Genomic DNA, 230686 nt, shown 5'->3' on the forward strand with positions numbered 1-230686 from the left:
GTGCAGCGTGTTCTGGAGCAGCCTGCGCCAATCCCGCTTCAATATTGCGTACTTCCGTTACAGCCAGTGCAGGCGACAGCCATACGTGGGGATCCAGTCCACCATGATCATGCCCATGTCCTTCTTCTGCCTCGGATTCATGATCATGGTCGTGTTCTTCAGTAGTCGCTTCATCTGCATGATCGTGGTCGTGATCATGCTCTTCTGTAGTCGCTTCATTCGCATGGTCATGATGGTGATCGTGTTCTGTTGCCTCTGAATCTTCATGATGGTGATCATGCTCTCCACCTTCAAGCAGGTTGATGCCCTTGCTTGCTTCCACCTGAATGAGTGAAGTGTTACTCAGACTTCCGGTGACCTGATCAATCCATGATTCCATACCTACACCGTTGTATACAAGCACATCCGCTTTCTCAATGCTGGCAATGTCCTGTGGTGTTGGCTCCCAATCATGAGGCTCCATACCTGCTGGAACAAGCGTATGTACATCCGCTAGGTCGCCTGCTACATTTTTAGTGAACTCATACATGGGATAGAAACTAACCTGCACGTTTAATTTTTCGGTTTCCGTCTCGACTGGAACGGGAGTGCCCGTCGAAGCTGCGCTGGTATCGGAAGCGGATTTCTGTCCGCAACCTGCGACGATAAGTGTCAGACTGAATAACAGTCCGAGCGCTGTTTTTTTACTGAATTTCATGTGATGTATTCCTCCTTGAATGGATAACTAACGTTGCTCGTTGTTCTTGTTGATTTCTCTCTTTACGGTGACGCTTGCGGTTGTATCGTGCAATCAGCTTTTGCGCTGATATTCCAGTCAATAGGAAGACCAACAGGATGAGAGCAATCGTTCCTCCCGGTGGTGTATTTAGATGGTAAGATGTTGTCAGTCCGCTAAAAATACCGATTACCCCCGTGATTACCGCGACGATCATCGCTGCTGTAAAACTGCGAGATACTCGGAGTGCCAAGGCAGCGGGTAATACGATGAGAGCAGATACCAGCAACACACCTACAATCGGCATGGCTGAAGCTACAGTCATTCCTGTCAGAATGGCAAATGCAAACGATAATCCTCTCACTTGAACGCCTCCAATGGAAGCTGTCTCTTCATCAAACGTAAGGCTATAGAGCGGTCTTCGGAGAATGATGAAAAAAAGCAAACCTGTGACACATACACCTGCCATCATCCACAACTGTATATCGCTAACCGCGACAATTGATCCAAATAAGTATGAGCTGAATGTTTTGGACAGATTCGTTTTCAGACTCATCAATACCACAGCAAGGGCTAGCCCCGAGGTCATAATGATTGCAACAGGAACCTCGCTATAGGTTCGGTAACTTCGACGCAGTTGTTCAACCAGTAATGCACCGATAATGGCAATGGCGAATCCGCAGATGACCGGGTTAAGATTCATGACCGAACCTAACGCTACACCTGCGAGTGAGACATGGGATAACGTGTCTGCCATAAGAACCTGCCGTCTGAGCATCAGATAGACACCCAGAATCGGAGCTATGACCCCAATCAGTCCACCTGCCCAAAAGGCACGTTGCATGAATTCGTACTCAAACACTGCCATTCCTCACTTTCTTGCCGCTCCAGGGTAATGGTACGGTCCAATCGATCTCCCATTTCTTCCAACCCGTGAGTAACCATAATAATCGTTAACCCATGAACATCCGTATAATGGCGCATCAGATCGTAGAAGCCCTCTCGGCTGCGTCGGTCCATTCCCGTTGTCGGCTCATCCAGTACCAGAACCTGCGGTTGCCCAGCCATGGCTCTGGCAATACAGATCCGCTGCTTCTGTCCACCGGACAGCTCACCGACACGTGTATTCCGATATTCCCACATACCGACCTCACGCAAACTGCGTTCAACGATGGCATCCTGCTCCGATGTAAATCTGCGAAAAAGTCCCAGTCTGGTATAACATCCGGATCGGACCAGTTCATTCACCGTGCTAGGGAATCCACTATTAAACGATGCCACCTGCTGGGGCACATAACCGATATTGGAGTTGTTCCCACGTTTCATCTGGGGACTCATATGTATCGTGCCACTCCAGGGCTTCAACAGCCCCAGCAGCAGCTTTAACAGGGTTGTTTTGGCAGAACCATTAGGGCCAGTAATGCCTATGAACTCTCCCACATGGATATCCAGCGACAGTTGATCAATGACTGGCTCTTTGCCATATCCAAATACAACATCACGCATGGAAGATAGTATCATGCCACTCCCTCTTTTCGTAAAAATTACGATTTAAAATGAACAAAAAAATTTAGCGTGTTTCCCGGTGGATCGTCATTTTCTTCAAACGAGGTGAGTACTTCTTCATCTCCAGACGCTCTGGATGGTTACGCTTGTTCTTGGTTGTTGTATAGTTGCGATCCCCACACTCGGTGCAGGCTAAGGTTACAATGACTCTCATGGTTGTTGCCTCCTCTTATTTAATCGTAATCATTACTATTTAATGATATTAGCCTATGCTTTTTCTTTTGTCAACTCCACGCCGGAAAAGGATCTTTCAGTTCACGCCAGTTCATCAACATCTCCTCCTCCGTAAGAAGGGTCTCATCCAGCGTACGTTCAATCTCAGCCCGGTCCATATCAATGCCGATGAATACTAATTTGGTTACCCGATCACCCCACTCATTATCCCAGTCCGGTATGCTAGGCAATGTATCGCCAAAATGAAGTTGCCTTTCCTCTTCACTCATCGCACCTACCCATATTCCTGCTGGCGCAAGCTGCTTCGATGTGCCTGCGTGACTGAAAGAGATTGCCATATGGTTCCTTGTCGCCAGCCACATCAATCCTTTGGATCGCACGATGTTATCTGGATATTTCGCAATCCAACGCAGCAACCGTTCCGGGTGGAATGGACGTTTTCGATGATAGACAAATGAATGAATTCCATATTCTTCAGTCTCCGGGGTATGTTCTTCTTTCATCAATTCGCGGATCCAACCCGCGGACTGGCTTGCTTTTTCAAAATCAAAACGTCCCGTATTCAATATCTCTCTCGGATCAATCTGCCCATGTGTCGTGCGAATGAGCTTGGCTTCCGGTTGCATGGCCTGCAGGGCCTTCTCAAGCTTCGTCAGTTCTTCCTCTGACACCAGATCACATTTGTTCAGAATCAACACATCACAGAATTCCACCTGATCCGTCAGCAGATGAACGATTCCACGAACATCGTCTTCCCCCGCTTGCTGTCCACGGTCCTTCAATGTTTCTTTGGAATAAAAGTCACACCAGAACTGAGCAGCATCAACAACCGTAACCATCGTGTCGAGTCGGGTGAATTTCGTCAAATCAATACCGAGTTCCTCGTCGATATACGTAAACGTCTGCGCAACAGGTACCGGTTCACCAATACCCGTCGATTCGATCAATATGTAGTCAAAAGAACCCTCCAGCGCCAGCCGCTCAACTTCTTTCAGCAGATCCTCCCGTAAAGTGCAGCAGATGCACCCATTCGACATCTCAACCAGTTTCTCATCGATACGCGATAATCCTCCACCATCTCGTATTACGCCTGCATCGATATTAACCTCACTAAGATCATTGACGATAACAGCAACCCGCATCCCCTCGCGGTTATGAAGCACATGATTGAGCAGTGTCGTTTTGCCTGCACCCAAATATCCACTAAGCACGGTAACTGGCACCCGATGTTGAACCTGTTGATCTGACATTTCTGCTTCCTCCATTGCTTAAGTTGTAATGAATAATCTTCTTTCTGGCCCTAGGAGGATCAAAAATAGACTCCCTTTCTTTAATAGTAATAATTACGATTAAAGATGATCAATCCGAACTATACCGTAGTTTTCTTTGGGTTGTCAACTCTAATATGATGAAGAATCTTGATTAATCGTAAAAATGTTGATTAGAACATAGGAATGATGTATGTTGCTGCACGTACAAGCATATATTTTAGCAAAGTCCTAGTTGTGGAGGTCTGTTTCATGAAAATGGCAGCCAATCTGAAGCTCCTTTCCTTCCTGATCCCTTGTGCATTTCTTGTTCCCGTGTTGATCACGATGGCTCCAGACCTGAAGGAAGCATGGAACAGTGAAGCTTTGCAAAATATGAAAACGGTATTCATAGGTATCTTTCTTGAAGCTACTCCTTTTCTGCTCATGGGTGTGCTATTGTCCTCGCTCATGCAGTGGTTCGTATCCGAAGAAATGGTCCGCAAACTCACGCCCAAGAATCCGATCGGCGGTGTGCTGGTTGCAGGGCTGCTCGGTATTATTTTTCCCATCTGTGAATGTGGCATGATCCCGGTAGTTAGACGATTAATGCACAAAGGAATGCCTGCCTATATCGCAGTTACGTTCATCTTGAGTGGTCCCGTAGTGAATCCCATCGTATTTACCGCAACCTTGCTTGCCTTTCCCTCCCATCCTGAGATTACCATTGCCCGTATGGGACTGGCCTTTGCCGTAGCAGCTTCCATAGGCATGCTCGTGTATGTGTTCGTTCGTCGAAATCCCCTTCGGATGCCAAAAGTCGCAGTGACAGAGGTCAAGACGCATCCTGGATTTAAAATGGCGCAATCTCATGCTCATGCACACGCAAATGCACATGATCATAACCATGTGAAAAACTGGCGCAGCTTCTTCATTCATGCCGGAGATGAATTCGTCGATATGAGCAAATATCTGGTGATCGGTGCCCTGATTACAGCCTGCATCCAGACATTCATTAGCCGCAGCGATCTGATCTCACTTGGCAATGGTCCTGTCGCCTCTTATGTGTTCATGATGGGATTTGCATATGTATTGTCCCTCTGCTCCACTTCTGATGCTTTTGTAGCTTCTGCGTTCTCACATACGTTTGCACTGGGGCCGCTGGTATCCTTCCTTGTGCTTGGTCCAATGCTGGATTTCAAAAGCACCCTGATGCTGCTCTCGACCTTCCGTACCCGGTTTGTTATTGGTCTAAGTCTAGCGATTATCATACTCGTCTTCGCCGGCTCGTGGTTGATTAATCTGCTGGTATAAAGGTTGAACAAAATACTTCATGACCTAAATGGTTAATCACATGAACTTTCATACTGACTATCAATAGAGACGAGGTGATGATATGAACCACACGGTCTATACAATGACCAAACCTCCAGTTCCAAAATCACACATCATTCAATGGCATAACCTGATCCGTGCGGGCTGGATCGGCGGGTTGGCAGTCTACATTATTCACTTGAATTCAAGTGATTCGCTTCATTATTATTTGGCTCCTACCATGCAAAAACTGCTGTTATGCTGCCCCGTTCCCTTATTGTTTATTGCTATTATCATGGCCTGGCATGGACTGTTCAGTAGAAACGAGGTTCATTGCGACTGTGAGCATCCACCACCTTCCGGATTCCTACGCAGCTCAATGGTATATGGTCTGATTGCCATACCCTTGTTGCTGGGGTTTCTGTTACCTGATCGGGCTCTTGGCAGCTCTATGGCCAGTCAGAAAGGGATGTCTCTCACCTATGCACCTCCCGAGATTCGTCGAAAAGAGCCTTTACCTGATCCGGCAACGCAATTGAATGTACAAGATCTCACACAACAACCAACGGCTGTTCAGGCTGCTTCGCCTACCAAAGTACAATTCATTCCCCCAGACGAGTATAGCCGCGAATTCGCTGAGCTGGCGGAGAAGTTGTACGCAGAACAGGTCATTCGAGTCTATCCAGAAATTTTCTCTGAGACACTCGGTACGATCGACATGTTCCAGCGACAATTTGCAGGCAAAGATATCTCCTTAACCGGATTCGTTTATAGGGACAAAAGCATGGATCATGAATCTCATTTTGCACTGGGACGATTTCTCGTCATGTGCTGCCCCGCTGATGCTGCTCCCTTCGGTGTAATGATTCACATCCCCGACGCGGATAGCTTCCCTACAGATAGTTGGGTACAAATCGATGGCAGCATCGGCTCTGCACAGGTGAACGGTAAGGATACGATTGAGATTCGCGCCACAAAGGTGACACCTGTATCCGAGCCATCCACGCCTTATATTTATACCAATGCGGACTCGGTGATGGCGTATGAGAAAATAAAGAGCCAATGATTGCTAGTAGTAACAACGTGCGCCTCAACGACAAAAAGCCCCAAAGCTATGGATTACATCGCTTTGGGGCTTTCATATTCAGTCAGACATGAGATTACATCTCGTCTGCTCTGAATGTATTATTCCGTTACGATATCATGAACCAATACAGGCGCATCGGCATGATCCGCAATCGTAATGTTTTCTTTGATCTTCGCGATGACGTCTGCCACGTCTTCACGATTGGCATGGATCGTTACGAGGGACTCACCAGCTTTGACTGGATCACCGACTTTTTTGTTCAGCATCAGACCAACCGCGAGATCGATCTCGGACTCTTTCGTTGCGCGGCCTGCGCCGAGCAGCATTGCTGCAGTTCCGATTTCGTCAGCGACGATTCCGGCAACATAGCCGTCTTTGTCTGCTGGAACTTCAACCAGATACTGTGCTTGAGGCAAGCGATCCGGATGATCCACAACCGAAGCGTCTCCGCCTTGATTTGCCAGGAAATCTTTGAATTTCTCCAGTGCCTTACCGTTCTGGATCACTTCTTTTAATTTCTCCTCGGCGTGCTCCAAGGAATCTGCCTTGCCAGCAAGGAATACCATCTGACGGCCAAGAGCCATACACAGTTCTTCCAGATCTTTCGGACCTTTACCTTGCAGGGTGAGGATGGCTTCTTTCACTTCAAGCGCGTTACCAATCGCCAGACCCAGTGGTTGGGACATATCGGAGATAACAGCCATCGTTTTACGGCCAACATTGTTACCGATGCTTACCATGGCATGTGCCAATTCTTTGGCATCTTCTGTTGTCTTCATGAATGCACCTGCACCCGTTTTAACATCCAATACGATTGCATCAGCACCTGCTGCAATTTTCTTGCTCATGATGGAGCTGGCGATCAGTGGAATGGAGTTAACGGTAGCTGTTACGTCACGCAGTGCATAGAGCTTTTTGTCTGCAGGCGTAAGGTTACCACTTTGTCCGATAACCGCAACCTTGTGTTCGTTTACGAGACGAATGAACTCTTCTTTTTCAAGCTCTACGTGGAAACCGGCAACGGATTCCAGCTTGTCTGTTGTGCCGCCCGTGTGACCAAGTCCCCGTCCGGACATTTTGGCAACAGGGACATCCAGAGCAGCAACGAGCGGAGCGAGTACCAGTGTCGTCGTATCACCCACACCTCCTGTGGAGTGCTTGTCTACTTTAATGCCTTCGATGGCAGACAGGTCGATCGTTTCACCGGAATTCACCATTGACATCGTCAGATCGGCGCGTTCCTTGTCTGTCATATCTTTAAAGAATACCGCCATCGCCCATGCGCTGACTTGATAGTCCGGGATCTCTCCTTGTGTGTATCCTTGAACAACAAAATCAATCTCAGCTGTTGTCAGTTCTTTTCCGTCGCGTTTCTTGGCAATAATGTCTACCATTCTCATGATGATCTCTCCTTGTGTGTGTGTATTGATTGTATAGAACACTTTGTTGTTAGTCCGTTACGGCTCCGGATCGTTCCTTTGATCGCTGTTGTCTCCGAGTTTTTTTTGATCCATTTTGCAATGGAGAAAACTCGGAGACAAAGGCGAACGCTTTGCTTCTTCAGAATCGATTCCGGTTCCTTCACTCCGTGCTTGAAACAAAAGTTTCGATTAGAATCAAATGATTATGAATATAAAATGCAACAACATCTTGTTGTCATCCTACAAAACACTTTGTGCAACATTCGTTCCGGCTCCATATCTTTCCTTCGATCGCTTTGCTTCTTTAGAATCGATTCCGGGTCCTTCACTACGTGCTTAAAACAAAAGTTTCGATTAAAATCAAATGATTATGAATATAAAATGCAACAATTACAGCGTGATTGCTGTATCCAGGGCAACTACCATCATGTCGTTGAACGTTTTTTGGCGTTCTTCGGCAGATGTTTCTTCGCCTGTCAGCAAGTGGTCACTTACCGTCAGGATGGTCAGTGCGTTAACACCAAACTTGGCAGCGATGGTGTACAGTGCTGTTGTTTCCATCTCTACGCCCAGTACACCGTGCTTCATCAACTTCTCGGTTACGGAACGATCATCGCGGTAGAAAGAATCGGAGCTGAACACGTTACCGACATGAATCTTCATGCCTTTTGCTGTTGCACGGTCATATGCTTCTTTCAGCAGGGAAAAGGTAGCGATTGGCGAGAAGTCATATCCACCGAATACATGCTTGTTCATGCTGGAATCTGTACATGCTGCTTGTGCAAGGATGACGTCACGCACACGTACATGCTCCTGCATACCGCCACAAGTACCTACACGAATCAGGTTTTTCACGCCATATTCGCTGATCAACTCGTTAGCATAGATGGCGAAGGACGGGATACCCATCCCTGAACCTTGCACCGAAATCCGGTGCCCTTGATATGTACCTGTGTAACCAAGCATTCCGCGAACCTCGTTGTAACATACAACATCTTCAAGGTACGTATCTGCAATATATTTCGCGCGCAGAGGATCTCCTGGCAATAGAATCGTTTCAGCGATATCTCCGGGTTTTGCTCCGATATGTGTACTCATGAATGAATCTCCTCCAGTTATATGTTTAGTCTATTATGATGGCAGGAACCGGAGCAGCCTCAGCTACTCCGATATCCCCTATCCAATTTGAAAAACCTATTTCAAATCTTTCAGGAAGCTGGTACCGTATTCCGGCATTTTCACTCCAAAGTTCTCAGCTACGGTTGCGCCAAGGTCAGCAAATGTGCTGCGCAGATCAAGCTTTTTGCCCTCGCTGAAGCGCGGAGAGTAGGCAAGCAGTGGTACATATTCACGTGTGTGGTCTGTACCACGATAGGTTGGATCGTTACCATGGTCAGCAGTGATCAGCAGCAGGTCATCGTTGGTCATTTTGGCAAAAATCTCTGGCAGCCGTGCATCATAGTCTTCAAGCGCCTGAGCATAACCTTGCGGATCACGACGGTGACCGTACAGGGCATCAAAATCAACCAGGTTCAGGAAGCTGAGTCCGGTGAACTCTTCATCCATCGTTTCAGACAACTTGTCCATGCCATCCATGTTAGAGACGGTACGAACAGCCTTGGTTACACCTTCGCCATCATAGATATCTGCGATTTTACCCAAAGCAATCACATCAAATCCACCATCTTGCAGTTCATTCATAACCGTACGACCAAAAGGTTTGAGCGCATAGTCATGACGATTCGCAGTACGTTTCCAGTTACCCGCTTCCCCTACAAATGGACGTGCAATAATGCGGCCGAGCATATACGGATCTTCAAGTGTAATTTCACGGCAGAACTCACAGATCTCATACAGTTCTTTTAGTGGAACAACGTCCTCATGTGCTGCAATTTGCAGAACCGAATCCGCGGATGTGTACACGATGAGCGCGCCAGTTTCAACATGCTCTGCACCCAGCTCATCCAGAATTTCCGTGCCGCTTGCCGGTTTGTTACCAATCACTTTGCGGCCCGTTTTCTCTTCAATGCGCTGGATCAACTCATCGGGAAAACCATTCTCGAACACACGGAAAGGTGTATCAATGTAGAGACCCATCAGCTCCCAGTGACCTGTCATCGTGTCTTTGCCTCTGGATGCTTCCTGCATCTTGGTGTAATACGCTTTAGGTGCATCCGCTACAGGGACACCCTCGATTTCTTTGATGTTGGACAGTCCGAGACTGGCCATATGAGGCATTTTCAGACCTCCGCGTTCACGTGCAATGTGACCGAAGGTATCTACATCAAAATCATCGAATTCTGCTGCATCCGGCGCTTCGCCGATCCCTACAGAATCCATAACGATCAGATGTACTCTTTTGAATGTTGACATAACCTAAGCACTCCTTCCAATAATCCGGTTTACAAGAACAGTCCGGCGATGATCGCCGACAATACACTGACAAGCGATGCACCGTAAAGCAGTTTCAGACCGAAGCGGGCTACCACATTACCTTGTTTCTCATGAAGTCCCTTCACCGCACCGGCAATGATACCGATGGAGGAGAAGTTCGCGAACGAAACGAGGAAGACGGATACGATCCCTGTTGTTCTGGCAGACAAAACTGTTTCCTTCGCAAGAGCAAGCATGGCGACGAATTCGTTGGATACCATTTTGGTTGCCATAATACTTCCCGCCTGAATCGCTTCCTTCCAAGGAACACCCATAATAAAGGCTAATGGTGCAAACACATAACCAAGCAGCTCCTGGAACGAAATGCCAAGCACCGCGCTGAAAATTCCGTTAACAAGTGCAATCAAGGCAACAAAACCGATTAACATCGCAGCTACGATGATGGCGACTTTGAATCCATCCAGGATGTACTCTCCCAGCATTTCGAAGAAGGACTGTTTCTCCTCTTCCTGTACTTCCAATATATCTTCTTCCTCGGTAACCTCATAAGGATTCACAATGGAAGCAATGATAAAACCGCCAAACAGGTTCAGCACAAGTGCCGTAACCACATATTTCGGATCAATCATGGACATATAGGCACCGACAATCGACATCGATACCGTGGACATCGCTGAGGCACACAAGGTGTACAGCCGATGTTTTGGCAACAACCCAATTTGTTTTTTCACAGAAATGAACACTTCAGATTGCCCCAATACAGCCGAAGCAACCGCGTTATATGATTCCAGTTTGCCCATTCCGTTGATTTTGCTTAATACCAGACCAATATATTTTATAACAAAAGGTAAGATTCGGATATACTGCAATATCCCAATGAGGGCGGAGATGACAACGATTGGCATCAATACGCTGAGGAAAAACGGTGTCCCTACGGTCTCTGCACCTACGGTAGTCAAATCACCAAATACAAACGCAATCCCTTCATTTGCATAATCAAGCAAACTTTTAAATACGGTCGCGAATCCACCAATCAGCCATGTACCCACTCCTGTATTCAGCAAGGCATACGCCAGGATCACCTGTAAAACAATCATAACGACTAGCGGCCGGTAGCGAATCTTCTTTTTACCGTTGCTTGCGATATAAGCCAGTCCAAAAACAACGAGTAAACCGATAATGGCAATTAAAAATTTCATTTGATCTCTCCTTTGAAGGTAGTTAAGCCGGATGTGGAATTCAGTTCAAAGGGTTCTTAAGCATTCTAAATCAGTAATTTTTCAGAAAACTTATGAAGCGCTTACAACAAATTCCGTTTTTTAAAATATAAGTGCAAGTTGTATTCCCTGTACCTGAGTCGAACGCCCAAGTACAGAGAATATATCATTACTTTTGTTTGATAAGCTTTTGCTTAATAAGAAGACGTAGACTGACCACCCTGCATGATCTTCACGCCAGAGCTTGCACCGATCCGAGTTGCTCCGGCTTCGATCATTTTCTGCATATCTTCCAGGCTACGAACACCACCGGAAGCTTTAACACCTACATCAGGACCTACAGTACGACGCATCAAAGCGATATCTTCTGGTGTTGCTCCACCTGTGGAGAATCCTGTAGAAGTTTTAACAAAATCAGCTCCAGCTCGCACAGCTGCCTGACAAGCACGTACTTTCTCTTCATCCGTCAACAGACAAGTTTCAATAATGACTTTCACCAAAGCTTTACCCGCAGCCGCTTCAACAACAGCACGAATATCCTGTTCAACGTAATCATCTTTGCCATCTTTCAAAGCACTGATGTTGATGACCATATCGACTTCAGTTGCACCTTTAGCAATCGCATCCTTGGTTTCGAAAGCTTTCGTCTCTGATGTGGATGCACCCAGAGGGAAACCAATAACGGTGCAGATATCCACGCCAGTACCCTGCAATTGCTCAGCAGCATAAGCAACCCAGCCTGGGTTAACACATACGGAAGCAAACTGGTATTGCTTCGCTTCTTCGGTTAGCTTGGCCATTTCACTTTGTGTTGCGTCTGCACGAAGCAACGTGTGGTCAATCATTTTAGCTAATTGTGGTGTAGTCAATTGAATCTCTCCCTTATCTGAACTAGTTATTTTCTATACCCTTACACTAACATGAACATATGTAAAAATCAAATTGAACTTTTGTTCACGAATCCGTTTATCGTTCTTACTTCGTTATATTATATTTTCTGCCTAACAAAGCAAAACATCCGCCCTTTTTTCGTGGCAGATGTTGTCATCCATATCCATTTGAAATTAGAATCGCAGTAATGCCTGCGCTGTGTACTGGTCTGTGACCAGAATATTCGCATAATGACCTTTGAGCGCGGCGTGAATGGCTTCAATTTTGCGTTGTCCCCCGGCGACCAGGATGGATTTTTCCTTATTTCTTAATTCGGCCAGATCTATCCCGACGGTTCTGCTGTTAATCTCTTCACTGATCAACTGACCTTCCGCATCGAAAAAGCGTGAACAAATGTCACCTGCACCTGAGTTCATCAGTAATTGTTGCTCTTCTTCATTGAAGTAGCCGAGCCTGAACAATAACGCATCTTCTTTCACAGTACCTACGGTGAACAAGGCGATGTTGGCCTGTCTGCCAAGTTCCACGATTCTCCCAATATGCCGGTCCGCTTCCACCATTTTTTTTACTTCAATGTTGTCGAAAATAACAGGCAGCGGCAGATACCTTGGTACCGTGTGGAAAGCTTCAGCGAACAAATGTACAATCTCAGCGGCATACGTATTGACATGGGAGTGGCTTACGCCCCCCTTCAATTGCACGACTTCGACACCTTTGACCTGCTTGGGACGAAGCTGGCGTGCTACGGCATGCATGGTTGTTCCCCAAGTCACCCCGATAATATCTGCATCCTGAACCGTCTCCTGAAGGTAGTCTGCTGCTCGTTTGCTGATATGCTTCTGTATTTCCTCATCACTCTTCAACGGAGCAAAACACACAAGTGCCGTATCCAGATCATATTTCGACTTAAGTTCTCCGGCAATGATATCGATATCCTCCAACGGGTCCATAATTTCAATCCGGACGTAACCACGATCTTTGGCGTACTGTAGTAATCGGGACACCGTTGGACGCGATACGCCCAACCTTGCGGCAATATCCTGTTGGCTGTAATCGGACTGATAATACAATTTCGCTGCTTCAATACTTAATCGTTGCTTCTCCAGGTCCATTCCCATGTGCGCTCATCTCACTCATCCCTATTATCGTTGGAAAATAAATACTCGTCCTGTATATTATACATGGATTGAGTATCTGGTCACTATATAACATCCAACTCAGTATTGTGATCATTCCATTCATATTCCTATCTGACGTATAAAACGGGGCAATCGATGCATACTACTGCGGTCGCTTCATTACTACCAACATCGGTTCACTCCATGAATCGTACAGAGAGGAAGAAACAATATGTCTACCTTATTGTATATTACTGCCCATCCTCATGATCATGAAACCTCCTTCAGCATGGCTACAGGTAAAGCATTTATTGATGCTTATCGTGAAAGTCACCCTTCTGATGAGGTTGTTCACCTCGATCTGTATCGCTCGGATATCCCCCATATCGATGCGGATGTGTTCAGTGGTTGGGGCAAACTGCAATCAGGTAGTGATTTAACTGCCGAAGAGCAGACCAAAGTAAGTCGTTTAAATGAATTGTCGGATCAATTTGCCTCAGCAGATAAATATGTTTTTGTAACTCCGATGTGGAACTTCTCGTTCCCTCCCATTCTGAAGGCTTATGTCGACTCCATCTGTGTAGCTGGCAAAACATTTCGTTATACGGAACAGGGGCCAGTAGGATTGCTGTCTGACAAAAAAGCGCTGCATATTCAGGCCCGTGGCGGCATTTATTCTGAAGGCCCAGCGGCCCAGATGGAATCCGGTCATCGTTATCTGAGCATTATCATGTCATTCCTCGGTGTGCCGAAGCTTGAAGGCATTTTTGTAGAGGGGCATAACCAATATAAAGATCGTGCGGAAGAGATCAAGCAACAAGCTATAGAGCAAGCACGCACTTTTGCAAAACAGTTTTAGAGAGGTAGTTTAAAAAGTCCGCTTTTGATTACGAAGGATGCCTAGTGGCATCATCAGCATCGAATATGGAATTCAGCCGAAATAAGCGGGAGGCTTACGAAGTATGTTTCCTTTGGAAACATTGTAGTTGCTCACGTAGTTTTCTCTACGCTCCGCTACTCCATTTCTAGCTTCATCCCATCTTCTCGGCACTGAAAACCGACCTTTTTGAACACACACTTTAAGGTAGCATAAACTTCAAGCAACAAAAAACCCGCGTGCGACCAAGGGGATATTCCCAGGAAGCACGCGGGTTTTCAATGTATAATCAACCATAGAGCTTATTGATGTCCAGCGCTGGCACGGCTCATGGTTTCAAGTTTACGTGTGATCGCATGACGGTCCACTTTCAATCCCCAGATCATTTCAATAATCTGCTCTTTCTCTTCTGGATTGTCAGCATGCTTCAGTTGCATTAACAGATCATGCATCTGTTCATTAATCCCTTCAAATTGACTCCATAAATCCTGTCTTACCTCTGTTGAATCCAGATGATGATTCGCATCGACTTCTTCCTTCAATGCTTGCAGAATAGCATCTTTCCATTCCTCATCACCTAGCTGTTTCGCAATGTTCAGGAGATCCAGATAATCGTCAACAAGAAGTGAGTTTAATTCAGCATGTGTTTTCATCGTTTATTGCATCCCCTTTTCATCTATTTACCCAGTATTATACTCGGTATTTCAGGTTATGCAATAGTTGTCGAGAAAAATATAGGATTATCCAGTTTCATGTCAGGTTTTGACGAATAATTAATCTCCGTTTAAGATTTGAGTTGTTGCAGCAGCTGCACACGGTAAGCTTCACTTTCAAGGGACTGGATTTCCTTGTATTCTTCAGCAGTAAGCACTTTGGGTTCCCCGGCTGCCTTTGCGATCATATACACCTTGGCGCTTTCTTCCACTACCTGGGTGCGATAATAGGCTTCACGGAGGTTTTTGCCCGTCGTGACCAATCCGTGATTGACGAGAATGAGCGCCGTATGTTCTTCTACCTTTGCTGAGACTGCATCGGCAAGAAGTTTCGTCGTTGGCAGAACGTATGGAACGAATCCGATATCGCCCACCAATGCCGACTGATCAGGGAACAAGTGTGGCAATTCATCGAAAACGAGACTAAGAGCGATCGTATATGCCGGATGCGTATGCACAATGGCTTGGATATCAGGATTCACACGATAGCTGTACAGATGCATTAATACTTCGGATGACGGACGTGTCGATCCTGCGCTAGTCTCCCCTGTCTCGATATCAATAGCGATCCACTCGTCCGGTTCCAGGTCTTCAAGTGCATAACCACTCGGAGACAACAGCATCGTTCCCCCAGAGCGAGCGCTCAGATTCCCACCGGGTCCTACCACCAGCCCTTGGGCAACTGCTCTGCGGGCATACTTCGTCAACTCTTCCCTTACTTGCTGTTCAGACATGTTCCTCACCACTCCTCATACTATTCTTTTTAGCATTTTGCATCAATGCTCATTGCATTGAATCTGTTCATTACCTTTTGATTTGATTCAGACTTTGGTAGATTTCATAAGCTTCCTGCCACAGTTCTGTATCTTCAGGCTCATAGGTCTCGGGTGAAAACGAGGCAGCCATGACATCCCTAACCTCGGCCAAGCTACTCACTTCTCCATGTGCAAGGAATTGCAGCATGCAATTCCCGGCTGAAGTCGCCTCTGCCGGGCCTGCCACCACCGGAACACCGGCTGCATTGGCTGTAAACTGGCATAATAGTCGATTGTGTACACCGCCACCTACCATATGAATTACACGAGGTCTAGTACCCGTGATCAACTGCAGTTCATCCAGCGTCTGCCTGAATTCCAGTGCAAGACTTTCCAGAATGCAGCGCACAATCGCTCCAGTCGTTTCGGGTACAATCTGTCCACTGGCACTGCATTGTTGCCGCATGCGTTCAGCCATATTTCCTGGCGCCAAATATACGCCATCTCCCGGAGATACGTAACTTTGATGCGGCTTTGCCAAGGAAGCCAACTGAACCAGTTCTTCATGTGTAAAAAGTTGATTCTCCCTCTCCCATTGCCGTTTGCATTCCTGTAGCAGCCACAACCCTGAACGATTTTTCAGTGTGCGTACTTTCCCACTTACCGTCCCTTCATTCGTGAATCCCAGTGCACGACTTCGGTCATCCAATACAGGTGTATCACGCTCCACGCCCATAAGAGACCAGGTTCCACAGCTGATAAAAGCGAAATCCGAATCAGTCGCAGGAATCGCTGCCAAGGCAGATGCGGTATCATGTGAGCCCACAGAGACGATCTGCATCGGTCCAGTCCGTAACTCCACGCACATCTCATTCGTTAAATTGCCCAGCACGGTTCCGGGCTGAACGAGCCTTGGAAATAATGTTTCCGGTATACCTAAACGCCCGATCAGATGTTCATTCCAACGCGCCTCGCCTGCATGCAACAGCCCACTGGTACTTGCAATCGTATACTCACAAGCCTGCTGACCAGATAGATAATAGTGAAATAAATCCGGCATAAATAACATGCGCACATCCGGACGCAAATCTGCCTGCTCTCGAACACTGCCTAGCAGTTGAAATACCGTATTGATTTGCTGCGGCAGAACGCCGGACATGGCATACAGTTCTTCTTCGTTCACAATGTGCAGAACTTCTTCCATCCACTGCGCATTGCGTGCTTCCCGGTAATGCCGCGGATTCGAGCATAATCTTCCCGCCCCATCCACCAGTCCATAGTCCACTCCCCACGTATCCACTGCTATAGAACGGACCGATGGAGAGATACCTTGCGTCCCTTTCACAATGCCTTGTTTTAATTCGTGAAAAAGTCGCAAGAAATCCCAATACAATCCATCCCCCAGCTGCACGGGTTCGTTGCTGAAACGATGCACTTCCTGTAACGAGAGTCTGCTTCCATCAAAAGAACCCCGGACTACGCGTCCACTTCCAGCACCGTAATCGGCAGCAAGCACATGTGTTGCTTGATTGCCCATTCTACCAAGCCTCCTTAACTCTACGCGATACTGTATTCGAGTTCTGAACACAGCTTTCAAGAGAACGCCATGTTACCTTCATTTCACAAGGAACATGGCGTTTGACAGGAATGGAACTTTATTTTAACGATACAACGGTCCGAACACACTGCAAGCACGGTAGTCTGCGCTCTCTGGCTCACTTGTGCCGAATAATCCCCATGCACGCGGACGGAAAATCTCCGATTCAGGGACATTATGCATATTTACCGGAATGCGAAGCATGGAAGCGAGCGTAATCAGATCAGCACCAATATGACCATACGAAATGGAGCCATGGTTCGCACCCCATTGGTTCATGACCTCGTATACCGAAGTAAACGCTCCCGCTCCGGTTAGAACAGGTGCAAACCAGGTGGATGGCCAGGTTGGATCTGTCCGCTGATCCAGCGTATCGTGCACCTCTTCAGGCAGATCGACCGTGTAACCCTGAGCGATTTGCAACACCGGACCAAGTCCTTTGACCAGATTCAGACGTGTCATAGTTACAGGCATACCACCTTTGGTCAGGAAATCCGCTGAATAGCCGCCCCCGCGGAAATACTCTACGGATGCCGGTCTCCACGATGTTGCTTTTAGACAATCCTGAACTTCATCATCTGTAATTTCCCAGAAAGGCTTGAGCACAGGCTTGCCATCTCTGGACTGTTGTCCGGTACCATCCAATGCTGCGGAACCCGAGTTAATCAGATGCAGAATGCCGTCCTTCGCGTTTCCTTCCAACTGGTGCCCCGTCACACGCTGTACCGAATCCGGACTCCAATACGTGCGCACATCAGCGAAGATCTGTGCCGTATGCGTGAGTAGCGAACCAAATAGCATGGACACGCCGTTCAAGCTATCATTCTCCGTTGCAACGAGATAAGGCGCACGTTTGCCATTCCAGTCAAAGGAAGAATTCAGTATCGACTCCAGAAAATCTCCGTTCGGTGAATGGTCTGTCCACTGCCGTTGTCCCTGAAAGCCGGATACAATCGCGTGGTGGCCCATCGATTCTTCTGTAAACCCCAGCTCTGCCAACCTTGGATTGCCCGCCATCAAGTCACGCACGATTTGGGTCATTTTCACAACCGTTTCCCATTCGTACTCTTTGCGTTTACGATCCGTTTGCAGATGGGCAGCGTTGTTGTCCGGACCTTCGCTACAATTCTCCTTCACCCAGGCCAGCGCGAGCTTATACTCCTCGGGATCGTAGATGTCTTCTTCAATACGGCGAGTGAGTTCGCTCATATCCACATATTCATTGCGCATGCCCAGATACTCCTGGAAAAATGAATCGTTCACAATCGAGCCAGCAATCCCCATGGATACCGATCCAATGGACAGATAGGCTTGCCCTTTCAATGTAGCAGCTGCAAGACCCGCACGGCTGAAACGTAGCAACTTCTCACGTACGTCATCGGGAATCGTTGTATCCCCTCCATCCTGAACATCCTCTCCATAGATCCCAAAGGCTGGAATCCCCTTCTGTGCATGGGCAGAGAGAACTGCCGCCAGATATACAGCACCAGGACGTTCAGTTCCGTTAAAACCCCAGATGGCTGTTGGAGTGGATGGCGACATATCCATCGTTTCCGTACCGTAACACCAGCACGGTGTCACCGTAATTGTTACACCCACGTTCGAACGGCTGAACAGTTCTGCTGCTGCGGCCGCTTCGGCCACTCCGCCAATACAAGTCTCGGCCACAACACACTCCACCGCGGAGCCATCAGGATACCGTAGTTCGGCTGCAAGCAGCTCGGCCACAGACGTCGCCATCCGCATCGTTTGTTCTTCCAGTGACTCTCGAACACCCTTGCGTCTTCCATCAATCGTGGGACGAATACCAATCTTGGGGAAAGCCTGCTTATAACGATAATCCTGATGTGTCATACTAGAGCGTCCTCCTTCAATTCGTTTCATAGAATTTGGGTTGAATTGAGAAACCTTCTGCGGGAATACAACCGATACCCGAGATGCACGCAAGACCTGCTTACGCAGATGATCAAGAGCAGTTCTTCGCTATTGAATACGTTTACATATTTTAAAAAATATCAATAAACCATTTCATTAATTAGCTGTATATGTAGTTCCTCTATTGAAGAAAATGGAACGTGCATGAGCGAATTTAACGAAATGGTTTATGTAGTAAAGACGTTCAGATCCCTTTAGGGTTATCGGTAACCCTAACATAGCATGAGCCTATCTTGCTGTCAATTGGCATTATCCTATAGAATGGTAAGACTATGTTGCGGAAAGGTTAGATTCTAATGATTACCATTTACGATATTGCCAAAAAAGCCAACGTCTCCGCCATGACGGTATCCAAGGTCATTAATCATACAGGCCGCATAAGTTCCGCGACACGTGAACGTGTGCAACAGGTGATCGACGAACTGGGTTACATCCCGAACTCCAATGCACGCAGCCTTGTGCTTCAACGAACCCAGATGCTCTCCCTGCTTATTACGGATATTACCAACCCTTTTTATACAACACTGGCGCGTGGTGCTGAAGATGCAGCCCATCTTCGTGGGTACCGTCTTTTATTCGGCAATAGTGACGAGGATTACAATAAGGAAAAGGATTATGTAGATGCGATTCTGTCTACTCGTGTGGATGGTGTACTCTTTGCCCCAGCGGGAGATCGTTCTCTCCCTCATCTGAAACAGTTGCAGGAACGTCACATTCCGTTTGTCTTTCTGGACCGTACCGTACCTGGCATTACGTCAGATATCATTGCCGGAGATAGCCGGGAAGGTGCAATTGAACTGATCCGATATCTGGTGCAATTGGGGCACCGGCGCATTGCACTGGTCAATGGTTCGTCGGAGGTTTCTACCGCCAGACTGCGGGAGGAAGGTTATATAGCGGGTTTACGTGAGGCCGGAGCTGATATTGATCCCGAGCTTGTGCTTCGAACCGGGTACCGGGATTTCAGCGATGAAGAGGGACTGGATCGACTACTCACTCAACCGAATCAACCAACAGCCATTTTTGCCGCTAACAACATGCTGGCGATTGGGGTCATTCGGCTTTTGCGCAAACGAGGACTACGTGTGCCAGAAGACATCTCCGTCGTGTGTTTCGACGATCTGGATCTGGCTTCTGCTTTTGATCCTTTCCTGACTGTAGCTGCACAGCCAGCATATGACTTTGGGTTTCAGGGAGTACAGATGCTGATTGACCGAATTGAGGGTAAGACCCCTTCCGAAGCCCAAACCGTCATTCTACCTTCAGAACTGCGCATACGGGCTTCAGCTACTGCTCCACGTGAGCAAAAATAGAGTTAAGCGCGTGAGTTGACTAAATATTATCGTGTTAAATGATTAGTCCCACTTATCTAGATTAGGTTCAATTCAGATTTAAAAAATGTAAAACAAGAACAGGGTGCACCGGAGATTACGCTCTGGCTGCACCCTGTTTTACATTCATTCGTTGAAAAGATCAGTTCGTTCGAACCGATTTGCCCATCTGGTTTATTTCAGTTCCATCCGAGCCGATATTCTACCGCTCCGACTGTAATGCAAGAGCGACCTCACGAACGAGTCCCGGGAACCAGTCCATTAGAGCTTCGAACGTATATCCCGCTTGCTCTGCCTTGGTCGTCTCCATCGTCCATGATTGCTCGATCCCGAAGGGTGACATGTCCTCTTTCACAGTTTCCGTGAGGATCTGGGACTGCATGCCCGTGACCGTCTCGATCAGATGTATCATGGCTGACAGCGTAATCGCCCCCTTGGAAGCTGCATTCACCGGACCGATAATGGACGAATGTCCAAGCCACGCGAGGAACCTTGCCGCTTCGGTGGAATTGATAAATCCAATCTCCGCATCCGGATTTGGCATGCCGATCGGTTTTCCTTTTTGCACATGTTCAATATGAAAATGAAGTCTTCTCGTATAATCATCAATCCCGAGTACAATGGGAATACGCATCGCCACAACCGGGAAATTCGCTTCCTGGAAGAATACAGCCTCCGCAAGCCGTTTGCCTTCTCCATATGAAAAATCCTCAGCACTCCCATACTGCAATGGATATGTATACGGGTCAAAATCCGTTTCCTTAAATCCAGGTCTGGGGTCGCCGTACACCGAGAGTGTGGATGTCAGAACGTATCTTTTGGTGCGTCCTGCAAAAGCTTCACATGCCGCTTTCGCCGCATCAGGTGAATAACAGATATTGTCGTACACAACATCCCACATGTCTGTCTGCGCAACCTCTGCCAGAGATTCCGGGTCTTCACGATCCATCTTGATTCGGTTCACTTCGGATCCAAAGTCGACATCCGTTTTACCACGAGTTGCGACTGTGATCTGAGACTTCCCTTCCCACAGCAAGTGATCCACGAGACGTTTGCCGAAAAAACGTGTACCCCCAAGTATAAGTACTTTATTCATCCGAAAAACCTCCTATCTTGTTCAATTATGTTTAACAATATGAAGCATGGTGTGCGCATTCCGTTGAAACTCATATGAAGTTGGTTCTTCGGATACCGTGCACCCACGCTCTTCGAGTATTAATTTTAATTCATCCATGTGCTTGTAACGTTCGCCAGACAGATCAACTGTTGGAAAAATGCGAACCTCTCGTTTGGTCACACGCAGCAGCTCCATTACGGTTGCAACATGAAAATCAACGTCCAATCGATCCGCATACGTAAACAGGAAATGGGCGGATAACGTCAGATCGAATTGTTCGTCGGCAAAGGGTAGATCCGGGAGCATAGACGCCACATAACGGTCAGGAAACATTTTCATATCTGCGATGCAATCTGTGATGGCACGAGTTCGCTCTTCCTTTAACCCCTGGATTGATCCAAATTGATCCCACACATATATGCTTTGCACAGGTTCCATCTGTTTCATCGTATGCTCAATGTCCTGAAATCCCTTTACCTCAAGCTCGTCGATCTCATATTCGTAGGCCATATCCACAGCCACGGGATCAGCACCCAACTTGCGCGCCTGGCTACTGAACGAACACGCTCCGCCGGGACAATCCAGAATGGTCCTGCCTGTAAGATCCTCCACCGTTAAGTTGAACATCTTCATATATTCCTGGAATGTTCTTCCTATGAAAACAATCTGTGTCAGTTCCAAACCACCCGAATCATTGGACCGGTTGCTCTGCTCATCTCTGCTCATCTCGTCTCAGCTTCCTTTCCAATTCTTGAATCAATCGTTAGGGAATACCAGGCCAATCTGTTTCCGGATCTGATCCATGACCTGCATCGTAACATAGGAACGTTCAAACGTGTTCATGTCGGATTCCTTTTTGCCTTCCTGAACCAGATTCACGAACTCCTCCACTTCATAATACATCGCCGGATGGTTTTGTTCGACTGTGAGCTGCTCCACCGTACCGTCATTGTAACGTATCTCTGCATGTTCAGGGGAACCAATCTTGTCAATGATGATGCTGCCCAATTCCCCCATGATTTCGCTTGGGACATGAGAGTTGGAGATTTTGGAATATGTAACAACTGCATCCATGCCATCATAATCCAGAAGCACACTGCCTTGCCCATCCACGCCTGATTCCAGCATCATCGCCTGGGACTGAACCCGATTAGGTGCACCGAACAATGTAATCAACGGATAGAGACAATATACACCGAGATCCATTAACGCGCCATTAGCGAGTTCAGGCTTGAACGCGTTCAGGACGATCCCTTCTTTGTACTTGTCGTAACGCGAAGAATACTGAGAGTATCCTGCTACGTATTTGCGGACCGGACCGATTTTGTGCAGAGTGGACTGCACCATTTTGAATTGGGGAACAAGGGTAGACTTCATCGCTTCCATGAGCAAAACCTCGTGTTCACGTGCTGTATCGATCATGCTCCGAACTTCGGCGCTATTTGCAGCCAGCGGCTTCTCACACAATACATGTTTACCGTTTCTCAGAAAAAGCTCTGCCTGTTCCGCATGAACCGTATTCGGTGTTGCGATGTAAACTGCATCGATCACATCACTTGCCGCCAACTCTTCCAGATCGGTGAAGCGGTGTTCAACATCATATTTATCTGCAAATGCATTAGCCTTTTCTTCAGTTCTTGAATACACGGCGGTTAATTTGAATCCTTCAACCTGTGCTGCGGCTTCCAGAAGCCTTTCCGTAATCCAGTTGGTACCCACTACGCCAAAACGAACCATGCCTACCTACCTCTTTCATCTATAAAATTCATTGGAGCTATAACTAGCTCTCCATCCTGTTATATTGTAGCTCATATTGCGTTCAGATTGAAGGAAGGAGCCATATCCCCAAATATTGATATCTTGCTTTTTAAGTTAAAACTTCGTCAATCCCTTCGAATCAAGGGTATAATTAGAGGTGAGGTGATCAACGTGGGAAGTCCAGATCAAGATACCATACTGCCCGAATCTATAGATGAAAAATACTGGCATGCCATCATCCACAACGATAATTCTTATGATGGAACGTTCTTTTACGGTGTGCAAACAACGGGTATCTTTTGCCGACCTTCCTGTAAGTCCAGAGCACCCAAAGCTGAAAATGTGCTGATATTTCAACATGTTGAAGAAGCATTGACACGAAAGTTCAGACCCTGCAAACGATGTAAGCCAACAGGCGAGCGGGTACCTGATCAGGAGTGGATATACGGGATCACGGATTACATCGAACATCATTACGCCGAGCCTCTAACCCTGGAAGTCCTTGCCACCGTAAGTCATGGCAGTCCTTATCATCTGCATCGTGTGTTCAAGCGGATTACAGGCCGCACACCGGTTCAATATATTCAGGAAAAACGAATCACCGAAGCCCTGAAATTGCTTGAACATACCAGACTTACTGTCAACGATATTGGATGCCATGTCGGTATATCCAACTCAGCTTATTTCATTACTGTATTTCGCAAACATACAGGTCTCACACCTGCACATTACCGTGAAAGGCATGACAACTCATGAAGACCAACCTGTCTTACAAAGTACCCAAAACGTTAATGAACAAAGGAACAGGTTTCCTTCATGGCTATACACATACGCTGAATCCATACACAGGCTGCGCCTTCGGTTGTTCCTATTGTTATGTCAGACAGATGCCTGTCTCCCTCTTTCGCAAAGAGGATTGGGGAACGTGGGTTGATGTCAAACAAGAGGCTTCCCGAGTGTTCGCCAAAGAGTTGCAACATGCCCTGAAGAAAGGGAAGGTCACCCTGTTCATGTCATCCAGTACTGACCCGTATCAACCCGCCGAATACAAGGAGTGTATCACGCGTTCATTGCTTGAAACGATGGTACAGTATCCGCCAGATTTCGTCTTGGTCCAAACCCGCAGTCCACTGGTTACCCGCGATATAGATCTGTTCCAGCAGTTGGGCGATCGGGTTCGAGTCAGCATGACGGTGGAGACGGATCTGGACGATATGCGCAAGCATTTCAGTCCTTCTGCTCCCCCGATCGCGGGCCGATTACGTGCACTGGAACAATTGCGGGATGCCGGAATAGCCACACAGGTTGCGATTGCTCCCGTATTACCCAGCAGTGAACAGTTTGCAGCTATCTTGAGACCTCTGGTTCGGCGCGTATGCATTGACGATTATTTCATGGGCGATGGCAGTGAGGGCAAGCGCACCCGGCGACTCGGCATGGAGTCGCTCTATCAGCAAGTGGGCATGGAGCATTGGTATCATCCCGATTCGTATCAGACTGTCGTTCAGCGGATGAAAGACTATTTTGCCGAGGATGAGATCTGGATCAGTCAGGCGGGATTTGAGCCCTAAATGGCTATATAAGTTGAACTAAAGAATATTTACACTAGACACTCCAATGACAGAACAACCTTCCGATCGCTGTTATCCCCAGATTTTTTTGATTTAATAAAAAACAGCCCCTTTCCTGGTTTGAAGGAAAAGGGGCTGTTCGTCATGACATAAGCCATAATGGCTATCTTTACTTATCCAATGTATACAATGGCAGATCCACAGGCAATGCAGCCGGGCGCTGACACGAACTTTTCATCTGGTAGAATGTCTGTTCATCTGATGAATCGTGGAATGCCCACATGGCCTCAAGAACATGGTATGCCAGTTCCCCACTCGCCCGATGTGCACGTCCGCTATGCGCTGCATAGGCCATATCTGCCACACCGATGCCGCGTGTATTCTCCTGGTACCCTGGGAGAAGCGGAACTTCCGTCCATTCATGTTCACCCAGCAAACGGTAACGAACGGGACCGCCGAAGGTATTGGGGTCAGGTACCTGCAATGTACCGTGCGTGCCATATATCTCAATCGGTGGCAATGTACTTCCGCCAAATACGTCAAAGCTCGTAATCAGTGTGCCAATGGCTCCCTGTTCAAACTGTAACAGACCGGTAACGTGAGTTGGAATTTCGACGGGAACCGTCTGTCCTCTCTTTTTCTCACTCGTAATCGTCCGCTCTTCCATGGCTTTACCCGTCATGCCTGCGATCGACTTGATCGGTCCCATCAGTTGGATCAATGCCGTAAGGTAGTACGGACCCATGTCAAACATTGGTCCACCGCCAGAGGCGTAATAAAACTCCGGATCGGGATGCCAGTGCTCATGACCACGGCTCATCATAAATGCGGTCGCCGCCACCGGCTTGCCGATTACCCCTTCCTCCACCAATTGAAGTGAAGTCTGAATGCCTGAACCAAAGAACGTCTCTGGCGCGCAGCCCACGAGCAGTCCCTTACGCTTTGCTGTTTCGAGCACGGCCAGCCCTTCTTCACGGGTAACAGCGAGCGGTTTTTCTACATAAACATGTTTGCCAGATTCAAGTGCCCGCAAGCATACATCCGCATGAACGGAAGGAATGGTCAGGTTGATGATCAGCTCAATCTCGGGATCAGCCAAGATTTCGTCGACGCTGTATACGTTAGGCACATTATAGGCTGCTGCCTGCTCCTCGGCACGTTTCCGGTCGAGATCCGCAACAGCAACCAGTTCCAGCACCTCGAACCGGTGACAGTTTTCCATATAAATACCGCTGATTTTACCGCAGCCAATAATGCCTACTTTCATTGTTTTCATGCCTGGGGCTCCCTTCGCCGTGGATCAGAAATGGTTTATCCATTGAGGATGAATGGTTAACACTGAAGTTACGTTTGCAATCAAACTACAATCTCATTAGTTCTGGTTGTCCGCCATACCTGTGTACACTTCGGTTGCTGCACTTACTCGACTCTTGGCAAGTTCTTTGCCTGCTGCTGTCCATTTGAAGCCACTGCGCATCATTTCAGTTACGGGTTTCATGTCCACAATGTCCGCATGGTGTCCCAATGAGTTGTAAAATACCCGCCCTGCGCCCCATCGTTTCGTCCAGACAACAGGCATATCTACGGGTCCATTCGCTGCATGCGGACCAGTCACCACTGGGAAACGAGTTGTTGCCAGCACTTCCACTGCCGGGTCTACGTGCAGGTAGTACTGTTCGCTTTTCACCTGAAAATCTTCAATATGATCCAATAACGGGCTAGAGCCACGCTTCATGTTCACCATATATTCCACACCATCGTTACCTGGATGAGCAACCCATTGTCCACCCGTCATAAACTGCCAGTCCACGTTATTTCGGAAAGCATCACACATCCCGCCATGAAGACCAGCCAAGCCCACACCGCTCTGAACAGCCGCTGATACGTTATTGACCAGTTCTTGCTCAATCTGTCCCATCGTCCACAATGGAACGATCAGATCCAGACCCAGCAGCTTCTCTGCATCCGCATAAGACTCCAACGTATTCGAGACTTCAACCTCAAACTGCTCTTCCTTCAAAATACGCTCAAAAATCGCTGCTACCTGCTCCGGTTCATGTCCATCCCAGCCGCCCCATACAATCAGTGCTTTGCTCATCGTTTATTCACTCGCTTTCGACTAGTTTAGTTGTGTTCAACCCTATTCCTGACGTCACTGTCTTATTTGCTCACATCTCTTCAAGTGTCACCCAGCGCCGTTCTGTCACCGAACGTTCTACAGCTTCAAGTACAGCCTGACAAGCGACCCCATCATGGAAACTTGGTGATGGTTGTCGTCCTTCAGAGATCGCTGTCACCAGCTCCAGCATTTCATGGGTGAACGTGTGCTCGAATCCAATCGTATGCCCGGCAGGCCACCAGGCTTCAGCATATTTATGTGCAGGATCGGTCGCGAGTACACGACGGAACCCCTGTACATCCTCTTCATCCTTTGTAAAATACACTTCCAATTCGTTCATCCGTTCAAAATCAAATCGGACACTGCCGAGACTGCCGTTAATCTCAAACGAGTTCGTACTACGATGCCCCGCTGCAAAGCGTGTAGCCTCGAAGCTGCCCAGCGCACCTCCTGCGAATCGTGCCAGGAACAGCGTAGCGTCGTCGACGGTTACTTCTCCTTTCGGTGCATCCGCATTTGAACTGCCCTTTGCACTCAGCCCAGTCATCTCGGCTGCAAGTGGTCGTTCTTTGATGAATGTTTCGCTCATGCCGATGACTTCCTGGAATTCACCAACGAGGAAACGAGCCAGATCGATTAAATGCGCGCCCAGATCCCCATGGGAACCAGAGCCAGCCACTTCTTTTTGCAGACGCCATACCAGCGGGAACAAAGGGTCTATGATCCAGTCCTGAAGGAAAAACGCACGGAAATGATAGATCTTACCCAGTCGTCCGCTCTCGACCAGATCCTTGGCTAATTGCACCGCTGGTGAGAAACGGTAGTTGAACCCGACCATATGGGCGACTCCAGCATCCTCTGCTGCCTGAAGCATCTCACGCGAATCCGCGAGCGACAGGGCCAGTGGTTTCTCACAGAACAGATGTTTGCCCTGACGGGCTGCCTCCAGCGCAATTTCCTTATGGGCATCACTTGGCGTGTTAATATCAATCAGATCGATATCATCTCGTTTCACCAGTTCGCGCCAATCCGTTACGCTTTCAGACCAACCAAATTGGTTCGCTGCCTCCTGTACTCCCTGCTCGTTACGACCACAGATTACAGACATCTCAGGCTGCAGCGGAGCAGACGGGAAGAACATTGGCAGACTGCGATAGGCGTTGCTGTGGGCCTTCCCCATAAACTTGTATCCAACCATTCCGACACGAAGACGATTTGACATGGTCATTTCCTCCTTTTGGAATATAAGTAGTCTTTCAATATGTGCACCATTTAACTATTGATGAATAGAAGAAGCACGGATGATCAGTTCGGTAGGCAACAACGCTCTTGCTGATTCGTTTACCGCTACAACAGAGTTATTCGCTTTATGTGTGTCACCCACAGACCCATGCATAAGCTTCGATGCTGCAAGTTCACCCATCTCAAAAAATGGAACCCTGACGCTGCTCAGCGGCGGAACCGCCATCTCAGCGGCATCGGAGTCGTCATAACCCACAAATGCCGGAAAATCCGCAGACCCTATTCCTCGCTCACGCAAACCATGCATGACTCCAATTGCCATCCGGTCATTGGCTGCAAATACAGCGTCGATCTCATGTAACCGATCTGCTACAATCGCTGCCGCCTCAATGCCGCTTCGTCTGCTGTAATTTCCCTCAAGTAATAGGCTCGGGTCCAGCTCCATCCCCGCTTCTTGCAGACCTAGACGGACACCTTCCATTCGCTCCTGGCTGTTGGAATAGCTGTCCGGACCATTGAGAAAAGCGATTTTGCGATATCCCTGATCCGTAAGATGACGTATGGCAAGCCTGCTTCCTTCCACATGATCCGCATCCACTTCCGTGAACGATTGGCCCTCAAAATGCTGATTCATGACACAGAATGGGTGACCTTCCTGGTGAAGCTGCTGCATGGCCGCCAGTTCTTCATGATCATCTCTGGCACCAAGGATAATGCAGGCGTCCACTTTCTGACGCCGGAACAGATCTGTATAATTCATCACTTCACCGGGTGTTCGGAACATAACCAGCAGGTCCATGCTATTGTCTCTGGCTTTGCTTCCAATCCCACTGAGCATTTCCGAGAAAAAATACGCCGAGAACAGATGCGCCTTCGGAACATAAGGTAATACCACGCCAAGGTTCCCGCTTTTACTTCTGGCAAAACTGCGAGCAAGAGCGCTGGGCACATAGCCTAACTGTTCGGAAGCTTCAAGAACCTTGCGGCGTGTCTCTTCTTTAATAGGGCCTACCCCATTAAGCACCCGGGAGACCGTCGCCTCGGAAACACCCGCAAGATCAGCCACTTCTTTACGAGATGCCATTAACTTCACCCCCTTCTATATAAGTTGAACTAAAAATTATTTACACTGACACTACGATGACAGAACAACCTTCCAATCGCTGTTATCCCCAGATTTTTTTCGATTCCCTTTTTCTAGAGGGGAAAATCCGGGGATAGCGTATGCTTCCGATGCAGCTTTCTTTCAGAAAGCTTTTAGGCGAACGCTTCGCTTTTTCAGGTTTTTTCTGTCCTCTCCGTTATCTTGTAAATGATTAGTTCAACATATATAGCTCATCAATAAATGATGTAATAATTAAAAATAAATATTTATGTACGCGCGTACATTTTCTCATGCCATGTAACCGTTGTCAATGCTTTTAACATAAAAAAGGATGAGGAATGGATTGACCCCATTCCCCATCCGTTCAGCAACTAATGAGGACCAATTACAACGTCGTTGTTACGCCTTGATCAACGGAGGATTGACTAAACTCAGCCTGTTCCATCGTTTTTACATGACTCGGAATACGATCCGAAGGTTCTGGCGTGGATTGCAGCTGTCTTACTTTGTGTAACACTTCTTTATTCGGCAGGAAGTGTTGGGAACGAATGAACCGAATCGTTTTGGTTTTGGCCCGCATGACAATCGAATCCGTCTCGGCCCGATCATCCGCCAGATACCTTACCCCTCCCAGAATCTCACCTGGCGTCACACCCGTAGCGGCAAAAATAACGTCCTCTGTGCCGATCATATCCTGCATCGTTAACACTTTGTACGGATTATCGATCCCCATCTGCAGGCAGCGCTGGAATTCGTCCGCGTTGGCAGGCATCAGGCGTCCTTGAATCTCGCCTCCGAGGCAAGACAAGGCAGCTGCAGCCAGTACACCTTCCGGTGCTCCTCCTGATCCGACATAGAGATCGATACCCGCCTCCGGGAAGGCCGGTGCCATCGCACCAGCAACATCGCCGTCACTGAGGAACTTAATCCGTACGCCAACCTTGCGCAGCGTCTTGATTGTGCTCTCATGTCGTACACGATCCAGAATCATCACCGTCAGATCCGAGATGTTTTTGTTCAATGCGGCAGCAGCTTTCTCCAGTGTGACTTCAACCGGGTCTTCGATACTGACCTTGCCTACAAGCGCAGGGCCGACCGCCAGTTTCTCCATGTACATGTCCGGTGCGTGGAGCAGGTTACCTTTTCCCGCCACTGCAATAACCGATAGAGCGTTGTTTAGTCCTTTGGCCACGATTTCTGTACCTTCGAGCGGGTCTACAGCCACGTCAACCTCAGGGCCCTCAGCGTTGCCCACTTCCTCGCCGATGTACAACATGGGTGCTTCATCCATTTCTCCTTCACCGATTACCACCGTGCCGCGAATAGACACGGAATCGAACATGGCGCGCATGGCCAAAGTAGCCGCTTCATCTGCACTGTTCTTGTCGCCTCGTCCCATCCAGGGTGCTGAAGCTAACGCAGCCAATTCTGTTACTCTGACAATTTCCAACGCCAGTTCGCGTTCCATTTTTCCCACTTCCTTTCCAGTTTCCAAAAGCATACCTTGAAAGCGGTACTAAATCCATCGCAAATCCATATGAAATTGATCTAAAATCAGCGTAGCAGCGCCTTTTTCACAAATTGTTCCTTATTTATCCAATTTATAATCAGGTTGATTTTGTACCTTCTTCCGGTTAGTTTTAGGAATCCAATCTAACTAATTTCTCAACTGAAATATTAATCTTAATTCCCACTTACCTTACAAAAATCCATATTGTTCAATTTATTGATTTTGGGTATTCATTTCACACATAATAAGTCTGTTAACATAGGGTATATACAACTTTAATGGTGAATATTAAGAACGTAATGGTCTCCGACTGACTACGAGCGAAAACGATTTTCGGTAGGCTCTGCATACGCAGGAATAAACTAATAAATTGTAATGATATGTGTTGAGATCAACCTGCTCCTTTCAATCTTATCGAGCTAAATTTGGATGTCATTTATGTATTAATCAGGCCTTTAGCTCTTTCTAATGCTATAGATACAGCTTATGAAGGTCATCGAAAATAATAAGTTTACATAATATTTGTTATGTATTAATTCTCATCAATTTCTTCGTTTTATTATTCAACGGTACTGGCAAAACATAAAAAAGCCCGAAAGAATTCTGCTCAATAGCATTTTTCTCCCAAGCTTTTCCCTCGATGATCCAGTTACAATATCGTTTTGGTCATTATAAAATCAATCTGTTTCTCATCTCCCATGTAAAAAGCATGAGCTCCTGTCTGTACAAACCCCATCTTTTCGTAAAATGCGATGGCATTTTCATTTTTCTCCCACACGCCTAACCAAATATTCGTCTTATGATGTTCAGTTGCCATCTCTATGGCTTTATGGAGCAACACCTTACCAAGCCCATGTTTTTGGAACTCTTTCTTAATGTATACCCGCTCGATTTCAAGGGATTCCTCCCCCATCTTCTCAGACTGAGCATCATTGATATTCACCTTCATGTAACCAGCTACTTGATTGTTGACATAAATAAAAAGAAATTGTGAATCCGCAATGGATAGCTCACTCTCTAATTGTCCCCGATTAAACGCCTTGTTCAGATAAACTTTCATATTTTCGGGCGAATTCTGCGCTTTAAACGTTTCATTAAAAGTCTCATAACTAATCTCCTGCAGTTCACACACATGTTCAACGGTACATCTCTCTATACGAATCGTCATCTATCATCACATTCCTTTAGCAAGTTAATCATTTGTTGCAAATGCAATCAAAAAGGGTTACATTGAATTTAACTCATTTTTGTTGTATTTGCAACAAAATATAAATGAAGAGGTTGAATGAATTGAAATATGTACTTTTTGTCGCAGGTATTCTAATCTTAACGCTTGGTATTTCCCTTACCATCCAATCTGAAATGGGTACCTCACCGTTTGACGCACTTCTGGTAGGGTTATCCCAACATGTAGGCCTAAGTGTAGGAAGCTGGGAAGTCATCATTGCTTTCCTGTTAATCGGATGTAATTCGCTTTTGAAGCAGCAAAAACCCGAATTTCTGGGGCTCGTCACCGCATTCATTACAGGTGTGGGGATTGATATATGGCTATATGTATCTGATTCCTTGATCGCACCCGAAGTTTGGTACAGCAAATTAATGACTTTTGTCATTGGTTTAGTAATCATAAGTATCGGCACAGCAATCTACTTACAGACTAATTTCGCACCCATTCCGATTGACCGCTTAACATTAATCCTGCATGAACTCACTCGAACTCCTTTATTTATATCGAGAACATTCATTTACCTTATATTTTTGATTCTGGCGTTTCTGCTCAATGGGCCGATCGGGCTTGGAACGTTGCTAACCGTATGTTTTGCAGGTCTACTCCTTCAGTTCATCATGGGCCATACGAAAAAGATAATAGATCGCATTTTAACAGACATGGATACATCGTCAAGCACTGAACATGAAAAAGAACATTCGGTCTAATCGGTGCACACCGTCTACATCATAAAAAGCTGGATCAGAGGTTTCAACCCTGATCCAGCTCATTAGACGTTCTTTCTACCTTTACGGCTCAATTCCCCATACCAGCTGACCATTCACATACCCGGTGACCTTATCATGGTTTGCAAACTGACTACCAGATGCCTTGAACGAGTAATCGTTAGTCTGGGTGTAATTCGACCAATTGTTTTTGGAAAACCGTGCTTGAACCTCTGCGCTCTGGCCTGCATTCAGTGTTCCTGCCGCACTTGTAAAGCCCACTTCCAGATAATGATCGGCTCCGACAACTGGAGTCGCAAGTTTAACGAATTGACTCGTTACATTCGCACTGCCCATACTGGCCCAGTCGGACCAGAAACTCTGAGCTTCTTCCCCGTCAATTGTATAGTAATACCGGAGTTTTACATCACTTAACGGAATAACCGAATTACCTGAGTTGACCAATTTGAACTTGGGTGAGACGCCGTTGGTGGATGCACTCGTATTGCCGTTAAACGCTTGGATCGTCAAATCCCCGGCAGGTACAGTAACCGTGCTGTCTACTACATTCACTGTAAGTACTGCGTTATTGCCTCCATTAAAGTGAAAGGTCAATACGTTCTGGCCCAGCGGCAGTATAGCAAGATAGGATTTGTTCAGAACGACAGCAGAGCTGGACGCTGTATAATTCTGACCTGATACAAGCGTAGCGTTCCCCTTCGTGATGCTTGTAAGCTGACGTCCGTTTAAGGTGAGGGATATGGAAAGATCCTGCGCTGGATTCGTCGCTTTATCGAATGTTGCATTCACAGGTGAAATCACAGCATTTGTACTCGGTGTTGAATCCACAATTTTGACTTTTAACACAGGGTCCTGGCCTTGATTAAAATCCAGTACAATCGAGTGCTCGCCAACCGGCAGTGTCGCCAGGTACGCTTTTTTTAGCAGTAATGTGCTTCCGTTCAAAGTATAGTCCGTCGTAGCGGTCAAGGCAGTGTTGCCTGCCCGGAGAGCTGTCAGCGTATTACCGTTTGCATTCACGGTTACGGCTTTGTCGCTTTGATTGGGTGTGTATTTGTCAAATTCGACGTTTCCAGGTGTGATGGATGCACTGGGGTTGGGATTGTTAACCTTTAAATTCGGCAGCTCATCCAACGTAATGACATAATCACTTTGATAAAGCGTTTTCAACGTTGCCGGGTAATTAAATGCATCACTCATCAGATGCTCTCCATACCAAGGACAGAAGTACAACCATCCTGATTTCTCCTCTGTCAGATTCTTCACGCTTGGAATCGTGTCGTTCTCCGTCATGGCTACCATTTTCGTGCCGTTCGTCAATTCAACAAGCTTATAGAAAATCGAGGTAATCGCATCCTCATTGGGTACGCCGGATAAACCGTCATAACGGTTGTAGATCGTATTGTATTTATCGTATCCAACAAGATCTACCTGATCATCGCCCGGATACCAGGCAGGAGAAGTACTGTATACATAACTGTTGTAGGTCCAGATCAGATTGTGCAAGCCATACGTCTCGGTAAGTTCGGTATACAGCAGATCCCATAGTTCTTTGTACACTTCTGCGCCTGCCGAAGCCCACCAGAACCATGCACCTTCCCCGTTCAGCCCGCCGTTGCCTTCTGCTTCATGATACGGACGGAACAGAACCGGCACGTTGTTGTCTTGCAAAATTAGCAATTGTTCTGCCAGATCCTCGATGGTCATCATCACATATTGATACTCTTTAGTACCGGGAATTACCGCATTTGCTGTATTAAAATTCGTTTCGGTTGGCTTGTACGTAGCTTCTTTCCAATCCACAAAGTCCCCGAGCTCATACGTATTGAAATTACGAGGTACATTGATATGCCAGGAAGCTGTTGCAATGCCTTCACGGTTATTCACCCAATCAATCATGCGATCGGTTGTACCGTCCTCCCAGCCATACAACGGATTATAGTTCATCAAGTCAAAACCGCGGATAGCCGGATACTTTCCGGTAAGATCATGAATCCATTCAAATTCAAGCTCCGAATCTCCGTCATTACCTCCTCCATAGATCTCTTGCTGACCAGAAATGATATTATTTCCGTATACCTCCGTTAAATAATTCATCAAAATTTGAGTTTCCGGTGTAGCTTGGGGATCAGTGAGAACCGGCTGCACATTCAGGGGATCCAGATCAGCATGATCCACTGTAAAAGTATCAAAATACGCGAAGCCCCAACCAGCTTTTAGCTCAATCGTGTTGGTACCCTGGTTCAGCTTATGAAAACCAAAATCAAAATTCGACCACGTTGTCGTGTAAGGCAGCATATACGCCCCCTTGGTAACACCATTCACGTTTAAATTTTGTGACCTGCCATCTGCACTGAGCTCCTGCATATATCGTGTGGAGATCGCGTACATGCCGGTTTCCGGGACAGTCACTGTGAAGGTTAATGTGCCGGAGTTCTGCATCCAGACAAATCCGTCCCCTGAGAATCCAGGCTTGGGTTGTCCATAGATTGAAGTGACCACTTGAAGATCCGGGGTGAGCTGCGCATCTTCGCTTTCGATGGTGAACAGTGGTGTGTCTGCATGAACGGGCGCTGTCATTAATCCAAGCAGTAGGGCTAATGCCAGCATCATTGCGGTTGCCTTTCTGAGCAAATTTTTCATCAATTCCATCTTCCTTTCCCAAGTGAAATATGATAATGAAATGTCAATGAACCCATTCATGATGGCGCTTTCATTGTAAACATAGCATGCACATCAATATTTGTAAATATATGGTTAATTCAAATGTTTGAAATTCTTTTGTACCAGTGCTTTGAATGCCATTTGTCCATCGTTACACCAATATTGAAGACAATCGAAAACGGTTCATTATCTAACCAGATTCGGGCCTAAACTTCATCTGTCGTTATATGATTGTACTTGGCAGAAAACCTGAAAAAAAACAAAAAAAGCATTCCTGTATCGGATGCTTTTTCTAAGTACGTTTCTTCAATTCTCCTTGCCTATGTCTACGCCCTGCGTCCCGGCTCAACTTACGGTTTCCTCGGCAGACGTTTCCTTTATCGCACAGCGTTCCCCTGCCTTGCGTACCGCTCGAATAATGCCCCCGTATCCGGTACAACGACACAGATTCCCGCACAGTCCTGTTTCAATCTGTTCTTGTGAAGGCTCAGGATGTGCATCCAGCAATGCCTTGGTTGAGATCACCATGCCGGGAGTACAGTAGCCACACTGGAAACCACCCTCCTCCACAAAAGCCTGTTGAATCGGATGCAGAGTGCCTTTCTCTTCGCCGTGCAGACCTTCAATGGTCGTAATATCACTGCCCTCACATTGATAAGCCATAACAAGACAGGAATTCACTGGCTCTCCATCGATCAGCACCATACATGCGCCGCAGCGACCGACTTCACAGGATACTTTGGTACCCGTCAGCTGCAAATGAGTCCGGAGCACGTCGACAAGTCGAGTCGTTTGGGCGATCTCCAGATGTTTCTGCTCCCCGTTCACAACGGCTGTCCAGTGGTTTTCAAGTGGTTTACTCATGATGGACTCACTCCTTCCTGCAAAGGTACATTTAAAGGCCTGACCAGTTGTTCCCTCGGTACAGGAAGACGGTTAACCCATACACCTGTCGCCTGATGAATTGCGGCTGTAATGGCTGGCGCAAGCGCTACGGAGCCAATCTCACCGATCCCCCTCGGGCCAAATGAATCACCTTCGGGCAAATCTTCAATAGCCTCAACCTCCAAATTGGTATGAATATCCCGAATGGTCGGGATCAGATAGGTGTCGAGGTTGGTCGTTACATAACGGCTGTCCTGCATGACCGCATCCTCGGTCAACGTAAATCCAAGGGCCATGACACTGCCGCCTTCAATCTGTCCAATGTAGCCCATCGGGTTGATAACCGGGCCTGCCGCCACAACATGGCGTGTATCAAGCAGCTTGGTTTCTCCAGTCAAGGTGTTTACTTCCACCTCTGCCGCAACCGCCGCGTACGTATACAAATAATGCCCACCTACCACGTTGTCCGGCGTAGTTGGGTAATCAAACTTCGTATCGAAAATCCATTCATCGGCTTCGCCCTGCGTCGCGAGTTCAGCATACGAGATCACGAAGCCTACGGGGGCTTCCACTTTCGCCAAGGGATCAGATGCACATTCAAATTCAGCATCTTGATCTACTAAATTCAGCGCTGGCATTTCCTGCTTCTCGCTCTTTCCTGCCCCCTGACCAGCTGTTTCCACTTCAGGAGTTTCAATAGGAAGCTGACCTTTGCGCCATATACCACCAGGCCCTGTCACCAGTTCTTCTGACGGAACGCCTGACAAGACAGAAGCAACAGTGAGAACACGGGAACGAAATGGAGTCTGCAAGCGTTGAAGAGCCATCCAGGCCATCGTTGTTGAACGTGAAGCTGTGCTTGATCCGCTGTGTGGCACACGATCCGTATCTCCAATGATGATACTGAGATCCGATGTACTGCATAGGAATAGATCACATAACATAATTTCCAGTGTTGCAATGAGCCCTTGACCGAATTCCTCGTAGCTGAACGCCACCTCAATCTTGCCTTCGTTATTCAGGGACAGACGGCCTCCCGCAGGGTCTGGAATGCCATAACCCAGCCCTGCACCGTGCATCGCAATCGCTGCTCCGACACCGCGCTTGATCCACGGCGGCGAAGCAGGATCTGCCGGGGGATGCTGATGTTTTTGCCACAGTTCGGAGCGATCCAATGCCTCCCATACTTGGGACAGTCCATCCGTGACCAGAATCCGTTGATTCAGCGGTCCGGGATCATTTTTTTCCCTCATATTACGTCTGCGGAATTCCCAAGGGTCCATATTCATGATTTCTGCAAGCCGATCCATCTGGCCTTCCATGGCAAAAATCGCCTGGTTACCACCAAATCCGCGAAACTCACCCGACAGCCCGTTATTCGTGTATACAGATACGCCTTCCACATCCACATTCGGAATAGCGTATGGTCCAAGACAGTGCTCGGTACAGAAGTTCAGCACCGGTGCACCCAGTGTGGCATACGCTCCGGTATCTGCTGTAATGCGGACACGATGCGCTTGGATGATACCTTCTCGACTCATACCAGTTTGCATTTCAATCTTCATTGGGTGCCGTTTCAACCCTGCACGCACGGATTCTTTACGTGAATTATGCATTTTCACAGGACGTCCGCATCTCAAAGCCAGCAATGCACCATAGGGCTGTACGTTGAGTTCATCTTTTCCACCAAATGAACCACCAATCGGTGAAGACACTACCCGGATATCTTCTTCAGAACAGCCAATGATGCGTGCAAGTTGCATCCGGTCTTTATAGCCATGTTGCGTTGCCGCGTATACATTCAGCCGCCCCTCTTCATCCGGGACAAACAGGCCACCTTCTGTCTCCATGTAGGCATGCATCTGGCGAGGCGTATAATACGTCTCTGTCACGATATGATCACATGTCTCAAAGGCCTCCTCGGTATCTCCACGTTTGATCTCCGTGCGATGCAGCACATTACCTGGACCATGCTCATGCAACTCTGGTGCGCCGGGAGCCAATGCAGCATCTGTACTATTCAGTGGCGTGAGTTCTTCATACACGACACGGATCGCATCCAGCGCAAATGCCGCACGTTCCGGGGAATCCGCAGCAACCGCTGCAATGGCGTCACCGACATAACGAACGATATCCTCGCAGAACACAGGCTGATCCGGGGTCGCAATACCAAAACGATTCAGACCAGGCACATCTTTGGAGGTCAGAACCGCATAGACACCTTCCAACGCCTCAGCTTCCGAAGTATCTATAGATAATATGCGAGCATAAGGATATTCACTTCGCAATACTCTGCCATGAATCATGTCAGGTAGCGTCATATCCGTCAGATATTGAAGCTGCCCTGTTACTTTGGGTGCCCCATCTGGCCGCAAGTGCCAGCGTTTCCCGCTCTGTTTCCGATTCAGCAGCATGATCCCTCTCCCCCTTTGTTTGATCCATTCTTCTATTCGTGAAGTGCCTCCCATAGCCCGGCGCCAAGCATGTTGCCTGCGGTCTGTTTGCGATAATGTTCTGTTGCAAATGTATCGCCATACGTCGTAAATTCAGCAGCCACAGCAGATGCGAGAGTCGCCGCTTGTATGACAGAAGCTTCGCTACCAAGAAGCTGTCGTTCTGACTCCAGAAGTCGCATCGCCATGCCGGAGCCTCCGCCAGCCGCAATCGAAATCTTGGTCCAGCGGTTATCCGAATCAATCTCCCCATACAACGCAACCGTCACCAGCGATGCACTGAACGTCTCCCGTCGACCCAGCTTGCGATAAAAGGAAACTTCTCGTGCAGCAGGTCTGTACTCACCTTCCACATCAAGCATAGAGAACGGTCTCATCGGAATATGAATCGAGATTAATACATCCCCTGGATTACGGCTGCCATCCCGTTCACCCTGAAGCCAGGAAGACACACTGCGGATCTCGATGCCGCTGTCCGTCAACCAGTGCAGCTCCGCATCATATACAAGCAGAGCAGTCAGTGTATCCCCTACTCCGGATACAACATTTCCGCCGATGGTTGCCACATTACGAATGGAAGGAGCAGCAATTGCATTCACCGCTTCTTGCAGGATCGGCAGTTGATGCAGCAACGCTTGTGAGGCACATTCCTTTAATCGGGTCATTGCTCCAATGACCAGCTCATCTCCACGGATGGATATCCCGCTCATTTCAGGAATACAAGCCAGGCTAATCATGTGTTCAGGTGCAGGAATCAAGCCTCCCTCCCACTGGGTTCGCAGCAATGTTCCACCTGCCGTTAAACAACATATTCCCTTCAGTCTACTTCTCAACGTTTGGAGTTCTTGCAGGCTCTCGGGCTGCCATACCAATGGCATTGCTCCAGAACCGTATGCCGGTGTTACCATCGCTGCATCCCCTTTCTCTCTCTTCCATAGGCAGGAAATTCAACCGTCTGATTCAGATAATTCTTCAAATCATATGAGAGTTCAGCAGCAACGTCAATTACCTTCACATCGTTTTGGATAAATGTATAAAACCTGCGTTCCATTTGTGCTTGATGCATCATGATCTATAGAAAGCTAACACAGACTCTCTTTTAGCACACGTTAAAAGAAGACAAAAAGGCCAACCAGACTGCCTGGCTGACCTGATCATGTTATTAATTTATACATAGTTACTCTTCTCCTGTTCATGAGTGTGTCTGCTCCGATTCATATACATGATTCAAAATGCGTTCCAATTCCGGTTCTGTATCCGCATCCCAGAAACTAGTATCAGACAGTGGTACATGTACACCTGAATAGTTAGCGCTGCGCATAATCTTGCGCGCCCCCTCATCTCCATGCAGAGACAACAGAGGCCCGAACATATGGGAGCGAAAAGCAACGGGCGGCTTGCCTCCCTCACCGTCGGTAGCTGCGACATAGTCACACAGCTTGTGGGTAGCCAGTGCTGTAGTCACCCGATTAATATCCTGCGTTTTTAATAAAGGCTGGTCACCCAGTAACATGAGAATGCCTTCCGGTTTGTACTCCATGGCCGACAATACGCCAGAATGAAGAGAATTTGCCATACCGCTGGCATAGTCAGCACAGACTACTATTCGAAGTCTTGCTGTGGGATGATACGCATACGTGGCAGAATCAATCCATTTTACAGGCAGCCATGCCAACGAATCTTCCGGTTTGACCACACAGACCACTTGATCCAGATCCGAATTCAGCGCAGCTTCCAGTGACCATGCAGCCAGTGACCTGCCGTCTGGCATGACAACTGAGAGTTTATCTCGACCAAGGCGACGACTCTTACCTGCCGCCAGAACTATGCCCGTCATTCGCATGTGCAACGCTCCCCTTCTGCACCTCAGAACTCAAGGAAGAAACCTTATGTTTACATGCGATCAATTCCGCTGCAATGCTGATGGCGATCTGTTCGGGACCGTCTGCTCCGATGCTCAAACCAACGGGAGAATGCACATATTTCAACGGTGGTAAGCCATCCAGCAGACGGGCTGTTCGTGTTTTGGAACCCATGATGCCAAGATACGCGTACTCACAGTCCACTAACATCTCCAACAGTTCACGTTCGCGGGGAAAATTGTGACTCATTAAAATCAAATAATCTCCGTTGTTTACGTTTAACATAGGCATGATCTCACGCGGGAATCCCATTACTAGTTCAGCTTCAGGGAATCGTTCCGAGGTGCACAAGGACTCTCGCCAATCAGCTACCACAACACGGAATCCTGCGGATTGGGCGAGTCTGGCAACAGGAATAACATCATTCCCGGCTCCGATGATAATCAGGCGAGGTTTAGACATGTACAGCGAAGTAAGTTGCTGCGGAAGCTCCCAGGGATTCGTTGAAACCGTGTTGTTTGCCACTATTTCAGCATCAGAGATATGTTGTGAATCAGCGGACAGATGGGATGGGTGAGATCCGTTTGACGTAGCAGGTACCACTTCAGGCACAAGCGTAAGGCGAGGTATATCGGGAGAATGTTGTGTTGATACCATATGTTCATGCTTGGTATTCCCACTGCTGTGCTGAACATCAACCTGCAATGAAGCTAGATTATGATTCACGACGCGATCATGACAAGGGACGAGCGAAGGACGCAAGATTGGCTGGCGCCGGGTATCCGTTGGTTCAATCTGTTTCCAGTCATATTGAACCCTTGTATACTCATCCTGAAATGTTCGGGTTAACGCTATTGCAACGCCGGATTGAAAACACTCATGCATCTTCTGCAACGTATATCGGAGTTCACCACACACAGGTTCAAGCAACACAACAACGAGTCCGCCGCAGCCAATCGTCTCCCCCCAGGACAGGTCATCCTCGGGACGCATGTCGTACTCCGCGAATTCCATCTGCTTTGTATCCAGCACATGGCTCACCCGGGCCTGAAGATCACTCTCCAGGCATCCCGGACTGATACTGCCAACCATTTTGCCTTCCTCGGTCAACAGCATAGAGACTCCTTGCTTACGGTAAGCATGACCCTCTACCTTGATCGCTGTTGCGAGCACGCAGCGCATTTCACGGGCTGCGATTGCACACAGATCATGCATTTCCATAGCGGTCCCCATCCTTTCTGGAATTGCATAAGTTTCCTTCGATCAGATACGCTTCATTAATCTCGCAATACTTTTATCTGACTCATGCAGCACAATGCCACGATCAATCGTTTGAATCTTACGATTCTTGAGCACAATACTGCCATCAATAATAACGGTGTCCACACAGCTACGTGTTGCAGAATAGACGACTCGGGAATAGACATCCGTCTCATAGGAAGGGTACGTGTGGAAATCATCGAGATCCAGCAGCAGCATATCTGCCTTTTTGCCCACTTCGAGACTGCCGATTTCCTTCGACAAGCCGAGAACCTCTGCACCGCCCATGGTAGCCATGCGTAATACGGTCCGGGCATCCATCACCGTTGGGCCATGAGGAATCTTCTGCATCAGCGCTGTGAGGCGCATCTCCTGAAACATATCCAGATTGTTGTTGCACGCCGCACCATCAGCCCCAATCCCAACAGCGATCTGACGATTCAGCAGATCCGGAATATCGGCTACCCCGGAGGAAAGCTTCATATTCGATCCAGGACAGTGAGTGACTTTGACACCGCGCTTGCGGATGATCTCCTTCTCTTCCTCACTCAGCCATACACAGTGTGCCAGCACCAATCTTGGGGTAGCCAGACCGATATGATCGAGGTATACGATGTTGCGCATCCCGCGTTCGTGCTCTACCAGTTCGATCTCTCCGCGATTCTCGGAGGCATGGGTGTGGACTTTGACATGATATTTATTGGACAGGTCGCGTACCTCTACCAGCAATTCCTCGGTACATGATACAACGAAGCGTGGACAGAAAGCATACTGAATGCGTCCTCCGCCAAACCCGTTCCATTTCTCCAGCAGATCCACACTCTGTTGCAGTGAAGTTGCTGTATTCTCACGCAGGGGTTCAGGAACTTCATCTCCATGATCCATCATCACCTTGCCGGAGATGACCCGAATGCCGCTCTGTGCCATAGCCTGAAATGCCGAATCTGTGTGATGTACCGTCTCCATATCCAGAATGGTCGTGGTTCCACTAGAGATCAATTCGCCAAGTCCAAGCATTGCAGAATAATATACAGACTCCTCATCATGCGCCGCCTCGAGCGGCCAAATACGCTGACGGAGCCAGTCCATCAGTTCCAGATCATCCGCACGTCCACGGAACAAGGTCTGACACAGATGAATATGCGTCTGGATAAAGCCTGGCAACAACACTTTACCGCGAGCATCAATGACTTGATCAGCCTGAACGTCGATGTGTGATCCAATCTCCTTGATTTTATTATCCTCGATCAATAGATCTCCGATGAACACTTCCTCTTCTGCATTCATCGTCACGAGCTGTGCGCCCTTCAGCAGGATCGTTCCCATGTCAATCTCCCCTATCTGTGTCTGTCTATATCGTTCAACTTATAAATGTTCATGTAGCTGTTACCACCCAATAGCCATACCATCGCCTCTGGGGTCTGCCGCGCCGCTAATCATGCCGTCCTCCCGAATGACAATGCCTTGCGACTGTCCCATAATACCGTCCCACGGCGCTCTGGCTTCAACGTTATGTCCCCACTGGGCAAGGGTTGCACATACGTCATCATGATATCGGTTCTCCACACGCATCGTATCACCTTCTTCACCCCAGGTGCGTCCGTACACCCAACGGGGCAGGCTGATCGCTTCCTGGATGTTGAGCCCGTAATCAAGCACTCCGGTAAGCACTGATAATTGTGTCTGCGGCTGGCCTTCTCCGCCCTGCGTGCCCACGAGCATATAAGGTTTGCCATCTCGTGTAACAAGGCCCGGCATGAGGGTGTGGAATGAGCGTTTGTTCGGTTCCAGTACGTTGGCATCTCTCGGATCTAGGGAGAAAAAGGACCCCCGATTCTGCATAATGACCCCCGTATCCCCTGGAACATAGGCTGAACCGAAGTCAAAATACAGGCTTTGAATGAACGAAACGGCATTGCCTTCGCTATCGACAACGGCTGCATATGCCGTGTCCTGACCTATCGTTTTGGACAGAAAAGGCTGTGCCACAGGTGGAGCGGACTGAATCTCATTCCACAATTGGTCTCCATAACCCTTGGATAACAGATGATCCAGCGGAATGTCCCTGAAATCCGGGTCGGTCAGATAACGATCACGATCACGAAACGCCTTTTTCACCACTTCCGCCATCAGATGATAGAATTCCGGTGAGGTACGTGCCACAGAGGACAGATCCGTATGCTCCAGCATATTTAACATCATTAGCATGGAGAAGCCCTGCGAGTTGGGCGGCATCTGATGAACCTCATAGCCACGATACCCCGTACTAACGGGTTTCACCCACTCGCCCCGATGAGCCGCAAAGTCCACTGGTGCAAGCATACCCCCATCCTCACGAATAGCCGAAGTCAGACGATCCGCGAGTTCTCCCGTATAAAAAGCGTCTCTTCCGCCCGTCTGAATCAGACGAATGGAGGTAGCAAGTTCATGCTGGATCAACAGCTCGCCTTCCTGCAAAAGTGTACCCAACGGGGCAAATACCGCTCGCAGCGGTGTATGACCCATTATGAAATCTTCATCCCTTTCCATCCATAAGCGGAGATTTCGGGATACAGGGCAACCTTTTTCCGCATACTGCGCGGCAGGTTCAAGCAACTGCTCCCACGGTAACTTTCCGAACCGGGACCAGACTTCCCACCACGCATCCACCATTCCCGGAACCGTAATGGCACTAAGTACACCACGCTGAGGGATGGCACTCATGCCCATCGCTTTGAACGTATCGGCATGAATGCCTGCTGCTGAGCGGCCACTTCCGTTATAGGCGGTAATCTCACCGCTCGTTCCGTCATGAATCAGGAAGAAGGCATCCCCTCCAAGTCCGGTCATATGCGGATATACCACACCCAGCGCTGCACTGACCGCAACAGCAGCATCATAAGCATTCCCGCCTTGCTGGAGGATGGAGCTTCCCACTGCACTCGCCAGATAATGAGGAGAGGTGACCATGACCTCTCTGGAGATTGGCATCTGGTTTAACATAAGGCGCCCTCCTTCCCTGCATACACATCCAATGCCGCCTGCACGGCTTCACCGGCAGGTAATACGTGACGATGACGTAATAAAACAGCTTCCAGCGCTCCGAGCACATGAAGTACGTTCTTACGTTGGCAGCTGAATCCCATTGTACCGATCCGCCAGATTTGCCCTTTCAACGGGCCGAATGAACTGGCAATCTCAATACCGAAATCGTTCAGCAACATGCTGCGCACCGACTCACCATCGATCCCCTCCGGAATCGTGATACAAGTGACCACCGGAAGTTTACTGGACATATCCCCATACAGTTGCAGTCCCATTCCCTGAATTCCAGCGACCAACGCACGTTCATTCACAAGATGTCTCTGGAACCTGGCCTCCAATCCTTCTTGCAGCAGAATACGTAATCCTTCGTGAAGTCCGTAGAGCATGGAGGTGGCCTCCGTATGGTGGTTCAATCGTGCCGAACTCCAGTAATCCTGCAATTGGCTCAGGTCAAAATAATTACTGGCAATCGTGCGGCCTTCTGCCCGCGCACTGGTTGCATCTCGCAGTCCGCGCTCAACTGTTTTGCGGCTCATCAGTTTCTGCTCCACACGACTGTTGTACGTGAGAGGTGCCATCCCCGAAGGAACAGACAGGCATTTCTGCGTGCCGCCCATCACCGCATCCAGATGCCAGGCATCCGTCTTCACGGGTGTGCCACCGATGGTCGCCACAGCATCCACGACGAGTAATATATCAAGTTCACGACAGGCTTTGCCAATCTCGGCAAGGGGTTGCATCTGCCCCGTGGAAGTCTCACCGTGAACTATGGCAACCAGACTCGGTTTATGAGTATGGATCGCCTTGATCACCTCTTCCGGATCAAATACCGTTCCCCATTCCGTTTCAAAAAAGACGACCTCTGCACCGCAGCGTTCCGAGATTTCTACCAGCAGATGTCCGAATCGTCCGTAGATCGGGACGAGAACTTTGTCACCAGGCTGGATCAGACTGACCAACACGGCTTCAATGCCTGAACGGGATGTGCCATCTACCGGATAACACCACTCGTTATCTGTCATATATAACTCACGTAGCATCGCCATCGTCTCGTTCATCAAGGATGTGAACTCCGGGTCAAACTGACCCAGGATCGGAAAGGATAATGCTCTGAGAACGCGTGGATCAACTTCAACCGGTCCCGGGGTCATAATGGTCCGCAAGGACGGAGATAACTCTTTATAGTTGGACATCTTCATTCAACTCCCGTAACCGTATTTATAGAGTAGCTGGACCAGAACCCGAAAACCGTACATCAGGTCTGCTTCAGCTGTATATTCAAGTGGATTATGACTGATACCGTCCTGGCTCGGCACAAAGATCATCGCTGTTGGACAAGCCGGCTGGAAAATCTGCGAATCATGTCCCGCACCGCTTGGCATGGGCCAATAGGACAATTGCTCCTGCTCACAGATGTCTTGAATGTCCGAGATCATCTGCGTATTCATGGGAATGGGCCTCACCGACAGATGTTCTTCCCAGTCCAATCCAAGCTGCTGCTCGGCTGCGATCCGACTAAACGCCTGAAGCATATCCTGCCAGCAGCGATCAATACTCTCCTGCCGGATATGGCGGATATCCAGTGAAAACACCGCTCGTGCTGCAACCACGTTCCCAACACCCGGATCAGCTGTGATTCGCCCAACCGTGGCTACCAGCGGTTCGCCTGCTTCCAATGCGATATTCCTTACCGCAGTAATCATCTCGGCCGCTCCGGCAAGTGCATCCTTGCGCCAGGACATCGGCGTTGTTCCTGCGTGATTCGCTTCCCCGCTTACAGTAATACTGAACCGCTTCTGACCTACAATGTCGGATACGACTCCAATCGAATGTCCGAGACGTTCCAGAACCTGACCTTGCTCAATGTGAAGCTCAATAAAGGCACCGTAATTTTTCGCGGCCGGTCTATATGCACTATCGGGTCCAAAGCCCGCATCGCGGATCGCTTGTGCAAAGGTAACGCCGTCTTGATCCTTCAAATGCGCTACATCTTCCAGAGACGTTATTCCTGTTATACTGCGTGAACCCCAATACGCAAAAGGGAATCGACTTCCCTCTTCTTCACATAACGATACCACTTGAAGAGTTCGTTTCGGTGCTCCAAATTGCTTCTGTAAATACTCCAATGCAAGGATACCCGCTACCACACCGTAAGCACCATCATACTTGCCACCGTGCACCACAGTATCCATATGTGATCCGGTCACTATCGATAATTCTTCAGTACCAGTCGCTGATTCCTTACCCTCGCCCTTCAGTGTGCCATACAGATTACCAGACTGGTCGAACTCGGGAGACAGCCCTTTCTCCTGCATTTTGGCAGCAAGGGCACCTTGTGCTTCACACCAAGCCGAGTCATACAACAGTCGTGTGACGCCACCCTGTGCATCCGCACCATATGTCGACAGCCAGTCAAGCATGGCTTGCAGCTCCACCTGTTCCACATTCGGCAAAGGAAGAGGTGCATTATTCGTACCGGATGACCGGTATACTCCAGACTCCGTCATGGCGTCTCCCCCGTTCCCGCTTCGATGGGACTAGAAGAGTGGGCTGCAATGTGCTGCCCGATAGGTTCAGGAGATAATCCGGATTCCGAGTTATATACCTTTTGCCCACGGCAGAATACGTCTGTAATGAGACAGTTAAATGTACGTCCCACATATGGGCTCTGTTGATGCGTATAGAGCAGATCCTCCGCGTTCAGGGTTGTGCTCTTCTCCCAGTCAATCAGGACCAAATCTGCATCCTTACCGATGGCAATCTCCCCTTTGCTCTCCAGACCAAGCCTTCTGGCAGGCTGCAGGGAGAGCACTCTTCCGAGCAACGGGAGGTCGATCTTACGCTGAAGATGTCCCTCCTCCAGCATGATTAGCAGTGTGCTTTGCGCACCGGATATACCGCCCCAGATTTCAAAAAAGTTATCGGATTGTTTCATGGATGGCGGACATGGAGAATGGTCTGAGGCAATAACATCAATTAATCCTGACGTCAGTGCATCCCATAACTGCTCCTGTTCGGAAGAGCTGCGAAGAGGTGGAGCGCATTTCGCTACTGCACCCAATTGGACCACATCCTGATCGGTCAGCGTCAGATAGTGAGGGCATGTCTCCGAAGTAACGTCTTGCCCACGCCGTTTGGCCGCTGCAATCAGATCCAGTGCTTCCCGGGTGCTAATATGCACAAAATGCAGTGCACATCCGGTCTGCTCACCATATTTCAACGCCCGGGAAACCGCAACAACTTCGGCTTCAACAGGACGGGAACGGACATAGTCCATCGGTTCCGTCTTTCCATCCGCAATGCTTTTCGCGCCGAGTTCGGCAACCATGCCTTCGTCCTCTGCATGAAGTGCCAGCACACGGTTTAATTTGGCAATTTCATTCATCCCGTCCAGTAGCGTATGGTCATCGGCTCTGGCAAAGATATCTTCCCCTTCTCCACCCGGCTCGGACATAAATGCCTTGAATCCGGCTGCACCCAACCCTGACAGTGGAGCAAGTTCCTCACGATTGCCGGGAACCAAACCTCCCCAGAAGGCATAATCGACATATGATTGGTCTGCGGCTGCTTTCATTTTCATTTCCCATGCTTCCGGCCGTGTGGTTGGTGGTACGCCGTTAAGCGGCATATCGACATAAGTCGTGATTCCACCTGCGGCAAGGGATGCCGATCCCGATCGGAATCCCTCCCAACTGGCGAGTCCAGGCTCATTGAAGTGTACATGAATGTCCACTACACCCGGCATCACCGTAAGGCCATCAGCTTCAATGATCCGAGTTGCTTCGCCAGCGGCCAGCCGCGTCGATATGTCCGTTATTTTCTCACCCGTAATGCCAATATCCAGTTGCTCTACCCGATCTCTCAGCACCACCCGGGCCCCCCGGATGATGATATCAAATGTTGTCATGTGGATGACCCTCCCCCTGAATCAGAACCGGATGTGTACATGCTCAGCTTCCCCGGTATGTACTGTAACCTCCTGGAGCAATCAATAATGGAATATGGTAATGGCTTGATGCATCAGATACGACAAAACGAATCGGAACAATCGTCCATAACGCCTGCCCCAGCTCCTCCAATGAACGCTGTGCATAATAACTCTCGACATGGAATTGAAGCTCATATATCGCTTGCTCCAGCTTGCCTTCATCCAGCAGCGGCGTATCCAAACGCCCATCCGCATTGGTCACCGACTCAGCAACTTTTATCTTGCTTTCCTGTTCTCCATCCCTCTTCAAGGTATACAGCTCGATCCGAACACCCGCAGCAGGGACGCCTTTGGATGTATCCAGCACATGTGTTGTAATTCGTCCGCCAGATATCGACATTAGACGTCACCTTCTTTCCCGGCGTCACGGCCGTCTGTTGCCAGATCATCCCTTGTCATCGAGAAACCCTGGAATCCGTATGGCGGTCTCGGCTCGGTAAACACTTTGCCTTCCCCCTCTTTCACTTCCTCCAGCACCGTCTCCCAGGTCCGATTGTTGGATTCAAATGAAACCTCACTTAACTGCTCAAATCGAATTAACAATCTTCGTCCAATCTGATAGATCAGATGTTGAATGGAAGCGGATCTACACTCATGAAATACAGCAGCAGCCAAATCTCTGACCTGTTCCGCCGCCACATACCGTCCACGCCGATCATCTATGCCATCTCTCGGGTCCTCGTAACGCCAATTGATATTCAGGAAAATAAACAATGGTCGATCCCTTGTCTCTGGAAGAGTGGTATATTCATCCTGCATGAATCCGGCAAATTCACTGCCTTTGACCTTGATCAATCTCAGATCGGCTACACCACTGAAATGGTTGCTTAATACAATCGAGTCGCCTGTTCGTTCTGCCTCTATGGCAGCTGTCGCGCGATCATTCTGCGAATAACGGAATACGAGCGCACTCGGTCGATAACTTCCTTCTACTCCAATGGGTATATCTTCAAAAGGAATCTGGTCCGCTGTCATCTGAACCTTGGTCATCTGCGGATATGTCTCCAGGAAACGCCGGCTTACCAGTGCAAGAAATCCTTCCACCGTTGCCCCTGTGTATTCCGCTGCATGTGTGAGAATGAAGTTTTTCATCGAATCGGTTGCCACTACCAGCGAATTATCCCCTTCTGCAAAAGAAGGCAAGAATTCATCGCCCTGCACAGCGACCTTAATGTTCAATCCAAACAGAATATTACTGCGTCCCATAAACGGAGATTCCGGGATCGACTGTATACCCGTCAACGGCTTGGCGTAGGAACGATACATCCACACATCCCCTTTGCCGTAATACATGGTCCGCTGCTGCACTGCGGCTGGCTTGCTCACGAACTCATGTTCATGACCGATCTGTGCGAGCCACTGCTCCAAGCGAATGCCCGCAATCTTGAACACTTCCTTCAATGCAGTCTCGAATTCTTCTTGCCTGCCTCGACGATGACGCTGTCGCATCGATTCCAGGATAGACCCGGCAGTATGGCCTTTGACGGCCAATATGAAAGGAAAGCCAAATTGGCTTGTATATGCTTTATTTAATTGCTGAAGTTCGTTGAATTGTTCCTGTGAAAGTGAATCAAGCCCTGCACCAGCTTGTTCCTGTACGGAATTGCTGCTCATGCTGATTCGTGCCCCAAGATCCGGGTGATTTCGAAGCAGTTGCAATTTCACCTGGTCATCCGATGCCTGAACCACACTCGTCATCACATGCATCATCTGTTCAAATGAATCGAAAGGTCGTGAAAGCCCGGAACGCTCAGCTACCCACGGTGATTCCTCAAATAAGCCGCCAAACGTATGCACAAACTGTGTGATAGACCAGTTGTTAACAAGTTTAATTAAGTCGCTCATGTTAGAACCTCCGGTCTGTTGTAGATTATTGATCATTGATCTTCATTCTAAGTGTCGTTCAATATCGCGACAACAATATTTACGCAATTTTGTAATATAACATAACATCAGAGTTGTGATTTGTTTGCTGTGCACGGGAAGATCAGCTTTTGTTGTCCTCAAACATGAATAAACCGCACTCCATCAAGGGAATGCGGTTCTTGGGGGTCTGACCCGGTCATTGTCACGTTGCATAATGTGCGGTCTAGAGTTGGACATTGTGTGGTCTTGCAGCTGCTTTGTCTCGCACAAACTTGCGGAAGGTGAATACCAGCTTCAACTTAAGCAGATCATTCGTCTTCTTAAAGTCCATCTGCAGCAAGCTGCCGACTTTCTCCATACGATAAGTGACCGTATTACGATGCACAAACAGCTGCTTGGCAGCTTCATTGATCAGTCCGTCATTCTCAATAAAGGACTCCAGCGTATTCATCAGCACCTGATTGGGATCGCCATCCCTGGCAAGTAACGGTTCAAGTACTTTATTACAGTAGTTCTCCATAATGTTATCCGGTACATGTTGGAACACATAGGCAAATTCGAGCATTTCAAATTGTAACGCACGATCTTTCATGCCGAACCGGCGAGCCAGTTGTCGTGTATCCAGGCACTCCTGGTACGCTTCCCGGAGCGACTTGGGCTCATGTTTCATTTTGCTGATCCAGAAGCGCGGAGCCGGTGCCCCTTTTGCTTCTTGTGCTGCCAGAACATCACCGAACCGGTTCAATAGAAAACCTGACAGCTCCTCTCCATAATCACGCCCTGTTGGGCAGGTATAGATGGACAGAATACCATCTTCGATCTGAAAATGCTGTGACGCCGTGAATTGCATCAGTGGATTGTACTGCAATTCACGATGAATCTGTTTAAGCAGCTTTCCCTCGGCAAACACAGTGGGTTCAAGCGTGATCAGTACGCACTGATAAGTTCCCTGGAATAGATGTACACCTTTGTTTTCACTCAAAGTGGTCAATTCCTGGATAGTCATTTTGTTATCCAGATACTGTGAAAGCAGTGTACGCATCTCATCTTGCACAGTCGGATTAATATGCTCGCGATAAGTCATATCCATATAAAATGCCAGTACATCGGCAGCCTGCTGGAACAGCTCTTCCTCCGCTCGAAGGGATAAGGCTGAATCGGTAAACACAAGCAACGATCCGTATTCTTCATCATTTTGCTTAATGGGTACACGGTGACAACTTCCCTGATTCCATTTCACTCGGTGCATGACAGATTTCCACGGCCAGCCTTGGGTTACAGCATCCCCTGCAATGCCTTCACTACCATATAGTACATGCCCACGTGAACCAATGACGGCAAGCGGATAGTTCAGCACCGTGGCAAGTTCGGCAAACACATTCCGATGTGGCTGCTGTTGCAGTGCAAACTGCATTAATTTTTTCTGTTTTTGCACGACCTCATGCAGCAATCGGTTGCTACGTTCATGTTCAGCCTTGAACAAGGCATTCATCTGGTCGGAGAAGGTAAATTGAAAGGGAAGTTCAAGGAGTGGCAACCGAAGTCGATCGGCTTCCTCGACAATACCTTGGGGAATGGACTGCCAGAAACGTCCCAGCTTGATGCCGAGTCCTGCACAGCCGCGTTCATTCAAGCGTCGCATCAAACGTAATGCATCCGTCTCACTGTCTTTCATAATAAAAGCGGTGGTGAACAGCATTTCTCCGGATTTGATCCAATCCGCGATATCAGGAGCGTCCATGACATTAACGGATTTCATCATCCGTGAAGTCCCTTCTCCACCCGCAACCAGTTTGGCCTCTGACAACGGGTATACCTGTAAAGCCTCTTTAACCGTAAGTTGCATGGACACTACCTCCCATATATATAACACAAAATCGTGTTATTATCGTTTCCACAGCTTAATTCTGGATTATATTTCTAATTAAATCTATAATCACTCATTTAAGTTTTATTTGTTGTTAAGTATTATAACATCAAATTCCGAAATAAAGCTTACACGACAAAAAAATAAAACCTATGACCTAATCACAGCACACACTCCTGTAATTGGCATAGGTTTTTTAATTATAAATTACTATGATCCACATAACGTTGAAGTAATCCATTTACACGATAACAGCGATTGGAGGGTTGTTCTGTCATCGTAGTGTCAGTGTAAATAATTTTTAGTTCAATTACGATCAGATCTCCAATGTTTCGTGATTCATCCATAATTTCATGCGGGATAATACTTCTTTGATATTCAGCGGTTTGCTGAGATAGTCCGATGCGCCTGCTGCAATACATTTCTCCCGATCCTCTTTCATGGCTTTGGCTGTCAGCGCAATAATCGGAAGTTGGGTCATGCCAAGTCGTTCACGGATCTGACGAGTGGTCTCATAGCCATCCAGTTCCGGCATCATGATATCCATCATGATGATATCAGGCGTTACTCCTCCGGGCTCCAACAGTTCCAGACACTCGTATCCGTTCTGCGCTGAAATGACATTCATACCGTATTGCTCAAGAGCGTTAGCTAACGCGTATACATTACGTATATCATCATCGACGACAAGCACTTGGCGTCCGCTGAGCAACGCTTCTTCCAGAGGTGTTAATAACACATCCGATTGACCTGTGGTCAATGAAGGAAGTTTGTTGATCTCGGGGGTGGTGCTAGCCACCTCATTCAGGAACAACCGGGATGTGTGCATGGTCTCAGGCTCATCCATTCTCTGTGGCAGGAACAACGTGAATACACTGCCATGCCCTTCACGGCTTGTTGCCGAGATAGAACCCCCCAGCAGAGTCGCAAGCGATTGGGAGATGGACAAGCCAAGCCCTGTCCCCCCGTATTTACGAGCCGTAACTCCGTCCGCCTGTTTGAATGCATCGAAGATCTGCAAGAGTTTGTCATCCGCAATCCCGATACCCGTATCACTGACGGAGAAAGCAATCACATCTGTCTCTTGGCCTTTGGCTTCAGGATGAGCCAGACTCATGCTGGAGATCGTTAAGGCAACTTCACCCTCACTGGTGAATTTGAATGCGTTGGAGAGCAGATTTCGAAGAATCTGGTGCAATCTCATCTCATCAGTCACGATCGTTTCCGGCAAAGGACTTTGGAGCTGAATTCGAAAATCTATTCTTGTCTGCTCCGCTGTTTTCAGGAAATACTGATTCATGACTTCAGGCAGACTGCCCAGATAGACATCATCGAAATCCACTTCCATCTGTCCAGCTTCCACCTTGGATAGATCCAGAATATCATTGATCAGATTCAGCAGGTCTTTACCTGAATTATGAATGACTGAAGCATAGTTCTGCTCTTCACTATTCAGGTTTTGATTTTTATTTTCAGACAATATTTCGGATAAAATCAACATGCTGTTAAGCGGAGTCCGCAGTTCATGGGACATGTTGGCCAAGAATTCGGATTTGTACCCCGAACTAGTTCGTAGCTGATCTGCTACAACCGAGAGTTCATTGGCTGATGTCTCTGCAGCATTCTTCTGTATTTCCAGGCGATCATTAAGCATATGAAGCTCTTCAGTCTGCATTTGCAGCTCCTCCGTCTGAGACAGCATCTCTTCGGTCTGAGCCTGAAGTTTCTCCGATTGTGCCTGTAATTCTTCATTCAGAACTTGTGACTCATCATACAAATGCTGTAACTCCATACGAGTGACGGTGGAGTGTAGTGAAACACCAAAAATCTCCGTCAGTTCTTGCATCAACTTCATGTCTTTCTCTTGCAGCGGATTCATTGATGCAAGTTCGATTACCGCTATTGTTCTGCCTTCGAACAGGACCGGTACTACGGTAAGTGATGTGGCAGATGCATGTCCAAGGCCCGATGAGATTCGGATATAGTTTTGAGGCAGATCATTCATACGCAAGATTCGCTTCTCGACAGCACTTTGTCCGACAAGTCCCTCACCCGGGGCAAGCGACACTTTACCAAGCGAACGTTCTTTCTCTCCATCCGCAGCATATGCAGCTACCCGAAGCAGTCGATTGTCTTTCCAGTAATATAGAACGCTATAAGGCACTTCAAACTGGAACCACAACAACAAGATAGCCCAAGAGAATTTTGGAGCGTATCGTAAATCTTCTCGTTTTTGACAACGCGGAAACCTCCAAATATATACGAATCCTATTCAATTTCAATACACCTGTTGCATATGTAGTTTATATGTATACGTATAGCCTGACAAGCTTTAAGTTCATCGATTTGCATTAGAAAAACGACCTGCTTATGCAGGTCGTCTTCATCAATGATTTTTATTCCTCATTTAGGCTGATTTTAGGCCTTTGGAGCGATCATTTTGGCTGGATCGACATACTGATCAAACTGCTCTTCGGTAAGCAGGCCTGTTTGTAACGTTGCCTGTTTTAAAGACAAGCCTTCTTTATGTGCAAGCTTCGCGATTTTGGCTGCATTCTCATAACCAATATGCGGGTTGAGCGCTGTAACCAGCATAAGTGAATTATTCAGATTATGTTCAATCTGATCCAGATTAGGCTCGATGCCTACGGCACACTTGTCATTAAACGCAATAATGGAGTCCGCCAGGAGTTGCACGGATTGCAGGAAGTTATAGATGATAACCGGTTTGAATACATTCAGTTCAAAATTACCCTGGCTTGCCGCAAAACCAATTGCTGCATCATTCCCCATGACCTGCGTAACCACCATCGTAATGGCCTCGCTCTGAGTTGGGTTGACTTTACCTGGCATAATGGAGCTGCCTGGCTCATTCTCCGGAATACGGATTTCTCCCAATCCACTGCGGGGGCCACTGGCTAACCAGCGAACATCATTGGCGATTTTCATCAAATCAGCTGCAAGCGCTTTAACGGCACCGTGCGCATACACGACTTCATCATGACTCGTAAGTGCATGGAATTTGTTTGGTGCAGATACAAAATCTTTCCCCGTATGTTTGCCAATCTCCTTGGCAGTGAAGTCCCCGAAGTCAGGATGTGCATTAATGCCCGTGCCGACAGCTGTACCGCCGATCGCGAGCTCCTTCAGGTACTGCACACTTTCACGGATCATGCGCTCGCTCTTGCCCAGCATGGCTTCCCAACCACTGATCTCCTGACCTAGTGTAATCGGTGTAGCATCCTGAAGGTGAGTACGTCCAATTTTGATAATATCCTTGAATGCCTCCGACTTGTCTGCAAAAGTGGCTTTCAACACCGCAATGGCCGGCAAGAGTTGATCCTCAACAGCCAGTACACCTGCGACATGCAGAGCCGTTGGGAATGTGTCGTTAGAGCTCTGGGACATGTTCACGTCATCATTTGGATGCAGACGCTCTTCCTTTCCCTTTTGCTCCAACAGTTGGTTCCCCAGATTGGCAATCACTTCGTTGACGTTCATATTGGATTGCGTTCCGCTTCCAGTCTGCCACACAACCAGTGGGAAATGGTCATCAATTCGGCCTGCAATAATCTCGTCTGCTGCATAAGCGATGGCATCGGACTTAGCCGCAGATAATTTACCTAATTTATGGTTACTGGCCGCAGCACTTTTTTTCAAAATGGCAAGGGCACGGATAACTTCCATCGGCATATGTTCACGGCCAATCGGAAAGTTCTCCTTACTGCGCTGCGTCTGAGCTCCCCACAGCCTGTCGGCTGGTACTTTCATTTCGCCTAACGTATCTCTCTCAATGCGGTATTCCACTTGCTTGTCCTCCTCCAAAAAAATGGTTTGGGTCTCTACAAAGCTTGTGTATCTCGTCATATTATACATGATTTACGAGCAGGTTTTCACCTTTTCGACAAAATTGTAAGCGTAGCGCAAAACGAGCGTGAATTTATTTTTGTGACGCGATTGGATACAGTCGGCTTGTCTGTTCGAACAGTTCGCCTGGCTCCAGACCGATCAAACCGATTTCTTCTGCCGGGATGCCTTCAACATTAGGAGCATTAACCAGGTTCATCTGTGGTTCAGGACAGAAGAATTCGCCACCCATGTTATTGTTCCAGATCATCCAGTGCTTGTACGATGTACCCACATCATATACCAGTTTGTCTCCAGTACGGTGGTCCGTAAGTTCCATATAGTTACGTCCATTCTGCGGTTCCGCAGTGTAATGATTATCCATGGCAGCAAAGAACGGACTAACCCCGTCTTTCTTCAGTTGTTCTTCCTCAGGTGTAAGCAGTTGAAATTGTCCTGTTGGCAGCGAACGCTCATTCAATTCACGACGTTGTCCAATGGTAACTTTGGCCGTGTAATCCGAGGCTTGACTATCTGGTGCAAAAGGTACAGCAATCGCCGTGTGGAATGCAAACAAATTCGGCATATATTCAGTCCCGTTGTTGCGGACGATCAATTGTTGCTGAAGTCCTTGGCTACTCAATGAGTAACGAAGCGTCACCGTGAATGTAAACGGCAGGTACTGATGGAATGTATGTCCTTCTTTCACGTCCTGGCTAAGCAAGACATAACTCTCTAGCTGGTCCGATCCATATCCCTCGACCTTCCACTCGGCATCATGCAAAAATCCATGCAAATGGTTACCTGTAGCCGGTTCGTTCACAGGCAACTGATAGATTTTACCATTCCAGGGGAAACGTCCATCCTCATAACGGTTCGGTGGAGAAAGAATCGGAATTCCATAGACCGCAGGTGCAGCCATAAACTCATCCATCTGATCCTGATTCGGCTCTCTCAAGTAACGGAAACCCTTTTCTGTATCACGGAAAGCAACGAGGTTGGCACCCACGCTTGGAATAACTGCCGCTTCAAACTGATTAAAACGAAGCCAAACGGCCGGAATCCCTCCAAATTGTTCTTCAAATGCTGCATTTTGCTGTGTCATCGTTATATGTACCTCCTGCATACTAAGGTTATATTATACGGCTCGACTATATCATGCCCGAGCGCAAAATACCAATCTATGATAGAGAACAAATTCATGATAGAAAGATAAAAAAGACAGGAAAAAGACAGCTGCAATCCGCTGCGGCTGTCTCTGCTCGCTTTCATATGCTGGTTCAATTAATCCACATATTTGCCGTGATCCGGCACAGTGCTCTCTTCAAAGTCCATATCAAGCCGCTTCAGGGATTCACTCAGCATATCTCCGCTCAAGGCATGCCCATGCCCGGTAATCGCAAGCTTCGGCTCCAGATGCTTTATATGCTGGACAGATTGATGAGCAGCCTGCCAATCGGTTGTAAAATAGGAAGGCGGGCCATGCAACTGTTTGTCCTGAAGCAACACACTCCACAGCGATTCCTGCTTCACTGTGATGATTGCGTCTCCCGCAATTAACAAACGGTCTGCTTCTCGAAACAGCGACACATGTCCAGGCGTATGACCTGGCGTGTGCACCCATTCCCATCCTGATACGCCTGGAACGGAATGATCTTTGGGTAAACTGAATATCCGATCATCCAGATTGATTGCCTCATTGGGGTATGCGAATGACAACCTGGACATTAAACCTCCACCTACAGAAGGGTCCGCTGGCGGGTAATCTTTTAATCCCGTTAAATACGGAATTTCAAGCGGATGAGCATACACCGGCACACCCCAGAATTGTTCCAGCTCAATAACGGTTCCTACATGGTCGAAGTGACCATGTGTCAATATGATCGCAGACGGCGGACCTTGAAATCGTTCTGATGCAACCTGAACAATATGATCTGTGAACCTCGCCATTCCGGTGTCCACGAGGACCCAGTTCCTGCTTCCTGGCTCTCCGATGAACACGACATTAACAAATAGTGTACGTAGACTGAGAATATCGGGCGCGACTTCTTCAAGTCCCGTCAACCCTTCTGTAATCAGATTGTCAGATGCCATTCACGGTTACCTCCCATTTGGCGGATTGTCTCTCTGGTTCCATTCATCTCGTAGACTTCCCTTTTCTGGATCATCTATTCAACATTTCCAATAAAATAGACGGTATACACCCTGTTTCGGGCATACACCGTCTAGTATAGTCATCGACACAACACAATAGAACAAGAACATCTCGGCCAGTTAAGCCGGATATGCCTCCAGAGCAGCATCGAGCAATTGATTGTACAGATCGTCATCATTCTCAAGCAGCTCGTCCATACGCAGCAGTTCATCTTCATCTCCGGATTGTTCCGTGAAATGCAAGCTATAGTCCCAGTCTTTTCCGTTCTTGCTCATGAAGGTAATCTCATAAACTGACTTTTCACCTTCTGTACGGAAAACGGTATTCCCCACGTATCCTTTTTCACCTTCACGGCGCATTTCAGCACTTATAATTTCAATATTCACAATCATTCTCTCCTTTAATCTTTCATCTACAGTCGGTCTCCAACATTTCTGGTAAACCTAGTTTGGTAATTATTATTGGTTAATTGTACAATATATAACGTAGCAACGTATACCTTATTCAATGAAGGAACCATTCTGAGTCCTTACATAGTTGTAATGAGGACTATAATAGCCAACAAGCTACGATATTATGTTCACATTGGAGGAAAAAATAGCATGAATACTTTTGAAACGAATCTTCAGCAATATGCTGAACTGGCTGTACAAGTCGGTGTCAATGTCCATCCTGGACAGACGCTCGTGGTTAACGCTCCAATCTCGGCAGCACATTTTGTACGACTGATTGTCAAAGCAGCTTACGGTACAGGTGCCAAACTGGTCAAAGTAAACTGGAGCGACGAATCCGTTACACGTCTTCATTACGATCTTGCCCCTGATGAAGCCTTCTCCATTGAACCGAAATGGTTTGCAGCTGAAATGACTGAACTCGTTGAAGAAGGTGCCGCTATCCTGCACGTCATCGCTGAGAATCCGGATCTGCTGAATGGTGTTGCTCAGGAACGGATCATTACTAGCCAGAAAGTGCGCGGCAAAGCGCTTGAAAAATATCGTTCTTATCAGATGGCTGACAAATTCAGCTGGTCTATCGTGGCCGTTCCTTCTCCGGAATGGGCAGCCAAAGTGTTCCCGGATCTGCCCGAAGCACAGCAAGTGGATCGCCTGTGGGACGTCATTTTCAAAACGGTACGGATCGGTGAGCAGGATGCGGTTGCCGAATGGAAAACTCATTTGCAAAACCTGGATTCCCGTGCTGATCTGCTGAACAACAAGAAATACAAAAAGCTTCACTATACAGCTCCAGGCACAGATCTGACCATCGAACTTCCAGAAGGCCATATCTGGGTATCCGGTGGAAGTGTGAATGAGCAAGGACATGTCTTTATTGCCAATATGCCTACGGAAGAAGTATTCACAGCTCCACTGAAAACCGGTGTTAACGGCACAGTGCGCAGCACGAAACCACTGAGCTATGGCGGCAACCTGATTGACGGATTCTCCCTTACATTTGAGAACGGTCGAATTGTGGATTACACCGCTGAGCAAGGACTGGATGCGCTTAAAAACTTGATCGAGATGGATGAAGGTGCGCACTATCTGGGTGAAGTAGCCCTTGTTCCACATCAATCACCAATTTCCGATACGAATATTTTGTTCTACAATACCCTGTTTGATGAGAATGCCTCTAACCATTTGGCTATCGGTAATGCCTATGCCTTCTGTCTGGAAGGTGGTAAAACGATGTCCAAAGAAGAGCTGATTGAACGTGGTATGAACTCCAGTCTCACTCATGTAGACTTCATGATTGGATCTGGAGAAATGAACATCCACGGCGTGACCTCCGAAGGCGCGGAAGAGCCGATCTTCCTGCAAGGAAACTGGGCATTTTAAAACGGTTTGATGTGATTAGGAGAGAGGAGATTACTCCTCTCTTTTCCTGTGTCAACAGATCGACATTCAATCATTGGAGGGAACTCATATGTTAAGTTTTGAACAAAAACTGGATCGTTACGCTGAACTTGCTGTAAGAGTAGGGGCTAACGTTCAGCCCGGGCAAGTATTTGTCATCAGTGCAATGATTGATACCGCTGAATTCGTACGCTTGCTGGTGCGCAAGGGATACGAAGCTGGCGCCAAGCAGGTGATTGTAAAATACGGAGATGAAACCGTCAATCGTTTGCGGTTTGAGATGGCCCCTGAGGAATCCTTTCAAGAGCCACCCAAATGGCATGCGGCGGAGCTTGAAGAACTGGCAGCCCATAATGCGGCCTTTCTGACCGTATTGTCTTCCAGCCCAGACCTGATGAACGGTATTGACCCGGAGCGGATCTCGACCCATCAGCGTACATTTGGACAGGCGATGGCCAAGTACCGTCAGTATCAACAGGCGGATAAAATGAGCTGGACGGGCGTAGCATGCCCTTCGCCCGATTGGGCAGCCAAAGTATTCCCGGATCTCCCAGCAACTGAGCAGGTTAGCCAGTTGTGGGAAGCCATTTTTGCTGCGGTGAGAGCCGATCTGGAGGAACCTGTAGCGGCTTGGGAACAGCATATTGAACGACTGGAGACCAAGGCCGTTGCCCTGAACAACAAGAAGTACCAAGCACTGCACTTCCTCTCCCCGGGGACGGATCTTACTGTCGAGCTTCCAGAAGGTCATATCTGGGCGCAGGCAGGTAGCGTGAATGAGCAAGGCACCCCTTTTGTTGCCAATATCCCGACAGAGGAAGTATTCACCGCTCCAGCCAAGCACGGCGTTAACGGTAAGGTATCCAGCACCAAACCGCTCAGTTATGGCGGCAGTATCATTGATCGTTTTTCACTCACATTCGAGAACGGACGCATCGTTGATTTTCATGCTGAAGAAGGTCAGGATACGCTGAAAAGACTTATCTCCATGGATGAAGGGTCGCACTACCTTGGCGAAGTCGCTTTGGTTCCCTTCCATTCCCCGATCTCCGAGAGCGGCATCTTGTATTACACTACATTGTATGATGAGAATGCGTCGTGTCATCTTGCGATCGGCAGTTCCTATGCATTCAATATCGAAGGTGGCAAAACGATGTCTCCTGAAGAACTTGCAGCCCGTGGCATGAACACCAGCATCACTCATGTGGACTTCATGATGGGCTCTCCCGAGACGGACATCTACGGTATCACGGCAAACGGCGAACGTGAAGCTATCTTCCTTAAGGGAGACTGGGCATTCTAATGGATACGGAATGAGTTCTTTCCCGTAATGTATTTTTACTGAACAGTCATAAAGGCTGTCTTGCAACCATGTGTACACGGTTGGCAAGACAGCCTTTTATTAATGTCCTGCAAACTGTCCCGGAGGCTACACGCACTCTCCTTATCTGGTTTTTCTCGGACCAACCTCCCATTGTATCGTTTCCATATTATGTTGTAAAATGTAATGATACCAATGTTTGTGGATTGTTCACCAGAAAGGAGAACATCATGGCCAATCGGCTTCAGTTACTACTCGCCTCAGATTTCCATAATTTAGGCTCTGCACTTCAGGAAGAAGTGTATTATGAATATTATAATATGGTACATGGTCTTATCGTTTATATCATCAAGGAGCGTGCTGCAGCAGAAGATATTATTCAGGAAGCTTTTATCAAAATCATTAAAAACAAACCCATTTTCGAAGACGAGGTCAAACTGAAAGCCTGGCTCAAGGTCGTCACGCGGAACACAGCTATTAATTATCTGAGAAAAAATAAAAATAACCGTAACCAATTGGATACGGATAGTGTTTTTATAGATATGGAGACGATGAATCAGACGGCAGCTTCCGTGGAAAGCATGGTAGAAACGCAGATGATGGAAGAGTCCATTGAATATTATCTCAGACAGCTCAAACCGGAATATCGTGTACTGGTGGAGTTACGGTGGAAAAAAGGTCTCTCTTACCGAGAGATGGCCGAACTGCTGGATACCTCCGAAGACATTGTGAAGCAACGCTTGTTCAGAGCCCGTGGCAGTATCAAGAAGAAATTACATAAGGAATGGGGTGGAAGCATTGAGCAAAGGCAAGTCCGATAAGCACGTGGAACGATTCGATTCAGAGCTGGAAGATGAATATTTCGACGCTGCGTTTGACCTGGCTTTTGATGAAGCGTTCCATCAGGCCGTCTCTGCCCCTTCCGCCTCCCATACCGAATCCATGCAGCAATCCTGGCAGAAGGTACACAGGGAAATTAACAGAATCGGTTTACGTAAAAAAAGAATACGTACCTTACGACTTTCAGTTGTCGTAGCTGCGTCCGTGACCATCGGAGCCGTTATTTTCAGCCTGCCGTCCGGTACGCAAGCGGTATCCCCTTTTGTGCAATCCATCAAGGATTGGGGCAATGGCATGAAATCCATTATCATCGAGGATCGCACGACCCATCTGGGGGCTGATCCGTCAACAGCCAAAACGCCTCCACCACCGGAAACCAGCTTAGACGACATTCTTAAAGTACAAGAAGAAGAAGCTCTGAATACACCTTCGTATGAGTTATCGAGCCATCTGTTTCGTCCAGTACTTGTTACGGAAGAGATCGCACGCGAAGGGTTCATGGGTGACTTTCTGTTATCCAAGGCCATTCCCGAGAGATTCAACAAGGTCAAATTCGAACTCGTGCTCGATACTGAAAACCCTGTGAATCCAGACGATTATTATGAGTCCACACAAATGAGAGTTCAATATACCAGTGAAGGCAAGAGTATAGAGGATGAGATCATCCAGTTTGATTATGTCTATGTCATGCCTGGGGAAAAGATTGAAGGGGCCATGCTTCGTGATATGAGCACCGTAAAGCTGGCAGACGGCACGGAAGCACTGATGTATATCGGCCCACCCTATAACTCCTTTCAGTGGATGATGGGTTCCAACAATATGAGTCTGTTTGGCACCCTTTCGGAAGAAGAAATGACTGCTATTGCCAACGATTTTCAAGAGCAGAAGTTTCCCGGCAGCACCCGCCGATAAGATCAAAATAACACGGTGCCAGAGACATGTTTGCTTGTATCCGTGGTGCTTCCATCATACGCTGTATGAATACTGGTAACGCGATAATAATATCCTGGCATAACAGTCCAATCCGATGTGGCATTCAGTAAGTTTGTTTTCGTTGCATTATTGGAATTGGTTTTGAAAGTTACCCATGCTGTTCCTGTCCAGCGCTCCAATCGATAATCTACGGAAAGTGTCTTCACTTCCACATATGTCGTGGTCTTCGTATTGACGATGACGGACAGGCCTCCTCCAGGGATAATTGCACCGACCGCCTGATAGATATGTCCACGTTCGCGAGTGGTAGCAAGTGAATGGATGGATGGTTCCGGCGGCGGAGGGGGTGTAAGGGCACCAGAGGACACGTTGATAATTGGGCTTGCAACAGCTGGTTCGGACAAAGGTATAGTCAGGATTGTTGGCACCATTAACAAGGCGACAAGGGTTATTTTTAGTATAGATGCTGCACTCTTCGTTTTCATTTCCCGCATATTGATCCATCCTCCGCTTCTATACTTGAATTTGTGTAAGGGTATAAACGGACGAATCGGGTGACAGGTTTCAAAAAAAAAATTAGACGCTCCGATGTTTCTGTCGGCAGCGTCTTTTGTCTTTGCATGCATCTCCAGCATGGTTGAAACCCAAATTATTCCTGCCCGTATGTATTGGGTAATGTATGAAGGCATCGTCAGAGCTCCACTTCGAATGATCTACATATCGAAGTATCACGCACGTTCAAACGTCGGCTTGTTATCCTGATGAGTGTGCTTACCGTCGGGACCTTAATATATTTATTGGCTACAGCCCGAGAAAGCTGGATAAGTATGGGGATCGACCGCTATGTATTGCCCTGCTTGGTCACGGAGAATCGTTACGCAGATGTTGTCATTCACTCGCCCAAAGAATCATGAACATGCAAAAGAGCTGTACGATGACATTACGTCACCATACAGCTTCATTCATTACAATTTCGATCTGGCTAAGCGCCTTCCCCTTCAACCAACAGTTCCAGCTTAATCACATTGACACGAGAAATTCGCTTTTGCTCTGTCTCTTGAATGACAAATACATAACCACCATACTCAACCGATTGACCGACCTGGGGTGGAATCGCATCTACTCTAGAGTATAGCCAGCCTCCAATGGTATCGTAATCGGCACGATCCATCTCCAGTCCGAATCGTTCACTGACTTCTTCAATCAACATCAATCCATCAATGGAATATTCCATCTCATCCACTTGCTCGATAACAGGTCGCTCCTGATCGAACTCATCCTGAATCTCGCCTACAATCTCTTCCATGATATCTTCAAGTGTGACAAGCCCGGAAGTTCCCCCGTATTCATCAATCAGTATAGCAATCTGTGTCTTGCTACGTTGCATACGCTTGAGCAGATCACTGATCAGCGTGGTATCTGGCACAGCCAGAATAGGCCGGATCACGGAGATGGTATCCGTAAGTTGGGATCGCATCAGATCCTTAATGTGGATGAAGCCGATAATATGATCCTTGTCTCCGTTATATACCGGATACCGGGTTCTCATGCTTTCACTGGCAATCTCCAGATTCTCCAACATGGACTGATTGGCATTCAGGCAGATCATTTCCGTCCGCGGAATCATAATTTCACGGGCGGTTGTATCCGTAAAATCAAATATATTATCAACAAGTGCTAATTCAGTGTTGTCAATTAAACCGCTCTTATTGCTTTCTTTCATCAGAATACGTATTTCATCTTCGCTATGCGCATCGTCAACCTCCGAAGCAGGTGCCATTCGGAACATTCTCAGCAAGCCATTAGCCATACCGTTCAGTGCCCATATGAATGGATACATTAACTTATAAAAGAACGTTAGCAGGGCTGCAGACCACAGCGTGATTGTCTCAGACTTGCGAATCGCCATCGTCTTGGGAGCAAGTTCACCCAGTACAATATGCAAGATTGTAATAATCACAAATGCAATGGCAATGGAAATCCCATGTACATAGACCGGACCCAATCCCAATGCGGTAAACATAGGTTCTAAGAGGTGTGCAATCGCTGGTTCACCCAGCCACCCAAGTCCCAGTGATGCCAGAGTTATACCTAATTGGCAAGCAGACAAGTACGCATCCAGATTGCGTACGATATTGGAAGCATAGATGGCATTTTTGTTGCCTGTTTCCACCAAAGCCTCAATCCGGCTTCCACGAACCTTCACCATCGCGAATTCCGCCGACACAAAGAAACCATTCATTAATACCAGTAAACCAATTAATACTAAATTCATAATACTCGGTAAGGGGTCACTCAAATTGTCATCCTATTCGCCGTCATTCTTCGGCAAATAGGTCCACCTCCTTCGAAAATGTAGGATATTAGCCATTCTGCCGTTCATATGCAATTTCAACTTCCCAATGCTTCCACCTCCACCTTGTTCTGTCGAATAACAAAGATATGCTTCTTTTATTATATAATTCTACACTACACAGTCAATCCGTGTCCTATGACAACGAAATGGCACAAACGGCTTATTTCTTTTACAAAAGTCTCGATTACGCTGTTTTTTTAACATTTCGCAAACGATCATTTAACCAAACCAAAGAGAGTATCCTCGCCCATGCTCTGGGAATGGCTGGATACTCTCTTTTTTGTAATACTGTTATTTTCTCAGATTCTATCCGTTAATCACGATGTCGACTCAATCTCCATCAATCTCCACTACGGTCTCAGAAGCGGGATTCCAGCGCCAACGGGCTTGTCTGCCACCTTCAATATGCAACCCGCCGATCCATAACTCATCCTGCTTCAGCAGAGCCCCATCGACTTCTTCATCCAATACCTGAATGCCGAGTTCCGTCAGCGATAGGACTGCGTCACGGAATTCTTCATAATGCTGCATGAAATTGGGGAAAGTTGTTGCTCCAGTCATCTGAAGCAGGGCATGAGGTCCTTCTGTCATCCGCCTTAGATGTGCCCAAAATTCAAGATCACCCATCCCGAGAATATGCAGCTTGTCCCCTACCTCACGAAACAAAGGATACGGACGATCTATACCCGCTTTAATGGTCTCCAGTGTCGTCTGCTCAATGACCCCCAGGCCATTCGATACAGATGGTAGACGGGACAAGTGCGCCCTAAATGCAGCGTTCGCAAAGGGAAGCGCAGAGGTGTCTGCTTGCAAGTAATCCATATGATGCCGGATATCAGTTGACGTATAAGCTGCCCAGAACTGTGCACCTGCTTGTAGCTCGTCCGTGTTAATCACATGCCAGCTGCCAGACAGCCGTTCAATCTGTGTGGAGGTGAGCTGACCCAGTCCTCTAAAGTGCTCGATCTCTGGATATGAGTCAATACAGAGCAGATTCAGTTTCGTATTCTGAAGTGCTTGTCCTTTGAAATAATGTAATAAGTAAGATAACATCGTCTGATCATAGAGATCGTATTCGAACCATAAGACAATCTCCTTATGTTGTTGAAACGAATGCAACTTGCGTTCCAGTTCCTCGATCTGCAAATACTCCGTCTGTGGAATGCCCAACTGCCGCTCTAATACGGATGCCCGATTCTTCCGCTCCTTCGCATCTTCCATATCTTTGGCTACCGGACCGAACGTATACAACTCTCTCCACACCAGGATGTCTCCCTGAATTCCACTCTCTCTTAAACGTTTGGCGGCGTGATCCCCATTCATAATATGCAACATACCTTTTCCCCCTTCATACAAATCAGTAAACATAGAGACCAAATTCCTCACTGGCATTGAGCGCTTGAGTTTGGAACGTGCATCGAACAGTCGTTTCTTTAATGCAGGTACCTTGACTCCGAGGAAATCCGATATTTCCTTGAGCGAGTATCCCTCCAGATAAAACAGTTCGACAGCAATCCGCATCGATGATGGCAGTATTGCAATAGAATCACGCAGCGTAAGATGCATTTCGTTTTGCACCGCTTGTTCTTCTGGATTATGCGCCTGAGCCCCTTCATGGAATACATGCTCCAACTCCTGAACGGGAATCATGGTATGCTGCTTGCGTCTTAGCCAGCGATAACACTGCCTCTCCACGATCACCTTGAACCACCCAGGAAAAGCCTCCGGGGCCTCCAGCTTGGACAGATTGCCAAAGGCCTCAGTAAACGCCTCCTGCACGACATCTTCAGCCCAAAATGTATCTCCTAAACGATTGTAGGCAACAGCAAGAGCCATCCCGCGATATTGAGCCATCAGTTGTTCATAAGCTTCGGGTTCGCCTTTCATTGCTCCTTCAATCCATGACTTCAATGCTATGGACTCCCTTCATATATGCTTGCTGCTTGTTCTATTCATGTATAAGTGCCATGTTTTCAACCAAAGGTTACGTATGACTTAATCATTTATGTAAAAAGCCGTCCCTTCTGTGGAATATCTCCACATTCAGGACAGCCTGTAGTTCAGTATGTGTTATCCATATCATACATTAATCAAAATGATAAGGTGCCAATGATCATCTGCTTGGAGCTTGTGGGTAATTGCCTACCACGCCCGGATATTGATACAACAATGGCTCATCAAATGTAGCATAGTCGAAGTTGACCATCAACAGCATGATCCGTCTTCCTGTCTTCGGGTCGCTGATGATAATATGGTCACGGCCCGCTGCTTCAATGATACCTTGGAATATGCGAGCGTTCCACTCTTTGTTGCCTTCATATGTCATGTAGAACGTACCGAATTTTCCGAGATTCAGACGCAAAATATTCTCAATGTATGACTGCTCAAACTGTGGAGCCGTTGTCGTGATTACTGCTCCCGTTGGTGTCATTGGGCTTCCACTGGATACGAGTGGGGGTACACTTGTGGAGCTTGGCGATACCATCCCTGGCGTTGGTGACATGGCAGGCATTCCGTTACCGATTTTGTAAGACGTACCTTGAACCTGAGAATTGGCTTGTTGACCCAACACGGAATTCGCTTGCTGACCCAGTGTTTGAGTTGTTGGTTGATAAGGCTGATTAATCATGGTGATTCCTCCCCAAATTTAATATACTTCCGGACAGTCATCGCCTGTCGGACTGAAGAAACAATGCGCTTTGAAACGTCCTGTATTTTGCTGGTTATACCACGTTGGTGGACACTCGGCTACAGGTCGGAAGAACCACAATGAATTGCTGGCAGGCCAGAAACGCTCTCCATTGATCACCCGTTGTGCGAGACGAATCTCGGACTGTCTTGCCCGTTGGTAAAAGTAACCCTTCTGTGTTGACTCGTAGCCTCCTGGATTCTGGAATACCATACGATTGATATCGCGAATATCCTTAAAGTCCAGACAATCCACCAGCACCCGGTTCACACTTACATTGCCCACAAGCAACATACCCTGTTCGCCGTCACCTTCAGCCTCTGCCCTCATGAGCCTAGCCAATAACTTGACGTCCTCTGAGTTGGCTTTAATAACAGCCATAGTCTGTTACCTCCCTTGTTTCAGCTGTTCATCACCGTACATCGTATTGTGCAGGAGCCCATTCGGTGACACGATTCCATCTTTTTTCCATAAAAAAAAACCGGAACCTCACTCAAAGTGAAGTCCCGAAGCAAGTTAATTCTTATATTAGTCGCCTGTTCAAGGCCTGGCTTCAATCCAATAATCATAGGCATGAACAATGTTGCCTTTGTATGCCTGATATTCGGTCAGCAGATCAGGTAACTTGGCCAACTGGAACTCCATCTCAGCCGCACCCTTTTCATAAAATGAAATATGGTGACCTTCGTGGTTCTCTTTCATCTCTACTGAAATCAACAACTTCTTCCCCAGACGATCCGCGATCTCCATCTCTTGACTTACTACGGCAGCAATACCATTGGAACCTTCTGCATTGTTACGGAAAGCCATCAGCGACACGTGGTCAAGCGTGTTGATCATAAACTCCGTCACAGACATGTCTTTGCCTGGTAACGGGAAGGTATCCAGCCATACAGCAAGATCTGCGCTCGTTTCGAGATCACTGTCCTTCTTCGTCTCTTCCTGGAAAAATGTAATGTTGGCAGCCCATTCGGTCAACAAGGTGTCCCGACTATTCTCCCACTCCGGCAAGGTGTAAGGCTCAATATCCAGATGGATGCCTGCAAATTGTTCACTCGGCTCGGATTCAGCATTATAATTCTTCACATAATCAATCAAGCGCTGTATCCGTGGACGATTTTCCTTTTTGCCCCAGATCGGGTGTCCACCCATCGCATGTATTTCAATGCCTTGAGCTTTTGCCCGTTTCACAAAACTGCGGTAACTGGCATAAGGTTGGTCCAGATCCAAACGGACATACAACCAGTTAATATTCTGCTCTCTCGCAAACGCTAGTATGTGCTCTCCTCCGTCATTCGTCACCTGAGAGGCCTCCCAGATATATGTTCCCCGAATCTCTGGCTGATTGGATGGAATCTCCGGTAATGGCAGTTCTGTCGGCTCCAATTGTCCCCAGTATACAATGTCATGTACAGCTGAACCGGCATAGGAAGTATGCTCGCCAAATGCGGATGCAACTTCTCCAATGGCAGCTTCCAATTGCGTTGCACCTTTACCGGCAAATGTCGTGAACTCTTCACCAGGCATCGGTTTGGTGTTTAAACCCACTGTGACTCTCGTGTTGCTCGCTTCTGCCCAGTTCATTTCCTGTTGAATTAAACGAATGATACCATTGTTACCTTGCGCGTTATCACGGTAAGCCAGTAAAGTGACATGATCCACTCGTTCAATGAACCAACGTGACAATGGTTCGTTATCTGCATCCTCAGAAACTCTATTTCCTGTAACGGTATAGGAATCCAGCCAAAATGGCAGGTCAATATTCACTGCAACTGCGCCATCCTGTCTCACTTGCTCAAATAACAGATTCATATTGGCTACCCAGGATTGTACCAGTGGCTTGGCATCTTCTTTCCAGGCTGGTAACACATAGGGCTTGATATCCAGATGTATGGCCTCAAATCGCTCATTGGACTCCGCAGCCTGATTGTAGTCACTTACCCACGAGGCTAACCTGAGCATGGGACCTTCACGGCCATTGACCGCCCAGGATGGATCGCCACCCAGAGCTTCAACTGCAATACCCGCACGGCTTGCTTTGGATATAAACGTCTGGTATACCTCCTTGGGCAGTGTCATGTCCACATTCACGTACAGCCTGTTTATCTTATGTTTAGCTGCATTGGCCAACAGCTCGTCTCCGTTGCTAACAGACTGTGCCTGCCATACCCAGGCCGCCCGTATATCCGCGCCGTCAGCTTCAGCAGGTGACTCATTCCCTATCATTATCATCCCTCCGATCAGCAGTAACAGCCAAAATACTTTCCGGGATTGTTTCCCGAACATATACTCCCTCCATTCCTCTACTGTTGTAAAATCACATTTATTATAGCAATCGAGTTATTAAAAACAAATAAGCCCAAGTGCTTAACTTGGGCTTATTACTCTTAAGTTGGGACACTGTAGGGCTCGCCCGACTCAATCCCGGTTCTAGTCCTCATATATCATTTTTCGGGTCATGCCTCCATCAATAACGAGGTTAGTCCCTGTGACAAAGGTATTGCTTGGGTCAGATAAATATAGACAAGCACGGGAGATATCCGAAGGAACACCCACACGACCGGATGGATGCTGTTCATGATCCTCCTTTTTCAATTTCTCCACGTCACCTGTCTCAATCCATCCCGGACTGATACAATTGACCCGAATTTGGTCCTTGCCCAGTGAGACCGCCAGCGCATGCGTCAGAGCTACAATCGCTCCTTTGGATGCAGCATAGGCTTCGGTATCCGGCTCAGACATCAGCGCACGGGTAGAAGCCATGTTGATAATGGCACCCCCGTGTTCATTGCTTTTCATATGTTTGGCAGCTTCCCGACTCGCCAAAAAGCAACTTCTCACATTGGTATTGAGCACATCGTCCCATTCTTCCAGCGTTAGCTCATAGGGTGATTTCCATTTGGCAAGTCCTGCGTTATTTACCAGTACATCGATTTGCTTGAATTCCTCCACGGTGGTTCGAAAAAGATTCGTAATATCCTGCTCGCTCCGAACATCACATTGAACAAAGATGGCTTCTCCACCTTCATTACGAATGGAAGCTGCGGCTGCCGCACCCTCTGCTTCTTTGTTGTCGGCAAGTACAACTTTGGCCCCAGCGACCGCATAAGCCTCAGCCACACTTCGTCCTATTCCCTGAGCGGCGCCAGTTACAACAACGACCTGATCTGTAAATGACATATTGATTGCCTCCTCTACGGTAATGATCCTTTGATCATAATCTCATTAAGCCTCTTCTTATATAAAAACACGTTAGCCCCATTAAGAAACGCTTGTCCAGTAAATAATCAAAAAAAGCTCACGCCATCCTGGCGCAAGCTGCCGGTTTAACCGCGTAGGCGTTCGGAATATAAGCGATTATTTCTCTCGAAGCCTATGTAACGTGTTCCTTTGAACGAGAGCCGTCCTTCATCCCCCTCAGCGCACAAACCATACTCTTCGCCATTGACTTTGAATTCGAGCCGATCTCCACTCTCCACTTCAAAGGTGACGTAATATAATGTTCGTGCTGTACTGCCTGGTTCAGATTGCGACTGACTCATCTTCATCCGTCTGCTGGTGATTCGTGAAGGTACGGTCAATAGCGGCTCCGAGTTGTTGCGTCCCCACCTCCATACCTCTTTTCCCATCGACAGAAGGACTATACCTATAATCAGAACAAATACAACCGGAAAGACGGTTCCAAACAAATCAAACATCCAGGATGATTCAATACCCATGTCTCTCCCTCCGTTCATACAACTTAGGACAGCCGGAGTCTTGACCCGTCTCCTGTAATGTATATGCGGAGGTACACAGAACTTGTTAACCGGATTAAATATTTGAGCAACAAAAATCTAAGAAAGAATGAATACGGTGCTCTTCGTTGGATGACTCTATTCCTCTAGCGGAACATTACCGATATTATTTTTGGTCATCGTATATAACCAGGTTATGTACAACATCAGCTCCAACTGAGATAACAGCCTCGAGTAATGCACTGCTATCTCAGTTCAAGCAAACCCATGTTACCATTATGGATGCATATTTAATAAAGCTGAGGACAATTAGCCTAGCCTGTTAACGGATTCATGCTAATTGTGTGATCACAAGATGTGCCGATACAGGTCTTGTTCCGCCCGCAAGTGGCGTGATTGTTAATGCAGTAGCATTACCAGCCGGGTTCCGAACGGTCAGAATAGAATTAATCACGGTTGTCTGCACCAAAGCCATACCAACAATCTGAGACGTTCCTGTTGCTCGCCCAACTACTGTGGGTGCCAAATCTGCCCCATTGAGAGTTAAGATTAATTGACCCGCTTCATCGATGCTAACTTGGAACAAAATCTGATACGTACCAATGGCTGCCAGATTGAATGAACTAGGCCCCGTTCGTGCGATAGTCGTTCCACTTGTCGGCCCATCCTGAGGAAAGCTTACATCAGTACCGGGAGCAACCGTTGCAGCATTATCAGGCGGCATCAGTGCGAAAAAGTCAGCGAATCCAAGTACGCTTCCGGCTGCTCCTGTTGCACCTGTAGCTCCCGTTGCTCCAGCGGGACCAGCTACTCCGGTCGCACCTGTCGGGCCTGCCGGGCCTACTGCTCCAGCGGGACCTACCGCTCCTACTGCACCAGCGGGGCCTGCCGGACCTGCTGCTCCAGCGGGACCTACTGCTCCTGTCGCACCCGTCGGGCCAACAGCTCCAGCGGGGCCGGGGAAACCTTGTGGTCCGATGGCTCCGGCAGGACCTGGGTTACCTTGCGGACCTTGTGGCCCCACAGCCCCCGCTTCTCCCGGAATCCCCTGAGCCCCCATGGGTCCAGCGGGTCCGACCGGACCTTGAGAGCCTACCGCTCCAGCAGGACCAGGCTGTCCCTGAGGTCCTTGTGGTCCAGGTGGCCCCCCCGCTGGTCCTTGAGCTCCAGGTGGTCCTTCAACCCCTTGTTTACCTTGGATACCCTGTACGCCTTGTATACCTTGTGGTCCTGTTGGGCCAACAACAGTAGGGGTAGATATATTCACTTCTGGTGGCGGACATTTTACTTGAACGAACTTTTTAACCACTTTCAATCGGCGTTCTTTTCTTTTAACTTTGCACGGATATACTGTTGCCTTTTTTCTCTTCATGCGCTTCTTCACTTCTGAATGACTCACAGTGTGGACACCTCCCTATAGACATGGTTTAACGTACGTATGTAGATGAAAAGATGCGTGGACGAACAACCATTTTAATTAAAAAACTCCGCTGATTATCAGGGAAAACAAGAAAATCAGTAGCAACTGCCTATATGTTTGATCTATTTTGTTCATAACCATCGATTCAAGCGAGTTGGTTTACGTGAGGAGACTTGTTCACAAAAAAACTCATGCCATTTGGGCATGAGTTTCATGATTTAACCACGCAGACGTTCCGAATAAAGCAGATTAGTTCGTTCAAAGCAAATATATCATGTCCCTTGAAAGAGGGCGTCTTAAATCTGCATCGGGTGTACGACGATATAGGAGTTTTGACAAAAAGGTAACCACGACCTCCATAACATGTTGAGTTCACTTATACTGAGTTTTCGATTGTAATATTCTTCATCACAATTAATCTTGTGATCTAACGATTCGGCCAAGTAAAAATGCGTTTCATCATAGCCAACGACGGGAACAAAATGCAAATAACGTTGTTTGGTATGTACTCTAATAAATATAATAACAGGCACCCCTTGGCTGATCTGTTTCTTCAACCTAGTCACATTTCCACGTAAGTACATTGCCTGATATCCAAGCCTCCTGAAAAAAACAACGACCGCTTTGGGATATACGGTTCCATCTAGTAATTTACGAGGATAGGTCTCATAAAGCTTTGTTCCGTTGGACTCCAAACCGAAATGTCTCAAGACGAACGCACTGGAAAATGCAGCGCATTCATAATTCTTTTGAATATCCAGTTGATTGGAAGATTGAATGTAATATGTGCTTGGCACATTGACTGTGTACATGCGATCTTTCTTAGGGAAACTGAAATAAAGGGAGATCACCCAGAGAATGATCAACCAAAGTAATACATTGAGAAACAATACGTGACCCCCTTCGCTTCATCAGATGATGTTATTTTCTACCGTTTAAGTATCCCATTCACCAGATAATAGACTGTAAGTCACTATACAACTCATCTCTATCTCGAGATTGGATCAGCTTTAATACAATAGATTCACTCACTTGAAAAGGTAGCATCATGTTCCTCCCACTCAATCTAACTATGAGGCTATTTTAGGTGTTCATTCTGGTCACCAGTTCTTTAAGATCCATTCTTTAATTTGTTCAGCTACTTCTTCTGTTGAGAATTCTGACGTATCTATAGTTTGCATTGCTGGTTCAAATGCAGTTTGCGAATTTTGGATTAACCAATTCGCAAAATACTTATGATCTTGAATCAGGTTATCTTCCCAACCCCTGGCTTTTAATCTTGCTTCCCGAATAGCATCATTGCAATGTAAGTTCATATATAGAATCCGATTAAATCGATCTATGTAATCAGAAGATTCAATGTTTTCCGGCACCATCGTTCCACATAAAACAGTCCCTCGTCCACTTAGCGATATGCTATATGCAATTCTCAACCAATTCTCTTTGGCAATTTGCCAATCCACATTATCGATGATATCCATATCAAACACGTCAAAATCCGGAAGTAGCTTGCGCAGATGTGATGAGACCGTTGTTTTCCCTGTTCCACTGGCGCCGGTCACTACAAATAAAGGTAACTTATGATTCATTGATGTTCCTCCCACTAAAAAGTAATGTTTTCGCCTGTTTTCTCTCTCATTCTTAGATTTACAACTTCGACATCTCAGGGTAATGGAAGGAGATTGGTTTAGAACCATATTTTTCTGAAAAGGCCGGTGACGGGAACAGGGCTTGGACTCGATTTTCCAAACTGTGGATGATACGTATGATCGCACAGTGGATCTCCACATCTTCCCTTGGGGTTTACCCTCCCATGTCACGCTGGGTCGTTGCCCTTACATTCCTTCGTTCTACCTGCCAAGGGGTGGAGGCCGATTCTCGCTCCTATACGGGGTCATTGCCCTTATGGTTTATTCAACTTCGGCTTCTCCGGTGCTTCATTTGTCAAGTTGTATATCTGATGTTGAGATGAGGTTCAGGTAGTATTGGTTTGAATTTAAGCTGCGTTCTGTTGTAGCTGTTTTTGTCGTACAGGTCCAAGAACATCGTTTGCATGATATGCGATTTGCTTTGTCCCCAGCGTGTGCAAGACGCGTATCAGTTTGCCACACAGCGCAATAAGGGACTGCTTTTTCTTCAATGGATTTTGACTTCGTGTTGTGAAATACCTGTGAAGCGCCTTGAATTCCTCATTCTTAGCTACCATTGGCATGACGCAACGGAACAACAAGGCTCGGAGCCTGGAGCGTCCGCGCTTGGTGATGCCCGTTTTACCCTTCCGTTTACCGGAACTATTTTCTTTTAAATTCAAGCCCGCCAACCGGATGATTTGTTGTCCGTGGTCGTAATGACTCAGATCGCCAACCTCAGCCAGAAATCCTGCAACGGTAACCGCGCCAACGCCTGGTATATTCAACATCTGCGTTGTTCCCGGGATCTCACTCAAGATGTCCATGACCTGATTCATGGTCATTTCCACCTGTTTAGAGAAAAGCTCAAACTGGTCGAGCAAGCTCAGAAGCTCCAGTCTCGCAGCTCGTAACCCTTCGGTAAGCCCGATGGATGTCCCGGCTGTCGCAAAGAGCTTTTCCGCTCTCTTGATACCGACTCCGCGCTTCACTTCCGTTTTCCAGTGTGCGAGAACGCCTCTGGCGCCTGTAGAGACGATCTCTTCCGGTGTCGGAAACTGGCGCATGGTCATTAGCGAAGCTTTGCCTTCCCAGTCCTTAAACACGCTGAGATACTCAGGGAAATAGCGGTCGATCCAGTTATGCACGCGGGCCTTCACTTGATTCAAACTCACCATAACCTTTTCACGAAAATTCATGAGAATCCGTAATTCGGCGTATTCCATCGTCGGTAGTTTAGGCTCAGAGTACTTCCCATTGCGTATGAGGTCTGCGATTACCTTGGCATCCTTATAGTCGCTCTTCGTCGGGGAGTTATCCTCAAGTTCCTTGCTCTTGTTTACGTGATGCGGGTTCACAATGACGACCTTTATATCTCGAGCTTCCAGAAAAGCAGCTAGCGGAAACCAGTAGTGCCCGGTAGGCTCGATTCCGAAAACAATGTCCGTTTTCAAATGAACCTCCTGAAGTTCTTTCATCCATGTTACTAGCTTCGTTAACCCTTCCTTATTGTTGTGGAACACGCAGTCTTTTCCTAATTCAATGCCGCGGAAATCTACCGCTCTAGCTACGTGAATCTTTTTGGCAATGTCTGCTCCTATGACTAGCGTACCTTCCGTAATTCGCGTAATACGTTGATTCTGTTTCTGTTTCATCTTATACTTCATTTGTGCGCCTCTTTTCGTATGTGGGTATTGTTCTTGTCCGGAACAACGATTCCCAGTATACTAGAGGCGCATTTTTCATTCAAAACTCAAATTACTTCATTACAGGAATAGCTCCTATAAAAAATCAGCGATTAATACGGTTGTTTCATCTAACGTTTCTGTATTCTTGAAACCAAAAAGGGTTGTCTGCTGAAATTCTCTCGAGATTCAGCAGCCCAAAACTCCGTAAGGAGCCGTTGCTAAAATATTATTTTATGAAATGTCGAATTACTCTTACTCTTCATTGCTTTCACTTTCGAATTTCTTTTCTTGATTCTGTTTAAACGTTCTCCCGTTAGCATCTATCCACTCTACAGGGCCTGCTGCTTGACGACCTCAATTGTTCTAGGTCCTGTTTCTGAACCGTCTACAAGAAATATAGTTAGTTTTTTCCCCACTTTTGTTTCTCCTTTAATTTGATTTCTCATAACGTTGTTGTATTTCTGACGTCGCTCCCCTTTAAGTTTGCATTTGTGTCCGGGCAGCTGCTTCTTCGCCTCCTACTTCCGGACCAAGGGGAGTCACCCCCGCAGCGTGAATGCGTTGTTATCGAATACATTAAATGATTTTTCATGACTTGCGAAAAATAACAAGATAGCACAACTTGGTTCTACCTCTACATAATTTCTAATTCTCGATCCATAAAATCCAATAATTCCATCAACTCCATACTCGCTACTTATCCATGAAATAGTTGCACCTATACTAAATCCAATAATAAAGATATGTTCATACTTCTCTCTATTTAGATTTACTATTTTTAAAACTTCATTTAATGCTCTGGTAAATCCAATTTCTTGAATAAAATAATGATATGCTTTATCTTCTTCATCATAAGAAAATAATTTCCCATCAATTAGATTTGGACTTAGTACATCAAAACCTTCTTCAATCAACTTACCCTCAATATGTTGCTGGAAACATCATTGGATTAACTTACTAAGTTCTTCTCTAATCTCACCATTTAAACCCTTGTTCTTCAATAAATCTCTTATTAAATGTATATCTGCAATTTCTTTATGAGTTTCTAAGTAACCTAAAATTAATTTCGATTTCTCTTCTCTTCCCATTAAATAATAGGCCACATACCAGATTTCAGGACTCGATACCTTTATTCCATCCCATTCTCTATTTTGAATAGGTGATGTAGGTAATTGAACTACTTCTCCTTCAGCGTAAAAAGCAAATCTCCCAATTATATCTATTCTTAATGACGTAATATGTATTCTATATTCACTTGCAAAAGGGTAGTCTCCACCATCCAGTTCTATCCAATCATATCCATCTACAGCCTCAAGCAATATATCTTTGGGACACTCGACCATGAGATCCCAATCATTGACTACATCTGTTAAATTTAAATAATATAACAATCCACTCCCACCAAGTGAATAAGTTATTTCATTCTCTTCAATCCTTCTAATAATTGGTAAAATTTCTTGATGATCTATCATGGTCTACCCTCCTAGTATATTTGCCCCAATTGCTTATAACGTTCCTTTGTTCAAGACGTCCATCCCCTTTAGATAGCTCTTATCATAGGGAGATGGATGTGTCTGCTTGATTCGACTTCACAGAGATATCACGGGCAGACTAAGGAGCGTGATCCCCATTGCGGGAACATGATGTTATACGATGAACCTCTTCTTCAATTTAACCTCGTATATTCTGAAATTTTGTCAAGTAGTCCACTTGCTTTGGCATAAGACTACAGATGTCTCAATTTGTCTTTCTGGAACATTCCAATATGTATTTAATAACTTTTTCTTCTCATCAGGTGAAACAAGTTTAAAGCCATTCTTTAAGTAAAATTTCTTAGCCCATTCAGCCGAGTCCCATGTTCCGATTAAGATCGGTTTATCTGTTAAAGCCACCAGATGAGACAAAAGCTTTGTACCTATTCCACTTTTCCGTTGGTTTGTTCGAACATACGCGTGTCTAATTAAAGATACATCACCCTTATCTTGAATTCCCATAACTCCCAACAATGTATTATTTTTTTCAAACCCCCAAAATACTACACCATCGTTCATTTCATACTTCAGTTCATCCAAAGTCATGTAGGGTTCATGATACCTATCATCAGGAATTACTCCCTTGTATGCCTCTGCTGCATCATTAATAATCTGATACATCACATCCGTATCCATGCTTTTACACAATCTTATCATGAAATAAGCCTCCTTATGGTTGATAATATGCTTTTTGATTTTAGGTGGTTTCGTATAACGTTGTTGTGTTCCAGACGCCCAGCGTATGCTGGGTGTGTCTGCTGAATCTGCTTCCACGAAATCCATCCGTAGACCAAGGCTCTATAAGGACCCGAAGCTTAAATATTATGTTATACGACGGAATCTCATCTTTGAGTAACCAACAGATTTCTCATCCCATTATTGGTCTGTTACATGTTCCAAAAGATCTCCAGGCTGGCATCCCAATGCCGTACATAATTTATCAATTACCTCTAACGATACATACTCATTCGTATTGAGCTTTGCCATCGTTGCCGATGAAATCCCCGTCATTTTTAATAACTCTTGTTTCTTAATCTCCCTGTCAATCAATAATTTTTGAAATGGTTTATAACTTATCATCTGGTACTCCTTCATATCCGAAATGAATTTTTCTTTAATTATATGAAAGTATATTTTCTTTATCAAAAATATCTTTGACATGTTTTGAATATAATTTTCATTATGATAAAATAATATTCAACAAGTTAAATTTTTGTTCGTAAAATAAAACATAACGGATGGTGATCACTCATGCACAATTCTTTAGAAGTCTTACTCGATTCGTTGATACGTAATCGAATTGAAGCTTTATATAGCGATCTTCTCAAAAACAACTCCATCTATAAACAATTCTCCTCCGATCGGAATCTTTACTTCAAACAGTTACATGAGCTTTTACCTCAGGATATGCATAAAACTCTATTTCTTTACGATGACGCAGACCTTTCTGTTCATACCATATTAGAACGTGAAATCTACTTACAAGGGTTTAAGGATGCTCTTCAATTACATAATGAATTAAATATATCATCTAATTAAGAGCCAAACGGCTCTCTTTTCATTTGAGTCTGTCGGATCACATTTAATTTACTCACTTCTTAACTACACAATCTGAGTGAAATACCTGAATTATATATATGATAACCCAAACTGCTATATTTGCGAAGTAATATTAAGAGCACATACATTCAATCCAATCAGCCTATTTGTCTCAGGTTTTCAAATTTCTATTTCACCAGATGCTAACCAGGGCAGATCCAAAATTTTAGCAAAGCTAAAAACAAACATATATCCAAATCAAAAAAAGAACCCTCCCGCAGGAGCGTTCTTCGTGAATGATTAACTTACGCGTACATCATATCCATAAACCCGCGAGTTAAGTCTCCACCTTCGGCTGGTTCGGGCTGGTCTGCCTGTGCGTGTTCTGCCATGCAAGCCTTCACCGCTTCCTCTGTCGTACAACGATTGGCATCGTCACATGTGTAGCATAATTGAAGCATATATCTGGTTAATTCATCCGCCTGCGTGAATTGAGTCTGACCGTTGGTTCTCATCTTCATCACTCCTTCTCTTGTTGAGTTAAATATATCACCTTCTAGCGGATTTATTTGTGATTTATTTCACAAACTAAGCAAAAAAGAAAAGGATCCTTCCGGCTCCTCTCCTTTCTCTAGCTATTCACATTTAAAGCACCATACAAATCACAGTACTTTCCAATGTACACCGCCATCTACCGTTTGCAGTAACAGCGACCTTTTGGCATCTGTATTTTCAACCAATATCCAGCCAAGCTTGGAGGTAACCATCTGAATCTTCACAATCTCTGGATAGTCTTCGAGAATTTTCTCCAGTACACTGCTTGCAGGAAGAGCACTCCATGTTTTGCCCGTGTCCTTGGTATGGTAGGTTATGCCCTTTTGCATCGCCCAACCCTCTGATGCGTTCAGAAATACAGGTGCAAGATTGCGATTCGTACCCGTTTGTTTGTTTAAAGTGAAATTAGACAGCTTCCAGGTTTTTCCGCCATCGGTGGTAAAGAATCCATTGAATGTCGTGCTCTCCCCTTGGGAACAGGACATTGACATCCAGGCTGACTTCGCCTCACGTCCAAAAAATTGTGGTGAACTGATACTAAAATTACCACACCCGTTGAATTTGTTTCGATCAAAGAAAGATGGTCCAGTGTCCCAGTTCTCTCCACCGTCTGATGTTACATACAACTTCGGTGTACCGAACTCAAGCGCTGTTAAGAAACCATGCTTTGGATCCGAGAAAGTCATCCCTGTTGTGTATCCACGTTTGGAAATCTCTTCTGATTCCTGATTGCCATCTTCATCACTGGATGACATGCGGTTCCAGGTGATACCACCATCCACCGTAAAGTAGAGTTTCTTGTCCTGTTTACCAATAGCGGTATCCACCGTGGTGAGAATCCAGCCTTTTTCAGGAGATACAAATGAGATCGCAGTCACTTTATCCGTCTTGGACAGAGAAGATAGACTCCAAGTTACGCCCCCATTGTTGGTGCGAAGCACCATGGTATCTGTTCCACCCATGCCTTCACGCACAATCCAACCGTGCGCACGATCTACAAAATAAATGCTTTGTCCATATTTAGGGTTAGCCGGAAACTGTACATTTTCCGAAGGTGAAATATTGGTCCAGGTCTTTCCCTGATCCTGTGTGTAGTACAGACGCAGCGCATTTCGTGTTACCCCCCATGCCAATCCTCCGTTGTCATTGAGCAACTGAAAATCGGTCAAACGGGTCTGTATTTGATACTTGGCCATATCTGCAGATTCTGTACTATTCACAGGGGGAACGACAGTTAATGTCTGCCCTGTATTCCCGGCGTCCTCCTGCTGCTGCGGAGGTTCTGCTTCCGGCGGTTGATCTGAGTCGGTGCAGGCAGCCAGTAAGGCTACTATACCTATAGACAGCAATGCTGTCTGCGCGATTTTGATCCATTGCGAACGCAAGTGGGTTCCACCTCTCTCATCCAATATACAGGCGCGCATGCCTGTCCTATGGCGTTTTATTTACGATTCATCAGAATCCACTGCTCCTATTCTACCACAAACCTTGTGCAAAAGGCTCATTGCCCACCCTGTACTCCTTTTAATCCGATGCTCTGGCTTCATATTTCACATTTTTGACCACTTCATCCGAATATGTTTTTCGACGGTATTATTGGTAAAAAGACATGAAATGTGAAATACTTTATAGACAACACTCGCGTTATGTGCTCGAATCCCTTAATATGGACGGGAGTATACCTCAATAAGGAGATGATATGAACATGACAAACAATACAGCTCTGAAGCCAAGTCGTGTCGTGATTGTAGGCATGGGTGCGGTGGGAACAACAACGGGATACACGCTAATGTTGAGACAGCGTTCGTCCGAGTTGGTATTTGTGGATGTGAATCATGATAAGGCAACCGGCGAAATGCTGGATATGAACCACGGTCTTCCGTTTACGGGTGGCGTGAAAGTATGGGCTGGTGATTACTCCGATTGCAAAGATGCAGATATCATTATTATTACTGCGGGTGCCTCCCAGAAGCCGGGCGAAACCCGGATTGATCTGCTGAAGAAAAATGCAAGCATTTTCAAAGATATTATTGAGCGTATTACTGAAGTGAACTCTCATGGTATTTTACTGATCGCGACCAATCCTGTAGATATTTTGTCCTATACTTCATGGAAACAAAGCGGATGGCCTGCTTCCCGTGTCATCGGTTCAGGCACATTGCTCGATAGCGCACGTTTCCGTTACCTGATTGGTAAAAATAAAGGGATCGACCCACGCAGTATTCACGCTCACATTATTGGTGAGCATGGCGATTCCGAAGTTCCGGTATGGAGCCTGGCTAACGTTGCAGGAACAGATTTGGAACTGGATGAAGAAACACAACAGGATATCTTCGACCGTACCAAAAATGCAGCGTATGAGATTATTAATGCCAAAGGCGCGACTTCCTATGCAATCGCCCTTGCTCTGGACCGCATTGTAGCTGCAATTCTCGGCAACGAAGGCTCCGTTCTGAACGTGTCGACGTTCCTCGAAGATTACAATGGCGTCTCGGATGTCTACCTAGGCGTTCCATGTGTTGTAGATCGCAACGGTGTGCGTGAAATTCTGCCTCTTCCGTTGAATGAAACCGAGAAGGTGGCTTTCCAGGCATCTGCTAACAAATTAAAAGAACAGATCGCTGGACTGGAGTAATCCAATCAAGCAATCATTCATGTTGTGAACAATTCAGCACGTTGAACGTTGTTAATTAAGATATTGGTCACACAAAAGGGCCATTTGTTTCTTCTAGAGAGAAGATGCGAATGGTCCTTTGGATTGTGATATTCAGATTACCATTTTCATGGGAAGATTGATTTAAGATTTCATTTAAAAAGTGTTTGTTAATTTAGTTTACATAATAAATATTACGTATTGTTCTTTTTGGAGTATAATTCTAAATTTCCTTTATTTCTGTTTTTCACCTTATCTTTTAATAAATAACTGGAAATGTATGAAGATCCCAAATACTTCACAAGAAAAAGAGAGGATGGAATCCTTGGATTCCTCCCTCTCTTTCCTTTTTCGAGACCTCTCGGCCACCCTAAATAGACTCTATTAACATACCTCCGACAATCCCTGCTACAACAATGACCCAGGGTGGACATTTCCAGAAGGTAAGCATGATAAACAATATGCTTAATAACGAGAAATCAGCTGGTGTGATGATGGCTGTCGTCCACAATGGTTGATATAGCGCAGCCAGCAAAATGCCTACTACTGCTGCATTGACCCCAGTCAGAGCCCCTTGAATATGCGGATTTTTACGCAGAGCACTCCAGAAAGGCAGCGTTCCGACGATGAGCAAAAAGGCGGGCAAAAAAATCGCTATAGTAGCAACGATTGCACCTGTAATCCCCATTGTTATGGCACCAAGATAAGAAGCAAACGTAAAAAGTGGACCTGGCACAGCTTGAGTTGCTCCATAACCAGCCAGAAAATCATCTTTGCTTAACAACCCTCTGGGTACCAATTCCTGTTCCAGTAGAGGTAGAACGACATGTCCTCCACCAAATACCAGTGAACCCGATCGATACATATAATCGAATAAGGATAACCACTCAATCCCCGTAACTTGACGCAATACCGGGAGTGCCATAAAGAGACCGAAAAAGGTGAACAAACACAGCACGGCGACGGTTCGACTTATTGGAACTACAAGATCAGGAACTTGTGAAGCGGGTGATTTTCGATAGAGCCACCACCCAACTAATCCTGCTAACAGAATAAGAACCACTTGACTGTATGTGGCTGTCCATAGTAAAGCAACAGCAGTTGTTATTACAGCAAGTGTAACTCTCACTTTATCAGGTGTGAGTTTCTGTCCCATTCCAAGAATCGCATGGGCCACTATGGCAACAGCAACAATTTTCAATCCGCTAAGCCACCCAGCGTTGCCGATATCATATCCTTTTAATAGGAAAGCGAATATCACCAAAGCAATCACTGATGGAAGCGTAAATCCGATCCAGGCGATAAGGCCTCCAATAATACCAGCACGAATGATGCCAATGCCCATGCCAACCTGGCTACTCGCCGGTCCAGGTAGGAACTGACACAGCCCCACAAGATCCGCATAGCTTCGCTCATCCATCCATTTTCTTTTGCGTATGTACTCATTGTGAAAGTAACCCAAGTGTGCAGTAGGTCCCCCAAAGGACGTTAAGCCGAGCTTCATTGATACCAAGAACACCTCCCATAGGGAGTGTATTCTCAAACGTGGGGTATCTGGCACCAAACTCTGCTTCTCCTCTTCCATACTGATGCATCTCTCCTAATCATGAAGTAATTGTGTCATCACCTTATGCTCGGAAGTTTAACGTCGAGCAAAGCCATAGCCTCTTCTTTCTCCCTACTGGTGACATGTGTATAGACGGTTGTCGTTTGAATCGATGCGTGACCGAGTAACTCCTGTACCGTACGCAGATCGGCTCCACGCCGTAACATCATGGTCGCGAAGGAATGACGCAGCTTATGACTGGAGTAGTTTTGACGTTGATTAGCCGGTGACTCCTGCTGGAAGCGTTCAAAGGTTTCCGTAGATATGAGCTGAATGCTGCGAATCGACAGTCTCTTTCCTTTTTGCGAGACAAAGAGCGCTTCCTCTTTCGGTCGCCAAGGATTCAGACGCTCAGCCATAGCCTGAGACAATACTTTCGCTACAGTCTCCGGTACAGGAAGCGAGCGCCATTTACGGCCTTTACCGAATACATCCAATGTACGGCGCTCCGCATTATAGTCTTTGCAATTCAAGGCATGCACTTCTCCAACCCGTAATCCCATATATCCCATCAGCAGAAATACAGCCAGATTGCGTGTGCGATACTTGCCATCTACCGACTCCAGAAAACGTGTCAGACCACTTTCATCAAGGAAAACGGGCGCACGGTTTTTCTCGGTTTTGGATTTCTTAATCCCAAACGCCGGATTATTCGTTAACACTTCGAGTTCAATGAGGGACTTGTAAAAACAGTTCACCGCCGCATGTTTGCGATTTCTCGTGGCATCACTAACCCCACGCTCCCGGGCACGGGACAGAAAAGACAGCACATGCAGCTTTTTGACCTGCTCCAGTGACTTTCCTTGAATGGAGACCAGAAATTCCACCACGTCACCCGTGTATGATTTTACCGTATGGCCTGTATATCCGGCGTCCTTCATCCATATGTGAAAAGCTTCTAGCTCGTCCGCATATTGCTCCTGAATCTCCTCGGTTATCATCTGTCTACGTCACCTCGATTCAGTTCTTTATAAGTTGACTAAAATTATTTACACTGACACTACGATGACAGAACAACCTTCCTAATCTGAACAGTGCTCCTACGCTTCATCCACAATGACAACATCAATCAGCGGAATAATCGCCTCGTGCTTGCCCTCACTGCGGGTAAGTACAAACGATGGCAATGGATTCTCGTGCAGCCCATTCACAGATTCACAGATCTGAGTATACAGATCCATATGCAACGTCTCGCCTTCACCCGCCACATCAATGATTGGCCAATCGCTCTGAACACAGGCATGCCAATAAGCAAGTTCATTAGCCGGTACGATGCTCAATTGCTGAATGGACGGATCAATACGGTAGATCCCTTGCCGTACAGGTTCATCGCCCAGCTTGTCCACAGCAATTATTCGAGCAGATTGCTCATCTGGTGCAGAATAGATTGAATAACACCAGGGAGTCACGCCCCAGGCAATCGCCATTAAGCCTTCTTTCAGCAACGTATCCGACAGTTCCCCTTCAGCAAATTGTTCGATCAGATTATGGTTACCTGATCCAATCAGTTCCTCCACACGCTTAGCGAGCCGAGGCAGGTCAGCGAGAATAAATCCTCCTCTGCCATAGGAATCAAATACATGATGGTTCCTAGTCCATACAGGTTGAGATGGCAAAACTAACGACGCTGCTTCTGCCGGGAAAAGTGATATATATACGGTGATCACCTGCGCATACTTAACTATTGCAAGTTGTTCAGGTTCGAGCGCACCCTCAGCAATACGAGGTGTTTTCATATGCAGGGAGATGCGAAGTTCGTATTCCCCTTCTGCCAATGCTGACCAACCCAGATTAACAGACTGTTCAACGCCTTCAATAGAAGTGATGGAAATCACGCTATCCGTTTTCAAGTTAACAGCATATTGTACGTATGCCAGCTCCTGACCATAGATGATATTGGCATCATGACGATCGACGGGTGATTCCAACGGTTGTGCAATGACAGATACTTTACGTCCATCCTTCATGAGACGCTGCGGATCAATATCCAACTGTAGGTCATCTGCACCTCCTGGTTGTGCAACAAGTAATTTCGCCTCTGCAAGCACAGATGAGTCAGCTAGTGCAAATCCAAAAGCTGCATTTTGATGATCTGAATTCGTATGTAATGGTGTGTTCATGATACATCTCCCTCTTATGTCTGATGGCATGTCACATCCCCAAATATATTTCATATTTGGCTTGTCCGCAACCCCGAACTGTAATCAAGTTAGACACCCCCCTATTACTTACCCATATATGAACTACATTCCAACCTTTTCCTTCTATATAGTCTTATATGTTATGGATGTAGCAGTGAAGAGATGTTCGATTTTGTTCTTTTTCCGCGAATATTATCATGATCTGTTGCACGTGGATGAATATGAAAATGGATTTAAATCAAAACTGCGTATAATTTATATTATGCGCAGTTTTGATAAGCCCTATTTTTTATGATTATGGTCATTTTAGCTCTGTTATATGAAGTTAAGAAAAAGAGAGATCTTTTCGTCTTTTTCCGCTGTCCCTTCCTACCTTATCCTGTCTAATTCGGCGATACGAAGGCACGTTAAAGAGCCACATAGCGTTATGCGGCCCTTCATTTCGTAATATAGATAGTGGTGTATATGAAAATATGAACTGACCTTATTTCAGGTTTTTATGAGAACGATTCACGAAAAAGTAATTCTCTCCGCATCGGACATCCGGTATTGAGATAATAAGTATTCTTTGCTCTGCATCGCCGCATGGCGGATTGCATCCAGATCAACATGCAACAGCTTGCCCTCTCGCTTCACGAGTCTGCCTGCCACAAAGACCGTATCCACATTGGATGGATTGGCAAATTGAACGACAGCGCCGATCGGATCATGAACGGGGAACAGATTCAGATCAGTGGTACGAATCATGATCAGATCCGCTTCCTTTCCTGGGGTCAACGTACCAACCTTCTGCTCCAATCCCAATGCTTGGGCACCAGCCAAAGTTGCAAATCTCAGTACCTGGCTGGACTGTAAGTTCAACTCACCAGGCATCTCACCCTGCTGCAGAAGTTGTTCATTGGCTCTGGATCGTTCAGCCTGAAGAGCAAACTTCATCTGTGAAAACATATCCCCGCCTGTAGATGTCACCACATCTACACCAAGTGTAGGGGTTCCTCCATGTTCGAGAAAATAGCCGGTTGCCGGATATCCATGACCCATCATCATTTCAACCTCAGGTGTGACCGACAGAGAAGCCCCGCTATCGGCCAACATTTTGTATTCGTCCATGCCCATGGTGTTACCATGAACGATATTCACTCGTGGACTTAACAGCCCCGCTTCATACAAGTGACTAATAGAACGATCCACCGATCCCCAACTGCCAAATCCGGCATGCATGGAACAGATTGCATCCAGCTCTTGGGCTAGCTCGATCTCCTTCACAGTTGTATCCCAATGACTGAACTCCGGACCACGAATGGCAAGTCCATACGTAAGCAATTGATCCAGTGATGAAAAATAACGTTCTTTGACTCTTCTCACATCATTCGAATACGTGAGCAGACTATCCCGATTCCAGTAGTTCGTCTCCCCAGGGACTCCATGAGCAAATACCGCCCGAATCCCGGCATCCTGAAGTCCACGAATCAATTCATCCGTGTGCTCGGAAGAATACGGCATGCTCCAATCCAACACCGTCGTCACTCCTGCATTAAGCGCTTCGATGGAACCGAGCAGGTTAGCAATATAACTATCTTGTGGACGGAGCTTGCTGCCCATCGCACCATAATAGAGATTTTGCAAATAGACTGGCAAGGACCAGTTGGTTCCCGCTGTTTTGACAAGTGATTCCCACACATGCCGATGTGTGTCCACCAGCCCAGGCATAATAATCATGGATGAAGCATCAATGACTTCCGCATCCGGAATATCCAGATCGGGCTGAACCGCGGTGATCAGTGAATCCTGGATCAAAACGTCCGCCCTCTTATACTGTCCAACTCGAGCATCCATCGACAACACACAGCCATTTTTCAACAGATAACTTGTCCGCACAAGGCACATCTCCCATCATATTTGGTTTGAAAGACGATCACATCCTGCATACGAATCCGTACGGCTTCTGACTATTGTTTCGCTAGTATATATACATTATATAGTTATTGTTAATATTTATCAATTTTGGGTTTTTCGTTTCGCTCGAAATCTTCTGACCTTCATCAGATTCCCGCACATCTTATCATCACAATACTTCTGTGTTCTGCTTCGGGTATCATCATAGAACATCCAGCGGCAATCCGAATTATCACATATCCGAATTCTGCCCGCTTCTCCTTCCACCAAAGTCACTGCAAAGTCAGCAGCTACCTCAGCCATAACCTGGTGCCAATGAGCTTCTACGGCTACCAGTTGGAGTTTCATTTCCTGATCAAATGAAGTCAATCGTCTTGTTACATACCCTGCTTCCATAACGCCGTTCAACCATTGTTTTTCCTCATCCGTTAATGATGCTCCAGAAGAGACACGGGCTCCCAGGGTCCGCAATTCATTCCTAAAGTTCCTCATCAACAACTCATCTTCTGGAGATGCAGGGACAGAAGCGTTAAGTTGCCATCGATCCAGAAAGTATTGTTGCCAGTCTGCCTTCCCCAGCCTGTCCTCCGATCGATCTCCCCCACGCCAATCGTGATAATCACTGTTTACAAAATCGGTCCATAACCTGTCCATTCATGCCTCCGCTCTGTGTAACCATCTTTATTTTATAAAGAGGGTTACGTCCTATCTTTGATGTGTTATATTAAGTGTAACCTCATTAAGCAGTTTTAGCTAGTTACACCACAATAGTACTCAAGGAGGAATAAATGAATGACCAAAACTACAGCATTAGATGTCTTACTTATTCAAAAAGATGAAACCTGGGATCAGTGTAACTGGATTGTGCCATTGTCAAAATCCCTGGAAGGTCTTACAGCAGAACAAGCAGCCTGGATTCCGCCTTCAGGAGGATTAAGCATCTGGCAGTTGGTTAACCATATGTATTATTACAACCATCGCTTATTATGTCGCATGCAAGGTAAGGAGCCTACCCTTCCTGCTGCAGACTCCAATGAATACACGTTTGGGAATTCTGGAGATCCAACGGACGCAGATGGATGGAATACACTGCAACAGGGTACAACCCGATTAGCTAAGCAGTTGCGAGATCAATTGGCGGCGCTACAGGAGTCCGATCTGGAAGCAGCTTATATGGACTCTCAAGAGAAGTGGGCACACGAACTTGCCCGCTGGATTCTTCACGATGCGTATCACGCAGGTCAGATCGTGCTCCTTCGCAGACAGCAAGGAAGCTGGAAAATCGTTTTCTAAAAAAACACTTGAACTGCTAGCGCTTACAGGAATAAGATGAACTTATTAATGTTACAGCTTGTTCAACACACTATATAATTGAATAGGATCTTCGGGGTAGGGTGCAATTCCCAACCGGCGGTGATGTTCTTCGGAACCAGCCCGCGACTCGCTATTTATTCTTAACTAAGGACATGTAGCGACTGACTTGGTGTAAATCCAAGGCCGACGGTACAGTCCGGATGAGAGAAGATCAACACATGGACATGCCGTTCACGGGAAGGCCTCTTTCCTGACGCATGTCCTTGGATGAGCCCCCGTTTATTTGGTATATACCAAAACGGGGGCTTTTGTCGATTTTGCCAACTGAAGATTCCGTGTTCTGACGAAGGAGTCCTGAATATGGAAAAGACATCATCTGCATCAACCGTTTACCGCAAGGAACGAAGTAATACCGGATTCTGGCTGGTTGTGCTCGGCGCCGCCCTATGGGGTGTGGATCCACTCTTCCGCATTATTTTGCTTAAAACGATGACATCCACACAGATTGTACTCGTGGAACATATCATCGTCAGTCTTATTGCCATTCCCGTGCTGTGGAAATTCCGGGCTGATCTGAAGAACCTGCGCGCTCGCCACTGGATTGCCGTGATCTTTATCTCATGGGGTGGTTCAGCACTCGCAACGGTATTATTCACCATGGCACTTACACATAACGATCCAAACACGGTACTGTTATTGCAAAAAATGCAGCCACTCTTCGCTATCGTTCTGGCGAAGCTGTTATTGAAAGAGACATTGCCTCGTCGCTTCGGCGGACTGTTGTTCATTGCACTTGCAGGAACATATTTGCTTACATTCGGCTTCACACTGCCACTAGGTAACTGGGACAACTGGATTCATGCAGGCAGCCTGTTATCCCTTGGGGCTGCTGCCTTATGGGGAGGTTCAACCGTAATGGGCCGATTGATGCTGGGACAGGCGCGTTATGAGACCGTTACTTCCCTTCGCTTCGTCGTTGCTCTCCCGCTCCTGATCTTTATGACGTGGAACGAAGGTGCTGCCTGGACACTCCCATCCGGAACGGGTGAACAGACTGCTGTCATCCTCAACATTCTCGGTCAGGCATTGTTACCAGGTCTGCTTAGTCTTCTGTTGTATTATAAAGGTCTATCGTCGACCAAAGCTTCTGTCGCAACTCTCGCGGAACTGAGCTTCCCGATGGCAGGTGTGTTGGTGAACTGGATTGCTTTCCGGACGCTGATTACATGGGAGCAGTTGCTTGGGTTTATCTTGATCTGGGTGGCCCTCTTCGCCATTTCCAAACAGCAGGAACGATCATCAACTGCGTCTGGTACGGCACCGAAGCTTCGTACAGAGTAATTCGATGTTTTATCAAAGGATCAAATATAAACATGAAAGCACTGCACATCAAATTCGATGAGTAGTGCTTTTTTTCTCTTCATTACTCGATACTCGATCATTTTTGTCTTTTATCTAATCCGGTGGTACGATGACATATGGAATAACAGATGAACTATATTCAGAGAGGAACGATCATAATGTCTTCATTCTCATATACCTCCTACGATGCCGTAGGTTTGGCTGAACTGATCCGATCCCGGGAAGTATCCCCGGTTGAATTGTTGGAAGCGGCATTTGCACGCCTTGAAGAAGTAAATCCGCAACTTAATGCGGTCATTCGTACATATGAAACCCGTGCACGGCAAGAAGCTGGCTTGGTTCGCCCTGGAGAACAACCTTTTGCCGGTGTTCCCCTACTCCTGAAAGATATTTCCCAATCCTTGGAAGGTGAATTTCTGACTTCAGGCTCACGCCTGTTCAGCGAGCATCGTGCACTTCGGAATTCAAACTATGTCTCTAGACTCCGCAATGCAGGCTTTATCATCATAGGACATACCAATACGCCAGAATTTGGTTTAAAAAATATTACCGAGCCCCGTCTCCATGGTCCAAGTCGCAACCCATGGAATATCAATCACTCCCCAGGTGGATCAAGTGGCGGCGCTGCCGCGGCAGTAGCTTCAGGGATTGTTCCGCTTGCTGGAGCCAGTGACGGAGGCGGTTCGATTCGTATTCCGGCTTCCTTTAGCGGATTGTTTGGCTTAAAACCAACGCGCGGACGTACACCTGTAGGCCCCGGAGTTGGTCGTCAATGGCAAGGCGCATCAATTGATTTTGCCCTCTCCCGCTCGGTTCGGGACAGTGCCGCCCTGCTCGATACTTTGCAAGTCATTCAGCCTGAAGCTGCGTTTCATGCGCCATTATTCCCAGGCAGTTACTTGGCAGATATGAGCTATCCTCATCAACGCAAACTGAAAATTGCGTACACAACAGATTCACCTGTAGGTACACCCGTCAGCACAGAAGCCAAAGAAGCGGTATATAAAATGGTTGGCTGGTTGGAAGATCAGGGGCATTACGTTGAAGAAAAGCTGAGTCCGGTCAATGGAGTCAAGCTGATGGAGAACTATTACATGATGAACAGCGGCGAAATGGCTGCGATGATCTCATCCATGGAACGTTCCATGGGTAGAGCATTAACATCCGACGATATGGAGATTGAATCCTGGGTTCTGGCTGAAGCTGGCAAAAAAGTGTCCGCTGCAGAATTTGTACATAGTCTGGCTGAATGGGATGTAGCTGCTGCTCAGATGTCCACTTTGTTTGAGCGTTACGACTTCTACGTCACACCCGTTAATGCTTTTTCTGCACCCAAGATTGGAGAATTGACACCTCATGATGAACAGATCCGTAACCTCATGCGGATCAGCGAACTGGACAAGACCCAGCAGCAACAACTCATCTATGAAATGTTTGAGCCAAGTCTTACGTATACACCGTTCACCCAGCTTGCGAATTTAACAGGCCAGCCTGCGATAAGTGTACCTTTGCATATAACACCTGAAGGTTTGCCAATGGGCGTTCAGGTGATGGCAACCAAGGGACGCGAAGATTGGTTATTACATCTGGCTGGACAGCTTGAACAATCTAACCTATGGATTGGGATGAATGGAAACCCACTTTTTCCAGTCTAAAAATACATGTTGCACTCCCACCAGCAGACCTGTTCTGCTGGTTTTTCCTTTTTTGAATAACAAGATAAAATAGTTTAGATTCGTATTGGTTTACATAATAAAAATGATGTTAATAACTATAGCATCCTCCATTCCCTGTTCAGTGCATAATTTTATAGAATACAGGCGATCATAAGTTGGTGATAAATTAACCTACTGGAGGGAAATCAAATCATGGGTATTCTAAGTGGCAACCCCAAGAACGAGCCGATGCATTATGGTGAAATCTTTAGTGTATGGCAATGTTCCACAATAGCCAAAGGCGCTGTGTCTTGCTATCAAGCTTATATGAGTCATGCAGGAGATAAAGATTTAAAGAAAATCTTGGAAGACCTGCTGGACCAAGCCAAACTCGAAATTAAAGAATGCGACACACTATTGACTGAAAATGGTATTGCCCCTGCACCAACACTACCGGAAAGACCACATGTAGCGTTTGAAGATATCCCGGCTGGCGCAAGATTCACAGATCCTGAGATTGCTGCAAAAGTAACAGCCGATACATCCATGGGTCTAGTTGCTGCAAGCCAAACGATTGGGCAATCAATCAGAGAAGATATTGGCGCGCTATTCGCCAAATATCATGCAACCAAGACCGCTTTAGGCTTACGAATTCTTCAAATGAACAAAGAAAAAGGTTGGCTCATTCCCCCACCGCTTCAGGTCAAAAGACCGGATTCAGAATAGTTATCATTGGAACGACGTCTAACGATATGTTGTAGTGAAATGATGAGACAAAGCAGGAGAAGCTTCCAATCTCCTGCTTTGTCTTTTTGTTTATTTTGTTGTTTAATTCCCAATAGACAGGTTAAACAAATTTTGAATTTATCAAGTCAAAGTAGATCGTCCCGATCCCATGCTTGCACGTCAGGTTCAGGAAGTGTTGGGAGGACAATTTGGCGAAATGACAGTCATGGTGGTTTACCCCAACCAACTCAAACGGTGTTTCGTGGAATGGTTCTTATATCGTGGCAAGTGGTAACTTGCTTGCTAGTTTTTTTCGTTTTTCTGCATACCTTTCTTTCTCAAAAGGATGACAACCAATAGGAGTACGGGTAAAAAGATCTGAAATACAGGAGAAGTATAATTCAACGTGAATCCTCGCCCTATCTCAATATGTTCTGTAAATGTCGGTGATAAAAAAGACAACCCATATAGAACAAGCCCTACTGGAAACACCCATTTCCTATAGTTCGCTCCAGTTACTCTTTCCAGTCCAATCACAGCTCCATGGAAAAATGCAGCCATTTTAATACCTAATCCCAGGAAAAGGAGTAAAGTAAACAAGGCATCCATCCGTTCAAACACTTCAGTCAACTCGATTAATTGCACAGTCTCCAAAAGTGGAAGTGTACTATAAGTAGCAATCTGAGGACCCAAGACAAAAATGATAAGTTGATTGATAAATGTTAAAGCGAGAGCCGTTAGGATATAGGCGATGATCACCGCTCTATTAAGATTCCTGCCTTTCCGAGCATAGGGATAAAAGACCAGGAATAAGACAACCTGCCCAAATGGAAAGGAGACAATTTCCGGAAAAGCAGCTTGAAAAATCGGTTTCCAACCATTCTCCATTACGGGCAATACCAGATCTGAGTGAAAAAGACCTGTTGCCGGAATTAAGAAGCTGATTAACGTATAGCCTAGTGCCATGAGTGGAAACAGAATCATACACATGAGAAACAGTACACGATATCCATATCGTACGGTATTGGATACGACTATAATTGTGATCATACTGATGATCCACATGGATGTTCTGTTCAGTAAGGTCAATTCAGTGACTTCACTGATGTCACGTAAATTTCGTGAAGCTTCATAGGCGAAATAACCTATAAATGAAAGGCTTACGATTGTTCCTAATATTTTCCCCATATAGCGGCGACACAGTAGAAACAAATCCAATTCAGGTTCCTGATGATGAATAGCCAGATGTAGGAGTAGTAACACCAAGCCACCAGCAGCCCCGGCGAGCATGGCTAACCATGCATCCTGTTTGGCCTCTCCGCCCATAAGAAACAAAGTTGTACTCCCAACTTCAAATAGGGAAAGACAAACAGCCAATTCGGATACGCGAAGCTCCCTAGCTAATTTCATGATTGAACCTCTCCTTGGTGTTAGTCTTTCTGTTCGCCAAGCAACTTGCTGAAAGAATCTTGAAGCAGACCTACTCGTTCCAGAGTTACGTTTACGTTTATGTTAATATCCATCTGTGCCAATTCATTGGACCAGTTATCTTTTAAAACTTTCCACTCTTTGGGATGTCTTTGATGTATTTTGTTTGCGATCCCCAACATATCAACATGGAGCCGCTGGTTCCCTCGCCACCCGGCCAATATCTGTGCTTGGATGACTTGTTCAGCCTGTCGCTGCAATTCATGGATGGTATGTTTACTTACTATATCCTCTCCTGATGTACTCTCATCCAACTCAGCGTCGACCTTTGCATCCACCTGAACAGCATAATGAAGCCCCTTTTTCACAGGAACGACCTTCACTTTTGCTTTGCGCACAAGAAAAGAGTTCACCTCGCCCTTTGCGCCTGTATAGGTCAAGTTAGTCCAGTTCACCCTGTCTGTTAGCCAGACGATACCCATACTTTCTTTTTGGTTCAGGACCCCAATCTTTTTGTCTTTGAGAAATACACTTAATCCTTGAAGTCTTAAATTCCCGGGTATTGATGTCTCCTTAAAAATATCAATTGAATTCTGTTTGTTATTGCCCTGTGTATCTGCTGTAACACCAGGAATTCCGGAGGATCCACTGTCTGAAGTGATCTTCAGACCAACCTCATGGATGTTCATCACGGGATAATACGACCCTTTTTCTTTATTCCGTTCCAAAATCTCGGATAAAGCACGCCCCGGCTGTTTCTCTGGAGGAATCAGTTTTTCGAGGTACTCTCTTGCCTGACCATCTGCAATAATAAGCTTGGCAGATTCCCGGGCACCGATATTTCGATAATAGTGATCCATTATCTCAGCAATCCCGTATCTCGCCGCTTCTTCACCAATCAGAACGATATTGGTATGTGCAAAATATAATCTTTTGGGATTCTCGACGCTGCTTTGGACAACAGCTTCCCGAATCGTTTTGCCTTCTGATGAAAATGTGTTCACGGGCGATTGAGATCCACCAGACGACGATCCAATTGAACTGCTCGCTGGCGGTACAATAACCTGATAGGTAATGATCCACTTTCCGTTTTGCCTGTCAAATCCTGTTGCCGTTGTGATGCCCAGATCATTTAATTCTGTACGATTTCCACATCCAGCAGTGATCAGTCCGAGTATAAGTAAGATGAATATGGACTGCAAACGAATCATATAAATCGCTCCTTATTCGTTCTCAGCTTCATTGATACGGTCTACAATGTTATCCGATCCGGACGGATATTGGTGAGGGGCTTGTCTCGTTTTATTCGTATTCGACTTTTCATCGGGTCTCGTCTTCATCGCCCACCATGGTACTCTCAACCAAAGATCCTTCATATTTGACTTGAAAAACGGACTGTATGGCATGAGGTAGTCAACGCCAAATGACTTCAGAGATACCAGGTGTGCAAGCAATGGCACTGCTCCTGCCAATATGCCGTATAACCCGAGCGTGCCTGCCAGCAACATAAACGGAAAACGCAATAGCCTTACTGCTGTGGCCATACTGAAATAGGGTATAGCAAAATTCGCTATTGCTGTAAAGGAAACCACAATGACCATCGCGCCTGAGACCAATCCCGCCTCTACGGCAGCTTGTCCGATTACCAACGCACCAACAATGGAGATTGCAGGTCCAATGGCGCGCGGCATTCGAACTCCAGCTTCACGAATGACCTCGAACGTAATTTCCATAAGCAGGGCTTCAAGTAATGCCGGAAAAGGGACCCCTTCCCGTTGTGCGGCCAGGGTGACCAATAACGTGGTCGGTATCATCTCCTGCTGGAATGTGGTTAGTGCTATGAAAGTCGAAGGTAGCAACAAAGATACGAGGAAACAGATTAACCGTATAATCCGCAGAAAGGTAGAGATATCATAACGCTGATAATAATCCTCGGGCGTTTGAAAGAAATTAAAAAAAGTAACAGGTGCAATCAAGGCAAATGGAGTACCATCTACCATAATGGCTACTTGACCATCCAATAGACTGCCTGCAACCGTATCTGGGCGCTCCGTATTGATCATGGTTGGAAAAGTCGTAAGCGGTGCATCCTGAATAAATTCTTCTATGTAACCACTTTCGAGTATACTATCTGTGTTGATGGCATTAAGACGCTTGGTAACTTCTTCAACGACTTTTGGCTTGGCAATACCCTGGATGTAAGCCAGTGCAACTACTGTCTGGGTGTACTCTCCAATGGTATGCATCTGGAATTTCAATTCAGGAGTCCGTATTTTTCGTCGAACAAGGGTAATGTTAGTCGTAAGTTCCTCTGTGAATCCTTCCTTTGGTCCTCTGACCACCGTTTGGGACGTGGGTTCCTCCACCGATCTTCTTGCTCCTCCTGTGATCGGCACTGCCAGAACATTCTTCACACCTTCAATAAGTATAACTACATGGCCTGTTAGTAAAGCTTCATAGATGAGTTGCGACGAATCTATATTCCGGATATTTCCGGAGGGTAAGATTCTTTTCACTAACACATCTCTTTGTTGATCTCCCAGAAGAGGATTCGTATTCATCCATTGGATGATATTGTCCATAAGTTCAACCAACAGCGTAGAATCTGTCAGCCCTTCCATGTAACATACAGCTAGAGAAGTGCCCTTTTCCTCTAACATAGGGAACTCACGAACTACAAAATCAGGACTATACTCAAATGCCTTGATAATGCTGTTAAGTTTATCTTCTAGCGAAATATCCAGAATTTTTGAATGTTGTGTTCGTTTATTGAACGATTCTCCTTTCTTTTGTGATGTAAATACCTCCTTTATCCAATGCATAAGCACACAATCACCCCCTTTATTTCCGACTAATATGGTTCAATCGTGCACAAAGTATACATTGCCTTCATTAATCATGTCCTACAAAAGCACTTTGAAGAGTATGCTGTACTGTATGGAAAGGAGGACATCGTATTTATATCATGTTAGGTTATGTGATCCTGGGGTTATCACTTTCAGCCCCTATTGGACCGATCAATGCTGCGCAATTGGACAAGGGTATTCGAGGTGGGTTCATGCCTGCCTGGTTTGTTGGACTAGGAGCCATCGCAGCCGATATCATTTACATGCTGCTCGTGTATTTTGGCATCGTACATCTACTTGAAGTTCCATTTGTAAGGGTATTCCTCTGGATGTTTGGTTGTTTTGTACTCATCTATACAGGTTTAAAGAGTATGAAAAATGCAGGAAACCCTGCCCCTTCTCAAATGAGAGGTGATCATTCGGAGCTTTCCAAGTCATTTGTTCAAGGATTCCTGATGTCTCTATTTAACCCCCTTTCTATCATCTTTGGCGTACTTCTGTGGGATCTATTCATGGCGACTGCCGTGAGTTTTTTTCGTAAGTATCTCACTACTGCTGTGCTTAAAGGGATTTCTCTCATATCCGGACTGTCTTTAATCGGTTTTGGCTGTTACTTTGGATATAAAGCGCTACAATTTCTCTTCTTTATTTGAGTCTGTTTTTTTGCGTAGCCGAATACCCGTGATGTGATAACTGCTTATACCCGTAGAACGCTGCTCATTTTTTTCGTTTTCGCCCTTCTTAGGGTTTGATGATGTTTTGGTCTCAGACTTCTTCTTGCGAATCCGTTGTACAATGACGTCACTCATGGCAATGAGAGAGACAAGCAATAAGCTGATATAGAATCCTGGTCTACTGAGTGCATGAAACAGCGTTCCTGTGACTGCAGTTGCGATTAACAATAAGCCAATCCAGCGTTTGATCACATCGAACTTGCCTGATTTCAACAGTTTACCGGAGGATAACAAAATAAAAGACCAGTTGTACAGAAGCATCAGTCCAGCTGCAGTCGTGATGTATTCATATACTTTGCCTGGGAGTAACATGGACATTATGATCGTACCAACTAAACCACAACCAATAAGGGACAAAGCAAATAACGGATACTTCGTTTTCCACTTTCGAGAAAATAACTGCGGGGCGTCCCCCTCCTGAGCGAGGGTAATAATCATAGACGTCACCGCATATAGCGAAGCTGTCATCGTTGAAAATCCGGCTACAATGAGCACCCCGTTAAACAAATGTGGGACAAAAGCAAGGTGATCACTACTAAGTGCCAGTACAAATGGACTCTCCTTGGGATTGAATACATTCAAAGGAACCATAATTAACGCCAATCCAATGGATACGACATATACTGTGGATAGCGCAATGAGCATGACTTTTCCTGCCTTTGGGGCATCCTCCGGTTTTTGAAGCCGATATGACATAATACCAAGCACTTCAATACCTCCATAGGCATAGAACGCAAAAAGAAACGCAGACCACAAGCCAATGCCACCCTTTGGGAAAATCGCTGCCATATCCATCGGTACTTTATGTTCATACTTGGTTCCCCCAATCCATCCTGCGAGAAGAGCGATGGCAAGCACCAAGAACATGATGATGGCAGCAATTTTAATGATAGCCAGTACATTTTCAACCCGGTCAAATCCTTTATTACCGAAGAATACAATACAAAGACCCACAATTCCGAATCCCGCAGCAAAAATCCAGAGCGGTACAGCCGGAAACCAGAACCTAGAGAAAATGGACAACGCGGTTAGCTGACTTCCCATAATTAGCAACTCCGAAAACCAATAGAACCATCCGCTGTAAAAACCTGCCCAACTTCCAAAGGCTTTCTTAGCATATGAACGGAAAGACCCTTGTTCCGGATGGTCCGCTGTCATTCTCGCGAGCGCATCAAAAACTACATATGTACCCAAGGCCGCCAAGATATAGGCCAGCAACACAGCTGGACCACCAATCGATATCGCAAGGCTGGAACCCAGAAAATACCCTGTACCAATGGTTCCTGCCACACCTAGCAGACTCAATTGCCACCATTTCAATTTCTTTTCTTCTGTAGCGTTAGTCGATGCTTTACTCATGTTGTCATTCCTTTTCTGTATCATTTTAGGTCACTAGAGGTAGCCTTCCCAATCCACAGCGAATCATGTTCATAAAATAATCCTCATTTGAATGAAACAGGAAAGATTGAATATTTCTCAGAACCGCATTACATAATACACAGGTACATCAAAACACATAGGAGGTTTTTACACATGAATCAATTCTCTCAATCGCAGCAAATTACACAATTGGCTCAACAACTTACGCAACAAACACAACAGGCTTCGATGCAATACCAACAATTACTTAGACAAGAACAAAGCAACGCTCAACAACTGGAGCAATTGGCACAACGCGAGCAACAAGCTGCACATATGATCCAGACCGCACTGCAAGGACATCAAACCGCTATCCAGCAATTACAACAAATCTCCAGTCTCGCACAACAACTTGCACACTCATCTTCACAACACATATCTTATTTGGAGCAGCCATATAACACTCCTAATATCTCAACTAATGGTCAATCTTTTGGCACGTATTCGAATCAACAACGCCCGCAGTAACACATCTTCATGTAACACATAAAGGAACCCAGCATGGGGTTCCTTTTTTGTGTTCGTTGCAAAAAAAGAGACCACAAGTGTCTCTTTTTGGTTCCGATTGTTCATTCTCTATGCATTGAGATCATGTATCCCTGGGCTATGCTCATTTGGAAGTTCAGGCATATAAGGAAGTGGATATCCTTGTGGGGGATCGATTACCTGCAGTTCCCCACCATTACGACTTGGCGTTTGACCACTGAAAATCTCAGCGATACGCGTATTGTCTAGACGGAAATTAAACTGCGCATTGTGGAAGCCCATATCTACATATTTCCGGCATTCCGGATATTTATTAATATCATAGTTGGGAATCGGGAATATTTTGCCCCAATTCACGCCTAGGGTCTCCAGTGCTTTGGCAAATGCATTTTGATGCGCATTATCACGAACAATCAGGAAACCCAGCGTTTCACGGAATGCTTTGTTGGTACTCATTTCATATATTCTTGATTTTTGCAACACACCCGTAGACTCCAACACAATATTATCAAGTAAGTTGCTTACCAGATTCCCATGATCGTACACATAATTCCCAAGCCATGGATTACCTGCAGCATCAACAGGCAGTGAGCTCTGAGCACCCATGATGTAATGATGCGGGTTGGCATGTTTAATCGCTTCATCCAATGGAGCACCGTCAACCCCTGCATCTCCCGCGCCTTCTGCTCCGGCACCCGTTAATAACTGATTAATTGTTTGTTGCACCAGTTCAATATGGCTTAATTCCTCAATAAATACACCGCGGATCAGGTCTCTATACTGCGTGGCATTCCCCCGAAAATTACTGCTTTGAAAGAAGAATTGCATCATCGTCCGCATTTCGCCAAATTGGCCGCCAAGCGTCTCTTGCAATACTTTTGCTGCCGCGGGATCAGGCTTGTCTGGTACGATCATATTGATCAGGTCTTCACGATAAAAAAACATGCTTGTCCTCCTTTCTCAATTGACTAACTATTCTAGTTTCTGTTACCTTCCTAATTTTATGTAAACATTCAGTTAACAATCTCTGGGTATTGGCTCCTACCTCAAAAAACAAATGGAAGTGCATGATCTAGAATCACGCATTTTGTTAATGAAAAGGGGAAACAGAATATATTCTGTTTCCCCTTATCCATTTTCAATCAATTTCTTATGGCATATACGGCGGTACATCCGCTGAACTTCCTTTTCTTAGAACCTCAGGTGGGGTATCAAAAATATACGGCGGCGCTGGGGGAAGCTTAGGTGCAGGTGCCAAAGGTTGAGGATGCTGAACATATTGGAAAGTTCCTTGCCCATCCATACTTGGACCGTGAGCCCATCGCCCGGTTGCACTCTCATCACCACGAGAGAAGTTAAAGAGAACGTACGCAACATCTCTCTTCTCAAGTTCTTTGGGGAACGTACTCGGTACAACAACTCCTTCTTTTTCTTCAAGTTCTCTTATTGCTCCAATCCACTGATTCTGATGCATGGTATCTCGAGCCAGCAACCACGACAACATGTCTTTCACACCACGGTCATTGGTCATTTCGTATAGTCTGGCAACTTGAAGTCTGCCTTGAGATTCTGCTGCTAGATTATGTCTGAAATCAGCCAATAAATTACCACTTGCTATTGTGTACTTGGCATTCCAAGGGTACCCATTACTATCGGTTGGGGCTGCTCCAAGGCCGCTTACAATGGCGTGTTGTGGATTACTCCCACCGAGTATCGCATTAATAACTGGATCTTTGGCAGCTTCTTCCAGTGTGGCCAGTGGAGCATTGTCCAGCAATCGAGCGATCATCGTAGCCAGCATCTCAACATGAGCGAGTTCTTCGGTTCCCGTATCCATAAGAAGGTCCTTATATTTCCCATCTCCACGGACATTCCAGCCTTGAAATAAATACTGCATGGCTACGGTAATTTCGCCAAATTGTCCTCCCAGTACTTCTTGTAATTTTCTTGCGTACACCGGGTCGGGTCGATCAGGCTTGGCATGATATTGCAACTCCTTGATATTAAAAAACAACACATCACCTCATCCGTTTTAGATAAGTGATATGTATGTGTATTACATCGATCACTTGCATGTCTCATTAACAAAAATAAGTTGGACTGTCACCATTTTACCCTTGGGTTATATCCTATAGGTAAAAGGAGGACTGTTCATGTCGTTGTTGTTTTCATCTTCTGAGATTGAGAATGAGGAGGTCCCTCTCGAAGCCTGGAAGAGAGATGCTTACCGTTTATTCTCTTCCAAAATGAGTGACCGGGAGGCTCGATTCCCCTGTATTCCAGCTACGCAGGCTTTTGCCCTGGGTCACCTCCGATACGGCTTTATTTCTAATTTCGGAGACGAGTCTGCAGAACGTAATGTATCAAACATACTCAAGGAATATGGAGAATGCTCTCGTTCATTCGGAGAATATTCTTCATTGATTTTATTTTTTGAAAAGGAAAAAGAGATCAGGGATGTATTGGCCTATGAAAAAGCTTTTTGGGATTTATTAAGCCAGATTAGACACTTGGATAACAAGCCTTGGCCAAAAGATATTCCAGAAGATCCGGAGCATCCCATGTGGGAATTTTGTTACAATGACGAACGGTATTTTGTCTATTGCGGGACGCCTGCACATATGTCACGACAAAGTCGCAACTTTCCTTATTTCATGTTAGCTCTAACACCGCGCTGGGTGCTCGATATATGGAACGCACAACCTCAGAAAACTGCAGCGATTGCTCCGAGAATCCGCGCACGCTTGGCTGCCTACGATACCATACCGGCACATCCTGAATTAAAGCAATATGGATCACAAGGCAATCTGGAGTATAAACAATATTTTTTGCGCGATGACGATACTGCTCCTTCCGAATGCCCGTTTCTTCGATCCCTTCAACAGAACAAAGTAAAGGAATAGCTTAAGTCGATTCTAAAAATACTCTCCTTCGAATAAACTCTATACCACCCGTTTATAGGAGGAGAGCCATGTGCTCCAGACTCGCTACAACTACATAAGCAACCGGACAAGCCCTATGGAAATAAGAATTCATTTACAGATGGAAAGGAAATGACAATGGAAATCTATATTAAGTTCGTCCTGATTGGTCTCGCTATTGCCATGCCGGTTGGAGCAATTACCGTAGAGATGACCAAGCAAGGATTGAGAAATGGGTTTATCCATGGCTGGGCCGTGGGACTGGGAGGCATGACAATTGATGCTGGTTTGATTCTGGCCATGTACTTCGGGTTTGCTTCCGTCTTATCTCTTCCTTATGTACAAATTCCACTATGGCTTGCGGGAGCAGGATTTCTGGCGTTTCTGGGATACGATTCCATTCGGAACTCAGATCTGGATATGGCAACATCGGACAGTACGAACGGAAAAATAAAAAAATCGTTTTGGAGGACATACCGCAATGGCTTATTGGTTGCTGTCTCCCCCGGTAATCTTATTTTTTGGATATCTGTTTTTGGTGTTGTATTGTCCGATTCATACCAATCTACCGGTAAGCTGAGTTTTATCATTGCAGCATTTGGTGTACTGTGTGGAATTCTCATTCATGACCTGGGCCTGCTCTGCATTGTATCTGTGACACGAAAAGTGATGAGCAAAAAAATGATACAAGCAGTCTCTGCCATGGCAGGTGTCCTTTTGCTTGGTTTCTCGTTCTATTTCTTATATAAATTTGTATTATCCCTGTGGCTTCTCTTTCAGTAGATTTTTCATAAAACAAGGTTGTTCCTTCTTAAAAAGGGACAACCTTGTTTTTGATTCCTTTTCCATACGCTGCTGCCATAGGTACCTTCCTGGAATATCTCTTTTTTTGTTAATCAGAAATAATTTGACTTTCACAGCGAAGGATGGCAGTTCATTTAGTCGGAGGGCGTGCTGAGTCGTATCTAAAAGCTAGGTAGTAACAGCGGTGTACATTTTTTCTATTCTGAATTTTTCATATGTTGAAATATTATAATAAAATGGAATCAGCTTTTAGTACCAATACAGTTATCGTTGTCTCAAAATTAAAGTAGTATGCTTAAGATGAATTTGGATATTTTACAAATTACAAATTGTTAGAATGCTTATTTATTGTGAATTTTTCATATGATGAAAATATAAGGTTGGTGATAAAAAAAAGCTGCCTATAGGCAGCTTCGCAAAATTAAAATCCATTTGGCAAATGCAAAGAATCAGGTCCGGCCAGTCCAGTCTGCTCTGGTGATTTCTTTCCATCGTGCTCTAATCTCATCATACAATTCCTGCGGAAGTGCCCCTTTAGCCACAAGGTCGGCATTTTGCTGCCAGCGATTGGGCTTGGCTGTTCCTACAATAGCCGTATCTACACCTTCGGTACTTAGCGTAAAACGCAGTGCAGTTTCCACCGCTGCCTGGGCATCTTCACCCAGAAAACCATAGTTAAGTTCGTTTAAGCGCTTCCAGTATATAAATGGATAAACCTCTTCCGAAAGTGTTTCATACGTCCAGGCAGCATTGGCAATAGGTCTTTTGGCAATTACCCCCATGTTTCTTTTTCTCGCCTCTGGCAAAGTAAGTTCGATCGCTTCCTGGTCTGCGATATTTAATGAAGTCTCAAGGCTATCGAATACTCCGGTCTGAATCGCATATAGCGCATCTGTTGTATCTCCACTATATCCGATAAACCTGGTCTTTCCTGCTTCCTTGGCACGTTGAAGTACTTCGATAACTGCCCCTTGTCGAAGTACTTCTTCAGAACAACTATGCAAATGGATTACATCCACATAGTCCGTTTTCAACCGTTTCAGACTACGATCAATCGTTTGCTCCAGTACTTTGGCATCCCAATCGGGACCTTCGATCCCGGCGGAATGTCCACATTTGGTGAACAAATAGTAGTCATCGCGCCGATGTGACAGCACCTCACCGATTAATTCCTCGCTGTCACCATAACATTCAGCCGTGTCAATCACGTTTAACCCTGCATCCAGCGCACTGTTGAGCAATGTGGCTACATCCGTTTTGGATACATTTTTACCTATTTCCGCTCCGCCAAATCCAAGTGTGCTTACGTTCATGCCCGTGTTTCCGTAATTACGCAGTTCCATGGTTATCTTCCTCCAAGTTCAGTGAATTGGGTACAGAAAAATAGAAATACAGATTAACTTCCCATATGTTATTACCCATGAGTTAGTTATGCCACCCACTTTTTCAGACAGCTATCCACTCATTTAAAATCCATAAATGGACATCCCGCCGTCAACCAATAACGTCTGACCCGTTATATATCCCGCTGCATCCGATGCCAGGAACACCACCGGCCCTACTACTTCTTCCAATTCTCCCACTCGCTGAAGCGGTGTGCGACTTACAATCTCCTGCAGATACTGGGGATCATCCAGCAGTTTTTCGGTCAGAGGTGTTCGGAAATACCATGGCCCTACTGAATTGACACGGATTCCATATTTCCCCCATTCCAGTGCGAGCACTTTGGTCATATGAATTAACGCAGCTTTGGTCGCACCATATACAACCCCTGTCCGCAGAGCCGTATGACCACCTACCGAAGAGATGTTGATGATCTTCCCTGTCCCACGTTCTTTCATATGCTGACCCGCCAATTGGGAAGCGACAAATGCGGATTTGAGATTCGTCTGCATGATGGTCTCCCACTGCTCGTCCGTTACTTCAAGTGCGGGTGTCCGAATGTTCATACCTGCGTTATTTACCAGAATGTCCAGACTGCCCATCTCGGAGATCGCCTTTTGAAACGTTTCTTGCAGTTGCTCTCTTGATGTCACATCCGCAGTTAGAGCGAGCGCTTTACGCCCTGTCTGTTCGTAGATGTAGGCAGCTGTCTCCTCAATTTCTTTCATCGTTCGGGATACAAGTACAACATCACTGCCTGACTGGGCAAGTCCGATCGTAATTGCTTTTCCGATCCCTCTCCCCGCACCTGTCACCAGTGCTGTCTGTCCATCGAGATGGAATGTGGGTACTATGTTCATGTCACTCACTCCTTCATCAGATTTATAAGTTGAACTAAAGATTATTTACACTGACACTACGATGACAGAATAACCTTCCAATCGCTGTTATCCCCAGATTTTTTGATTCCCTTTTCCGAAGGGGAAAATCCGGGGATAAAGGCGAACGCTTCGCTTTTTCAGGTTTTTTCTGTCCTCTCCGTTATCGTGTAAATGATTAGTTCAACTTATATCGCAATCATGCAAATGCTTATATGTAAGTGAAGCCCCGATTGGAATCAGGTTACGAAATACTGGCTTGGATTGCCCAGCTCCGGGTGGAACTTCTCTCGAAAGCGTCCTCCGGTATACTCCCCTATAATTTTTCGCCAGAACGCCTGGGCAATGACATTGTTACGAACCTGAGTCACTTTCCATCTTCCTGGAAAACGTTTAAACAATTCATAGGCTGCTCGAGTACCCACGCCACTGCGCCGATATTTTTGCATTACAAAAAATTCAGTCAAATAGTAATCATTATCCTTACTTCCAGGCTCCATTTTCTCCACCAGAGCAAACCCTGCAGGCGCTCCATCACTTGTAATCAAAAAAGGAAACTTGCGGTCTTCTTCTGTCCAGAATGCCTCCAGACCGGGATATTCCGGAAAAATGCCGTTACTGTCCACATCAATATTCAGATATTTGGTAAAATCATATAGATAAAATTGCATTAAATGCCGAATCACCTGACTTCGTTCCCGGGGAACCAGCTCTATTTTCATATTCATCCGGTTCACCTCCTCTGCTCTACGTATACTGATTACTTTAAAGGTTTACGCGACGAAGGGCAAGAAAGCATCCGTTATCTGATGCGTACTTGCGTACTTCAGTGAACAAGCTGTAAGCAAGCAAATTATGGTACACTAGAGCATAGAATACTAACACAATGAATATTAATTTATATGTTTTTCACATGGAGGTGTCGAACTTGACCAACGTGCAAAAAGAGATTGATCGACGCAAGCTGGATGACAAACTACCTTCCATGCCTTGGTTCGTTCAGCAATTCATGGACTATAAGCTGCCTGACCTGTCCCCCTCTACCCTGCTCGAATATCTAAGAGATTACGAAGCTTTCTTCGGTTGGTTGCGAGCAGAAGGGCTATCCGAGGCAAGCTCTAATAAAGACGTTACGTTGACTGAACTGGAAGTCCTTCGCATGGATTCAGTTACTGCCTATCGATTATTTCTCACAACCAAGCGGGAAGGAACCAATTCCAGAATTACCGTCTCTCGCAAGCTCTCTTCCCTTCGCTCCCTTTTTCATTACCTGAGCCAGATTGCGGAAGATGATGATTTTTACCCTTTGCTGAAACGAAATATTATGGCCAAAATCGAAATTAAGCGTACGCATAAACCCAAGGATACCGCTGCCAAACTCAAAGGTAAAATTCTGGAGGAAGAGGAACTTCTCGAATTTATCGGATATATCCTTGAAGGCTACGCTGTCGATATGGAGAAGAACAAGCAGGCACTGTATTCCCATGAGCTCAACAAAGAAAGGGACGCCTGCATTGCCAGCCTGATTCTCAATTCAGGTTTACGGGTGTCCGAAGTTGTGAACCTGAACGTTGATGACCTCGATCTGAACAACAAACTCTTGTACGTTTATCGTAAAGGTAACAATGATGAGACGTACAAAACACCCGTTTATTTCAGGGAACAGGCCAAGGACGAACTTGCAACCTATATGAATCTGCGGCAATCACGCTACCGTACGCCCAAGCGGGAAAAGGGTCTGTTCATTGCCTTGCGCAATGGAGATTCGGAAGGCAGCCGAATGACCAAAAGAGCGATCCAGGCCATGATCATGAAATATGCCAAACGTTTTGGCAAACCATACTTGACGGTGCACAAATTACGCCATTCATTCGCAACCGACTATTATTTGCAGAATGATATCTATAAAACGAAGGAGCAGCTTGGACACGCTTCTACGGAAACGACCGAAATTTACGCTCATCTTACCGACAAAACGATGTCTGAAGCCATCGAACGCCGTACAGAAGATGGGATGTAACATCGTTAACAACATAAAGCAGCAAGCCGAATCAAGGATTTCGATCCGAAGAAGGTCTGCTGCTTTTTTTGTTATTTTACACCATTCAAGGAAAAGAACATCAGCAGAAATGATTTTAGTTTACATAATAAACATTACGTAATTTTCTAAAAAAGAATCACTCATGTCCAGCGACCATAATTCCCCACTTCTTAATGCTTCAACCATTCCACTTTGCCTTCACTTGCTCTCAACCATCTGTAACAACGCTTTGGCTATACCCTCCGTTTCATGAACCGAGTACCATGTTATATCTCTGTTTACGATACTCGGCTCTATAAACTGCTCTGAAGGTAACCATGAGATCATACCCACTACCCCTTCAAGCTGATCAACCAAGGTCAGGTCTTTCTCTTCTCGAACCATCACGAATTTGGGATAGGAAGCCTCTTTGAATCCTTCAATAACAATCCAATCATAATCCGACAGATGGCTCAACATATCATCCAACCTGGTTGCTTGTCGTTGCATAATTGCAGTGCGTTTCTCTGACATAACAATTACAGCCGAGGCCCCTGCCTCGCCAAAACGATACGAATCCGTTCCTTCATGATCCATCTCAAAATGATCGTGTCCATCATGCTTAATTGCTGCTACCTTAAGTCCCATAGAAGAAAAGTGTCCGATTAGCGCGGCTGTCATGGTGGTCTTACCTGTGTTCTTGTAACCAACAATCTGTATGATATGTGGTTTTGTTTCACTCAGTTTAGTCATCTATCAACTACCTCACATGACCTGAGGGCAGTTTGAGGATGCGCACTTGTTCACCCGCAGGAATACCTTTTTTCTCAGGTGGAATAACAATCAGACAATCACTATCCTTAATGGTAATCATCACGCTGGATTCATCTACACGGGCTGCAGCGGATATCGCGTACACCATGCCATTGCGAATCTCAGTGCGTCCACGTACGAATCGTGTAAAATTGTTTACTTTGGTGTACCCCTCTTCCAAGATCGCAGTCCATTCTTCCAAATAAGGATGAGCATCGGCTTGCATGGAACGAATGGTAGGACGAACAAATAGACCAAAACCCACAAAACAAGCACCCGGGTTACCCGAAAGCGCAAAAAGCAATTTGTCTTTATATACAGCAGCTGTGGTTACACTGCCTGGTCGCATCGTCACTTTGTTAAACAACATCTCCACATGTTCTTCCAGCACAAGCTCGCCCATAATATCATAATCCCCGACAGATACACCGCCTGTGGTCACCACGATATCATTATCTTGAATGGCTTCTTCCAGTTTTGCCCTTGCTGTATTCACATCGTCTGCAATGGAACCATACATCACCGGCTCTCCTCCGGCTTCAACGACCAGAGAACGCAGCATGTAACTGTTGCTGTTTCGAATCCGGCCCGGTTGCAGGGGCTCGTCTACATCGAGCAATTCCGTGCCTGTTGCGAATATCGCCACCTTAGGACGTTGAAATACGGGGACTTCTGCAATGCCAAAAGTAGCTAACACCGACTGCTCCCCTGCTCTGATGATCGTTCCTGCTTCAAGCAGTTGCTGACCCTCCTGAACTTCCAGTCCGATTGGTGTGATGTTAGCACCCGACAATATGTGCCGTTTCAATGCAATCCACTGTTCTCCGTTCTCTACCTTGCTCTCGGTCATCTCCATCATGACCACCGCATCCGCACCTTCCGGAACCTGTGCACCCGTCATGATGCGAGCAGTCGTACCTGATACAATGGTGTGGTCCGAGGTGTAGCCGCAAGGAATTTCATCAATTACTCGAAACCAGACTTGATGATCACTCGATGCATCTGTAGTGTCTGCACTTATAATCGCAAAGCCATCCATGCCCGATCTCCGGAAGAATGGATACGGGTGAGGTGCCTGAATAGTCTCCGCAAGTGTACGTCCATGGGCAGATTCAAGGCGAACTTTCTCTATGGGACCCGAAGTCACGCATGCAGCTATTTTGGCTTGGGCTTCCGGTACCTGTACAGCTGTACGATTGAACTTGGCAGTTGTCATATCATGTGAATGTGGGTTCAGTTTCAAAAGTGTTCTTACCTCCTAGGGACATCTTATTGTTTAAGAAAGTGTAGCCCGAAAGCAGCCCGATGACAAGTACATCGCTCACTGACTCTTGTCACAAGATCTTGTTTTCTTACGAATGCAGCAGTTCCAAAGTCCTACATCCAACATGAAAGCCAGCGTATATGCTCATAATACCATTGATACAAGGAGGCGAGGACCATGAGTGACCATCCATCATCTGACACCCAAAGAAATGGGCGGAACATTCCTGCCAACGGCCAACCTGTGCATCCCCTGTCACAAACAGATTCATTCTCTATACACCAATCACGACATTGTAACTCTTGGTCTCACAGACCTGCAATCCTTGAGACAGGATGAACGAATGATTCCATTTATCCGCTGGATTCGTAAACAGCCTGCTTCAACGATTCCCCGCGTACGCAAATCCAATCATGTTCGCCAATCGTAAACCAAAAAGAACAGCTCCAAGGTAATGCGCCGGCAGAGGTGAATCTGCCTTCCCTTTTCACTGTTCTTAAATGAATTATTCGATTAGTAGCCATGCTTATGAGTGGATGCTTATTATCTTCGCCTCTTAATTCGGCCGCCGCCCACTCTGGTTTTCGGTTTTTTGTAAGATTTCTTAGGTGAATCAAACAACCCGCCCAGGCCACCACCGCTCTTGTTTCGATCAATGGTTCCCTTGCTCTGATCCTTGTTACGATTGAATAATCCGCCGCCAGATCCCACGCTTGAATCTTTATCGCTTCCGCGCCTTGTAATTGTACCTTTCCGATCCACAGTAATAGGTGGAGCAACCTTCTTGTCATTACTCGTTGGTGTACGGTAAGATCCTGCACTCGGTTTATACGTATCTTTATTGGTATATCCCCGATAGTTGCCGTAGCCCCGTCCTCCAAAAGAATCGAACAGGTTACCAATTAACGTAGCGGTCAGGTAACCTTGTAAAAAAGATGAATCGTAGTTCTGTCGAACATATTCCTTTGAGTCCACCTCAACCAAGGTATCCTCCGGCTTGTTCGGATCTTGTTGCAGATGGTAATAATCGTCCTGATACACCAGGAACATACGTTCCGTGTTCTCTGCCGAGATCTGATCAGGTTGCCTTTGCTCAGACAATTCCTGAGCCACTTCCGGAACCGTACGGTCCGAAGCCCGGTACACATAGGACGTTGAGTTACCACTGCCACTAACCGATTCAAGTGGATATGTGTCCTGAACAGAAGGTGCTCCGCACGCGGACAACAGAGACATCACAAGGCTGAGGACCAGCATTAATTTTAATCCATGTGCCAAGCGTTTTTTCATTGGAACCTCTCCTAGCTCGAACGAATCACTTTGATATCCGCAGGAAGAATGGACTCACCCTCATACAGTGTAAATCTTCTGTCTTGCCACTCCACGCGAAGAAGCATATTATCATCAGACTGATACTGCCATACCAATTGTTCTCCAGCCTGGCCATACGGAGTTCTCCCCGCCGTAGATACCATGCCTCCATATTCTTCCTCCAGATGATATGCACGGCCATCCAGATCGAGTAATGTAGGCACCTCATCAGGTGCATCAAGCCTGCCATCAATTGGTGTATATAAGGCATAACGGGTGATTTCCCGCTCTTCAATATGCAAATATCGAAAGGCGGTACCATCCTGCAGCGTAAGCACAACTGCATTTCGTGCGCGATTTTGTACCCGACCAACGACTTCATAAGTGACCAGAGAAACCTCACAAATATCACCAGGTGCAAGCTGTAGCATGGTTTTCTCTGCCTGCGGCGGTTCAGGTTTCGTTAGTATTCCTTTAATACGTTTCCATACACTCATGAGAATTACTCCTGTTCCTTATCTTATAAACAAGCTGCAATAATCAGTGCGCCCACGATATGTAAAGCGCCAGAGAACAACCCGTATCCTGTCTTTCCTTGCTGAATTCCGGTATCCAGATCCAAAGTGGCCCATTTGCGAATCATAAAGTGTACGACACTCTCCAGAATCAACAAAATGATAAAGGATACAACCGAGACTAAAAGTGCTTCTCCTAGATGACCAGCCGTAGAAATGGACGTAGCGAGTACATACCCTTGCGCAAATAATTTCATCACCATACGTGTGGTAACTGCCATATTGCCAGCCTTAACTTCAGCAAAATCCTTATATTTCGTGAACAGTGAATCTACATACATCAAAACAAACAGCAAAACCGAACCAGATACTGTCCAGACCAGCATCGCCAAAATGTTCAAATCCATTTACACAGCCCCCAAATATCAACATGAACCGCATTTAAAAGCGAAGGAGAAACGCTCTTCTCCTCCGCTGGTTAACCCTGCTGACAACCAAGGTGTTAGTTCTTATTATCGTACTGTTTCATCAATGCTGCGAGTTCGTCTTCAACAGCCTGATCTTTACCTAACTTCTCGAACTCTTCATCAAGCGACTTGCCTTTGGATGACATCTCATTGCTTGCTTCAGCTTGAGCTTCCATTTGCATCATTTTCTCTTCCATACGCTTCATGCCGGCACTTGCCGTATCAGAGCCAAATCCATTCAACGCTTTGTTGATTTCCGTTTGGGCTTTTGCTGCATTGTAGCGGGCTACCAATGTTTCGCGTTTGTTCTTCATTTGAGTTAACTGCTTACGCATCTCATCGAGCTTGCCACGCAGGTTATCTGCAGAAGCCTTGTTCTGATCATAGCTGGTTTTGTACTCAGCCATCTTCTCTTCAGCAGCCTTTTTCTCTTCCAGAGCACGTCGAGCCAAATCCAGGTTCTGAGCACGTGCCGCCGTGTGCGCCTGTTCTTCACGTTTCTTCACAAGAGCTTCCTGCTCTTCGAACAACTGCTTGAATTTCTTCTCAATGGCAATCTGTGCGGCTACGGCTTTCTCCGCATCTTCCAGATCCTCTTGCATGTCACGGATATATTGGTCCGTCATCTTGATTGGATCTTCTGCCTTGTCAATAATGGCGTTAATGTTAGACATCGTTAAATCACGCAATCGTTTGAAAATGGACATTATGGTATTCCTCCTAGTCGATATTACATCGTATATAATTATACATACGTAACAATCTACAACTCGTTTCAATTTTAGCAAATAAAATCAAAACATGCGATTGCCCTTATGTCAGGAAGATTGTTTATCTTTGCTCAGATGATCCTCCATCAACCTCTCTGCAGTCTGCACGATTTCGTCGATCTGCATCCGTGTAATGGAATCAAAATGGATACCCATAATTACCGTAACGGTTACTTTCAGCTGTAGGGCTGCCTTTCGGGCAAGCCGCTCACACAGCTCTTGTTCCTTATGACCCGGAATATGTACCGTAGTCCCGCTAACCCGCTCATGATCCACATAGAACGTGGCTACAGCGCCAATATGCGCCTTTCCTCCGGTAACGAGAAAAACCTTATCCTCTCCTGCTTCAATCACCTGTAACCGTATCGATTTCAAATCATATGTACTCATAACCATCCACCTATCCTTCTCTATATGTTATATATGGAGGAATTATGGCTGTCATGAGCTAAATCAGCAATGAAACTTCTCACACTACGCATATTTTATAGAGACCCCGGGCATACCAAGAAGAACGTCATTTTGGAAAAGGAGGCTGTTATTATGCGCGTACGCCTCATTATGCTGATGGTTATCGTTATTTTTCTCGGAGGATATCATCCTCAAGCTTCATCACGGAATGCTTCAAGCCCACCAAGTGAATCGGTATCGGGTTCAGATTCCGGGGAAGAAGAACAACTGACATTGGGACAGTTACGTCAAAAATATGCCGATACGTTCAAAACCAATGGTCCTTCAACGAAGAAGGTTGCACTGACTTTTGATGATGTGCCCGATCCACGGTTTACTCCACAGGTCCTGGATGTATTGAAGAAATACAATGTCAGAGCTACATTCTTCATCGTAGGTAGTCGTGCTGAGAAACATCCGGATCTCGTAAAACGCATGGTTAGGGAAGGACATATCGTTGGCAATCACAGCTACAATCATCCGGAATTCAGTAAGCTGTCGATGAATGCCTTTCGCAAACAAATCTTACATACCGGGGATATTATTCACCGCCTCACGGGATATACCCCCAAAATGATACGGCCACCTTATGGAGACATTAATGAGGAACAGCTGAGATGGGCTGCCAGACAGCATTATAGCATTGTGAACTGGAATGTTGACTCCCTGGACTGGAAAGGCCTCTCCAAGGAAAAGGTGAAGGATAATATCCTATCTGCCGTAAAACCTGGTTCCATCGTTCTGCAGCATGCAGGAGGCGGTGTGGGCTCTAACCTGAACGGCACGATTGAGGCTTTGCCCGAAGTCATTGAGGAACTGCGTAACCGCGGATATGAACTCGTCACCTTGGACGAAATGTTGGGATTGCCGAAGGCCAAAGATTAGGATGTCCTTGATCCGTGTTAGGAAATGATTGCAAATGTTAAAAGGGTGCCTGTTCAATCGCAAGTTAGCGACTGGCAGACACCCAGTTTGAATTCATTAGGATGTAATTTACTTTCTACTTCAGAATGTAGAGCTCGATATCCTGAAAACCAAATGTGCTTACGGACTGCTTGCTACCAGGAATGAAGATATCAATCCGGTGACCCTTGATTGCACCGCCCACATCACGTGCTGTGGCTACAAAAGCCTGTTTTGGCAATCCTGGATGGCTGTGACCAGTGACCAGTACTTTGGTTCCAAGTGGAATCACACTTGGATCAACAGCAATCGTACCCAGTTCAAGATCATTGCCGAAGTAATCCACAGCACCCCATCCTCCATTTTCAGACGGATCTGCAGAGTACGCCGTTGCTTTCACATTCACTGCTTTACTGTAATCAAACGTTTTGCCCCAGGCTTGAACCACTTTGTTATCTGCGTTAACGTCCAAGCTTGCTGTGGTAACCGTCTTCGCTTGAGTCTTGCTTTCCGTTGCGGCAGCAGCAACATTATTTGCTTTGCCGGGGATCGTAATTTTCAAACCACCATAAATGTTGTAGGGCGAAATGTCGTTATTTGCTTTAACCAACGTGTTAAGTGCTACTCCATATTGTTTTGATAAGGTGTAGAAGGTATCCCCCTCTTTGGCCACATGAACTGAATCTGCGTGAGCCGGAACGGCTTGAATAAGCATTGCTGTTGTCAATAATGCTACTGCTGTTTTGGCTATACGTTTCTTGTTAATCATGGTCTTCCTCCCTCATTATGCCTGCGAAGTTAGTTGTCGGATTCGGATGAGGAGCCCACCCTATAGGTTTTTCGTTACATTTTGAAACATTATGTACCCCTAATTCACCCCAAGCAGTGTGCTATCGATCTTCCCCTGCACAATCTGCATCGTTACATCCCCCGCACTTCCTGTCCGGAAGTTTCGGCAGAGTTCAATATATCACAATTTTGTAACCTGAACTTGTAGTAATTCTTACCAAATGGTTTTTAGCGCATCATCATCTGTAAGAATACTGGATAATTCAGAAATGTTGTGTGACCCGATGCCTTTGTATTAGGTAACAGAAAAGTTACTTTTCGGTCTGTAGGTGACTAATTCGCATAAAAATAGCGTTACCGACTTAAAGTCAGTAACACTATTTGAATAATCTAATTTAGAGTACTTTAGCAAGAAAATCACGTGTACGTGAATGTTTGGGTGCTCCAAACACTTCGTCTGGTGTTCCCTCTTCTACAATAACCCCGCCATCCATGAACAGGATCCGGTCTCCCACTTCACGTGCAAAACCCATCTCATGCGTCACGATAACCATGGTCATCCCGCCTTCTGCAAGACGTTTCATGACATCCAATACTTCACCGACCATCTCGGGGTCCAGTGCCGAAGTAGGCTCGTCGAACAGCATAACATGCGGCTGCATGGCCAATGCTCTTGCAATGGCGATCCGCTGCTTCTGTCCACCGGACAGCTGATTCGGGAATGTATCTTTTTTATCGTACAAGCCCACGGTGTTAAGCAGATCAGCAGCGATTTTCTCCGCTTCCTGCGTGGATTGTTTCTTCACTTTAATCGGAGCAATCGTGATGTTTTGCTGTACCGTTTTGTGTGGGAACAGGTTGAAATGCTGGAACACCATGCCCATTTTTTCACGAGTCGCATTGATGTTGTGCTTCGGGTCTGTGATCGACACCCCCTCAAAATCAATCTCACCCGATGAAGGCTGTTCAAGCAGGTTCAGACAACGCAAGAACGTACTTTTCCCTGAACCGGAAGGACCGATGACAACAACAACCTCGCCTTTGCCAATGGTCACATTAACACCCTTCAGTACATCATTGTTTCCATAGGATTTGTGTAATTGTCTAACGTCTATCACTTGCACTCAACTTCCTTTCCAGTCGTCCCAGCAGCTTGGACAAAATGAACGTCAACACAAAGTAAATGGCTGCCGCAATTAGAAACGGACTCATCCCTTGATACGTAATGTTTTTGACCACACTAGCCTGATACATAATGTCCACCATACCGATAACAGAGATGATGGAGGATTCCTTGATAATCGTCACGAACTCATTACCAATAGCCGGCAATACGGCTTTGAAAGCCTGTGGTAATACAATATGGCGCATTGCAGTGGCTCTCCCCATTCCGAGAGACCGAGCTGCTTCCAACTGTCCACGATCCACACCTTGAATACCTGCACGGAAAATCTCCGCAAGATAGGCACCACTATTAATGGAAAGCGTGATAATACCCGCTTGAAGGGGACTAAAATTAATGCCAAATGTCAGGGCTAATCCATAATAGATAATCATCAGCTGAACCAGCATCGGAGTACCGCGAATGACTTCGACATACGCTGTTCCGATCCAACGCAAAATGGCTACATCATGCAGACGGAACAAACAGATGATCAATCCGATCATAACCCCGAAGATTACACCAAGTGCAGATAACAGGAGCGTGTATCCTACACCTGTTGCATAAAAGCTCTTGTATTGCCAGAACACTTCAAAAATATTTTGGTTTTTATTGAGCTTGTCTGCCATTAAAAGACTGGCATCTGTAACCATTTGTTCGATCTTATTTTCACTTTTTAAGCGCTCAAGCGTTCCATTGACTGCACTCAGCAACTCGGTATTCCCTTTACGAATTCCGATTGCTGCTTCTACCTGCTCTTCATCAGGCACAGCAGGAGCAAGTGCAATTACATCGTCCAGATATCCCGCAGCGACTGTATCTTCAACAATGGCTGCATTTACACGATTGGTCTGTAACTGCAACACAATATCAGAGATTTTATCGAGCGCAGTAAGCTTCGCGCCTGGAATATTCTGTCCTATCGTTTCCTGAATGGAGCCCTTCTGCACCCCTATTTTTTCATTCTCCAGTTCTTTCATCGTCAGGTATTTGTCTTTATCCGCACTTCGAACCATAATCACTTGTTTGGATTTGTAATAGGTGTCGGAAAAATCAATGCTTTTCTTCCGTTCATCGGTCGGCGTCATGCCCGAGATAACCAGATCAACACGACCGCTCTGCAATGCAGGCAGAAGCCCGTCAAAACCCATGTCCTCAATCACAAGCTCAGCGCCAAGGTCTTTGGCAATTTCTTTGGCAATCTCAATATCAAAACCAACGATCTCATCTTTGCCATTAATCACTTTATGGAATTCATAGGGTGCAAAATCGGCACTTGTACCGAGCACCAGCTTTTTACTGCTTGAATTGTCTGTAGTCCCACTTGCAAATGCCACAGGAACGGCAGTCGTCAGCAGAACGACAAAGGTCAACAGCATCATGGTGTAACGACTTATCAATTTCAACCTTTTTCTCTCCCCTTACAATACTTTGTATACTTCTCATGTTGATGACTGAGTCATTATAAAGTACAATGCATGATTATGCAATGCATTTTGACATTACAAATCTTGACTTGTTTCTGAAAAAATGAAGCAAACATGATATAATCAATGAATTATTTTCATTTTTGCATAAGGAGTTTACTAATGACATCTAACAAATCACAGATCCTGACGGTTATTGATCAATATGCTTCCCGTTTCAAAGCCATTTCATCATATATCGGTGCCAACCCCGAACTGGGAAATGAAGAGTATCTTGCTTCTGCTCGTCTAAAAGAAGAACTGGTCTATCATGGTTTCACTGTAGAGGCTCCAATCCTTGGACTGGACACAGCCTTTATTGGAACCTATTCAGCCGCCAAACCCGGCCCAACCATCGCATTACTGTGTGAGTATGACGCCTTGCCGGAGATCGGTCACGCTTGTGGTCACCATCTGATCTGTATGATGAGTCTTGGGGCTGCTGTTGGGCTGAAGTCCATTCTGGATGAAGTTGGCGGAACCATTAAAGTGTTTGGTACGCCTGCTGAAGAGACACGTGGTGCCAAAGTACCGATGGCGGAAGCAGGCTTGTTCGATAACTGCGATGTCGCTCTCATGGCGCATCCATATTATGCCTATGAAAAGTCAGGCAGCTCGCTGGCTATTGATGCTGTACAATTTGAATTCCATGGCAGATCTTCACATGCTGCTGCAAGTCCGCATGAAGGCATTAATGCACTTGATGCCGTCATCCAAACGTTCAACGGAATCAATGCATTCCGGCAGCAAGTGAAAAGTACCGTTCGCATCCATGGGGTGATCAACAACGGGGGTCAGGCGGCAAACATCATTCCTGACTATGCTTCCGCGCAATTTTATGTACGTGCCGCAACCCGAAAAGAACTGAATATTCTCACGGAACGTGTGATTCAGATCGCTGAAGGCTCTGCTCTCCAGACAGGCTGCAAGCTGGTGACGTCCAACTATGAAACGTCCTATGACGAGATGGTCACCAATGAAGCATTCTCAGCTGCATTTAGTCAAAATCTGATGGAACTTGGTATCCCGCAAGAAGAGATTGTGAGTGGTAACGATCATGGCTCCATGGACATCGGTAACGTTTCCCTGAAATGTCCTGCCATCCATCCTTACATTCGTGTTGTAGACGAGGTGCACACACTACACTCCATAGCCTTCCGTGATCTTGCACTACAAGAGCGCGCTCTGGACGGGATGATTCTGGGAGCCAAGGCACTCGCTACAACAGCCTATGACGTCCTGAGCCAACCTGAACTGCTTCAATCCATCCGTACAGAGTTCGAACAAGCTATTTGTTAACATTGTATATCCAGTAAGAAGCTGGATATGCTGTGAAAGAAAGCCTTGAAAACACTGAAAACAATACATTTTATTACAGTAAATATGGTTCATTTGCTGGCTAACTTGGTTATATATTGCTATAACTTATCCTATATTCAGGAGGTGCTGTCATGCTGCTCGAAGCTATGTATCATGTCCCTCGTGACAAGTGGGCTTATGCCTACAACTCGTCTACCATACATCTGCGCGTACGAACCAAGCGCAATGATGTGCAATACGTGACTGCACTGACCGGAGATAAGTACAATTGGAACGGAACCTACAAGGAAATTCAACTGGAGAAGGCCGCTTCCGATCGCATGTTTGATTATTGGGAGGCTGCCGTCGAGCCACAATTCAAACGTCTCACCTATATATTTCGGATAACTGCCGGTTCAGAGGATGTGTTTCTTGCGGATAACGGAATTCATTATGAGACCCCCTATCCCACCGGAGGATACTATGAGTTCTCTTATATACACGAAATCGATGTGTTTAAGGTGCCCGAGTGGGCCAAAGAAGCTGTCTTTTATCAGATCATGACTGAACGGTTTGCCAATGGAGATCCCACGCTAAATCCACAAGAAACCCATGACTGGGGTGGCAAACCTGAGTTGGACAATTATTTTGGTGGAGATTTGCAAGGTGTGCTGGATCATCTGCATGACTTGACTGAACTTGGCGTGAATGCCATTTACTTTACCCCGTTATTCCAGGCCAATTCCTACCATAAATACGATACCATTGACTATAAAAAAGTCGACCCCCATTTCGGTGATAACGCCATGCTAAGAAAACTGACAGAAGAATGCCATCGCCTGGGTATTCGTGTTATGCTGGACGCCGTATTTAACCATTGCAGCGAAAACTTTCCCCCTTTTCAGCACGTTCTCCAACATGGAAAAAACTCAAAGTATGCGGATTGGTTCCACATTAATGAATATCCGGTTCAAATTAAGGACGGTATACCTACCTACGATACGTTTGGGTTCTATGGCAACATGCCCAAATTCAATACAGCCAACCCGGAGGTTAAGGCATATCTACTCGATGTGGCTGAGTACTGGATCAAGGAAATCAAGCTGGATGGCTGGCGACTGGATGTAGCGAATGAAGTGGACAACCATTTCTGGCGTGATTTCCGCAAGGTTGTGAAGGCAGCGAATCCCGAAGCTTATATTGTTGGTGAAGTATGGAGCGATTCCTTGACCTGGCTTATGGGAGATCAATTCGATTCCGTTATGAATTATCCATTTGCCGACAAAGTACTTCAGTTCTTCTGCGGTTCAATGGATGGTTATCATTTTGCGAGTGAGATGGGTTCACTGATTATGCGCTATCCGCAACAAACCAACGAAGTGATCTTTAATATGCTCTGCAGCCACGATACCCCTCGCCTGCTCACCCGGTTAGGAGAAGACAAACGCCGATTAAAGTTATCAGTTGTATTCCTCTTCACCTATATCGGCACACCTTGTATCTTCTATGGAGATGAGGTTGGGATTAGTGGTGGTGCTGACCCGGATTGCCGAAAATGCATGGAATGGGATCCTGCTAAACAAGACAGAGAACTCTACGATTTCTATCGTCTGATGATCGATTTACGCAAAAACAATGAAGCCCTGCGCAAGGGACGCTTCCGTTTCCTCAAAGCTGATCATCATGATCCCTGTATCGTGTACGAACGTGTAGATGACAACCTCCACTTTACTGTATGGATGAACAATACATCTCAAGATCGTACGCTCTCTCATCCCATGGAAACAAAAGACTGGAAGGATGCTTTAACTGAAGAGTCTGTGTATCCAACCGATGGCATGATGAATGTTAAGCTTGATCCTTACGGGTACCGCATTTTGTACAGGCAGCTTGATCCGGCGACCATCCATTATAAAGTCTAAGTCCAAGCATGGTCATAACAAAAGAAAACACTTCTACCGCCTCAGATGAATGTAGTACGTTCATTCTGAAGTTTCGAAGTGTTTTTTATTGCGTAAAAAAGCCACAGCATCATGTGCTGTGACTCATTCAAGACTACATCAATTTGCAGGTTCGAGTGTAATTCGACGATAAATATCCATATATTCCTCAGCCGAGACGTTCCAGCTGTATTCTCCGCTCATTGCATTTTTCACAATCTTCTTCCAGTGTTCTGGCTGTTTGTAGATCTCCTCGGCACGTCGAATGGTATTCATCATGTCATGCGCGTTAAAGCTTGTGAATGAGAAGCCATTTCCTTCCTCCGTAAACTCGTTATATGCCTGCACAGTATCGTTCAGACCACCTGTTTCTCTTACGAGAGGCACACTGCCGTACCGCAGAGCCAGCAACTGACTAATGCCACATGGCTCGAACCTGGATGGCATCAGGAAGATATCACTGCCTGCATAGAACCGACGAGATAATCCATCGTTGAACTTAATCTGGGCAGACATTTTGAGTGGATAACGATTCGCGGCTTCACGGAACCAGTGCTCATAGGACTGCTCCCCTGTTCCAAGTACCGCGAATTGAATGTCATCATAATACAACAATTCATCCAGGATGCGGCAGACCAGATCAAGTCCCTTGGAATCAACAAGCCTTGTGACCATGACCATAAGAGGTGCATCTGGTCGAACAGGCAATCCAAGTTCCTTTTGCAACTCGATTTTGTTTTCCGTTTTCTTGGACAGACTCGTTCTGTATTTCACCGGGATCTTGGTATCTGTAGCCGGGTTGTAGCTCTTGGTATCAATGCCATTTACAATCCCGCTGAATCGATCTCCAAGTGAACTGAGCAGTCCGTCCAGGCCATATCCGTAATAAGATGTTTTCACTTCCTGTGCGTAAGTTGGACTAACGGTTGTCACATGGTCAGCATACACAATTCCAGCTTTCAGGAAATTGACATTACCGTAATATTCGGCTCCATCCACAGTGAAATATCGATCGTCCAGCTCCAGGATTTCACTGAATAACTGATGCGGGAATACCCCTTGATACAACAAGTTATGTATGGTGAATACCGTTCGCATATCACTATAGAAAGAATCGTGTCTGTAATGTGCTTCAAGCAGCAAAGGAATCATCCCTGCATGCCAGTCATGACTGTGCAGCACGTCAGGCTTGAACTCAATCTGTGGCAGCACTTCGAGCACTGCACGGTTGAAGAAGGCGAATCGCTCGCCATCATCCATATATCCGTACACCCCATCACGCCCAAAATAATACTCATTATCCACAAAATACACTGGAATTCCATCATGAACCAGCATTTCTATCCCACAATAGGGTCTGCGCCAGCCAAGAGGCACCTCTGTTGTAATGACTGGCTGCAACGCGTCTTTATACTCATCGGGAATCCCCTTATATTTAGGCATAATCACCCGCACGTCTGCCCCACTCTTCTTCAATGCAAGCGGGAGAGCACCGATTACGTCAGCAAGGCCTCCTGTTTTGATAAATGGATGTACTTCAGCAGCAGCAAATAGAATATTCATGCCTTTGTCCTCCTCTTCGGTTTAAGCGTATTACTTTCATTCTTATTCTTCGTTTGTGAACTGACGGAAGTTATACTCGCAGGCGATTCATCCGTTTTCCGACGTGTGTTCTTTTTTAGAATCACGATGCTCAGCGGAGGCAAAACCAATTCGAGACTATGTGGATGCCCATGAAAAGGAATCTTTTCGGTAGGTAGCTGCATATCATTAGTAATGCCTGAACCGCCGTAAACGGAATGGTCACTGTTCAGAACTTCGGTATACATACCGGGACGCATGACACCAATTCGGTAACGCTCCCGCTTGGCCGGCTGAAAGTTAATGAGCACAAGGAGTGTATCCGCAGGTTTTTTTCCTTTGCGTACATATGAAATGACACTTTGGTCCTGATCATCCGGAGTGATCCATTCATAACCGTCCAAGGAATGATCAAGCTCCCACAAAGCTTTTTCGCTCAAGTACAGGTTCGACAGTTCACGCTCAAACTTATGCAAATTGCGGTGACTGTCATAGTCCAGCAAAAACCAGTCCAGTTGGTCCTCATCTTTCCATTCGATGAACTGGCCAAAGTCCCCACCCATAAACAACAGTTTTTTCCCTGGGAAAGTCATAAAATAGCCCAGAAAAGCACGCATGCCGGCAAATTTCTGTTCATAGGTTCCTGGCATCTTGTCGAGGAGCGACTTTTTGCCATGAACAACCTCGTCATGAGACAGAGGTAGCACATAATTTTCAGCAAAGGAGTATACGACCGGGAAAGTCAGCAAATGATGTTTGGAAGGACGCTCATGAAAATCAGATTCCATGTAATCAAGCGTATCGTTCATCCAGCCCATATTCCATTTGTAGTTGAAGCCGAGACCACCTTCATCTACAGGCAACGTTACCATTGGCCATGCACTGGATTCTTCAGCCATCATCAATGCATAAGGGAAATACTTGAACACCGTCTCATTCAGTTGCTGCAGAAAGGCTACAGCTTCCTTGTTCTCAAGACCCCCTTCATCATTGGTTCGGTATTGTCCTGGCTGTTTCTCAAAATCAAGCCGAAGCATACTCGTAACCGCATCAACACGGAGTCCGTCAAAATGATACATCTCCATCCAATACAATGCGTTGGAGATCAGAAATGAACGAATCTCAGGTTTCGAGTAGTCAAAGCTAAGTGTACCCCAGCCTGGCTTCTCTGCTAACATCGGGTCTGCATACTCATATAAAGGCGTTCCATCAAACATACGCAACCCATGAGCGTCTTTGGCAAAATGCGCTGGTACCCAATCCAGCAGAACACCAATTCCAGCCTGATGCAATGTATCCACTAGATACATCAGATCTTTAGGCTGTCCGTAACGGCTTGTTGGTGCATAAAACCCAGTGTTTTGGTATCCCCACGAAAGGTCATAAGGATGCTCACTAAGAGGCATCATCTCAACATGTGTATATTTCATTTCTAATAAGTAAGGAACGAGCAAGTCAGCCATCTCGCGGTAACTATAAAGGCTGCCATCTTCTTTGCGCTTCCAGGTTCCCATATGCATTTCATAAATATGTAGAGGTTTGTTATACAGCCCACGTTGTTTGCGTCTCCAAGCTCCATCATTCCATTTGTAACCTTCGATTGAACTGGTGACAGAGGCTGTCTGAGGTCGAACCTCTGCATGAAACGCATAAGGGTCCGCTTTGAGCAATTCTGTTCCGTCTTCCGTTAATATACGGAACTTGTATAAAGTTCCTTCATTAATTTCCGGAAAAAAACGACTCCAAAATCCTGATTCGGGTATCTTATATAAAGGTTCCTTTTCGCCTTTCCATTCATTACGGTCCAGAGCCAATCCTACTTCTGCGGCATTTGGTGCCCACACGGTAAAGCGATACCCCTGACGGCCATCGCAGATCTCAGGCTGTGCGCCCAAAATTCGATAACTGTGATGAAGGTTACCTTCATGAAATAAATAAATATGCTCCGGCGATATGTCCGGGCGTGCAAACGGTTGAATGGCCAAAAGATCACCTTCTTCTCAAGAAAATAGATATAACAGTAACCATTACCCCATTCTAGCCAAGTTGAAAAGAAAAATGCGGTGCGTTAGAAAATGTTGTCTTTTTTCTGAATTTTTACAGTAACAATCGTTTCATCTGCTCTACTTTGCGTTAATGATGTACTACAATGCACAATATTTTGGGAGGGAAACGATTATGTTTAATAAAGATTGCATCGCTATGCTGTTGGCGGGAGGAGAAGGGAAGCGATTAGCCCCTTTAACCTCAAGTATCGCAAAACCCGCTGTACCGTTTGGCGGGCACTACCGGATCATCGATTTTCCTCTCAGTAACTGCGTAAACTCAGGGATCGATACTGTAGGAGTATTAACGCAGTACCAAGCGAAATCATTGCATGACCACATCGGTCAAGGTGAACCATGGGGACACGGGAACTCGGCAGAGGCGGGAATTTCCTTGCTTCCATCTTATCATACAGGAAATGACGAATACTTGGGAACGGCGGATGCTATTTATAAAAATATTGACTATATTGATCAACAAAACCCCGAAAATGTTCTAATTTTGTCGGGTGATCATATTTATCATATGAATTATCGCGAAATGTTGGAAGCACATCAGGCCAATAATGCCGCAGCAACGATTTCGGTTATGGAAGTTCCATGGGATGAAGCATATCGCTTTGGGATCATGGCAGCAGATGCAGATTTGCGTGTAACCGAGTTTGCAGAGAAACCGGCTGAACCAAAAAGCAACCTGGCTTCAATGGGTATTTACATGTTCAAATGGGAGTATCTGAAACGCCATCTCTTGGAAGATGCAGCTAATCCCGAATCCAGCCATGACTTCGGTAAAGATGTTATTCCTCAAATGTTGAACGAGAATAACCCCCTCTTTGTCTATAACTTTAATGGTTATTGGAAAGATGTAGGCACGGTTAAGAGCCTTTGGGATGCACATATGGATCTGTTGCACAACGATGAAGACTGGAGTCTTCAAAAAGAGAACTGGCCTATGTTTACGCGCGACTGGCGATCCAAGCCAAGTGCTTACAAAGCAATACATGCGAAGATTGAACATGTGACTTCCATGATTCACGACTCTTGTGCCATTGAAGGTCGCGCGGAACGTTCTGTAATCTTTTGCGGTGCTGAAGTAGGTAAGGGTTCTGAGGTAAAAGACAGTGTTGTTATGCCAAACGCACGCGTAGGCCGTGGTGTTCACATCGAACGCGCCATCATTGGTGAGGGTGCAATAATCAAAGACGGTGCAATCGTTAAAGGTACAGCGGATGAGATTGTTGTCGTTGGACCTAACGAGATCGTTTCTGCCAAGCCAGCTGTACGTACACAACCTGTTCGTATGTTGAAAGAAGTATATGAAAAAAGTGGGCGTTTGCGCGCTGGTGAACTTTCTTCATAATGAAATAGACATTGCATGAGAAAGGCGAGCCATGGATGGCTCGCCTTTTTTTGTGTTGATATGGATATTATGTTTCTTGATCCAATTTTACATCGGTTGCTGCTCGCTCTTCTTTTACTTCAGGATCACCAGGCTGCGTTACAGATTCCTCTGTACCCATCTCCTCAGCCACAGCCGGTAACGTGACCGTAACCGTTGTACCAGATCCGAGCTCACTCTGCATTGTAATGGTTCCTTCATGCAGTTCTACCAGTTCCTGCGTAATCGCAAGCCCCAGTCCCGTTCCCCCATTTTGATGATTTACCTGGAAGAAGCGGTCCCGCACTTTAATTAGGTGCTCTTCACTGATGCCGATACCCGTATCCTGAACAGCTGCAATAATCTGACCATTCTCCTCTTTGACGGACAAGAAAATCCAGGAATTCTCATGTGAAAATTTGATCGCATTATCCACAACGTTTAAGAAGACTTGTTTCAGTCTGTTGCCGTCTCCATGGACATTATAAGCACGCGTCTCGTCCGTTTCCAACTTCAGATGAACCTGTTTTTGTTCCGCTTTGGCCCAGACATTCAACATCGTTTCCTGTACAATTTCACGAATGTTGACCGTTCCTTTAACCAGCTTCATCTGATTCTGCTGCAATTTGGAGAAATCCAGCATCTCTTCAACAAGTCCAATCAGTCGTTCGGTTTCCTTGGAAATGATGCCCATACCGATACGGGTCTCTTCCGGATCATAACCGCCTGAGTCCAGTGTCTCGCTCCAGCCCTTAATGCTGGTCAGAGGTGTTCTTAATTCATGTGAGATCGAAGAGATAAAATCATCTTTGATCTGATTACTGCGCACAATCTCATGTGCCATGAAGTTAAGTGTTGATGCCAATTCGCCCAGTTCGTGCTTATAATTCCCCTTAACCCTGACATCCAGCCGTCCTCTGGCCATTTGGGCAGATACTGCGGTGATGTTGTTGATTGGACGTACAATGGAATTTGCCATACCAATACTGATGATCAACACTATAGCAAGCACGCCAACACCGACCGCAGCGGCAAGTAGTCCCATATTCAACAGCTTTGAATTCACATCTTCGAGTGATGTCAGATATCGAATAACATACGTATTTTCGCCGCCCAGATCAAACTTGTGTGAAACGGCCATGACGGATTCTCCAGTACCTGGTTGTCTTCCAATCCAGCGTCCCATATCTCCATTCAGAGCCTGCATAATATCACTGGTTTGCAGCACAGCACGATCAGATTCAAAAGCAGTCGAACTCGCCAATACGCGCCCGTTCAGATCCAAAATTTCCAATTCAGTATTGGACAATGCCAAGTTCACAATGAGTCTGGACAGATTGTTGCCATCCTCCGTGGTATTTTCACGAGCAATCGGCTCGAAAAAGTCCTTTGAATTGGAAATGTGGGTACTAATCGTATTGTAGATACTTTCATAATAATACCTTTGTACTGCCAACATAAATACGAATTCGACCAACAGCAGAGCGAGAAAAACTACAAAGAAATAATGTAGTACGATCTGCCGAGTAATGCCTTTTTTAATCATTGCTCCCGGCCCTTCCATTTGTACCCGTGACCCCATACAGTTTGCAGGTATTCGGGCTCGGAAGGATTGTTCTCAATTTTCTGACGTAGACGACGAATATTTACATCCACAATTTTGGGATCACCCATGTACTCTTTTCCCCATACATGATCTAACAATACATCACGACTGAGCGGTGTATTTTCTTTTTCCAGGAAAAACTGAATCAAGGAAAACTCCGTTGGAGTCAACTCAATGGCTTCATTCTGTTTCTTGAATTGCTTGGAGATCAGATCCAGTGAAAATGGCCCAGACTGGAACGTAACCTTCGCCGCAGTTTCCCGATGCACGTTCACACGGCGTAACAATGACTGAATACGTGCAATCAACTCTGTTGGGCTGAAAGGCTTGCTAACGTGATCATCTGCACCAACGGAGAGTGCGTACACTTTATCCTGTTCCTGAACTTTCGCGGTCAAAAAGATGATGCCCAGACGTTCATTGGTTTCACGGATCCGTCGACACACCTCGAATCCATCAATACCTGGTACCATAACATCCAGCAGAGCCAGATCAATGTCAGGTACTGTTTGCAGTATGCGAAGCGCTTCATGCCCGTCTCCAGCTTCAAGCACTTCGAATCCGTTTCTCTTTAAATTAATCACTATAAAACTGCGGATGGATTCTTCATCCTCAAGAATAAGTACTTTACTCATTAAGTTCTCCCTTTCTATTCAGCTGGGAAGTATTGCTCAGTGCATCTTTACCCGCCTCTGATTGTGCTACTCGTGAAGCAATAACCCGATCTTTGGTACGCGTAATTTCCTTCCAGCTTTTACCTTTCTCCTGTTCCCACTTGGAAAGGGTGAAATATTTGATCTCTGCCACGGTTTCATCCGTATCAATCATTTTAAATCGAATATATTTTTCCTTTTCCGATTTGGTGTCAATAGTGATCTTACCGTACCACTCAGGCTTAAGATTTAGATGAAATAAATCAGCATCATCCCGGAATTGGAACGAGACAAATTTCTTGCCTTCTTTGCCATCCCATTGGTAATAGGTATAGAACCACAACCTGGAGTCAAAAACGTAATGCTCCCAACCTTTAGGAGTCTCTTTAAGCCCAAACTCAATAATACCATCATTATCGACATCACCGCTTAAAATTTTGTCATCTCTATACGTTTGATCCGGTGATTTGAAAGCATTGACTAACTTGTTATCTTTAACATACATAATTTGCGAGAAGGAACTCCGATCATCCAGCTCAGCATCCAGTACAATGCCCATCTGTCCTTCGGCGATCTCTCCGCCCAGAGCATTATAAACTTCTTTAACAGTATAATCGGTCTGCACCCGATCAACTTCCTTGAAACTGCCATCTTCGTACTGATATAACGCAATGGTTGCAAAGCCGCTATTGTTCAACGAAATGATAACAAAATCACTCTTGCCATCCCCACTCAAATCCAGCGTATTTCCCTGCGCATCATCAATAATATACTGGTTATACGGGACTCCACCCAGAACCTGTTCCAGTGCCCCGCCCTTGTACGAATAGGCAGTCAACGCTTTCTGCTCCTGTAAACTAACACCAAGAATAATATCCGGATTTCCGTCATTCGTAATATCCAATACTTTAAAGGATTGCAGCTCATTTCCCGGCACATCAAATGTAAGCTTTTTAACCCATGTGCCTCCCTGCTCTTCCAAAATCATGCCATGGATTCGCACATTCTCATTTGGCGTCTCATAAAAAACAATCGCTTCCCGAGTTCCATCCCCGTTCAGGTCTTCCACTCGAATCATACTGGTATTATTCATATCCTTGGGACGAATCAACGTGCTCTCTGGCGGCAGTTTAACCTGAACCACGTTATACAGTTTCTCCTTATCGGTGGACATCATTGGTTTTCTCATCAAACCCTTGGGGTCACTTATGACTGTGCATCCGCTTAGAACAGAACCAAGCATAATCGCCATAGTTCCTGCTGCAATGAAGCGTCCCCACCGTGAATTAAACAATCTCATCACTCTTTTCAATAGTTTAAATCTGGTTTTTTTCTTGCTGTGTCAGTCTCCGTCCACGAATATCAAAAGCAATCTTGCCGTCTGCCAATCCCCAGATTCGCGTGGCATGTTTCTCAGCAAGTTCAATAGGCAATACTGCAATGACAGTTGCACGTTCTTCTTCGCATAATTTGCGCAGCGTTTCCAGCACCGAATCTGCTGTATGAGGGTCAAGACCAATCACAGGTTCGTCAGCCAAAACCACTTTGGCACCATGGGCAAGTGCTCTTGCAATGGCAACACGCTGCTTCTCACCACCACTTAACTTCTCTGCAATTTGATGTGCTTTATCGAGTAATCCCAAGCTTTCGAGATAGTCCATCGCACCCATATAATCATCGGAACGTACCATACCGGTGACCATTCTCCATACGGGAGTCTGACCCGATCGTCCGATTAATACATTTTTAAGAGCTGTACGTCTGGGAAATAATTCAGGATTCTGCTCCAAGTACGCCCATTCCCGTTTAATTTTCCGTTTTCCAGACCAGCCTTCTTTCAAAATCTCGGCACCATCCACCGTAAACCGGCCCGAATCCCATTTCTCCATCATAGCCAGACATTTGAGCAACATGCTTTTCCCGCTTCCGCTTGAACCAACTACAGCAATCATCTCACCTTGTTGCATATCAAATCGAATATCCCGTAGAACGGGAACGCGGTCCACGCCAACGGATTTACTCAAGTTCTCTACTCTGATCATCGCGATGTCTCCTCTTGTCCATGTTTTTCCCTACCACTAGTGTACTCGGAAATGGACATCAATTTCCATGCGAACACCAGCTTCTATTTTAACACAGATTCGAACTCAGGTTTACGACGAAATAATATACCTGCCGCGCCGAAAAGAAGGTACATGACTCCCAGCAAGGTAAACATGCTTCCGGGCGAAATCCAGTTAATCATCTGACCGCCCAGATTCGGTCCGATAATGCTTCCAATCGTGAAATGAAAGGAAGCCACAACGTTCGCTGCAGGCAGCAACACTTTAGGTAAAATATCTGCGGCATAGGCAAGGCCCAATGAGAAAAAGGAGCCGACCAGGCCACCAGCGATCGTTAACAATACAAGCGTCCACCAGAAATGCGTACCTGCGACTGGAACCAGCATGAAGATGATTCCCCCGCTGATGCCCGCAAACATCAATATCTTTTTACGCCCATATCGGTCACTCAACATCCCCAGAGGCAATTGAAGGAACAAACCTCCAATACCGATAAATGGAAGCAACGACGAAATCTGATCGGTGTCGAACCCAATACGCAGGCCATACACGGGGAAGTTACTATTCATACCGGCCTCCATATATCCGTATAAAAGGGCAGGTAACAGTGCGTACCAAGCCCAAGCCAGACTCCGACGGAAGCGCCGTTCAGGCAGCTGCCCATGCTCTGCTTTTTCCGGCTTCGTATTCGGCAGCTTCATTAATACCAGTATAAGTACTGCTGCCATACATACGAACAATACCCAGAAAGGGACAGCATCACCGAATCCGAGAAGCTTGATTCCCAGCGGACCAATGCTGAATCCCAGACCGTAGGACATGCCGTATAGCGATATGTAGCGTCCACGCTTTTCAGGTGCCGTAACAAGCAGCACCCAGAGCTGAGCCGCGTAATGCAGTGCGCTGTCTCCTATTCCAACGATCAGACGCAAAATGAACCATATTTTAATATCTGGTAAATACGGAAATAATATTAAAGGGACCATGACCAATATCAGCCCACCCACAATCAGCTTTTTGAACCCGAGTGCTCCTAATAGTCGTTCCGCAACTAGAGTCATGGCAAAAGAGCCAATGTACAACGCAGCAGCGTTTAATCCGTTTAAACCTGGTGAAACCCCTTTTTGCTCCAAAAAGATTGAAAGCACAGGCAGCAAAAGCCCCTGACTGATTCCCGCTACCACAATAACCGTAATCAAAATAAGATAGTTGGCTGTCGAGTGTGATAGTTTGGGGCGAGTAATCGATGACACGAATTCATTCCTCCTGCGAGCACACAAAGAAAAATCGCCATCGCTGACGACTTTCGTATGGTATACATATGGTTTTGAACTGCTATTCATGAATCGGGGCTTTGCCACGGACTTGAACATTATAGTGGACAACGCCCTGCAAAACAAGCCATAATAGAGGTTGTTCAAAAAGTTCACTTTTGATTACGAATCATGCCTAGTGGCATCATCAGCTTCGAAGATGAAATTCAGCCGAAATGTCCGTTGCTCACGTAGTTTTCCTACGCTCCGCTACTCCATTTCTAGCTTCATTCCATCTTCTTGGTACTGAAAACCAGACTTTTTGAACACGCACTAATAGTACTTAAGTCGCTGCGTACATTTAGATGTGACGGGAGGATTCTGCAACATTATGGGTTATCATGTTAAAATTGATGTTTCACCGATATATGAAATGCTCAATAGCTTTCTGGTTTATGTTACGAAAAAATGGATTCAACATCTGGATATTGGTCCTGAATGGATTCTGGAAGTGGAAGGTAAACTAAGTTCCAATGTACGAGCTGCGCTCGCACCTGCTGCCACTTGGCCTTTTGATGATTTTGATGTCCTGTTTGCATGGGCAGCGTATCAAAATGATACGAAGGAGAATCGTGAGTTTCTGGACATGCTTGCCGGAATGACAGCAGATGACCTGTATGCACGTGTGTCTCCTCTTCTGCCCGCTCTTACTATAGAAGAATCTACGCGTATTCGAAACAGCTATGTCCCATTATTGCGACTATGGGATCAACACTACTGTCAGAATATGAGTGAAGATCAGCGCGTATGGCTGGAAGAAGATGCTGAAGAAAAACGTATTTTGCTTGATAAAATGGGATCTGAACTGCTCATTGAATATGCTACAGCAGGAGTTCTTGTAGAACCGATGCCTGGACTGAATGAAGTCATCCTGTTTCCAACGGTGCATAATCGTCCTATTAATATGTACTGCTTCTATGAGGGTATGATGATCATGCAGTATCCTGTAGATGCACCTGAAGAGAACGAGGACCAGCCACCAACATGCCTTCTGCGTTTCACTCATGCACTGGCTGATCCAGAAAGACTTCGCCTGCTTCGTTACGTATCGGATGAACCCAAATCCCTCGCTGAGATGTGTGAAGAATTGGGTAAAGACGAAGACACAGTCAAAGATCAGGTGATGGCGCTGCGCATCGCTGGTCTGCTACGAACCCATCTGCTCGGAAGTAATCGTAAAGAGAAATACAGTATTCGTCCGGATGGCGTATCTGAATTGAATATGTTCCTGGAATCCTATATTCGCATATAATTTAGTTGAACCATTGTGGAGTTACTGGCTACAAGGAGTGAGTTAGATCATGAAAATAATGAAACAACATATTTTGTTTGACCTGGATGATACACTCGTATATTGCAACAAGTATTTTAACCTGATTTTGGGAGAATTCTTTGAGAATATGCAGGAGTGGTTTGATGGACATTCTCTGACAACGCAAGAGATCCGCGACAAACAGCTGGAGATTGATGTAACCGGAGTGAATAAACTTGGCTTCGCGAGTCATCACTTCCCGCAATCCCTGATTGATACCTATCGTTACTTTTCCGGGAAATTCGCCAGATCAACTTCTCCCAGAGAAGAATCTTATCTGAGCAAGTTGGGCATGAGTGTGTACGATCAGGAGATTGAACCCTACCCTCATATGGTTGAAACCCTTGAGAACCTCAAAGGTGCTGGACATTCCCTCTACTTATATACAGGTGGCGAAACCGTGATTCAACAGCGCAAGATTGATCAGATGAAGCTCTCGGCTTATTTTGACGATCGGATCTATATCCGACAACACAAAAACATCGAGGCTCTGGAAGGCATTCTGTCTAACGGTCCATTTGATCGTCGTACAACATGGATGATTGGCAACTCTCTTCGGACAGATATTATGCCTGCGGTAAAAGCCGGAATTCACAGCATTTATATCAAACAACCGAATGAATGGCAATACAACATCGTAGAACTTCAGCCTAATCCGGAAACGTCGATGTATACCATCACTGCACTGGAAGAGGTACCAAAAGTCATACACGAAAATATACAACAGCAGCAACAGAAAAGGACCCTTGGTTAAGGGTCCTTTTGCTGTATGTTAACTGTTTACTAAGATCACGCATCCTGTTTCTCACCAGATAACTTGCCTGTTACCACGTCCTGCAAAATAATACGTGCTTTCACCGTACTTCCGTCTTTTCGTTTGAAAGACAGTACTTGCGTACTCCCCTTCTCAATCAGCGATTTTAACATCGTACTGGTGATTTTTTTACCCGCATACTCTTTCCAGACCACAAATGAACAGCCTTCCTTGAAACGTGAGCATCCATAACCCTTCTTGCCCTCTATAATCTGACCTGTACAGCCTGGAGAGGGGCAAGGTGCCAGTAACTCTCTCACTCCCGATGGGCTCGCACTTGAAGACGGCGCCTTAGTGGTCACATTTTTCCCACTGCCAGCTCTCGATGAAGATGCCGAAGTCTGACGGGACGTTTTTACAGTTGAACCGCCACTAGCTGTCTTGGCAGATGGCCTTGTGTTGCCGGCTTGGCTTCTGGCTCCTTCGCCTTTCCCCCTGCCTCCTCGTGAATCTTCACCAAAAGCATCTGCTGGCGCTGGGGCTTGTACACGCACTTTCTCAATGATGGACAAGGTGAATTTCTTGACGTTTTCCATGAACTTGTCCTGACCCGCTTCACCTTTGGAAATCTGATATAACCTTCTTTCCCATTGCCCAGTCATCTCAGGTGAAGTTAACAGATCTACGCCCGCGCGGCGAATCAACTCAATAGCCGTTCTGCCTTTGAGCGTTAACTGCATTTTCTTCCCTTGCAGCGTAATGTAACCTACGTTTTTGAGGCGTTCAATCGTAGCAGCACGTGTAGCCGGAGTACCCAAACCACTGTCTTTCATCGCATCTCGCAGCTCTTCATTCTCGATCTGCTTGCCTGCACTTTCCATCGCTTTCAGCAATGTTCCCTCGGTATAACTTTTGGGAGGCTGGGTCGCCTTCTCCTTGAACTCACTCTTCGTACATTGAACAGGCAATTCAGGTTGTACACTAAAAGCCTTGTCCGTCCACTCTTCAGCTTCCTCTTCCTCATTGCCGTTTTTCTTGCTCTTCTTTTTGCCTGCACCGGCCTGTTCCTGATCTCCAGAACCGAGAACCACTTTCCATCCGAGGGACAGCAGCTCTTTGACAGATGTCTTAAACTGATGTTTCTCCACTTCGGTGAGCACGGTATGTTGCTTATACTCCGCCGGAGGATAAAAGTGAGACAAGAAACGTCTTACAATCAAATCATAGATGTTCTGTTCATCCTTGGATAAGGTACCTGGTCGCTTTAATGTAGGCAAGATGGCATGGTGATCCTCAACCCTGCTCGGATTACATACCCCTTTATTATTCTTATGAACAAGCTCCGGCTTGGCCCCTTGCGCAAGCTCACTATAGGTACCATTTTTAAGCAGGTTTAGCGTTTTGTGCATACCTTCAATATTCTGTTCTGTAACATAGTTGGAGTTTGTCCGCGGATACGAAATTACCTTGTGTTTTTCATACAAGGCCTGCGCGATATCCAGTGTTTTTTTGGCACCATATCCGAACTTGGCATTGGCTTCACGCTGTAAAAGGGTCAGGTCATACAAACGATACGGATACTCCTTCGTCTGCTTTGCTTCGTATTTGGTAATCTGCCCTGTCTTGCCCTTCACACTGGCTGCAATGGCCTCTGCTGCCTCCGCATCGGTCAACTTATCTCCCTGACGCAGTCCCCGGTACTCGACACCTTCCTGCCGAAACCAGGCGGCCACTTCATAAAAGGTCTGTGACTGGAACGCTTCAATCTCTATTTCCCGATCGTAGATTAGCGCGAGTACCGGCGTCTGAACACGGCCTACAGACAACAATGCATTATGGCGGGTTGTAAACGCCCGTGAGGCATTCATCCCGATCAGCCAATCGGCTTCACTTCTGGCGCGAGCAGCATGGGTCAGATTTTCAAATTCAGAGGCATCCTTCAGACCATCAAAACCACGTCTAATGCTCTCTGCCGTCAAATCCGATATCCATAAACGCTTTACAGGCTGACGCAGCTTCAATTGCTGTTGTATGAGGGCGAAGATGTACTGACCTTCTCTCCCTGCATCGCAAGCATTAACGATCGCTGAAGCCCGTTTTGCCAGTTCTCCAATCATTTTGAGCTGATCTTTCGTTCTCGGATTGGGTACAATCTTGAACTGATCAGGTATGATCGGCAGGTCCGCTATATTCCAGCGCTTGTACTTCGTATCATAGGCATCCGGTTCAGCCAGTCCAAGCAAATGCCCTATCGCCCAAGTGATGATGTAATGCTCACCTTCCAGATACGTGCGATTGTTCTTGGCCTTTGGTTCTATGACGGCGGCAATGGTTCGACCCATGTCGGGTTTTTCCGCTATAACCAGTGTCTTCATCCGTCCATCTCTCCTCCTTCACCGTCCGCATGACGGCAAAAAGGGGCATTCCGCCGACGGAAGCCCCTTGCTTCTGAAACTCATTATATCAGATTTTGGATTCGGGAGCACCTTCCCGAAATGAATTATCCTGCTGCCTGTTCCTTTAATACATGCTTTTGTCTGCACTCTTTGCATACACCTTGGAAATCCAGACGATGATCCGTAACAGCAAAGCCATACTGACGCTCGATTTGTTGTTCCAAACGAAGCAGACCATCTTCCATAATCTCTTCCACTTTACCACATTCTGTACAGATCAAATGATGGTGGTGATGGGAACCATCTGTACTTCGCAGATCAAAGCGCGCAGCGCCGTCACCAAAGTTAATCTTTTCAACGACCTGAAGGTCACTCAGCAGTTCGAGAGTGCGGTATACGGTAGCCAATCCAATCTCAGGGAACTGCTCCTTAACCAGGAGAAATACTTCCTCTGCGCTAAAATGATCCTTTTCATGTTCAAGCAATACACGTACAGTAACTTCCCGTTGTTGTGTTAACTTATATCCTTTTTCAACTAATTGATTTTTAATGTGAAAGATCTGTTCTGAAATGGACTTGTCCCGGTTACTTGCCATAGCAGGTCGCACCTCCGATTTATATTCATTGAAATTTACTTTTATCGTACGGATTCATGGTTTCAGTTAATCCTTATTTATAATAATTATAATATAATAATAAATCTTCATCACTTAAAAAGCAATGATATTGCTCACACTTGCATGAAATATGTAGTCAAATTGGTTAAATAAAAAGCAAACAACCCTCGCTGATCGCGAAGGTTGTCATTGATAACTTGTTCTATACTTTTACACCAGAACCGAAGCACCCATCAAGTATTTGTCCACTTCACGAGCAGCCTCACGGCCTTCATTAATTGCCCATACAACCAAGCTTTGACCACGACGCATGTCACCTGCTGCAAATACTTTATCCACATTGGTGTTGTATTTACCGTAACGTGCCTTAACGTTTGTGCGACGATCTGTTGCAAGTCCCAGTTGCTCTACCAACGTTTGTTCCGGTCCATCAAAACCAATGGCAATCATGGCCATCTGAGCCGGGAATACACGCTCTGTACCTGGAATCGGCTGATAAATCTTGCGACCAGTCTCATCCACAATACGCTCGATCTGTACGGTATGCAATTCTTTGAGGTTCCCCTCATCGTCTCCGACAAATTTCGTTGTCATGATGGAGAATTCACGCGGATCTTGACCAAACAACGCTTTGGCTTCCTCTTGCGCATAATCAAGTGTGTATACGTTCGGGAATTGCGGCCAAGGGTTGTTCATGCGATCACGTTCCATAGGCGCTTGTGTATGCGTACCGAATTGAGTAATCGTACGACAACCATGACGCAGCGATGTAGCTACACAGTCAGATCCTGTATCACCGCCACCAATGACGATAATATCTTTATCCTTAGCGGACAGATATTGACCATCTTCCAGATTGGAATCTAGATAACTCTTAATGCTACCATTCAGGAAATCCATGGCGTAATGAACGCCTTTCAAGTCGCTGCCTTCAATACTGAATTCACGCGGCTTCGTTGCACCACCACACAATACAACAGCATCATAATCATCTACGAGTTGTTGTGCTGCGATATCCTTACCAATCTCGGTATTCGTGATGAATTGAACGCCTTCTGCTTCAAGCAGATCAACACGACGTTGAACTACCTTTTTATCCAATTTCATCGTTGGGATACCGTACATCAACAATCCGCCGACACGGTCTGAACGCTCATATACAGTTACCGAGTGTCCTGCTTTATTCAACTGAGCCGCAGTAGCTAATCCCGCTGGACCTGAACCTACCACAGCTACACGTTTACCCGTACGTTTTTCAGGAGGTTGGGGAACCACCCATCCTTCTTCGAAACCTTTTTCAATAATTGCTTCTTCAATCGTTTTGATGGTTACAGGCTGACCGATTAAGCCAACTGTACATGATCCTTCGCAAGGAGCTGGACAGACGCGACCTGTAAACTCTGGGAAATTATTCGTTTTGTGAAGGCGCTCAAGTGCTTCTCTCCACAGTCCGCGATATACAAGATTATTCCATTCTGGAATCAGGTTATGCACGGGGCAACCTGACGTGCCGCCAATCATATCTATACCTGTATGGCAATACGGGGTACCACAATCCATGCATCGTGCACCTTGTGTTCTGAGCTCTTCTTCAGCCATGTGTTTATGAAACTCTTCCCAATCCTTAATCCGCTCCGCTGGCTCACGATCTGCTGGCAGTTGACGTTTGTATTCCATAAATCCAGTAGGTGTAGACATCTTACGTTTTCCCCCATCCGTTCTTGTCTTAATCCCTTCATGTGCATGGTTCTATATGAAATGGATTACTCATTACTTGAGTTTTTGTCTATTGTATCACAAAATCTTCTCGAAGATATTTCAATTATAGTAGCATTTACTGTGCTGAATATTAAATGGATTATCCGCATAATTATTTGTATTTTATACATCATATCTTTCAAGTCTACCCATGGTCAATACCCTTATTTTGGTGTTAAATGTGATTTTGAACTGCGAAATCTGGTGTGTGTTAAAGACATAAAAGGTCGAAACGTTAAGTAAATGTTAGATAATTTGTCATCAAATTCAACATATTTTGCTATAAATCGTTCTCAATTCCGAATATCAGACCTGTTTCAGGGCTTCACAACGTTAAAACCCCAAAACTTTTACACTTTTTTACTGTTTAATGCTTGGCCGTATGTATAATATACATAAATACCAATTACTCATGTTATATTAATGTTATATGTATTCCAGTTTAAACAAGTGACTCATTTTTTTTATAAAGAAAAGACGCTGTTCACGAATATTTCGCAATCAGCGCCTCTCATCATACAAATACGACCGAAGTCAGGAATTTCTTATGCCATATTTACCGTTTACGTTCGTAAAATTCGAATGTATACGCATGAACATTTTTTTCATCCTGTTCGCCTTCAATCTGTTCAATCAGTTCCCATTCGGACCAATCCACTTCAGGGAAAAATGTATCTCCCTCAAAATTCTCATGGATTTTGGTCACCACAAGACGATCTGCAAGTGGGAGGAACTCACGATATACTTGGGAACCCCCAATTACGCACAATTCCTCACCTTTGGTTACACTCAGCCCTTCTTCAATCGTATGCACGATCTCAGCTTGTTCCACTTTGTAGTTCAGATCTCTTGTCACTACGATATTACGGCGCTGAGGAAGCGGCTTGCCACCAAAAGATTCCCACGTATTACGCCCCATGATAATCGTTTTGTTCAGCGTACGTTGTTTGAAAAAGGCCATATCTTTGGGTAAACGCCAAGGAATCGAATTGTTCAATCCGATCACACCGTTCTCCCCCATTGCCCATACCAATTCAATACTCAAAGGTAATACACTCCTTCAATCCAAGTCTCTTATCGAGATTGAACACATAATTAGACTGCAATTGGAGCTTTAATGCCCGGATGATGCTGATAGTTCTCAAACTCGAAGTCTTCGAACTTATAATCGAAAATAGAATCCGGCTTACGTTTGATTACCAGCTTAGGTAAAGCATAGGGTTCACGCTCTAGCTGCGTTTTAACCTGATCTACGTGGTTGGAGTAGATGTGAACATCCCCTCCAGACCAGATGAAATCACCCACCTCAAGATCACATTGCTGAGCGATCATATGAGTCAAGAGCGCATAACTCGCGATATTAAACGGCAACCCGAGGAACGTATCCACGGAACGCATCGTAAGCATACATGATAATTTACCCTCTGCAACGTAAAACTGAAACGCGAAATGACAAGGTGGGAGCTTCATATGATTGATTTCTGCCACATTCCATGCGCTGACAAGGTGACGACGTGAATCCGGATTATTTTTGATCGAATCAATCACTGCGGCAATCTGATCAATTTTTTCTCCGTTTGGTGCTTCCCATGTGCGCCACTGCGAGCCATATACTGGTCCGAGATCCCCATTTTCGTCCGCCCAATCGTCCCAGATCTTCACACCGTTTTCTTTCAGATAAGATATATTGGTATCGCCACTCAAAAACCATAACAGTTCATGAATAACCGATTTGAGATGAATTCGCTTGGTTGTTACCAGCGGAAATCCTTCGGAGAGATCATAACGGAGTTGTCTGCCAAATACAGATTGTGTTCCTGTTCCGGTACGGTCTCCTTTATGCACGCCGTTGTTCAGAATATCCTGTAATAAATCGAGATAGTTTTTCATGTTGATATCCCCTCGCACTTTTTTTCGTACTAAACTAAAGAATATTTACACTTACCACTCCGATGACAGAACAACCTTCCGATCGCTGTTATCCTCAGATTTTTTTGATTTCCTTTTCCAAAGGTAAAGTCCGGGGATAAAGGCGAACACTCCGCTTCTTCAGGTTCTTTCTGTCCTTTACGTTCTCGTGTAAAAGATTAGTTTAACTTAAATACTAAATACATAGACCGTGATTGGCTTGGAGCCACATCATGACTGATCATTACTACAGTGTACCACAATTGAGTTGTTGGATAAAATCAATTCACTGAAACTTGTGAGCGTGTAAATTTTCATCATATCACATACACGAGTATCTTAAATTTCTCGGCTCTTGCTCAGAAAAAAGAGACGAATAACGCGTTAGCGTCATTCGTCTCTTCTGATATACGTATAATGCCGGACGGATCCGAAGCTTAGATGATCTTAACGGGAGATGATGTGGATCGGGTGACCCATAACCAATTCCGCAGCTTCCATCACGATTTCGCCCAAAGTTGGGTGAGCGTGAATTGTAAGAGCCAGATCTTCCAAAGTTGCGCCCATCTCAATTGCCAAACCAAGCTCAGCAATCAAGTTGGAAGCTTCCAGACCTACGATTTGGCAACCCAATACAAGGCCGCTTTCTTCGTCAGCTACGATTTTCACGAAGCCTTCAGCGTGGTTCAAAGATACAGCACGGCCGTTACCCGCATAAGGGAATTTGCCTGCTTTTACTTTGTAACCTTTTTCTTTAGCTTCTTTTTCAGTGTAACCTACGCTGGAACACTCTGGATCTGTGAACACAACAGCTGGCATACATTTGTAGTCAACTACAGATGGTTGTCCTGCGATTGCTTCAGCAGCCACTTTACCTTCATAAGAAGCTTTGTGTGCCAGAGCCAGACCAGATACGATGTCACCGATAGCAAAGATGTGAGGAATGCTGGTACGACCTTGGTGGTCAACTTTGACAAATCCACGCTCGTCAACGTCAACACCAATCATGTCGAGACCAAGTTCTCCATCTGTGTTTGGACGACGTCCAACAGTTACCAGCAGGTAATCTGCAGTTACTTCTTTGGACTCACCATTTACAGAGTACTTAACAGTTACATCTTTATCCGTTTGCTCAGCACTTTCAGCTTTTGCACCCGTTACGATTTCGATGCCTGTTTTCTTCATGTTTTTAGCCACGAGGCTAGTCATGTCTTTATCGAAACCTGGCAGTACTGTATCCAAACCTTCGATGATTGTTACTTTTGCACCGAATTTGGAGTACATTTGACCAAGCTCAGCACCAATATATCCGCCACCGATAACGATCATACTTTTTGGTACTTCAGGCAAGTTCAGAGCTTCTGTCGAAGACAGAATGCGTCCGCCAAACGGGAACGGTTTCAGTTCGATTGGACGGGAACCTGTTGCAATAATTGCATTTTTGAATTTGTAACGTGGAGACTCGTGGTCATTGAATACACGAGCTTCGTTTTCGTTGATGAACATGCACTCACCGTTGAAAACTTCAACTTTGTTGCCTTTGAGCAACCCAGCTACGCCGCCAGTCATTTTCTTAACCACGCCGTTTTTGAACTCTTGAGTTTTGCTGAAGTCCACTTTTACGTTCTCAGCAGAGATACCAAAAGCTTCACCGTGAAGTGCAGACTCATATTGGTGTGCAGCAGAGATCAGGGCTTTGGATGGAATACATCCACGGTTCAAACAAACACCGCCCAGTTCGGATTTGTCTACGATCAATACGCTTTGGCCCAGTTGAGCAGCGCGGATGGCAGCTACATAGCCGCCAGGACCCGCACCAATTACTAATGTGTCGATATTGAGAGAAGCGTCGCCTACTACCATATCTTACACCTCCATAACAAGCAGCTCAGGGTTAGCGAGCAGCTGTTTAATGTAATTCATAAAGTTTTGTGCTGTTGCGCCATCGATGATACGGTGGTCAAAGCTCAGGGAAAGAGCCATTACAGGTGCTGCAACTACTTCGCCGTTTTTGATCACTGCTTTTTCGCTGATGCGTCCTGTTCCGAGAATAGCAACTTCAGGGAAGTTGATGATTGGAGTGAAGAACATACCGCCAGCAGAACCGATGTTACTGATGGAGATTGTGCTTCCTCTCATTTCATTCGCGCTCAATTTGCCCTCACGACCACGAGCAGCCAGATCACGGATAGAGTCAGCAATCATCCAGATGGATTTACGATCAGCATCTTTGATAACAGGAACGATCAAACCGTTGTCTGTATCTGTAGCGATACCGATGTTGTAGTATTTTTTGTAAACAATTTCGTTAGCTTCTTCATCAATCATAGCGTTCAGAGCCGGGAATTGGCGGGAAGCCGCAACCAGTGCTTTAACGATGAATGGCAGATAAGTAACTTTTGTTCCTTTTTTCTCTGCAATTGGTTTCATGCGAGTACGGAAAGCAACCAATTCAGTTACGTCCACTTCGTCCATGATTGTAACGTGAGGTGCTGTGTAAGCCGATTTAACCATTGCATTAGAGATCGCTTTACGGATACCTTTAAATGGTACGCGCTCTTCTTCAACGTGTTGATCAGCTGCAGCCGCTGCTGGTGCTGCGGATTTTTTCTCTTCTTGAGCCGGAGCTTCGGAAGATGCCGCTGCGGAAGAACCGCCACCGTTTTTGAAGGATTCAACATCTTCTTTGGTTACTTTACCGTTGTTGCCAGTGCCGTTAACCTGAGCGATGTCTACACCTTGTTCGCGAGCAAATTTGCGCACGCTTGGTGTTGCCAGAACGTCTTTGGCAGGTACTGCCGGAACGCTGTTGTTGCCACCTTCTTTAGCTGCATCCGAGCTGGAAGCTGCTGCAGAAGAACCGCTTGTGTCAGCTCCGCCTTGAGCTGCATCTTTCTCTTGCTCGCCTTGATCGCCAGCAGGAGCGTCGTCTTGCTCAGGAAGTTCGCCTTCTGCATCGATGATCGCTACAACTTCACCAACGTGGCAGACTTGACCGTCTTTAGCGAATACTTCTGTAACTGTTCCGTTAACCGGACAAGGTACTTCTACAACCGCTTTGTCGTTCTGTACTTCCATGATGATGTCGTCGTCAGTTACTTTGTCACCGACTTTGATGTGCATCTTGATGATTTCGCCTTCGTGCAGGCCTTCGCCCAATTCAGGGAATTTATATTCAAATTTAGCCAACTGAAAAACCTCCTTGATTATGTGCTCAATCCTGAAAACAACCCTTAACTCCAAGAAACAACTGTTACTGCTAATGCAAATAACTGTTACTCAAGGGGCTAATGGCTGTTTACAGTGCAGCTTGCGCTGCGGTGTGAATCACCATACTGCGCCTTGCGGCATGTCAGATGATTAAATTAGAAATTTACGACTTTGTTAACCGCAGCAATGATACGCGCCGGGTTAGGCAGCCATGTATCTTCGATTTGTGCAAATGGATATACAGTGTCCGGACCAGCTACACGCAGAACCGGCGCTTCCAAGTGCAGGATTGCTTTTTCATTGATTTGGGCAATGACTTCAGCTGCAACACCTGCGCTCTTTTGAGCTTCCTGTACAACAATTGCACGGTTTGTTTTCTTAACGGAAGCAACGATAGTATCGATGTCGATCGGGCTAACCGTACGAAGGTCGATAACTTCAACTTTGATTCCTTGTTTTTCGAGTTCATCTGCTGCTTTCACAGAAGTGTGAACCATCATACCGTAAGTAATGATCGTTACATCGGAACCTTCACGAACAACGTTCGCTTTACCCAATTCAACAACGTAATCTTCTTCAGGCACTTCTGCACGGAAAGCATGGTACAAGTTCAAGTGCTCCATGAAGAATACAGGATCGTTATCGCGAATAGAAGCGATCATCAGACCTTTTGCATCGTAAGGGTTAGAAGGAACAACGACTTTGATACCTGGTGTTTGCGTAAGCAGACCTTCCAGGGAATCTGTATGCAATTCTGCCGCTTTTACGCCGCCACCGAATGGTGTACGGAATACGATTGGAGAATTGTATTTTCCACCGGAGCGGAAACGCATACGAGCAGCTTGCACTACCATTTGGTCAAGGGCTTCGAAGATAAAACCAACGAATTGGATCTCAGCAACCGGACGGAAGCCTTGTACACCCAGACCTACAGCCAGACCACCAATAGCGGACTCAGCCAATGGTGTATCAAATACACGCTCTTCGCCAAACTCTTTTTGCAGACCTTCCGTTACACGGAAAACGCCGCCTACATTACCTACGTCTTCACCGAAAAGCAGAACGTTAGGATCACGTTTCAACTCCACGCGAAGCGCATCACGGATTGCTTCTTTCATGTTCATTTGTGCCATTTGCTTCATTTCCTCCTTAAACATTGACAGTTCACATTTGAATTCGTACATGTATACCGGGACATTAAAGTCGCGGATGTTTATGCTTTATCGGAAAAAACTTATTGGAAATCAGCTTTTTGCTCTTCCAAGTGCTTAGGCGTTTGTTCGAACATGCTGTCGATCAAGCCTGAAATCGTCATTTTCTCGGTTTTTTCCGCTTTTTTGATCTCTTCATTTACTTTAGCTTTTGCTTCTTCTTTCACACGTGCTGTATCTTCTTCAGTCCAAAGACCTTTTTTCTCCAGATATTTAGCGAAACGTGCGATAGGATCTTTAGCAGACCATTCTGCCTCTTCTTCTTTTGTACGATACTTGGAAGCATCATCCGAAAGGGAGTGAGGACGGAAACGGTATGTTACTGCTTCGATCAATGTTGCGCCTTCTCCGTTACGTCCACGCTCAGCAGCTTCCTGAACAGCTTTGATAACAGCGAAGATGTCCATACCGTCAACTTTAACACCTTTGATACCTGCTGCTACCGCTTTGTGAGCGATGGAAAGAGCTGCAGTTTGTTTAGCAAAAGGAGTAGTGATGGCATAACCATTGTTTTGTACAAAGAAGATAACAGGCAGTTTGTATACACCAGCGTAGTTCAGACCTTCATAGAAGTCACCTTCAGAAGAACCGCCATCACCTGTGTACGTGATAACAACTTGTTTTTGTTTCTTCAATTTGTAACCCATAGCGATACCCATTGCATGCAGAATTTGTGCACCAATGATGATTTGTGGCATCAATACATTAACGCCATCTGGAATTTGTCCACCATGTTGGTGTCCACGGGAGTACAAGAATGCTTGATAAAGAGGAAGTCCATGCCATACGAGTTGCGGAATGTCACGATAGCCAGGACATACAAAGTCTTCTTTTTCAATTGCAAATTCACTACCAACCATTGTCGCTTCTTGACCAGATACTGGAGCATAGAAACCAAGACGACCTTGACGGCCCAGGTTTACTGCACGGTCATCCCAAGTACGGGTAAATACCATGCGGTACATAATTTCTTTTAATTGATCATCGGAAAGTGTAGGCATCATGTCTTTGTTAACAATTTCGCCGTCAGGAGACAGCACGGACAGAGCTTCTACATCCTCTGTATACACTTCATAAGGAACCTTGCTCATTTTTTTCTTCACCTCAACAAAAAATTTGAATATCAAGTTCCGCTGTTATAATATTATTATACACCTGTTTCACTCCATACGTCAAAGAAATCCGTAATTTTTTTATGTTTCCTGCCGGATTGTATGTATAACAGGGGCTTAATATTGGTATAACAGCATAATACATGATTGCGTGTTTGACCTAACCCCGCACAAGGGTAATCTTACCGTATTGCGCGGTCGAATGCAAAAAATTAACCGAGAAAGGTGACGTTTTATGACGGATTCCCGCTATTTGAAACGCACGATTGTGAAGGAAGAGATTGAAAGTCGTTATCTTGGAGAGAAGCGAACGCTCCGTATTTACCTTCCTCCGGGCTATAACGAATTGCTTAGCTACCCTGTCGTTTATTGTCAGGATGGCGAAGAATTTTTTAATTTCGGACGAATTGCTACAACAGCTAACCAAATTATTCTGGACGAAGGAGCCGAACCTTTCATTATTGTAGGGGTTCAGGTCGATGTTTCTGTGAGAACGCAGGAATATGCCCCATTTGGAGATCGGTTCAAGGCATATACCGCTTGCTTCGCTGAAGAGATTATTCCCTATATAGAAGAGAAATATCCTGTACGTCCTTCTCCGCAGGAACGCATTCTTGCCGGGGACTCGCTCGGTGGCAGTGTTTCGCTTCATCTTGCTCTGTTATATCCGGATCTGTTCACACGTGTGATCAGCATGTCTGGCGCCTTCTACTCTGCTTCACAGGAGATCTATGCCGCAGCTGAAGATCTGTCTTGGCTCTCGATCTGGATGATTGTTGGTTTGCAGGAGACTGATTTTGAGGCAGACACGGGTACGTATGATTTTGTTCAATTAAACCGGGATACTCGAGAATTACTAGAAAAACGTGGTGCCCTCGTCTCCTACCGGGAGAAAGACGGAAAACACCAATGGGGTTTTTGGCAGAAGGAATTGCCCGAAGCATTACTTTATTTTCTCCAGGAAAGATAAAAGGACCACATTAACAGGCGGCTGAAATGCCGCTTTAGTTTTTCGCTACAATGATACCGCTTACAATTGTAACCTGAAAAAGAAGCAGGATATCCTGCTTGCTTTAAGTGCTCTAGTCCTGCTTCTTTGTCGAATTACAAATTAAGCATGAATTTCGTTTACTTTTTAGGCTAAGGAATGTCCCGCTTCAATCTTACTCAACAGAACATCGCAGCCTGCGTTAACCAGCTCGTACACCTCTTCAAAATTGCCTGTGTAATATGGGTCAGGTACTTCTCTGAGTTTTTCCTCAGGAAGCATGTCCATGAACTTGATGATCTCCGCCTCAGCTCCGCCTGGAACGTTGCGCACATTATCTGCATTTGAATTATCCATACACACAATGTAATCAAATTGAGTAAAGTCTTCGCTGGCGAACTGTCTTGCTGCCATGTTGGCATAAGAAATCTGGTACGAATCCAGCAATTTTCGAGTCCCTTCATGCGGAGGTTTACCAACATGCCAGTCCCCTGTACCCGCTGAGTCCACACGAATCTGGTGTTCAAGCCCCTTCTCCAGGACTTTGTGACGCAAAACGGCTTCAGCCATTGGTGATCTGCATATATTACCCAGACATACAAACAAAACATTAATCATATTAATCCCCCTTGCTTAACGTACCTTGAAGTACCGACGATGTTGACTGTGTCACAATGCTCTCCGGCTGAGGACTAACGTTCCCGGTCTCAGATGGTACCAACGAACGACGTGGCAGTTTCCATTTATAATGTACAGAACACATCCGGAAGAACACAACGGCCGCAAAACAAAATAATAATCCAGCATTCGTTGTTAACCAGCCCATACCTATAACAAAACCGGCTGTCATTGCCCATACAGCATAAATTTCGTCACGCAATACAAGCGGTTTACGTCCTGCAAGCACATCACGAATAACGCCTCCACCAATACCGGTCATTACTGCTGCAACGATAACTGCGCTAATAGGATGTCCCATGTTCGCCGCGTAGAGAGCCCCTTGAATTGCAAATGCTGCGAGTCCGATTGCATCAAACAGCGCCTCTGTTCGCTTCCAGTGACTAATCCACTTGAGAGGTAATATAAACGCAATCGCTACTGATACTAGGGCTAACATAATAAGTGATCCCTGACTCCACAGTGTCGTTACAGGTATACCTATAAGTACATTCCGGATAATCCCGCCTCCGAATGCCGTGACAAGTCCAAGCACTAGAACACCCAGAATGTCATACTCCTCTTCCATTGCCACGAAGGCACCGGACATTGCAAATGCGATAGTGCCTATAATGCTGAATACTTCAAAAATGTGTAAGTCCAACCTGTTCAAACCTCACTTTTCAAGTCATCTCCATGTCGCTCTACCCATTGTATCCGCGAGCACTGAAATTGTGCAACCACATTTTGTGGATTATACTGGTTTGGTGAATATATTTGTACAGGTTCCAACATTATATTTGAACAATGAACTATTTTTCTCTGAATTAGGAAGGATGAATAAAATGACGGTGAAACGAGTTGTTATTTTTACAGGCGGAAACTTATCTGTAGAATTACTTCAGGAAATACGAGAAGATGATATGATCATCGCGGCCGATCGTGGTGCATTATTTTTAATTGAACACGGTATTCAGCCTCACATTGCAGTTGGAGACTTCGACTCCATTACTGAAGAGGAACGTATTATTGTAAGCAACAATAGCATTCGGTTCATTACATGTGACCCTGTTCATAAGGATCTTACTGATACAGAAATGGCTTTTGAGACAGCGCTAGATTACGAACCATCTCACATCTTAATGTTAGGTGCTACAGGTACACGTATGGATCACACACTCGCCAATGTACATATCATGGTTCGCGCGATGCAGCATCATATCTCCTGTGCCATTCAGGACAAGCACAACTACATGACACTGACCACATCCAAAGCTGTGGTTGAGCACCGTGACTATAAATACGTTTCTCTGCTGCCCTTGACTCATGAAGTTGCAGGAATAACTCTAGATGGTTTTATGTATCCGCTAGATCAAGCTACCATACGCATGGGACAATCTTTGGGTGTAAGCAACCAGCTCTTAGGCTCCTCCGGTACAGTCACTATCGATAGCGGCTTATTACTGATAATTCAGAGCAAAGATTGAATCTACTCGTATGCTTTATAGTTATTTATTACGTTTTTGTAACCAGTGATTCAATGAAGAAAATAGGTTCACACATAACAAAGACCCTTGATATTCAAGGGTCTTTGTTGTTTCATCATTATTCTTCATCCGTCAATGATTAATTTTTTGACATTTTTAATCATATTTTAATAAACATACCCAAACCATTGTGGCGCAAGGGATTACACTCCCCTATCCAATTTCTAGGCTGTTACAAAGCTGTTATACTCGCTCTAGCAACTTAACGAAAACGAATTTTGGAGGTACTAACTAACATGAAAACAAACATCTTTGTCCAAAAGGCCGTAACCGTCGGGTTGTGCGCTACACTAGGTTTTGGAGCTGTATTAATGACTAACGCACCTGTTGCACAGGCAGCAACTGCTTCTGTATCCACAGGTCAACAGATTGTTAACTATGGTAAACAATTTACTGGAACTCCATATAAATTTGGTGCTTCAACCTCAACAACCAAAGTTTTTGACTGCTCTTCTTTTATGAAATATATTTTCAAAAAGTATGGTGTAGATTTGCCGCGCACTTCCGTGAAACAATCCAAAGAAGGTAAAACTGTGTCTAAAGCCAATCTACGTGTCGGAGATCTGGTATTCTTCTCCAGTGGTAGCCGTTCTACCGGTTCCAATGTCACTCATGTAGGCGTTTATGCGGGAAATGGTAAGATTCTGCACACGTACGGATCTCCAGGCGTAACCCTCTCTGATCTGGACTCTGGTACTTGGAAGAGAACGTATGTTAAAGCTCGTCGTGTACTTTAGAATTATATATTGCTAATAAGTAAAGGCCGGACGATATGTTCCGGTCTTTTATTTTTACCCTCTTTTTGCCACACTTTAAACTGGTGATTCATGGAACTAACTTCATAATCTAATTTTTATCATGCAACATATAACCGATCCCACGCACAGTATGAATCAGTTTCACACTTCTTCCCTTATCCACCTTAACCCTCAGATGTTTGATATACACATCCACAACGTTGGTATCCATCGCATACTCATATCCCCATACTTCCCGCAAAATATCACTCCGAGTACATGCTTCATTCACATGCAGAGCCAGAAATTCCAGCAATTCGTACTCTTTTGGCGTTAATGTCAGGTATTCACCCGTACGACTTACCCTTCTTGAACGCAAATTGACTTTAAGATCATGAACTACAATTACTTCCTCACCCTCTGGTGTTGCATTCGCAAAAACACGCAATAAATTTCGTATTCTGGCAAGCATCACGGTTAAGTGGATCGGTTCCTCCATCACGTCATTAGCTCCGTAATCCAGCCATTCCACGATGAACTGAGGAGATGCATTTGAAGTAATAACCAGTAGAGGTATAACCCGACCTTTATCTAACCATCGTTTTAACTCTAATTTCAGATCCTGCCCACAATGTTTCGTCCCCTCTTCCCGGTCTACCAGGATGATCAGTTTAATATGCAACAACGAAGGCTCGACGGATTGGTTTAGTTCGGACCACTCCATTCGTTGCACCTCATACCCTTCGCTACATAAAACATCCTGAATAAGGCTGACCTGCTCTCCTGCTCCAATCAGCAAAATGGCTGTTTTCACTCTTTTTCACCCGGCCTGTCTCTATCCCCACTGCTCGCAGCAATGGTTGGTACAGATAGCATGCCGTAAAATGAAAAAGTCCATTCCCTCAAGGGAACAGACTTTGCTTCTTTCTTGCTTTAACCAAAGTAGCGGTGAACGAGTGTACGTGCTTCAGCTGTATCTTTTGTTCCGTGAACAAGAACACGTCCATCCTGGAAAATGACCAATCTATGAGCTCCTGTTGTAAAAGAGACCAAAAAAGGATTGGATTCCACTTTGCCTTCTTGAAGCCTGTCCAGGCGATCCGCTGTATGTTGAAGATCCAGATTCATGCGCCGTGCAGGTCGGATCTGAACGGTATCCCTGCCACACAACACATCTGTTTTCTCCAGATTGGACGCAGAAAGATACGGATAGGTTGCCGAATCGCTGCAGGAAGGGCAGTCTTGCTTTTTCGCACCATCCACATTAATGGATATGTATTCGTTCCTCCACACGTCAAATGACAACAACTTGCGTCTCAGTGCACCCGTATTGCCACTAAGCAGCTTCATCGCCTCTGCTGTCTGATTCGCCGTTACCATCTGTACCGCTTGAGGAATAATGCCAGACGTATCACAGGTATCTCCCCCAAGAGGGACTTCTCCCAGCAAACAGTTTAAACATGGCGTATCTCCAGGCATAAACGTATAGGTAATGCCGTAACTGCCCACGCATCCACCATATATCCAGGGAATACGGTACTTCTGTGCCATATCATTCATGAGTAGTCTGGTATCAAAATTATCCGTTGCATCCATGATCAAGTCTGCATGTTGGACAAGTTCTTCCAATTCATCTACTCTGACATCCAACACTTTGCCTTCCACATGAACGGTGGAATTAATGGCAGATAGACGTTTTTCCGCTGCCATCGCCTTTGGCATCCGCTCAATCGCGTCCTGTTCTACATATAATTGCTGCCGCTGCAGGTTACTCCACTCCACATAATCACGATCCACGATGGTTATGTGCCCGACTCCTGAACGAACTAACGTTTCAGCAATTCCTGTTCCGAGTGCACCAGCGCCTACGATTAATACTCTGCTGCCCTTTAATTTCGCCTGGCCTTCCTTGCCCAGCGGCGCATAACGTTCCTGTCTGGAATACCGATCGGCCTGCTCTGAAGATGTTAATTGATCTGTCATGTATGAACCATTCCTTCCACCGGACTGCTGGCTGCTGCATAACGCTTCACGGGAATCATGCCTGCCTCATATGCCAGTCTACCTGCCTCTACCCCCATTCGCATTGCTTTAGCCATGCTCACCGGATCTCCTGACCCGGATACGGCTGTATTCAACAATATGCCATCTGCACCAAGTTCCATGGCATAAGCAGCATCTTTGGGGGAGCGCAACCCTGCATCCACAATTACAGGTACAACGGCCTGCTCAATGATAATCTCAAGGTTATAGGGATTGATGATACCTCTGCCAGCTCCGATGGGAGAAGCGCCAGGCATTACAGCGTGTACGCCGAGCAATTGTAGCCTTTTGGCTAGAATCACATCATCCGAAATATAAGGCAATACAGTGAAGCCCTTTTCAAGCAAAATTTCGCAAGCCTTGTACGTTTCAATCGGATCTGGGAGCAACGTCATTCCATCTCCAATGACTTCGACTTTTATCATATCACAAAGTCCAGAAGCCCGTGCAAGCTCAGCAATGCGCACCGCCTCTTCCGCAGTGGAAGCCCCAGCCGTATTAGGTAGAAGAGTGTATTTGTCCAGATCCAACGTATCCAGGAAATGCTTCTGGTTACGCTCCTCCAGATTCAGACGACGAACAGCAAAGGTTAAAACCTCCGTTTCAGATGCTTCCACAGCCTGACTTTGCACTTCAAGATCCGAAAACTTGCCTGTTCCGAGCAACAATCTGGACTCAAACGTATATTTACCAATATTCAACATCATCAACCGCCTCCTACAAAATGTACAATCTCGATTCGATCGCCTTCTCTTAATGCCGTCGTTTCATGATACTCACGTGTTAAAATATGCCTGTTCAGCTCAACAACTACGGTCTTGACTTGCAGATCAAAAGATTTAAGCAGTTTGTCCACACGATTCAATCCGTCTTCAATTTCCATACGTTGACCGTTTACTATGATGTTCACTGCACCACTCCCTTTCTGTTCAATCGCTCAGGACTCAGCTCCTCAATTCCGAGCTCTTCTGAGCTTTTGCCCGCGAGCAATTCAGCGATTAGTCTGCCTGTTATCGCACTGAGCAAAATACCGTTACGGTAATGTCCAAAGGCGGCAAACAGCCCGGGAACACTTTCGCAAGCACCTATATAAGGCAGACCATCCGGAGTTGCCGGCCTTACTCCTGCCCACGCCCGCAAAAATTGTGCCGCTTTCATCCCAGGCACCCAGTGGGTAGCCGCTGTTAATAGCTTCTGAACACCCTGTACAGAAACGTTCAGATCCGTTCTGCCTGGCAGACTGGTTGCCCCGAGCCAAACCTCTCCATTGGCTTTGGGAACAATATAGATATCCTCTGCATACACCGTTCTGTCAGGTCTGTACCCTGCATGTTCATCTGAGAACTGAACGGCGGCTATTTCACCTTTTACCGACCACACAGGCAAGCTCAGATTCACATGTCTCATCAACTCTTCACTCTGTAATCCAGCCGCTATAATGACATGTTTGCATCTCATCTCACCGATCGATGTGGTGATCCCCTGCACGCCGTGCTCGTTTGCTTGCACGCGTATATCCTGTACACCATCGATCACTCGTGCTCCCATTGCTTGAGCGGATTCGGCGTATGCCTTTGTTAGAAAAATTGGAAGAATCTCACTCTCGTAAGGCTTGTAGTAGGCTCCATACGTATCTCTGTTAAGCCATGATGCCTCTTGTTGCACAGTGGAACGATCCCACCACACCTCATCAGCAGACAAACCAGAATTTCGATTGTTCTTATAACTGCTTAATTCACTGTATGAACGAAAAGGGGTTAGAAATCCATGACGTTGCAGACCAATCTCTACCTCGCTGAGGGTAGCCAATAGCACCTGTTGCTCATGAAGTAACTGCCTGCTCTGCCTGGCAAGCTTAGCCATCAAAGGATGAGCAAAATCCTCACTATCTGCCGCCAGCATTCCAGCCGCTGCGCAAGAAGTGCCTCCAGCGATTGCTAAACGCTCTACCAGCAGTACCTCCTGTCCACGAGAGGCCAGCTCATATGCAATGGCACAACCAACAACGCCTCCGCCTACAATAATCGTTTCTGCATGAATCTTATCCGATTTATCAGTAGCACTTTTGCTTCTTGATTCCGGTTCAGATTTCAGTTGATGACTGAAATGATTTCTGTTCTGACTCGTTACGATCTCTTTCATCATCTCATCTCCTTTCACCGGCTTAGACTTCCAGTAGCAACGATAGCCTGCCTTAATAATGCAGCCGCTCGATCCGGGGAATCGCTCGCCCATATATTCGAGATCACGGCGACTCCTTGTGCTCCCGTTGAGCGGATCGCGCGAATGTTCCCCGGTGCAATACCTCCAATCGCAATAACAGGAACGGATACACCAGAGCACACTTCAGCAAGAACATGTAATCCTCTAGGTTCAAGATCAGGCTTACTATTAGTTGCATAGACATGCCCGAAGAAAAGGTAATCGGCTCCCCGTTCTTCGGCGATTTTTGCCTCATCAATTGAATGAACAGATACACCCAGACGAAGTTTTTGTACATTTCTTAAGTCAACATTAATTGAATTACATATAGCCTGCTGCCCCCAATGTACACCGCCATAGATGTCATTCTGTGAAAGCAGCTCCGAACCATTGATAACGATACGACAAGACGGAACCCCAACGCCTCGCAGACTTTCAGCCCAACCAATCTTATCTTGCCATGTGAGTTGTTTCTCTCGTATGTGAATATAGTCCACCCATGGCCAAACGTCCTTTGCTGCTTTTACAAAAGATGCTTGATCCCCTGCACCCGTAGATACAACATGCAATTCAAATGATTCGTGAACATGTTCATGAGAAATTGCCGTACTGTTCATCTCCTTCCATGTGTGAATTCTATGAAAACACAAAAAAGCCACTCCCGTAGGGGAGTGGCTGCGTATTAATTATTGGAACAAATGACTGACTGATACATACAGTTCATTTCGTACAACAAAGCTATAGAACTTATAGCCCTAACGTTATACACGGAACTGCATGTTTCGTTTTGCTAAGCAGACGGTTGTAATCTTTCGAATTCCCGTTTGCTCACGTCATTCACTGAAACGCGCGCGCCACTTCCCTACGCTGGTATGATCCAGATCAGGTGCAAAGGGTCCAGAATCGCATTCTTCCATCTCAGCCGCATCGTGCGGCCCCCCTAGTGTTCATATGAAGTTGTAGCCTATGTTACCATAGACGGATTTTTTTGTCACCGTTCATTTATGTTAAAAGTTACTTGAATCGTCTAGTTTTTCTCAGACCATTCTTCGACATTCCATGTTTTGGTGACCCAACCCTCGTAGAAATCAGGTTCATGAGATACCAACAACACCGTTCCCTTGAATTCTTGCAAGGCACGCTGCAACTCTGCTTTGGCTGTGACATCGAGATGGTTTGTCGGCTCATCGAATAAAATCCAGTTGCTTTCACGCATCAAGAGCTTACACAAACGAACCTTGGCTTGCTCTCCACCACTCAGCATGTTAAGCGGACGGGTAATATGCTCATTTTTCAGCCCACAGCGAGCGAGATGACCCCGGACTTCATTCTGTGTCAAATGTGAGAACTCATTCCAGACATCCTCAATCGGCGTGATATTCCCAGCACGAACTTCCTGCTCAAAATAGGCCGTTTCGAGATAATCTCCCAAAAAGGTCTTTCCACTCAGTGGAGATATTTTCCCGAGGATGGTTTTCAGCAGTGTCGATTTACCCACACCATTACAGCCTACGATGGCAATTTTCTCACCGCGTTCTATCGTCATCGTCATTTTAGGAAGCAAAGGATACGTGTATCCAATTTCAAAATCAATACCCTCAAAGACCGTTTTGCTACTCGCGCGGGCATCCTTGAATTTAAACGTTGGTTTAGCCGCTTCATCTGGGCGATCAATACGTTCAATCTTATCCAGCTGTTTCTCCCGGCTCTTCGCTCGACCTGAGGTTGAAGCACGTGCTTTGTTACGCTGAATGAAATCTTCCTGCTTCTTGATGTACTCTTGCTGCTTCTCGTACGCATCAATATGCTGGGCTTTATTCATATCAGCCATCTCAAGGAACTTGTTATAGTTCGCTGCATATCTCGTTAATTTGGCAAATTCCAAATGATAAATGACATTTACGACTTCATTCATGAATTCCGTGTCATGGGAGATTAAGAGAAACGCGTGAGGGTAGTCCTTCAGGTAACGTGACAGCCATTCAATGTGCTCTACATCCAGATAGTTGGTCGGCTCATCCAGCAAAAGAGCTGTAGGTTTCTCGAGCAGAAGCTTGGCAAGAAGCACCTTGGTACGTTGTCCACCACTTAGAGCTGCGACATCTCGATCAAGACCAATTGCGGACAAACCAAGACCATTGGCCATCTCTTCCACTTTTACGTCAATCAGATAAAAGTCGCCCTGTTCCAGTTGTTCCTGAATATCGCCCATCTCTTCCAGCAACTGCTCCAGCTTATCTGGATCTGCATCTGCCATCTGGTCCGTAATATTCATCATTTCTTTTTCTAATTCAAGCAACGGAAGGAATGCATCCTTAAGAACGTCACGAATGGTTTTGCCTGGGGTAAGCTTCGTGTGCTGATCCAGATATCCATAACGGACCTTAGGTGTCCATTCCACTTTTCCACTATCTTTAAGCAATTTACCGGTAAGGATGTTCATTAATGTGGATTTACCCACACCATTGGCACCAACAAGTCCTACGCGCTCTCCGGCAAGTAAACGAAACGATACATTTTTAAATAACGTGCGATCTCCAAAATTGTGACTTACGTTCTCTACTGACAATAAACTCATAAGATGAGGTTGCTCCTATCTATTAGACATTACTTTTGTTATTGTTCCGAAACCCTATTCTAGCACAGGTCCCGTCTTTTCTGAAAGTAATGTAAACAGTTCAGGAACCTCTTACATGATTTTGTCATACAGGCTACCTTAACGATTAGAGCATTTATATTCGAAATAGCCTTGTGCAGCTGCTTGTCTTGCGTCTGTGAACACCTCTTCAGCACGGTAACCATTACCACATGTGGAGGGGTAATAGTACTTGATACCCGTTAAAGGATCTACCCCACCTACGATGGCCGTTTTCTTCACAAGTCTGCCTCCACCAATTGCGTAATTGTTGATTTTCTGGTCACCCACACCTATACCTTGGATAAAGGCCATAATCCCTGTATCGTTAATGGAGTTGTACCAATCTTCCTGCGCAATCAGGGGCATCGTAAACGTATAGGAAATACCGTTCTTTCTGGCAAATTCATTATGGCGGTTAATCACATCAGCCAGATCATCCTGCACAGTAGTTACAATCCGGCTTTGTCTAACTTGTTCAAATACGTTGGTATTCTGAAGTAAAGGAATCTGTGTGTTTGAAGCCAGTTCTTTTTGAAATCCCTCAATCCATTTCCCTGCACTTGCGTCGTAGGCATATACGTAGTCGTCCAGTGTAAAGTTAATACTGTTACCATTTGAATCCGAATATGTATAAGGTTTCTTGGGACTCCAGACTTGCTGGAAAGAATCTTCGCGGTTACCTGTCAACTCTGTTTCTGTGGACAACATATAATAGCCATCGTAATCCAGAATAACCACGGCAGGAATGTAATTAAACATGTTTCGAATAGCTTCGGGATCATCCTGAATCCCCATATTCAAAGCCATCGTCTGAGTAAATGTTAACAAGGCAAGCTCCTTGTCCGCTTTAACAAACTTGGTTGAATCATAACCTGCTTCATCATTTTGTTTCTCATTCTGATGCATGACTGCACCTGCATCCATGACTGCAGTTTGAAGTGCAGATCTGTATCGTTGGCCAAGATATTGAGCCTCCTCGGCATCTTGGGTATGGAGTGAGATGATCCAGAAGAGCGGGAAGAAGATCAGCACGAATACAATGGATAGCTCAGTAATCTTCATTGAGGACCATACCTCCGTATGTTACAAATACTGCTGAAGCCTGAGCCGTACCACTCAACCATTCACGAATGAGCATGGAAGGTGTACGATTTGTATTTTGGAGCGTCACGGTGAAAAAATCCCCTGTCGTCAACGTATATCTTCGGCCAGGATCATCAACCGGTATCACACCTGAGGGTGGGAATAGTCTTTCTCGAATCTGAGCTGCATAATATCCATCCTGCACTACCTCATAGGTCCCGGTAAAACTGTTATGGTCCATCGGGTCTGTATAATGAGGTACATATTTCTTATGTAAATGTTCCATCGACACCTCATACAGATTGCCCGTCTGGGCCAGTTGCTCCTCAAACTCAGCCAACATTCGAGGTGAAATATACCCTTTCGTTCGGACAGCATCGACAAAACGGGTTACATTCTGAACAGCCGTCATACGTGCTATATCATCCTGCCGATCAGCTGTTTCAGCAGCTGGATACACATAAAGCAGAAGGACTGCGAGCAATACGGCAAGCAGCTTGGATGCAGCATTAATCAATTCATACTCGCCTTCTTCCAAAAAACGATTTTGAGCAGTTCTCCAGTTTCACTTCGTATAAACTCAGGTCTGTAGGTAGCATGGAGTTGGACAGGAATAGTCGCTGCTTTGTTGACAAGCGGATCAATCACATACGCATTGCCATCTACCTCCACAGGAATGCCTGTGCCCGTCATCTGCCTCACGGTGTGCAGCACTTCCGCACCACTATACTGATCGGGATTGGTTGTTGTACGCAGTGTTGTAATAAGCCGACCTTCCATGCCTGCTGTTGTCTGTACTCTGTCGTTCAAAGCCGCTGATAAAATCGTAACATTCTGTTGCCCGTACAGGCAGGCTGTCACAAACAGGACAACCGCCGTACAAAACAACATGAGATGCTGGGTATTTTGGGACATCTTAAACCAACTCCTGTCAGGATTGCTGGAAGATCAGCCCTCTTACCACATTAGATCGGTCTTTCACGATAATCGCTTTGAATTTACCACTTGGATTGACATATTGATTGTCTTTTTCACTCATGGTCTGGTTAATAATCCCCACTTTATCGTCAGGTGCAATAACCGAACCGTAGTCCGCATTATTGAGATCCTGTGAAATATTTAATTGATTGCCATACCATTGACCTGCTTTATTTTTACCCGTAATTACTTGGATACCGAACTGATCTTTGTCCGCGTATTTGCGCAGTGCATTGGTTACCTGTGATCCACTGATGGTTGTTCCGTCATATACCGTAAATGCCGCCTGGGACAACTCGGTTTGAATATCAGCAAAATTGTTCTGGGCCGTCTTGGTTGCCTCCTGTGCCGAAATAAACAGCAGAACTACAATTGTGATCAAAGCGATCGTCAAAAATATCCCTGCCGCCACCTTTAAAGCGCTTGATGCATTGTTCATGTCAAATCCTCCCAAGTTATAAGTTATAAGTTATTAATATATTTCAGACTTCACACAGATGGACTGTGCTACAGTTTTTGAATTTGTTCATAATAAATGTTCATTTTCAAAAAGCTCATACCGACCAATGGAATGACCAGATACAAGAATATAAGGGCGTACATAGGTGTAAATCCGATGGTTCTCCCCCATGATGCTTTGACATCAATCATTTTGCTGTACTCCTGCTTGCGCTGTTCAAAATAGAAGGCCATCATACTCTCGAGATCATCAAAGGCTTCACGGATTGAGATTTTGCCAAGGGCAAGCTGCAATTTATCAACCAGTCGCTGGAACTCGGGTAAGCCCGCCTCTTCCTTTAATTGTTCAAGTGCGTGCTCTGGCCCATGTTCATAATGTAACAAACATTTTTGCAGCGGACGCTTGAAAATGACGGCAAATCGATTAAGCCACTCCAATATCTCTTCGACGGACATCCGGTCCATCTCACGCAAAATGGAAATCACCGTCTGGAATTGATAGATTTCATGTCGCATATCCATACGCCGCATTTTCCGCTGGAATAACATCAACCAGACGGGCATGTAATAACCTGCTACACCCATGACAATCGCTATAATCATTTCCCACCAGCTTACATATTGCTTGTTATACACCTCAAGCTTCTGCATAATCCGCGTGATCGTCTCAGTCTGTGTATCGTGATCCAACTGAACGGGAGATAACTGCTGTAACGCTTTGGAGATTTCTTCGTATGTAGCCCCTCGGTTCATTTCTACACTTTCCAGCACGGATTGATCCAACGCTGTTTTTTCCTCAGCCTTCCTGAGATCCGCTTCAGCCATTGCGCCAAACATTCGGTCATCCCTTATCGGATCATACAAAATGTGATTACGTTCAACCTGGTGCAACAGCAAGATGCAACCCATCGTAAGGACCAAACAACCTGCGAATAACATCACTCGACGAATGGCGAGCCATTCGTATTTTAACTCCGAGCTGCTCTCCCTCATCAGGCGTATCGTTTGGCTGTACTGTGTACTGCCAGGTTTCGCTGCAAACAACATCGCCAATCTCCGTATGAAAGTTTGCTTGTACAGAAACTGATCCAGCCATGAATGCTTATGCCCTGAACGGTAACGGGTCTCATCGTATTGCTGGAGCCTTTGCAGAAGCAAATAGGCAAGAATGATGATGACATAGATCGATATTTTGGTAACAAAACCGATTTTGCTGCGATAAAATTCATCCATTGTTGGGAAACTGACTCTGGCCCAACGTTCGATTGGAGCGGTGAACAATACAGGGGCGAGCGCGATGATGTTGAGTCCTTTGAGCAGATAATCTAATTTATCACGCCGCAAAATCTCCAAATGAATCTCCTGAGTCAGGTTACCCAGTCCTTTAAGATAGATAGAACCTTGTGCCCTGTCCTTATCTCCGAACTCCATGACCATATAGGAAACGCCTGCGAATCCTTTGAGAAAACGGTTGGGAGCTACTTCATAATAACGCTCAAGTGCTTCATTCGGATCTGGAGAAGTTAGAGCTTCGTAGATTAGTCTGACCTGTTCAGCCGCTTCTCCTGTACCTGCTTCAGCAGCTTCATAGAGCGCTTCCTCAACCATGCCATGCTGATGATATCGATGCCTTACATCTGCAAACAGGTCCAGCATCTGCACCAGCAACCTTTTCTCCATACGACTGAGGCACATATCCAATACCAGGCTGTTTAGTACCACAGCACAGAGCACGGACAGTATTACGAAAGCGATACCCGGCTGCAGAAGAAACAGCATGACACTTATGCCTCCATAGCCTCCAAAAATAATCAGAACCACAGTCATCGTCAGCCTGCGAAGTGAAGGCTCATCCCCAACATGGCGGAATGAAATACGTTTCTGCACCTGTAGAATATAAGCTGATAGCAGTGGCACTTTCATTCCAAGACGGTAGGACTGCAACAAGATTGATCCCAGTCCCTTGAATCCCTTCCCGCTAGGAGCAAAAATCACGCCGGATTGACTTGCTGAACCACCTCCTCTGTGACGTAACATACTTAAAACCAGAAGTGTAATCAGCAAACCTCCTGCACAAATACTTAATACGAGGAGCAGAATCCATTTAATTGTCATGCTGATCACCCCAGTGTTGCTTCATAAACTGTTCAAACTTCTCGGCATCCTTTAATGTCATCTGTTCTCGCATATCCACCATGCTTCCAGAGGAGATTGGAGCTGTTGCAACATACGCTCCATCTCTGTACTCCACAACATTATGAAATGTAAAACCTGCCCTCTCTTCCACGCTATCACCTTGATTCGCACGAGGAAGACACTCCGTAATTCGTTCGATATATCTTCGTCCCTCAGCATCTTTCTTCATATGAACATCGAAGTTGATTACACTCACAACCTGCTCCTCAGCAATATGCTCATGCTGGAACATACCTGTCTTGAGCAAGGAATTACGGAGGGAGAAGACCAGATCACGAAACGTTTTGGCATGGTGGGTAAACAGGGTGAACAGACTGGCAACCTGAGACATTTGGATCATCCATGCGGCCACCTCATCACTCGCAACCTCACCGAGAATATTGACGGTACCATCCGTTTTTTTCTGCAAATCAAGCCCTTGTTGACCTGAAATGTGTTCAGTCTCTCGGAAACTTAAAATATTACGTCGGCTATAGATCCGTCTTAATTGAAGTTCAAACGCCATCTCCTGCACCCGAAGGGTGTACGATGCATAGATGTGTTTGACCATAGCCATAAGCAACGTCGTTTTACCAGAACCCTGTGCCCCGGTTACAGCTGTAATTCGGCTTCCTTTCATCAGATATTGAAGCAATGTAATTGGCAGATCTGCGTTGTTACCCGTAATCAACTGTTCAAGTGAAGCATTCGGAATATCGAACTTCCGGACGAAGAACGCCCATGATTCTGCAAAAGGAGGACGAACAACAACGACACGGGAGCCGTCTTTCATCTCATTCACCTTGTACCCACTCGCTTCGGACAACTGTCCCGGATAATTGTATTTGTATATGTTCTGGCAGACCCTCTTCAGTTCACGAATGCTGCCGAATGACAGAAAGGACAGATGAATGGATTTACCTTTATAGAAAACCCATACGCTTTCCATCCCGTTAAGCGGTTCTTCATGTGCATCATCCTCCAGTCCTTGATCCAGCAAATCATTCCATGAAGCCGGTTTTCGAAGTCCCATATGATGAACAGCATCAAGCATACCGCTGACACCACCACTAACGCCGTCAATACGTTGGTCCCTTATCTCATCAACAACCGAGAACCCTTTATAGTGCTGGTAGATACGTTGCACGATGATATCCGTCTTTTCTCTGAATCCAAGCTCTCGATATTCGCACTCGAACACATACTGAATATCCTCTTCAGAAATATAATAACTTCCTCCATCCTCCGAACCTTCCTCCATTCTCAGCCTGCCAAGATCGTAGGTATCAATCATTCGTGAAAGAGCATCCACACCGAATTGCTGTCGGTACAGATAGAACACAATTTCGAATCGGTCCTGGATCGTCAACAAATCAGGTTCAGCGAACAAAATAACTTCATCTACATTCGATTTGTTCAGACCTATGCTTCGGACCAGCAGATCCCCTATCAGATTTTTGACATATGTTTTGTCGCTGATACTGCCTGAGACACAGCCTTTCAGGGCTTTTCTCATCTCGGCACGTTGATTGATTCTTCGACGATATTCTTCTTCGTGCAGACCTGCATCCGCGAGTTGACTATGACTAAGCTCATGAAGTGAGTTCTTCACCTTCTCAATCAACATGTCAATCGTGAATGATTCGTGTTCAGGAACACGAGCATTCTTTTCACGAAGAAACGTTCTATACTTAAACCAGATGTATGTTAGGCATAGAATCAAAATTAAACTTATCCATATGGTATTCCAGATCATCAGAGGTTCAGGCTCCCCTTTCCAGCCTCTTCAGAACCGTGCGCATACCTGCGCCGTCCATAATCAGGCGAGCGAGTTCGCTCATGCTTGCGGCAAAGCTCCCTTTGCGAGTATCCTTATTTTCACTCAAACTCTCCAACTGCAAGTACCTAGCGACATCTCGCCGATTCATTGCATCCAGGTATCCGGTTGTATACGGTATAGCAGATATCGTCCCCTTGTATTTGAATCGGCGTCGAATATTGGAAAGGGTTGCACGTGAATGCGGATCGTATTTGTTAATTACAACATGTTTATTCTGATTGTTCATTCGTTCTGGCAGGATCTCTTCAAAGAACAACTCCAAATTCCGCATATTTTGATCAAGATTTATTACAACATAGTCCGCCTGTTGCAGCTTGAGCTGAGAATCGACACCAGCATGATCCGCATCCAGAAGAACCAGATCATAATACTCGTTAGCTACATTTAGCAGCTTTTTCACAGTCTCACCATGTTCCTGTGGGGAACGTTCCATCTCATCAATTCTTCCGGTTAGGAAATCAAGTCTTTCCTTCAGAAGTGGCTTGGTATAATCCCTGAGATTGTGCTTGTTCAGACTTCCGCTCGAATGCAGCCGTTCAACCGCATCCCAGCCGCCCTCTTCGAAGGAAAACACGGAATCTGTGGAAACCGTCTCATTGGATGGCAGAGCAGCTTCTGTGCCAGTTCCGACAAGGCCTGGATTAACAAGTAACACCCTCGTCCTATAGTGAAGTGCCATTGCATAGGCACTAATTAATGTGCTTGAGGTGCAACCTGATCCTGCAAAAGGGCTCCAAAAGGTAATGGTGCTCATGCTCTCATCCTTTCTGCTTCTTTCATCGCACGGCGACTCCGAACACTTTCCCAACCTGTTAACTGCTCGAAAACGCGACATAACGACTTTTTGTAATTTCGTGATAGAGGACCCAGATGAACTCTGCGATGATGCTCATTCTCAAGCTTAACCGCCGCTGTTAACTCATCCCACGGAAGCACTAAGGGTTCTCCTGTCCAACCAAACGGGCTACCTTCCAGATACGCCCACAGATAACGAGCTTCAAGCTTGCAGTCCACCCCGTTGATCAAAATCCGCTGGAATGACAACTCAACAGGCAATGACTGTTCTTCAAGCAACCGCTTCAACCAACCTTTGCCACGTTCCAGATTGTAACGCTCATAATCACTCACCCAGACTCTTACATCGGCGGTTAGCCAGAGATTACGCGAAGCAAAATGTGAGGTCTCCATGTCATATAACACATAGTCATAACTGTCCAAGCGCTCTCCATTTACTTCAAGATGATTCTCTACAGCTGCTGAAGTGACAAAATGACAAGCGATATCAAATCCTTCAAATTCCGTAATTCGCAAAGACTGCTGACTGTCACCTACACCGTACCCATACTTCTGTTGTAAGGTTCCATCTACGAGCAAGACCTTGTTGCCCGACGAAGCCAATATCTTGCAAAGATATAACATCAGATCATTCTTCTCACATAAACCCGCAAAGATCCATGTATGCATAGATGTTACAACTCCTTTCTTTTTCTCAAACTCCCTGTTATCTGAATTATTCTAAAGTAAACCTCGGATTCCGCTCTATTCTCCACCCGTTAGCAAGCTCTGTTGCTCTGTTTGTGAAGCATCAGCAGGATCATTTACGCTTCCAGAATTAGCTCCTGCTTCGTTTGCTGAACCATCATTCCACATCACTCCATCCGACGTTGCCGGATTATTGGCTGATGGACGACTGTTATATGTAACTGAGGATTGTGCCACATCCTGTTCAACCCCTTTTGACGGTGCTGTCATGGAGGCGGCCAGTGAACTTTCAAGCGAACTTCGCACCTGTCTGGATAATTCCTGTTCGGCTCGTCGAACAATATTCGGATCACTCTCCAGCAGTTTTAACACTTCTGAATTGGCAGGATACGTCGCGATTGCAGGTGTCTGAAACTGTGGTTCTACATAGGTTAAGGCATAGATTGAAGCTTTATGTAAATAGGCATCTACAATTGCACTTGAGAGTGACAGAATTTCTTCCTCCGTCATCGTAATCCATAAGGTAGCTGCATTGAGTCGTTCCACTTTCTTCTTCGATAAGAGAACATAGTCCTGTCCTGTGGGGAACTGGATACGCACATCAATAATATCTCCTCTAACGAGTGAAGACGGCAGTAGGACAACTTGCAGCTCTCGATTTCTTAAATCGGGCGGAGCCGGCGTATCCTCATACACCATTTCGGTGGTAATGGCTGTTCCTTTTTTCAACTCTATTTTGGCCACTTGGCCTTCCATCTGCTTGGTACTGGACCAGAGATTTCGCGGTGCTTGTGCATCCGGAACAGCAATGAGCTTCAGATCCTCCGGTAAGATCGGTTCACCTGCTTCAATATCCCGAATCGTAACCCATCCTTGTGCTCCCGAATCCCATTGTTGCTTTAATTCAGCTTCCTTTTCCTCATATGCCGATAAATAACGGGCTTCTACGGCTGACCTGACATCACCCATCGTTTTGACATTGTAAATAACATATCCTCCGAACACCAACCCTATAGTTCCTGCTCCGATAAGCCCGGCATAGATCAGTTGACGGCTTTGTTTTCTTAATTTAGACAACAGAGGCTCTCCTTTCGTAATCTCCTCTAATCATGTACTTTCCTTCGTGAAAAGAACGAACGTTTCTTGGGCTGCTGTGCCATCATATGCGTTAAAATATGAGAAAACACTTTATCCATCTGTGCGTCCTTGTCAAAAGGATCAATATGTAACGGCAGAGCATATACACTCGATGTATCCAGAGCTTTACGAATGCGCTGAACAGCCTCACTTGCTGCCAAGGGCAGACAATATATCCATTTCTCTCGTGGATACCGATGATGAGATCGAACAAAAGCGCCAATCTCCGCCTGTCTCCATTCAGCACCTGAGCCTATAACAATCGGCAGATCTGCACGCAGGAATTCTTCCAACCTATTCTGGTCCTGACCACTTCCAAGATCCATCACGATGAATTGATAGCTCCCCCCAAGCAAAGACAAAATATCCGCTCGCCCGGATTGTTTCCAATAATGCACACCATCCACTGCAAACTGTCTGCCTGCCGGCACCGGTTTACCCGCTTGAGCGATTTGTTGGATTCTTGCAAAGGATTGAGAGCGAGGTGACATTTCAATCACAGCTACTTTGAAGTTTTGCCTTTCGAGATAGTGACTAATAGCTATGGCTGTGTGGGTAACCCCTACACCAGATGAAGCACCAGTCAAGGCAATAACTCTTGTTCCCCCATTCAAGGATATCGTCGCATCTCCACTAGGCGTTATTCCCCCGGGTATTCGGAGCAGTTCCTTCCGCACCTCATCGGCAGATTGGAATCGCTCTTCGGCATTATACCTTAACAGTCTTCTCGCCACAGGCATGTATGTCCGCGGAACATCACTTCGGATAGAGCTTTCCACACCCTGAATCCATTCCGTATACGCACCACTTGTCATAAGATACAGGAGCAATGCTCCAAGTCCATATAGATCTGAACGGGCATCGGTCTGACCTGAACCATATTGTTCAGGTGCGGCGAAACCAGCTGTTCCCAACTTGACCGTATCTTCTGCATTTTGCGCTTTGTAGCTTCTGGCGATGCCAAAATCAATTAATCTTACTTCATGTTCCGGCGTGATCATGATGTTTGATGGTTTCAGATCCCTATAGATCACAGGTGGATTCAGATTATGCAAATAACTCAACACATCCAGCAATTGAAGTACAAGCTCCGTCAACTGCTCCATCGGGATCTTCCCACGACACTGCTTGAAATACTCACTGAGCGTTAACCCGTCGATGTATTCCATCACCAAGTATGTGTACCCATCTTCATCCGGGACAAAAAAATCAACAATTTGCGGCAATCTTGGATGGCGAAGTGATGTCAGAAGAGCGGCTTCCGTCTCCATACTGCCTTCATATGGCATAATCGTTACGCTTTCTTTAATTGCCCATATCTTGCCCGGCAACTTCAGATCCTCCGCCTCGTATACATGGCTCATTCCGCCTGTACCCAGAATGGATACGATACGATATCTCCCTCCCAGCAGGCTTCCGTGTTCCAGCCTGGCCGGATGTCTCATATCAATTCCTCCTTCAAATACACAACAAAAAAAGGGAAAGCTTCACCGAAGAAGAACAGACCGGATATCCGGTTTCGTTCACTTCGGGATGCTTTCCCTCAGACTTGTTATGGTTATTATTGGTATCATTATAGTACAGGCAGGAATAGATTGTAAAGCACAAAATTTAATGAGCTTAATCGAATCAATTTCATAATACCTTTAGCTGCTTTAATCAAGGCTAGATCTCTTAATATTTGACCATATAGAGTGTGATCTCTTCCCGGTTATGGAACAACTGCTTGGAACGTTGAATCTGCATCCGCGAACGCTCAAACGTATCGATAACATCCTTAATGAGTGCGAGCGGTTTTTTATGCAATAACTTCACGGTAACAATCGCTGTTCCCCCGGGTTGCAGACTATATAGAAGGTCTGATACAAGTCGACTCATCAGCTTGGGACTCCAACTCATATCACATACGAGCAGGTCGAATTCTCCTTCGCGGAAGCGTACATCCCCTGCGTTTTTCTTCAAGAAAGTCAGTTTTGGTGATGCCAGCAGCGTTGCATCCATCTTCGCCGGATCTACCGCCGTTACTTCAAGCCCGCGTTCAAGCAGGAACGAGGTCCATCCACCTGGTGCTGCACCGATATCAAGTGCTTTATGAAATGAAGTAAAGTCAATGCCAAACGTTTGCTCGGCTTCAAGCAATTTGAACTTAGCACGCGAGATCTGTCCATCTTCTTTTTGAAAACGTACGGCTCCCCCGCTCCAGTCTGACAGGTTCTGTTCAGGTCTGGATACGCCAGCATACAACATATCATTCGCAGCAAATACAGAAATGACATATTCAGCATCACGTACAACCCATTCACAACCTAGCTCATCCAGCTTTTCAGTTAGCAATTGCTTCAATGAGGCTGCATTTTCTTGCCAAAAGGCCCCTTCTGTCTTCCGTACCTGCAGTACGACAGAAGAACCGGTCAGTTCCTTATGATTCAACACAAATGCAATCAATTTCTCGATAGACTGCTCCGAATTTTCTGTATTCTCCTGAAACTGGACAGGTTGAATATGACGCAAAAACGTTGGATACTCTTCCAACAGTTTACCTGCAACTTCTTCCTCCGCTACAGGCAGACCCGCAAGCAAAATTTCTCCTGGTACGAGTACTGTGCTCTTGACCGCACCAAATGTACGGCGCAACTCTTCCTGTGCATAAGGGGCAAAGCCATGATTGGCTGTGCAGATAAAACGGGAGAAGTTGCCTTCTTCCCAAGACGATTGTGTACTCAAAATGTGTTACCCTCCAGAACGTACGCGTATCCAAGGACGACCGTCATCCCACTGGATATCGACAGGGACATCGTACGTATGCTTAATTGTATCTTGTGTCAAAACTTCATGCTTGGGGCCTGCCGCAGCAATACGTCCATCGCGGATCAAAGCAACATGCGTAAACAAAGGTACGATCTCTTCAACATGATGTGTTACATACACAACTGTAATGTTACGCTGGCGCAGACGATCAATCTCAGCCAGCATTTTCTCACGTTCATATAAGTCTAGCCCGGCACAAGGCTCGTCCATAATCAGCAATTTTGGCTCAGCCATTAATGAACGAGCAAGCATGACTTTTTTGCGCTCTCCCTGAGATAACGTTCCAAGCGGGTTGTTGGCCAGGTTGGCAAAGCCCATATCATCCAACAAACTCATCGCCTTGGCTTTCACTTCATCAGGAATCGTCTGATAAAAACGCAAAAAAGCATAAGCTCCTGTAGCGACGACCTCCCATACCGGATCTCGGGGTGTTAATTTCTCAATCAACGTTTGGCTAATATAACCGATTTCCTTACGAACTTCCCTTACGTCACATTGTCCATACAGATTACCCAGTACTTCAATGCGTCCCTGACTTGGAAACATATATCCGTTCATCATTTCCAGCAACGTTGTTTTTCCAGAACCATTCCGACCCAGAATAACCCAATGTTCACCTTGTTCGATGCGTAAATGCACGTTATCCAAAATCTGATTCTCTTCTCGTCTAAGTGAGACATGTTCCATTGAAATTATACTCATTTCAGCACCGCCTTCCGGATCTCCGAGAGCAAATGCTCCACAGAGCTCATCCGATAAACCATTTTTGGAACATCTTGCTGGCCGTCAAACAGCATCACTGCGGGTACGCTTGAAATTTGAAATTGTTGTACAAGTTCAGGAATGTCATGAATATTCATTTCGGATAAAATACCTTCTGGCAGCATGTGCTCAACGACCTCCAACATACGCCGGGCTGCCGCACATGTCCCACATAAAGGGGTAAATATAAATACAGCCTGTGGCATGCCTTCCCATACGCCGCGCATTAACATTTTGGATGTAATTGGCTTCATTAGCTGTCTTCTCCCGCAGCAACACGCAGCATGACCTCACCCGTCATTGGACCATTATGAATGGTTACCGAATCAGGTTTATTGCTATATAACATCTCGTACATCTGACGTTTCCCAAACATACTGGACGTATGCAAATAGATTTCGCGCGGAAATAAACCTTCTCGTACAATGGATGCTGCAACCTCACCGCCGTTAGGCGAATCAGGACCAAGCTCATAATCCAGAGACAAAATGTCCACGTCACCTTCTCTTAGCAGCATCAGGCACTCTTCCGCATTCGTTGCCAGAACAAATCCTTTCGGACACGCCCGATAGTCATCCAAAAAAACATGCATGCAATCGCTCCTCTCCCCATTATAACCAGGAACGCATGAGCGCTATATCATCATGGTGCGTTCCATCTTCTCCCGTTTCTGTCTCGAGCACAACAACCGCTTTTTGGAACTCAGGCGCATTTAACAATGCTTTCATTGACTCATATCCGATATAACCCTGTCCGATCCTTGCATGTCTATCCTTACACGAACCGGACGCATATTTGGAATCATTGAAATGCACCGCTGCAACATCATCCCAGTACCCGAGCATCCTGCCCTTATCTAGCATCGCCGCTTCGTTGCCTGACGACCACAAGCCTGAAGCAAAAGCGTGGCATGTGTCAAAACAAAAAGCAATATGCTCCGGATATCGGCTTAATTTGCGAATCTGTATCATTTCTTCCATTGTCGTGCCCATGGGGCCATGATCACCTGCCTGATTTTCAAGCAGCACTTTCGAATGACCATCCCAATTCTCCAAGGCAGTATCCAGACAATGAATGAGGTTCTGATAACCCTCCAGCGGATCGCTCGTTTTGATATGCCCAAAATGGACCACCGTCCCAACAGAACCGCAAGCATTTGAAATTTCAAGGTCATTGCGAATAGACGCTGTCGTAGCATGAAACCCCGCCTCTCCACGGGTCATGCCCAACGCCGGATTCGTAGGATAGGGTGAATGTGCAATGGAAGCCAGTCCCTGCTGTTCACACCAATCCCTGCACTGCTCAGCATCCTTGAGGTCCAGACTTTTCAGGCCAAGACTACGCGGGTTTTTCGGAAAATACTGAAATGCCGTTGCCCCCATCGCATGTGCTCTTTTGGCTGCCTGAAGAAATCCGCCTCTGGTGCTGACATGTGCCCCGATTCCGGATTTAGGCCTCATGCTGGCATTTCGGACAGAAGAATGCCTTTTTGCCCGTAATTTCCACTCGTTCAATCGTTCCCCCACATCGCGGACAATTCTCGCCTTCCCGATCGTATACGCGACATTGCTCGTCAAAACTTCCTGTCTTCGTATCCCCTTGCATCAGCGGCATTTCCATATAACCGCCCTCAGAAGCTGCTTCGCGCAACACGGACTGCATCGAATGGAACAAGCGCTCCGTCAGCTCTGGTGAAGTCGCGATGTTCTGCGTTTTGGAGCTTGGTCTCAGACCGGCAGCAAACGCAATCTCATCGGAATAACAGTTGCCAATCCCTGCAATGATATGCTGGTTTACCAACGTTGTCTTAAGTGTACCCCGACGACCTTTCAACAGAGAAGCAAAACGTTCCACGTTCATCCGTCGATCCAAAGGTTCAGGTCCAAGATCAGACATCGCTTCTTCGGTTTCTTTTGAGGTGAGCAGATGTAAGTACCCCAAGTGCAGACCTATGAAGAATAAAATGTGATCCCCAAACTGGATTTCCACCTGTGTGGAACGATCAGGGCGCTCCTCTTCCGTGCCCCAAAAAATCATACCGCCCAACATGAGGTGCAGCACCAGCCGTTTGCCATTAGCCAAGTGGAAAATCAGATGTTTCGCTCGGCGCTCAACAAATATGATGCGATTACCTGTAAGTTCATTGATAAACAGATCAGGCTCCGTATTTATCGTTTTATCCCGATTGATTACAACACCTGTAATCGGTAGATCAAGTATTTTCTCGGACAGCAAGGTCCGGTAATTTTCCATTTCCGGCAGTTCCGGCATCATACATTACCCCTTTTTGGAAGCTTGGTCTGTCTGTTGCGACAGCCACTCCATCAATTTATGTAAATCTTCAAACACATGATCAGGTCGAGCCTTGGCTGCTTGAATGTGTCCATCCATATTATCTCGTGTTGTTACACCGGTAAGTACCAACAGCGTCTCGCACCCTGCTGCCACTCCAGCTGCAATATCGGTTCGCATATTGTCTCCGATCACTGCCACTTCATGAGACGCCAGGTTTAGCCGGCTAATAGCTGACTTCATTATAACACTCGATGGCTTGCCAATAACGGTAGGATGAACGCCGGTTGCGGCTTCAATTGCTGCTCCAATCGTTCCGGCTCCGGGCGTCAGCCCATCATCCGAAGGGAGTTGCAAGTCCGGGTTGGTCATAATGAATTTTGATCCCGCATTAATCCACCGGAGTGCCTTAGTCAGTTTATGGTAGGAAAATTCACGATCAATCCCCTGTATCACGTAATCTGGTGCATCTTCCGTCAGCTGTAGTCCTGCTTCTTCTATGGCTTCCAGCAGTCCTGCTTCTCCAATACATGCCACTTTTGCACCCGGGGACTCTTCAGCAACATATTCAGCAGCCGCCACAGCAGAAGTACATACCTCAGACGCGTCGGCAGGTATGCCCATCCCGTTCAGATGATCTGCCACACCTTGTGGTGTACGGGAAGAATTATTAGTTACGAATAAATACGGCTTTCCTAGCTCCTGCAGTGTTCGAATAAGCTGATCGGCTCCTTCGATACGATGTCTGCCATGATAGAGCGTACCATCCAAGTCAATCAGATAGGCCTTAATCACACACAGCACTTCCTTTCTTTATTCCATTAACGTTTCATGTCCTTAATCATTTACCTCGAACTTGACCGCGAACCTATGTATTCAGGCAAAAAATAATGGCTTGCTGACATATGCACGCAACAAGTCGAACCGCATCGAACACCGACGGTTTAACTCGCGCGTCTTCTGTACAAGCTTGTCATTTCCTGCGCTTTCCCGGAAAATAATTTGAATCATTTCCCTCTTCATATTGCCCATCCTACACGCTTTCTGACCAGATTGCAAAAGGGACCGCGGGAGCTCCTCTCCCTCAGTCCCGTGCAATTACCCGGTTCTTCATGTGACGTGTTTACCTGTGCATTGGTTCGCAATTATGGTTAAGATTCTTGCTTGCGATGCACGACAGGAATAAGCTGGTGTTCGTTTGCAAGTCTGGTATTCGGGAATACGGACTGTGCTTCCTCCAAAAGTGGCTGCAGTTGATCCTCATCCTTATAACGTGAGCTGAAGTGAGTCATAATCAATTGCCCTACATTCGCTGCTCTAGCCGCTTCTGCCGCTTGTTTTGAGGTACTATGATAGTACTCATGCGCTGTATCGGCCAGATCATGCATGAATGTAGCTTCATGTACAAGTACATCTGCATTGATGGAAAGAGGCTGTACATTGTCACATGGACGTGTATCACCCAATATGGTAATCACCATGCCGCGTTTTGGCGCTCCCAACACATCTTCAGGACGAAGCGAATGACCGTTATCCAGCATAATAGTTTCTCCACGTTTCAGCCGGCCGAATAATGGACCTGGTTTCAAACCATATTCCGCCAGTTTGGCTGGGTCCAGGCTTCCTGGACGATCTTTTTCCGTGATCCGGTATCCATAGCTGTCAATCCGATGCTCAAGCAATGCAGCTTCCACGATAAAACTGTCATCCTCGAATAAGACTCCGCCCGTATGTTCCACGATATTCAAATCATAGTTAACCCGGGATTGGCTAAGCTCCATTGTTGTACTAATCATTCGTTCCGTACCTGGCGGACCATATACCGTTAATGGTGTAGTGCCACCCTGATAGGCTCTGCTCGAAAGCAGTCCTGGAAGTCCAAATACATGATCACCATGCAGGTGAGTAATGAATATTTTCTCCAATTTGCTTAGTTTAAGCGGCGAACTTAAAATCTGGTGCTGCGTTCCTTCCCCGCAGTCAAACAACCACAAAGCTCTGCGCTCATCCAACATGCGTAGCCCAATGGAAGTTACATTCCGTTGTAGCGTAGGTACACCAGCATTAGTTCCCAGGAAATATAGTTCCATTCTGGATCGCACCTCTTTCTGTTGCCAGCAAAAAACCTCCGACAATGCGGAGGGCTTTGCCTGACACTCAACTGATTTATGCCTTTTCTACGTTAAAATATTTAGCTTGCGGATGGCTGAATACCATCGCTGATACGGAAGCTTCAGGCTCCATCATGAAACCTTCCGTCAATTCCACACCGATATCCTCAGGCTGCAGCAACTTGAACAGCGGTCCCTGGTCTTCCAAATCCGGACAAGCTGGATATCCGAAGGATACCCTGATCCCCTGATAACGTGCACCGTGACGTTGCTTCATGGTCATTTGCGCAGAATCAGGAAATCCCCAGATATCTCTCATCATATGATGCACACGCTCAGCTAATCCCTCTGCTACCTCGAGTGCTACGGATTGCAGAGCATGCGAGCGAAGGTAATCCCCTTGATCTTTCCACGCCGTGGATAGTTCACGTACCCCGTGTCCAGCAGTAACAACCATGAATCCAACGTAATCCATTTGACCGGATTCAACAGGCTTCAGGAAGTCGGACAAGCACAGGAATGGCTCGACTTTTTGACGTGGGAACGTAAATGTATGCAAAATATTGCTGGTGTCCTTTGGATCATAGATGATGATGCTGTTACCACTGGACTGAGCCGGGAAGAAACGATATATGGCATGCGCCTGAATAATCCCGTCACGAACAGCCTCTTGCATAATATCATCCACGACTGCTTTCAGATCGGTAGCCTTCTTATCTCCCGAAGCAAGCAGCTGTTCTACTGAACCGCGTAACCCCAGATGATGTCCAAGCAACATCTGCATGTTCACGTATGGCAGAATGTGTGATAACGGATAGTTGCGCATCGTATGCCGCTCCAGATCAGGCGGTACAAGAACCGGATGATCTACAGCAATATCCGAACGTTCCACTCGCGTAAGTTCTGGAAGTGCCTGAACAGCTACAGCACCTGAAGCATCAGCTTCTTTTTCAGCTTCCATCTCCAGTTGCATCGCTTCACGTGTAACGGGATTCATCAATTTGTTCGCCAGATCCAGACCGTCCATCGCATCTTTAGCATATACAACCATTCCGTTATATTCAGGACGGATACGATTTTTGGTGAATTTACGTGTTAGCGCCGCTCCGCCAACCATAATAGGCACATCAATACCTGCTGTTCGCAAATCCTGAGCGGTAAGAATCATCTGTTGCGCTGATTTTACCAATAGACCCGAGAGGCCGATCGCATCGACTTTTTCTTCCCGGTATGCCTCAATGATACGTTCTGGTGGTACTTTTATACCCAAATTAATGATCCGGTAACCGTTATTGGACAGGATGATCTCTACCAGGTTTTTACCGATGTCATGCACATCACCCTTAACCGTGGCCAGAATGATCTTGCCTTTAACCGAAGTCTCGTTCTTCTCCATGAATTGCTCCAGATATGCTACAGAAGCCTTCATAACCTCCGCACTCTGCAACACCTCAGCTACAATCAACTCATTGTTGTTAAAGAGACGACCTACTTCCTCCATCCCCCGCATCAGTGGACCGTTAATCACTTGAAGTGCTGTGTATTTGGCAAGTGCCTGTTCGAGATCCGGCAGCAATCCCTCTTTACTTCCTTCCACAACATATGAAGCGAGACGCTCTTCTAATGAAAGGTTCGAGATTTTTTCCTTCTTCTCAACCTTCTTGTTACGGAACGCCGCTACGAACGCCGCCAGTGTGTCATCATTCGTGTTATATAAAAGCTCTTCCGAGAGTCTGCGTTCTTCTTCCGGAATGGACGCATAACGTTCCAGTTTCTCTGTGTTCACGATCGCATAGTCGAGACCTGCTTTGGTACATTCATACAAAAATACGGAGTTCAGCACTTCACGGCCTGCTTCAGGCAGTCCGAATGAAATGTTACTGATCCCAAGTATCGTATGACATTCAGGCATCGCTTCCTTAATCACTCTTATTCCTTCAATGGTTTCTTTGGCTGAACCGATGTACTGTTCATCTCCAGTGCCTACAGGGAACACCAACGTATCAAAAATCAGGTCTTCTGGTTTGAGTCCATATTTGTTCACCAATAGATCGTAAGAGCGCTTGGCTACGTCCAGCTTGTCCTCCCGACTAATCGCCTGACCGCGTTCATCAATCGTTCCTACGACAACCGCACCACCATATTTATGCAGCAATGGCGTGATCAGCTCAAACTTCTCTTCGCCATCCTCAAGGTTAATGGAGTTAATTATCGCTTTACCCTGGGAATACTGGAGGGCCAGATCAATTACTGAAGCATCTGTCGTATCGATCATGAGTGGAACTTTTACTTTTTTCACAACAAGTTCAAGGAACTTCACCATGTCTTCAGACTCTTCACGGTCCGGGTCTTGTACACATACATCGACAATGTGCGCTCCATTTTTCACTTGAGCACGAGCAATTTCCGAAGCTTCTTCATACTTGCCTTCAACAATGAGCCGTTTGAACTTCCGTGATCCCAACACGTTCGTACGCTCTCCGACCATATATGGGCGATTGTCCTGTTCGATGTAGATCGGTTCTATACCTGACAATGCAGGTGGGTGTGTTCCGTTCATTTCTCTTGGGGGGTACTGGGCAAGTGTATCGCGCATAGCACGAATATGTGCGGGAGTTGTTCCGCAACATCCACCAGCAATATTCAACCAGCCCTGTTCGGCAAAAGCACCAATCTTCTGAGCAAGAGAATCTGGTGACTCATGATAATTACCATTCTCATCCGGAAGACCCGCGTTCGGGTAACAACTAACGGCAACCGATGCCATTCCGGAAAGCGAGCGAATGTGATCACGCATGAACTCCGGACCTGTAGCACAGTTTAGTCCTACCGAAATTGGGTTAAGGTGTTCTAAGGATATATAAAAGGATTCGATGTTCTGACCTGCAAGGGTCGTACCCATTGGTTCTATTGTTCCTGATATCATCAGTGGCAGTGTAATGCCACTCTGTTCAAAGGCCTGCTGAATTCCAATGCTGCCTGCTTTTACATTGAGGGTATCCTGTGAGGTTTCAAGCAGTAGCGCATCAACGCCTCCCTCTATTAAAGCAAGCGCTTGCTCCAAATAACTGTCGATAAGTTCCTGGAACGTTACTCCCCCAGTAACTGACAGTGTTTTGGTTGTTGGTCCCATCGCACCTACCACATAACGTGGAGATTCTGGTGTAGAAAAGCGATCAACTGCAGCTTTCGCAATTCTGGCTGCTTCCAGGTTGATCTCCCGTGCACGATCCTGAATATCGTATTCTGCAAGTACGACTGATGTTGCACCAAATGTATTGGTTTCAATCAGATCAGCGCCAGCTTCAAGATATTCTTCATGAATGCGCTGGATTAGCTCTGGACGAGTAAGCACTAACATTTCATTACATCCATCCAGATCTTCGCCGCCAAAATCTTCACCAGTCAGATCAACTTGTTGAATCATGGTCCCCATTGCACCGTCGAGGATTAATATTCGTTGTTTTAATGCATCGTGTAGACTAAGCTTATCCAATATCTTCACCCCCGCAAAACGTTAAATCTTAGTTTAACAGAAACTAACTTAATGTGAAAGATCGGTTTTGCTCCCGTAAGATGGCGGGTTTGCTCGAATATGAACGGAATTTGAGAATCGACAAAAACAGAGCAATCCGATATAATTCAATTAAACCAAGTGGAAAAGAGGGAAAGAACATGGCTGAAATTGTAATCCGAAATACGAACGAACGCATCACTGGTGACGAAAACGTTCGAAATTTCTTGAACAAATACGAAGTATTATATGAGAAGTGGGACGCATCCAAACTGAACACTGATCTGCAAAATAACTTTGGATTGACTGATGATCAGAAAACCGAGGTTTTGGAAACTTACGATTATGAAATCAGAGATTTGGCTGCACGTCGCGGATATCAGATCTGGGATGTCATCACGCTGTCCGAACAGACGCCAGATATCGAAGAAAAACTGGCCAAGTTCGAAGAGATCCACACCCACGCTGAAGACGAGATCCGTGCAATTGTTGCCGGTAAAGGAATCTTTGTTATCAAAGCTACAGATGATGTAGGCTACTTTAATGTAGAACTGTCTCCTGGAGACGTCATCTCCGTACCGGAGAATACACCGCACTTCTTCACTTTAATGGAGAACAAACAGATCATTGCTGTACGTCTGTTCATCGAAAAGGATGGCTGGATTGCAGATCCGTATCCTGATCCTACGTTTATCAAACAAGCCTAACACTCTCGTGTTGCACTTGCTTGCCTAACGAAAACCCCTGTTCATTAGAACAGGGGTTTTTGCATGGAGAGTATTCTACAACATCTACGTGCTAGATAAAATAATGTGGGTATTTTGCTTTTATCGATTCCTGTTCAATCACGACAAGTCTGAGATGAGCTTCCATCACCTGAACCGCTTGCTCCGTATTACGCTCTGTGATAAGTCGATAAATCTCTTTGTGCTGCGAGATAATGACCTCCAGGTTGGAGTCCTCCGCTAGACGTAATAAACGCAACCGATTAAACGGGATGTTAAGCTGTTGCAACATTTTCCACGTTCTCAGCTTCCCTGTGCCCTGAAATAAAATCTGATGAAACTCTTCATCCAGTTCGAACAGTCGATAGAAATTATTTTTTCCTATACATACTTCCTGCATTGCAATGTTGGTTTCGAGTCTGAACCGGGACTCCTCAGGAAAAGAAACACAAGCCAAAGTCACGATTTCCTTCTCCATCTTCTCCCGCATAAACCTGCCTTCTTCCACATGCTCCAGATTAATATGAGAGACGATCGTTCCACTCTGGGGAATAATGTCCAGCAGTTCTTCTTCAGCAAGCTTCATGAATGCTTCTCTAACGGGTGTTCTGCTCACCTGCAGTTCATCTGCAATCTCTTTCTCTGAAATCTTGGTACCCGGCTTAAGTTCCAGGTGAAGAATTCGTTCTTTTAACAGGTTATATGAATATGCCCGGGTCGAGCCTCTAATTTTTTGATTAAGTGACATGCCTAGACCTCTTTCTATCAGCCGTATTCATTCATCTTAGCACAAATTACCGTTCCACTTATATATCGGTGTGAAACGGTAATCTGGCCAACATCAACTATATTATTGCTTGTTTTCTTTGTAGGCTTTGTACGTATCATTGGCCAGCTTCAGATAATTGGATAATCCTTGACTCTCCAGCTCTTTGGCAAATGTATCGAATTCAGACAAGTCCCGCTCACCCAAGATAAATTTAAGTGTATTTTGATCCGAATAGTCTTTCAGTGGTGTACTCAGAAGTGTCACCCGTTCACGATCCTCTGAAGAGTAAGGAATCGGTGGTTCTGCCGGGATCACTTCCTTGGTATCCTTCATGTCTTGCTGGAATTTCAACTCTTCTTCACTAAACATCGATTGCAGCAGATCTGTGGTACCCCCATAGGCAAATACACCCCCAGAGAAGCCAAAGTCAATACGCAAGTCCTTCGTGCCTTTTGGATTCAAACCATTGTAGTTAACGTCTTCTACCAATTTGAGTTTTCCATCTTCTTTGGTGAATGTTTCACCTTCTACGCCCCACTTGGCGAACTCTTGCCCCTCATCACTGTAGTACAGCCAATCGACAAATTGCATAATGGCTTTGAAATTTTCGCTCTTTTGAATTTTTCCGGAGAACATGACACCGTTTTCAAGTCTGGAGCCGGACATTAATTGCCCTTTTGGTCCACCAGGAACTGTAATCTTCGCAACAGAGTATTTACCTTCTCCCAGCGTTTTGTTCATATCATTTCGGTGCAGCACCACCGTTTGGGAATTGCCGTTAATAATAAAGGATTTGCCGGATACAAATTTTTGTACTGCCTGATCATCATCCTGTGTAAAACTTTCTTTGTCCAGCAATCCTTCGGATACCAACTTGTTAAAGTACGTTAGCATCTCTTTGTATTCTGGTGTTGTAGCCGTGTACACAAATTGATCCTGATCTTCCTTATACGTCAATCCGTTACCAAACCCCCATCCACCCTTGGTACCAAAGCCGGTAGCAGCGATGTTCAACGTACTATTGAATTGGAATCGGTCCGAAAACGGAATGGAATCCGGGTAGATCTCTTTCAGCTTTTTGGCTGCATCATACAATTCGTCCCATGTGGTCGGGATGGCGATGTTATTTTCTTCAAAGACATCTGTTCTTACGAGCAGTGTGTAATCTGGCCATACTTCTTCATGAAGACCCGGAAGTACATAGTACTTTCCATCTTCCTGTCGAAGTCCTTCGAGTTCATCTTCCAATCCCCATTTTTCCACTTTATCCTTGAAGTTCGGCATCAAATCAATATAATCGCTAATCGGCAAGATCGCACCGGAAGATACAAATGCAGACTCTTCACCTGGGTACGTTTTAGGAATAACCAGTGGTGCATCACCGGAGCTAATCAACAGAGATCTCTTCTGGGAGTAATCGCTCATGGGTACAATCGTTGGCTCAAGCGTAACACCCGTCAGTTCGGTGATTTTATCAAAAAGTAACCAGTCTTTTTTGTATGGATAACTAGGTTGATCACTATATAGGATGGAGAGATTAAACGGCTCAGTTGCCTTGAATGTATCCCCTACATTATACGTCTCCATCGCTGCTTTGGTCTGAACTTCTGTGACGTCACCTCCAGTACCAGTACCGCTGCTACATGCTGCCAGAACGACGGTCATCATTGTTGCCAACACCATTTTACCGACAAACTTACGTGGCTTTTGATTCATTTAGGTTATCCCCCTGAATTTGGTTTAGGTTGACCTTGCCTTAAAACTTTTTAATCAATCTCTAAAAGTAATCATGTGAATCATTCTATATAAATTGAACTATTCATTTACACAAAACGGAGAGGACAGAAAAAACCTGAAAAAGCGGAGCTAAAAGCTTTCTGAAAGAAAGCTGCATCGGAAGCATAAACCTCGCCTTTATCACCGGATTTTCCCTTTTAAAAAGGGAATCGAAAAAATCTGGGGATAACAGCGATTGAAAGGTTATTCTGTCATCGGAGTGTTCCGTGTAAATCATCTTTAGTTCAATTTATATAGCTGCTACGTATTACTGTTTAACAGACCCTAACATGATACCGGTTACAAAGTACCTTTGGACAAATGGATAGATGGTGAGTATCGGCAAGATGGTTAATACCATCGTTACTGACTTAATATTGGCAGCAATCTGTGTCAGGTTATCAGCTGAGGTTGCACCGGCAGATGCTCCACTCGTCGCTCCTGCAATCATATTGCGCAAATAAATGGTGACTGGGAACAGTTCTTTTTTGTCCAAATACAGAAAGGCTGGGAACCAGGAATTCCAATGGCCCACTGCGTAGAACAGCACCATGGTTGCCATAACTGCTTTACTAAGCGGCAAAATAATGCGTAGCAAGATCCCGTAGGTGTTCAAACCGTCAATGGAGGCAGCTTCCTCCAGTTCTTCAGGCATATTTTCAAAAAATGACTTCATGATCAGCATGTTGTATATGCTAATTGCGCCAGGAACAACAAGTGCCCACATGGTGTTGTTGAAGCCAAGAGAATTAATCAAGACATAGTTAGGAATCAATCCACCACTGAAGAACATCGTGAACACGGCGAACATCGTCAGAAACTTGCGACCCATCAACCTCTTTTTGGACAGGGCATATGCGAAAATAGTCGTCATGAACATGGAGATTAACGTGCCTACCACGGTATAAATAATCGTATTTTTATAATTGGTCCAGAACATGCTGTCACGTGAGATGGTTTTATAAGTCTCCACATTGAACCCTCTTGGGAACAGACTAACTTTCCCGGAATTAATATAGGACTCACTGCTGAAGGATTGTGCCACGACATTCAAGAATGGATAGAGCGTTATAAATACCACGAATAACAGAAAGATGACATTGAACACTTTAAATACCTTATAAGATCTGGATTCCTGCATGATGCTCCTCCTTTACCATAAGCTTCTTTGTGTCAGTCTGCGTGAGATGGCATTTACGGAGAACACCAGAATCAGACCGATCAGCGATTCGAACAAGCCAATTGCGGTAGCATAACTGAAATTACTGGATTCCAGTCCGACCCGATACAGGTAAGTGGAGATCACATCAGATGTCTCGTAGATCAGCGGATTGTACAAGAGTAAGATCTTTTCAAATCCAACAGCCAGGAAATTACCCATGTTCAAAATCAATAACGTCACAATCGTTGGCAAGATCCCTGGTATCGTTACATGAATCGTTTGCTTCCACCGATTGGCACCATCGATACGCGCAGCTTCATACAAAGAATCATCAATTGTTGTCAGTGCAGCCAAATACAGAATTGCTCCCCAACCCATACCCTGCCATACCTCTGAAGTGATATAGATTGTTCTGAACCACTCAGCCCGCTGCATAAAAGGAATATTGTCTCCGGTGAAAAAAGCCACCAATCCATTAATGGAACCATTCACTGCTGTCAGCTGCAGGATCATACCCGCAACGATAACGATGGACAGAAAATGAGGCAGATAAGACGCGGTCTGTACAAACTTTTTGAATCGTTTACTCTTCACTTCGTTAAGCATCAAAGCAAAAATGATTGGAACTGGGAATGTAAAAAGTAACGCAAGTCCGCCCAACATCAGCGTATTACCGAATACTCTCCAGAAAGTGGGGTCCTCAATAAACATTTTGAAGTACCTTAATCCAACCCATGTTTCTCCAAATATACTTCCCCCTGGAACAAAACGTCTGAACGCAATCACATTACCAATCATCGGCCCATATTTGAAAATAAGGAGATAAATGATGGGAAGGATTAATAGTGAATACAGCTGCCAGTCTTTGCGGAACAAGGTTGCTGCCGTTCGTAATCTGCTCTCTTTACGTAAAGATGTCATGGTTAACGTTGTTTTAGCGGTTTCCGACTCCATGTGTTTTCACTCCGATCCAGGACTTGATAGGTAATACTAATTCATGTACAACTCCCATCGTTTCTCCTCTTGTAGAAGACAACAACTCCTTCAACTTCACCCCCACTACGAAATAGATAATAGCCAAATGTAAGCGATATCATTTTAATGTGTTATGTAGAATCACACAATCCAAGGTGCTTCACATCATTCATTAGCACTTACTAGGTGGTGTGATCTCTAAATCGAAAGAAGGCCTTCTAAGCATATAAAGCGCTTACAATGTACTGAAAATAATAAGCAACTACTCCTGCCTTCATTCAATGAAGTAAGTCAAAAGAAATTGCTTTAGGACAACCTAAATACTAGTCATACTAGTATGTTAGTTATATTCTAATCCAGCTTCCCCCTAATTTCAATAACTTTTAATAAAAAAAATGGTTATCTCATTTAACAAGGTAAACTGAACACTATCCTCAAACAAAAAAACATTGGTAACTTCACGAACGACATTATCGTTCAATGAAGCTTCCAATGTTTCAGGGTGCTGAGGAAAGATGTTATAGCTGATCTGCTCAGAAATTAGCAATAAGCTGATCTAATTCCGATAAATGCGTTATTTCATGGTCAGGCGCATACGTTTCATTGTTGGTCTTATGCTCACGGTTAATCCATACGGATTGGATGCCAGATGATAAAGCACCACGAATATCAGTCGTCAGTTTGTCTCCAACCATCATGCTCTCTTCCGGTTTAACTCCCAGTTTACTCAAAGCATGTTCAAATATCGACGGATCCGGTTTTCCTTTTCCGAAGTTACCCGAGATAATAATCTCATCAAAGAAAGGAGTCAATTCAGGTACACCGTCCAACTTCTCTTGTTGCAAAGCAGGACAACCGTTCGTTAACAGCAACAGTTTGTACTTTCCTTGTAACTGACGCAAGGTATCCATCGTTTCTTCGTATACATGGGGTCTGGATCTCCGTTCTACTCCAAACTGCGCGGCCAGTTGTTCAGCAAGATCTTCCCGATCTATACCCAACTTCAACAAGCCACGACGCCAGGATTCTTTACGGTAAACTGGAGCAAGTTGTTCCAACTGACGGAACTCCGGTTGATCCCCACCAGTAAAGTTAGCCCATAGGCCTTCAAACGGATTGATTCCAATCATTTTGGTAAAAGGAAAGGTTTCATATGATTCATACAGTCCACGTGCCTCATTACGAACAGCTTCTTCGAGTTCTTCTGGTTTAACCCCAGTCTCTTGCGCTGCGATTAGACAAGTCTCATGAAAAGCTTCTCGAACACTACGCTCATCCCACAATAAAGTATCATCCAGGTCGAACAAAATCGCTTTTAACGCCATTCCGATCATCTACCCCTTTATGCAATAATTACTTTTCGACGGTTTCCACGGTGATCTGGTGTGCTTTTGCAAACTTCAGCAAACGTTCTGCAATCGCATCTGTATCATAACGGTTCAATAACTTGGTAAACACCCATCTTTTCCCGCGACTGTTATGTTCGATAACAACTGTACCTGGTTCAATTCTGAATTTGACAATATCGTCAACCCCGATTGAACGTTCACGATTCCCCTTCGTCGTAATAATCCGATTACTGCTGATCTTGATGTATGGACGACGAAGCATGAAGATGACGGCCAAAAATACGTAAAGCAGCATGGTCACCCAGTCCCAGGTTGTCATCGGAGCTTGCACAAGGAATGTGCTCATAAAGAGATACAAAAAGGCGAGACCAATCAAAAATATAGGGAACAACAGGCTGCGTCCCTTAAAGACTTCTTCACCTGGTGTACCTGTGATTGGTTGACCACTTTTTTTGCGTTGCTGATTTAACTGCTTGGAATTTTTCTTAACCGTTCTCTCGAACGAACGCGACATGAGAATCCCCCTTATGTGTCTTTGTATCGGCTTACATAACTGTAAACCAACATTTCCCCCTATAGATTGCACTCTCAAATAACAGGAAGAAACCTAAATATCATAATGATATCATTAGGTTTCGTTAGTGTTTGAGTTTGCCTTGGTGGCCTTTGTCATTCTCATCATCAACAATCTCAATGGTATCCAGTTGTTGTCTGAAATTGCTGCGAATATTACTCAAATAAATCTCTCTTAGCTCGGCACGTTCAGCAAGTTCTTCCTCCGACAATCCAGTGGACTTTTGCTTACGAGCCAATTCGTTAATGCGTGCTACCAGACTATCTATATCCAAGCTTGTCCCCTCCAAAAATACAAAGTCATATTAACTTTGCCATGATAAAGGCAGCTTGTCAAGCTGACACGCGCTAACACACATTCATCTGCATTTTATTCTGCAAATTGCGGTAGAGTTAATACCTGACCCACTTGGATCGAAGTCGTATGAAGTTGATTCACTTTCTTAATTGCTTCTATATAAACACGTGTATCCATATTCGACGGCTTGTGTTCCAAAGAAATACTCCATAATGTTTCCCCTTCTGAAATGGCTATCTTTCCTCCTGGAAGAACATCATTCTCATTGCCAGCAAATACAGTTAAAACGGTGCTACATCCAATAAATATAATCAAAAAGGTAATGGCCACCTTTAGCATCCATGAAGAAATCTTGAAACGCGCTAAAACCTTCTTGTAGTTCCCTATGTTAGACTTCACCAGTTCCGAATTCATCGGTTCGTAAATGCTTTGATAAGTAGAATATCTCATTAAATACCCGCCTCCAAACGTTTGTTCCTATCTGTTGAAATCAATATAACACGAACACTTGTTTTGTTCAATAGCTTTTTAGAACAATTGTTCGCTTCTTTTTGGAGGGAGAACTATCCTAATTGAAGTCCTTTTGCAAAGCATTTGCAGTATTATGCTCTGACTTTTGGACAAATTCTGTTCTGAAAGTTAAAAAACACTGATTTAATGCCATTTTATTTAGAACTTATGTTTGTACGAACGGAGGTTCTATGTTATAATTTTCCCAAACGTTACTAAAATGGGGTTGATACGGTATGTCGAAGATATCCAGCAGGCAGCAGGCTATTCTGGAGTTTATACGAAATGAAGTCCGGTTGAAGGGGTATCCTCCTTCCGTACGGGAAATTGGTGAAGCGGTTGGACTGGCTTCCAGCTCAACAGTACATGGACATTTGGATCGTTTGGAGAAAAAAGGGTTGATCCGACGCGACCCTACCAAGCCAAGAGCTATTGAGCTTTTGAGCCAGGAAGAATCTGAGCATTCTCATCAATTTGCTCATAGCGTTGCACGTATTCCTGTTGTTGGTAAGGTTACAGCCGGGGTTCCAATCACTGCAACCGAGAACATTGAAGACTACTTCCCTCTTCCTACACATTATGTAGGCGAACAGAAAGTATTTATGCTTTCGGTAGTCGGAGATAGTATGGTGGAAGCTGGAATCGTTAACGGAGATTATGTTATTGTCCGTCAACAGCAGACTGCTGATAACGGTGATATCGTCGTTGCAATGACTGAAGACGATGAAGCTACAGTGAAAACGTTCTATAAAGAGAAAGATCATATTCGCCTTCAACCGGAGAATGCGACCTTCGAACCTTTACGTTTGAAACACGTTAGTATTCTGGGTAAAGTCATTGGCCTTTTCCGAGATATTCATTAATATTTAACATGAGTAACAAAACTAGATGTAATGCAATGAAATACCAAAAGAGGTTGCCCTGATGAACAGGACAACCTCTTTTTTCATGTTTATGTTGTTTTATCGGCTAATTATTCACTGCGTTTCAGAACACTCTTGTGATGCGAGAACACATCAAAGCTCTGTTGTCCGTGATATGAGCCCATACCGCTCTCTCCTACACCACCAAACGGGAGATAATGTGATGCCATATGAGAAAGTGTGTCATTAATACATCCGCCACCAAAGGATACTTGATTCAGAACCTGATCCTGCAGTTGCTCATCCTGTGTGAAGAGATAAAGCGCCAATGGTTTTGGCCGGCGAACAATCTCATCCAGCATAGGATTCAGGTCACTGTACGTAAATACAGGAAGAATCGGACCGAAGATCTCTTCTTGCATGAAGCTGATTCCCAGTTCACATCTCCAATTACCGTCGGCTCAATAAGCAACTGCTTACGTACAGAACGTCCACCAATTAGCGTTTTGCCATCTGTGAGGAATTTCGACAACCGATCAAAGTTACGTGCGTTGACAATATGCGGAAAATCATTGTTCTGTAACACATCATCCCCAAATTTATCTTTGATCTCTGCGCCAATCAGATCGATTAGTTCATCATGAACTTGTTCATGCACAAGCAAGTAATCCGGAGCAACGCATGTTTGCCCTGCATTCAGGAACTTACCACGAACAATACGCTGGGCCACCAGCTTCAGATCTGCATCGCTATGAACTATAGCTGGACTCTTACCCCCTAGCTCCAGGGTTACAGGAGTTAGATGCTCTGCTGCTGCCTTCATAACAATGCGCCCAACACCTGTGCTGCCTGTGAAGAAAATATAATCAAACTTCTCTTTTAACAATGCTGTGCTAGCTTCGACTTCCCCTTCCATAACTGCGATATACTCCTGAATCAGATCATACGTCAGACGAGATACGGCTGGTGTTAATTCAGAAGGCTTGATAACTGCACAGTTACCAGCTGCAATCGCTCCAATCAGTGGACCAAAAGCTAATTGGAAAGGATAGTTCCAAGGTGCAATAATAAGAGCCACTCCGTATGGTTCAGGGTAAATGGTGCTAACCCCATCCGGCATAGCCGAATTGGTTGGGACTTGTCTTGGTGCAGCCCATTCCTGCAGGTGTTCTAATGCAAAATCCAGTTCACCCAAAACAATGCGAATCTCGGAACCGTAAGCTTCCGCCTCAGATTTGTTCAGATCCGCCCGAAGTGCATCTTGAATCCGTTGCTGATACTTTTCAATTCCTTTTCTAAGCTGTTGAAGCGCATTAATCCGATACTCGATATAGTTTGTCTTGTATAAAAAAATGTGCGTTGTTCTGTCACCATTTGTTTTGCTTGAATCATGGTTAACATCTCCAGTTAGTTATTTAAAATTAAATTGCTCAAAATTCAATTAAAGCATCCCTCTTCTATATGAAACTTTCAACATACAAATGAAACATTGATTTGAAAGTTGGTGGGGTTTTAATAGAGCGAAAGCAAGTATCATCTTCAATTTATAGCTAATAGATTTCTAAGTAAGCTTTATTCAATTCTTTCGCTTTCGATTCTCAATAACAGTTTACTGCAAATTCTGACTTCAGTTTCTATTTAATAGGTTACAAGACAGGCGAATATAGTATTGCGCACTATAGACATGAAGTGAAACTATCCATCAAAAGGGAGCTTAGATAACACATATAAAAACTCCCTTTTCATTAATGAAAAGAGAGTTTTACGGTTTACGATTATCTAAATGTACGAACAAATGTACATTGTTATTTACAAGTAAGCCTTGGTTTCAGATAAAATACGGAAAAGCTATATTGGCTGATGAATAATAATTCGGGGGATAGTTGGGGGATTTTGTGAGCACTTTGGTTTTTCTTTAAATATATAGGTACTTGCCCACAAAAAGAAAAACCCCTCAGCGCTAGAGCGCCAAGGGATTGAGCTATTAGTACAAAGTAATATATTGATCGCGTTCCCATTGGTGGACTTGTGTTCTATACATATCCCACTCAATTTCTTTCAGCTCATAGAAGTGAGCCAAGGCGTGGTCGCCGAGAGCGTCACAGATGACTTCGCTGCGGATCAATTCATTCAATGCTTCTTTCAGGTCAGCTGGCAAGCTTGGAATGCCTTCTTCCACACGCTCTTCTTCTGACATGATGTAGATGTTACGGTCAATTGGAGCTGGTAAGGAAAGCTCACGTTTGATTCCGTCCAGACCTGCTTTTAACAATACAGCCAAAGCCAGGTACGGGTTAGCAGCCGGATCCGGGTTACGAACCTCAACACGTGTACTCAGACCACGGGAAGCTGGGATACGGATCATTGGGCTACGGTTACTCGCAGACCATGCTACATAACAAGGGGCTTCATAACCTGGTACAAGACGTTTGTATGAGTTCACAGTTGGGTTAGTAATTGCTGCAAAAGCACGTGCATGCTTCAGAGTTCCAGCCATGAAGTGACGTGCAGTTTTGCTCAGACCCAACTCATCAGACTCGTCAACGAATGCGTTCACATTGCCTTTGAACAAGGATTGGTTGCAGTGCATACCGGATCCGTTCATCCCAAACAGCGGTTTCGGCATAAAGGTAGCATGTAAACCATGCTGACGTGCAATTGTTTTAACAACGAGTTTGAACGTTTGGATCTGGTCTGCTGCTTTCAGAGCATCAGCATATTTGAAGTCGATCTCATGCTGACCTGGAGCTACCTCATGGTGGGAAGCTTCGATCTCAAAGCCCATTTCTTCAAGTGTGATAACAATATCACGACGACAGTTTTCACCAAGATCCGTAGGCGCAAGGTCGAAATAACCACCTTGGTCATTCAGTTCGTTAGTCGGGTTTCCTTTTTCGTCTGTTTTGAACAAGAAGAACTCAGGTTCAGGACCGACGTTGAAGGAAGTGAATCCCATATCTTGGGCTTCCTTAAGGTTTCGTTTCAAGATGCCACGTGGATCTCCTGGGAACGGATTACCATCCGGAAGATATACGTCACAAATCAGGCGTGCAACACGGTTCTCTGCTACCCATGGGAAAATAAGCCAAGAATCTAGATCTGGATAGAGGTACATGTCGGACTCTTCAATACGTACATAACCTTCAATGGAAGATCCATCGAACATCATTTTGTTATCCAGAGCCTTAGTCAACTGGCTCACAGGAATCTCAACGTTTTTGATAGCTCCAAGCAAATCAGTAAATTGCAATCGAATGAATCGTACGTTTTCTTCTTTCGAAATGCGGAGAATGTCTTCTTTTGTATAACTCACTATAACCTCTCCCTTTCTTATCTGCGTATTTGGCTTGCCTGTTATATTTGTACATTAGAAAGTTCCACGGGTCAAGGAGTCTCACACCAAAAGTGCATGTTTTCCCCTCACTCGCCAAGTTATGCGAATTTACTTTTTATTAAAGAATCGGGAAAGCTCTCCCTGAATGAGAGATACTTGTCCAGGTCTCTTACCAGATACAAGCTGCTGCTTCAGCAAGCGGTGCAACTGCGTATCGGACAGCTCTCTGCGTTTAACTTCAGTATCTGGCGTGATAACTGTAGCTTCCTCGGATTCTTTCGAAACAGGATTCATCACTTGTTTGATCCCCGCGATGTTAACTCCTTTTTCAATCAAAGCCTTAATCTCTAGCAATCTTTCTACGTCATTAAAAGAGAATAACCGTTGATTGCCTGACGTTCTCGCAGGAACGATCAAGCTGTGCTGCTCATAATAACGAATCTGACGTGCGGACAGATCCGTAAGTTTCATTACAATACCAATCGGGAATAAGGCCATATTTCTGCGAATTTCATCACCCATGTTCATCAACCTTCCAGTCATCTATTCTTCACCCTATTGTACATTTAGTTATTACCAAGTGTCAATGACGTGTTAGATAAACTCACAATAATTTACGATCTTTCATGGTCTGTAACGCCATCAAAACGCCATATTTGACATGAGAGTACGTTAATCCGCCTTGCATATACCCGATATACGGCTCCCGAATAGGCGCGTCGGCTGATAATTCCAGACTTCCGCCCTGAATGAACGTACCTGCCGCCATAATGACAGGATGCTCATAACCAGGCATATCCCAAGGTTCAGGAACCACATGGCTATCCACAGCTGCTGCACGCTGAATCCCCTGCACAAAGGCGATCAGATGCTCGGCAGAGCTAAACTGAACAGCCTGGATCAGATCTGTGCGAGCTTCATTCCAAGCAGGTTTGGTTACAAATCCGGATTCAGCAAACATCGCAGCAGCAAAGGTACTTCCTTTGATAGCTTGTCCTACAATTGTCGGAGCCATGTAAAGTCCTTGGTAGATGCCACGTGTTGTCCCCAGCATCGCTCCCACCTCTCCACCAATTCCCGGAGCCGTCAGACGATAAGCTGCCAGTTGTACGTACTGTTCCTTCCCACATATGTATCCACCGGTTTCCGCAATTCCTCCACCGGGATTCTTGATCAGTGATCCGGCCATCAGATCAACTCCGACTTCTGTCGGTTCACGTTCCTCCGTGAATTCACCGTAACAATTATCTACGAATACGATGACATCCTCCTTAAGACCTTTAACACGCGTAACCATCTCGGCAATCTCAGCAACACAGAAGGAGGAGCGCCAGTCATAACCACGTGAACGTTGAATCCCAATGACTTTTGTAGCCGGTGTAATGCTTTTTTCAACTGCTGCCCAGTCCACTCTACCTTCAGCAGTTAAGGCCGTCTCACGGTAACCGATGCCAAAATCACGTAACGAACCTGTACCATCGCCGGGTTTGCCAATAACTTTATGCAACGTGTCATAAGGCTTACCCGTGATATACAATAATTCATCACCTGGGCGCAGCACTCCAAAGAGAGCTGTACTAATCGTATGTGTACCTGAAGCAAAATGAGGACGTACCAAAGCGGCTTCCGCACCGAAAACATCAGCATATACTTCATCAAGCACTTCACGCCCACGATCGTTATACGCATAACCTGTTGAACCTGCAAAGTGGAAATCACTTACTTTTCGCTGTTGAAAAGCATGAATGACCTTCCATTGGTTGTGATCCGTGATCCGATCAATCTGTTGTAGTTGTCCTTCAATCTGACGCTCCACTTGATGTTGAAGTCCAGATATTTCTGAATCAAAGCTTACCATATTACTTCATTCCCCTTCATAGCACGAATCTGACGTTAAATATCTATTATCGTGTCAACTTATCACATCAATATGTCATGAGTATTACAATTCAATGAACTCTTCAAGCATATAACCAAATTTCTCATACTCACCTTTTTGCAATTCCACTTCATAAATCACATCATTTTCTTCAAAGCTGGTATCCACTACATCACCAATTTTGTAGAGTACGGACGTAAGATCACCACGTTCTGCCGGAATCCGGAAGCGCTTCGTGTCACCTGTAAGCTCTGTCTGAATCAATTCGCGGATTTTAAGCAGATCCTCAGAGTCTAATGCGCTTACTTTAATATGGCCTTTATCCAATGGAAGCATTTCAAGCTGTTCAGGTGTGCATGCATCTTTTTTGTTATAAAGCACTAGCTGTGGCTTGTCCCCTGCACCAAGTTCTTGCAGAATCGTGTTAACCGTTCGCATCTGATCTTCACGCATTGCCGATGAGGCATCCACAACATGCAGGATGAGATCTGCTTCATTTACTTCCTCCAGCGTTGCCCGGAATGCTGCAATCAGATCATGCGGAAGATTTTGAATAAATCCAACCGTGTCGGTAAGTACGATTTCTTTACCACTCGGAAGCTCCATGGTACGTGATGTTGGATCCAGTGTAGCAAATAGCTGATCTTGAATATAAACATCTGCAGCAGTCAACTGCTTGAGCAAGGTTGATTTTCCAGCATTGGTATAACCAACAAGAGCCACCTGAACAATACCTGTCTTTTTACGGCGTTCACGATGCAATTTACGATGACGTGTCAGTTCTTCCAGATGACGTTTCAGATCATCGATGCGACCACGGATGTGACGACGGTCTGTCTCTAGCTTACTTTCACCCGGCCCTCTGGTTCCGATTCCGCCACCGAGTCTGGACAGGTTCTTGCCATGACCCGACAAACGTGGCAGCAAATAGCTATGTTGAGCCAATTCCACTTGAATGATACCTTCTCTTGTGTTGGCACGTTGTGCGAAGATGTCCAAAATCAATTGCGTGCGGTCAATAATTTTGAGATCCAGTGTCTCTTCCAGATTACGAACCTGTGCACCTGACAATTCCTGATCAAAAATAGCTGTAGTTGCTCCGAGTTCCTCTGCGATCGCACGGAGTTCTTCCACCTTACCTTTACCAATGAACCATTTGGTATCACGTTTTTCCCTATTCTGAGAAAGCACACTCAGCACTTCCACTCCCGCTGTCTCGGCAAGTTTCACCAATTCCTCTAAAGAGTACTCAGGATTGATACCTGTACGTTTTACATCATCCGTAACAAGACTCACCAAGACGGCGCGATCTTTCTTGACCATATCTGTATCATGCGTGCCATTTGTCATGTATATGTTCACTCCCTCTAATTGCTAATCCGTTGATATGATATTCATTGCCACAAATATGCCATGGCATGCCTTAAGCCGAACCGGTTGGCCCGGCCGGCTGGTGTAAAAACTATATTATCGCTTACTTTCGCTCAAAGTTCAAATCCTCTGTACGGATTGTCATCAGCTCCAGTTTACCTGGACTGCCTTCCGAATATTGTTCCAACAATCGAACCGCCTGATGCCTGATCGAACGCTCAATGGCATTACGAACGTATCTGGCGTTACTGAACGCATGCAGCGAATCATTTTTTTCCTGAAGCAAATGCTGCTTTAGTTTGAGTATGGTCTGAGGCATTAGAATATAATCACGCTCTTTGGCCATAATCTCAGAGATTTGAATCAATTGATCAATGCTATAGTCCGGAAACTCCACTTGAATGGGGAAGCGAGAAGGTAATCCGGGGTTCGTCTGGAGAAAAAAATCAATCTCTTCGGAGTACCCGGCAAGAATCAATATAAACTGATTTTTGTTATCTTCCATGGATTTAACCAGCGTATCGATTGCTTCCTTACCGAAATCCTTCTCACCACCGCGAGCCAAACTGTAAGCTTCATCAATGAACAAGATCCCACCGAGTGCCTTCTTGACCAGATCTCTTGTTTTCTGCGCCGTGTGACCGATATATTCTCCAACCAGATCCGCACGCTCTACTTCAATAAGATGCCCTTTACTCAACACACCCATCTTCTGAAAGAGTTTGGCAACGATTCTGGCTACGGTTGTCTTACCAGTCCCCGGATTGCCTTTAAAAATCATATGATACACGTGCGCACCACTAAGTAAACCTGCTTCGGTACGCATCTGAGCAATCTGTAGAAAAGCATAAATTTCAAATACCAAGTCTTTGATATTTTCAAGTCCAACCAGTTGCTCCAATTCACCCTGTATCTCTTGGAAGTGCGCATGTTTGGTTACACTCTTAGCTGCCTGCACTGCCGCCGCTTCATCTTTGACCAACATCTGAGGTTCCTGGTTACGCAACACAATATTAATTTGTCTGGATGGTCTGCCTCCTGGTTGCTCTCCTGCAGCCATGACCCGTCCGTTCATTCGCCATCACCTCTATTTTATCGGGCTGAACTCTCCTGATTATTAATGTATTCTATCAGGTGCTCCAATATTAGAAGGATCATGAAGAAGAATTCAGCGACGAAGTACATGTCTCAAATCTGAATGTTTTTTCGAAACTCTCCGTTCTCAAACAAACTCTGCCTGTGTTTCAGCGATAAATGAAAGTACGGAAATACATGTGCATCAATGGCATGCAGCAGTTCCTTTGCTGTCTTGTTCGCCAAGTCATAATCACCCGTCGTAATGTGCTTCCGTGACAGTGCATCTTCAAGCTCATCTTCATCCAGCAAAAATACTTCTCCATCTTTCAGTACAACGACATCCAGATAGAGGTCATCAAACCAAGGGACACCCTGATCAGTTATCCCCTGACTACGACATGTATCAATGTACCACTCCACAATCCGTTCCTGATCGTCAAACATCGCTGTAACTACGAAGTGCTCTCCCTTCGGATAGTATTGCAGCCAGGAATAACCTTTATCTGCGATACAGAAGGTACTGCCTCCATATGTTTTCCACAGAGGTTCTTTCAAATCCTGTATGGTGTACAACGTAATATAACCTGTGAACATTTTGGATTGAACGAACCGGCATGTGAATTGTCGGTTCGTAATCCGGCGCCAGTTCGCGCGGTCCCCGAATTTCCGTTTCATACGAACCCCTCTTTGCCGACTACAGGCCCGTGACCTGCGCTGATATTGGTGAACAATGCAATAACGTCCGCATGATGGCTTCCAGCGCTCTGGACCCGCCCTTGCACAACGTATTACGAATAGTTACAGCTTACCATATTTAAGGTATACACTCAAAATCAAGCTTTGTCCCACCTATTCATCAAATGAGCTTCTATTAATGATAGTTCCGTACAACACAAAAAAACTGCTTCACCGGTATTCCGGGAAGCAGTTTTTTAATGTAGCTATTTAGTTATTCAATGGCTTAGCCGCCGGTTCCAGCTTGAGAATCTGCAGGTGCATCTGTTCCTCCAGTATCACCACTCGTTCCGCTGTCCGGGGTTACAACCTCGCCCGGCGTCGTTACGGCCCCATCATCGGAACCTTCACCGGTGCCTCCTGGCTCTGTTGTCCCCTGACCAGGTGGGGTCGTGTTTCCTCCCCCAGGTTGACCGTTTCCTTGACCGTTTCCTTGACCGGCTCCGCCGTTATTACCATTGTTTCCGTTATTCCCATTACCATTGCCGTTGTTGCCATTTTCATTCCCGTTCCCGTTGTTACCGTTCGAGTTGCCATTATCCGGTGAACCATTGTCTGGATTCTCCGTACCTGGCTGCTCAGGATCCGTCTCTGTTCCTGGGTCTATACCAGGATCAGGTTCCTCCGGTGGCATTTCCTGTGCTTCAATCATCAGAGAAATGGTGTTGGAAGGATCCGTCTCCAGTCCTGATGCCAAGTCATAGGCTGTCACATAGTACTCATAGGTTAGACCAGGCAACGCACTTAAATCTTGTGCATTGGTCGCTCCTATTGCATCAATGAGATGAGTGAACTGGGCTTCAGATGTTTCTTTCCGATAAATCCGATATTGCGTACTCGCGTCACCCGTTCCAGTCCAACTCAGGGAGACGGTTTGTGCATTTGGATCGTATGATCCACTCAGCCCACTAACGGACAGAGCCGGCTTTTCTGGTTCTTCTACTGGCGGAGGTGCCTGCCCTCCAGCTGGTGCTTTGAATTGCTTCACGGGAACGCCTTTTAAAGCATCTCCCATGACTTTGGCAAAGAAAGCTGCCGACAGCTTACTGCTGTTCTTAAGCATATGATTGGCATCCGGATTGTCATAGCCCATCCAGACTGCGGCAGTCCATTCCGGTGTGTATCCAACAAACCATACATCACGGTTGGCACTGTTGCCAGAGATACCACTTTGAACAGTTCCTGTTTTACCCGCTACCGGACGATCCAGACGCGCTGAACGTCCCGTACCGTCATTAACAACGTTCTGGAGCATCTGTGTAAGCTGATACGCATTTTGCTCACTCATGACACGCGTTGTGTCCGAGTTATCGTGTTTGTACGTCGTTTTGCCTGCGCTATCCTTAATTTCCTTAATCGAATAGGCTTGTCGGTATTCTCCGAGGTTGGCAAATGCACTATAGGCTTGCGCCATTTCCAGTGTATTTGTACCTTTACTTAGACCACCGAGGGCAATCGCCAGGTTTTTGTCTTCATCTGTCAGCTGTATACCTACACTCTTGGCAAAATTAATGCCTGTGTTAACGCCTATTTTATCAAGTAGCCAAACCGCAGGAATATTTTCCGACTTCGTAATGGCTTCCGTCATACTGATCGTTGAAGAATATCCATGCAAGTTGCCAGGACAGTAGTTACCAAAACATTGCTTCGCATTACTCAGCGACGAATTGGCACTGTAATTTCCTGATTCAAGAGCCGGTGCATAAGACACAATCGGTTTAAAAGCTGAACCTGGTTGTCTTCGACTCTGCGTTACACGGCTATAGCCTTTAGTCTGATAATCCCGTCCACCCAAGAGGGCAACGAGACTGCCATTCTCGTGATTCATGATAACCATGGAGCCTTGAACCTGTTGATCGTCTTTGCTTGCCTCAAACAGACTATCATCTGTGAAGGCAGTTTCCATGGCTGTTTGAGCCTGAGCATCCATCGTTGTATAGATTTTGTATCCGCCGATATTCAGATCATCTTCCGTTTTGCCTGTTACTCGTTCAGCTTCACGGAGCACATAATCAATAAAGGCTTGATACTTCATGTCTTTCTCTGGTCGCTTGTAGTTATAATCTACCGCTTTAGCTTTATCCATCTCTTCCTTCGTGATGTAGCCTTGTTCATACATCAGCTGGAGAACAACGCCACGGCGTGCCTTGGAATCGTTCGGATTGCTCACCGGATTGTAGGCAGAAGGCCCCTTGGGCATCGCGGCGAGTGTGGCAATTTCCCACAATTCAAGTTCATTCAGATCTTTTTCTCCAAAATAAAATTCAGATGCTGCTTTAATCCCGTAACGCTGATGACCGAAGAATATCCGGTTCAGGTACATCGTCAGGATTTCGTCTTTTGTGTACTTGCGCTCTAATGCCATTGCAATCGATACTTCCGTTGCTTTACGGAAGAATGTCTTGTCACGGGACAAGAACATGTTCTTGGCAAGCTGTTGGGTTAGTGTACTACCACCTTCCACCATGGAACGGGCCATGACGTCCTTAACCGCCGCACGCCCAATGGACCAGATATCCACGCCCTGATGATCGTAGAATCGCTTATCCTCCGTTGCGACAAAGGCTTGCTTCACCAGCTCAGGAATATCATCTTCTTTGACGGGGTCCAGCTTCTGAATGGACAGCTCCCCCATTAATTGGCCATTGCGATCATATACTTTTGAAGTTTCATTAATTGTGGTTTTGTCCTTGTTGGCTTTGAGCAGATTTTCACCACTCACCATAATAAATAAATATCCGCCTAGTGCACAGAATATTGCGATTGCCATTGTGAAAAACAGTGTCCATCCAACGCGTTTACCCGTAATTTTTTTCTTTTTAGAGGTCTTTGGCTTCGCTTTTTTGGGTGACTTGTTATTGCTGTTGCGATTGTTAGACCTCGACAACGGATCGTTTGGCATGTTACCTCCTGACTCCCTTTCGGTTGCATAATTTCTATTCGTCTGTAGGCTCAGGCATATATTAAACATATTTTGCCCGGAATGAAAAGAACAACCCTTTATTCAGGTTGCTCTGTTTCACTGCCTATACTTGTAGACGAAATGGTTGGTGAAAAGGTTTCGACATTTTTTAAGCTTCGCCGCTGTTATCTTGCTGCATCAGCGATACGCTGCGTTGCGGCGTGAACGTGGAGATGGCATGCTTGTAGACCATTTGCTGGCGTCCGTCGCTGTCAATGACGATCGTAAAATTGTCAAATGCCTTGATCGTCCCGCGGATTTGGAAGCCGTTAGTCAGATAGACCGTGGCAGGAATATTTTCTTTCCGCAGTTGGTTCAAGAACGTATCTTGGATGTTGATGGACTTGTTCATTAGCCGTACCCCCATTGGTTCATTTGAATTCGTGTTCGAGTAATATTCAATATCGCTGAGTAGCTTTCGTGCTATTATATCATGAACAGTTTCATATAATCCACAAAAACCCCTTGTCTGCTATTTTTCACCCAATCTTGACGTGGTGCATAACTAGAAGACTTATCCATTATACACCGCTTGCCAGATTTGCAAAAGAGGGACAAATTCTTCGTTTCTAAGCGCATTCCTTGCTTGTTTGATGAACCCTCCATCTCTCCCATCTGTTCTAGTTATAAGCAAAAACCTCTACCCTTTTTAATATCAAAAAGATAGAGGTTCATATGTCGCAATCTATTCCAAGCGGATCAGATCAAGACTAATAATCGCTCAAATCAGTCCAAATTTTCGTGTAATCAAGTCACTTACCTGCTTATAATTGCCTGCAAAATCTTCGGTATCCGTCATGTCCACCCATTCAATATCCTTCATATGGCGGAACCAGGAAAGCTGACGTTTGGCAAAACGGCGCGTATCCCTTTTCAACCACTCAACCGCTGCTTCCCAGCTCACTTCCCCTTGTAAGTACGCTGCAATTTCCTTATACCCCAGTCCTTGCATGGAAATATGACCTCTGGCCACTCCTCGTTCCAACAGCGACTTCACCTCATCCACCAGACCTTGTTCGATCATCAGATCAATTCGCTCTTCTACCCGGGCATATAACTTCTGGCGATCCATTGTCAAACCAACGATAAGAAGATCATAAGGCGATTCTTTCTTCTGTACTGCCAGCTGATCAGACCACTTCTCGCCTGTGAGGTGATGGATTTCAAGCGCACGCACAATTCGCCGCTGGTCATTCGGATGCAGACGATCCGCACTGACTGGGTCAACTTCCCTCAATCGATCATGAAGGGCCTGTGCTCCATGTTGCTCTGCATAGCTGAATTGTTGCTCCCTGAACGCTTCATCCGAACCACTATCGGAAAATTGGAAGCCGTAACATACCGATTCCACGTACAGACCGGTGCCACCTACAATAAAAGGCATTTTACCGCGTTCATGGATCTCACGAATCAATCGTGTACAACTCTCCTGAAATTCGGCCACAGAATACGGATACTCCGGTTCATGGATATCAATGAGATGATGAGGTACACCCTTCATTTCTTCAGAGGTAATCTTGGCTGTTCCGATATCCATTTCACGATATACCTGCATCGAATCCCCCGAGATAATCTCACAATTGAATGCTTGGGCAAGCTCGATGCTCATTCTTGTTTTGCCTACTGCTGTTGGTCCAACGAGCACAAGCAGTTTAGGTTTTGGTTTAACTTCCATTTTCAACATTAATCACTCCGTACAGGGTTTTTGCATTCGCCCGATCAAGTATTTCAAATCCGAGCCTGTCAAACTCCGCGCTGCCGCGCTTTTCTTTCATCACTACCCGTTTACGGGCAACCCGTTTCGCTTCCATAATGCTCTGTTCATCCAGCGCGTGAGCATTTGCATAATCTCGCAAGGGCTGTATAGCACTTGAATCCATCATCGGTTCACGGAACATGGGGTCAAAATATACGGTGTCACAGCTTTGATCCGGCATGGAACGCAGTAACTCAAGATGATCCACATGCCGCAGATCTATGCGCCGAAAAGCCTCATCCACCAAGGGCTGGTTGCTCTTATAATGGGACATGCCCTCCAGCAGCAATGTATAGAGCGGTTGAGAACTCTCACATGCGATGACCCGACCACTCTTACCAGCCGCAACCGAAAATACCAGCGCATCTGAACCGAGTCCAGCGGTACAATCAAGAATGGTGTCGCCTTCGAGTACCGCACCAGCTTCCAGCATCGGATCGGCTTCACCTCTTAGAACACGTTTAGCGCGAACAAATCCCATACTGGGGTGAAACTCCAGTTCCGTTGCATCCTTGCGAAACAAGCGCGCTCTGCCATTGAGCACGACCAGTATTTCGTTGATACCATAATGTTCAATCAGTTTGGGTAAAGACGTTCTATTGCGCGGTACGTAGGTACCTCCTGTCGTTTCGGCGAGCTTACGCGCACGCTCCACCTGAGAGGCAATCTCCTTGTCACCGGTTGTAATGTACATAATGTCCCCCTAAATAGCTACATCACTCGTTTAAATAATTTTTCCAGATCATACGTTGAAAATGACACCACAATCGGCCGCCCATGAGGACAAGTGTAGGGCTGACGACATGAACCCAGACGCTGAATCAACACTTCCGCTTCCTGATCCGTCAACTTTTGGTTTGCTTTGATGGACGCCTTGCAGGAGCACATAATGGATGCAGCTTCTCGCATCTTGGCTACATCTATGCTGCGTTCACTAAGAACCCATTCGGACATCTCTTCGATAATGTCTTTCTCGTCCCCTTTGGGGAACCAGAACGGGTGGGAACGCACACGGAACGTCTGTCCACCAAAATGCTCCAAATATACACCTGCCTGCTCAAACCAGGCCAGTCTTGTTTTCAGCTTTTCTGTCTCCGAAGGTGTAAACTCCAGCGTAATAGGCAGCAGTAACTCTTGCGAGGCCTGGGCAGGGTTACCGAATTTCTCGTAATAGTACTCATAATTCACGCGTTCATGAGCAGCATGCTGATCGATCAAATATAAACCTTGGTCATTTTGCGCGATCAAATACGTACCATGATGCTGTCCGATCAGACTCAGCTCCGGAAATACAGGCATGGATGCATCTGATTTAATGGCAGCAGCAAGTTTAGTAGCATCAGGTAGACCTGAAGTTTTCCACGTCCGTTCACTTCTCGGAACTGAAGACGGATTATACGATGAACGTGCTTCCCTAACCGGTGAATATACGGAATCGGAGCGATACGTAGCTGGTTTACCTTCAGCCAACGGTTTTTCTGTTGCTCCACGATCCCCATCATCTTGAGAAGAGAGGTCAGATTTGGGAACAGTTTCGGTAGAACTTGTACTTGTACTTGTACTTGTACTTGTACTTGTACTTGAACTTGCATCCTTAGTGCCTTCTTGCACGTTAACGGATGTCTGCCCCCCGTCATGACTAGCAATCTTCTGCAAAATATCCCCGTTCCAACTTTCTAACTGCACAGGGGGGTGTGTAATCTCAGGTGGAGCTTCGGGCAACGGCACTGAGTGACCCTGTTCAGATACCGGCTGTGCTGTGGACACATCCGCCGGAGCATCCAAATCCAGATCATCATCTTCCGCAGTTAACTTCAGAGGTGCAGCAGTAGGTTTCCCAAGTGGGCCTTGTTGCCCATATCCTTCTGCATCAGATGCATCTTTCAGCGGACCACGTGGAAAGAGGAATTGTTCCTGAATAAAGGAACTATCGTCTCCACGTCGAATCTGCTGTTTTTTGACCTGTGGAATTAATACCTCCTGCCGGAGTATACCCCGCAACGTCGTCTCTATGAATTCATACAGTTCTGGTTCCTTGCTGAAGCGAACCTCCAACTTGGCCGGATGCACGTTCACATCAACAAGAGAGGGGTGCATCTCCAACTGCACCACGACAAGTGGAAAGCGATTAATGGGCAGCAAGGTATGGTAGGCTTTGAGAATCGCCTGATTGAGACCGTAATTGCGAACAAATCTCCCATTAACAATCGTTGACATACCATTACGATTCGCTCGTGTCCATTCTGGCAGGCTGATCAGCCCGCTCACCCGGTAATCCAGACTTTCTCCCTGGATGGGGAGCATCGCTTTTGCTGCACTTGTACCATAGATCGCTGCAACCACTTGCAGCAGATCGCCGTTGCCCAACGTCTGAAGCAACACATTCTCATTATGGCGCAGTCGGAATGAAATGTTGGGATGAGACATCGCCATCCGGTATAGGACATCTGAAATATGTCCCAGCTCCGTCTGGATCGTTTTCATATATTTGAGTCTGGCTGGTGTATTGTAAAATAGTTCTCTCACTGCAAAATCTGTACCTTGGGGTGAGGTTGCATCTTCATGAGAGACAAGGTTCCCGCCTTCAATCACGATGCGGCGCCCTCGCCCGTCATTGTCACTTGCCGATAACACCTCTACCTTGGATACCGCGGCAATACTCGCCAAGGCTTCTCCGCGGAATCCAAGACTTGTGATCTGGAACAGATCTCGGCCATGAGCTATTTTACTGGTCGCATGACGATAAAAGGCAGTTTCCATATCCTCTGGCTCAATACCTGTACCATTGTCTTTGACACGAATACTGAGGAGTCCGCCCTCTTCCACCGTCACTTCAATCTTGGTGGCGCCTGCATCCACCGAGTTTTCGAGCAACTCTTTGACAACTGAAGCAGGCCGTTCGACCACTTCACCCGCCGCGATCTGGTTGGCAATATGTTCATCAAGCACATGTATTTTCGCCACAGGTTTTCCCCTCCCTTATACTCAGGATAATTGCTGTGCCTTCAATTTGAGTTCATTCAATATCTGCATCGCCTGAAGAGGCGTCATATTCATGACATCGATATCTTTCATCGTACGGATGAATTCTCGCGCTGGTTTATCCACCGCAACTACATCCGGTTTCGTTGCCACATTCGGCTCATCATCCCCAAAGATGGACAGTTGAACCACATCCGAATGGTTTGCGCTGGACTGTCCTTTGCTGTTTGATTTCCTGGCATGTTGCTTCCCAACCGAATCTTCAATAGAAGGTGTGTACTCTGCACTCTCCACAATCTCGTGTTCCCGGATCAATGGTGCTGAATCCGTATGCTGAAATTCTCCACCTTTTAATTTCAAGCCTTCTTCCTGCTTCTCGTTTCCGATATATTCACTGCCCACCGCAACCTGAGCTGCCGCATGTTCAAACCCATGCAAAAGTCCATTCGCCCGCTCAATAATACTATCAGGCAGACCTGCAAGGCGTGCACAATAGATACCATAACTGCTGCTGGCTGCCCCGGCAATCAATTTGCGCAGGAAATTAACTTTGTCACCACTCTCCTGTACCGCCATCGAGTAGTTGGCCAGCTTGTCCAGACTCTCCTCCAGATGAGCAAGTTCATGGAAATGAGTTGATACAAGAGCTTTACAGCCGATAATATCATGTACATATTCAATAACAGACTGAGCAATCGCCATACCTTCGCTGGTCGATGTCCCACGTCCCAATTCATCGATAATAATCAGACTGCGTGGTGTGGCTTTGTCCGTCATGACCTGAATGTCGGCCATCTCCACCATGAATGTGCTTTGTCCGCCAATGAGATCATCCGCGGCACCGATCCGTGTGAAAATGCGATCCATGATCGGCACTTCCGCCTGACCCGCAGGTACAAAACAACCTACTTGCGCCAAAATGGAGATTAAAGCGACCTGTCGCATATACGTACTCTTACCAGCCATATTTGGTCCAGTAATCAGCAGAATACGTGCCTCTTCCTTGGTCATTGCGGTGTGATTGGCAATAAATGCGCCATCTCGCATGACCGCCTCAACGACCGGATGGCGTCCTTCTTCCACAACCAGATCATAACCGTCGGTCAACGTAGGACGTACAAAGTTTCGCTCAGCACTGATCACCGCAAAAGATTGATACACATCAATTTCCGCTACCTGTTCAGCCAGCTTTTGCAGTCTTGCGATCTCTTTGTTCAGCCGCTCGCGCAGCTCTGCGAACAGCCCATACTCAATATCAACCATTTTGTCCTGAGCTTCGAGAATCAGCGTCTCTTTTTCCTTCAACTCCGGCGTAATGTAACGTTCTGCATTGGCAAGTGTCTGTTTACGTTCATAACGTCCCTCTGGCAGCGAGGACAGATTGGACTTGGTGATCTCGATATAATAACCAAACACTTTGTTATATCCAATCTTCAGCGATCGAATGCCTGTCGCCTCACGCTCTCGCGCTTCCAGCTCCGCAATCCACTGCTTCCCGTTGACCGAAGCCTCACGTAATTCATCCAGACGTTCATGGTACCCTTCACGAATGAGACCTCCGTCCCTTACCGATACCGGCGGCTCGTCCACAATGGCTTGCCCGATCGCTTCACGCAGATCATTGCAATCATCCATCGTTTTCGCAATATGCTGCAGTGTTGCAGAAGATGATCCTGCACAATGCTGGCGTAGCCCTGGAATTTTCTCCAGCGATGACTTGAGCGCATTCAGGTCACGACCATTGGCATTACCAAACGCAATCCGGCCTACCAAGCGCTCCAGATCATAGATGTCTTTGAGCTCTGCGCGCAGGTCCTCACGCAGTATAAACTGGTTGTACAGCGTATCTACCGCTTCCAGACGCTCATTGATTTTCCCTTTTTGAAGCAATGGCTTATCAACCCAACGACGCAGCATTCTCGCACCCATGGACGTCTCCGTCCGATCAAGCAACCAGAGTAATGAACCTTTTTTGGAGCGTTCACGCACGGTTTCCACCAATTCCAGGTTCCGGCGGGTAAACGGGTCCAGAATCATATAATGATCTGGCTCATAGGTTGAGATCTGTGTTAATTGCCCGAGAGAACGTTTCTGTGTCTCACTTAGATACGAGAAAAGGCGTGCAATGCACGCTTGACGCTCAGGCTCCAGTCTGGCCCACACAGCCTCGCCAAACTGCTGACGGACCAGATCTTCCTTATTCTTTGTCCATGATGTGTAGACCACAGGTCGACCGATTGGAGAAGCCTCGGCTTCTACCGTTTCAAGCAGCGCTGCATCCCCAACCAGCTCCGATGGTTCATAGATGCCGATCTCATCCTTGAGCCATTCCTTGGAATAGGGCACCGATGTCACATACAACTCACCCGTGGACAGATCACAGGCCGCCAGCGCCAGCGTATTCTGATTACCTGTAAGACAGACCATGTAGTTGTTGGACTTGTCCCCCAGTGTCTTGCCTTCCATTACCGTTCCGGGTGTAACCACACGTACAATTTCACGTCGTACCATGCCTTTGGTAACACTTGCATCTTCCATCTGTTCGCATATCGCAACTTTATATCCTTTTTCAATCAGACGCTGTATGTAATTGTCAGCCGAATGATAAGGTACACCGCACATCGGAATTTTGTCATCCGTGCCCCCATTGCGTGCAGTCAGCGTGATCTCAAGTTCACGGGCAGCATTAATCGCATCCTCGAAGAACAGTTCATAGAAATCACCCAGTCTAAAAAATAGAAAAGCATCCTCTGCTTCGGCCTTCACCTGCAAATATTGTTGAATCATTGGCGTATACTGAGCCATGATGAATATCCTCCATCCCGTTCCTATAATGTCAGGAAGAAACGCGTCCTGGAAGGACAATAAGACGGTCAGGCACTGTATTTGCGCCTCCGCCTTATGTTGGCTATTCGCCACTTCCTTCAAGGGTTGCTGCTCCATATCTTCCGTAGCTATTACTTATAAAGGTTGTTCAAAAAGTCCGCTTTTGATTACGAAGGATGCCTAGTGGCATCCTCAGCGTCGAATATGGCATTCAGCCGAAATATCCGTTGCTCACGTAGTTTTCCTACGCTCCGCTACTCCATTTCTAGCTTCATCCCATCTTCTCGGTACTGAAAACCGATCTTTTTGAACACGCACTTAAAAAGACTTGTTTCTTATTATATCAAAAAAACGTCCATTCTTCATGAACCTGCCCGAATATTCCAGAGTTTACGGATATCTCGGCTCTCATCCCAGGTTCTTCCCAGTTTTAATTGAAGGAGTAGCGGAGACGCATACCGTTCATAACGTGCATATCCATCCAACTTCTTCAGGTCATCTATCAGAGCTGGAATGTGTTCCTTGATCACTTCGCGCTTTCCTTCATAAAAAGCGGTATGAACTTCAGCTTTTGCCAACGGACGCTGCCATAATTGAGTATACCCGCTCGCGATCAGACCTGCCAAGGCCACAACGCCTTTCGCAACAAGGGGTGACACAAGAAAGCTGGGTAACGTACGATATTCAAAACCACCGTAGGATTTCAGGCGAAAATCACCAAGTGCTCCATACCGGGGCCGTCTTCCCGATCCACGCGGGTCTTGGAGAAATGCCAATGGTAATGCCAGATAATTGTCCAGTGCACGGAGCAGTTCCCCGGTAAGATTCACGCCGCTAAAATGAATATGACCACCCAGAGGTAACCCCCGCTGTGGCATCCCTCCTGCCTGCCAGATGAGCGAGTGATCACTGATGCTGCGGGAAGCGGCTGCGAATGCCCTCATCAGATGAGCCAGCAGCTCTCGTGGCTCGGAACTGGGAGCGGGCCGCAATTCGGCAACCGGATATATGCGCCGTCCACCAATCGTTACGGAATCACAGCCTGCCATTCCAGTACGTTCAAGAAATCTGGAAGCGGGTACGATTTTGGATTCTGGCATCTGCACCAGAAGAAACTCCGGGTCCATGCCGAGTATGGGAACGGGTCTGTGACTCTGCTCCTCATCCAGCAGTTCCTGATGCTGCTTCCAGCTTTCCCTATAGGTAGCAGCAAGGTTGGTCACCCCTTTCCAGGGACCCGGATCGATCGAAATCACCGCACAACCACCGTTCCCGGAGGATTCCATTCGAACAGCTCCATGATCCAGTCCCAGCGTATACAGCGTTTTGATCGCAAGACGTTCAACTCGCTTGAACAAGGTTGAACTCGCTTCACGCTCCAACAGAGTTTCCTGTGTCCCTCCCATGCCGCTAGTATCCTTGTGCTTGATCCGGATCGCCTGCAGACAGATTATCTCTGCATCATAGCGTACACGCAAACCTGGTTCACGTTTACGCCGATCGCGCAGTGACAATACTTCAATGCCTGCCTGTTTCAACCGCTCGGTACGTTCAGCAGAGGTCATGCTTTCATATCGGCGTAACGCTTCCTCCGCTTGTTCCATCACATTCATTACGTCCCCCCTCCCGGATCATGCAACTAAAATAAAAATAACCCCGCAATGCGGAGCCTTCCCGTGAAAGGTATTCCAGGCACATTGCGAGGCTCGTTACCACCCATTTTTCAATATTTAAGAAGAAAGAGGGCTTACGCCCTCTTCACCGCGCCTTCTGGCGCATATGATACCTTAGGTTATTAAATACAGGCGTCAAACTCACAGTTCATCGTCGAGCAGATCGGGATCGAGATCGTCATAATCTCCATCGCCACTGCCAAAGTCATAGTCCTTGTCTTCGTAATCCCCGCAACCATCTGTGCAGACCTTCACACAAACTTTAGTCTCGGCAACAAGTTCCACAGCGAATTCCCGTTCTACCCGGATAATTACACTGCTTCCACCTGCTGATACTGTGGCTTCCACACAGCTAGGTTCCTGCGTTGCATCCGCAGATACCTCTACTGTGGAAGTCCGGTGTTTCGGGTCCAGGTAGGACAAAGGTACATGTTCTACATACGACACCGTTTCTTTGGCTACATCCGTCTGCGAATTCTTGTCATAGGAATACCAAATGTTGATATCGTAAGTACCAATAACTTCAATTCCGTCACCCGCTGATACGGCTTCATATTGGTGGTTGATAATCCAAGCCCCCAAAATACTTGTCGGACCATTTGGCGGAGTCACGGTATGTGTTACGGTAGAGAACTTACGACCCTTGCCGCAGATCGCCTTCGTGATAATCTCTCTACATTGATGTTTATGACTCAATGACATCTTTAAACCTCCTCCATACAATCATTCACTACAAGTGTATGCAGGGCATTCGTCTAGGGTGACAACTATTTTCTATTATTCGTTTGTAGATTGGGACCGGTCCGAGATTGGGGACGGTGCTTTGTCCTTCTTCGCGACTTTCAGATACAGCGCGAGTTCGCGGCACAGCTGGAGAATCGCAGAACGAATCTCGAATTCTTCCCTTGTATCCGGCAGCTCCATACGTTTGAATTCTTCCTGCACATCCGCAAGAAGTTTTTCAGTTCGTCCGGTGTAGGATTCAGTAAGTACATCCTGACTAAGCTGATCGAACAGCTCCGATACCATTTCCGCATGTGGCATCTTCTGATAGATCTGGGACACCAGATGCATCATGTGCTGGATGGAGTCCAGCTGCGTTTTGCGCATATAGAAGTAGACACTCCATTCCTCATTCGGATGAATCACCTGATTCTCCAGAGAACGCTTGGCTGCATCGATACCGCCCAGAATCGCTTTATCTGCTTCTATCAGCTCTCTCCCCGCCCAAACTTCATTGGGGTTACGCAGCGTTGCCGCGAATTCCTTGAAGATCTTCGAGAAAAGTTCATCGATTCGTTTGCGGATACGCAGCATCTGTGGATCTGCTGCCGGCATGTAGGCCAGGTTAACCGCCATTGCCGATCCAAGACCAATTAGCAGCAAGGCAATTTGCACGAGGATGACATGTATGTCCATCTCCCCGCCACCAAACACCCGAAACACCACAACTGAACCTGTTACAATACCTTCCTTGAAGCCTACCCGAACAATAACCGGGAATGCGATCAATATGTATACGGCCAGCACCCAATAATGGAAACCTAGAAAGTGAAAAAGTACACTTGCAAATAAAAGTCCGACTACTGAAGCGAAGAACCTCGCTGATATGGTGCGGATACTTCTTTTTCTCGTTACATCCACGCCAAGAATGGCAAGCAATCCCGCTGATGTTGGTCCCGGCAAGCGGCACCAGTCCGCAATCAATACGGCCATTAATGCGGCGATTGCGGTTTTAATTACCCTAAAACCCATTTAACATTCCATCTCCTCTAAGCTGCAAAAAAGTTCTTAGCCAGCTCATCGCCTCATTCATATGAACTACTTGTCCGATAGTCTGATCTCTGACGAGATCTTCGGATACGAACCATCATAACTAGTATGACTCATCCAACTGTAAACTAGACGACATCAACCGACATGCGCATGCATGCCGGTCACAGCAACACGCCCCCAATGAGGGACGCTGGCAAGTTAGATCGTTGCGACAGAACCTCAAGGCCCTCTTCTCCAATCATCGCATTCATTCCGGATCTGCGCGGAATTTTCATACTAAATATGGTACTTGATTTTATGGTATCGGGCAACGTGACACCCCTTGTGAAATTGTATACATATCATAAACGAAAATATCATCAGCTAAAACAAGATTAAATCATCTGCGCCCAGCCAGCAATTTGCGCTCTGCATACACAACCAGTTGATACATGGCTGTGGCAACTGCAGCAATAATTAACAAACTCGATAATACGAGCGTGAAGTTAAATACCTGAAATCCGTAGATAATCAGATATCCGAGCCCCTGTTTGGCGACCAGAAACTCACCCACAATCACACCCACCCAGGCCATGCCCACGTTGACTTTCATGGTCGATACAATCGCTGGAAAAGAAGCTGGCAATACAACTTTCGTAAATATCTCGGAACGGTCTCCACCAAACGTACGAATGACTTTAATATAATTGGGATCCACTTCGTTGAAGCTGTTATACACGACCAGTGTCGTGATAATGACCGTGATCGACAACGTGGTCATGACAATGGCTGTAAAACCCGCGCCAAACATAACGATAAAGATCGGCCCAAGTGCTACCTTTGGCATACTGTTAAATACAACCATATAGGGGTCCAGCACCTTGGACAAAAAAGGAGACCACCAAATTAAAACCGCTAGCAAGGTTCCCACCAGTGTTCCCAGCAAAAATCCAACTGCCGTTTCCCCTACGGTTATCCCAACATGCGCCCATAACTCGCCGCTGGCGATGTCTTTACCGATCTGAGCAAAAATCTTGCTTGGATAACTGAATAACAGTACATCAATCCAACGGAGTCTGCCTGCCAGTTCCCACAGCAAAAACATACATACCAGCATGGATAACTGTACGGCAAGCACTTGCTGTCGCCATCTGGCCACCTGCTGAATATGATTCCGATGCAGTTGCCCCATCCATTCGTCACGCTTTTCCTGCTTCGGAGTCGTTTGATTCACGTGTCTTTCTCACCTCCCCCGGACTGATCCAGTTCACTCCATAACGCCTGAAACAATGCATTGAATCCTTCTTGCTCTCTGGCATGGAACGGCTGGGACTTCCGAATTTCATTGGGGATGATAAATTCACGACGAATGCGGCCAGGACTGCGATCAAGCACAATGACGCGATCACTGACGGCAATGGCTTCAGACAGATCATGGGTGACGAGTACAGAGGTTTTGCCAAACTGTTTTAACGTGTCCGAGACCAGATCCTCCAATTGCAGCTTGGTTTGATAATCAAGTGCTGAGAATGGTTCATCCAACAATAAAATTCCCGGGTCGGTTGCTAGCGTGCGCACCAGGGCCACCCGCTGTCTCATGCCCCCTGATAGCTCTGAAGGGTACTGATTCTCCGTTCCGGCCAAGCCCATACTTATCAGCAGTTCCTTAACACGCTCACGGCTCCGTTCATCCAGTCTGCCTGTCAGTTCAAGTCCGATCAACGCATTATCCAGAATGGTCCGCCACGGAAACAGATAGTCCTGTTGAAGCATATAACCAATCTGTGCTGAGGGGCCGCCAACGAGTTTGCCTTTAACCTTAACCTCTCCTCGGGTGGGTGTGAGCAGCCCGGCGATGATCGACAACAATGTCGTTTTACCGCATCCGCTCGGTCCAACCAGACTGACGAACTCTCCTTTTTGGATCTCCAGACTCAAGTCCTCAATCACCAAGGAAGCTTCCCGCTCGCTGACGTATACTTGAGAGATCCCCTCCAGTCGGATCACACTTTCGGATTCAGGCATTCTGCTCACTTCCTTTCCTGAATACCCCATTACTTTGATTTCGTAGCTTCTTCCGCATAGGCATTATCCACAATGGCATTCAAATCCACACGTTCTTTCAACTCTCCGGCGGCACTCATGACATCAAGCAGATTGTTCCACTCTTCCTCATCAATGATCGGATCCGTTGCATAGCTGCCCTGTTCCTTATAACGGTTCACACTGCTTACCAAAATGGCTGGATCGATGTCTTTGAAAAAAGGAGAAATGACTTCAGCAATCTCTTCAGCCGTATGGGAATCCACCCATGCCTGCGCTTTGTGTAGACCATTCGTAAACTTCTGTACGATATCCTTATTGTCGTTAAGATAACTCTGTTTCGTCATGAAGACGGTGTAAGGCAGAAGACCACCTTCTGTGCCAAACGATGCAACAACCTTACCCCGACCTTCTTGTTCAAAGATGGATGCCTGGGGTTCAAACAGTTGAACATAATCTCCCGTGCCTGAGGCGAAAGCGGACGCAATATTGGCAAAGTCCACATTTTGAATCAGCTCCAGATCACTTTGCGGATCAATGCCATGTTTGTTCAGTGCGAACTCACCTGCCATTTGCGGCATTCCGCCCTTTCTCTGTCCAAGGAACACACTCTGATTCAGTTGATCCCAATCAAAGCTGCCTTCCGGATTACGAGCGAACAGAAAAGTACCATCCGTCTGGGTGAGCTGGGCAAAGTTAATGACCGGATCTTCTGCTCCCTGCTGATAGACGTATATGGACGTCTCCGCTCCTACCAGCGCAATGTCCACCGAACCTGCGAGCAATGCCGCCATCGTTTTGTCACCGCCAGCCGTCGTCTGAATGTCCACCTCAAGTCCCTGCTCCTCAAAAAAACCTTGAGCCACGGCCACATACTCCGGTGCGTAAAATACCGAACGAGTCACTTCGCCTATCGTAATCCTGGCTTCATTCTCTTCCTTATTACAGCTGGTAAGCGCCACAATGATAATCAGCAGAATAACGATCCCCCGGACGAACCATGGCGTGTATTTCATGTTGTTTCCCTCCTTCACTGGTTTCAGCAGTTTCTCTCTATTATGGATATGCCGATGCCCAACAAAAGGTTAAGAACTTGAATGCAAAAAAAGAGCCGGGCAATGATGCCCGACTCTTCAGCTCTTCTAAATGCTATTTCAATATACTGTTTATTGAATATTACAGCTTGTAAATCTCGGCATATTTGGCTTCCAGATAATCGGCCAGATAATCCGGGTTCAATTCTTCACCCGTTACAGCAATAATCAATTCGGAAGGTGTGCGACTTTTGCCGTATCGATAGATCTTGTCTGTAAGCCATTCCTTAATTGGAATCAGATTACCTTCTGCAATATGGGCATCAAACTCCGGCATTTCCTTGCGCAATGTATGTAGAATTTGAGCTGCATACATATTACCCAGAGAATACGAAGCAAAGTAACCAAAGTCGCCACCAGACCAGTGAACATCCTGAAGAACGCCGTCTCCATCATTTGTTGGCATAATACCGAGGTATTCCTTGTATTTTGCATTCCAGGTCTCAGGCAGGTCCTTCACTTCCAAGCCATCGTTGAATAGCATTTTCTCAATCTCATATCGGATAATAATGTGCAGGTTATAGGTCAGTTCATCCGCTTCAATCCGAATGAGTGAACTCTCCACCCGGTTGATTGCACGATAGAAATCTTCCAGTTCAACCTCGTTCAGTTGCGGGAAATGCTGCTGCAAATCTTTGTAATAGCGTGTCCAGAATGGCAGGCTGCGACCAATCATGTTTTCCCAAAGACGGGACTGGGACTCATGAATCCCCATGGACGTTCCTTCGGCAAGAAGGGTACCCGCCAGACTGTCATCAATATTTTGCTCGTACAGGGCATGTCCGCCCTCATGCAGTGAACTGAAGACTGCGCTTGCTACATCATCTTGCAGATAATGTGTTGTGATCCGCACATCACCCGGGTTAAGACCCGTTGCAAAAGGATGCACACTCTCGTCCAATCGTCCAGCTTCAAAGTCATAGCCCATCTGTTCCAGGATGAACAGACTGAACTTTTCTTGCTGTTCGGTGTCAAACAACTGATTCAGGAACTCTGTATTCGGCTTGTTGTCCGAAGCATTAATCTTCTCTTGCAAAGGTACCAAACGTGCTTTGAGGCGGGCAAATACAGCATCCACTTTCTCAACGGTCAGATCCGGCTCATACATATCAAGAAGGGTATCATAACGCGTATCCTTCACACCCCAGTAATCAATAAACTCCTGTTTGAGCTTAACGATATCTGTCAGATATGGGGAGAACCCTGCAAAATCACTGTTATGTTTGGCATCTTCCCATGCGGTTTCGGACTTGGCCGTGAGCACGGTATATGCTTGTACTTTTTCCGGTGGTACAGATTGACTGCGATCATATTCTTTCTTGCAATCTTCAACCAGACGACGATCTATATCTTCGAGCTGTTCCAATACCGCTGGAGTCGTTAATGCATCCAGGTAAGTCTTCATGTCAGCCGAGGTTTGCAACTTGAATGCTTCGGTGGACAACATACCCAGCGTCTCCGAACGAGTCGGAACGCCTTTTTTCGGCGCACCTGTGCGCAGATCCCAGTGAAGCAAACCAATGGCTTCATGATAGCTCTTAATTTTACGAGCCAGATTACGGAAGGATTCCAAATGTTCCTGTGTTTGTTTATCCATTGTTATCGTTCACCTCTTCAAAAAAAATGTTATACCCTATTGATGATACTTTTCCCATTGAGTATAATCAACTTTTAACAGAGGCAAATTGCATTATTCTCCTAAAAAGGTTGGAGTAATGCCATCTGCTGATCGTGATATACTAAAAAAGCAAAGGCGCGTAGGACAAGCTGCATCGAATGCAAGTGGCCGTGCTCGTCGTATTGGATAACAGGAGGCAATAGACATGAACAACATTCAAGAGATTTTGGCTTACAACAAATCATTTGTCGAGACTAAAGAATACGAAAAGTATACGGCTGGCAAGTTTCCAACCAAAAAGATGGTTATCATCACCTGTATGGATACACGTCTGGTGGAAATGCTGCCCAAGGCCATGAATCTGAAGAACGGTGATGTGAAAATCATCAAAAACGCAGGCGCGATTATCTCTCAGCCTTTCGGCAGTGTAATGCGTAGTGTGCTTGTTGCCATCTATGAACTGGGTGCAGATGAAGTCCTGGTTGTGGGACATACGGAATGTGGTATGGCTTCCCTTCACGCAGAGACAATGATCGGACATATGGTTGAGCGTGGCGTATCTGAAGAAGTCATGACAACCCTGGAGAACTCTGGCATCCGTTTGCAAAAGTGGTTGCGCGGGTTTGACAGCGTCGAAGAAGGGGTAAAACATACTGTGGGAGTAATCAAGAAGCATCCTTTACTTCCTCCCAATGTACCCGTCCACGGCATGGTTATCGATTCTGCCACAGGTGAGCTTGATCTTGTCGCTGAGGGGTATGGACAACAGGCATCTCTCTAAATGGTTTGGAGTGCGGACCTTATGGTTCGCACTTTTTTTGTCTAAATTAAGGCAGTTGTTCTGTCAGGTTGTCAAACCATACAGTTTCAGTGTACACTTTTATGAAAGCGGTCAAAGAAAGCAAAATTGTTTATTTTCTCTGACCCAGCCCTAATATTAAGGAGACATGTGCATGAACATACTTTCCTACGGATTGCTCGGGCTGCTTACCCGCGAGGAGTCATCGGGCTATGATCTGATGCTGAAGATTCAGCCGCATTGGCAGGCCAAACACAGCCAGATCTACCCACTCCTGTCCAAGATGGAAAACGATGAGTTATTGGCCTCCCGCTGGGTACAACAGTCTGACAAACCGGACAAGAAAATGTACGCAGTTACGGAAAAAGGCATTGAAAAGCTCTTGGAATGGATGATTACTCCTGTTACCGCACCGGTTACACGCGATGAGTTTAATTTGCGTATCTTGTGTGTTGGCATTGCGGAAGACGGAAGCATGAGACGCATTCTTAACGAGCGTAAAAGCTGGTTTATGGAACGCATACGTTATTTCGAGGAACTGAAGTCACGTATACCTCTGGATAATCTTCGTGTAGGCAACCGAGATTTTGGAAGCTACATCCTGGTTCAAAAAGGGTTAATGAATGCTCAAACAGGCCTGGAATGGTGTAACTGGGTTACCCAATTGCTTGATGGCCAAGCTGCAATTCAAGACCCAAGTCCAAGCGTTTCAGAAATTTAATCAAAATTTGAAACGTCCCTGCAAGTTGACCGTATTACATGAGTAAGGCCCATTTTTGGGCGATTCAAACAAATTAATCGGGGGGGTTACGATCTTTACAATGAAGAAAAAATTTGGAGTTAAACATCTAATGATGGTATTTATGGCCTTTACATTATTGTTCGCAACAGTGGGAGTAACGAACCCGGATTCAGCGGATGCAAGACGCGGTGGCGGATTCAAATCCGGCACGAAAAGTTATAGCAATACACCTAAGAAATCCGACTCCAACAGTAACGTGAATCAATCCAATTCCGGTAATAACTCCGGTACTGGTGCAGCTGCAACTCGTGGTGGTGGATTCTTCGGCGGTGGCGGCGGATTCATGAAAGGCATGATGCTTGGTGGTCTTGCTGGTATGATGTTCGGCGGATTGTTCGGTGGTATGGGCGCTCTGGGTAACATCCTTGGATTGCTCGTGAACGTTGCAGCAATTATGTTGATTGTTATGCTGGCTATGGCACTCTTCAGAGCCATCTCCAATCGTCGCAAACCTGCAGCGGATGGCCGTTATGACCGCCGCAATGATCGTGATGATGACCGTAACAGAAACGGACGGTACTAATCTCTATGGTTCTGAGCATGGATGAAATTGTGAATGCAATCTGTATTCATATGGCAGAACGTAAGGGTGTACGTCCAACCGATGTGAATGTGGAACTGAGCTGGGAAGAAGATACAGGTTATTCCGCTGAAGTTTGGATTCAAGGCCGCAGTCAATATCTGGTGGAGTCCAACATGATTGAAGCCATTCTTCGCTACCTGCACAGTGAATACAACATCCGGGCGTACCGCGAGAACGTACGACTTGATCTGGATGAAGAGATCACAGCGATCGTCAATCAATAATATAGGTCAAGCAATGACCTGTTATACAAAAGACCGTCTCCGCTCTGTCGCCTGACAGAGATGGAAGACGGTCTTTTTGTTTCTGTATTTGTGGCTTGATTTGTGTGTCCATTGCAGTCTCTATACGTGTCTGTGATACATTTTATTTCTTGGAAACTACGATTGAAGTTTAACCAGGCTGTAATTCTTTTTACCTTTACGGATAATGATGAATTTACCGCCAATGGCATGCTCTGCTGAGACTGTGAAATCAAGCTCCGTGATTTTCTCACCATTCATGGAAATCGCACCTTTGGTGACATCCTCACGCGCTTGTCGCTTGGATGGCTCCAGACCCAGATCTACGAGCCAGTCCACGATATTTTTGGCTTCGCCGTCCGTCTCGAATGTTGGCATTTCCTTGAAGCCCTGCTCGATTTCATCTGCTGTCAGAGAACGGATATCACCACTGAACAGCGCCGCTGTAATACGCTTAGCCTGTTCGAGCATTTCTTCGCCGTGAACGAATTTTGTCATTTCTTCTGCGAGTGCTTTCTGTGCTTCACGTTTGTGCGGCTCTGTCTCTACCTTTTCAGCCAAAGCTTCAATTTCTTCTTTGCTCAGGAAAGTAAAGTATTTCAAGTATTTAATGACATCACGGTCATCTGTATTCGCCCAGAACTGGTAGAATTCAAATGGTGTCGTTTTGTTTGGGTCAAGCCAGATTGCGCCACCAGCTGTTTTACCGAATTTGGTTCCGTCGGATTTGAGCATGAGCGGAATGGTCAGACCGTATGCTTTCGCTTCAGATCCTTCTTTTTTGCGAATCAGATCGAGACCACTCGTGATATTCCCCCATTGATCCGAACCGCCGATTTGAAGCTGTACATCTTCGTTCTGGAACAGGTGCAGGTAGTCGAGGGATTGAAGAATCTGGTAGGAAAACTCGGTGAACGAGATTCCGCCTTCCAGTCTGCTCGCAACTACATCCTTAGCCAACATCGTGTTAAGGTTGAAGTTTTTGCCGTAGTCGCGCAAGAATTCAATCACATTGATTTTGTGTGTCCAATCGTAGTTGTTCACCATACGAACCTGATTATCACCCTCTGTTACGAACAACTTCTTCATCTGCGCTGTCAGTGCATCCACATTCTCCTGCACTTGCTCCATCGTTTGCAAAGAACGCTCTGCCTGACGACCACTTGGATCACCAATCGTGCCTGTAGCTCCACCAATCAGAATGACTGGACGATGTCCTGCCAATTGAAAACGTTTCAGCATCATGAATGGAATGAGATGTCCGATATGCATGCTATCCCCTGTAGGGTCAACACCACAGTACAATGAGACTGATTTGGTTTCGGTCAACTCACGCAGTCCCTCTGCATCCGTCTGCTGGTTAATGGCGTCGCGCCACTCTAGTTCATCAATAATATTCATTCGTATAACCCCTTTTCTATCCTCAAAATTCAGTCATGATCTACGTTAAATTACGAAATAACACGCTGGAACGGCTTTTTTGGACACAAAAAAATCGCCTCCTTGTCTTCATTAGACACAGGGACGATTATCATAACCGTGGTACCACCCAAATTGCATGGACAACACGTGACCTTAACACGTTATCCATACCACTTTTGGCAATATATCGTTTGCCCATCCGCTTGGCATTACCCAAGTACTCCAGAGTGTAATTCGCAGCCCTTGTATGTATCAGGTTCCATCAACCCCTGACTTTCTGTAACAGGGACAAAGCCGCTACTGCGCTCTATCAACGTGATTCATGTATTCAATTTATAGCAAGTATAGCCGAACGTTTCAGTCATTGCAAGACCAAGTATTAATCTTTGAACAGAACAACGGATGCATAGCTGAAACCAGATTATATAATCATCATGTTCAATTTTCCGTGATAATAACCATACGCTTTCTCCGCAATCTGATCCTCATTGTTCCAAAACTGCTGATCTAGCGCATCTAACTGCTGCTCTTGTTCCTTTGTCAGGAATTTAGGAATATCCCACAGTTCAGTAATCCTTCCATCCTCTTTCAGATGCTCAATGCAGCCGTATGCTGTCGTTATAATCTCCACGACTTGAGTGGCACCAATGGTATGTAGTGCTCGCAACGCGTAACAGTACGCCTCTTCCCCCCAGTTACAGAAAAACTGTATAAAACCGCCGTTAAAGATATCCGCCTCTAACAGCCATAAAGCAGCAATGTTCTGCTCGTTCGAAGTCAACGAAGCCCAGCCCTGTTCAGATTCATTCTTTTTTCCGACGAAGGATAACGCATACGCATACCATGCGTCATTGCTTAACATCTTGGACATGAATGCACCTGCCTATAAAAGTAAATCATTTTTCTATAATTATTGTATGACATAATGAAAAAGCTGCCTAAGGCAGCCTCTTCATTCCACACTGTTCAATCAGGTCCCACAAAAAGTCTGATACGAAGTATTGCACTGTGCAGGCAGTTCAGCATATTCAGCCTGTTCAGGTGAGTGCGCGAATGGATCGGAAAGAACAGCCAAAAGTTTCTCCATCACGCTAAGGTCTCCGTAATTCTCTGCTCGCTCAAGCGCTTCTTCGACCCGATGATTGCGAGGAATGACTGCCGGATTGCTCGTTCTCATTAATTGTTGTGATACTTCTCTCGTCTCTTGCTGTCTGTTCAATCTTGCTTGCCAACGCTCATTCCATTCAGCAAATTCTGTCGTGCCAAACAACGTTGTCCCTTCCAAATTATCAAAGGTTAACGCCAAGAACGTATTCGTGTAATCTGCACTATGCTTCTCCATGAGTTCAAGAAGATCCTTGATCAAGGCTTCATCTTCGGCCTTTTCATCCAACAAGCCCAGTTTGGAGCGCATCCCCTTGAGCCAATGATGATGGTACAATTCAGAAAATTGTGCAATGGCATCCTGAGCAAGTTGCACGGCCTGTTCTTCGTCTTCATGCAACAGCGGAAGAAGTGTCTCGGCAAATCGAGCTAAATTCCATCCCGCAATATACGGTTGATTGCCATAAGCATAGCGACCTTGCGTGTCAATGGAGCTAAATACGGTTGAAGGATTGTAAGCATCCATGAAAGCGCACGGTCCATAATCGATGGTCTCACCACTGATTGCCATGTTATCCGTGTTCATCACGCCATGAATGAAACCAACACGCTGCCACTGGGCAACGAGTGCTGCCTGCCGCTTAATTACTTCCTGAAGGAGCAGAAGATAACGATTCTCGGCTTGGGCGACATCAGGAAAATGTCGATGCAACGTATAATCAGCCAACGCCCGGAGATCGTCGATAGACCCCCATCTGGCTGCATACTGGAAGGTTGCTACTCGGATATGACTGGAAGACACTCGGGTCAATATGGCTCCAGGCCGTTCTGTTTCGCGGATAATGTTTTCTCCGGTAGATACGACTGCCAGACTTCGGGTTGTTGGAATACCCAGTGCATACATCGCTTCACTAATGATATATTCTCTCAACATGGGACCAACAGCAGCACGTCCATCCCCTCCACGAGAGTAAGGTGTTCTTCCTGAACCTTTCAGCTGGATATCCACTCGTTCGCCTTGTGGCGTAATCTGTTCTCCCAGCAGCAAAGCCCGCCCATCACCAAGCATGTTAAAATTGCCGAATTGATGTCCTGCATAGGCCTGAGCTAAAGGCTCGGCTCCTTCCGGGATCAGGTTACCTGCAAAAATTTGCGCTCCTTCATCACTGTCAAGAGACTCCACATTCAGACCCAGACTGGATGCAAGCAGTCGATTGAAGATGATCAACTTGGGTGATTCAACAGGTACTGCGTCCTGGCTTGTAAAAAAGGGTTGCGGTAACTCCGCATAACTATTGTCCAAATTCCATCCTTTATTCAACGTCTCTTGTTGCATGGTGATCACAACTCCTTCTCTGTGCCCAAGGGATTTCCTCCTGGTTTTATTTTAGCCTTTGTGAACCAATGCTCATTTATGTAGTCTCATGGAAATTCAATGTAAGGAACATATAAAATGTTCCTGATGAAACTTTAGCATATTTGCAATCCTTTTGCATTTCTCATGAATAGTAATTTTGATATTCCGACCATCCATCGTTCTTTTCGCACAAAAAATCCAAGAGGTTTCTTGGCAAGTGGAGTCATTGCCTCTCATCCCACTTCCCAGAAAAACCGTCTTGGATCTCATCCTTCTACCCGATGACATGTCTGTTATTACAAGAATTACGTGTGTACTTCCTGAGCCTGTACAGGTTATACTGGCAAGCTCTTATTTTTAAAACCGAGGTTAAAGAAGACATTAAGCAGGATCGCTGACAGGCTTCCCGTGATAATACCATCGCTCACAATGATGCGAATACTTTGAGGAAGCTGTGCAAACAGATCGGGTACAGCAGTAACACCAAGTCCAAGTGAAACGGAGCAAGCCACGATCAACAGATTGGATTGTTTGCCGAAGTCGACGTTTTGCAGCATTTTGATCCCGGATGAGACGACCATTCCGAACAGTACGACAGTCGCTCCGCCTAATACAGCACTCGGAATAATGGTTGCAAAAGCTGCTACTTTTGGAATAAGTCCGAGAAAGATGAGGATACCTCCAGCCGCAACAACCACATTGGTCGTTTTCACCTTGGAGAGCTGAACCAAACCGACATTCTGAGCGAATGTATTGTATGGAAAAGCATTGAATATGCCACCCAGAACAAACGCAAGACCTTCTGCGCGATATCCCCGTGCCAGATCTTTTTCGTTGATCGGTTGATCACAGATTTTGCTCAAAGCCATAAATACACCTGTGGACTCGATGATAACAACCGTACCTACTATAATCATTGTAATAATGGGGCCTATCTCGAAGGTAGGCCATCCAAAGTAAAAGGGTTGGGGTAAATGGAACCAGGAGGCTTCCTGTACAGCGGCAAAATTCACTTTTCCCATGAAGGCTGCGATGAGGGTCCCCACGATAATACCCAGGAGAACAGCCAGGGATTTCACAAAGCCGCGAGCATATCGATTCAGGATCAGAATGAAAAGTAATACGCCAAAGGAAAGCGCCAAATTGTCCAAACTTCCAAAATTCTCGCTGTTTGCTCCACCCGCCATGTTTTTAATGCCGGTTGGGATTAACGCAAGACCGATGATGGTCACAACCGTACCTATAACGACTGGCGGAAACAATTTGACGATTTTACTGAAAAATACGGCAAAGATGACGATAAATAAACCCGCTGCAATGATCGACCCATATATGGCTGGAATCCCGTATTGTGATCCAATGGCAATCATGGGAGTGACCGCCACAAAAGAACTTCCGAGTACCGCTGGCAAACCAATACCCAGGTACTTCCCTTTCCGAGCCTGAAGCCATGTGGCAATCCCACACGTTAACAGGTCAATGGATACCAGATACGCCAATTGTTCTGCAGTCAGATCTAACGCTCTTCCCACAAGCAAAGGCACCAGAATTGCTCCCGCATACATCGCGAGTACGTGCTGAATTCCCAGTGAAAAAATTCTCATCTTTTTGGTTTCTTTCATCCCACGTTGCCCCCCTGAAATTAGAATCAACCGAACCGCTGCAAAATCATGTTATGTTGATTCACATTATATAAACTATTCAGGGAAGTTCCATGATTCATAACATAGAATTGTTATACGAGATAAAGAGTTCAACTTAAATTGGGCGTGTTGTACAAATGGTCATCTCAAACCGTCTACCATACGTTATATTATCTAACACAACGAATTTGACATAACCCTTTTACACTCCGAAGAAAAGAAACTTGAACGAGGGATTTATCTTCAGGGATTCATGTTGAGACATACTGTCTGAACATTACTTGTTTCATATTCTCAGCTTGTCCAGTTAAGAAGCTTGATGTTAAAACGCTGCTCCATCATCTCTCCGTTCTGATGAACCCTCTCTGTAAACAACACTTCTTCTTTGGTCATCAGGACCACGGATGAAGCTCTGGTCCCATAGTCGAATTTATCACTTTTAACGAAAATAGGAGAAAGCAAACGTTCCCATTCCAATGGAACACCTGTATGGGGTAGAAGCTCATCCACTGAAGGGTCTGCCATTTGCAGCAAATCTAATATTTGCTCTGTCAGGGTACCTTCGCCCTCCCCGTTGATGATTTTCTCCAATCCTTCTTTTCCGCATCTCACCTTGGGCCAATCTGTATTGATCAAGTGATTACTAATCCCGTATATTCCCGGTTTCAACTTCATCACGACGTTGCCCACATTAGAATAATAATAGAGGTCGTCAGGATCACCCACCAACAAATTGTAGCCAGGATAATCATTGCGACTTTGCTCCGCACGTTGCATAAATTGCTCAGGTGTGGACGTTCCCTTTAAAAAATCAGCAACCAGATCTCCTCTGGAGCCTTTGGCATGTACCTCTTCATTCGGATCACGATAATTCGTAACAGCAGCCAGACGTCCACCTGTGGTTACGCCCATCCAGGTTCCCATTTTCAACAAGTCTCGCCCTGCCAATATTTGAGGGTGGTCTTCCCAATAATGTGCTTGAACTGTAGGTCTGTGATAGAATTCATCCCTGTTTGATCCCAATATAAGCGGATACTTTGGATGCATGTTGTAAGCAAATAAAATTAAACACATGGGGATCTTCAACTCCTATATTCGGTCAACCTCTGATATCGTCGTTTTATATCGCATAATCAACCACAATAACATCTTCTACCCACCCATCTAATGAAGCAACAAATGCCTGATGAGCAGGATGTGGACCATAAGCACGCAATGCCTCCTGATCTTCAAACGTCACTCGCAAGCCAATCGTGTAACCTTGGATACGGTCCGTTTCTTCCGTGGTATTGATTCCCGCGGTCAGCGAGACAATTCCCGGAATCTGTTCCTGTAACGCGAGCAATTGAGCCACCAATTCCTGCTGTTTGGCTTGCGTAATTTTATCGTTAAACTTAAAAACAACCAAATGTTCAACCATCTTGTTATTCCTCCTATGTCCATTCCGAATCGTATTCGTTAACTGAAGTCAATTCAACCATTCCAATCCGCCCATTATATAGGGGACCACTCTCTTGGCTAAGTCAGCCGGGGATTCCTGTTTTCCTTCGATATTCCATCGATACGTTATTCCATAGATCGACCAACTTAACATGGTCGCAGTAGCTTTCAACGTTTTGAGATCTGCTTCTCTCGCTCCTTGCAGCATGAATTGGAGAAGGAACTGCTCCAGCTGAGTTTTGATATTCTCTTCAATAATTGGTGCAACTGTCTCATATTTTTTGATGCACTCATTGCTTGAGACGTGGTAATCACATAACGAATATATAAGCTGCTGCATGGTCTCGGCTGACAATCGCGCTTCCGAATCCACTCTTTTTGTTACATATTTCATAAAAGCATCCGATAACAAAGCTTCGAGCAGCGCATATTTGTCTTGAAAATGGGCGTAGAATGTAGCTCTGTTGATTGTGGCTTGCTCTGTAATGTTTTGAATCGTAATATTGTTGAAATTTTTAAGGTTCAGCTGAACTAAAAACGCATCAAGGATTAATTGCCGAGTGCGAATCACACGCGGATCGTTCGAGTTTGGAGACAATACACCGGACATGTCCCAATCCTCCTTTGTACACAAAATATTTGGCTAGACTCCTTCATTATAGATAAGTGCTATTTGTTCAACAAGTGAAAGTAAGTGCAAAGACACCATACAATAATCGGAGTCTTTCGCTTAAGCAACAAAATGCTCCGATTGTTGGTTGAGCATGCCTATAGACCTTGTTAAGATTGCACTCGTACCCGCTTGAAGGTGCATAATAATGGAGGTGCTTAGTTTGAGTAATCAACAACATAACGTTATTTCTACGGAGCTTCTGTTTCAACCATACACCGATCAAAAATTAACCCTGGCCTCACGAATTGTCATGTCCCCCATGGCTCGCGCTTTTTCCCCGGATGGTGTTTTTACACATGGGAATTGTTCGTCCTTCAGGATCTCACCCACACCCGGAAGCTGCGTCACTAAGTCCATCGGGAGTTGATATGGAAGGTAATCAGATAAGTGAACCTATGACGGAAGAAGAGATTGCAACTGTTATTGAAGCTTATAACAATGCAGCAGTTAATGCACATCGCATTGGTTTTGACGGAATTGAGCTCCACGGTGCTCACGGTTTTCTGATCGATCAATTTTTCTGGAAAACAACGAATAGGAGAACGGACCGCTACGGTGGCGACCTTCAGAAACGAACACAATTCGCGGTTGAACTTGTTAAGGCAGTCCGGACTGCGGTAGGTCCTGATTTTCCTATTGCGATGCGGATTTCCCAATGGAAGATGAATGATTATCAAGCCAGACTGTTCGACACACCTGAACAACTGGGACAATTCCTCAGCTTGCTGGTTGACGCAGGTGTAGATATCTTCCACTGCTCGACACGACGCTTCTGGGAGCCTGAGTTTGAAGGATCTGATCTGGGATTCGCCGGATGGGTAAAAAAACTGAGTGGCCGAACCACAATTACCGTTGGTTCTGTGGGTATGCCAGACGATCCTGAAGCAGGAACCAATGAAGCAAAGCATCCAGGCATGGGCGAACTTATGAAGCGATATGAGCAACAGGAATTTGATCTGGTGGCTGTTGGACGTGCACTCCTTGGTGACCCGGCATGGGCAGTTAAAATGCGCGAAGGCCGCGTATCTGAGATTCAGGCTTTTACACCTGAAGCACTGGCTACACTACATTAAAAAATAATTACGTATTGTTCCAGAAATATTTGGTCTCGTATATATAGGTTTGAACTCGTGAATCGACTATACTAAGCAAAGGGCTCGCTTTCCCTCCGGGATTGCGGGTATTTTGTTTTTGGAGATATCTGTCCGATTAACGCTTTGAACAATAGCAATATCGTTCAAGAAAATTCCTTCTTTGCATCCTATAATGACGTTAACACACAAGAAAGAAGGTGCATCATGACTCGGGAAGTTCGAACTGTGGTATTTGATACCGATCTACAACTAGAAGCTTATCAATTTGAAGGCATTATGCAGAAGTTCCCCAATCATTTTCATGACTATTACGTCATTGGATTCATTGAGCAAGGCAAGCGACACCTCGTCTGCAACAACGAAGAATATATTCTGAATAGCGGAGATATGATTGTCTTTAATCCACATGATCCTCATGCCTGCGAACAGGTCGATGGAAGAAGCCTTGACTATCGCTGTATCAACGTCCAGCCTGAGGTTATGCGAGAGTATGCGAGAGAGATTACTGGACAAGCTTACTTGCCACGTTTTACCTCCCCCGTTCTCTACCAAAGTGAACTTGTTGGTTCCCTGCATGATCTGCATCACATGATTCTGGAAGAGCAATCCGATTTTTGCAAAGAAGAATTGTTACTCTTTCTGCTGGATCAATTGATGCGAGATTATTCGGATGCTGAACCCCCTGTATCCACACAGGATGTGACCACAGAGATCAGACGCATATGTGATTACATAGAATCTCATTACATGGATAGCATCTCGTTGAACGAATTAGCCGACTTGACGGAGATGAGCAAATATCACCTGCTGCGTTTATTCACTCGCCAAAAGGGGATATCACCTTACCGCTACCTGGAGACCATTCGTATTAACCAAGCCAAACGGCTGTTGGAACAAGGTCAGCTTCCGATTGAAGTTGCCGCGCAAACGGGATTCAGTGATCAAAGTCACTTTACGAATTTTTTCAAAAAACTGATCGGCCTGACGCCCAAGCAATACAGACGTATCTTCAATCATGATACGGAACCAGAACCGAAACGAACCACCAATAACATCGTATGACAAGACATCTTAGCCATCAAAACACTACAGCCTCTACCGGACATTTACTCGCTTTGTTTACTATACTGATCTGGGGCACTACGTTTGTCTCGACCAAGGTTCTGCTGATTGACTTTACTCCAGTGGAAATTCTATTTTTCCGCTTTCTGATCGGGTATTTGGTACTATTAGTGATCTATCCACGTTCACTACGGATCGCCTCATTCAGGGAAGAATGGTTATTTATCGGAGCAGGCATATGCGGAGTGACGTTATATTTTCTCATCGAAAATATAGCACTGGTGTACACAACAGCTTCCAATGTGGGTGTAATTGTCTCCATCGCCCCATTCTTTACTGCCGTGCTCGCACATTTCTTCCTGGATGGAGAAAAGTTAACTCGCCGCTTTATTGTGGGATTCGGGATTGCCTTAACTGGCATCATGCTCATCGCGCTGAATGGCAGTTTCATTCTGCAACTCAATCCGCTAGGTGATCTGCTTGCTTTCATAGCACCCGCGGTATGGGCAATTTATTCTGTGTTGATGCGTAAAATTGGCGTGCTTCGCTATCACACCATTGGTGCGACCCGCAAAGTGTTCTTCTATGGCCTGATCTTCATGTTACCAGCTCTGTTCCTATTTGAATTCCATTGGGATCTCGGACGCTTCACGAATATGACCAATCTATCCAATATTCTCTACCTCGGCCTGGGTGCCTCCGCGTTGTGTTTCGTGACCTGGAACCGGGCCGTTAATCTTCTTGGCGCTATCAAAACGAGTGTCTACATCTATCTGGTGCCTGTCATTACTGTCGTGTCATCTGCACTAATTCTTCAGGAACGGATAACCTGGCTGATCATACTCGGGGCGTTCTTAACCTTATTCGGATCTTACATTTCAGAGCGAAAAAGGTAAGCCATTCAACAACAAAGACACTAATCCACGTAGGGGTTGGTGTCTGATTCTTTTTTACTGATATAAACGTTCATTGTGACTGAACACGTTGCGTTGACATGCAGCAGAACTCATTTTATCTCATGCAATTGAGACATCAGAATCTCCAGTTCCTCTTGCTCCAGATGACGCCATTGCCCCCGCTCCAGTTGATCCAGCGTAATATTCATAATTCGGACACGCTCCAGCTTCATTACTCGGTACCCCAAAGCTTTGCACATTCTGCGGATCTGCAGGTTGAGACCCTGTGTCAAAATAATACGAAATACATCCTCACTTTGCCTATACACTTCGCAGGGCTTGGTCACCACGTCCAAAATCTCAACACCTTCAGACATGGACTGTACAAACTCGTCTGTTATGGGTTTGTCTACGGTCACTACATATTCTTTATCGTGATTATGCTCCGAACGCATCATCTTGTTCACAATGCCTCCGTCATTCGTAAGCAAAATCACCCCCTCAGATGCCTTATCCAGCCTGCCTATCGCAAATATGCGAGAAGGATAATTCATATATTGAATGATGTTCCCCTCCACATGTTCTGCTGCTGTGCAGACAATACCAATGGGTTTATTCAGAGCAATGTAGACAGGTTCGCTGTCATTACGAGGAATCTGCTTGCCATCAATGAGTACCACATCATGAGGTTCAACATCCGCCCCTTTTTCACATACCTTGCCATTGATCGTTATGCGTCCGGCTGCAATTAATCGGTTCGTTTCCCTGCGGGAGCAGAATCCCGTTTCACTTATGTATTTGTTAATTAACATGTGTCACCGCTTCTCATCTGTAATCTCACTTTTTGCTCAGTGTTCCTCCCATATCATCTCATTTATATGAACACGAAGCAACGAGGCTGAAATTGGATATTGTGTGTGTTACGAGGACTTACTGATGCAAATTGATATAATCGTTTCTACAATTTCGACACGAAATCGCTTTAGAAAAAATATAGCACGAGAAATATTTTTATTCGTCAATACTTAACATTATTTTACAATAAAAAGCATGTACATTTGCACAATTATGGTATAAGTTATATGTGAAATAAACATTAATTACATAATATAAAATTTTCATCCAACTAGGAGGTGGCCTTTTGAAAAGAATATTCGCTCTAAGCTGCGGTTTTTACCTGTTAATCGGCATAACCAGCGTTGTGCTCGGTGCACTTCTCCCCGTTTTACTGCCACATTATGAACGCGGTTACAGTGATGGCGGATTTTTGTTATTTCTGCAGTTTCTTGGCTTTCTTGTCGGTGTACTCGCAGCTCCTGCCATGACAGCCCGTATCGGTAGAAAAGCTATGCTGACTCTTGCCCTGATCTGTATTGTAGTCGCCTATACATTACTTGGATTATTGCCATCCTGGACTGTAGTTCTTCTTCTCACGATTATCGTGGGCTTCGGATCAGGCATCATCGAACCCTCCGTAGGTGCATTCACGATCGAATTCACTGAGAATCAAAAGGCGGTCGCCATGTCCAAGCTTGATGTCTTCTTTGCTCTTGGGGCACTTCTCATCCCGGCTGTCGCTGCTTTATTTATCTGGATGGATCTGTGGCACCTTACTTTTTATACAGTCGCCGTGTTGTCTCTGGTTCTCATGCTGCTGTGGATCACCATGCCCCGTACAGCTGCACTGTATCTGGAACAGGCTGGCGAGAATACAGTGGCACATGCAGCAGGTAAAGCCCAATATTCGAGAAAGCATCTGGGTCTGCTGACGATCTTCGTCATCTTCTTTTTCATCTACATGGGATTGGAACTGGGATTAATGAACTTCCTGCCCTCCATTCTCGTAGAACGACTGCAACTTCAGGAATCTGTCGCATCGCTGAGTGTCTCCATCCTGTGGATTGCGATGATCATCGGCCGTCTTTTCTCGGGGAAAATAGCGGAAGCCGTCAACTATATGCCTTTCCTGATCTGGAGTACGGTCGGGACGTTTTTGTTTACGGTCGCTATGGTATTGGTAACTGGACAGTGGGCAACATATGTGCTCATCTTCGGAACCGGTCTGTTCATGTCAGGGCTGTTCTGTATCGCACTGGTCTATGCAAATGTTCTGATACCCGGTATGACCGAGCGAACAACCAGTATTCTGATCGCATCGGGTGGTATTGGAGGTGCCATCTTGCAGTATGTGACTGGATGGAGTATGAGCACATGGCCTGTCGTGAATACAATTTGGATTTTGGCCGGATTCTGTCTAATCCTGCTCCTTACATTGATGGTCTCTCATCTATGGAATGTAAAAAATAATGCAGTACGTGCTGCTCTCGCACAACAAAGCAAAGAAATGTAAACATCGTTTCTTAAGGGAGGTGATGCCCGCATCATCCGGGATTGTTGAGCTTAGTTCGAGCTAGTACACCATTATATTGGAGGAAATCGTATGCAAACTTTAACCAACAACCGCTTCATAGCCGGAAAAGGGATTAAGTTGATTGACGATTCAGGTGTTGAATACCTGGATGGCGTGTCGGGCACGTTCAATCTGTCACTGGGCTATAATCACCCACATGTTGTCAGCAAAATTCAGGAACAAGTCGGCAATCTGACGCATATGTCTTCCTCCTTCACTGAACCATACGTAAATGAAGTGCTTGATCACTTAATCGAATATGCTCCAAACGACATTAATGCCGGATGGATGCGGGATATTACCGGTTCAACTGCAAACGAATGTGCGACCAAAATTGCACAAAAGTATACCGAATCGACAGACATCATCAGCCTGTATCTGTCCCATCATGGGCAGACCCAATTTGCCACCGGGATTTCGGGGAATGCCTTTAGGCGGAAACGGTTCCCCAATTCGGCTGTGGCTAACGCCGTTCATGTACCTGCCCCATACTGTTATCGCTGCCCTTTCAAATCTCCAAACGGGGACTGCGGCTATCAATGCGTTGAAGCTATCTCCGATGCCATAGAATATGC

Annotated in this window: 207 protein-coding genes, 3 pseudogenes, 3 riboswitches and 1 other annotated feature (2 of these 214 only partly in view); of the genes and pseudogenes, 44 read left to right on the top strand and 166 right to left on the bottom strand. The window is 45.9% G+C overall.

Going from position 1 to position 230686, the window contains the following annotated elements; translation table 11 throughout:
* The 5 genes from AC1S8V_RS16920 to AC1S8V_RS16940 all read right to left on the bottom strand — a co-directional run.
* Window positions 1–697: the 5' portion of a metal ABC transporter substrate-binding protein gene (locus tag AC1S8V_RS16920; protein ID WP_482070016.1), read on the bottom strand. 425 nt of this gene lie to the left of the window's left edge; only the first 697 of its 1122 coding nucleotides appear in the window; its start codon is at window positions 695–697; its stop codon lies off the left edge, out of view.
* Window positions 684–1583, bottom strand: coding sequence for a metal ABC transporter permease (locus tag AC1S8V_RS16925; protein WP_482070017.1), 900 nt, complete (start codon window positions 1581–1583; stop codon window positions 684–686). The genes AC1S8V_RS16920 and AC1S8V_RS16925 overlap by 14 nt, the downstream gene beginning before the upstream one ends.
* Window positions 1529–2236, bottom strand: a complete 708-nt coding sequence (locus AC1S8V_RS16930) for a metal ABC transporter ATP-binding protein (RefSeq protein ID WP_482070018.1) — start codon at window positions 2234–2236, stop codon at window positions 1529–1531. Before AC1S8V_RS16930 ends, AC1S8V_RS16925 begins: the two co-directional genes overlap by 55 nt.
* A 49-nt stretch (window positions 2237–2285) precedes the next feature.
* A complete protein-coding gene (rpmG, locus tag AC1S8V_RS16935; protein ID WP_036613813.1) occupies window positions 2286–2435 on the bottom strand; it encodes a 50S ribosomal protein L33 in 150 nt (49 codons plus the stop codon).
* A 70-nt stretch (window positions 2436–2505) separates the two neighbouring features.
* A complete protein-coding gene (locus AC1S8V_RS16940; RefSeq protein ID WP_482070019.1) occupies window positions 2506–3705 on the bottom strand; it encodes a GTP-binding protein in 1200 nt (399 codons plus the stop codon).
* Between the two features lie 270 nt (window positions 3706–3975).
* On the opposite strand from AC1S8V_RS16940, the gene AC1S8V_RS16945 reads away from it, so the two are divergent.
* Both AC1S8V_RS16945 and AC1S8V_RS16950 read left to right on the top strand, forming a co-directional pair.
* The gene (locus tag AC1S8V_RS16945; protein ID WP_482070020.1) at window positions 3976–5016 is read left to right on the top strand and encodes a permease; all 1041 of its coding nucleotides are present in this window, start codon (window positions 3976–3978) and stop codon (window positions 5014–5016) included.
* A 103-nt stretch (window positions 5017–5119) separates the two neighbouring features.
* Window positions 5120–6082, top strand: a complete 963-nt coding sequence (locus AC1S8V_RS16950) for a TIGR03943 family putative permease subunit (protein ID WP_482070021.1) — start codon at window positions 5120–5122, stop codon at window positions 6080–6082.
* Between the two features lie 119 nt (window positions 6083–6201).
* Here the strand turns inward: AC1S8V_RS16950 and AC1S8V_RS16955 are convergent, their stop codons facing one another.
* The 6 genes from AC1S8V_RS16955 to deoR form a co-directional block, all read right to left on the bottom strand.
* A complete protein-coding gene (locus AC1S8V_RS16955; protein ID WP_047843307.1) occupies window positions 6202–7503 on the bottom strand; it encodes a pyrimidine-nucleoside phosphorylase in 1302 nt (433 codons plus the stop codon).
* A gap of 411 nt (window positions 7504–7914) precedes the next feature.
* Window positions 7915–8622 carry a purine-nucleoside phosphorylase gene (deoD, locus tag AC1S8V_RS16960; protein WP_017688193.1) on the bottom strand — a complete coding sequence of 236 codons (708 nt, stop codon included), beginning with the start codon at window positions 8620–8622 and terminating at the stop codon, window positions 7915–7917.
* Window positions 8623–8718: 96 nt separating this feature from the next.
* Window positions 8719–9897: a phosphopentomutase gene (gene deoB, locus AC1S8V_RS16965; protein WP_017688192.1), complete on the bottom strand. Its 1179-nt coding sequence runs from the start codon at window positions 9895–9897 to the stop codon at window positions 8719–8721.
* 29 nt (window positions 9898–9926) lie between these two features.
* A complete protein-coding gene (locus AC1S8V_RS16970; RefSeq protein WP_482070022.1) occupies window positions 9927–11117 on the bottom strand; it encodes a NupC/NupG family nucleoside CNT transporter in 1191 nt (396 codons plus the stop codon).
* Between the two features lie 212 nt (window positions 11118–11329).
* On the bottom strand, window positions 11330–11980 hold the full coding sequence (gene deoC, locus AC1S8V_RS16975) for a deoxyribose-phosphate aldolase (RefSeq protein WP_278299207.1): 651 nt from the start codon (window positions 11978–11980) through the stop codon (window positions 11330–11332).
* 219 nt (window positions 11981–12199) lie between these two features.
* Entirely contained in the window at window positions 12200–13138 is a 939-nt protein-coding gene (gene deoR / locus AC1S8V_RS16980) for a DNA-binding transcriptional repressor DeoR (protein ID WP_026081051.1), read from the bottom strand.
* Between the two features lie 238 nt (window positions 13139–13376).
* Between deoR and AC1S8V_RS16985 the strand changes: the two genes are divergently transcribed.
* A complete protein-coding gene (locus AC1S8V_RS16985) occupies window positions 13377–14003 on the top strand; it encodes an FMN-dependent NADH-azoreductase (protein ID WP_482070023.1) in 627 nt (208 codons plus the stop codon).
* A 320-nt stretch (window positions 14004–14323) separates the two neighbouring features.
* Here AC1S8V_RS16985 and AC1S8V_RS16990 read toward each other — a convergent pair whose 3' ends face one another.
* The 4 genes from AC1S8V_RS16990 to AC1S8V_RS17005 all read right to left on the bottom strand — a co-directional run bounded on the left by AC1S8V_RS16990 (window position 14324) and on the right by AC1S8V_RS17005 (window position 18940).
* On the bottom strand, window positions 14324–14674 hold the full coding sequence (locus tag AC1S8V_RS16990) for a hypothetical protein (RefSeq protein ID WP_440389424.1): 351 nt from the start codon (window positions 14672–14674) through the stop codon (window positions 14324–14326).
* A 131-nt stretch (window positions 14675–14805) separates the two neighbouring features.
* Window positions 14806–15468, bottom strand: a complete 663-nt coding sequence (locus AC1S8V_RS16995; protein WP_482070024.1) for a class II aldolase/adducin family protein — start codon at window positions 15466–15468, stop codon at window positions 14806–14808.
* A 70-nt stretch (window positions 15469–15538) separates the two neighbouring features.
* Window positions 15539–17026, bottom strand: a complete 1488-nt coding sequence (locus tag AC1S8V_RS17000; RefSeq protein ID WP_482070025.1) for a rhamnulokinase — start codon at window positions 17024–17026, stop codon at window positions 15539–15541.
* A 123-nt stretch (window positions 17027–17149) separates the two neighbouring features.
* Window positions 17150–18940: an L-fucose isomerase gene (locus AC1S8V_RS17005; RefSeq protein WP_482070026.1), complete on the bottom strand. Its 1791-nt coding sequence runs from the start codon at window positions 18938–18940 to the stop codon at window positions 17150–17152.
* A 377-nt stretch (window positions 18941–19317) separates the two neighbouring features.
* Here AC1S8V_RS17005 and AC1S8V_RS17010 point away from each other — a divergent pair, with 377 nt between their 5' ends.
* Window positions 19318–20334: a LacI family DNA-binding transcriptional regulator gene (locus AC1S8V_RS17010; RefSeq protein ID WP_482070027.1), complete on the top strand. Its 1017-nt coding sequence runs from the start codon at window positions 19318–19320 to the stop codon at window positions 20332–20334.
* Between the two features lie 220 nt (window positions 20335–20554).
* Here AC1S8V_RS17010 and AC1S8V_RS17015 read toward each other — a convergent pair whose 3' ends face one another.
* Genes AC1S8V_RS17015 through AC1S8V_RS17025 form a run of 3 tightly spaced genes read right to left on the bottom strand, consistent with a single transcriptional unit; the run spans window position 20555 to window position 23206 of the window.
* Window positions 20555–21448 carry an NAD-dependent epimerase/dehydratase family protein gene (locus AC1S8V_RS17015; protein WP_482070028.1) on the bottom strand — a complete coding sequence of 298 codons (894 nt, stop codon included), beginning with the start codon at window positions 21446–21448 and terminating at the stop codon, window positions 20555–20557.
* A 21-nt stretch (window positions 21449–21469) separates the two neighbouring features.
* Window positions 21470–22195 (bottom strand): SAM-dependent methyltransferase, encoded by a 726-nt coding sequence (locus AC1S8V_RS17020; RefSeq protein WP_482070029.1) that lies wholly within the window; start codon window positions 22193–22195, stop codon window positions 21470–21472.
* Window positions 22196–22225: 30 nt separating this feature from the next.
* On the bottom strand, window positions 22226–23206 hold the full coding sequence (locus AC1S8V_RS17025) for a Gfo/Idh/MocA family protein (RefSeq protein WP_482070030.1): 981 nt from the start codon (window positions 23204–23206) through the stop codon (window positions 22226–22228).
* Between the two features lie 192 nt (window positions 23207–23398).
* On the opposite strand from AC1S8V_RS17025, the gene AC1S8V_RS17030 reads away from it, so the two are divergent.
* Together AC1S8V_RS17030 and AC1S8V_RS17035 are read left to right on the top strand one after the other, a co-directional pair.
* Complete coding sequence (locus tag AC1S8V_RS17030; RefSeq protein WP_482070031.1) at window positions 23399–23983, top strand: bifunctional transcriptional activator/DNA repair enzyme AdaA; 585 nt, start codon at window positions 23399–23401, stop codon at window positions 23981–23983.
* Window positions 23980–24798: an SPL family radical SAM protein gene (locus AC1S8V_RS17035; RefSeq protein WP_482070032.1), complete on the top strand. Its 819-nt coding sequence runs from the start codon at window positions 23980–23982 to the stop codon at window positions 24796–24798. Before AC1S8V_RS17030 ends, AC1S8V_RS17035 begins: the two co-directional genes overlap by 4 nt.
* 169 nt (window positions 24799–24967) lie before the next feature.
* Here AC1S8V_RS17035 and AC1S8V_RS17040 read toward each other — a convergent pair whose 3' ends face one another.
* From AC1S8V_RS17040 to paiA, 6 genes are all read right to left on the bottom strand, one after another.
* Window positions 24968–26074 carry a Gfo/Idh/MocA family protein gene (locus AC1S8V_RS17040; protein WP_482070033.1) on the bottom strand — a complete coding sequence of 369 codons (1107 nt, stop codon included), beginning with the start codon at window positions 26072–26074 and terminating at the stop codon, window positions 24968–24970.
* A gap of 96 nt (window positions 26075–26170) precedes the next feature.
* Window positions 26171–26896, bottom strand: coding sequence for a ThuA domain-containing protein (locus tag AC1S8V_RS17045; RefSeq protein WP_074095386.1), 726 nt, complete (start codon window positions 26894–26896; stop codon window positions 26171–26173).
* 70 nt (window positions 26897–26966) lie between these two features.
* Window positions 26967–28139 (bottom strand): Gfo/Idh/MocA family protein, encoded by a 1173-nt coding sequence (locus tag AC1S8V_RS17050; protein ID WP_482070034.1) that lies wholly within the window; start codon window positions 28137–28139, stop codon window positions 26967–26969.
* A gap of 54 nt (window positions 28140–28193) precedes the next feature.
* Entirely contained in the window at window positions 28194–29243 is a 1050-nt protein-coding gene (locus AC1S8V_RS17055) for a LacI family DNA-binding transcriptional regulator (protein WP_482070035.1), read from the bottom strand.
* 406 nt (window positions 29244–29649) lie between these two features.
* Window positions 29650–30732, bottom strand: coding sequence for a class II fructose-bisphosphatase (gene glpX, locus AC1S8V_RS17060; protein ID WP_347398290.1), 1083 nt, complete (start codon window positions 30730–30732; stop codon window positions 29650–29652).
* Between the two features lie 691 nt (window positions 30733–31423).
* On the bottom strand, window positions 31424–31942 hold the full coding sequence (paiA, locus tag AC1S8V_RS17065) for a spermidine/spermine N(1)-acetyltransferase (protein ID WP_482070036.1): 519 nt from the start codon (window positions 31940–31942) through the stop codon (window positions 31424–31426).
* A gap of 122 nt (window positions 31943–32064) precedes the next feature.
* On the opposite strand from paiA, the gene AC1S8V_RS17070 reads away from it, so the two are divergent.
* On the top strand, window positions 32065–32709 hold the full coding sequence (locus AC1S8V_RS17070) for a YczE/YyaS/YitT family protein (protein ID WP_482070037.1): 645 nt from the start codon (window positions 32065–32067) through the stop codon (window positions 32707–32709).
* 81 nt (window positions 32710–32790) lie between these two features.
* Here the strand turns inward: AC1S8V_RS17070 and AC1S8V_RS17075 are convergent, their stop codons facing one another.
* The 20 genes from AC1S8V_RS17075 to AC1S8V_RS17170 form a co-directional block, all read right to left on the bottom strand.
* The gene (locus tag AC1S8V_RS17075; protein ID WP_482070038.1) at window positions 32791–35370 is read right to left on the bottom strand and encodes a glycosyl hydrolase; all 2580 of its coding nucleotides are present in this window, start codon (window positions 35368–35370) and stop codon (window positions 32791–32793) included.
* Between the two features lie 366 nt (window positions 35371–35736).
* Window positions 35737–36255: a (2Fe-2S)-binding protein gene (locus AC1S8V_RS17080; RefSeq protein WP_482070039.1), complete on the bottom strand. Its 519-nt coding sequence runs from the start codon at window positions 36253–36255 to the stop codon at window positions 35737–35739.
* Window positions 36252–38690, bottom strand: coding sequence for a molybdopterin cofactor-binding domain-containing protein (locus tag AC1S8V_RS17085; protein WP_482070040.1), 2439 nt, complete (start codon window positions 38688–38690; stop codon window positions 36252–36254). The genes AC1S8V_RS17080 and AC1S8V_RS17085 overlap by 4 nt, the downstream gene beginning before the upstream one ends.
* 32 nt (window positions 38691–38722) lie before the next feature.
* Entirely contained in the window at window positions 38723–39637 is a 915-nt protein-coding gene (locus tag AC1S8V_RS17090; protein ID WP_482070041.1) for an FAD binding domain-containing protein, read from the bottom strand.
* On the bottom strand, window positions 39631–39798 hold the full coding sequence (locus AC1S8V_RS17095; protein WP_482070042.1) for a hypothetical protein: 168 nt from the start codon (window positions 39796–39798) through the stop codon (window positions 39631–39633). The genes AC1S8V_RS17090 and AC1S8V_RS17095 overlap by 7 nt, the downstream gene beginning before the upstream one ends.
* Before the next feature lie 123 nt (window positions 39799–39921).
* Window positions 39922–40566, bottom strand: a complete 645-nt coding sequence (locus AC1S8V_RS17100; protein WP_482070043.1) for a nucleotidyltransferase family protein — start codon at window positions 40564–40566, stop codon at window positions 39922–39924.
* A complete protein-coding gene (locus AC1S8V_RS17105; RefSeq protein ID WP_482070044.1) occupies window positions 40538–41812 on the bottom strand; it encodes an XdhC family protein in 1275 nt (424 codons plus the stop codon). The genes AC1S8V_RS17100 and AC1S8V_RS17105 overlap by 29 nt, the downstream gene beginning before the upstream one ends.
* Window positions 41813–41854: 42 nt before the next feature.
* Window positions 41855–43177 (bottom strand): 5'-deoxyadenosine deaminase, encoded by a 1323-nt coding sequence (locus tag AC1S8V_RS17110; protein ID WP_482070045.1) that lies wholly within the window; start codon window positions 43175–43177, stop codon window positions 41855–41857.
* 60 nt (window positions 43178–43237) lie between these two features.
* Complete coding sequence (gene ggt, locus AC1S8V_RS17115) at window positions 43238–44833, bottom strand: gamma-glutamyltransferase (protein WP_482070046.1); 1596 nt, start codon at window positions 44831–44833, stop codon at window positions 43238–43240.
* Window positions 44827–46068, bottom strand: a complete 1242-nt coding sequence (locus tag AC1S8V_RS17120; protein ID WP_482070047.1) for a pyridoxal-phosphate-dependent aminotransferase family protein — start codon at window positions 46066–46068, stop codon at window positions 44827–44829. The genes ggt and AC1S8V_RS17120 overlap by 7 nt, the downstream gene beginning before the upstream one ends.
* Before the next feature lie 6 nt (window positions 46069–46074).
* A complete protein-coding gene (locus tag AC1S8V_RS17125; RefSeq protein WP_482070048.1) occupies window positions 46075–47382 on the bottom strand; it encodes a M20 family metallo-hydrolase in 1308 nt (435 codons plus the stop codon).
* A complete protein-coding gene (gene allB, locus AC1S8V_RS17130) occupies window positions 47379–48782 on the bottom strand; it encodes an allantoinase AllB (RefSeq protein ID WP_482070049.1) in 1404 nt (467 codons plus the stop codon). Before allB ends, AC1S8V_RS17125 begins: the two co-directional genes overlap by 4 nt.
* 43 nt (window positions 48783–48825) lie before the next feature.
* The gene (uraH, locus tag AC1S8V_RS17135) at window positions 48826–49203 is read right to left on the bottom strand and encodes a hydroxyisourate hydrolase (protein WP_482070050.1); all 378 of its coding nucleotides are present in this window, start codon (window positions 49201–49203) and stop codon (window positions 48826–48828) included.
* Window positions 49203–50708, bottom strand: a complete 1506-nt coding sequence (gene pucL, locus AC1S8V_RS17140) for a factor-independent urate hydroxylase (protein ID WP_482070051.1) — start codon at window positions 50706–50708, stop codon at window positions 49203–49205. The genes uraH and pucL overlap by 1 nt, the downstream gene beginning before the upstream one ends.
* A gap of 244 nt (window positions 50709–50952) precedes the next feature.
* Entirely contained in the window at window positions 50953–52575 is a 1623-nt protein-coding gene (locus AC1S8V_RS17145; RefSeq protein WP_482070052.1) for a PucR family transcriptional regulator, read from the bottom strand.
* A 337-nt stretch (window positions 52576–52912) separates the two neighbouring features.
* Entirely contained in the window at window positions 52913–54784 is a 1872-nt protein-coding gene (locus tag AC1S8V_RS17150; protein WP_482070053.1) for an ATP-binding protein, read from the bottom strand.
* 230 nt (window positions 54785–55014) lie between these two features.
* The gene (gene fumC / locus AC1S8V_RS17155; protein ID WP_482070054.1) at window positions 55015–56403 is read right to left on the bottom strand and encodes a class II fumarate hydratase; all 1389 of its coding nucleotides are present in this window, start codon (window positions 56401–56403) and stop codon (window positions 55015–55017) included.
* Between the two features lie 133 nt (window positions 56404–56536).
* On the bottom strand, window positions 56537–57547 hold the full coding sequence (locus AC1S8V_RS17160) for an aldose epimerase family protein (RefSeq protein ID WP_482070055.1): 1011 nt from the start codon (window positions 57545–57547) through the stop codon (window positions 56537–56539).
* Window positions 57548–57726: 179 nt separating this feature from the next.
* Window positions 57727–58536 (bottom strand): MBL fold metallo-hydrolase, encoded by an 810-nt coding sequence (locus AC1S8V_RS17165; protein ID WP_482070056.1) that lies wholly within the window; start codon window positions 58534–58536, stop codon window positions 57727–57729.
* A gap of 180 nt (window positions 58537–58716) precedes the next feature.
* Window positions 58717–58989 (bottom strand): hypothetical protein, encoded by a 273-nt coding sequence (locus tag AC1S8V_RS17170; protein ID WP_482070057.1) that lies wholly within the window; start codon window positions 58987–58989, stop codon window positions 58717–58719.
* 210 nt (window positions 58990–59199) lie between these two features.
* Between AC1S8V_RS17170 and AC1S8V_RS17175 the strand changes: the two genes are divergently transcribed.
* The 4 genes from AC1S8V_RS17175 (at window position 59200) to AC1S8V_RS17190 (ending at window position 63523) form a co-directional block, all read left to right on the top strand.
* Entirely contained in the window at window positions 59200–60432 is a 1233-nt protein-coding gene (locus tag AC1S8V_RS17175; protein ID WP_482070058.1) for an aminopeptidase, read from the top strand.
* 88 nt (window positions 60433–60520) lie between these two features.
* On the top strand, window positions 60521–61753 hold the full coding sequence (locus AC1S8V_RS17180) for an aminopeptidase (RefSeq protein ID WP_482070059.1): 1233 nt from the start codon (window positions 60521–60523) through the stop codon (window positions 61751–61753).
* Window positions 61754–62001: 248 nt separating this feature from the next.
* Window positions 62002–62592, top strand: coding sequence for an RNA polymerase sigma factor (locus tag AC1S8V_RS17185; protein ID WP_017688141.1), 591 nt, complete (start codon window positions 62002–62004; stop codon window positions 62590–62592).
* Complete coding sequence (locus AC1S8V_RS17190; RefSeq protein ID WP_482070060.1) at window positions 62570–63523, top strand: hypothetical protein; 954 nt, start codon at window positions 62570–62572, stop codon at window positions 63521–63523. The genes AC1S8V_RS17185 and AC1S8V_RS17190 overlap by 23 nt, the downstream gene beginning before the upstream one ends.
* Before the next feature lie 2 nt (window positions 63524–63525).
* On the opposite strand, the gene AC1S8V_RS17195 is transcribed toward AC1S8V_RS17190, so the two are convergent.
* From AC1S8V_RS17195 to AC1S8V_RS17270, 16 genes are all read right to left on the bottom strand, one after another.
* Window positions 63526–64038 carry a hypothetical protein gene (locus AC1S8V_RS17195; RefSeq protein WP_482070061.1) on the bottom strand — a complete coding sequence of 171 codons (513 nt, stop codon included), beginning with the start codon at window positions 64036–64038 and terminating at the stop codon, window positions 63526–63528.
* Window positions 64039–64526: 488 nt separating this feature from the next.
* On the bottom strand, window positions 64527–65819 hold the full coding sequence (locus AC1S8V_RS17200) for a hemolysin family protein (RefSeq protein WP_482070062.1): 1293 nt from the start codon (window positions 65817–65819) through the stop codon (window positions 64527–64529).
* A gap of 411 nt (window positions 65820–66230) precedes the next feature.
* Window positions 66231–67811 (bottom strand): sigma-70 family RNA polymerase sigma factor, encoded by a 1581-nt coding sequence (locus AC1S8V_RS17205; RefSeq protein WP_482070063.1) that lies wholly within the window; start codon window positions 67809–67811, stop codon window positions 66231–66233.
* A gap of 202 nt (window positions 67812–68013) precedes the next feature.
* Window positions 68014–68472 (bottom strand): spore coat protein GerQ, encoded by a 459-nt coding sequence (gene gerQ / locus AC1S8V_RS17210; protein WP_036613981.1) that lies wholly within the window; start codon window positions 68470–68472, stop codon window positions 68014–68016.
* 75 nt (window positions 68473–68547) lie between these two features.
* Window positions 68548–68970: a cell wall hydrolase gene (locus tag AC1S8V_RS17215; RefSeq protein ID WP_482070064.1), complete on the bottom strand. Its 423-nt coding sequence runs from the start codon at window positions 68968–68970 to the stop codon at window positions 68548–68550.
* A gap of 159 nt (window positions 68971–69129) precedes the next feature.
* Window positions 69130–70815: a hypothetical protein gene (locus AC1S8V_RS17220; protein ID WP_482070065.1), complete on the bottom strand. Its 1686-nt coding sequence runs from the start codon at window positions 70813–70815 to the stop codon at window positions 69130–69132.
* 204 nt (window positions 70816–71019) lie between these two features.
* A complete protein-coding gene (locus AC1S8V_RS17225) occupies window positions 71020–71769 on the bottom strand; it encodes a glucose 1-dehydrogenase (protein ID WP_145148304.1) in 750 nt (249 codons plus the stop codon).
* A gap of 146 nt (window positions 71770–71915) precedes the next feature.
* On the bottom strand, window positions 71916–72308 hold the full coding sequence (locus AC1S8V_RS17230) for a DUF2500 domain-containing protein (RefSeq protein ID WP_482070066.1): 393 nt from the start codon (window positions 72306–72308) through the stop codon (window positions 71916–71918).
* Window positions 72309–72657: 349 nt separating this feature from the next.
* Complete coding sequence (locus AC1S8V_RS17235; protein ID WP_482070067.1) at window positions 72658–73725, bottom strand: collagen-like protein; 1068 nt, start codon at window positions 73723–73725, stop codon at window positions 72658–72660.
* Window positions 73726–74042: 317 nt separating this feature from the next.
* Window positions 74043–74636, bottom strand: coding sequence for a C39 family peptidase (locus AC1S8V_RS17240; RefSeq protein ID WP_482070068.1), 594 nt, complete (start codon window positions 74634–74636; stop codon window positions 74043–74045).
* Window positions 74637–74846: 210 nt separating this feature from the next.
* Window positions 74847–75335, bottom strand: a complete 489-nt coding sequence (locus AC1S8V_RS17245) for an AAA family ATPase (RefSeq protein ID WP_482070069.1) — start codon at window positions 75333–75335, stop codon at window positions 74847–74849.
* A 407-nt stretch (window positions 75336–75742) separates the two neighbouring features.
* Window positions 75743–77041 carry an IS110 family RNA-guided transposase gene (locus AC1S8V_RS17250; protein ID WP_482069879.1) on the bottom strand — a complete coding sequence of 433 codons (1299 nt, stop codon included), beginning with the start codon at window positions 77039–77041 and terminating at the stop codon, window positions 75743–75745.
* A 560-nt stretch (window positions 77042–77601) separates the two neighbouring features.
* Window positions 77602–77988, bottom strand: coding sequence for a dienelactone hydrolase family protein (locus AC1S8V_RS17255; RefSeq protein WP_482074510.1), 387 nt, complete (start codon window positions 77986–77988; stop codon window positions 77602–77604).
* Window positions 77989–78003: 15 nt separating this feature from the next.
* Entirely contained in the window at window positions 78004–78534 is a 531-nt protein-coding gene (locus tag AC1S8V_RS17260; protein WP_482070070.1) for a hypothetical protein, read from the bottom strand.
* A 225-nt stretch (window positions 78535–78759) separates the two neighbouring features.
* Entirely contained in the window at window positions 78760–79368 is a 609-nt protein-coding gene (locus AC1S8V_RS17265; protein ID WP_482070071.1) for a GNAT family N-acetyltransferase, read from the bottom strand.
* A 102-nt stretch (window positions 79369–79470) separates the two neighbouring features.
* Window positions 79471–79674 carry a helix-turn-helix domain-containing protein gene (locus tag AC1S8V_RS17270; protein WP_482070072.1) on the bottom strand — a complete coding sequence of 68 codons (204 nt, stop codon included), beginning with the start codon at window positions 79672–79674 and terminating at the stop codon, window positions 79471–79473.
* Between the two features lie 171 nt (window positions 79675–79845).
* On the opposite strand from AC1S8V_RS17270, the gene AC1S8V_RS17275 reads away from it, so the two are divergent.
* Window positions 79846–80133 (top strand): hypothetical protein, encoded by a 288-nt coding sequence (locus tag AC1S8V_RS17275; protein WP_482070073.1) that lies wholly within the window; start codon window positions 79846–79848, stop codon window positions 80131–80133.
* Between the two features lie 305 nt (window positions 80134–80438).
* Here the strand turns inward: AC1S8V_RS17275 and AC1S8V_RS17280 are convergent, their stop codons facing one another.
* Window positions 80439–80648, bottom strand: a complete 210-nt coding sequence (locus tag AC1S8V_RS17280; RefSeq protein WP_482070074.1) for a hypothetical protein — start codon at window positions 80646–80648, stop codon at window positions 80439–80441.
* Window positions 80649–80795: 147 nt separating this feature from the next.
* Window positions 80796–82073: a WD40/YVTN/BNR-like repeat-containing protein gene (locus AC1S8V_RS17285; protein WP_482070075.1), complete on the bottom strand. Its 1278-nt coding sequence runs from the start codon at window positions 82071–82073 to the stop codon at window positions 80796–80798.
* Between the two features lie 320 nt (window positions 82074–82393).
* Here AC1S8V_RS17285 and AC1S8V_RS17290 point away from each other — a divergent pair, with 320 nt between their 5' ends.
* Window positions 82394–83323, top strand: coding sequence for an L-lactate dehydrogenase (locus AC1S8V_RS17290; RefSeq protein WP_482070076.1), 930 nt, complete (start codon window positions 82394–82396; stop codon window positions 83321–83323).
* A 388-nt stretch (window positions 83324–83711) separates the two neighbouring features.
* On the opposite strand, the gene AC1S8V_RS17295 is transcribed toward AC1S8V_RS17290, so the two are convergent.
* The 5 genes from AC1S8V_RS17295 to AC1S8V_RS17315 form a co-directional block, all read right to left on the bottom strand.
* Entirely contained in the window at window positions 83712–84926 is a 1215-nt protein-coding gene (locus tag AC1S8V_RS17295; protein WP_482070077.1) for a chromate transporter, read from the bottom strand.
* 38 nt (window positions 84927–84964) lie between these two features.
* Window positions 84965–85888, bottom strand: coding sequence for a tyrosine-type recombinase/integrase (locus tag AC1S8V_RS17300; protein ID WP_482070078.1), 924 nt, complete (start codon window positions 85886–85888; stop codon window positions 84965–84967).
* A 99-nt stretch (window positions 85889–85987) separates the two neighbouring features.
* A complete protein-coding gene (locus AC1S8V_RS17305) occupies window positions 85988–87067 on the bottom strand; it encodes a hypothetical protein (protein ID WP_482070079.1) in 1080 nt (359 codons plus the stop codon).
* A gap of 531 nt (window positions 87068–87598) precedes the next feature.
* The gene (locus tag AC1S8V_RS17310) at window positions 87599–88966 is read right to left on the bottom strand and encodes an amidohydrolase family protein (RefSeq protein ID WP_482070080.1); all 1368 of its coding nucleotides are present in this window, start codon (window positions 88964–88966) and stop codon (window positions 87599–87601) included.
* Between the two features lie 120 nt (window positions 88967–89086).
* On the bottom strand, window positions 89087–89638 hold the full coding sequence (locus AC1S8V_RS17315; protein WP_482070081.1) for a CGNR zinc finger domain-containing protein: 552 nt from the start codon (window positions 89636–89638) through the stop codon (window positions 89087–89089).
* Between the two features lie 138 nt (window positions 89639–89776).
* On the opposite strand from AC1S8V_RS17315, the gene AC1S8V_RS17320 reads away from it, so the two are divergent.
* From AC1S8V_RS17320 to AC1S8V_RS17340, 5 genes and pseudogenes are all read left to right on the top strand, one after another.
* Window positions 89777–90277, top strand: coding sequence for a DinB family protein (locus AC1S8V_RS17320; protein WP_482070082.1), 501 nt, complete (start codon window positions 89777–89779; stop codon window positions 90275–90277).
* 83 nt (window positions 90278–90360) lie between these two features.
* Window positions 90361–90514: riboswitch (FMN riboswitch) on the top strand.
* 144 nt (window positions 90515–90658) lie between these two features.
* Entirely contained in the window at window positions 90659–91639 is a 981-nt protein-coding gene (locus tag AC1S8V_RS17325; RefSeq protein WP_482070083.1) for a DMT family transporter, read from the top strand.
* 179 nt (window positions 91640–91818) lie between these two features.
* On the top strand, window positions 91819–93315 hold the full coding sequence (locus tag AC1S8V_RS17330; protein WP_482074511.1) for an amidase: 1497 nt from the start codon (window positions 91819–91821) through the stop codon (window positions 93313–93315).
* Between the two features lie 213 nt (window positions 93316–93528).
* The gene (locus AC1S8V_RS17335) at window positions 93529–94041 is read left to right on the top strand and encodes a DUF3231 family protein (protein ID WP_482070084.1); all 513 of its coding nucleotides are present in this window, start codon (window positions 93529–93531) and stop codon (window positions 94039–94041) included.
* A 169-nt stretch (window positions 94042–94210) separates the two neighbouring features.
* Window positions 94211–94300: pseudogene (locus AC1S8V_RS17340) on the top strand (manganese catalase family protein); the annotation flags it as partial.
* 44 nt (window positions 94301–94344) lie between these two features.
* On the opposite strand, the gene AC1S8V_RS17345 reads toward AC1S8V_RS17340, so the two are convergent.
* Genes AC1S8V_RS17345 through AC1S8V_RS17355 form a run of 3 tightly spaced genes read right to left on the bottom strand, consistent with a single transcriptional unit; the run spans window position 94345 to window position 98291 of the window.
* Window positions 94345–95451 (bottom strand): GerAB/ArcD/ProY family transporter, encoded by a 1107-nt coding sequence (locus AC1S8V_RS17345; protein ID WP_482070085.1) that lies wholly within the window; start codon window positions 95449–95451, stop codon window positions 94345–94347.
* A gap of 20 nt (window positions 95452–95471) precedes the next feature.
* Complete coding sequence (locus AC1S8V_RS17350) at window positions 95472–96680, bottom strand: Ger(x)C family spore germination protein (RefSeq protein WP_482070086.1); 1209 nt, start codon at window positions 96678–96680, stop codon at window positions 95472–95474.
* 12 nt (window positions 96681–96692) lie between these two features.
* Window positions 96693–98291, bottom strand: coding sequence for a spore germination protein (locus AC1S8V_RS17355; protein WP_482070087.1), 1599 nt, complete (start codon window positions 98289–98291; stop codon window positions 96693–96695).
* 134 nt (window positions 98292–98425) lie between these two features.
* On the opposite strand from AC1S8V_RS17355, the gene AC1S8V_RS17360 reads away from it, so the two are divergent.
* Entirely contained in the window at window positions 98426–98968 is a 543-nt protein-coding gene (locus AC1S8V_RS17360) for a LysE family transporter (RefSeq protein ID WP_482074512.1), read from the top strand.
* Here the strand turns inward: AC1S8V_RS17360 and AC1S8V_RS17365 are convergent.
* Window positions 98945–100408, bottom strand: a complete 1464-nt coding sequence (locus AC1S8V_RS17365; RefSeq protein WP_482070088.1) for an amino acid permease — start codon at window positions 100406–100408, stop codon at window positions 98945–98947. The two genes, AC1S8V_RS17360 and AC1S8V_RS17365, sit on opposite strands and share 24 nt — an antisense overlap.
* Window positions 100409–100582: 174 nt before the next feature.
* Between AC1S8V_RS17365 and AC1S8V_RS17370 the strand changes: the two genes are divergently transcribed.
* Complete coding sequence (locus AC1S8V_RS17370; protein ID WP_482070089.1) at window positions 100583–100936, top strand: AMP-dependent synthetase and ligase; 354 nt, start codon at window positions 100583–100585, stop codon at window positions 100934–100936.
* A gap of 108 nt (window positions 100937–101044) precedes the next feature.
* Here AC1S8V_RS17370 and AC1S8V_RS17375 read toward each other — a convergent pair whose 3' ends face one another.
* A complete protein-coding gene (locus tag AC1S8V_RS17375) occupies window positions 101045–101899 on the bottom strand; it encodes a manganese catalase family protein (protein ID WP_482070090.1) in 855 nt (284 codons plus the stop codon).
* Between the two features lie 205 nt (window positions 101900–102104).
* Window positions 102105–102968 (bottom strand): manganese catalase, encoded by an 864-nt coding sequence (locus AC1S8V_RS17380; protein ID WP_482070091.1) that lies wholly within the window; start codon window positions 102966–102968, stop codon window positions 102105–102107.
* 232 nt (window positions 102969–103200) lie between these two features.
* Here AC1S8V_RS17380 and AC1S8V_RS17385 point away from each other — a divergent pair, with 232 nt between their 5' ends.
* Both AC1S8V_RS17385 and AC1S8V_RS17390 read left to right on the top strand, forming a co-directional pair.
* On the top strand, window positions 103201–103857 hold the full coding sequence (locus AC1S8V_RS17385) for a YqcI/YcgG family protein (protein ID WP_482070092.1): 657 nt from the start codon (window positions 103201–103203) through the stop codon (window positions 103855–103857).
* 156 nt (window positions 103858–104013) lie between these two features.
* Window positions 104014–104658 carry a LysE family translocator gene (locus tag AC1S8V_RS17390; protein ID WP_482070093.1) on the top strand — a complete coding sequence of 215 codons (645 nt, stop codon included), beginning with the start codon at window positions 104014–104016 and terminating at the stop codon, window positions 104656–104658.
* A 470-nt stretch (window positions 104659–105128) separates the two neighbouring features.
* On the opposite strand, the gene AC1S8V_RS17395 is transcribed toward AC1S8V_RS17390, so the two are convergent.
* The 3 genes from AC1S8V_RS17395 to AC1S8V_RS17405 form a co-directional block, all read right to left on the bottom strand.
* Window positions 105129–106022: an aldo/keto reductase gene (locus AC1S8V_RS17395; RefSeq protein WP_482070094.1), complete on the bottom strand. Its 894-nt coding sequence runs from the start codon at window positions 106020–106022 to the stop codon at window positions 105129–105131.
* 123 nt (window positions 106023–106145) lie between these two features.
* A complete protein-coding gene (locus AC1S8V_RS17400; protein ID WP_482070095.1) occupies window positions 106146–106922 on the bottom strand; it encodes an SDR family NAD(P)-dependent oxidoreductase in 777 nt (258 codons plus the stop codon).
* A 257-nt stretch (window positions 106923–107179) separates the two neighbouring features.
* A complete protein-coding gene (locus AC1S8V_RS17405) occupies window positions 107180–107668 on the bottom strand; it encodes a GNAT family N-acetyltransferase (protein ID WP_482070096.1) in 489 nt (162 codons plus the stop codon).
* Window positions 107669–107853: 185 nt separating this feature from the next.
* Here AC1S8V_RS17405 and xerS point away from each other — a divergent pair, with 185 nt between their 5' ends.
* Window positions 107854–108960, top strand: coding sequence for a tyrosine recombinase XerS (gene xerS / locus AC1S8V_RS17410; protein ID WP_482070097.1), 1107 nt, complete (start codon window positions 107854–107856; stop codon window positions 108958–108960).
* Between the two features lie 219 nt (window positions 108961–109179).
* On the opposite strand, the gene mobB is transcribed toward xerS, so the two are convergent.
* The gene (mobB, locus tag AC1S8V_RS17415) at window positions 109180–109713 is read right to left on the bottom strand and encodes a molybdopterin-guanine dinucleotide biosynthesis protein B (RefSeq protein ID WP_482070098.1); all 534 of its coding nucleotides are present in this window, start codon (window positions 109711–109713) and stop codon (window positions 109180–109182) included.
* Window positions 109714–109720: 7 nt separating this feature from the next.
* Window positions 109721–110989: a molybdopterin molybdotransferase MoeA gene (locus AC1S8V_RS17420; RefSeq protein ID WP_482074513.1), complete on the bottom strand. Its 1269-nt coding sequence runs from the start codon at window positions 110987–110989 to the stop codon at window positions 109721–109723.
* Window positions 110990–111248: 259 nt separating this feature from the next.
* On the opposite strand from AC1S8V_RS17420, the gene AC1S8V_RS17425 reads away from it, so the two are divergent.
* Window positions 111249–111467, top strand: a complete 219-nt coding sequence (locus AC1S8V_RS17425) for an HNH endonuclease (RefSeq protein WP_482074514.1) — start codon at window positions 111249–111251, stop codon at window positions 111465–111467.
* A 113-nt stretch (window positions 111468–111580) separates the two neighbouring features.
* On the opposite strand, the gene AC1S8V_RS17430 is transcribed toward AC1S8V_RS17425, so the two are convergent.
* The 5 genes from AC1S8V_RS17430 to lpdD form a co-directional block, all read right to left on the bottom strand.
* A complete protein-coding gene (locus AC1S8V_RS17430; protein ID WP_482070099.1) occupies window positions 111581–112327 on the bottom strand; it encodes a DUF4247 domain-containing protein in 747 nt (248 codons plus the stop codon).
* A gap of 11 nt (window positions 112328–112338) precedes the next feature.
* Window positions 112339–112845, bottom strand: coding sequence for a DUF4178 domain-containing protein (locus AC1S8V_RS17435; RefSeq protein ID WP_145322017.1), 507 nt, complete (start codon window positions 112843–112845; stop codon window positions 112339–112341).
* 23 nt (window positions 112846–112868) lie between these two features.
* Window positions 112869–113270 carry a DUF350 domain-containing protein gene (locus AC1S8V_RS17440; RefSeq protein WP_169481008.1) on the bottom strand — a complete coding sequence of 134 codons (402 nt, stop codon included), beginning with the start codon at window positions 113268–113270 and terminating at the stop codon, window positions 112869–112871.
* A gap of 95 nt (window positions 113271–113365) precedes the next feature.
* Window positions 113366–114037 carry a PspA/IM30 family protein gene (locus AC1S8V_RS17445; protein ID WP_062834858.1) on the bottom strand — a complete coding sequence of 224 codons (672 nt, stop codon included), beginning with the start codon at window positions 114035–114037 and terminating at the stop codon, window positions 113366–113368.
* A 111-nt stretch (window positions 114038–114148) separates the two neighbouring features.
* Window positions 114149–114490, bottom strand: coding sequence for a prenylated flavin chaperone LpdD (lpdD, locus tag AC1S8V_RS17450; RefSeq protein ID WP_482070100.1), 342 nt, complete (start codon window positions 114488–114490; stop codon window positions 114149–114151).
* A 153-nt stretch (window positions 114491–114643) separates the two neighbouring features.
* Between lpdD and AC1S8V_RS17455 the strand changes: the two genes are divergently transcribed.
* On the top strand, window positions 114644–115435 hold the full coding sequence (locus AC1S8V_RS17455) for a polysaccharide deacetylase family protein (protein ID WP_482070101.1): 792 nt from the start codon (window positions 114644–114646) through the stop codon (window positions 115433–115435).
* A gap of 115 nt (window positions 115436–115550) precedes the next feature.
* Here the strand turns inward: AC1S8V_RS17455 and AC1S8V_RS17460 are convergent, their stop codons facing one another.
* From AC1S8V_RS17460 to AC1S8V_RS17470, 3 genes are all read right to left on the bottom strand, one after another.
* Complete coding sequence (locus AC1S8V_RS17460) at window positions 115551–116222, bottom strand: 3D domain-containing protein (protein WP_482070102.1); 672 nt, start codon at window positions 116220–116222, stop codon at window positions 115551–115553.
* 2 nt (window positions 116223–116224) lie between these two features.
* Window positions 116225–116421: riboswitch (cyclic di-AMP (ydaO/yuaA leader) on the bottom strand.
* A gap of 216 nt (window positions 116422–116637) precedes the next feature.
* Window positions 116638–117360 carry an amino acid ABC transporter ATP-binding protein gene (locus AC1S8V_RS17465; RefSeq protein ID WP_482070103.1) on the bottom strand — a complete coding sequence of 241 codons (723 nt, stop codon included), beginning with the start codon at window positions 117358–117360 and terminating at the stop codon, window positions 116638–116640.
* Entirely contained in the window at window positions 117347–118804 is a 1458-nt protein-coding gene (locus tag AC1S8V_RS17470; RefSeq protein WP_482074515.1) for an ABC transporter substrate-binding protein/permease, read from the bottom strand. The genes AC1S8V_RS17465 and AC1S8V_RS17470 overlap by 14 nt, the downstream gene beginning before the upstream one ends.
* A 189-nt stretch (window positions 118805–118993) precedes the next feature.
* On the opposite strand from AC1S8V_RS17470, the gene AC1S8V_RS17475 reads away from it, so the two are divergent.
* Together AC1S8V_RS17475 and AC1S8V_RS17480 are read left to right on the top strand one after the other, a co-directional pair.
* A complete protein-coding gene (locus AC1S8V_RS17475; protein ID WP_482070104.1) occupies window positions 118994–120169 on the top strand; it encodes a M20 family metallopeptidase in 1176 nt (391 codons plus the stop codon).
* A 152-nt stretch (window positions 120170–120321) separates the two neighbouring features.
* Window positions 120322–122091, top strand: coding sequence for an alpha-glycosidase (locus AC1S8V_RS17480; RefSeq protein WP_482070105.1), 1770 nt, complete (start codon window positions 120322–120324; stop codon window positions 122089–122091).
* A 138-nt stretch (window positions 122092–122229) separates the two neighbouring features.
* On the opposite strand, the gene glgA is transcribed toward AC1S8V_RS17480, so the two are convergent.
* Window positions 122230–123672, bottom strand: coding sequence for a glycogen synthase GlgA (gene glgA / locus AC1S8V_RS17485; protein WP_482070106.1), 1443 nt, complete (start codon window positions 123670–123672; stop codon window positions 122230–122232).
* A complete protein-coding gene (glgB, locus tag AC1S8V_RS17490) occupies window positions 123669–125675 on the bottom strand; it encodes a 1,4-alpha-glucan branching protein GlgB (RefSeq protein WP_482070107.1) in 2007 nt (668 codons plus the stop codon). Before glgB ends, glgA begins: the two co-directional genes overlap by 4 nt.
* A 193-nt stretch (window positions 125676–125868) precedes the next feature.
* Here glgB and AC1S8V_RS17495 point away from each other — a divergent pair, with 193 nt between their 5' ends.
* On the top strand, window positions 125869–127095 hold the full coding sequence (locus AC1S8V_RS17495; protein WP_482070108.1) for a glucose-1-phosphate adenylyltransferase: 1227 nt from the start codon (window positions 125869–125871) through the stop codon (window positions 127093–127095).
* 67 nt (window positions 127096–127162) lie between these two features.
* On the opposite strand, the gene AC1S8V_RS17500 is transcribed toward AC1S8V_RS17495, so the two are convergent.
* The 5 genes from AC1S8V_RS17500 to AC1S8V_RS17520 form a co-directional block, all read right to left on the bottom strand.
* Window positions 127163–128659, bottom strand: coding sequence for a sensor histidine kinase (locus AC1S8V_RS17500; protein ID WP_482070109.1), 1497 nt, complete (start codon window positions 128657–128659; stop codon window positions 127163–127165).
* Window positions 128656–129354, bottom strand: a complete 699-nt coding sequence (locus tag AC1S8V_RS17505; protein WP_017688086.1) for a response regulator transcription factor — start codon at window positions 129352–129354, stop codon at window positions 128656–128658. The genes AC1S8V_RS17500 and AC1S8V_RS17505 overlap by 4 nt, the downstream gene beginning before the upstream one ends.
* Window positions 129347–130672, bottom strand: coding sequence for a hypothetical protein (locus tag AC1S8V_RS17510; RefSeq protein ID WP_482070110.1), 1326 nt, complete (start codon window positions 130670–130672; stop codon window positions 129347–129349). Before AC1S8V_RS17510 ends, AC1S8V_RS17505 begins: the two co-directional genes overlap by 8 nt.
* 16 nt (window positions 130673–130688) lie before the next feature.
* The gene (locus tag AC1S8V_RS17515) at window positions 130689–131414 is read right to left on the bottom strand and encodes a phosphonate ABC transporter ATP-binding protein (RefSeq protein ID WP_145148369.1); all 726 of its coding nucleotides are present in this window, start codon (window positions 131412–131414) and stop codon (window positions 130689–130691) included.
* An 83-nt stretch (window positions 131415–131497) separates the two neighbouring features.
* Window positions 131498–132688: an MFS transporter gene (locus tag AC1S8V_RS17520; RefSeq protein WP_482070111.1), complete on the bottom strand. Its 1191-nt coding sequence runs from the start codon at window positions 132686–132688 to the stop codon at window positions 131498–131500.
* A gap of 391 nt (window positions 132689–133079) precedes the next feature.
* On the opposite strand from AC1S8V_RS17520, the gene AC1S8V_RS17525 reads away from it, so the two are divergent.
* Both AC1S8V_RS17525 and AC1S8V_RS17530 read left to right on the top strand, forming a co-directional pair.
* Window positions 133080–134000, top strand: a complete 921-nt coding sequence (locus tag AC1S8V_RS17525) for an ArsR/SmtB family transcription factor (RefSeq protein WP_482070112.1) — start codon at window positions 133080–133082, stop codon at window positions 133998–134000.
* Window positions 134001–134049: 49 nt separating this feature from the next.
* Complete coding sequence (locus AC1S8V_RS17530; RefSeq protein ID WP_482070113.1) at window positions 134050–134814, top strand: HAD family hydrolase; 765 nt, start codon at window positions 134050–134052, stop codon at window positions 134812–134814.
* 35 nt (window positions 134815–134849) lie between these two features.
* Here the strand turns inward: AC1S8V_RS17530 and AC1S8V_RS17535 are convergent, their stop codons facing one another.
* The 9 genes from AC1S8V_RS17535 to pdhA all read right to left on the bottom strand — a co-directional run bounded on the left by AC1S8V_RS17535 (window position 134850) and on the right by pdhA (window position 147005).
* On the bottom strand, window positions 134850–137189 hold the full coding sequence (locus AC1S8V_RS17535) for a type IA DNA topoisomerase (protein WP_482070114.1): 2340 nt from the start codon (window positions 137187–137189) through the stop codon (window positions 134850–134852).
* Window positions 137190–137314: 125 nt separating this feature from the next.
* On the bottom strand, window positions 137315–137806 hold the full coding sequence (gene fur / locus AC1S8V_RS17540) for a ferric iron uptake transcriptional regulator (protein ID WP_036613667.1): 492 nt from the start codon (window positions 137804–137806) through the stop codon (window positions 137315–137317).
* A gap of 231 nt (window positions 137807–138037) precedes the next feature.
* On the bottom strand, window positions 138038–139525 hold the full coding sequence (locus AC1S8V_RS17545; protein WP_482070115.1) for a glutamate synthase subunit beta: 1488 nt from the start codon (window positions 139523–139525) through the stop codon (window positions 138038–138040).
* Window positions 139526–140141: 616 nt separating this feature from the next.
* On the bottom strand, window positions 140142–140630 hold the full coding sequence (locus tag AC1S8V_RS17550) for a dihydrofolate reductase (protein WP_036613663.1): 489 nt from the start codon (window positions 140628–140630) through the stop codon (window positions 140142–140144).
* A 50-nt stretch (window positions 140631–140680) separates the two neighbouring features.
* The gene (gene thyA, locus AC1S8V_RS17555) at window positions 140681–141475 is read right to left on the bottom strand and encodes a thymidylate synthase (RefSeq protein WP_419889094.1); all 795 of its coding nucleotides are present in this window, start codon (window positions 141473–141475) and stop codon (window positions 140681–140683) included.
* A gap of 465 nt (window positions 141476–141940) precedes the next feature.
* Window positions 141941–143356, bottom strand: coding sequence for a dihydrolipoyl dehydrogenase (gene lpdA / locus AC1S8V_RS17560; protein WP_036613658.1), 1416 nt, complete (start codon window positions 143354–143356; stop codon window positions 141941–141943).
* A gap of 3 nt (window positions 143357–143359) precedes the next feature.
* Window positions 143360–144682: a dihydrolipoamide acetyltransferase family protein gene (locus AC1S8V_RS17565; RefSeq protein ID WP_062834876.1), complete on the bottom strand. Its 1323-nt coding sequence runs from the start codon at window positions 144680–144682 to the stop codon at window positions 143360–143362.
* Window positions 144683–144858: 176 nt separating this feature from the next.
* Entirely contained in the window at window positions 144859–145836 is a 978-nt protein-coding gene (locus AC1S8V_RS17570) for an alpha-ketoacid dehydrogenase subunit beta (RefSeq protein ID WP_100527394.1), read from the bottom strand.
* A 101-nt stretch (window positions 145837–145937) separates the two neighbouring features.
* Window positions 145938–147005 (bottom strand): pyruvate dehydrogenase (acetyl-transferring) E1 component subunit alpha, encoded by a 1068-nt coding sequence (gene pdhA / locus AC1S8V_RS17575; protein ID WP_017688072.1) that lies wholly within the window; start codon window positions 147003–147005, stop codon window positions 145938–145940.
* Window positions 147006–147261: 256 nt separating this feature from the next.
* Between pdhA and AC1S8V_RS17580 the strand changes: the two genes are divergently transcribed.
* On the top strand, window positions 147262–147996 hold the full coding sequence (locus AC1S8V_RS17580; RefSeq protein WP_482070116.1) for an alpha/beta hydrolase: 735 nt from the start codon (window positions 147262–147264) through the stop codon (window positions 147994–147996).
* A gap of 165 nt (window positions 147997–148161) precedes the next feature.
* Here the strand turns inward: AC1S8V_RS17580 and AC1S8V_RS17585 are convergent, their stop codons facing one another.
* Both AC1S8V_RS17585 and AC1S8V_RS17590 read right to left on the bottom strand, forming a co-directional pair.
* Window positions 148162–148632 (bottom strand): low molecular weight protein-tyrosine-phosphatase, encoded by a 471-nt coding sequence (locus AC1S8V_RS17585; RefSeq protein WP_482070117.1) that lies wholly within the window; start codon window positions 148630–148632, stop codon window positions 148162–148164.
* A gap of 1 nt (window position 148633) precedes the next feature.
* Complete coding sequence (locus AC1S8V_RS17590; RefSeq protein WP_482070118.1) at window positions 148634–149335, bottom strand: trimeric intracellular cation channel family protein; 702 nt, start codon at window positions 149333–149335, stop codon at window positions 148634–148636.
* A 181-nt stretch (window positions 149336–149516) separates the two neighbouring features.
* On the opposite strand from AC1S8V_RS17590, the gene AC1S8V_RS17595 reads away from it, so the two are divergent.
* A complete protein-coding gene (locus tag AC1S8V_RS17595) occupies window positions 149517–150158 on the top strand; it encodes a thiamine diphosphokinase (RefSeq protein ID WP_482074516.1) in 642 nt (213 codons plus the stop codon).
* A 296-nt stretch (window positions 150159–150454) separates the two neighbouring features.
* Window positions 150455–150955, top strand: coding sequence for a C40 family peptidase (locus AC1S8V_RS17600; protein ID WP_482070119.1), 501 nt, complete (start codon window positions 150455–150457; stop codon window positions 150953–150955).
* Between the two features lie 109 nt (window positions 150956–151064).
* On the opposite strand, the gene AC1S8V_RS17605 is transcribed toward AC1S8V_RS17600, so the two are convergent.
* From AC1S8V_RS17605 to metH, 26 genes are all read right to left on the bottom strand, one after another.
* Entirely contained in the window at window positions 151065–151769 is a 705-nt protein-coding gene (locus tag AC1S8V_RS17605; RefSeq protein WP_482070120.1) for a winged helix-turn-helix domain-containing protein, read from the bottom strand.
* A 119-nt stretch (window positions 151770–151888) separates the two neighbouring features.
* Window positions 151889–152938, bottom strand: coding sequence for a ThiF family adenylyltransferase (locus AC1S8V_RS17610; protein ID WP_482070121.1), 1050 nt, complete (start codon window positions 152936–152938; stop codon window positions 151889–151891).
* Entirely contained in the window at window positions 152935–153702 is a 768-nt protein-coding gene (locus AC1S8V_RS17615; protein WP_482074517.1) for a thiazole synthase, read from the bottom strand. Before AC1S8V_RS17615 ends, AC1S8V_RS17610 begins: the two co-directional genes overlap by 4 nt.
* Window positions 153703–153704: 2 nt before the next feature.
* Window positions 153705–153908: a sulfur carrier protein ThiS gene (gene thiS, locus AC1S8V_RS17620; protein WP_145322079.1), complete on the bottom strand. Its 204-nt coding sequence runs from the start codon at window positions 153906–153908 to the stop codon at window positions 153705–153707.
* On the bottom strand, window positions 153905–155143 hold the full coding sequence (thiO, locus tag AC1S8V_RS17625) for a glycine oxidase ThiO (protein ID WP_482070122.1): 1239 nt from the start codon (window positions 155141–155143) through the stop codon (window positions 153905–153907). Before thiO ends, thiS begins: the two co-directional genes overlap by 4 nt.
* Before the next feature lie 11 nt (window positions 155144–155154).
* Complete coding sequence (locus AC1S8V_RS17630; RefSeq protein ID WP_482070123.1) at window positions 155155–155817, bottom strand: thiamine phosphate synthase; 663 nt, start codon at window positions 155815–155817, stop codon at window positions 155155–155157.
* A 225-nt stretch (window positions 155818–156042) separates the two neighbouring features.
* Window positions 156043–156152, bottom strand: a riboswitch (TPP riboswitch).
* A gap of 75 nt (window positions 156153–156227) precedes the next feature.
* Window positions 156228–157778 (bottom strand): ABC-F family ATP-binding cassette domain-containing protein, encoded by a 1551-nt coding sequence (locus AC1S8V_RS17635; RefSeq protein ID WP_062834886.1) that lies wholly within the window; start codon window positions 157776–157778, stop codon window positions 156228–156230.
* Window positions 157779–157916: 138 nt separating this feature from the next.
* Complete coding sequence (locus AC1S8V_RS17640; protein WP_482070124.1) at window positions 157917–158900, bottom strand: hypothetical protein; 984 nt, start codon at window positions 158898–158900, stop codon at window positions 157917–157919.
* On the bottom strand, window positions 158887–159459 hold the full coding sequence (locus AC1S8V_RS17645; RefSeq protein WP_482070125.1) for a hypothetical protein: 573 nt from the start codon (window positions 159457–159459) through the stop codon (window positions 158887–158889). Before AC1S8V_RS17645 ends, AC1S8V_RS17640 begins: the two co-directional genes overlap by 14 nt.
* The gene (locus tag AC1S8V_RS17650) at window positions 159435–159836 is read right to left on the bottom strand and encodes a hypothetical protein (RefSeq protein ID WP_482070126.1); all 402 of its coding nucleotides are present in this window, start codon (window positions 159834–159836) and stop codon (window positions 159435–159437) included. The genes AC1S8V_RS17645 and AC1S8V_RS17650 overlap by 25 nt, the downstream gene beginning before the upstream one ends.
* A 16-nt stretch (window positions 159837–159852) precedes the next feature.
* A complete protein-coding gene (locus tag AC1S8V_RS17655) occupies window positions 159853–160338 on the bottom strand; it encodes a hypothetical protein (protein ID WP_062834890.1) in 486 nt (161 codons plus the stop codon).
* A 68-nt stretch (window positions 160339–160406) separates the two neighbouring features.
* On the bottom strand, window positions 160407–162473 hold the full coding sequence (locus tag AC1S8V_RS17660) for a hypothetical protein (RefSeq protein WP_482070127.1): 2067 nt from the start codon (window positions 162471–162473) through the stop codon (window positions 160407–160409).
* On the bottom strand, window positions 162463–164289 hold the full coding sequence (locus AC1S8V_RS17665; protein WP_482070128.1) for a pilus assembly protein CpaF: 1827 nt from the start codon (window positions 164287–164289) through the stop codon (window positions 162463–162465). The genes AC1S8V_RS17660 and AC1S8V_RS17665 overlap by 11 nt, the downstream gene beginning before the upstream one ends.
* A 7-nt stretch (window positions 164290–164296) precedes the next feature.
* A complete protein-coding gene (locus AC1S8V_RS17670; RefSeq protein ID WP_482070129.1) occupies window positions 164297–165127 on the bottom strand; it encodes a CpaE/TadZ family protein in 831 nt (276 codons plus the stop codon).
* Window positions 165124–165837, bottom strand: a complete 714-nt coding sequence (locus AC1S8V_RS17675; RefSeq protein ID WP_482070130.1) for a hypothetical protein — start codon at window positions 165835–165837, stop codon at window positions 165124–165126. The genes AC1S8V_RS17670 and AC1S8V_RS17675 overlap by 4 nt, the downstream gene beginning before the upstream one ends.
* Window positions 165838–165912: 75 nt before the next feature.
* Window positions 165913–166932 carry an SAF domain-containing protein gene (locus tag AC1S8V_RS17680; RefSeq protein WP_482070131.1) on the bottom strand — a complete coding sequence of 340 codons (1020 nt, stop codon included), beginning with the start codon at window positions 166930–166932 and terminating at the stop codon, window positions 165913–165915.
* A gap of 26 nt (window positions 166933–166958) precedes the next feature.
* A complete protein-coding gene (locus AC1S8V_RS17685; protein ID WP_482070132.1) occupies window positions 166959–168437 on the bottom strand; it encodes a serine/threonine protein kinase in 1479 nt (492 codons plus the stop codon).
* Between the two features lie 229 nt (window positions 168438–168666).
* Window positions 168667–169716, bottom strand: coding sequence for an SAM-dependent methyltransferase (locus AC1S8V_RS17690; RefSeq protein ID WP_482070133.1), 1050 nt, complete (start codon window positions 169714–169716; stop codon window positions 168667–168669).
* 6 nt (window positions 169717–169722) lie between these two features.
* Window positions 169723–170496, bottom strand: a complete 774-nt coding sequence (locus AC1S8V_RS17695; RefSeq protein WP_338594986.1) for an ABC transporter ATP-binding protein — start codon at window positions 170494–170496, stop codon at window positions 169723–169725.
* Between the two features lie 2 nt (window positions 170497–170498).
* Entirely contained in the window at window positions 170499–170816 is a 318-nt protein-coding gene (locus AC1S8V_RS17700) for a thioredoxin family protein (RefSeq protein ID WP_482070134.1), read from the bottom strand.
* A complete protein-coding gene (locus AC1S8V_RS17705; protein ID WP_482070135.1) occupies window positions 170816–171154 on the bottom strand; it encodes a cyclic-phosphate processing receiver domain-containing protein in 339 nt (112 codons plus the stop codon). Before AC1S8V_RS17705 ends, AC1S8V_RS17700 begins: the two co-directional genes overlap by 1 nt.
* 19 nt (window positions 171155–171173) lie before the next feature.
* Entirely contained in the window at window positions 171174–172022 is an 849-nt protein-coding gene (locus AC1S8V_RS17710; RefSeq protein WP_482070136.1) for a deoxyribonuclease IV, read from the bottom strand.
* Window positions 172012–172833 (bottom strand): Fpg/Nei family DNA glycosylase, encoded by an 822-nt coding sequence (locus AC1S8V_RS17715; RefSeq protein ID WP_482074518.1) that lies wholly within the window; start codon window positions 172831–172833, stop codon window positions 172012–172014. Before AC1S8V_RS17715 ends, AC1S8V_RS17710 begins: the two co-directional genes overlap by 11 nt.
* 6 nt (window positions 172834–172839) lie before the next feature.
* On the bottom strand, window positions 172840–173649 hold the full coding sequence (locus tag AC1S8V_RS17720; protein ID WP_482070137.1) for a TIGR01457 family HAD-type hydrolase: 810 nt from the start codon (window positions 173647–173649) through the stop codon (window positions 172840–172842).
* A 356-nt stretch (window positions 173650–174005) separates the two neighbouring features.
* Entirely contained in the window at window positions 174006–174944 is a 939-nt protein-coding gene (gene rnz / locus AC1S8V_RS17725) for a ribonuclease Z (protein ID WP_482070138.1), read from the bottom strand.
* A gap of 76 nt (window positions 174945–175020) precedes the next feature.
* Window positions 175021–178461: a methionine synthase gene (metH, locus tag AC1S8V_RS17730; RefSeq protein WP_482070139.1), complete on the bottom strand. Its 3441-nt coding sequence runs from the start codon at window positions 178459–178461 to the stop codon at window positions 175021–175023.
* Window positions 178462–178640: 179 nt separating this feature from the next.
* Here metH and AC1S8V_RS17735 point away from each other — a divergent pair, with 179 nt between their 5' ends.
* A complete protein-coding gene (locus AC1S8V_RS17735) occupies window positions 178641–179186 on the top strand; it encodes an acireductone dioxygenase (RefSeq protein WP_340013362.1) in 546 nt (181 codons plus the stop codon).
* A gap of 91 nt (window positions 179187–179277) precedes the next feature.
* On the opposite strand, the gene AC1S8V_RS17740 is transcribed toward AC1S8V_RS17735, so the two are convergent.
* From AC1S8V_RS17740 to AC1S8V_RS17775, 8 genes are all read right to left on the bottom strand, one after another.
* Complete coding sequence (locus AC1S8V_RS17740; protein ID WP_482070140.1) at window positions 179278–179952, bottom strand: GntR family transcriptional regulator; 675 nt, start codon at window positions 179950–179952, stop codon at window positions 179278–179280.
* A 102-nt stretch (window positions 179953–180054) separates the two neighbouring features.
* Entirely contained in the window at window positions 180055–181689 is a 1635-nt protein-coding gene (locus tag AC1S8V_RS17745) for an ABC transporter substrate-binding protein (RefSeq protein ID WP_482070141.1), read from the bottom strand.
* A 328-nt stretch (window positions 181690–182017) separates the two neighbouring features.
* Window positions 182018–182890, bottom strand: coding sequence for a carbohydrate ABC transporter permease (locus tag AC1S8V_RS17750; protein WP_036613592.1), 873 nt, complete (start codon window positions 182888–182890; stop codon window positions 182018–182020).
* Window positions 182891–182902: 12 nt separating this feature from the next.
* Window positions 182903–183832, bottom strand: coding sequence for an ABC transporter permease (locus AC1S8V_RS17755; protein WP_371129062.1), 930 nt, complete (start codon window positions 183830–183832; stop codon window positions 182903–182905).
* A 587-nt stretch (window positions 183833–184419) separates the two neighbouring features.
* A complete protein-coding gene (locus AC1S8V_RS17760) occupies window positions 184420–185211 on the bottom strand; it encodes an HAD family hydrolase (RefSeq protein WP_482070142.1) in 792 nt (263 codons plus the stop codon).
* Between the two features lie 28 nt (window positions 185212–185239).
* Entirely contained in the window at window positions 185240–185749 is a 510-nt protein-coding gene (locus AC1S8V_RS17765; RefSeq protein WP_017688037.1) for a hypothetical protein, read from the bottom strand.
* Between the two features lie 124 nt (window positions 185750–185873).
* A complete protein-coding gene (locus AC1S8V_RS17770) occupies window positions 185874–186083 on the bottom strand; it encodes a DUF896 domain-containing protein (RefSeq protein WP_017688036.1) in 210 nt (69 codons plus the stop codon).
* Between the two features lie 95 nt (window positions 186084–186178).
* Entirely contained in the window at window positions 186179–186556 is a 378-nt protein-coding gene (locus tag AC1S8V_RS17775; RefSeq protein WP_482070143.1) for a LysM peptidoglycan-binding domain-containing protein, read from the bottom strand.
* 296 nt (window positions 186557–186852) lie between these two features.
* Between AC1S8V_RS17775 and lexA the strand changes: the two genes are divergently transcribed.
* Window positions 186853–187479 carry a transcriptional repressor LexA gene (gene lexA / locus AC1S8V_RS17780; protein ID WP_017688034.1) on the top strand — a complete coding sequence of 209 codons (627 nt, stop codon included), beginning with the start codon at window positions 186853–186855 and terminating at the stop codon, window positions 187477–187479.
* A gap of 110 nt (window positions 187480–187589) precedes the next feature.
* On the opposite strand, the pseudogene AC1S8V_RS17785 reads toward lexA, so the two are convergent.
* The 20 genes and pseudogenes from AC1S8V_RS17785 to AC1S8V_RS17880 form a co-directional block, all read right to left on the bottom strand.
* A pseudogene (locus AC1S8V_RS17785) lies at window positions 187590–188833 on the bottom strand (aldehyde dehydrogenase).
* Between the two features lie 630 nt (window positions 188834–189463).
* Window positions 189464–190792, bottom strand: a complete 1329-nt coding sequence (gene glnA, locus AC1S8V_RS17790) for a type I glutamate--ammonia ligase (protein ID WP_482070144.1) — start codon at window positions 190790–190792, stop codon at window positions 189464–189466.
* A 129-nt stretch (window positions 190793–190921) separates the two neighbouring features.
* Window positions 190922–191335, bottom strand: a complete 414-nt coding sequence (locus AC1S8V_RS17795) for a MerR family transcriptional regulator (protein WP_056689944.1) — start codon at window positions 191333–191335, stop codon at window positions 190922–190924.
* A gap of 82 nt (window positions 191336–191417) precedes the next feature.
* Window positions 191418–192671 carry a methionine gamma-lyase family protein gene (locus AC1S8V_RS17800; protein ID WP_482070145.1) on the bottom strand — a complete coding sequence of 418 codons (1254 nt, stop codon included), beginning with the start codon at window positions 192669–192671 and terminating at the stop codon, window positions 191418–191420.
* Between the two features lie 84 nt (window positions 192672–192755).
* Window positions 192756–194042: a GTPase HflX gene (hflX, locus tag AC1S8V_RS17805; RefSeq protein WP_482070146.1), complete on the bottom strand. Its 1287-nt coding sequence runs from the start codon at window positions 194040–194042 to the stop codon at window positions 192756–192758.
* Between the two features lie 124 nt (window positions 194043–194166).
* On the bottom strand, window positions 194167–195138 hold the full coding sequence (locus AC1S8V_RS17810) for an AAA family ATPase (RefSeq protein WP_339309832.1): 972 nt from the start codon (window positions 195136–195138) through the stop codon (window positions 194167–194169).
* Between the two features lie 113 nt (window positions 195139–195251).
* Entirely contained in the window at window positions 195252–195815 is a 564-nt protein-coding gene (locus AC1S8V_RS17815) for a ribonuclease FAU-1 family protein (protein ID WP_482070147.1), read from the bottom strand.
* Window positions 195816–196101: 286 nt separating this feature from the next.
* Window positions 196102–198777: a transglycosylase domain-containing protein gene (locus AC1S8V_RS17820; protein ID WP_482070148.1), complete on the bottom strand. Its 2676-nt coding sequence runs from the start codon at window positions 198775–198777 to the stop codon at window positions 196102–196104.
* Window positions 198778–198946: 169 nt separating this feature from the next.
* Window positions 198947–199189 (bottom strand): RNA chaperone Hfq, encoded by a 243-nt coding sequence (gene hfq, locus AC1S8V_RS17825; protein ID WP_017687918.1) that lies wholly within the window; start codon window positions 199187–199189, stop codon window positions 198947–198949.
* A gap of 369 nt (window positions 199190–199558) precedes the next feature.
* Entirely contained in the window at window positions 199559–200512 is a 954-nt protein-coding gene (miaA, locus tag AC1S8V_RS17830; protein ID WP_482074519.1) for a tRNA (adenosine(37)-N6)-dimethylallyltransferase MiaA, read from the bottom strand.
* Complete coding sequence (locus AC1S8V_RS17835) at window positions 200502–201287, bottom strand: class I SAM-dependent methyltransferase (RefSeq protein ID WP_482070149.1); 786 nt, start codon at window positions 201285–201287, stop codon at window positions 200502–200504. The genes miaA and AC1S8V_RS17835 overlap by 11 nt, the downstream gene beginning before the upstream one ends.
* Window positions 201288–201304: 17 nt before the next feature.
* Window positions 201305–203557, bottom strand: coding sequence for a DNA mismatch repair endonuclease MutL (gene mutL, locus AC1S8V_RS17840; RefSeq protein ID WP_482070150.1), 2253 nt, complete (start codon window positions 203555–203557; stop codon window positions 201305–201307).
* Between the two features lie 21 nt (window positions 203558–203578).
* Window positions 203579–206380 (bottom strand): DNA mismatch repair protein MutS, encoded by a 2802-nt coding sequence (gene mutS, locus AC1S8V_RS17845; protein WP_482070151.1) that lies wholly within the window; start codon window positions 206378–206380, stop codon window positions 203579–203581.
* A gap of 383 nt (window positions 206381–206763) precedes the next feature.
* A complete protein-coding gene (locus AC1S8V_RS17850) occupies window positions 206764–208014 on the bottom strand; it encodes a putative amidoligase domain-containing protein (protein ID WP_482070152.1) in 1251 nt (416 codons plus the stop codon).
* A 201-nt stretch (window positions 208015–208215) separates the two neighbouring features.
* Window positions 208216–208776 (bottom strand): outer spore coat protein CotE, encoded by a 561-nt coding sequence (locus AC1S8V_RS17855; protein WP_062835006.1) that lies wholly within the window; start codon window positions 208774–208776, stop codon window positions 208216–208218.
* Between the two features lie 75 nt (window positions 208777–208851).
* Entirely contained in the window at window positions 208852–209829 is a 978-nt protein-coding gene (locus AC1S8V_RS17860) for an aromatic acid exporter family protein (RefSeq protein ID WP_482070153.1), read from the bottom strand.
* A 400-nt stretch (window positions 209830–210229) separates the two neighbouring features.
* Entirely contained in the window at window positions 210230–211021 is a 792-nt protein-coding gene (locus AC1S8V_RS17865; RefSeq protein ID WP_482074520.1) for an ABC transporter permease, read from the bottom strand.
* Window positions 211022–211059: 38 nt separating this feature from the next.
* On the bottom strand, window positions 211060–211854 hold the full coding sequence (locus tag AC1S8V_RS17870) for an ABC transporter ATP-binding protein (protein ID WP_482070154.1): 795 nt from the start codon (window positions 211852–211854) through the stop codon (window positions 211060–211062).
* Between the two features lie 29 nt (window positions 211855–211883).
* Window positions 211884–212888 (bottom strand): ABC transporter substrate-binding protein, encoded by a 1005-nt coding sequence (locus AC1S8V_RS17875; RefSeq protein WP_482070155.1) that lies wholly within the window; start codon window positions 212886–212888, stop codon window positions 211884–211886.
* A 160-nt stretch (window positions 212889–213048) separates the two neighbouring features.
* The gene (locus AC1S8V_RS17880; RefSeq protein ID WP_482070156.1) at window positions 213049–214563 is read right to left on the bottom strand and encodes a carboxypeptidase M32; all 1515 of its coding nucleotides are present in this window, start codon (window positions 214561–214563) and stop codon (window positions 213049–213051) included.
* Window positions 214564–214789: 226 nt separating this feature from the next.
* Between AC1S8V_RS17880 and AC1S8V_RS17885 the strand changes: the two genes are divergently transcribed.
* The 4 genes from AC1S8V_RS17885 (at window position 214790) to AC1S8V_RS17900 (ending at window position 216992) form a co-directional block, all read left to right on the top strand.
* The gene (locus AC1S8V_RS17885) at window positions 214790–215365 is read left to right on the top strand and encodes a beta-class carbonic anhydrase (protein WP_482070157.1); all 576 of its coding nucleotides are present in this window, start codon (window positions 214790–214792) and stop codon (window positions 215363–215365) included.
* 172 nt (window positions 215366–215537) lie between these two features.
* Window positions 215538–216104, top strand: a complete 567-nt coding sequence (locus AC1S8V_RS17890) for a PadR family transcriptional regulator (protein WP_458122923.1) — start codon at window positions 215538–215540, stop codon at window positions 216102–216104.
* A 100-nt stretch (window positions 216105–216204) separates the two neighbouring features.
* A complete protein-coding gene (locus tag AC1S8V_RS17895; protein ID WP_336758736.1) occupies window positions 216205–216708 on the top strand; it encodes a hypothetical protein in 504 nt (167 codons plus the stop codon).
* Between the two features lie 5 nt (window positions 216709–216713).
* Window positions 216714–216992: a YxcD family protein gene (locus AC1S8V_RS17900; RefSeq protein ID WP_017687903.1), complete on the top strand. Its 279-nt coding sequence runs from the start codon at window positions 216714–216716 to the stop codon at window positions 216990–216992.
* A gap of 156 nt (window positions 216993–217148) precedes the next feature.
* On the opposite strand, the gene tyrS is transcribed toward AC1S8V_RS17900, so the two are convergent.
* From tyrS to AC1S8V_RS17935, 7 genes are all read right to left on the bottom strand, one after another.
* Window positions 217149–218411 carry a tyrosine--tRNA ligase gene (gene tyrS / locus AC1S8V_RS17905; protein WP_482070158.1) on the bottom strand — a complete coding sequence of 421 codons (1263 nt, stop codon included), beginning with the start codon at window positions 218409–218411 and terminating at the stop codon, window positions 217149–217151.
* A gap of 116 nt (window positions 218412–218527) precedes the next feature.
* Window positions 218528–218755: a binding site (T-box leader), on the bottom strand.
* 98 nt (window positions 218756–218853) lie between these two features.
* Window positions 218854–219303, bottom strand: a complete 450-nt coding sequence (locus AC1S8V_RS17910) for a DMP19 family protein (RefSeq protein ID WP_482070159.1) — start codon at window positions 219301–219303, stop codon at window positions 218854–218856.
* 99 nt (window positions 219304–219402) lie between these two features.
* Window positions 219403–220872: a protein adenylyltransferase SelO gene (locus AC1S8V_RS17915; protein ID WP_482070160.1), complete on the bottom strand. Its 1470-nt coding sequence runs from the start codon at window positions 220870–220872 to the stop codon at window positions 219403–219405.
* A gap of 356 nt (window positions 220873–221228) precedes the next feature.
* Window positions 221229–222515: a nucleobase:cation symporter-2 family protein gene (locus AC1S8V_RS17920; RefSeq protein ID WP_482070161.1), complete on the bottom strand. Its 1287-nt coding sequence runs from the start codon at window positions 222513–222515 to the stop codon at window positions 221229–221231.
* A gap of 315 nt (window positions 222516–222830) precedes the next feature.
* Window positions 222831–223610 (bottom strand): NRDE family protein, encoded by a 780-nt coding sequence (locus tag AC1S8V_RS17925; RefSeq protein WP_482070162.1) that lies wholly within the window; start codon window positions 223608–223610, stop codon window positions 222831–222833.
* Window positions 223611–223656: 46 nt separating this feature from the next.
* Window positions 223657–223956, bottom strand: a complete 300-nt coding sequence (locus tag AC1S8V_RS17930) for a Dabb family protein (protein ID WP_482070163.1) — start codon at window positions 223954–223956, stop codon at window positions 223657–223659.
* A gap of 48 nt (window positions 223957–224004) precedes the next feature.
* Window positions 224005–224586 (bottom strand): TetR/AcrR family transcriptional regulator, encoded by a 582-nt coding sequence (locus tag AC1S8V_RS17935; protein ID WP_482070164.1) that lies wholly within the window; start codon window positions 224584–224586, stop codon window positions 224005–224007.
* 208 nt (window positions 224587–224794) lie between these two features.
* Between AC1S8V_RS17935 and AC1S8V_RS17940 the strand changes: the two are divergent.
* From AC1S8V_RS17940 to AC1S8V_RS17950, 3 genes and pseudogenes are all read left to right on the top strand, one after another.
* Window positions 224795–225722, top strand: a pseudogene (locus AC1S8V_RS17940) (oxidoreductase).
* Window positions 225723–225947: 225 nt separating this feature from the next.
* Window positions 225948–226805 (top strand): AraC family ligand binding domain-containing protein, encoded by an 858-nt coding sequence (locus AC1S8V_RS17945; RefSeq protein WP_482070165.1) that lies wholly within the window; start codon window positions 225948–225950, stop codon window positions 226803–226805.
* Window positions 226802–227701: a DMT family transporter gene (locus AC1S8V_RS17950; protein WP_482070166.1), complete on the top strand. Its 900-nt coding sequence runs from the start codon at window positions 226802–226804 to the stop codon at window positions 227699–227701. Before AC1S8V_RS17945 ends, AC1S8V_RS17950 begins: the two co-directional genes overlap by 4 nt.
* A 110-nt stretch (window positions 227702–227811) precedes the next feature.
* Here AC1S8V_RS17950 and AC1S8V_RS17955 read toward each other — a convergent pair whose 3' ends face one another.
* Window positions 227812–228513, bottom strand: coding sequence for a pseudouridine synthase (locus tag AC1S8V_RS17955; protein ID WP_482070167.1), 702 nt, complete (start codon window positions 228511–228513; stop codon window positions 227812–227814).
* 329 nt (window positions 228514–228842) lie between these two features.
* On the opposite strand from AC1S8V_RS17955, the gene AC1S8V_RS17960 reads away from it, so the two are divergent.
* Together AC1S8V_RS17960 and AC1S8V_RS17965 are read left to right on the top strand one after the other, a co-directional pair.
* Complete coding sequence (locus AC1S8V_RS17960) at window positions 228843–230051, top strand: MFS transporter (RefSeq protein WP_482070168.1); 1209 nt, start codon at window positions 228843–228845, stop codon at window positions 230049–230051.
* A gap of 90 nt (window positions 230052–230141) precedes the next feature.
* On the top strand, window positions 230142–230686 hold the start of the coding sequence (locus AC1S8V_RS17965; RefSeq protein ID WP_482070169.1) for an aspartate aminotransferase family protein. Its footprint extends 694 nt past the window's final position; 545 of the gene's 1239 nt are visible here — the first part of the coding sequence; it begins with the start codon at window positions 230142–230144; its stop codon lies off the right edge, out of view.

The organism is Paenibacillus sp. B46(2026), assembly GCF_056786355.1.

Coding starts and splice junctions, on each gene's coding strand:
- lpdD (WP_482070100.1), bottom strand. CDS start 114,490: ATGAGTACATATGATTTGAAATCGATACGGTTACAGGTGATTGAAGCA.
- AC1S8V_RS17225 (WP_145148304.1), bottom strand. CDS start 71,769: ATGTCATTTACAGATCAGGTCGTTGTTGTAACTGGCGCCGCTCAGGGA.
- AC1S8V_RS17185 (WP_017688141.1), top strand. CDS start 62,002: ATGGCCAATCGGCTTCAGTTACTACTCGCCTCAGATTTCCATAATTTA.
- AC1S8V_RS17040 (WP_482070033.1), bottom strand. CDS start 26,074: ATGAAAACAATGAAAGTAGGCATTATTGGCTGCGGTAAAATCAGCGGT.
- AC1S8V_RS17435 (WP_145322017.1), bottom strand. CDS start 112,845: ATGAGTGTATGGAAACGTATTAAAGGAATACTAACGAAACCTGAACCG.
- mobB (WP_482070098.1), bottom strand. CDS start 109,713: ATGACTAAACTGAGTGAAACAAAACCACATATCATACAGATTGTTGGT.
- AC1S8V_RS17315 (WP_482070081.1), bottom strand. CDS start 89,638: ATGGACAGGTTATGGACCGATTTTGTAAACAGTGATTATCACGATTGG.
- AC1S8V_RS16955 (WP_047843307.1), bottom strand. CDS start 7,503: ATGAGAATGGTAGACATTATTGCCAAGAAACGCGACGGAAAAGAACTG.
- AC1S8V_RS17685 (WP_482070132.1), bottom strand. CDS start 168,437: ATGAGACATCCGGCCAGGCTGGAACACGGAAGCCTGCTGGGAGGGAGA.
- AC1S8V_RS17055 (WP_482070035.1), bottom strand. CDS start 29,243: ATGGCATCTCGTAAAGAAGTGGCTGATCTTGCGGGTGTTTCCGAGGCG.
- AC1S8V_RS17735 (WP_340013362.1), top strand. CDS start 178,641: ATGGCTGAAATTGTAATCCGAAATACGAACGAACGCATCACTGGTGAC.
- AC1S8V_RS17710 (WP_482070136.1), bottom strand. CDS start 172,022: ATGAGGCCTAAATCCGGAATCGGGGCACATGTCAGCACCAGAGGCGGA.
- AC1S8V_RS17250 (WP_482069879.1), bottom strand. CDS start 77,041: ATGAAGTATAAGATGAAACAGAAACAGAATCAACGTATTACGCGAATT.
- AC1S8V_RS17495 (WP_482070108.1), top strand. CDS start 125,869: ATGTTTAATAAAGATTGCATCGCTATGCTGTTGGCGGGAGGAGAAGGG.
- AC1S8V_RS17010 (WP_482070027.1), top strand. CDS start 19,318: ATGATTACCATTTACGATATTGCCAAAAAAGCCAACGTCTCCGCCATG.
- deoB (WP_017688192.1), bottom strand. CDS start 9,897: ATGTCAACATTCAAAAGAGTACATCTGATCGTTATGGATTCTGTAGGG.
- AC1S8V_RS17545 (WP_482070115.1), bottom strand. CDS start 139,525: ATGTCTACACCTACTGGATTTATGGAATACAAACGTCAACTGCCAGCA.
- allB (WP_482070049.1), bottom strand. CDS start 48,782: ATGACAACATTTGATATCATCATCCGGGGGGCCCGGGTGGTGCTGAGA.
- AC1S8V_RS17090 (WP_482070041.1), bottom strand. CDS start 39,637: ATGGTAACACCGGCATACGGTTCTGGAGCAATGCCATTGGTATGGCAG.
- AC1S8V_RS17085 (WP_482070040.1), bottom strand. CDS start 38,690: ATGCTGCTGAATCGGAAACAGAGCGGGAAACGCTGGCACTTGCGGCCA.
- glpX (WP_347398290.1), bottom strand. CDS start 30,732: ATGGAACGCGAACTGGCGTTGGAAATTGTCAGAGTAACAGAATTGGCT.
- AC1S8V_RS17640 (WP_482070124.1), bottom strand. CDS start 158,900: ATGAAGATTACTGAGCTATCCATTGTATTCGTGCTGATCTTCTTCCCG.
- AC1S8V_RS17170 (WP_482070057.1), bottom strand. CDS start 58,989: ATGATTGTGAATATTGAAATTATAAGTGCTGAAATGCGCCGTGAAGGT.
- AC1S8V_RS17215 (WP_482070064.1), bottom strand. CDS start 68,970: ATGGCTGTTATTAAAGCCAACTCAGAGGACGTCAAGTTATTGGCTAGG.
- AC1S8V_RS17795 (WP_056689944.1), bottom strand. CDS start 191,335: ATGGGTGATGAAATTCGCAGAAATATGGCCTTATTCCCGATTGGTATT.
- AC1S8V_RS17015 (WP_482070028.1), bottom strand. CDS start 21,448: ATGAATAAAGTACTTATACTTGGGGGTACACGTTTTTTCGGCAAACGT.
- pucL (WP_482070051.1), bottom strand. CDS start 50,708: ATGAGCGACTTAATTAAACTTGTTAACAACTGGTCTATCACACAGTTT.
- AC1S8V_RS17275 (WP_482070073.1), top strand. CDS start 79,846: ATGCACAATTCTTTAGAAGTCTTACTCGATTCGTTGATACGTAATCGA.
- AC1S8V_RS17395 (WP_482070094.1), bottom strand. CDS start 106,022: ATGGAACTGCGTAATTACGGAAACACGGGCATGAACGTAAGCACACTT.
- AC1S8V_RS17425 (WP_482074514.1), top strand. CDS start 111,249: ATGGGCGGAACATTCCTGCCAACGGCCAACCTGTGCATCCCCTGTCAC.
- AC1S8V_RS17630 (WP_482070123.1), bottom strand. CDS start 155,817: ATGAACAGTACGGCAATTTCTCATGAACATGTTCACGAATCATTTGAA.
- AC1S8V_RS17375 (WP_482070090.1), bottom strand. CDS start 101,899: ATGTTTTTTTATCGTGAAGACCTGATCAATATGATCGTACCAGACAAG.
- lexA (WP_017688034.1), top strand. CDS start 186,853: ATGTCGAAGATATCCAGCAGGCAGCAGGCTATTCTGGAGTTTATACGA.
- AC1S8V_RS17365 (WP_482070088.1), bottom strand. CDS start 100,408: ATGAGTAAAGCATCGACTAACGCTACAGAAGAAAAGAAATTGAAATGG.
- AC1S8V_RS17295 (WP_482070077.1), bottom strand. CDS start 84,926: ATGGAAGAGGAGAAGCAGAGTTTGGTGCCAGATACCCCACGTTTGAGA.
- AC1S8V_RS17815 (WP_482070147.1), bottom strand. CDS start 195,815: ATGAAACGGAAATTCGGGGACCGCGCGAACTGGCGCCGGATTACGAAC.
- thiO (WP_482070122.1), bottom strand. CDS start 155,143: ATGATGAAAGAGATCGTAACGAGTCAGAACAGAAATCATTTCAGTCAT.
- AC1S8V_RS17330 (WP_482074511.1), top strand. CDS start 91,819: ATGTCTTCATTCTCATATACCTCCTACGATGCCGTAGGTTTGGCTGAA.
- AC1S8V_RS17525 (WP_482070112.1), top strand. CDS start 133,080: ATGGGTTATCATGTTAAAATTGATGTTTCACCGATATATGAAATGCTC.
- AC1S8V_RS17245 (WP_482070069.1), bottom strand. CDS start 75,335: ATGAATCATAAGTTACCTTTATTTGTAGTGACCGGCGCCAGTGGAACA.
- AC1S8V_RS16930 (WP_482070018.1), bottom strand. CDS start 2,236: ATGATACTATCTTCCATGCGTGATGTTGTATTTGGATATGGCAAAGAG.
- AC1S8V_RS17765 (WP_017688037.1), bottom strand. CDS start 185,749: ATGTCGCGTTCGTTCGAGAGAACGGTTAAGAAAAATTCCAAGCAGTTA.
- AC1S8V_RS17455 (WP_482070101.1), top strand. CDS start 114,644: ATGCGCGTACGCCTCATTATGCTGATGGTTATCGTTATTTTTCTCGGA.
- AC1S8V_RS17505 (WP_017688086.1), bottom strand. CDS start 129,354: ATGAGTAAAGTACTTATTCTTGAGGATGAAGAATCCATCCGCAGTTTT.
- AC1S8V_RS17320 (WP_482070082.1), top strand. CDS start 89,777: ATGACCAAAACTACAGCATTAGATGTCTTACTTATTCAAAAAGATGAA.
- AC1S8V_RS17020 (WP_482070029.1), bottom strand. CDS start 22,195: ATGAGCAGAGATGAGCAGAGCAACCGGTCCAATGATTCGGGTGGTTTG.
- AC1S8V_RS17945 (WP_482070165.1), top strand. CDS start 225,948: ATGACTCGGGAAGTTCGAACTGTGGTATTTGATACCGATCTACAACTA.
- AC1S8V_RS17025 (WP_482070030.1), bottom strand. CDS start 23,206: ATGGTTCGTTTTGGCGTAGTGGGTACCAACTGGATTACGGAAAGGCTT.
- AC1S8V_RS17200 (WP_482070062.1), bottom strand. CDS start 65,819: ATGAATTTAGTATTAATTGGTTTACTGGTATTAATGAATGGTTTCTTT.
- AC1S8V_RS17820 (WP_482070148.1), bottom strand. CDS start 198,777: ATGCCAAACGATCCGTTGTCGAGGTCTAACAATCGCAACAGCAATAAC.
- rnz (WP_482070138.1), bottom strand. CDS start 174,944: ATGGAACTATATTTCCTGGGAACTAATGCTGGTGTACCTACGCTACAA.
- AC1S8V_RS17400 (WP_482070095.1), bottom strand. CDS start 106,922: ATGAACATAGTACCCACATTCCATCTCGATGGACAGACAGCACTGGTG.
- AC1S8V_RS17260 (WP_482070070.1), bottom strand. CDS start 78,534: ATGATAGATCATCAAGAAATTTTACCAATTATTAGAAGGATTGAAGAG.
- AC1S8V_RS17705 (WP_482070135.1), bottom strand. CDS start 171,154: ATGCATGTTTTTTTGGATGACTATCGGGCGTGTCCGAAAGGATTTGTT.
- AC1S8V_RS17075 (WP_482070038.1), bottom strand. CDS start 35,370: ATGAAAAATTTGCTCAGAAAGGCAACCGCAATGATGCTGGCATTAGCC.
- AC1S8V_RS17915 (WP_482070160.1), bottom strand. CDS start 220,872: ATGCAACAAGAGACGTTGAATAAAGGATGGAATTTGGACAATAGTTAT.
- AC1S8V_RS16995 (WP_482070024.1), bottom strand. CDS start 15,468: ATGTCTGAACAGCAAGTAAGGGAAGAGTTGACGAAGTATGCCCGCAGA.
- deoD (WP_017688193.1), bottom strand. CDS start 8,622: ATGAGTACACATATCGGAGCAAAACCCGGAGATATCGCTGAAACGATT.
- AC1S8V_RS17600 (WP_482070119.1), top strand. CDS start 150,455: ATGAAAACAAACATCTTTGTCCAAAAGGCCGTAACCGTCGGGTTGTGC.
- hfq (WP_017687918.1), bottom strand. CDS start 199,189: ATGAACAAGTCCATCAACATCCAAGATACGTTCTTGAACCAACTGCGG.
- AC1S8V_RS17475 (WP_482070104.1), top strand. CDS start 118,994: ATGACATCTAACAAATCACAGATCCTGACGGTTATTGATCAATATGCT.
- AC1S8V_RS17270 (WP_482070072.1), bottom strand. CDS start 79,674: ATGATAAGTTATAAACCATTTCAAAAATTATTGATTGACAGGGAGATT.
- mutS (WP_482070151.1), bottom strand. CDS start 206,380: ATGGCTCAGTATACGCCAATGATTCAACAATATTTGCAGGTGAAGGCC.
- AC1S8V_RS17925 (WP_482070162.1), bottom strand. CDS start 223,610: ATGTGTTTAATTTTATTTGCTTACAACATGCATCCAAAGTATCCGCTT.
- AC1S8V_RS17755 (WP_371129062.1), bottom strand. CDS start 183,832: ATGACATCTTTACGTAAAGAGAGCAGATTACGAACGGCAGCAACCTTG.
- AC1S8V_RS17665 (WP_482070128.1), bottom strand. CDS start 164,289: ATGATCTGGAATACCATATGGATAAGTTTAATTTTGATTCTATGCCTA.
- AC1S8V_RS17920 (WP_482070161.1), bottom strand. CDS start 222,515: ATGAAAGAAACCAAAAAGATGAGAATTTTTTCACTGGGAATTCAGCAC.
- glgA (WP_482070106.1), bottom strand. CDS start 123,672: ATGAATATTCTATTTGCTGCTGCTGAAGTACATCCATTTATCAAAACA.
- AC1S8V_RS17585 (WP_482070117.1), bottom strand. CDS start 148,632: ATGATTAATGTTTTGTTTGTATGTCTGGGTAATATATGCAGATCACCA.
- lpdA (WP_036613658.1), bottom strand. CDS start 143,356: ATGGTAGTAGGCGACGCTTCTCTCAATATCGACACATTAGTAATTGGT.
- AC1S8V_RS17350 (WP_482070086.1), bottom strand. CDS start 96,680: ATGATTCGTTTGCAGTCCATATTCATCTTACTTATACTCGGACTGATC.
- AC1S8V_RS17405 (WP_482070096.1), bottom strand. CDS start 107,668: ATGAATATGAAAATAGAGCTGGTTCCCCGGGAACGAAGTCAGGTGATT.
- AC1S8V_RS17160 (WP_482070055.1), bottom strand. CDS start 57,547: ATGACACAGCAAAATGCAGCATTTGAAGAACAATTTGGAGGGATTCCG.
- AC1S8V_RS17300 (WP_482070078.1), bottom strand. CDS start 85,888: ATGATAACCGAGGAGATTCAGGAGCAATATGCGGACGAGCTAGAAGCT.
- AC1S8V_RS16990 (WP_440389424.1), bottom strand. CDS start 14,674: ATGAAAACACATGCTGAATTAAACTCACTTCTTGTTGACGATTATCTG.
- AC1S8V_RS17335 (WP_482070084.1), top strand. CDS start 93,529: ATGGGTATTCTAAGTGGCAACCCCAAGAACGAGCCGATGCATTATGGT.
- AC1S8V_RS17290 (WP_482070076.1), top strand. CDS start 82,394: ATGACAAACAATACAGCTCTGAAGCCAAGTCGTGTCGTGATTGTAGGC.
- AC1S8V_RS17100 (WP_482070043.1), bottom strand. CDS start 40,566: ATGACGGGCATAGTTCTGGCGGCAGGTAAGAGTCGTCGCCTTGGTCGA.
- AC1S8V_RS16945 (WP_482070020.1), top strand. CDS start 3,976: ATGAAAATGGCAGCCAATCTGAAGCTCCTTTCCTTCCTGATCCCTTGT.
- AC1S8V_RS17870 (WP_482070154.1), bottom strand. CDS start 211,854: ATGCCTGAATCCGAAAGTGTGATCCGACTGGAGGGGATCTCTCAAGTA.
- AC1S8V_RS17750 (WP_036613592.1), bottom strand. CDS start 182,890: ATGCAGGAATCCAGATCTTATAAGGTATTTAAAGTGTTCAATGTCATC.
- deoC (WP_278299207.1), bottom strand. CDS start 11,980: ATGATTGACCACACGTTGCTTCGTGCAGACGCAACACAAAGTGAAATG.
- AC1S8V_RS17440 (WP_169481008.1), bottom strand. CDS start 113,270: ATGGATTTGAACATTTTGGCGATGCTGGTCTGGACAGTATCTGGTTCG.
- AC1S8V_RS17660 (WP_482070127.1), bottom strand. CDS start 162,473: ATGACAATTAAATGGATTCTGCTCCTCGTATTAAGTATTTGTGCAGGA.
- AC1S8V_RS17865 (WP_482074520.1), bottom strand. CDS start 211,021: ATGGGGCAACTGCATCGGAATCATATTCAGCAGGTGGCCAGATGGCGA.
- AC1S8V_RS17745 (WP_482070141.1), bottom strand. CDS start 181,689: ATGAATCAAAAGCCACGTAAGTTTGTCGGTAAAATGGTGTTGGCAACA.
- AC1S8V_RS17890 (WP_458122923.1), top strand. CDS start 215,538: ATGAACATACTTTCCTACGGATTGCTCGGGCTGCTTACCCGCGAGGAG.
- AC1S8V_RS17610 (WP_482070121.1), bottom strand. CDS start 152,938: ATGACAGATCAATTAACATCTTCAGAGCAGGCCGATCGGTATTCCAGA.
- hflX (WP_482070146.1), bottom strand. CDS start 194,042: ATGACAAATGGCACGCATGATACAGATATGGTCAAGAAAGATCGCGCC.
- AC1S8V_RS17000 (WP_482070025.1), bottom strand. CDS start 17,026: ATGGGCAATCAAGCAACACATGTGCTTGCTGCCGATTACGGTGCTGGA.
- AC1S8V_RS17860 (WP_482070153.1), bottom strand. CDS start 209,829: ATGGGTTTTAGGGTAATTAAAACCGCAATCGCCGCATTAATGGCCGTA.
- AC1S8V_RS17935 (WP_482070164.1), bottom strand. CDS start 224,586: ATGTCCGGTGTATTGTCTCCAAACTCGAACGATCCGCGTGTGATTCGC.
- AC1S8V_RS17280 (WP_482070074.1), bottom strand. CDS start 80,648: ATGAGAACCAACGGTCAGACTCAATTCACGCAGGCGGATGAATTAACC.
- AC1S8V_RS17910 (WP_482070159.1), bottom strand. CDS start 219,303: ATGTCCAAGATGTTAAGCAATGACGCATGGTATGCGTATGCGTTATCC.
- AC1S8V_RS17740 (WP_482070140.1), bottom strand. CDS start 179,952: ATGTCACTTAATCAAAAAATTAGAGGCTCGACCCGGGCATATTCATAT.
- AC1S8V_RS16925 (WP_482070017.1), bottom strand. CDS start 1,583: ATGGCAGTGTTTGAGTACGAATTCATGCAACGTGCCTTTTGGGCAGGT.
- AC1S8V_RS17800 (WP_482070145.1), bottom strand. CDS start 192,671: ATGGTAAGCTTTGATTCAGAAATATCTGGACTTCAACATCAAGTGGAG.
- AC1S8V_RS17875 (WP_482070155.1), bottom strand. CDS start 212,888: ATGAAATACACGCCATGGTTCGTCCGGGGGATCGTTATTCTGCTGATT.
- AC1S8V_RS17175 (WP_482070058.1), top strand. CDS start 59,200: ATGAATACTTTTGAAACGAATCTTCAGCAATATGCTGAACTGGCTGTA.
- AC1S8V_RS17180 (WP_482070059.1), top strand. CDS start 60,521: ATGTTAAGTTTTGAACAAAAACTGGATCGTTACGCTGAACTTGCTGTA.
- AC1S8V_RS17715 (WP_482074518.1), bottom strand. CDS start 172,833: ATGCCGGAACTGCCGGAAATGGAAAATTACCGGACCTTGCTGTCCGAG.
- AC1S8V_RS17895 (WP_336758736.1), top strand. CDS start 216,205: ATGAAGAAAAAATTTGGAGTTAAACATCTAATGATGGTATTTATGGCC.
- AC1S8V_RS17570 (WP_100527394.1), bottom strand. CDS start 145,836: ATGGCACAAATGAACATGAAAGAAGCAATCCGTGATGCGCTTCGCGTG.
- xerS (WP_482070097.1), top strand. CDS start 107,854: ATGGAGGTGTCGAACTTGACCAACGTGCAAAAAGAGATTGATCGACGC.
- AC1S8V_RS17385 (WP_482070092.1), top strand. CDS start 103,201: ATGAGTGACCGGGAGGCTCGATTCCCCTGTATTCCAGCTACGCAGGCT.
- AC1S8V_RS17125 (WP_482070048.1), bottom strand. CDS start 47,382: ATGACGGAGTCTGGAGTATACCGGTCATCCGGTACGAATAATGCACCT.
- tyrS (WP_482070158.1), bottom strand. CDS start 218,411: ATGAATATTATTGATGAACTAGAGTGGCGCGACGCCATTAACCAGCAG.
- AC1S8V_RS17810 (WP_339309832.1), bottom strand. CDS start 195,138: ATGAACGGACGGGTCATGGCTGCAGGAGAGCAACCAGGAGGCAGACCA.
- AC1S8V_RS17230 (WP_482070066.1), bottom strand. CDS start 72,308: ATGGGTATTGAATCATCCTGGATGTTTGATTTGTTTGGAACCGTCTTT.
- AC1S8V_RS17035 (WP_482070032.1), top strand. CDS start 23,980: ATGAAGACCAACCTGTCTTACAAAGTACCCAAAACGTTAATGAACAAA.
- AC1S8V_RS17880 (WP_482070156.1), bottom strand. CDS start 214,563: ATGGATAAACAAACACAGGAACATTTGGAATCCTTCCGTAATCTGGCT.
- AC1S8V_RS17390 (WP_482070093.1), top strand. CDS start 104,014: ATGGAAATCTATATTAAGTTCGTCCTGATTGGTCTCGCTATTGCCATG.
- AC1S8V_RS17095 (WP_482070042.1), bottom strand. CDS start 39,798: ATGATGCATCAAGCACAAATGGAACGCAGGTTTTATACATTTATCCAA.
- AC1S8V_RS17220 (WP_482070065.1), bottom strand. CDS start 70,815: ATGATAGGGAATGAGTCACCTGCTGAAGCTGACGGCGCGGATATACGG.
- AC1S8V_RS17850 (WP_482070152.1), bottom strand. CDS start 208,014: ATGAATGTGATGGAACAAGCGGAGGAAGCGTTACGCCGATATGAAAGC.
- AC1S8V_RS17195 (WP_482070061.1), bottom strand. CDS start 64,038: ATGCGGGAAATGAAAACGAAGAGTGCAGCATCTATACTAAAAATAACC.
- AC1S8V_RS17655 (WP_062834890.1), bottom strand. CDS start 160,338: ATGAACAATGCATCAAGCGCTTTAAAGGTGGCGGCAGGGATATTTTTG.
- rpmG (WP_036613813.1), bottom strand. CDS start 2,435: ATGAGAGTCATTGTAACCTTAGCCTGCACCGAGTGTGGGGATCGCAAC.
- ggt (WP_482070046.1), bottom strand. CDS start 44,833: ATGTTAAACCAGATGCCAATCTCCAGAGAGGTCATGGTCACCTCTCCT.
- pdhA (WP_017688072.1), bottom strand. CDS start 147,005: ATGAGCAAGGTTCCTTATGAAGTGTATACAGAGGATGTAGAAGCTCTG.
- AC1S8V_RS17500 (WP_482070109.1), bottom strand. CDS start 128,659: ATGATTAAAAAAGGCATTACTCGGCAGATCGTACTACATTATTTCTTT.
- AC1S8V_RS17670 (WP_482070129.1), bottom strand. CDS start 165,127: ATGAGCACCATTACCTTTTGGAGCCCTTTTGCAGGATCAGGTTGCACC.
- AC1S8V_RS17760 (WP_482070142.1), bottom strand. CDS start 185,211: ATGGCGTTAAAAGCGATTTTGTTCGACCTGGATGATACTTTATTGTGG.
- AC1S8V_RS17650 (WP_482070126.1), bottom strand. CDS start 159,836: ATGTCCCAAAATACCCAGCATCTCATGTTGTTTTGTACGGCGGTTGTC.
- miaA (WP_482074519.1), bottom strand. CDS start 200,512: ATGGAAGTTAAACCAAAACCTAAACTGCTTGTGCTCGTTGGACCAACA.
- AC1S8V_RS17430 (WP_482070099.1), bottom strand. CDS start 112,327: ATGAAAAAACGCTTGGCACATGGATTAAAATTAATGCTGGTCCTCAGC.
- AC1S8V_RS17370 (WP_482070089.1), top strand. CDS start 100,583: ATGAATCAATTCTCTCAATCGCAGCAAATTACACAATTGGCTCAACAA.
- AC1S8V_RS17480 (WP_482070105.1), top strand. CDS start 120,322: ATGCTGCTCGAAGCTATGTATCATGTCCCTCGTGACAAGTGGGCTTAT.
- AC1S8V_RS17325 (WP_482070083.1), top strand. CDS start 90,659: ATGGAAAAGACATCATCTGCATCAACCGTTTACCGCAAGGAACGAAGT.
- AC1S8V_RS17080 (WP_482070039.1), bottom strand. CDS start 36,255: ATGAGTAAACCACTTGAAAACCACTGGACAGCCGTTGTGAACGGGGAG.
- fur (WP_036613667.1), bottom strand. CDS start 137,806: ATGGCAAGTAACCGGGACAAGTCCATTTCAGAACAGATCTTTCACATT.
- AC1S8V_RS17515 (WP_145148369.1), bottom strand. CDS start 131,414: ATGATCAGAGTAGAGAACTTGAGTAAATCCGTTGGCGTGGACCGCGTT.
- AC1S8V_RS16940 (WP_482070019.1), bottom strand. CDS start 3,705: ATGTCAGATCAACAGGTTCAACATCGGGTGCCAGTTACCGTGCTTAGT.
- AC1S8V_RS17120 (WP_482070047.1), bottom strand. CDS start 46,068: ATGTCCAACTATAAAGAGTTATCTCCGTCCTTGCGGACCATTATGACC.
- AC1S8V_RS17675 (WP_482070130.1), bottom strand. CDS start 165,837: ATGCATACATGGATCTTTGCGGGTTTATGTGAGAAGAATGATCTGATG.
- AC1S8V_RS17530 (WP_482070113.1), top strand. CDS start 134,050: ATGAAAATAATGAAACAACATATTTTGTTTGACCTGGATGATACACTC.
- AC1S8V_RS17885 (WP_482070157.1), top strand. CDS start 214,790: ATGAACAACATTCAAGAGATTTTGGCTTACAACAAATCATTTGTCGAG.
- AC1S8V_RS17460 (WP_482070102.1), bottom strand. CDS start 116,222: ATGATTAACAAGAAACGTATAGCCAAAACAGCAGTAGCATTATTGACA.
- AC1S8V_RS17050 (WP_482070034.1), bottom strand. CDS start 28,139: ATGTCAAATCGTCTTCGTGTCGGAATGGTTGGATACAAGTTTATGGGG.
- AC1S8V_RS17635 (WP_062834886.1), bottom strand. CDS start 157,778: ATGAGTTTATTGTCAGTAGAGAACGTAAGTCACAATTTTGGAGATCGC.
- AC1S8V_RS17045 (WP_074095386.1), bottom strand. CDS start 26,896: ATGAGCAAAGCACTGATTGTATGGGGCGGCTGGGATGGACATGAACCG.
- AC1S8V_RS17355 (WP_482070087.1), bottom strand. CDS start 98,291: ATGCATTGGATAAAGGAGGTATTTACATCACAAAAGAAAGGAGAATCG.
- AC1S8V_RS17955 (WP_482070167.1), bottom strand. CDS start 228,513: ATGTTAATTAACAAATACATAAGTGAAACGGGATTCTGCTCCCGCAGG.
- AC1S8V_RS17615 (WP_482074517.1), bottom strand. CDS start 153,702: ATGTTGAATATTGGTAAATATACGTTTGAGTCCAGATTGTTGCTCGGA.
- AC1S8V_RS17345 (WP_482070085.1), bottom strand. CDS start 95,451: ATGAAATTAGCTAGGGAGCTTCGCGTATCCGAATTGGCTGTTTGTCTT.
- AC1S8V_RS17145 (WP_482070052.1), bottom strand. CDS start 52,575: ATGCAACTTACGGTTAAAGAGGCTTTACAGGTATACCCGTTGTCAGAG.
- AC1S8V_RS17005 (WP_482070026.1), bottom strand. CDS start 18,940: ATGACACATCAGGATTATCGTTATAAGCAGGCTTTCCCCAAGATTGGT.
- AC1S8V_RS16970 (WP_482070022.1), bottom strand. CDS start 11,117: ATGAAATTTTTAATTGCCATTATCGGTTTACTCGTTGTTTTTGGACTG.
- thyA (WP_419889094.1), bottom strand. CDS start 141,475: ATGAAAAACTATCTCGATTTATTACAGGATATTCTGAACAACGGCGTG.
- AC1S8V_RS17835 (WP_482070149.1), bottom strand. CDS start 201,287: ATGTACATTACAACCGGTGACAAGGAGATTGCCTCTCAGGTGGAGCGT.
- deoR (WP_026081051.1), bottom strand. CDS start 13,138: ATGGACCTGGAGAAGCAACGATTAAGTATTGAAGCAGCGAAATTGTAT.
- AC1S8V_RS17110 (WP_482070045.1), bottom strand. CDS start 43,177: ATGGGAACGATCCTGCTGAAGGGCGCACAGCTCGTGACGATGAATGCA.
- AC1S8V_RS17535 (WP_482070114.1), bottom strand. CDS start 137,189: ATGAAGACACTGGTTATAGCGGAAAAACCCGACATGGGTCGAACCATT.
- AC1S8V_RS17930 (WP_482070163.1), bottom strand. CDS start 223,956: ATGGTTGAACATTTGGTTGTTTTTAAGTTTAACGATAAAATTACGCAA.
- AC1S8V_RS17900 (WP_017687903.1), top strand. CDS start 216,714: ATGGTTCTGAGCATGGATGAAATTGTGAATGCAATCTGTATTCATATG.
- AC1S8V_RS16950 (WP_482070021.1), top strand. CDS start 5,120: ATGACCAAACCTCCAGTTCCAAAATCACACATCATTCAATGGCATAAC.
- AC1S8V_RS17855 (WP_062835006.1), bottom strand. CDS start 208,776: ATGTCATTGAGTCATAAACATCAATGTAGAGAGATTATCACGAAGGCG.
- AC1S8V_RS17105 (WP_482070044.1), bottom strand. CDS start 41,812: ATGGAAATGCATGATCTGTGTGCAATCGCAGCCCGTGAAATGCGCTGC.
- paiA (WP_482070036.1), bottom strand. CDS start 31,942: ATGACGATTCGTATAGAGAGATGTACCGTTGAACATGTGTGTGAACTG.
- AC1S8V_RS17595 (WP_482074516.1), top strand. CDS start 149,517: ATGACGGTGAAACGAGTTGTTATTTTTACAGGCGGAAACTTATCTGTA.
- AC1S8V_RS17165 (WP_482070056.1), bottom strand. CDS start 58,536: ATGGCATCTGACAATCTGATTACAGAAGGGTTGACGGGACTTGAAGAA.
- AC1S8V_RS17950 (WP_482070166.1), top strand. CDS start 226,802: ATGACAAGACATCTTAGCCATCAAAACACTACAGCCTCTACCGGACAT.
- AC1S8V_RS17445 (WP_062834858.1), bottom strand. CDS start 114,037: ATGTCCATTTTCAAACGATTGCGTGATTTAACGATGTCTAACATTAAC.
- AC1S8V_RS17510 (WP_482070110.1), bottom strand. CDS start 130,672: ATGAGATTGTTTAATTCACGGTGGGGACGCTTCATTGCAGCAGGAACT.
- AC1S8V_RS17775 (WP_482070143.1), bottom strand. CDS start 186,556: ATGAGATATTCTACTTATCAAAGCATTTACGAACCGATGAATTCGGAA.
- AC1S8V_RS17580 (WP_482070116.1), top strand. CDS start 147,262: ATGACGGATTCCCGCTATTTGAAACGCACGATTGTGAAGGAAGAGATT.
- AC1S8V_RS17305 (WP_482070079.1), bottom strand. CDS start 87,067: ATGAACACACCATTACATACGAATTCAGATCATCAAAATGCAGCTTTT.
- uraH (WP_482070050.1), bottom strand. CDS start 49,203: ATGTCGATATCTGGCGGACGAATTACAACACATGTGCTGGATACATCC.
- AC1S8V_RS17700 (WP_482070134.1), bottom strand. CDS start 170,816: ATGAAGCCAATTACATCCAAAATGTTAATGCGCGGCGTATGGGAAGGC.
- AC1S8V_RS17420 (WP_482074513.1), bottom strand. CDS start 110,989: ATGACAACTGCCAAGTTCAATCGTACAGCTGTACAGGTACCGGAAGCC.
- AC1S8V_RS16985 (WP_482070023.1), top strand. CDS start 13,377: ATGTCTACCTTATTGTATATTACTGCCCATCCTCATGATCATGAAACC.